Raw genomic sequence first — 230,686 nt, forward strand, 5'->3', positions numbered from 1 at the left:
ATTGTGCCGGGCAATTTGTGGCACACAACATACACGCTGTGCAACGTATGGATCCGTCTTTTTTTACGGTCAATACGTGATTGCCTTTAAACCGTGGGCTGTATTGAAATTTTTCTTCTGGGTAATTGAGCGTTTGCATGCGAGTGGGCTTTGTGAGGTTGCCCATCATCTTTTTAAACGTAAGTCCCATGCCGGTGAGAATCCCAGGAAGATACCACTTAGATGCTTCACCCGGTTTTTTAACAATGCTCATAATGGCCCTCGACTATAAACAAAATAGTTTTTCTTTGGATGATGTTCAGGCTCAACCAGTTCTACCTTTGAGGCCTCACCAGCCATTAACTGAACCGCTTCAACCACCGACAAGGCTTGCTTCACCAAAAAGGTCACTGGTTTTACAGTCTGCGCTCGCCCCTGGAAATTCACATAAGTGCCTGGCTTTTCTACAAATGTTTTTAACGGTATCTGCCAAGTTGTACCCGTCATGGTATTTAATTCGCCCACTGGACAAGCGGACATCCATACTACCTTATCCACACCATTAATGAGTTGAACCTTTTCGCCCATGTCCGAGTACACCGCGGGGTTTTCAGGCCCAACAACAATGACCACCTTTACGGTGCCAGCTTTCAACTTGGTTTCGAAATCTTGCCAGGTTTTGTTTAGCTTTCGTGCATCCAGTCGTTCTAACAACCCTTTTGTATTTGGATTTCGGTCTCCTCGCAGCAAAAGCCCATCAAAATCATCAAACTTCTCTGGGTTGTTCACCCAATGATAGACCTGATCGACTTTTAGATCGCCATTTATCCATTCTAAAATGGCATCATACTCCTCGTTGCTGTGTTGCCCGGTTAAAACCACAGCCACAGATCCTGCACCGTCGGTGTCCACCGAGGTCTTTACAATGGAACCCACGGATTTAGCCGCTTCCACCACGTTGATGTCATCCCAATGGTCTTGCGTGCCTTTTCTTGCCGTTTTCAATCGAAACTCAGGATTAGCAAACTTATAAATATCTCGACCCTCATCACACATCCAGTAGCCGTTGATGTCTTCATTGTGAACGGGCTTAACTCGAAATAGACCATCTTCGTTGTAATAAGCTTTCACGTTGCAACCCGTGGAGCACCCTGTGCAAATGGTCTCTTTGTTCTTCAGATACCACACGCGTTGTCGAAACCGAAAGTCTCGTGAAGTGAGGGCACCAACAGGACAAATATCAACTGTGTTAAGTGAGTAATTGTTATCAAGTGGCCGATCTTTAAATGTACCGATCTCGCTGCGATCGCCTCGGTTAAATATTCCTAACTCACGAGTTTTCGTCACTTCATCTGTAAAACGAACACAACGTGAGCACAAAATACAACGTTCTGAATCTAGAACCACCTTCGGGCCCAAATCCACCACTTTGCGCTTTTTCACCTTACGCTCAGCCATTTCAGGTTCGTATTTGCCAAACTCCATGTACTGTTCTTGCAATCCACACTCGCCGGCTTGATCACAAATAGGGCAATCGAGTGGATGGTTGATTAGGTGAAAATCTAATCCCCAGCGAACAGCATCTTTCACTTTGTCAGATTGATTGCTGACCACCATTCCCTCTTGCACCATAGTGTTACAGGCAATTTGAAGGCGAGGATTGCCTTCAATTTCCACCATACACAAACGGCAAACACCAGCTACCGAAAGACCGGGGTGCCAACAATAATGGGCAATGTTCTCCCCCGCCTCCTTGAAGGCCTCAATAATTGATGTTCCGGGCTTAACCTCTATTTGCTTGCCATTGACTGTACATTTAGGCATTGGCCACCACCTCTTTCACTCGCGAACGGCCCTCTCGCACGTAAAATTCAAATTCTTCTCTAAATTTTTCAACAAAACTAAGTGCTGGCATTGCTGCCGCATCTGACAGCGCACAAATCGTTCGCCCCATCATATGTTGGGAAACCTGCTCGATCAGTTGCACATCCTGTAAGCGTCCTGTTCCGGCATGAATTCCAGAAACGATCTTATCTAACCAGCCCGTGCCTTCCCGACAAGGAGTGCACTGCCCACAAGATTCGTGATGATAAAAATGCATAATAACGTGCAACAGATCTACCATGCAGTTGGAGTCATCAATAACAATGACCGCTCCGGACCCAAGCATGGACCCCATTTGGGCCAAACATTCGTAGTCCATAGTGGCCCGCTGGGCCTCTTCCGCGGTTAACACCGGGGCTGAAGATCCACCTGGAATAACGGCTTTTAGTTTTCGACCGGGCTTTAATCCTCCGCATTCCACCTCGATAAGATCTTTCAGCGGGTAACCCAACGGCACTTCATAAGTACCTGGCTTCATAACGTTGCCGCTGACTGAAAATAATTTTGTTCCCGGAGATTTTTCTGTACCATATTTTCGATAAGCCTGAACGCCATCACGAATAATGTATTTAACTGCTGCCAGAGATTCTACGTTGTTCACAATAGTTGGCTTGCCTAAGTATCCCTCGATGGCCGGAAACGGGGGTTTTAATTTGGGTTGCCCCTTCTTGCCTTCCAGTGAAGAAATCATTCCTGTTTCTTCGCCACAGATGTAAGCGCCAGCGCCACTATAAACATCCATATCGTGGCTAAACCCTGAGCCAAGAATATTTTTACCGAGCAAACCGGCGCTATAGGCCTCTTTTATGGCTTTTTCTACAATACGTAGGGATTCAAAATATTCACCTCGAATGTAAATGTAAGACTTTGGTGAGTGAATCGCAAAAGCCGAAATAAGCATTCCCTCGATTAATTGGTGAGGGGCTCGCTCCATCATTAGCCGATCTTTAAACGTGCCCGGTTCGCCCTCATCCGCATTGCACAGCAAATATCGAGTCTCACCGTTTTCTGGCAAAAATCCCCACTTCACGCCGGTGGGAAATCCCGCACCACCGCGGCCGCGCAAGCCAGCCTCTTTCACCTGATTTTTTATTTCTTCAGGTTTCAATTTTAAAGCCTTGGCCAGCGTTTCATAACCGCCGTGTTTTTTATAACCGTCTAGCCCCTGAAACTCTGGTTTATCATAATGTTCTGTTAGGATTTTAACTTCCATAGGCCTATTTCATCTCCTGCAACAGCTTCACCGCCGACTCAGGGGTCAAGTCTTCAAAGTATTGATCATTCACCTGCATCATGGGAGCCGTTCCGCAAGAACCAAGACATTCCACACGTGAAATCGTGTAACGCCCATCCTCACTCACATCACCGGCTTTCACCTTAAATGACCTGCAAAGGTGATCGGCCAACTCTCGGCCCCCGTTCATCGCACAAGAAACATTACAACACACTTGCACATGGTACTTACCCACAGGCTCTTTATTAAACATCGTATAAAAATGCAGAACTTCGTTTATCCAAGCCTCCGGCAAATCCATCAGTTGGCTTAAGTAAGCCACACACTCAGGGCTCACCCACCCGCCATTTTCCGTTTGCGCTCGAAACAGCGCCGGAATTATGGCTGACCGCGGAGTCTCGTATCGCTGCAATTCTTTTTTTACAAATTCAACGCCATCATCTGAAAGTTTAAACATTTGTTCTCTTCCTTAACGATCTAATTCGCCTGCAATGAGATTCATACTGCCCAATATAGCAATCACATCGGCAACAAGGCCCCCTGTGACTTGCTCAGAAAATGATTGGTAAATAGCAAAGCAAGGGGGGCGCACCTTCAGCCTGTATGGATTTCCGCTTCCATCACTGACAAGATAAAATCCTAACTCCCCGTTGGCCGCCTCGGTGGCATCATAAATTTCTCCGGCCGGTGGGCGAAGCCCTTTAATAACCAACATGAAGTGATTCATAAGGCCTTCGATGTTTCCGTAAACGTCTTTTTTCTCAGGCAATACAATGCCTTTATCGCGAATGGTGTAATCTCCACCAGGCACGTTCTTTGCCACTTGCCGGATAATCTTAATGGACTCTCGCATTTCAGCCACTCGTACCAAATAGCGATCATAAACATCGCCAGACGTACCCACCGGAATGTCAAAATCAAGGGTCTCATAACCATAATAAGGGTCTGCCTTACGCAAATCTAAACTTACGCCAGCTGCGCGCAAACAGGGACCGGTGTATCCCCAAGCCATGGCATCTTCGGCAGAAATGGCCCCGACACCTTGTGTACGCTGAATCCAAATTTTGTTCCCAGAAAGCAGGCGCTCAATTTCGTCTATGCCCAAGCTCATCTCATCACAAAACTTAAGGACATCATCAAACCAGCCCTCAGGTGGGTCTTGCGCCATTCCACCCACGCGAGTCAATGCCACAGTCAGGCGGGCTCCACAGAGTTTTTCAAATAGCGCGTACACTTTTTCTCGATACCCAAACAGCCAAAAGAAACCGGTCAAGGCGCCAAGGTCCACTGCGTTGGCGCCAATACAAACAATGTGGTCTATAATTCGAGACAACTCACAAAGCATAATTCGAATAGCTTGAGCCCTTGGCGGAATCTCCACCCCTAAAAGCCGCTCGACAGCTTTGCAATAGCCCACGTTGTTCATCGGGGCTGAGCAATAGTTGAGTCGATCCGTATACGGAATTACTTGGTTATAAGGATGGGTTTCGGCCATTTTTTCAAAGCAGCGATGAAGAAAACCCAACTCAACGTTGGCTCGATTCACCTTCTCACCATCGAGCTCTGCCATTACACGCAATGTTCCGTGTGTGGCCGGGTGAGAGGGGCCAATGTTCAATGGCAATAGATCCTTTTCTGGATCTGGCTGATAATCGTACTCATCTTCAAAATGAATGGGCATCGCCGTTGTGCAATGTTGCTGTTGATCAGCATCGTAGTCTTTTCTTAGCGGATACCCAACAAATTGATGGTGCAACAAAAACCGACGCAAATTGGGATGCCCGTCAAACTTGATGCCGTACATATCCCAAGTTTCTCGCTCAAACCAATTCGCCGCCCGCCACACGGGAATAGCCGTGGGAACAGATTCATCTTCGGACACTGACGTTTTCACTCGCACTCGACCAAAATCTTTGCTGGAAAAAAGCTCGTAAACAACATCGAAACGCTTTTCTCGCTCCGGGTAATCGGCCCCGGCAATTTGCATGAGTATGTCAAAGTCACAATTTTCTTTGAGGTGACTTAGAACCGGTACAACATCCTTCGGAGAAATCTCAATGACATTGTCGCCAAAGGAATCTATAAAATTAAAATTATTATTTGAAAATTTCGCGCTCACATGTTGGCGCAGTTCTTCTAGTCGCCTCATCTGTATGCATTCCCCTCACGGTACACACCGGGTTCCCAATTGTCCTTCCAGGGACGGGGGTGATTGTCTTCAATCATCTTTTGAATTGTCATAACACCATCAAGGACGGCCTCAGGCGTGGGCGGGCAACCTGGCACATATACATCCACGGGAATCACTTTATCTACGCCCTGAAGTACGTGGTAAGCTCTATAGAAACCACCCGAGCTGGCACATGCACCCATTGATAAAACATATTTTGGATTTAACATTTGCTCATAGATTCGAACGATCACTGGAGCCATCTTTTCAGTGATTGTTCCTGCAACGATCAATAGGTCGGATTGCCTTGGAGAGAAACGAACCACCTCCGCACCAAATCGAGCCAAGTCATACTTGGGCCCCATCACTGACATGAGCTCAATCCCACAACAAGCTGTACCATACGGCATGGGCCAAAGTGAGTTTTTGCGCCCCCATGCAATGACCTTGTCCAGCTGGCTGGTGAATGCAAAAGATTTGGAAGCGTCGATGAGATCGCCCTGTGCCTTATCTGCTGCCATAAAGTTCTCCTGTATCGAAAGCTACTAATCTTAAACGATCTTTTCCGAAATCTGCGCGGAAAACAGCCCCCGAACTCCCCCGTCCTAATTTTGTAAAAACGATGTACAATTAGCACTTTGCTTAATTTGAGTCGACTCTAAGTTTTGACAGACATCACACACGGCGGCAACCTCATCCCCCACTTAACCCGGCTTGTCGAACTTATAATGCTAAAAGTCAAAAAGGCCAGTTTTTAGGACCTAAATCTGGTTTCAATTTGAAACCACCCCACAAAAGTGCCTACAATTTTTCGCATAACCAGGGAGGGGATCATGTTCAAATACTTTAGCGCGCTGATTATTTTTTGCGCAACAACCGCATGGGGAAACCCATCAGAGTGGAGTGACTACCTTGTGCGCGTCACCCCCGAGTTCAAATCAAGCTTTTTACAAATGACTCACAACATGAATGGTGAAAACTCTGTGGAGGACCTGCAGTTTAAAGATTGGTTGCGACTGCAAATCCCTGCGGAATATATGAACAGCCTTGAGTTTCAGGCCCTAGCGGATCACCCAGGCATCATTCATATTCAACCCAACTATCGCATATCACTTTTTGCCAACCCCGGGTTGCATACGGCAGCTTATCGAGCATTTCAACAAAAGTGGCGCACCCAACAACCGCAGAATTGGTTGCCACAAATGTGGGAAGAGACTTTAGCTAGAATGACGGATAACCCTGAGTTCCCGCGCGGCGGCAGTGGCGGCAGTGGCCCTGATCCCCTGTTTAACAAACAATGGGGCATGCGCGACATTGGTGTGCAAAAAGGCTGGAGAGACACAAAAGGTTCCCAACAAATGACAGTGGCCGTCATTGATACGGGTGTGGATTACACCCATGAAGACCTTGTGGATAACTTGTGGCGAAATGCCGGCGAAATAGGCACGGATAGCAACGGGCAAGATCGATCAACCAATGGCATTGACGATGATGGCAATGGATTTATTGATGATGTGGTGGGTTGGGATTTTGCAGCTAACGACAATAAGCCCTTTGATTTGTCAAAAAGTGGGTTTGAGCTTTTTCAAGGCGGAAACCCCGGCCACGGCACTCATTGCGCGGGCAATGTGGCCGCTCGGGCTGATAACGGCAAAGGCGTTGTGGGTGTGGCCCCTAATGTAAAGATCATGGTTCTGCGATTTCTTACCGAAGATGGCCAGGGCACTACGGCTGACGCGATTAAGTCAATCAAGTACGCCGTGGACAATGGCGCCCAAGTGCTGTCGAACTCGTGGGGATCAGAAGGCGAAGACCCCGAGGATGAATCTGGAAACCAAGCCCTTAAAGATGCCATTCAGTATACCCAAGATAACAACCGGCTGTTTGTTGCTGCTGCTGGTAACGGCCACCAAGGCGTGGGCTATGACAATGACAACGACAGTCGCCCGGCCTATCCGGCAAGCTATGACCACGACACCATCGTGAGCGTGGCGGCACTCGATGTGAACGACAACTTAGGTTCTTTTTCAAATTGGGGCTTACGAACAGTGGACATCGGCGCTCCGGGCGTAAAAGTATTTTCCACCACAGTGGGCAGCCAATATGCGGATACCATATTTGATAAATTTGGTATCACTATCACTTGGGATGGCACCTCCATGGCAACACCGCATGTGGCGGGCGCTGCAGCCCTTTATTGGTCACTGCATCCCAATGCCTCTTACAGCGAAGTCAAAGAAGCGTTGCTGAGCCGAACTGAAGAAATATCTACACTTCGCGGCAAAGTTTCTTCTCATGGAAAACTCAATATTGAGAGCTTAATGAACAACTAGTCATGGCCTCAGTCTTTGCAAGAGTTGAAAACGCCGGTTCTACTTGACCGGCGTTTTTCATTTCAACCTGAATATTTTATGCCTATAATGCCGAGATGGTGTCTTTGAAGAAACATCCGTACCGGTATTACTTTAAAAAGTATAAAAAAACAGCAGCTCTTGGGCTTACAGCGTTGGCGTTCACCGATGCCCTTGAAATGATCCCCCCACTTTTAATTGGTCGAGCCATTGATCAAATGGCGGGCGGCGCCCCGTGGAGCCAAGTGGTCAACACCGTGTTTATTATTTTTGCCGTGGCCACAGCGTTGGCCACCACTCGTTACTTCTGGCGAATTCATTGGGGACGTTTTCACCACTACGTGGCCGAAGACATGCGCAATCATATATTTAACAAGCTCACTCTACTTGGCCCCAGCTACTATCAGCGCAAACCCGTTGGCGAACTCATGAGCCTCATCAGCAATGATGTGAACTCTTTTCGAATGGCTATCGGCCCTGGCGTATTGATACTCGGTGATGCACTTTTGGGGCTTTTGATTGTTCCGCCAATTATGTACAGCATTTCTCCTGAGTGGACATGGAAGACTTTAATCCTCATGCCTCTCATCCCGCTTTTTTCGGCCAAAATCATTCGCCTTATACACACCAACTACCGACGGCAACAGGATCAGTTTTCAGAAGTGTCTGGGTGCGCACAAGAAATTGTCGCAGGCGTGCGAGAAATCAAAAGCTACGGCCAAGAGTCCACCATGACGTCTCGCTTTAATTTCTTGAGTCGGCGGTACGAATGGGCGTGCAATCAAGTGGCCAAAGTGGATTCATTTTGGACACCCATGATGGAGTTTGGTGTGACCGCTGGTGGTTTTATCTTGTTACTCGTTGGCGCCCCACAGGTGATTCAAGGAGCCGTGACCATAGGCGCATTTTTTGCTTTCTATCAGTATATTAACAAAATGATATGGCCAGCTTCAGCCATTGGTGTGGGCGTCAGTTTTTTTCAACAAGGGAATGCGTCTTTTAAGCGCATACTTGAAGTGCTTGATGAGCCCATTGATATCCCCGACACGGGGGAAAGTGCGCTCCCGCATTTTGAGTCTTTGCAAGTTAAGAACCTGAGCTTCACTTACCCCGATGCCGGGAAAGCTTCGCTATGGGATGTGAGTTTTACTCTTAAGGCCGGCGAAACTCTTGGTATTGTAGGGCGCACCGGATCGGGTAAGTCGACTTTGGTTGACCTTATCAATCGCCTCTACCCTATTCGCGAAGGCTCTATATTAATTAACGACAAACCCATTGAGAGTTACTCGCTCACTGAATTGAGGAATCTGATTTCTTATGTTCCGCAAGAGGCCTTTTTGTTCAGCGAAAAGGTCAGTGAGAACATTGCTCTGGGGCTGGGGTCTTCCACAGATGAAGTGGCGCACTACTCTCGCATTGTCAACTTGGATAAAGAAATTCTTGCCATGCCTGAGGGATATAGCGCCCTGATCGGTGAGCGCGGCGTAAACTTATCGGGCGGACAAAAGCAGCGCCTCACCATTGCACGAGCTTTGATTCGAAAAACACCCATTGTAATTTTGGATGACTCTTTAAGTGCGGTGGATACAGACACCGAAAGCCATATCTTAGAGCGATTGCAATCACAGGCCAAAGGGGATGGCAACTTCGACGCTCAACGCCCAACCACGTTGATTGTCAGTCACCGTTTGGCGTGTCTGAAGTGGGCTGATCGCATTTTAGTGCTCGATGCCGGACGAGTTGAGGCTGTTGGCACCTATTCGGACCTATTGAAAGCCTCAAAGACATTTAAACAACTCCATCAATTGCAGAACCAGGAAATCAACCGTGCAGAAGCCCATGCCTAGTAAGGATTCTCACCGCACCACAAATCAAGCCGCAGGTACGACCCGTCGGCTGTGGCCCTACATCAAACGCCACAAGGGTCTAGCCTCTGTGTCGCTTGTTTCAGTGATTCTGTTTGCCGCCACCGGCCGGGCGATTCCTCTGGTTTTTGGCTTTGCCATTGATAAGGGCATCACCCAAAAGAACCTTAACCTTGTGTACTATGCTGCTGCGGCCTACCTCATTTTGGAGTTGAGCCGATCGGGATTTGCTTTTTGCAAAGACTATTTTATTGCTCGCCTTGGAAACAGGGTTTTATTTCAGGTTCGGGAAGACCTCATTCGCCATGTTCAAAATTTACCAGCAAGATTTTTTGACCAAACTCCTGTGGGTCGAATTATCACACGGGTAACCAACGACGTTGTCAGCTTGCAAGACTTTTTTCATGATGGCGTTAACTCCATGTTTGTGATGTCTTTAGAGCTGCTGACTATTTTGGTGGCCCTAGCCTACATATCTTTACCATTAACTTTGATTATTATTCTCACTCTGCCACCCGCCCTCTGGATGTCTTTAAAAATCAGTCGACAACTGAGAGCTGATTTTCGCGAAGCCAAGAGCAAGCTGTCCACAATCAATGCGTTTACCGCTGAGAGCCTCAACGGAATGAAAATTCTGCAGCTGTATAATCGAGCGCCCCACACGAGAGAGAAATTTGCAGGTTACTCAGAAGAATACCGCGCCCTGCAAATGAAAACAGTTAGAGGTTTTGCCAAACTTTGGCCCATTCTCAGTTATTTTGATGCACTGACTGTGGCCTTGTCATTGTTTTTTGGCGCCATCTTTTTCACTCGGTCACAAATAACCATTGGTGAGCTGTCGGCTTTTTTGCTTTTGGCTCAAAGTTTTTTCAAACCCGTGCGAGCTATCCTTGAACGGTTTAACCAGTTTCAAAATAGTTTGGCCAGTGCGGATCGTATTTTCGCCCTTATTGACGAACCAGAAGAAATTTTAGAAGGACAAAGGTTTGCTACAACTCCTCTCAAGGGCGAAGTGGAATTTAAAAATTTAACTTTTAAATACGACAAAGAAAGCCGGCCCGTACTTAAAAACATCAACCTAAAAATCGCACCAGGAGAAAGTGTCGCCCTAGTGGGACGAACTGGCAGTGGCAAGTCAACAATGGTTTCGCTGTTGCAAAAGCTCTATAACTTTGAAGATGGCGATATACTGGTTGATGGACAGTCACTTTCAAAGCTCTCTACTCAAGAGCTGAGGCAACGCATTGGCGTGGTACGGCAGGATCATTTTTTAATTCGAGGAACCATCAGAGACAACATCAGTTTGTACAACGAAGAAATTTCTAATGATGCCATTTTTGAAGCGGCACTTAAAGCTAACTGTGACGACTTGATTCAACGAAGCGGACATGGGCTCGACACACTTGTCGAAGAAAGAGGCGCAAATTTAAGTGTGGGTGAAAAACAGCTGATTTCTTTTGCACGAGTTCTAGCCTACAACCCGGACATTCTCATACTCGATGAAGCCACCGCAAATATCGACTCTCACAGCGAGCAACTCATCCAAGAAGCCACCATAGAGGCTACCAAAGGGCGAACAAGTATTATCATAGCACACAGACTTTCTACCATTCTCCACTGCGACCGAATTGTGGTTCTACACGATGGCGAAATTGTCGAAATGGGCTCTCACCAGAAACTGATGGAAACAAAAGGTAAGTATTGGGAGTACCAGAATCAATAGGTACCTGCTTCCTTTTGTGGCGATATAGCGTCATTGTTGGAGAGCCCATTTACTTTTGAACCTCGTGTGTAATGAAATTTAGTGACAACGTGTTGCCCAGCAATTCGACCATGAAGGCAGCCTAAGTCACTGACACCATCAACCGCAGTCTACAAATCTCGCGGGCCTTAAAAAATAGTCAAGATTTTGGGCTATTCTCAATGTGAGAATACGACGACGCGAACTTTGTTTTGATGAAGTGAACTTTGGACCAACAGGGATTTATACCGTTGCTAGCGCTAAAAACACCAACTCCGCCGCCGGAGTTGGTGTAACTGGCCAAAGCTCCGCCCCCCTTGCCTTCAGGTGTCGCCAGACCTTGTGGACCCCTAAAATGCTGTTTTTACACAATATTTTGAAGTTGGACTCCTTGACTATATTAGGATGAATCCAAATTTAGTCTTGACTATTTTTGGATTCATCCTAATATAGTCATATGAATAAGCCGAATCGTAAGCCCATTCCCCGCTACTTGGACACCATCATAACCAACTTGGCTCTTGACCACGGCAAGATGGCCTTTATTTCTGGTCCAAGGCAGGTGGGCAAAACCACGATGGTCCAACTGATTGGGCAAAGCTTTGAACAAAGTGTCTATAAAAACTGGGATCAAACCGAATTCAAGCGGGTTTGGGCAAAAAGTCCTGATCAAATTGCCGAAGAATTTGATCTTTCGAAAATTAAGGAATCGCGGCTCTTGATCCTTGATGAAATCCACAAATCAAAATCATGGAAACAAAAGCTCAAGGGTCTCTACGATACTCGAGGCGATAGTTTCTCAATCATCGTTACTGGTAGCGCCCGACTCAATATTTACAAAAAGGGTGCAGACTCCCTCATGGGCAGATACTTCAACTTTCGTCTACACCCTTTCTCCCTTCGCGAAGCTCTTGGGCTTGCCCCCAACTCGCCAGAATTAGTAAACGAAACACTCTTTTCTGGCAGACCCGTAAAAAGTCCCAAAGGGTCCGTAGCTATACTCAATGAGCTAATGGACTACGGTGGTTTCCCAGAACCTTTCTTGCGAAAAAACAAAGCTGCTGCACGACTGTGGCGCCGAGGTCGGAATGAGAAAATCGTGCGGGAAGACCTAAGGGATCTTTCTAGAGTTCAAGAGATCAGTCAGATTGAAACCTTGATAAGCCTTCTACCAGAGAAAGTCGGCAGTCCACTTTCGGTTCAATCACTGCGTGAAGATTTAGATGTAGCCCATGACACTGTGTCTCGGTGGCTTGGATACCTGAAAGAACTCTATTTCTTTTTTGAAGTTAAACCGTTTTCTAGGTCCATACCCCGCTCACTGAAAAAAGAAGGTAAGATCTATTTTTATGATTGGTGTGAGAACACTGAACTTGGAGCCAAATTTGAGAACCTGGTAGCTAGTCACCTACTGAAAGCCTGTCACTTTTGGGACGATAGTGGCCTGGGGCAATTTGGACTGCATTACCTTAGGAACAAGGAAAAAAAGGAAGTGGACTTTTTGATAAGCAAAGATAGTAAACCATGGTTCACAGTGGAGTGCAAAAATGGAGACACTGCCTTGGATACAAACTACCAGAAGTTTTCAAAGTATACTAAGTGTCCACATCTCCAGGTGGTATTCGAACCTGACGTCTTTCGAAAAGTCGATGAGCAAACCGCGATCGTGGGAGCCGACAGATTCTTGGCCGCTCTGGTCTGATTGTAAGGTGCCTTACCTCAACCGGCTCACCCACGGCTCTCCCAGATTAATGCAAGGCACCCTGTTGGGGGGGATAATTGGATCTGACAACCTTAATTGCGGAAAATGTGAGGTATCAGCTCTTCTAAGTGATTAGTGATTAGGATTAGTACCTGCTTCCTTTTGTGGCGACATGGCGTCATTCTTGAGGGCGTTACTTGTTGACCAATTTTAATGCCCGAAAATGTTTGATGAGGGCACGCCGCCCCTATCCACATTGTTATCATTGGTCCGATCATCGACCACCCTCCGGGCAAAACCGGACTCGAGGATATCGTGAGCTGCGTTTTGACCAATGGTACGGGTTTGCAGCAGAGACAAATCATGCCACGAAAACCCTTTATCAATTCCTCAGAATTTCCATTTCACATTACTGCTCGGTGTATCAACAAAGAATGGTTTCACCTCCCAATGCCGGCAGTTTGGACGGTTATGGAAAACTACCTCTACTTCATTCATCACGAATACAAAATTATCCTTCATGCTTTTGTGTTGATGACCAACCACTTTCACCTGATTGCCACCGCACCAGAGGCAAATATCAGCGAAGCCATGAACTACTTTATGAGAGAGACCAGCCGAAATCTGACTGAAGCCTCTGGAAGAATTAATCAAACCTACGGAAGCCGCTTCTTTCGAACCTTGATCGAGTCGGAGCACTATTACCAGCACGCCTATAAATACGTTTACCGAAATCCTGTTGAAGCTGGACTTACAAACAAAGTCGAAGACTATCCCTACAGCACCCTTCATGGATTGATGGGGCGAAGTCACACACTAATTCCGACCACTTACGACGACACCCTTTTCTCAGACCTAGAAGCCACACTCAAATGGCTCAATCAACCACCCCAAAGAGATGACTTAAGTGCGGTTCAATCTGCGTTAAGAAAACGAGTCTTTAAGCTGCCAAGATCAACCACCTACGGTCAGCATCCACTCTCATATGAAAAATATTAAAGAACAAGAAGGTACCTGCTTCCTTTTGTGGCGACAATGCGTTAGGCAAGCCCACCAGACTGGCGTTGCCATTCTCTTTCTGGGCAGGGCACAGTGATTTGTTGTAGAAGCAAATATGTTCGTCGCACAACAAAATAATGAACTCTATTTCGAGCACAAACGGTTCCGTGCCAATTGCACAGCCCAAGGGATTTTGAACATACCTTACTTGGGGTTGCCACAGTCCGTGACCACATCCGAAGTCGATACATGGCCACTCGGGCCGGCGGTGGCGCTGGCGGGGGGCTTGCACAACGCATTGTCACCATAAAGCAAAGCTGTGTGATCCCAAACTTCTAACGCAACACATGTACCTTTACCGGTACCTTTACCCAGATATCCTTTCCGACACTCGATATGCGCCCTTCGGGTTGACGGCTTGCCTAACGCATTGTCGCCACAAAAGGAAGCAGGTACCTTTAGTCGGCTAGGGCTTGGTACTTGGTGTAGGTGCTTTTTGCTGTGCTGGCTTGGCCTTTCCACTTTTTGGCTTCTTTGGCGTAGTCGGCTTTTTTGCCTACCCATTTGCCTTTTTCGGTGACGGCTTGTTGGTGCTTTTTATCTATCTCTTCGTTGAGTTTTGCCATCTGAGCCACTTGATTGTCCCAATCGTTAAGCTCTTGTTGAATTTCAGCCACTTTTTGGTCGTAGGCTTTGACGTTGAGTTCTCTTTGTTTTTTGTTTTTCTCTAGCTTTTCTAGAAGCGCTTTAACCTCAGCTATTTGCTTATCTTCAGTGGCTATTTTTTCTTGTTCTTTTTGCTTCATAGCATTCAGTTTCACTTGCATGGCAGCCAATGTTTTTTTGTTTTTATCCACATTTTGCGTGTTTTCTTTGAGTTGCTTTTTTAATGTCTTCAACTCTTTAATGGCTCCATCCGCCGCAGTTACATTGCCTTCTGCGATGTCGAGGTTATCCTGATACTGCTTGTAGTTGGCTTCGCTATTTTCCATGTTGGTTTTCAGTTTTTCAATATCGCCCTCGATTTCTGTCTTGGCATGTACCGTCACAGATAAAAAACTTAAAGCCACTGCGGTTAATACTATTTTTTTCATTTTAAATACCCCTTTAAATCTTCAAATTACTTTTTCTTAGTTTTGGTTGTGTAGTTCACCTGACCGTATTGCGGACAGTTATTTCTTAATGACGAACGGTATGCACCGATCTCGTCTTCCCAATACTCTCCATCAAATTGCCAATTCATGATTTTCTTTGGCTTGATGCTTGAGGGCACCCGGTTAGGACCAGCACTTTCGCCTCCGGCCACTTGATACCGGATATTCTCCCCTGCGCCGGAATAAACTTCATAACGTAAGAACTCGTTGTTCTCGATGATTTTGTCCATCTGGCTACGCATAGTTCGAAGATGCGCCACTAGGGCTCGACCCGCGGCCTCTTTAATTTTGTAATTTTCTTTTTCTAAATTCTTTTCAGCCACCGTTCGAAACTTTGCAAAAGCCAAGCGACCTTCTTCATAGGCCTTCAGTTCGAAATAAAGGTTGTGAGCCAATTTTTGATCGTTTCTTAAGTTGGCTTTCCACTGATTCACATTTTGTATCAGAGTTTTATCGGTTTTGGCCTTGGCGATATTAGCTTTATTCTCTTTGATCCGCTTTTTGGCCTGCTGTAGTCGCCACAATACGCTTTTTTGATCCTTACGAATCATGCCATTGATGAACTTGTATTGGGCCAACTCGTCCACTTTTGTATTCAAGGCGGCCTGAGCATTTAGAAAGTCTCTTTGTCTGGCCACTTCTCGAATCACTTGTGCCGGCAAACCATTAACAGCTTTTCCGCTATCACCGCTTCGGATGTACTCGGCCACTGTATCATAGTAGTCGCGAGCCTTTTTCTTGGTTTTAATAAAACTATCTGCCGACGCTAGCCAACTATTGTGTTGCCGCTCCAGCTGAGTCAGTGTCCTGTAAGCATCACCAAACTGACAGATATTGATATAACCAATGGTTCTAACCACGTAAGACTCTGGTTGATACACGTAACGAAAGTAGGGGGAGTGCAAGGAGTACATATTACCAATAGCTCCGGCAAAATCACCCATTTGAAGTTGCGTCCAGCCCAACTCGATTAACCCCTGAATCCAAAATGAGTTGTTTTTGGCAATTTTTCGGTACTCAAGGTCAGCTGTTTTAAATTCATTTTTTCTAAAATGAATTCGCCCTAAGTTGATCGCGATCAGTGACTCTAGTTTAGGGTCATTGTGGCCTGACCTGGTCATCCAATCCCGAGTGGATGCCATCATTTTAGCAGCCTCAGTGGCATTGCCACGAGAGTATTGACTGATCGCCGCCAAATATTGGGCGTGTGCATAAAGATCTGTAGAAGTTGACACCTTTTCAGCAAAGGTTTGGGCTGTCTTAAATCGGTCTCGGCGGTAGTTGGATTTTGCCATAATGTAATTGGCAATATCCTGAGCCTTTGCCGTGATCAGGGATTTGTTTTTTAAGCCTTCAAGTAATTGACCCACTTCCACTTCGTATTCTTTAGGCAATTGATCCACAATACTTTCGACCGCACCGGCCCCATAGTCAGCATCTTCAGCTGCTATTACTTTGGTCAGGCGATTGACGGCTTCTGAGTGAAAGCCCATTTCGTGGGCGCACTTGCCCAAGTGATAGTTGGCCTCTTTAAAATACTTGGGACTCTTTTCAAGTTCAAAGAACATGCCCGATACGATATGGCACTTGCCGCCTTTTTTATAAAGTATCATGGCCGTGAGCATTTTAAGCTCATTCTCAGTCATGGGAACCAATGGCTTCTCGGCTTCCAATGGAATTTCGGTTTTCATCGCCACATCCACTTTGTCAATGCGCCGCTGAGTCACCACCTTACCTAGACCTAGGTTTTTCGGATCAAGAATTTTTGGTCGCGTTACCAAAGTGATTTTTTTCTTTGTCCATTTATCAAGTTCACTTTTGCTGACCATTTTTGGACTGGGCAGGGCTTCTGGAGTTTTGTATTTATCGAGATTCACCTTTAGGTTTGACGGTACCAGGTCACCCTTAGTGATACGTGGCTCTTCGCCAATATCAAGAAGAGGAATGTGCTTTTTTGCAATTCTAATAACTTTGGTTTGGCCCTTTTTCGTTTTCACTTCTTTTTTGGTTGTCAGATAGAATTGGGGCACACCAGCCTTGGTCCTTTGTAAATCCGTGGTGCCGACACGCCCTGGGCTGACCTGCCTTAAAACTTCCGCCGAACCGATCGCCTTGCTAGTTTCACTGATAATGGCCTTGAAGTTGCTTTTCTCTTCTGATTTGTAAGCCGGCATGTTGGTTTTTAAGTCGGCGACTATTTCTTGCTGCTTTTTTTCTTCAACCTGTTCTGGGGTCAATGTGGCCGTGGTTGCACTTGCCGTAGGCTTGACGACTTCTGGGTTCTTCGCCACCGCGGGTGCCGGAGTGTTTCCTCGGTACTGATTGAACTTGTGCTTGGCTGTGTTCCAGAAGGCGCGAAATTTCACTTTGGCTGTGTCCATGGCTCCTTCAGGAGGCTCAGGAGTCGTTTTTGAAACACTCGGTGAAACCACCGAGTCCATGGGTCCGTCAGCCACCATTCTGGCATGGGCTAGCGTCAGCCCGAAACCTATATAAATGGCAAAGACTAATCTTATTAAATTCACTTCTGACTCCTTGGAGAAAAGAAGAACGTTACACCAATCATGAATGTGGTCGTATTATTTAACTCGCTCTTAGCGATGTTTTTATTCGGGTTACTGTTGTAAACAAGCAACTCTTGATTGTACCAGCGGTTGTGAAGATCGGCCCGGAGGGCAAACTTGGGACTAAAGAAAAAGTACTGAGTAACATCTAGAGAAAAAGCCATCGCCGAGGCACTTTGAGTGCGCTCATCAATGCCGCCAGTGGGATCAACTTCGTACTTCTGTTCGAAGTTAGCAAGACCAAGCCCTGGAGAAATCTGCATATCAAAGTAAATAATTTTTTTACCCAAAAGACTCATTTTTGCATATACAGGAACCCAGTTGTAATTGACTCCTAGATAGCTGGTCGGTGTGTTGTAGTCCGGCAGAACGTCGCCGCCAGATTGTCCCATAAAGCTCTCCGTTGCTTTGCTCCTTCCAAGCATGGAGTTAATGTAAGTCAGCTGCACACCATGCCGCTCGGTAAAATAATAGTTCCCAATGATCCCCAAGTTCTGCCCGGAAGAGAATGTCTCGTTAACCACGGGACCGTAGAGAGCACTCACGGCAATCTTTTTTTCTTTTGTGTAAGCCCGGTTCTGTACCACTGAAAAGTCGGTGTCCTTAGGGGCCCAATACTTTTGCTCGAGGTCAGAAATGTCCAACTTATCAGAGGACCTGTCCGTAGCTTTTGGACTGGCTGCATCTTTTGCTGCCGGCTTTGAGGCTGCGGGTTTTGTTCGCGAATATTGAGCTGATTGAGCCAGGGCGGAACTGCTGAATGCAAATCCTGCTGCCAAAATAGCCAATAGAGTTTTTTGTTGCCACCTAAGTGGAGTATCTTCTAAACGCATCTCGCCCCCCGTTTGGCGTTGCCGAAACCCGTTCTTGTTAAAAGTGCACCCGTTTTAAAAAAACTAGTTGGTGCTCTTAAATAAGAATGGATACGTCACAAGCACAGAGGTCCCACCTTTTGGTTGTGGAAACCTCCAACCTGCTACGCGCCGCAAGATACATCCCTCAACCATGGCGCTGTTGAGTGTTGATAAACCTATAGTCTGAGTCACCACTGAGCCTTGAGCTCCAATGGTGAAGTTCACTAATACTTTTCCATACATGTCTGGACTGGCACTGAGTTGTCGCTCATAACAGTACCGAATCTGTCCCAATTGAGACTTGATCACACGAGAGATCACATCGCGATCCAAACCACCTTCAATTTCAGTCTCTTCCTCTAGTATTCCCACTGTGCCCGTACCGACACCACTGGCACTAAGTCCTCCGATGCCAGAGACTGAACCTGTTTGGCCACCGCCACGTCCTTCAGTTCCGACACCAGCCACCTTATAGGATGTGCCCGTGCCGACACCGGAGGCTTTCGCTACCTTGCCAAGACTTCCAACAGATGCGATGGCTCGTCCAGCATTGGGAGAGTCCGCCGCCACGCCGGTCGCCTGTACCAGTGTGGCTGTTTTCGCAGCCCGCTTTGAAATTTTACCTAATAGCTGTGATAGACCCGCTGTTTTAATCTTTGTGATCACCTGTTTCGTGGCTGATTTTGTCACTTTCTTGTCGCCACCCGCTTTTTGTGACTTAACCGGCTGAACAGCGGCCACATGTTGAGTGTTGGTTTCAATGGTCTTTCTGAGTTTTTGTGCCTGTTGTCGTTTTTTGCGAACGGCTTTGGCATCAAAAATCATTCGAGAATATTTGTTGTCTTTTGGTTTTACAGCAGCAAACTCTCCATCGGGCTGAGACGGAGCCAGCATCACTAAACCCGTCACGATCAACAATACCACAAGGGCTGCGCCCATTGGTAAGCGAAGGCTGGGATCAAAAATCCCCTTCACTCGATCTTCAACCGTGGCCCGGACTTCTGTACTCTTAACCAGTCGTTGTTGAACTTCGGCTTCGCCAAATGTGGTCTTTTGCCAATGGCCATCTTTAGGCGCTGGCAAACTGTGGGGCTTTCCACCGTGTTTAAATATAAATGGTTGATTGGGAGCAAGTATTTCTGTTGTCACTACAAATCCTGCTTTTCGCACGATCACCTGATGATAAAGCTCTGCGCCCATGTCTGATTGTTTAGTCAGATCCACATCTTTTTTGAACAGGTCACCTTCAATCACTCGCGGAACAATTTTAAGTGTATGACCACCAATACGGACCACCGTGGTCGAAGTCAGATCATACTCAACAATGGGCTTTTTCTTGACCCATGTGCCATGCTCGCTGCCCATATCGCATAGAACCCATCGATCTTTATTGTATTCAAGGATCGCATGGACACCGCTTACGCCATCACCTAAAAGGCGAATATTTGCATCTCGAGTCGCACCAAGCACGGGCATTTCGTCCGTTGACTTAAACCTGTGTCGACCCACAAATTTATTCTTAAAGTGATGTTCTAATTCGAGTTCTACACGCTTCATCGGTTTACCTCAAATGCTCCACAGAATTCTTAATATCTTTATCAAATTGCTTTCGAATTTTATAAAGGGGAAGAAAATCAACCCCTCGTTTTTGATGTAAGTAGGCTCCATCGGGCGTTCTCGCCTCCCCATCAATTTCAGCGGCATCAAAATCTACTTTCTGGGTCTTTCGATACTCTACTTTTTTTGCCAAACCCAGTGAGGGCGACAATACTATGGCCAATATTATCAGAGGTCTCATTTACTCCTCCTCAATTTACGAGAACTGTTTTGCGAAACTTTCTCAGGGCTCGTGTTTTTACCTAACAAAGCTTCAAGAGATGTGATTTTTTTATCCAAATCTATATTTGAATTGCCGGCGAGCCGATTCTCACTCATCATGACTTTTATCTTTTTGTATGCAGCAAGGGCTTGCTCATAATCTTTTTGTTGAACTTCGTAAATTGAAGCTTCTCGTAGGCGATACTCCAAAGTGCGTGGATAGGTTAAAATAGCCTGCTGCAATGTTTTTAGAGCAGCACCGTAGTCGCCCTGAAGTTCATGACACTCCGTCAAACCCTCAAGCGCCACTCGGTGGTTCGGATCTTGTGAAATAATCTTGTTGAAGTGATATTCAGCTTTAGCCGGCTGTTGATCTCGCAAATACACTTGGCCCACAAATGTATGAGCGGCAACAAGGTCTGAGTCTAAATCTATTGCCTGTTGAAAGCTCTGCATTGCGCCACCATACTCTTCAACACTCCAAAGGACTCGACCTTTTTGGTAATGTAGCAGTCCCAAATTGGGTGACTTTTTAAGTGCAAGATCAATCATCCAAAGGGCTCTTGATGTATTTTTATTGGCTTCTGCAGATAAGCTCAGGTAGTAAGGACCCCATGGGCCTTGATGGTGCTCTTGGCTCAAAAAGTTGCCCATATCTTCCACTGATGACCACTTGCCTTCACGCACGCAGTTGTTGGCTAGCTCGACGACCTTCTTCCAGGATTCATTTTTCCAGCTTCTTCGGCGATTAGGGCAACTAAAAGCGCCAGATGCAGATATTTCACCAAGGTTTTCTGATTTTACTTGTTTTGTATATACAAGGGACCTCTCATTCTCAGCCTTTTTTGCAGAATGAGCACAGCCAAAACTAAATATTGAAAGAACCAACATGGCGATTAAATTATTCATCATGATCCCACCGCCTCTTTAAACACCGGCACTACTATGCCCGGCTGACTGAACTTAACTAAAGACTCTTTCTTTGGTCTCATATTCAACTGATCAAGCTCACCTTGAATTTTTGGAACAGTACCGTCGTGCAACTGCAGTCGACGGGCCTCGTTGAGAGCTTGGGCCATTGTTTGAACACTTTTTTCTTCCATTGGAATGGCCAAATTATCAATTTCTGCTCTGAACGCAGTTTCTTCTTCTTGCGGTACACCCTCTGGTAAAGGCATCGTCCTAATGGCTGTAACGTAGCTTCCGTAGAGATGAGCTAGCCGACGAAGGGCTTCAACAGAAGACCCAGGATCACCATATCTAATGACAGCTTGATAGGCCGTTTGCGCTTTTTCTAGTTTTTCGGTCTTAAGCGCCAACACCAAGTGAACCCGTTCGGCTTTTGACTTTAAACTTTGTTTATCAAACTCTTGCTCAAGAATTTGCGCTTGCATCATTCGCGCTTGGGCCTTGGCATATGTCGAAGCTGTTCCATCCATATTAAGGACCTTCTTCGCCATCGCAAAGGCATCGGTATATTGTTTTTCAGCAAACACCTTTTCAAGTATTTTGAGTTGAGCCAGGCTGGCTTGAGGTTGAACACCCAGTGCGATCAAATTCTCAAGACTTTGCTGGTGGGCGCGAACATTCCCCTTAGCTAGCGACAATTCTTCTACTTTAGCTAGGGCATGGGCGGCATGTTCGCCCTTCAATGACGCGACTTTTTCAAACAGTGCCATAGCGCCATCGGTGTCGCCTTCTACCAACAAATAGTCTGCTGCTAACGACAACCACTTGCCTGCGTTTTCTGAATCTTTTGCCGCCAATACTTTAATCACTTTCACACCCCGAGACAGCTCGCCCATGGTCTCGTAGGTCTCAGCAGCCTTGACCAAAGCGTCTTTCGCCTGCTTTGACTCAGGAAATTGTTCGGCAAACCGAACAGCGGCATCGGCTCCACCCCAAAAATCTTCTAATTGAAAATGAATCTGCAATGCATTCCAATAGGCTTTTTCTGCAAGCGTTGATTTAGGGTTTTCTTGTGCAAAATCTTTGTACTGGCTCATCGCCATTTTCAAGTTGCCCGATTCTTCAAGCTGCTGAGCCTGTAAGAAGTAAGACTGTTCGTAGATCTTTCGAAGTTTAGTTATACGATCTTGAGCTAACTTCGCTCCCATTAACTTTTTACTGTAATTCTTAAGACCCTCATAATCTTTTTTCAAATTCAGAATATCCAAATAGAGGTCTTGTGCCTTCATGCCTTTTTCAGTTTTAGCAAACATGTCACCGATGCTTACAAAAATCGGAGCCGCTTCGTCATATCGAGCTTTCTCATAGGCAATAATACCCATCTTGAATTCCACATCAAGACGGTAGTCGCCCTTGGGATGAGAATCTATGTACTTTTTAGCAAACTTTTTAAATAGCACCTCGTCTTCGCCATTCCACTTATCATTTACTGCTTTTTCTAAGCTAACAATGGCACCATATCTTGAATCATGACCGAGTTTTTCTTCTTTGGTGTGCTGTCCAACATGCCAGTATTGCTCACTGGCCATGCGGTATTTTTTACGCTGAAACAGGAGTTCTGCATAAACGAACCGGGCCTCGTGGGCTTCTTTTGAATTGTCATCGTAGCGCAGGTGAATTCGAAACGCGTCTTCCGCCACATCGGCGAATTCAGGGCCGTTGGGATTCTTCTTGTAAATCTTAAGCCACTTTGTCGCGAGCTTTAAACTTGTGCCACTCACCCGGCCAGCACAAAGACCCATTGGAGTGTCTTTAGTAGGTTGCCCGTTTTCATCAATAATTTTCTCTGGCTGTGAATCTAGCCAGCGGCTGCCTTTTTGGCAAACTTCGCCTAACTTTTCCATTTGTCGCACGGCAAGCTTTTGATCTTTCATTTTTTCGTAGTTCCAGATTAATTCTTCATGAATTTCAGGAACACTGGCCGACTTTGGCCGATTATCGATAAAATCTTCTAAAACAATGCGTCGATCAGAATAACGGCTATGTCGGTCGTACAGGGTGGCCAAGCGCAGAATAATGGGAGCCACGTCCAGTTGCCCAGCCTGACTTTGAAAATAACTGAAGGCTTGTTTTGCCGGCAGCACATCTTCGTAAAAGATGGTCATATCCAAAAGCGCTTCTTTTCTTAAATCAAGGCGAGCATCGATATTGTTTTGTTCCACATATCGACCATACTCTACGACCGCCTCAAGCTCTTTAAGGCCATCCATTGGTTGATGGAGGTTGTAGTAAGACCAAGCGGCCTTGTACAAACCATAGGGATACACTCTCGACTGAGGGTATTTTTTGATGGCATTAAAGTGGTCCAATGCAAATTTAAATTTCTGACGATCAAAATTAATTTCACCAATGGCTAAATGACAGTCTGCCACCAGTGGAGAATAACTGTGATCTTTTACAATCGTCCAATATTTTTTCTCGGCTTCTTTCTGCTGGCCGAGCTGCTGGCGGGCAAAGCCATTGTTAAAAATAACTAGATCCATTTTTCTATAGCGAGGAAAACGTCTTTCTATTTTTTCGTATATATCTATGGCTTGCGTGATGAACTTTTTAGATGAAGCCTTTTTTACGAGAGCTGGCGCTGCTTTCACCACCGTGTCAGACTGCCGATTCAGCTCTAAAAAGCGGTCTGTCTTTGATCGACGCATGTAGAGCTCTGCTAAACGAAAATGCAAATCGGGCTCAATGGGTGATCCTTTATATTTTCGAAGAAGCTTCTGAATTTGCTGGACGGCTTTTTTCTCACTAGTTGAAATCAAGACTTCAGCCTGCAGAGCCCTGAGGTCATTTTCTTTTTCATTGCCCTCAACCAGCTTTAATTCCTCAAGACCAGTCTTCACCTTCGGCTTTTCAGCGGCACGCACCTCTCCCCAAATTGAAACCAAAAGCGCTCCTAACAAGACGCCCAGGGTTCGGTTTGTTTTAAGAGTTCGTATCGCGTTCATCATTATATTAACCATTCCTTCTTATTGATTAGCCATCGTCGCAAGCTTCATATCTGCATAACCAGCGAGCGACGACGTATACATCACTTTCTTCAATAATCCGTAATCTAGGCCCTGATCGGCCAACATCACAATTTTTCCGTCAAACTGAAACTCAGTGTTTTGCTCAGCAATGGCTTGTGCCTTTTTTGCTTGTTCATCCAATGCCTGAAACAGTCCTTTAATAAAATCGGGATCGTTCGCCTCTGTCGAGTTCACCTCAAGATGCCCTTCGTTCATGGGGACAATCTTTTTATCATCCACATAGATGCCATCTGTCGCTACCACTAGGCGGACGGCTTCAACCGGGTCCGTATAGCTCGATGAATGAGGAAGTTTTAGTCCTTCATGAGCGGTGACATGAACGGCACTTGTCGAGTAGCTTTTTAACAAAAACACAATCATAATAGTGAACATGTCCACCATAGCTGTGAGCTGAAGAATGAATGTGGATTTGCGATTGTTTCGCTTCATTGTTTCAACAGCGCGTCTCATTTTATCCCTCCACCACGTTGGCAAACACCACGTCAGGAAACATCACATCTGTGGCTACCATTTGTCCTGTGGCTCCATCTTGAATTTGAACTTGCTTAGCTTTATCTTTTATAGTTCTTGCTTCATCTATAACTTTAACGATTTGCTCATAAGAAATGCCCTCTTTTGGAAATAAATCCAGTCGAAAAGTCTTAGGGTATTTTTGTTTCACTACCACCAGGGCTCCCTGCAGACCCGTTAAATCCCACTCTCCGGCCGTTTTTGGCAATTGAGTGCGATTAACCACTCGGCCATCTTCGGAAACCGTGAGTGAAAAGCCCTGAGCCTGGTCCATTTCAAGCTTTACTAATATTTCACGTTCTTTTTTGTTGCGATCTTGCTCGATAGCTTCTTGCACAGCCTGAGGCAATGCCGTTTCAATGATTGTGATCTGCACAAACGCCACGGACAGCAATAACATAGGAATCAGAGTCACCATGAGCGATAACATGGGAGATAAATCCAGCTCAAAGGTGGCTTCCGAATCACTGTTTAAGTTTGCTAAACGTGAATTCTTCATATTAGTTCGCCTTTGCGTTAGGTGCCGGTGGTTCGTTTTTTGATCGACCAGCTATTTCAGACTCGCCAAGGTTTTTAGGAAACGCTACGGCTTGAGCAAATGGCTGGTAGTGTCTTGTTGTCAGTAAATCAACTACTTTAGATGCATGTTCTGAAACCTCTTCGAGCAAGTGATTTTGCCGTGAGTGCAAGAACGAATAAACAACCATCGTAGGAATAGCTACTGATAAACCAAGGGCTGTGGTGTACATCGCCATTGAAATACCTTGAGCCAACACCAATTGCTTTTGGGCAGGGTCAGCATCACCGACAGCGGCAAAGGCCATGATTAGACCAATAATCGTACCCAATAAACCCAGCAGAGTGGATACGTTTGCAATCATAGAAAGGTAACCCAGTCGCTTACCAAGATTAGGTATAATTTCTGATAGAGCAATGTCTAGGCCAGTGTTAATACCTTCATCATCGCGATCCGCTCGCTCTAATACACCCTTTATTGTGTGAGCCAATGGCGATTTGTCGTTAGCAGAACAAAAGGTAATGGCCTCATCAATTTGGTCGTTCATTACCAAACTAGTAAGTTGCTTCATAAACTCTTGTGTTTTAATCGAATAGTCAAAGTACAATACTTTCACCCGTTCGACGATTAGAGCCAGTGATACCACGCCCATCAGAACAATCAGATAGGCTGGAATACCGCCATCCACTATAATAGAACCGATATTTGTCATTTGGTTACCCCCATGTTTTAAATAACCATACTTAAAAAATTGCTGGTTCCACAGCTCAGATAAATCAGGTCAGGAAGCCGTCGCCTATGCGGCGCTCGCGTCGTGCATGGCGTATCCGGGTTGCGGCACGTTAGTGACGCAATCCGAAGACGACATGCGGCCGAAAGCGTCAGCCGCATAGGCGACGGCTTCCTGACCTGATTTATCTGAGCTGTGGAGCTCTGCCATTGAGGGTAAAATCGAATTACATGTACACCCTCAAAGCTTAAACTTCAGTGATCAGCTGTCGCCCATCACTTTTTTTGTTTTCGCTCTTCCGTGTACATGTGCTTTGAGCTGATTATGTCGCCCTAGTGCCGTACTATGCGGCTTCCTGGGTTTTAGCATAATCTTGCAGAAACTTCTGTGTATTCGAACTGATGTTTTTAAACTTCAAACCATACATAAGAGGCGCGTTTTTATCTTTAACACCACCAACAAATTTCTTACTTACAACTTCACAAACCGCATTAAATGGTGGGACACCGTCGCCAGGCTTAAAATGTAAAAATAAGCTCTGACCCGGAACAAGCATGGAGTTGTCCATGATTACACCCGCACCGCCGGCGCTGATTTCTACGGCATGCCCCTTCCACACATTTTTATTATCGTGAACGATAATGGATCCACCAAACTTAGCTCTTCGATGGCGCCGTCGAAAGAATACTTCTTTGATTTCAGGCATCAGTGTATTTTGCAGTTTCTGAATATTGGCTGTCTTAAACGCCTCGATTTCAGCAATTCGCACCCAAGTCTCCAAACCTGAATGCCAGGCAAAATCAAATTCATACACCACTTTTTCTTGTAGCATACGAACAACATCGGGATACGAAAAGGGTCCAAAACGATTCTCTCCCTTTAAAACGTACCAATCATAAAGCATGTATTCGGGCTGGCCGGCCTCGGCCACTTTTTGTTTTAACTCCTGCGGAACATCTTCAGATACGGCACTCACCTCAGGCTGAGCCTTGGGCTTCGGCGGTGCCTTCGGCCGAAACTCAGAAAGTTTTTTCGAAATCACTGCATGCTCAAGAAAAGCTACCCAATCATTAGCCTGCTCATCGAACAAATAGTCCATAGGGCTAAGTTCACTTGAACCTACTTTTTGCACAATTTCATCTATTGAGTACGGACCCTGTTGCTCGCCATTGTGTGATATATAGAACTTCGCCATAGTCTTGACCTTTTAAATTTCGAATCTAAATAATTCTTTACGTTTATCTTCAAGGGGACCATCGGCGGTTTCGCCCCCTGACTTAAGACTGAACTGGGGATTTTTTGGGATATTGACCAATTTTTCTGTGTTTTGCGCAATAATGAGACAACACTTTGAGAAATGTCTTTTTTTTTGTTGAACTAGTAAACGGGATTCATCGAATGCCGCAATCAAAGTGTTACCATAGGCAACATTTTATGTTAGAGGTTTAGGGTGCCACACTCAAAAGAAATACATGCCAAAATCATTGAAGTAGCCCGAAATCGGGCCTCTTCCCCATCACCATTGATCGCCGTCTTTGACCTGGATTCGACTTTATTCAATGTGACTCAGAGAACTCAACGCATCTTGCACGATTTTGCAGGCGATCCAGAAATGCAAAGGCTCTACCCCAATGAATGCGCCCAATTGAAGATCAGCGAAACCGAACATACAGATTGGGGCATACGACAAACACTGGTGCGATCAGGCATTCGCTCTGAGCTGTTGTTTTTTGAGGCCGTGCGCGAGTTCTGGGCAGAACATTTTTTTAGCAATCCCTACCTAGATTGGGACATCCCCTACACCGGGGCCGTTGATTTCACTCGATCAATTTTTGAAGCTGGAGCGCGGATCATGTACCTCACCGGTCGCGACCGGCCCCGAATGGAAACTGGAACGATCACAGGACTCAAAAAATGGAACTTTCCCCTTGTGAACCCAGTTTCAGATTTGATTATGAAACCAGACCGCCACTTAAGAGATGAATCCTTTAAGGCCAGTGAGTTAGAAAGATTTTGCGCAGAGGATTCAGACGTTTGGTTTTTCGAAAATGAACCCGTCATCATCAATCACGTCCGCAGGCAGTGCCCCAACGTGAATCTTGTTTTTATTGATAGCGTCCACTCCGGGAGAGAGGCTTCGCCGGCTGACCTACCAGTCATTCAAATGCACTACACTTTGAGTGATTGATCGCCCTCGCAGATTTTGACGCAAAGCAATCAATGACACTATATGCCGCAGAGGAAAGAATATACACACACTAAATATAGTGATTTGCTCTCTCAAAACCTATTTATTCGTTTTAAGACCTACTCGCTGATTGGGGTCCAATCAATTGCCATATGTTATGTTTACAACATCTATATTACTTTTCTACAATTCACTCAGAGACACACTGAACCGTTCATTGGGGGGACATATGGCTCGGATTTTAGCCTTGGGGATACTGACTTTGGTAACCACCTTTTCGCTGATTCAACCGCTGTGGGCTAAAAATGAACTTCGAGTGATGTCGTACAACGTGGAAAACCTATTTGATACGGCCCATGACGAAGGTAAGAGTGATTGGGATTTCTTGCCAAAAGGCTACCCTGGAAAAAAAGAAGGCTGCCTCACCAAGAGCCCTAAGTATCGAGCCGCATGTTTAAACGGAGATTGGACAGAAGACAAACTTCGTCTCAAATTGGATCAGATTAAGAAGGTGGTGTTGCAAGGTGAGCGCCCAGATATTTTAGCCATTGAAGAGGTTGAAAACGAAGTTGTGTTAAAGCGATTGGCACAAACCCTGGGCTTTGATCAGTATGTTCTCGAAGAAGGTCCCGATCATCGCGGCATTGACGTGGCCCTCCTTTATGACAGCAGTTCTGCAAATTATATCAGCCACCGTGTCCACCGCTTCAAAGGTGATGAATTTGACCAAAAGCCCACTCGCGACATCCTCGGTGTGTATTTTCAACTGGACAGCCAAAATGTTCTCGCCGTCTATGTCAATCACTGGCCCTCACAAGCGGCCCCAGCAACCAAGCGCTTCAAGGTGGCGCAAGAGTTAAAAAACATGATGGAAGAAGACCGACAAAAATATGGCAAAAACTTTCACGGAATAGCCACTGGCGATTTCAACACCGTTGATAGCGATTGGCCCCATCCCCATAAGGGTGTGCTCGAGAGCCGAGCCTGGAAAAACTATCTTTTAGATCTTCGTGAACTGGCTGAAGACCGTGGAAGTCTTAAAAATGGTCAGCCTCTTGGGACTTATTTCTTTCCACCGAAAATGTCGTGGAACTATCTGGACAAATTTTTTGTCACACAAAATCTGTTTGATAAAAACGGAGTGGAAGTCGTGTTGAGTAGTTTCAACGTGCGGGCTCCTGAGTTTGCAGCAGACACTTATGAGTACCGAAGAAAAAACCTACCCCTTTACGGTTCAAAGGTTTCAGGCGTTCCATTAAGATACAATCACAAAGCCACATCCGCCACAAAAGCCGGGTTCTCAGATCACTATCCCATCGAGATGAGGATTAAATACTAAAGAAGTAGGTAATCTTGGCAGCTCGCATCCCACACGATGGTATCGCGAGTGACTTTGGCTTTGTAGAGGGCACTGTCAGATTGCTCAATCACCTCTGCTAGTGTCGGGCCTGGGTTTTTAGAATCACCAACGGTGTATTTTGCTACTCCAATAGAGATTGTCACTGAGAACTCGTCTCCCCCAGTGGTGGGCCTGAAGCGGAGCGATTTAATCTGGCTATGAATCCGTTCCACAATTTCATGGACTTTGCCATAATCAGCCAGGTTTAACAAAATCACAAATTCTTCACCGCCTGTGCGAAAGGCCACATCTGTAGCCCGTAATCCATCGCGAATACCTTGGGCAATTCCTCGAATAACAACATCTCCTGTGGGATGCCCATAGGTGTTATTGATTCGACTAAAATGATCAATATCCATGGTGACCACATAGAGGTCTTGTGTGGGTGGTGTCGACACTCGCTGATCGAAAGCCCTTCGATTGTGCAATTGAGTGAGTGCATCGGTCTGCACGGCCTGCTCGAGGGCCTGTTCGTAAGCATAATGCTGCTGAAGAATGGCTAAAGCCTTGTCAGGACTCAAGCTCATTAAAAGGTCCAATCTCATTCTTGGCTTCATTCCTGAAAAAGGATTCATGGCGCCAGAACCAGGCTTTTCAATTAGGCTCCAGGGCTGCGGCGAGAGTAAATCGGCGGATTCTGTGGCTTCGGACGTATCTGGGCCAGAGGAATCCCCATCATTTTGAGGATATCCCTCAGATGCCAGCAGCAAAGCTATAAAAGCCAACACGATTGGCCATTTTACGTCAGAAATCAGCATAGATTAGACCTCTTACTTGACCTTACAAGATCTGTGCCGGTACACAAAAGAAGTGGGAACCATAACCGTAGTCATTATCACTAAAAATGAAGAATGCAATATTGAGAGATGCCTTAAATCTATCCACGATTGGGTGGATGAAATTATCATTATGGATTCTCACAGTACCGATCGCACACCTGAAATTTGTAGATCTTTTGACAGGGTGACCTTTTACGACACCGATTGGCTTGGTTATGGAGCGACAAAAAACCTCGGCAATTCGAAAGCTCATTCCGATTATATCCTGTCCTTGGATGCCGACGAGGCTATTTCAGAGGAGCTAAAACAGGAGATTCTTCAGCTGCAACCTCAGCTCGATGGGACAACCGCCTTTTACCTCAATCGTTTAGTTAACTACTGCGGCCGCTGGATATACCATTCGGGTTGGCATCCAGACTACCAGCTTCGGCTCTTTCCCAAAGCCACAAGCCACTGGAACGAAGCCAAAGTTCATGAAAAAGTGATCGTGCAGGACAATACTCAAACGAACCGACTAAAAAGCCCCCTTTATCACTACACATATCACACTCTCAGCGATCACCTTGAGCGCCTCAACCTTTACACATCCCTCGATGGGGAGCGCCTTGCTGAATCCAAGAAGAATTTTTTAGTGATTCGAGGGTTGATTAGCTTTTTCAGTCGATTCCTCAAACACTACTTTCTTAAGCGCGGGTTTTTAGATGGCTTTGAAGGGTTTTGTATTGCTTCGCTTTCAGCGTTTGCTGGGTTTGTCCGATATCTTAAAGCGTATCACCTTAGAAAAGGCATACGGTAGTGGGAATTAACAGTGAAGAAGTATAAAAAACTTCTGCTCGTTCGGCTTGATCGCATGGGTGATTTGGTTCTCACTTTGCCGGTGGACTCCCATCCGGATTTAAAGGACACCGAGTGCTTTTGGATTATTCCAGTGGGCCTAGATTTTATTGTACAAAATAGGCCGTTTCGAACCATCACCAAAAAATTGAGCTTTTTTGATTTTTTTCGATTCGTTAAGTGGCTTCGGCAAGAGAACTTCTCCGCCAGTGTGGTGTTTCATGCACCATGGTGGATGAGTTTGGCCCTTTTTTTGGCAAGAATTCCCTGGCGGGTGGGCCCCTTGAGTCAGTGGCATTCGTTTTTGTTTTTTAACAAAGGGATTCGTCAAAAACGAAGTGAATGCCAGTACCACGAGTTAGACTACAACTACCTACTTCTTGAGCAAGGATTGGATCTGCAAAAATTGCCCCAACACCTGCCTTTGGAACTTCACGCGGAGCCACCAGAGAATTTATCTCCACGCAGTTACGTGGTGGTCCACCCTGGTATGGGTGGATCTGCTCGCAATTGGCCACTGGCTTATTATAAAAACTTGATTGAGTCGCTCAGTGAGAGCACCTCGGTGTTTGTTACAGGCACCAATATGGATCGTGAATGGTTGGAGCCGCTCAAGAAAAACACTAAGGTAAATGAAAATATAAAATGGTTAGATGGCCAGCTCAGCGGGACGGACCTCTTGCGCTTGCTAAAGGGTGCAAAGACCGTGGTGGCACCGAGCACCGGAGTGCTTCACCTTGCTGCGGCCCTTGGTGTACACACCATTGGTATATTTAGCCCCATTACTGTTCAAAAACCCGATCGCTGGGGACCAAAGGGCCCAAGAGCCCTCACGATAGCGCCAGCCGTCGACTGCCCCGGATATTTCAAATGCATCGGCGAAAAATGTCCACACTATGATTGCATGGAAAAAATCGATATAGGCCCTGAGATGATTTTATAAGCGGCTACGACAAACGGCCCATGGCAAGACTGAGCGATGCGGCAACCAAAGCATGGTTGATACATCCTGTTTGAAATTGATTCATCAACCACTGTTTCTCAACCAGCTTCACCTCAAGGTCTTCAAAAGGATCAAGACACGGTTTTGCTGTTAATTCACATCCCGTGGCCAAGTACGTGAACACCCGATTGGTCTGAATGGCTGGATTGGGATAATGCATTCCGAGGGCTTCAATTTTTTTAGCCACATAACCCGTTTCTTCTTCTAGTTCTCTTAATGCCGCGGCTTTAGGGTCTTCTCCGGGATCTGTAGCACCGCCGGGAAACTCCATAAACCACTCATCAGCGGCATGCCGATATTGATTCACCATGACCACCTGGCCATCAGCGGTCACGGGCACCACGTGTACCCAATCACAAAATTCAACCACATAGTAACGGGGCATGACCCGGCCATCAGGCAACTCGCATTTATCTGTACGGAGACGAAAAAAACCGGCTTTATGAATTTCGTTGGATTCTAAAGTTTTCCATTTTTTCATTTGCCGCTCAATTTCAATTGTTCAGCAAATAGAGGCAAATAAAAATATCGATCGTGTTGGGCCTCGTATCTTGTCCAATCCGACTGGTTTTCCAATTCAGATGTCATAAACGAAGCTACTGAGTTGATCTTGCTGTCAAATTCATCAATCATAGCCACTACCAAGGCCTCTAAAAGTTTTGGTCTTTTCGGAGAGCCATACTCTAACTTGCCATGATGGCTGAGAATAATGTGTTTACAAATATCACGTTGGTCTTCAGTGAAGTCAGAAATACGCATGGACATCTTATCAACTAGTTCACAGGCAAGAACCATATGGCCGACAAGGCGTCCGCGTTGGGTGTATTGAAAACCGTCCTCTACCGACAGCTCCCAGATTTTCCCGATGTCATGAAAAATAGCACCAAATAATAAATAGTCATAATTTAAAAAAGTATAATGCTTAGCTAAAAAACTCATAGTTTGAGCAATGGAGAGAACATGCTCCAGTAGCCCGCCCACATAGGCATGGTGAATGGTCTTTGCTGCTGGCGCCTTTAAAAAGAGTGGCCGAACTTCTTTATCTGTTAAAGTTTCAACAACCAAAGCTTTAAGGGCTGGGTCCTTCATTTCGTCCACGAGCTTTTCAAGGTCGGCCATCATTGCTTCCACTGGGCGTTTGGCCGATGCCATGAAGTCATTCAACGAATATTCTGATGATTCTGCTTTCCGAATTTGATGAACCACCATCTGCTTTTTCTTTTGGAAAACTTGAATATGACCTTTAACAAAAACAAAGTCTCCCTCGTCAAAGGCGTGTACAAATTCGTCCGCTTTTTCCCAAACTCGGCCGTTGATCGACCCTGTAATATCGCCCAAATACAAATTAATGTAGGGCTTACCGTTTTTATCAGTCAGATAAGATTTATCTTTGACCCAAAAAACTGACTCTATATTTTGTTTTTCTACAAGCTGATTTACAAATTGCTTGTTTGCCTCATTTAACGATGCCACGCTCGGCTCCTATTAGTCTTGTTTACACATTTTCGCCTTGTATCGGGAATCAACAAATGACACAGATCCTAAAAAGTAGTCTTCGTCCACGGTGGTGAAAAAATAAAAATTGCCAGCAACGACGCTTAAATATCTTTGATCTGTCGTATTGAGTTTTAATCCCTCTTTTGAGCCCAAATGATTCTTATAAAAACTAGTTATTTCCATAAATTTTGAACAGCCAGATCCAAAAACCTTTCCACGCAACTCCTGAGGCAAGGCCCGGCTGACATAAAACACTCGCAGATTATCAAAAGCCTGACCCTCTTGAAGTTCGTGGGGCAAATCTATTTTAAGTCGAAAGTATCCCTTCTTTTTTGTCACCCAATTGCGAAAATCAACTATAGCTCCATCTTGGCGTAAGGGGATCTGAATGACTTTGTGGCTCAATACGCCAGGTGTCTCCTCCGACATCGTCACCGAAACCACCATGTGCCGCCGCTCTAAAGCCACTTTATCTAGAATACTAGTGGACCCCGCAGCCTCTTTTTCAGCACTCTTGTTTTTCTCTGTGTTAGCAATGAATTCGTCGATCATCACGGCAAGGGGCCGTGGCATTTTTAGACTCTTATCAAATTCTGAGGCATGCCCAGTATGAACTGATGATGTTGTCTCTGCACTGGAGGAGTGACCGTGATCGTTGGCCCCACTGGAAACAACGGCAAAAAGGATAACAACAAATAATAGAGTCAGCCCACCAATATGACGATGAAAACACTCAGTTCGTTTGAGCTGCATCATTGCCACTCATTTCCGCCTTAATCTTCAACAGAGGGCGGTAGTTGGGCGCCAACGCCAACCCTCGCGATAGGTACTCCTCGGCCGTCCCCTTATCTTGCTGCGAAAATATAATCTGACTTAAACCAGCTATGGCTTGCAGAGAACGAGGATGTTTTTGAATCAGCTCATCCCACACTCTTGCCGCACATTCGTAGTTTTTCTCATTCTGGCAATATCGCCCCATTACTATTAAGGGAGCGACGAAAGATCTTTGCTTGTCACTTTCAATGGCCGCATTCCAAGATGACAACGCCTTATCCACAAAACCTAGCTCAAAAAGAATAAATCCCTGCACTGTCTTGACCAGAGGATCATTGGGACTTTGAGCCACCGCTTTATCGATCGTACGACGGGCTTCTGTGAAGCCATCCTTAACTTTTGCATGACAATAAGCCGCCAAAGCAATTGCCCGAGGCGAGAAATCAAACTGACTCGTAAGCGTTTCACACCAAGACTTTAGTGCATCCCATCCAGCGGCGTCTCTGTAAATAAAGGGATCATGATTAAAATCAGATGTTTGATAGGGATCTATATCTAAAATCTCAGAAATTCGCTGTTCCCAATCCATCTTCGTTGCAGCCAAGAAATCCAGATAGCTTCGACTGAGCAAAATTTCTTGTTGGTAATCTCCATCAAGGTCGTAACCCTCAAGCACCTGCTTTACATCACGAACGGCGACCTTATCACCTTTTGCATGTTGGCTTACCGCCACTCGAGCCAACAGCACATAGGCGATGGGATCAAACGGAGCCTGGCGAAGGGCCGACTGCAGGTGTCCATTGGCCGCCCCCCAGTCTTTTTCTTTAATAGCGATGGCAGCCATATTAATCAGAGCCCGCATATCAAAGGGGTTTCTTGAAATCACTTTTTTCAATGTTTGGCGGGCTCCGTTGATATTTCCTTCTAGCAAGTCAATCACACCAAGACCCAGATCAATTTCATCCAGAGGAGCTCCGGCCTTACCGCTAACCCCTTGCAACAACCTTCGCGCCTCCGCTGTTTGGCCCTCGATTTGGGCAAGCAATATGGCTTTTCGAACCATCACGTCCGGCTGATTTAAATCTTCTGTCGCTAATTTTTTATAGGAATCCAATGCCGCTTTGTAATCGCCAGTGAGGTATGAAAAATCAGCCTCAACAAGAGCACGGCTGGCTTCTGTTTGTTTCGCTTTGGGTTTATCTATAAATCGAGTGTAACCCACAAAGGCCAGGGCGAGGATGACAATGACTCCCGAAATAAACCACATGGATTGAGAGGCTCGATCCGTTTGCTTCGTCAGAGCCGAGTCACCCATGTATCCGTAGGCATTTCCCTTTGGGGCGGCGCCAGATCTAGACATTGGCTCTTCGTCAATATCCTCGTACACAATTTCGTTACCGTGTCTATGCAGTGAAATATCATCTGTGAGATCGTCTCTCACATGATCCACGCGTTCGGTAATACTATCTGTGGAAGTCATGCTCGCCGTTGACATAGTGGAGGTGATTTCATCAATGGCCGAACCACCACTTTGCCGCATTTCTTCAACGGCCTTTGCGAATTCGACCTCATCTCTTATGTAATTCCAGCGACGAAACGGTCGGGAGACTTCATCAAAGACCGCAAGTTCTTTATTTTTCAGTAAATGAACTACTTCGTCTGTGGTGTACGGGCCTAAAACCCGACCACTGCTTTTTACCAGCCAATGTGGAGTGCCTTGCTGTCCAGCCACAACCAATTATCTCCTAATGTCGAAAATGCCGTTGCCCCGTTAAAACCATTCCCACACCACGTTTCTTGGCCGCAGCCAATACTTCGTCGTCTTTAATTGAACCACCGGGCTGAATAATCCATTGAATCCCCGCATCGGCGGCTAACTCTACAGAATCTGCAAAAGGAAAAAAGGCGTCACTCGCCAACACGGCACCATTGGCTCCGCCGTGAAACTCGGCCGCTCGAGCCAAAGACTGTTTCACCGCATCCACACGGTTCACCTGGCCCATACCCAGACCCAGTGTCATCCCGTCGGCGGCCACCGCAATGGCATTACTCTTGAGGTGAGCACACACCTGCCAAGCAAACAATAAGTCCTCTTGAACCTTGTCCGTTAAATCACCACCAACCACTTTCCAATCCGATGACCAAGTCATGGCCACGGCGTCCTGCTGTTGCAACAAAAATCCACCCAACACCGAACGCCATTCCACTTGTGCTTCTTTTTTCATCAAATTCTGCCACTGCAAAATTCGTAGGTTAGGTTTTTTAGCAAAAACCTGTAAAGCGTCCTCAGAAAATTCAGGAGCAACGACGCACTCTAAAAACAATTGACTCAATAAATGGGCTGCCTCTGCATCCACAGTCTTATTTATCGCTACAATGCCGCCAAAAACACTCACGGGGTCAGCTGCCAATGCCTTTTTCACGGCCACCGATGCATCGGGGGATCGCCCCACTCCACAGGGGTTATTGTGCTTCACCGCCACACAGGTGGCCCCCAAGTCGAACTCTCGCAACGTTCCCACTGCAGCATCAATATCTAAAATGTTATTGTACGAAAGTGCTTTTCCCTGAATCACATGGGCTCTATGGATACCCTCGCTCTGACCAGCCGTTAGGTTTTTGTACCATCCCGCTTGTTGATGGGGATTTTCTCCATAACGCAAGGGCTGCACAAAGGCTCCTGCTGCCGTGGTTTCAGGCTCAGGAATAACCTGTGGTGCGGGGGCGGTCTGATTAAGGTAAGCACTCACCGCCGAGTCGTATGCGGAGGTGTGAGCAAACACTTTCGCCGCAAGTCTCCGGCGATCGTCCAATGTTAATTCTCGTTTATTTAAGATCCATTCGTAGTCGTTAGGATCGCAAACCACCGTTATGCGTTCATAATTTTTAGCTGCCGCACGCAGAAAAGATGGCCCACCAATATCGATATATTCAACCTGCTCTTGTTCATTGACGTTGCCCGAGCGCATTTGTTTTTCCCAAGCATTAACAAACGGATACAAATTACCCACGACCAAATCAAAGGGCGCCAAGCCCTCAGCCTCTAGTAAGGCCAGGTCATCCGCCACATGGCCTCTTGCCAGCAAACACATATGAACTCGGGGATGAAGAGTTTTTACTCGTCCATCCATAACTTCAGGAAACCCTGTTTGTTCAGACACATCTAAAACTGAAACTCCTGAGTCACGCAGAATCTGGGCCGTCCCCCCTGTGGACACAATTCGGGTATGGGCTGAATTCAAAGCCTGAGCCAATTTCTCAAGGCCGGTTTTGTCAGAAACAGAGATTAAAGCATTCTTAAACATCAAAACGAAACCTGCGACGCAAAGAGTTTTAAATCATCATTAGTTAAAAATAGTCCCGCCCCAAAAAAGGCCGATCCATTTCCAGCTGTTGAAACTAAATCATCGCCCCCGCCCACGACATAAACGCCGCGAAAGAAATTATAGCGAGCAAATGCGCGAAGATTAAGGTCTGTGAATTCGTACAGTTCTAACGATAACTTCATCCGACGACGAAAAAGATTATAATCAAATCCCATGCCCGCCGCATTTTCAATGATTCCACCTTTGACCGTCCAGTTATAAAAGTTCTTAGCAAACAAGGCTGTAAATTTAATGTCCTCAAGTTTGGTTTCTGCCGAGCGGGTGGTCGTTTGTGGATTACTGTCGATTTGCTCAACCAGTTCCGTATTTCGAGTCACGCCTCTTGGATCATCAATCACAGATAATTCATAATAGCGATCTAGGCCCGGCTGAAATTTAAATGAAAGATATGACTTAAAAACGTCGGCACTCGCCAAATACTCTGAGTGATAGTCAACGCTGGTTTCAAGGGTTTGCGCACCCCCAATCAACTCATTGACGTTATAAACAGCCTGATTGATTTCGTTTATAGTCTCTTCGTCGTTAACTAAACGCCCCAGGGTCCCCTCGCCGTTGTTTATTTTGGCGGTGATTTCTTCTACGTTTTTCAATGAACGATCAATGCGAGATAAGCTGGCAATCGCCTTATCAATAGAATGACCGAGGCCTCCCTCGCCGTCTTTACCTAGGTAGTTATCTAAACTTTCTGTGATTGATGCCACACGCTCGATAATTTGATTCAAATTTTCTTTATTCTGTCCGGAAACATCAGATAGATCTTGAGTGAGATTTTCAATGTTATTAACAATGCGGCCCAAGGGAGTGGTGCGATCCCCTTCTCCACTCATGGCCTTATTCAAAGTGTCAGCCAAGCCGCGGAGCGAGTCGGTAATACGCCCCACCTCATTGACCAGCTCATTGATTGAACTTTGTTTATTGGGGCTTGAAATCTCCGAGCCACTCGCGATGAGTGGATCACTGGTTTTTCCTGGAATTATCTCAACGTGTTTATCACCCAAGATTCCATCCGCCCGAATTTCAACCTCTGAAGACTGAGTGAGTTTCACATCTTTGCCTACCAACAAATGGACTCGCGCCCGCCCGCCTTCGACCAGTTCAATGTCTTCAATAATACCGACTTTAATACCAGCCACTTTTACAGCACTGTTCTTAACCAAACCGTTGGCGTCATCGAGATCAAACCAATATTTGTTGGAGCCACCAAATACATTAGGGCCTTCGGCCACTTTCATCGACATAATGCCAATGAGTGTAGCCACCACCACAACCATCACACCAACTTTGAACTCAGGCGTATTGAAAAACATTACGACTTTTTGTAACCTTTCTCGATAAAGCGCTGCACTAACTCTTCGTTAGAACTCAAGAAATCCTCTGGCCTACCAGACAACAAAACTCTGCCTTTATCAAGCATAACAATATAGTCACCAATCTTGAAGGCCGCAGCCAAATCATGCGTGACAACTATGCCCGTTGAATTCTTTTGCTGACGGTGCGTGTCTAAAATCAAATTATCAACCATTTCAGTTAAAATGGGATCTAATCCCGTGGTGGGCTCATCGTACAGAAGAATTTCTGGATCTAAGGCCAGGGCTCTGGCCAACCCCACTCGCTTTAACATTCCGCTGCTGAGTTCATTGGGGTATTTTCCGTAATGCTGACGGTCAAAGCCCGCTTGTTTCAGTTTATCAATTCCTATTTCGACGATCTTTTCGGGACGCAAATCAGGCTTGTGTTCGCGCAAAGGGAAGCAAACGTTTTCTAAGGCTGTCATGTCGTCAAAAAGGGCGACGTGCTGAAACAATACCCCGAGTCGGGTGCGGAACCGAATCAGCTCTCTGGGCCGCATTTCATTCACGTCATTACCTAAAACCTGAACCCGACCTTCTGTGGGGTGAATCAACCCCAGAACATGCTTCAAAAGAACACTTTTGCCGGTACCGCTATAACCAATGATAATTGTCAGTTGTCCTCTAGGAATTTCTAAGTCGATGCCGTCTAGAACAAATTTCTTTCCGCCATCAAAAGACTTGCGTACACCGCGCAAAGCCACCGCCGGCGCTTGCATTAAAGGGCATCCTTGATCGAGTAGAATAGGCGAATAATATTTGTGGTGAAAAAATTCACAACGATGATCAAAACCATACTGAACACCACGCCGGAGTTGGTCGCCTCGCCCACGCCTTTAGCGCCGCCGCTGGCATGATATCCCCGGTAGGTACAAATGGCTCCAAATGTGCCGCCAAAAATAGCGGCCTTAATCAAACCTTCATTGATGTCTCTCGGATTTAACCAGAGCTGAATTTTGTCCCAAAAGATGGCCTCATCCAAATGCAAAACATGAACACAGAGATAATACGATCCCGACATGGCCACAAAATCAAACATTCCACAAAGAAGTGGCATTGAAACCAGTGCGGCCACCAACCGCGGTGCCACCAAGTACTGGCGCGGGTCTATACCCATAACTTCCATGGCATCTATCTGTTCGGAAACCCGCATAGTGGCTAACCGCGCTGCCATAGCACCACCGGCTCTGGCCGCCACAATCAATCCCGTAAGCACGGGTCCAAGCTCGCGGGTAATACCGAGCGCGACCGTTGGTCCAACTAGGTTTGTCGCATTCACCAAATTAAAACCCAAATAGATCTGATAGGACATGGCCATGCCTGTAAAGGCACCGGTCAATGCGATAATAAAAATAGATTTATTTCCGATAAACTCCATATGGCGAATGATTTCGCCAAACCGATAGGGCTGGGTAAACAACAACGGAAACGATTGTTTAAAGAAAATGATGGTGCGACCTGTCTCCACAAAAAAACCATGGAACATTCGCCATAAAAACAAAAAAAACTCATCGATGACGCGATTCACTTTTTCACGGCGCTCTAACCAAACTGTCATGCTTTAACCTCGGAAATATTACCACTTAGATATTCTCGAGGCACTCTAGAAGCAATACCAGTAAAGATTTCGTAGGAAATGGTCTCAGCCAAAGTAGCGATTTCATCAGCCGCAATGGCCTGGTCCTGCTGCTGCCCGATCACCACAACTTCCTCACCCAAAATGGGAGGTGGTGTTGCCACATCTGTAATGTCTACCAAAATATAATCCATACACACAGTTCCTATCACCGGGACTCTTTGACCGCGGTACAATACCACGCCCTTATTTGATAGGCGACGAGGAAAACCATCAGCATAGCCAAATGCCACCGTCCCAATAACCGAAGGCCGTGGGGCTTGCCAGCGGCCGTTGTAAGAAACTCTTTGGCCCTTATCAATGCGATGTAAGTTCACAATACTGCTGTGCACCTGCAACACACCATGTAAACGAGGTTTTTTTGGATCCGCATGGCCCTCCTGTGTCCCCAAAATCTCAGGGCAAACCCCGTACAGGGAAATACCAGGGCGTGCCCCCAACCCCTTACTCAACTCATTGCCGCTTTGATGTCTAGCCACAAGAGCGGCACTATTGAGGGCATGTACAGAGAATTCTCCGCTCCAGCCACTGAGAATGTGGCGGAAGGCTCGAAGTTGAGTTTGGGTATATCCCTCTGCATTAAATAGGTCCTCCCCGTCAGAAAGATGTGTGCACAGACCCTGCACGTGCAGCTTTTTTTGCGCATCGAAATATTTTCGCAAGGGTATGACTTCAGCTGGCGAAAAGCCCAATCGATGCATTCCGGTATCAAACTTAATGTGTACGGGATATTGGCTATTCAGTGGCAGGTTTTGATCTAAAACTTTCACCTCTTCCCAGCTACTTAAAACCGGAGTTAACTTGTGGGCCAGCAATGCGTGAGCCGAAACATCGGTGTAGGTAGGACCAAACACAAGTATTTGCACCTTATCCAGCCCCGCCACTCGGAGCTGCACCCCTTCTTCAACAAGGGCCACACCAAGATGGTTCACTCCTATTTTCACTAATTGCTTTGATACTTCGATGGCACCATGCCCATAGGCATTTGCCTTAACCATAGGACAGAAAAATTCTTCTGGTGCGACCATGCTTCGCAACTCAGTCAGGTTTGCACAAAGTTTTTCAAGATCAATACTGGCAAATGTGGAGCGCAGCCTCGGACCTGAATTCATTTTCTCTTCCTATTTCGGTTCAACAAAAAAATCGGGGACAAAGTGAGACGGCACTGACGACAAACACACCCGGTTATGGCCAGCTCTCTTTACTTGGTCAAGGGCCTCATCGACCGCCTTCAGCAGTTCATCGGCATCACTACAAAGCGAAGGATATTCACCCACACCAATACTCAAAGTCACCGTGGGTGGGTTTTTCACCAAGTGGGCAAGGCTCAAGGTCTCAATAATTCGGCGCAGACGTTCTGATTTTAGTGCGGCCCCCTTCTTCGGAGTGTGAGGCATAATCAAGCCAATCTCTGTTGGCCCCAAGCGCCCCACAACATCATTGAGACGGCTGTTCTCTGACACCACCTGGGCTATGGCTTTTAACAATACATGAGCGTCCCGCGGCTGCTGTTCTAAATATTTTGAAAAATGATCTATGGATAAAATGGCCAAACTCACCGGTTGTGTGATTCGCCTGGCCCGAGACACCTCGGCGCGCACTGCTTGCAAAAAATTTGACCGGTTAAGCAGTCCGGTCACCTCATCGACCTGACTTAGCCGATGAATTTTCCGCTCGAGCCCCTGAGTGATGGCCAACTGCCCAAGAGCACCTAAACAGGCTTTTACATAGGGGTCGGTGGCTTCGCCATTTTTCACTGTCACAGAGTTCACTGGCAACACAAAAATGCCTCGAACGTCACTTTGAACTCGAAAAACAAAGGCATCGTATTGGGCCCACCCTAGCGTGTTCTCTACAAGTTGCTTCATCCCAGTGATGCGCTGTGGATCTTGAAGCTGTTCCATTGGGGGGAGATTTGCGTTTTCCGTCAGGTCGATTCCGTGGCCGCGCACCCCAACCAAAGAGTGTCCCTCGGCTTGTGCTAAAACCAATGATTGTTGGCCCGGAAGGTATTTAAAAAAGGCGATGGCCTCACCGCTCAAATAGCGGCGACACTCTTTTAAAAAATGTTGAACAGAGGCTTCTAATGTTTTCTTTTTATGCAACTCTACCAACCACACTTCAAATAAGGCCAAGCTTGAGGGCGACGCTTTGGGTCTGCCCTCTTGCAGCTGATCTTTGAGTTGTTCATTCATGTAAATAAAATAATTTGTGGTTGCAGCGCGATCCACCGCCTGAATTAACAAATCTGTATGACTTAAAGGAAGGGCTAAACAGTCGTAGATGCCTTCACTATAAAGAGACACTCCTTGTTGAAACTGTTCATTTTCTGCCAACAGAATTAATTGCACCTCTGGCAATAGACGCAGTAGATGTTTCACTAACTGTTTGTCGACATCAGCATTATCACTGAGGGCCAGCAACACAATATGCGGCGGAGTATCGCTAATCCGCTGTTCGATTTCAATTTGATCAAGAACGAGGTGACAATTATAACCCGTCTGCCCAAGCCGATTGGCCACTTCACTGCCACGATGGGAATCTCCATCGATAACGAAAACAGAAAAAGCCGAACGGTATTTAGCTATATTCAATTCTCAACCCTCACCTTGGGAGGGCGAATCACCACTTGAAACTCTTCGGCCTCTTCGTCGATGATTGCGCCAGACCTAGAGACTTCGCTAGACTCTGCATGGGTGTCAACGGCTTTCCAATCCTCAGCCCCATTTTCAGACACAGAAAGGGCCAACTCCGGCGCCTCTTCTTCCTGCACGTCCATCACAACCTCATCTTCATCGTCTGGAAGCTCTCCGGCAAAGGTCATTTCATCGGGAGCCGGAGCCACGGGCAAGCCGTCGGCGGACGATCCCGTTAGAGGTTTGAGCTTACTGGAGTCTCCCGGCACATTGGGATAAGGAGCGTCAGACTCTTTGCTGGGCACCACAGCATGGGCTGTCACAGAAGTTTTCAAATCTAAGGCCGTCTGTAGACGGTCGCCATCAATAGTGGGAAAGGAAATCACAAATGTCGCACCGGAGGCATTATCTATATCTAAAAAGATTTCCCCCCCCATAGCTGTCACTAAACCCTTTGCCACAGACAACCCCATACCAGACATATCAGAATATCCCGGCAAAGAATAAAATGGATCAAAAACCCGATTAAAATCTCCTTCAGGCAATGTAGCAGAGGGCACATAAATCTTTAGAGTTAAGGACTGCCCCTTTGGCTCAATATCAAAATTCATTTCTTTTGGGCCTGCTGCATTTAAAATTCCGAGACTGAAGCCAATCACTTGCTCCACGGCCTGCTGCACGGCTTTCACATCTATGTCTATCAGTCGATCTGTGGACAAAGATTTTGACACCTTAACATGCTGATCGGCCAAAGTTTCTTTAAACACTCCCAATGCGGTAAGCACCACATCTTGTAGGTCTGACTTTTGCCGTTTGAAATCTTTAACCCCTACAAAGCGATTGAGATTCTCCACAATATCTCGACCCCGCCGAGCTTCGCGCTCTATCACTGTGAAGTGTTGGCGAAGATTCTTTTCTTGGGAGAGTGTGCGCGCCATTTGAGCGTGTCCGAGAATCGCAGAAAGTGGCCCTTTAAGCGAAGCCGCCAAACTGCCGCCCACCTTTTTTAAAACATCATTTTCTAGATCTCGCCGCACTTCCTCATTGTCATAGGCTGAAACTTTGGTGCTTTTGGGATTTACCAGGACCGTATTTTGCGGTGTCATTTGACGGGTTTCCACTGGCAATGGACTCTGCGAGGCTAAACGCATTAATGCATCTCTCACTCCATTTTCATGAGCACCAAAAACATCTGAGGGTTTTGGAGTCTGACCTGCCGCAATGTTCAACACAGCACCTTTAAGATACTCCAGTTTGTCCATAGACGGCTTAACCATAACCCACAAAAGGGCCGCCAAAAACAGGGCAAAACCCAGCCCCATAAACAGAAAGGTCAACCCATAATTTTCTGCCGCGGTGACTTGGCCCATTGCCGGGACGGCGATGGCCACATAGAGGTTTGTGTTCGCCACTTGCTCATAGGCACCAACCAAATAATCGGCACTAAAATTACGAAACTCACCGGTGGCTTTTAAATTTTGCTGCCCCACCAGTTGCGATATTAATGGGTGTCGCTGAAGGGATGCTCCCAAATACTCTTGATCTGCGTATCCAAGGGCTAGACCCCTGTTGTCTACGATAAACACTTCATCTGAACCTGACTTAAACGCCTGATTCAAATCTGCAAAAAATTGAATGGGCAAAAAGGCCAATCGAACCACGCCACTGGTTTTTGCAGAGGACATTACAACAATGTAAGGCAGCCCCTTGTCGTCTAAAACTCGAGTCCAAGCTGTGGATTCCTTGGAGACTCTGGCAAAGGGCAAATCCGCAGCCAATCGAGTCATTGCCGTTAAATCCTTGCCAAAGGCGGAACTTTGGCTGACCAGCCACTGGGGTTTCCATTGACCATCACTTCCAACGACAAAATCAGATACGGCCAAAAAAACTGATTTATAGATGAGTCCCTGCAAATCCGACTCAGACTCGGGCATTGATCGAAGCGAATAGTTAACAGCGTCCACATGGGTCTGCACAGATCGGCGCAATAAAGTGGCCTCTTTCACCGCATGTTTCTGCAACGCTTGAGCCTGTGAAATTTTTAATTGCCGAGCCGTCTCCCAAATGGCCGCTCCTGTAAAGACCAATACGGCCATAATGGTAGCTATCACGGTCCAATGTTGAATCTTCATAACTAGGCCCCTTGCCTATTGCGGCAGATTGTTTTCTTGTTGTTTTTCTTCTTCCGGATAGCGAAACACAAAACCAAAGCCAAAATACATGGACACGCCTGGGTTCACATTAAATTTCATATCGGCACGAAACCAAAGGGGTTCACCAATTTGGGCCATGATCCCGCCGCCCATATGCCCCCCTCCGAATATCTTCCAATCTGTTTGACTTGTACCCAAATACCGATGGGCATCAGCACCAATATAGAATAACCCCAACATTTCTTCTAAGGGATAGTTAATTCGATAACTCAAGGATAGGTTCTGCCAATCCACACCCTCATCATGTCCGACCATGCCTCCTAATTCGACAAACGGACCTCGCTTAGTCGCCCAGGACATCCTCATGCCCCACATGGACATGATTTCAGTCACGTACTCCACTTGATCGGGCAAGAAAACCCCAGCATGGGCCCCGAGCTCAAAGCCTATAGGCTTTTCTTTACCGTCGCCCTGTTGGGCTTCAACACTGGCGGCAAACAGATGGGTTGTCATGACAAAAACAGCGGCTAAATAGTATATTTTTTGTTTCATCTTCATTATGGTAATCCATTCGTAAGAGGTGAACAATGCTGCTTGACCCATCGTGTGAAAGTTCCGATATTAATTTTAATGGCGAAACGATACGAAGGCCAATTACTTGGCTACGATGACACCGAAATTTTTTACCAAACATGGGAACCCAGCGAAACCCGAGGTGTGATCGTTGTCACCCACGGCATGGCTGAACACTCTGAATGTTACCATGAATTTGCTGAAGAGATAAGCAACGACGGCTGGATGGTAGTAGGATGGGACCTTCGAGGACATGGTCGATCCGGTGGCAAACGCGGATACGTGGCCGATTTTTCCGACTATATATCTGACCTTGAAAAAACCGTAAGCCATATTTTGACCGAACAAAGTGGGGGCGGCCAGCCCTTGGTCCTGCTTGGCCACTCTTTGGGCGGCTTGATCACCACTTTGTTTTACCTTAAAAACCAAACCAAAGAGGTGAAGGCCTTGTGCTTAAGTTCCCCCGCTTTGGGTTTAGCTATCAAGGTCCCCAAGTTCAAAGATACCCTGGCTCGCTTGGCTGCCGACTGGATGCCCACCCTCACCCTCTACAACGAGATCAAATATTCGGATTTGGTGCGCGATGAGGCCAAACAAAAAGCCTACTCCCATGACCCTCTACGTCACGATAAAATTTCACCTGCCGTATTTTTGGGAATGCTTGCGGGGTTTGATACGGCCATGCAGGGAGCAAAATCCATTCAGATCCCACTTTTACTGCAGCACTCCGGAGATGACCGCATTGTCAGCCCCGATGCTGCAAAAAAGTTTTTTGAAAAGGTCGGTTCTGATCAGAAAAAAATCATTGTATATAAAGACAGCCTGCATGAAATATTTAATGACCTAGACAGAACCGAGGCCATTTCGGATCTGCGTGAGTTTTTGCGAAGAATTAAGTAACCGCCGAGGACCTATGAAATTCAATATTTGGCTAATAGCTCTCGTTGCCGTGTCCATTCAAGGCTGTGCCAGTTCTGATACCTACGAGCAAACAATTCGCACTCACTCACAGGAAGTTAAGCGATACCAGGGGTTTTACAACCAATACGAAGTGGGCGCCACACTTATGGATACGAGAGTGACCTCATCCATTTTAGAGCGCATGGCTGAGTTTAAAAAGTGGTCACCTTCGAAGCTGCAAGAGGAAATCGACCGCGCAAAGGGCGACAGCCATTCCAATACCAAATTATTTTTAAGCCTGTATACGCCGGAGCGGCAACACAACGATCTTGATAAGTCTAAATCCATGTGGGAAATCTACATGGAAGTGGACGGTCGTCGCTATGAAGGTCGCGTGAAAAAGAAGTCGGACCTCAACCTTTTTGAACTCAAATCCCTCTATCCCTACCATACCCGCTGGAGCAAGGGCTATGAAGTGGTCTTTGGCGTGCCGTTTTCAGCCATTGAAGGACACCCCATTAAGGTTGTTTTGGCTAGTTCACTAGGAGCCAGCGAATTTAAATTTTAGCTCCGTGGCATTCATCGATACGGGGAGGTAGTATGAAGATTCAACCCTTTAGAAATTTCACGGACGAAGAACGAGACACCTGGAAACTTCTTTTCCGAAACTTAGAATACAGCAGAACCCACCAAGCGCATCCCATTTTTCCAAAGGGTGTTAAGGCCCTAGGGTTGTGTGAAGACCTGCCGGATCTCGATGAGGTGAACGAAATACTCATGGACTTTACGGGATGGCAGGGTGTTCCCGTGGAAGGGCTTGAAGATTTCGAGAGTTTTTACCCCGGCTTAGCGGAACGAAAATTTCCCATTGGCAACTTTATTAGAGATCGGCAGGATATCACCTATACACCGGCACCAGACATTTTTCACGACCTCTATGGACACCTCCCCCACTTGACCGATCCAGATTTTGCACAGTTCTGCGAAAACTATGGACGCCTAGCTAGCCGGTACTTGGGGCAACCTGAACGAATAATTAAGCTAGAACGGTTTTTTTGGTTTACCGGCGAGTTTGCATTGGTTGAAACACCAAATGGCCGCCGCATTTTTGGTGGCGGCATCTTGTCGTCAAAAGGGGAGTGCGATTACTCCCTCAGTGATAAACCCACAGTCCGCCCTTTCTCGGTGAAAGAAATCACTGATCAAGATTACCGAATTGATATTATGCAAGAAACTCTTTTCCTTCTTGAAAGCCCCGAACAGCTTTACAACAGCTTAAGCGAACTTGAGAGTATCATTGAAGATACTCCCGCGCTTATTGATGCGGCCAAAGGTAAGAAGACTTCTTAAAATATTTTTTGGCGCCAGTCCGATGGCTCCGGTTCGTGGGCGCACCTAGGCTAAGACCACTTTTTCATCAAACGGGTATACGATAGCTCTGCGAATGGGTTTGTCTCCCAGGTGGGCCTTTATAGCCTCTGAGTAGATCTCAAGTTGTCTTAGTGCCCGCTCTTTATACTTAGTGGATCCGGATTTGTAGTCCACTACCCACACCTCGCCGTCCACTTCTCCCCAGAGGTCTATTTGCCCCTCCATGATGCCCTTGTCGCTTAGCAATTGAAAGCCCCATTCCACATGTCCAGATTGAATCAGCTTCCAAAGCGGAAATTCACTGCAAGTTTGCACATACTCTATAGCCCGCAACACTTCATCCGATCGCTCACCAAACCAACGAGTCGCTACTTCATTAAATCTAAATTCTGGTTGGTAGCGCAAAATCTCTAGCACTCGATGCAACATGACGCCATCAGCGGACGCTCTCACTTTCTTTAAAAGTGGACCAGCATCTTGATGACCTACCCCACTTGGGGGTGTCGCCTGTGTATCCACGGCTTCTAACATAGATGACACACTAAATTTTTGCGCCGAATTCAATTGACCCTGCCGCGAGGATTGAAATAGCGGTCTGACTTCCATGGCCTTTTCGCCGGATTCAGGCATCGAATAGTCTTCCCACGGCCCCTCTTCCACCACATATTTGTAGCTCTTGGTTTTGTGAATTCCAGGGGTCAGCGGGTTCTTCCACTGCGAAGCCCACGATCCAGGCTGAGGTGGATCTACCCATGACAAGAAAACTGAAACTTTCGCCCTTGTGAGTGCCACGTAAAGTACACGTTGATATTCTTTGAGCTCACGTTGATCCCACTTCTGGTACAATTCTCGATCGGATACGCTGGCTGTCATTTTCCCCGAATCGTCTGCGGGGATAAGCACACCCCAACGACCCGCCTCTTCATCGAAATTGAACAAGGATTTGCGGGCTTGGCTGGATGTGGTCTGCGGACGCTTATCCATACCAAACAATATCACGTGAGGAAATTGCAAACCCTTTGATGAATGAATGGTCATTAAATTCACTCGATTGGGTTCTAAGGCGGCGACAGCGTCATTTTCTTCAGCACCGGTGGATTCAGATATGTCTTTGACGTTTTGATTTACGAAATCCAAATAATTAAAACCTGCTGAGCGCTCTGCTTGCCGCAACTTATACACTAGCTTCCATAAATTGGCTTCTCGCCTTCCCGAGGAATCGTGAAAATGAGAAAAATCAAAAAACCCTAAGTCGGTGAGAGCTTTTTGAAAAGTAAAGCCCACTCCGCTTTCGCGGCTTGACGCTAAGAGTGAGGTGAGCATTTTAACTGCATCTAACTCTGTTTTTATTTTTGTTAATTGCTCCCAAAGAGTTTTCGGCCTGTCTGACAGCACATCCACCAATTCTTGATCAGACACCCTCACCCACGGCGACCGCAAAAGTGCCACCGTGTTTTCATTGTCATGAGGATTGATCAAAAACTTCAACAGGGCCAAGGCATCCATAATTTCACGGCGCTCGTAAAAACCTGAAGCGGCGTGCACATGAGTCGGGATATTGCGGTCGTTTAAAAAGTGGGCCAAATCTGTCAGACTTCTATTGGTGCGCGCCAAAATACAGATCTCTTCGTAAGCCACACCACTTTCGCGAAGACGCTTGATTTGTTGCAAAATGGCCAACCGCTCAAAATGGTCCTTGGCCATCGAATCGTCATTGCCCTTTGGCGCTTTGGCAATATATGCCACCACCTTGTCGGAATTTAAATCAGAATCCGACTTGGGAATCATCGGTTGAAACTGGGGATCTAGGCTCACAAAAAAATCATTAAAAAATAAAAGAAGTTCTGGATCCGAACGATAGTTTTTTTGCAATAGCCCAAGTTTTCCGCCCTGCTCTTTCACTTTGGCTTCTCGCTGACTAAATAACTCTGATCGTGCGCCTCGAAACAGGTAAATGCTTTGTTGCGGGTCACCAACCACATAAGTGGGTCTTTGTCCCACCAGTTGAGTTAAAACTTCAAGCTGTACAGGGCTTGTATCTTGAAATTCGTCAATCAACCAGTAATCCCACTGTTCAGAAAAGGCTTCACCAATCGCCGGGGCCTGCCTGAGGGCGGCTAACGAAACCAGCTCAAGGTCCACCATTTCGAACTGTCCGCGTTCTCGTTTTTGCGCCAAGAACAATTTGCTAAATTCAGCGAGAAAAGGCTTCAGCATTTCGTAAGTTCGAAAATAACCCGGCCAAAGCTCCATATCTAGATAGTCCCGTTCTAAATCTGCTTTCAAAGTTTTTAGAAACTCACCCACGGCATCGCTTGTGTCTTTTTCGAGGGGATCTTTTTTGCTGACCCTCGGCTTGTTACCAAGATTTTTTACTTTTTCTAAGATTTGAACACCGCTCACAAACGGGTTGTTCTTTAGTTCACGGCCTATGGCTTTTAACCCTTCAGAAAACATAAACCATGTTCCTTCGGGTAAAGCCTCACGTTGAATAATATCAGCCCAACTCTGTAGCTGCTCGGCATATTCTAGCATCATTGATCGATGGGCGGATTCAAAGCAAGACAGATCAAAGGGCTTCGCCTCTTGGTTTAACAGTGAGGCTTCATAATACTTTCGTGCAACCTCAGTTAATTGTTCAAACGAATAAATCTCTCGCATCTGCATGCCATCTTGTGAGTTTAAAATAATCTTTCTCACAAGGGATTTTGCCATTCTCTTTGCTTCATCACCGCCCATTACGGTATACGAGCAGTCTAAATCCACCAGATGCCCGTACTGCCTCAAAAATAAGCTCAACACTCCATGTATTGTTGAAATATGCAGCTGAGAAGGAGACGCCACGTAATCTAAAAGCTTTGAGTTTTTTAACTCTGAGGCCCGCACTATTAATCGCTCTCTGAGCTCTTGCGTGGCCTTTCTCGTGAAGGTCGTCACCACCAGCTGAGGCCACCTCTGGTTCTGGTCATAAAAAGATAGCGCCGTATCGAGCACTTTCTTTGTCAGGGCCGTAGTTTTACCCGCCCCTGCTCCGGCTCGAACGATTTCGTCTGTTAGTTCAAGTGTGAAGCTCGACATACTAATCTCCAACGACAATCACCACACAGTTGCGCGGGATCTTTTGGGTTTGGCGCAAATTTTCCGCTTTGCATTTTCTGAACTATTCCAGAAATCACCTCATTGGTGTTTTGGAAGAGGTGATTCATTTTTTCTTCTGTTATTTTTTCGGTACTCTTAATTTCGTAAAGAGTACTGGCCTTGTCTTCGACCTTGAAACCTGTCTTTCTCTCCATATCTTTGACATTATGATACAAGGCTGCCACCACATCCCCCTCAGGCAGCTCTGTAAGTCCATCGCGCACAGCTTGACCATATAAGGGCAACTGAAATCTATCGTTCTTCAACCAAGAACCGTGATTGGTGAGCCCATTGCCTGAGGATTTATAATCTATTACGGCATAATGGCCTTGTCCGTCGGTGTCGACGCGGTCAATAGCTCCCCGAAAAGGTATTCCGTCGCCAGATTCAGAAACCAATTGACCTAGATCTTCACTCCACTTTGCATTTACCTTAAGCTCCCGGCCCACTGTTCGTGCCTGTGGGAATTGACGACGGTACTCACCTTCGAAAAGCAAAAACTTTTTGGCCAGCTCTAAATATTGAGCCTGAAGCCCGGCCCATAAGCGCGGATCAGCCATTTTTACACGAACTGATTGTCGACATCTATCAATCACATCTAGCAACTCAGTTTCTGACCAATCAAATCGCATGGGCTCAGCCGTGAGGGCTTCAAAAAGTTTGTGAGTCAACTGCCCTCGGGTCATGGCATCCACATCCAGATCCACATTGGGCAAGTCGCTCAAATGAAATAACTTTTCAGCGGCAAAAACAAAGGGACATTTTTGATACTTCTCTAGTTGAGTGGCCGAAAGGGTTAACTCTGCGGGTTGAAATTCATCTAGTGGTTTTTCGCCTAAATCAACGGACATGGATGCACTCATCAACTCAAAGCGTTCGGCCGGCCATTGCCGCAACTCCTGGAGCTGATCAATAGATGCACGCTGAATATCATCCCACCGAGTCATTGATGGCACCTTCACAGCCTCAGGGTCTAAACCTTTTTCAATGGCGCCCAACAACCACAATAAAGATGGCAACTTCACCGCACCTTCAAAGTCGGAAGCGGCCACACTTAACTGCACTTTCTTAAAGGGTCGCTGCAAAAACCAGGCAAGGGTGAACTCCAAACTTGCATTTTCAGGTGGGCTCAGTTGAACACCTAAATCTCTATCTAACCGACTGAGATCACCATGAGTGATCCCTGTTCCCGATTGAGTTTTTAAGCTGTCTTCTGCTAAATCTAAGATAAACACATGGGACACATCTAACCATTCAGCGCCCTCAAGGTTTAAACAATGAATGCCATGATAATCAGGATCTCTTAACTTGATTTCACCGCGAGCGCTGACCTCTTCAAGGTATTTAATCCATGAGTCCAAGAGCAACGTGGTTTCAGAAAATGTCTCTGCAATCCAACGACTCACCAATTTCTCAAGGACCACAGCCGACCAGTGGGGCCGCCAATGCTTTATCGCCCAAACTAAAAATTCGTCGCGGGTGAGGGGCTGGTCCTTTTTCACCTCCGACACAAACATTTTTGACAACTCTGGTGATCGCAAAAGGTCTTCGTCGTCATAGATCACCGCAAACAAACTACGAAACTTTTCAAAATCCAACTCAAAGTGGGAGTCCACATTGTACAGAGCTCTTTCAAGATCCACACTGGACAACCTTCCCGAAGATAGCCGTAGCTCTGACAACCAAAAGCCCACCTCCGGAAAGGTCTGCAACGACGTCACTTGATCTTTGTTAACAGGAATTCCCTCTTGATCAAGATATGAAGACAGCACTGGCCAGTAGTGCTCGATCTGAGGGGCCAATATGGCCAGTTTAGACGCTGGCACACCCTGATCAAGATATTCTCTTACAAAATGTACTGCCGCTTTGACCTCGGCCAATTGTGTTGTGTATCGCTCTAATTGCAGATCAGGATTTTCCTTAAAGGCGGACTCTAGCTTTGTGGCATCTTCACTTTTTGTCTGTAAGTCGACAAAGCTTTCATAGGCAAAAAGTGTTTTTACATACCGCGAACGCCAACTCGGAGCAGGAACAAACACAGTCACTTGATTTTGTTCACCCAGTTGTTGAAATAAATGAACTTCAGGAAGACTCAAATCGGCGCCCAAGTCGACAACAATGTTCCGGGACCATGAATATCTAACTTCTTCCCTTGCCCCAAGTAGACCTGGCAACCATTTCTGCGGCACTAAACCATGTCGGTTTAAATCTCCCCACCATTGTTTCGCCAAAAAGTACCAACGGCCCCAGCGCATGAGACTGGCTCCGTTTTCTGGATTTCCCAACCACTCTTCCACCAATTCTTGGGAACCGGGTTGACTTAAAATGGGCAGCATCTGCTGTGCATAGCGAATCAAAGTGGAACTGGCCCCAGGCAGCTTGGCCCAAGAAAAGTCTTGTTGCTTCAACCATTCACTGGCCAAAATCTGCGTCAACCCAGGAGAAACCAATCGCCACTCGGGGCAAACTCGAGTGGCCATCTTTTGCCAAAGCTCTGCCGCTCGCAAAACGGCATCTTCTGGCAACAGCGAATGCCGTTTCAATAAAATTTTTTGAATTTCAAATTTGGCCGCCAAGGTTGGAACAACCCAAGTGGTGTTTTCAATATCAAAACCTTCTAATTCATCGGCCTGTGCTGGTCGAGGGTGTGGTTGCCACGTGAAACCCAATGCGCCTCCAAAGAGTCTAAATCATAAAGAGGCTCCCATTTTGCCCATGAGTATGGCTTCGGGCAAAGGAAAATCCTTCAACACTCTCTGGCATTAAAGCAGCACTGGCTCTGACCGTAAAACGCCACGAAATGTTTTTTATCGAGACGTTGCGTTATTATTAGGGTGACCGTGATAATTTCGAGTCACGCTCTTTGATCTTGTCATCGGCGTTGTTTGAGGCCGCGTCGAGCCGCAGAGCCGCCCTTGGAGTCGCCGAAGATATCAAAGTTTCCGGCGTCCATGCCAATCTCTGCAGTGAATTGCAATACATATCGGCGGTCTTCCAGCTGACCTGGGTACTCACCAAGCTCCACACCATAAGAGGCCGCATCAAACCGAAATAACCCCAAATTGAGCCCGACTCCGTAGGTTAAGTATCCCTGATTGAAACCGGCACGGGCATCGACCATGGGAAAGTCCACTTCCACACCCAAATGGATTCGACGCCCCAATTGATACTCTGACCGGTTAAGGTAGCGAACTTCCATCACCGGCGTGATACCCACTAAACCCGCATCAAATGAAAGAGAGCCACCTAGAGTCATATCATCCAGCTCCGAGGGTGGGGCCAATCTATTGGGCTCCGCCTTAAAAGTGGTGACTCCAATATTTCTCCAAACAAACGACACTGTGGATTTGATACCCGCATCTAACACCAAATTCATACCCATGTCTGCGGCATAGGCCGTGCCTTCATTTTGAATATTGCTAAACACGTCATCTGGGTTTAGCGAACCAATAGTGTCGAGGTCAAAAGGTTCACGACTACCCGTTCTTGTAATTCTCTTCACAACAAACCCAGCGTGTAACATGGGTAAAATCTTAAAACCGGTGCCAAGGGCTATGGCGTAGTCATTGGTCAGAAACACGTTAAGTTGGGGATTCACGGGGTTGTCCACCCACATGCTCGCATCGAAGTTATCGTATATCGCAATGGCAAGATAAGGCATAGTAAATGCCATTTTTAATCCGCCACCAAGCCAAATATGTTTACCGTAGAGTTCGCGTAGAGTGTCCGCAAATGTTCCTTGATTTTGTGCATTTGAAAGGGTTTGGAAGGCATCATATCCACTCACACCCACTTTGGGATCCACTATAGTCCAATAGTAACCCTTAGAGTCGGCAAGACCTGCGGGGTTATAGTAAATGGAATCCGAGTCATTCACGATCGCCGCATAGGCATTACCCATTCCAAGGGCCCGCACAGAAGTGGTCGTATTTACTATTTCATCTGCCCATACAGGGCCAACAAAAACGAAAATCAAAATGGAACTGAGAAGGCAACTTGCTACGGACACAAGCAGCCCCCGCCACCTTGAGGCGTAAAAGCATTGGCAAAGTCAGTGCACGATCCTATGCCAGTTGTGTCTCCCTCTTGAATGGCTGTTCGAATGGCCAACACCTGATCGGCGGAAAGTGCTGAAATGTCTGTGAGGTTACAAAAATCATAGGACGGATCCGGTACAGCTGCACCCAGTGCCGTGCAGAAAGTACCAATACCTGCAGTCTCTGAAGTTCCAACGGACACACCCGATGCAGCCAGGGCAGCTAAACTGAGATTGGCGTTTGCGATGGCTGTACCCAGATGGCGCGCTTCAGAGTCTGGTAGATCGTTGGTGTCGCAGGCGTCAAATCCCCCGTCAGCTAAGCCGTCATCGTCGGTGTCGGCGCGCGCACTCAGAACCACACCGATTTTTGCCAAGCTCAAAAACATCATAAAAAGATTTTCCTTAGGTGAACGATCGCTCGCGTCGCCAATGGATGTCAATATAGCCTCTGCAGAAACACAATCCTGAATACTTGTCGCCGTGGCCCCACCATATGCGGCCATAAAGAAAGCAAATAGTTTCGGATTAGTCGCTCCTTGCAGATCTTCAAGCATTGTCAAAAAATCATATCCACATCGACCGGCATAGGCCGAAGCATGCCAGAATTTAACTTCCCGATCCGCCAAAAAATCAGAAGACATAGCCGAAAAATTTGTAATGGCCTCGGCCCATGCTGACGAATTTAAATTCTGTTTAGCCGAATAAAACAAAGCTTCATCAGTGGTATTGTCGCCAATATCGCGCAAAAGATTTCCGGTACAGCTCAACTGAATGATACAAATGGAGAAAACAACAAATTCTAGGGCCGCTTTAGACATCTTGTTCATACATCATCCTTGATTTTATATCGAGCCCACAGACAGACTCTTCCCCCACTTATTTTAGGATACTTGAATCTTTATATAATGATAAGGTCCTAGTTCAATGGAACCCGACCTTTTGATGGCCTGAAGAGGCGCTTTAGAAGCGAAAAGCAAACTTTCCCACGTAGCGACGATCCTGACGTTTGGCTGTGGAATCGCCAATCTCTTCTCCGTAAGTGGCCACTTGAAATTGATATCTGAGCATGGCGAGCTCAAGCCCAGCCGTCCAGTAATTTTGGTTCATGCCTCCACGAACAAAAAACGCATCCGCCAAGTTGATTTCAAATCCGTAGTGAAGCCGTTCATTGAAATCAGCCACCTCGCCAGCGGTGAGCACATCGCGATACTCCACCGATACCGTCGATCGAGATCTTTTTCCCATAATCGGAAATACAGCTAGACCAACATCCACTGTTCCCGGTGTTGAAGCGGGTCGAGTGGATGTAGACAAAAACATCCCATCATTCACGTCGAAGGTGGTCCCCCCAACATCTCTATAAACAGCAGCCAAAGTGGGAAGCCAAGACCAGGGCGCTGTAAGCACCAATCCTGTGTCCACACCCACGCCAAACCCCTCTGAAGCCAACCCCGAAAGAGTCAACGCCGTCGACGTAGCATCAATGTCCGTGCGGGACACTTCCACCCGATTGATAGCTCGCGCATTGAATCCTAATTTGACTCGCCCATCAAATAAACGAAAGTTGAATCCCAACACGGCGGCATAATCATTGCGATAGTTCAACTCTAAGTTTGTGAGGGTGGCATCCACCTCTGCATCCGTAGAATATCGAGCATAAAGGCCCAATCCAAAATTAGGAAACACCAGTGACGGAAACAGCTGCGCCCGCTGATGCAGGCGTTTTTCAGGACGCGCCAAGGTCAAATTAAGAGTGGTTTGTGGGTCTAAAAAACCCAGAAGATTGGTGCCGGTAATCAGCTCTGTATCTTGACCAATTTCTAATTCGGGGTCGATGAGTGTGATAAAGTTGTCTCGCAGCTTTCCAAGGGAGGCCGGGTTTACCAGTAAAGCCGTCTCATCATTCACCACGGCCACACGTGCCCCACCCATACCGAGACTGCGCACGCCATTGTAAAACTCGTAGGTCTCTGCAGCAAATGCCGGCTCGACCTGAACAATCAACAGCGCAAAAACGCAACAAAGGCTATATAGCTTATTTTTATGAAAAGCACCGTCCATAGTGATTTTCTCCTCTTTCTAATTGTCTCATCGGCAACGCAGTGACTCAAGTTGAGACAGTCCATACATTTTCTGGACCAACGTTAGCTTGATTACGTATCATAGTCAGATAAGGTAAAAGACGCACAGAAAACTATTCAGGAGGACTCCATGAACAACTGGTACGGCAAACTCGGGCTTTTTGTCCTGGCTTTAGGCCTTGGTGTGTTTACAGCTGGCTGCGAAAGTGAAGACGACAATAACATTATGAAAGCCCAAGACTGCTTAAACAAAGTGACCGACCAAGGCGCTTCGGCCGCCGCCTGTCGTTCCTACGTATCTGGACTGACCTCGCAAAAAGCCTACATGCTTCGTTGCTCCATTGAGTTTGTGTACGGTGGCTTAACTACAGAAAAAGTGAAAAACGCGTTTCAAGAAATGTCGAACAATTCTAACAATGCTAACCCCGAAGAATTTTTAATTCAAAATTTAAGCCTCATAGACCCCAACGGCTCAGGCAGTAGCGATAATACGGCTCTGGCGAAAACAGCTTATGATTATTGTGCCTTATCTGGATCGGCTGGCCTCATCTACGTGGCAGGGCTTTCAAGAATTGGTACGTTGATCATTAATGCCGGTGGAGGCAATTTTGAAGCCAATTTGAGCGCATGCACAGGCCCAACCCCGACTGCTGATTGTGATCCTGAAGAAATCGGCGAAACAGTAGCTGCCGTAGCCGATAGCTATTGCGTCGGAGACAACGTCAACTCAGACGTTTGCCAAAGTTTCTTAGATGCCCAAGCCAATGGCGAAAACAACGAAGCCATAGGTAACTACATTTTAGAAAATTGGAGCGGAAGCTAATTGATAGCTTCGCAACGCTAAATACTTCCAAACAAAGAAGCCAGGAAACCCCTGGCTTTTTTTATGAACTCTACCCAACAAAGACTTTTCATCTAACCAAAAAAAGGAATGAATCAAACCGTCTCGGAATCAAATGAAAGCCGAACCAGCAAATGGACAAAACCCGATCAAAGAAAACTGATTCAAAGTAAACCCGAAGGCTCCATCATCAACAGCGGTCCAAAAGGAAGGGCCAGGCCGCAGACATGGCGTCCTCCCGATGTGCATGGCGTATCCGGGTTGCGGCACGCAGTGACGCAATCCGAAGACGACATGCGGCCACTCGGGTCGGCGCCATGTCTGCGGCCTGGCCCTTCCTTTTGGACCGCTGTTGATGATGGACCGGACCCTGCAACTGATCTTTTAGTAGAGAGAGTGAATTCTGGTGTTAGAAATCCAAGGACATCTCAAGCATGTAACGACGACTCTCGATAGGAACATCAGAAGTGCCCACTTCTTCTCCCCAACTGGCCAGATCCAGCTGAAACCAACCAAAGCGCGCACCAAAACCCGCCGTCCAATATCCCTGATTTAAACCCATAGACCAATGGCCTTTCCACCAGCTAAACATTTTCCAGTACATTTCTGCACCCATGTGTAAACCTTTAAGCATGGTCCAGTTGTCGTGCAATATATCTCGAATATCCACGGCGAACTTGGGATCAAAAACCCAAAAGTTTGGTAGGTCAAACTTGGCCCCCAAATCCATTCGTCTTTGTAATTTGTCAGGCTCGCCCGATTCAGGGCTGATTAGATGAAAATTAAGTGGGTAACCCATATCAAATACGTTTCGCATAACCACCGCAAAAGATGGTGCTGCAAAACCAAGAAAGGACCATTTTCCCACTTTTGGTATGTGAGGTGTATAAAATACTGCGAGATCCGCATCTATTGTCATTCCCTCTGAAGCACTGTCGGTATCAAAGGGTTGGGCCCCTTCTTGAGTCAGGTCTGCAGCTGCCACGGCTTCTTCTACATGCACCCGATGAATGGCCTTTAAGGTTCCCCCCACTGAGAACTCATCTTTTTCGTCCACAATGTCCACATCCAGGTTTCGTGCATAGGAGTAGGCGAAGGTCGTATCGATGTATCCGTTCACGTTGATTTGCGGTCCCACTTGTTGGTGCATGCTCAGATCAATGGATACATCCATGGGGATAATGGCAATACCCCAATTGGGGCGGGCCCACACGGCCCCTATGGTGGGGATGCGCGAGAAAAAGTGATTACCGTAGTTGTCTTGAATTAAACTGAATATTTGATCTTCTGGGTTGCCTGATCCTTGGGCGCTGGTGATATCACCGATCAAGCTAAAATATTCCATGTCGATACCGCCCCGAAGAAACATGTGCAAATTACCATCTTTTCTTCGAGCCAAAGCGGCTGGGTTATAAAACAAGGCATTATAGTCTTCAGCTACGGCAGAAAACGCATTCCCCATTCCGAGGGCCCGGGTGCTTGTGTATTCCTGGTGAATAGAAAAGTCCAGCACGTCAGCGGCGCCGGCCATGTTCGCATACGAAATGATCCCAACGAGTGTTGCACGAACCAAATATCTCAAATTCAGTTGCATTTTTTAAGCCCCCCAAAAATGTTGAACTAAAAGTCTATAATCAAATACATGTATAGGGTATAGTTAAAGGATGAAAACTGTGATTTATGGTGTGGCGTGTTTAAGCCTCTCTCTTTTTTTGATGTCCTCTCGTTGTTGGGCCGTCGGGCACCCCGATGCGGGCATTGCCAAACCTCTTCCGGAGCCCGAACAAAAACTCGAACCCGTCCACCTAGAAGAAGCCAATCTGGTCATCAGCGAGCCGCCCAAAGAAAAACCCGATCAGAGAATCTGGGATCGTTACTACCCTTATCATCAGGCCATTTCCCCGCGGGCCGGGCTTTTTATCGACCGAGTGAATTTTAGAGAAACCAGGCAGGCTAACTTTTTTATTGGTTTTAACTACCTCATGCCCAAATACTATTCTCCTCAATGGGAAATAGGTGTGGATATTGGCAACGATTCAAGGGGTTATATTAACGTGCTCAGGCGTTGGACCATCAACGAACGAGAAGGCCTACGCCCCTTCCTGAAGTTTGGAGTTTTGCACCGCGCCGAACCGCGTGACCGGTTCGCTACATTTTTAAATAAAGACAATTATTTTGCTAAAGCTGGCGGCGGCTTGGAAGACCTCATGGAAAAACCAGTGAGCTTTCGATTTGATGTGGAACTTGCGGTGGGAATTCAAGATATCATCGCACTGGGAGCCCTGGGGTTTTCTTGGGGGCTATGACATAAGGTCGTTCACTAATTTCTTAATGGCCGTCTTTAGGTCAGCCAGTGAACCTTCGTTTTTAATCACGTAGTTGGCTTTTTCAAGCTTGTCGTCAATCGGCCACTGGGTGCCTAACCGCTGATCAATAGAAGCATCATCAAGTCCGTCTCGTTTTTCAATGCGCTGCCGCTGCAAGGCCTCAGGCGCATAAATGAGAACGGTCGCATCAAAATGATCTTGCAGATTTTTTTCAAACAATAAAGGGACGTCATAAAAGGCAAGCGCTTGTCCACTTTGCTCTAGCTCTCGCCTTTGTTTATTTTGAAGTTCCTGGACCTTCGGGTGAACGATGGCCTCGAGGGCCCGCCTTTTGACTTCGTCAGAAAAAACAATCGCCCCCAATGCCGAGCGATTGATTTCACCATCGGGTCCGATCACGCCTGGACCAAAGTGATTGATGACATCTCGATAGCCCTGGCTGCCCCGTGCCACAGCCTGCCGAGCGAGGATGTCAGCATCAATTACTGGATAACCCAGATCTCTGAGAATTTTTGAAACCGTACTTTTGCCCGAGGCAATTCCGCCGGTTAACCCCACCCATTTCATGTCTCGTCCAAGGGCTAGAATCTATAATTCATTTAAGCTCTGCATCCCGACAACCGACAAGTTAGCAAAGAATTGGAGCGCTTCTAGTGTCGCAAAAATACGAATATTTTGGCAAATACATTCTACTTGAAAAGCTAGCCACTGGTGGCATGGCTGAAGTGTTTCTGGCGAGAACGCCTGACGTTGGTGGCGTGAGTAAATTTGTAGCTATCAAACGAATTTTGCCCCAGTTTTCTGACAACCCTGATTTTATCGAAATGTTTAAGGGCGAAGCAAAAATTGCCATTAACCTTTCTCATAGCAATATCGTATCCATTTATGAATTCGGAATGGACAAGGGTCAACTTTTCTTAGTTATGGACTATGTCGAAGGCAGAAATCTTCGACAGATTTTGAACAAACTCAAATCCAGTAACAAAGTCTTCTCCACAGACCAAGTCACCTACATGGTGAAGCAAGTGGCCGCGGGACTCGATCACGCCCACCGATCTGTGAACAGCTCTACAGGAAAGCCTCTCAACATCACCCACCGTGATATTAGCCCACAAAACGTCATGGTCAGTTTTGAGGGTGAGGTCAAAGTGGTAGACTTCGGTATTGCTAAGGCTGAAACACAAATTGAAACCACAAGAACCGGCACTTTAAAGGGAAAATTCGGCTACATGAGCCCTGAACAAGCTGAAGGCCAACCCACAGATTTAAGAACAGACATTTTTTCTTTAGGAATTGTGTTGTGGGAACTCATCGCCAATGAGCGACTTTTCACTGCAAAAAATGAAATGGGAATTCTTCGCAAAATTCGCGATTGCCAAATCCCCAACCTTCGAAAGATCAACCCAAATATCGACCCTGAACTTGAACGAATCACTCTTAAAGCCTTGGCCCGTGACCGAAACCTCAGATATCAAACGGCTGCGGCCTTACACAGAGATTTAAACCGCTTTTTAAATCGCCAGTATCCTGACTTTTCACCACATGATTTTTCTGTGTTTGTTAAAACTCTCTATGCCACTGAAGTCCTTGAAAACCGAAAACGCCTCATAGAATATGCACGCATCGAATTTTCGAGCACAACCAACCAGACCGACAGTGATGATCGCACGATAGTGATGACTCAATCGGCTGTTCAGCCACAGCAGTCATTGCCCGATCTCTCATCAGCTTCAGAAGCGGCTATCACCCTATCAAAAACTCTGACCGATACGGATGCGGCCCCTAGTGATGCGATTCGACCTGAACAAACCGCTACGAGCACAGAAGCCTTACCGGGCCCATTTTCTCAGGACCCAGGCTCTGAACCTCAAAGCGACACTTTCACCGGACTGAGCGTACTTGATAAAACATCACTCAATCGAAGCGCCGAAGAACTTCTCGTCAAAGACAACCCGAGCCCTGCTCGTGGTCCACGCCAATCTGTAGTTGAAGAAGATGATTTTGAACTCGAAGATGATTTCTCGTCAAGCCAGCGTCGCCTCTCGGCCCGCAGAACAAAAAGTGGCGGTGTTGCCGGCACATTATTTACGGGCATACTTGTCATGGCTGTACTCGTGACGTCCTATGCTGTACTTTGCCGGTTCATTCCGCAACAAATGGGCTTGATTGCACAGGCTGTGGCACCGCTTTTGCCCAACGACATCAATGTAGCCCTGCATGGCGATGAGCTCTACAAGAATCTCACCTCCACAGGTCCACAGCCGCAAAATACAAACACTCAAAATCCACATGTGACTACGCAAAATCCAACAGGCAATGCACAACCAACACCAACGCCTAGACCTGTGGAGCCAAATTCAAACACGAACAGCCAGACCATCGCTGCAGTGCCATCCCCCTCAAACAATACAGACTACGTCACTACACCTAAAGTCGATGGCGCCACCCTCACACCACCTACTGAAACCGCCGCCAGCGAAAAAATCCCCCTGGTTGTTAATAGTAACCCTTCAGGGGCTGAAATATGGATTAATGGCGTGAACACATCAGAAACAACTCCAGCTCGCATTTATGTACCTGCTGGAAATCAATTTAATATTGCACTCAAGAAAGATAAGTACATCACTTACTCGCGGCCAATTATGGATGCGCGTCAGGTGGGGCGAAGTTTTCATGCCACTTTACAAAAGGCCATGGTGGGCTACTTGCACATCGATGTAAAACCCCCTCGAAATGCTCGAGTTTTCGTCAACGGCAAACACTTAAAAGGCGAACTCTTACCAGTTCTTAACTATGCCATTCCGGCAGATAAAACGATCACTGTCATGGCCGAAAATCCGCTTACCGGCGCCCGCGCCACTAAAAGAGTGAAGCTGCAAACTGATGAGCGACAAAAAGTGATTCTCGAGCTTCGAAGTCCTGCTTCCAAGTAACCGTAAAACTAGACACTGCCCTAGCCACTTGGTATGACCGAGATTATGAACAAAACCCTTTTGCACCATTTTTTGGACGCCGCCCACCGCCCCAGTCACCTATCTGCCTTTATTTTCAAAAGAGGTCGAAAATGGCTGCATCGATCTTGGCCGCAGGTTTTTAACGATGTGGCTCAGCTCAGTTCAGGTTTAAGCGAGCTCGGCCTTAAAAAAGGGGATCACATAGCTATCTGGGGCAACACAAGAATGGAGTGGGCCCTAGCTGATTTGGCCGGCCTTTCGCTGGGGGCGATTGTGGTGCCCATATATGCCAACAATCATGTGGATGACATTGAATACATTCTGCACCACTGCGAAGCCCAATTTTTAATTTGTGAAAATAGCGCCCTTCTTAAAAAATGGGCACAAGTGGATAGATCGCGATTGCAAGTGAAACAAGTCATTTGCATGGATTCTCAGTGTCAACGACCAGAATTTGTAAAGACTCTGAGAGAAGTCTCTGAAATGGGAGCCGATTTACATAAAAACCAACCCGAGGCGCTTAGTGATCGATGTCATCAGTTGAGTCCTGACGACGCAGCCACGGTCATTTACACATCAGGAACTACGGGACGCCCCAAAGGGGTCTTGCTGACACACAGGCAGATTATTAGCGAAGTGTCTGACGTCTTCAGTGCTCTTAATTGCACTTCACAGGATTGCACACTGAGCTTTCTCCCCTACGCCCATATTTTTGGACGCGTTGAAATGTGGGGCAGCGTCTATGCCGGGTACACCTTGGCGTTTGCCGAAAGTATTGAACGACTCAAACATAATTTGCGAGACATCAAACCCACTATTCTCATCGGAGTACCGCGAATTTTTGAAAAACTACACAGTGCCATTGTTTCGCAATCAGAAGCGTCACCCTGGAAACGAAGTGCATTTCGCTGGGCCACTGATGTGGGACAAAAGATCAGTGATCATAAACAAAATCGAACGCTTCCCTCGTTTGCGCTATTAACGCAGTCGATCCTGGCTAAATCATTGGTTTTAGCACCGGTACAAGATGTTTTAGGAGGCCGCCTACGCTTTGCAGTCTCAGGCGGAGCACCGCTAAGTCGAGAAGTGGCTGAGTTTTTTCACTCTCTGGGCCTTCTTGTTCTTGAAGGCTACGGCCTGACAGAAACCACTGCTGGCGTTATTCTTAACACTCCATTTTCTTACCGCTTTGGTACTATCGGAAAACCCATTGGTGACGTGCAAGTTCGCTTGGCCCCTGACGGAGAACTAATGATTCGCTCTGATAAAGTCATGAAAGAATATTTCAAAGACCCAGAGGCCACTCAAGAGGCCTTTGAGGACGGCTTTTTCAAAACCGGTGATATTGCTCAAATCGATAAACAGGGCTTTATAACCATTACGGACCGAAAAAAAGACCTGATAAAAACAGCCGGTGGCAAATATGTAGCGCCACAAAAATTAGTGAGCCGATTAAAAATCAGTCCCTATATTTCAAATGTTCACGTTCACGGTGATAAAAGAAAATATATCGTATCACTTTTGACATTGGATGAAGCGGCAACCACCCAATACGCCAAGAAAAAAGGCCTTTCATTTCAAAACATGAGTTCACTGGTCACTCAAAAACCCATCCAAGACCTGATTAGAGAAATTGTTGCCGAGGCCAACTCACATCTTGCCAGCCACGAAACAATAAAAAACTATGCGATCTTACCCACCGACTTCACCGTGCAATCTGGCGAACTCACACCTAGCCTCAAGGTGAAACGAAACGTAGTGGATCAAAACTACGCCACACTTATTGACGAGCTCTATGGGATCACGTGAAAGCTTATTTATTTAAACATCGGCACGTAGAATCTGAAACTGACAGAAAAAAAGTATGAACTCTGGTCAACGCGTCGACTAAGTGAGTGTTGGTACACATCTGTAGCCCTATGAAACTTTCAGCTTATAATCCGGGTTAATTTTTGAATAAAGCTTTATCAACTTGTCTGTACTAAACTTATCGATTCGATGGTTGAATATACGACTCATATCCGCTTTTGGTATTTCTAAAAATTCAGCCATTTCCACATCTTTAAAGTTCTTTCTTTGTGCGTATTTCAATAAGTCCTGGCAGATGCGAAAACGAAACCTAGCAAGCTCGTCAGCATCTGGATCGAGCATCAAAAAACCTTCTACCTTTTCAAGATCCTTACGAATTCTAGAAAGCCTTTTCTCTTTTGGAAAACTCATGACTGCCTCCTGTAGGCATTAACTATGCCAATATATATTTCATTTTTCTCCAAAAGCCATACAAGCTTGTATCTCTTGCCTTCTAGCCTAAGGTTGTCTGTGACAAAATACTCGAAAATATCATCTCTTGTTTGCACAGGAAAAGTGCCTCCATCAAGCAATGCGACCAAATCCAAGATAATCTCATCAGTGATCGAATCACTATGCTTGATTTCATAATGAGGGTCGATAACGGCCTTTTTAATTTTTCGACCATTCACTTCAATATTTAGAGGATACTCTCGCCGTTTCATCTGCAGGAACTATATCATATGTTGTCTGATCTGACAACTATTTATTTGATAACTCTGCTCGGCCGAGGCTAATTAATGACATCCAACCCCTAACTGTCTCACCGGAATCTATTTTTCCGCAATCCTCATTTATGTACTCTCAGGGACTTTTTTATTTGAACATCGGCACGTAGAATCTGAAACTGACCGAAAAAAAGTATGAACTCATATCGAGACGCCGACTGAGTCCATCATTGTTTAAGGCCACCTCACCTGCCGCGGCCGAATTGCTGTTTGAAATGGGAGTGGTCGCCTCTTTAAACTTGAGTTCACCAGTCCCTATTCGCCGATACCCTAGCTCAAAGTAGCTAGTAACATTGTCTACAAATAAAACTTCAAGCGCCATACCCGTTTGCCACGATATCACCTGCCCCGTGATCTCTTCCGTAAAGTCACTGGGGCCCAAATCGGTGGTGCCTAATGCCGTCATCGTGTAAGCGTTGGTAACGCTCACATCTGCCATGCCAGCCCCCGCAAAGAGAATAACTTTTAAAGTAGGGGTGTGATGCACGTTGAATTCTAAAGTGGCATTTGGGTGCGATGCACGTACCGTGCTGTCTAAGGTGAAATAATCCTGGCCGCCACTGTCTTTTCCGGCAATGCCCGTGAGGGCCTTGGGCTGAATGACCTCGTACCCCACACGAAGGTTTGCCATATCGCCAATACTCATCAAAAATCCCAGCTCACCACTGAAATCATACTGAACGGAGTCAGAAAAACTCGTACCCGCACCGCTGGATGTAGCATAGGCCTGGTCCTCAATTAACGATGACCCCGCCGTAAAGCGAACAAATCCGGCAAAGGACTCGTTTTTAAAATCAAATTTCCGGGCTTCGGCTAAGGAGCCCCCACAGACAATCGCTAGCCACAAAAATCCTATGCTCCACCCTCTCACAGCACCCTCCATAGACACATTCTAGAGACCCCGTTGTTTTTTGCAACCCGGAGCGTCGGCATATCGACGCTCCGGGTTGCAAAAAGGAATTTGGTCCCTCAACACTGGTATGTTCCTATGGTAGAAATTTTCTTATGAAAACTAATGACCAAATTAATAATCCGCTACTAAGTGCCTCTAACCTTAAACACGAAGCCATTGATTTTCCTAAAATCAAAAGTGTTCATTTTATTCCGGCTGTTGAATTTCATATTGCCGAAGCAAAAAAAATCATCGCTTCAATTCGGGACAATTCGGCGCCACCCACTTTTGAGAACACCGTCGAAGCACTAGAAACGGCAGATGAAGCTCTTGGTATCGTCACCAGCGTGTTTTACAGCCTGCTCAATGCCGAAGCCAACGATGAACTCAACGAAATAGCCAATGAGTTGGGGCCAAAGACTTCGGCCTTCAGCAATGATATTTTACTCGACGATAAATTGTTTTCTCGAATTAAAACTATTTACGATCAAAAAGACCAGCTGCAGCTGGACACAGAAGCTAGCAAACTGCTTGAAGAGACCTATGTCAACTTCACTAGAAATGGCGCTCTATTAAAAGGCAGCGACAAAGAAAAACTTAGAAAAATCGATGAAGAAAAATCAAGGCTAGGTCCCGCGTTTCATAATCACGTTCTCAAGGCCACTAACTCCTTCGAATTAATTATCGAAGACGAAGGAGACCTTGCGGGACTTCCTGAGTCTTCCGTCTCTGCAGCGGCTCACGCGGCAAAAGAAAAAGGTTACCGGCATGCCTGGCTATTCAATCTGGACGCCCCCAGTTTTGTGCCGTTTCTGAAATACGCAGACAACCGAGAACTCAGAGAAAAAATGTATTTGGCCTATTCAAGCCGGGCGTTTGAAGACGACTTTGACAACCAAGACAATGTCAAAAAAATCGTGCAGCTCCGCAACGACCGGGCGCAACTTTTAGGTTATAAAAGTCATGCCGACTATGTGTTAAAAAAGCGTATGGCCGAAACCCCCGACCAAGTATTTGCCTTTTTAAAGAGAATCTATGAAGTGGCACGACCGGCGGCCGAAAAAGACATGCGGCAAGTGCAAGAAATGGCCGACAGCTTAGGTGGCCCACCCCTTTTACAGCCGTGGGATTTTGCTTACTATGCTGAAAAACTACAGCAAAAGTTATTCGATTTTGACGAAGAAGAACTACGCCCCTACTTCAAGATTGAAAACGTTGTGGCTGGAGTATTTTTACATGCCACAAAACTTTACGGCCTCGAATTTAAACCCTCCGACGAATATCCTGTCTACCACAAAGACGTGAAAGTTTATGAGGTCTATGATTCCAACAATAAAAATGAATTCATGGGACTTTTTTATACCGACTACTTCCCGCGCCCCACAAAAAAAGGGGGCGCTTGGATGACCTCATTTCGTGATCAAGGACTGATCGGCGGCCAGCTTAAACGGCCACATGTAAGCATTGTCTGCAACTTCACAAAACCCACTCCTGATAAGCCCTCTTTGTTAACCTTTCGCGAAGTGCAAACGCTGTTTCACGAATTTGGCCATGCTTTACATATGTTGCTTTCGAAATGTCGATACACCTCGCTCTCAGGCGCCAATGTGTATTGGGATTTTGTAGAACTCCCCTCGCAAGTTATGGAGAACTGGACACTTGAAAAGGAATCCTTGGATTTGTTCGCTCGCCATTATGAATCAAACGAAATGATCCCCGCTGATTTAACGCAAAAAATTAAAGACAGCGATCGATTTTTGGCCGGCTACCACACACTAAGGCAAATTCACTACGGAACATTAGATATGGCTTGGCACACGGCCGACCCTAAAAACATTCGCGATGTGGGTGAATTTGAGCGCATGGCACTGGAAGATAAAGTGGTGATGCCGATGATTCCCGGTACCAGTATTTCTTGCTCCTTTTCTCATATATTTGCTGGCGGTTATTCTGCGGGATATTACAGCTACCAGTGGGCGCAAGTTTTAGATGCTGACGCTTTTGAATATTTTCAAGAAAAAGGGCTGTTTAATCCGGAAGTGGCTAATAAGTTTAGAACCTTTATTCTTGAGCGCGGGGGCACGGAAAACCCCATGGATTTATACGTAAAATTCAGAGGTCGAAAACCCGATCCGGATGCACTATTAAGACGCAGTGGACTTTCTTAAATAAAGGATTTGACGTTGGCTCGCACAAAGAAAAAGCATCCAGGCCCTCATCGAAAAATTAAAACCACCTTGCTTGTACATAGACAAGGCACCCCTCGAGCTAAAAAGTTGGCGCAAGAAGTGGGAGTATGGCTACAAGACAAGGGTGTTCGGGTTTATTCTCACCCCCAACAAAGTCTCTCCTCCAAAATTGCAAAGTGGCCAAAAACAAAGAGTTTCGAGCGAGCCGACCTTGTTGTTGTTTTAGGTGGAGATGGTACCTACCTTGAGGCCGTTCGCCTGCTCGGCGGCAAAAAGGTGCCCATATTGGGTATCAATTTGGGGTCTTTAGGGTTTCTCACTGAAACTCGTGTGGACGATCTTTATACGGCTTTGCAATTGGTTTTAGATAATAAACTTGAAATGCGGCCTCGCTCCATGCTGGAGGTGACCGTCACCCGGGATGGCAAACAGCGCTTATTATCAACCGCTTTAAACGATGTGGTGATCGAGCGGGGTTCTCGTAGCCACCTGATTAACATGGGCATTTACAGCGAACGACATTTAGTCAGCCACCTAAAGGCCGATGGTGTGATTATAGCCAGTCCCACGGGCTCCACAGCCTACAACCTGGCAGCCCATGGCCCGATTCTTCACCCCGAGGTGCCAGCGGTTGTGGTCACGCCCATTTGTCCGCATGCGCTAACCAGTCGTCCGATGATCTTCCCGGACAACCAACAACTTTGCTTTCGACTCAACGATCCAAAGCAAAAAGCGTTTTTAACTGTAGACGGACAGTACCGACTTGAGATTAAATCCACTGATGATGTGCTGGTCAGTAAAGCATCATGTGATCACTTCGTATTAAGAAAGCCCAGCCACAATTATTTTGACCTGCTTCGAGAAAAACTGAAGTTCGGTCAACGCGACTAAGCCACTGGCTGGGGAAATCTTATGTTACTCGAACTGAAGGTGAAAGACTTTGCCATTATCAATTCTGTGGAGATTGGCTTTAAACCCGGCTTAAATGTATTAAGTGGCGAAACAGGTGCCGGCAAGTCTGTCTTGCTAAAAAGTTTAGCTCTTTTAATGGGTGAGAAAGCGCTAGCCGACACCGTTCGCACCGGAGCTTCAAATGCCGTGATCGAGGGCTTTTTTGACCTAGGTCATCGCCAGGATGTGAGCCAGCACTTAGAAGCAATGGGAATAGACACTGCAGATGATGTGCTTGTGGTGCGACGGGTGATTCAGTCCCATGGAAAAAGCCGCGTGTATTTAAACGGTCACCTGTCAGCATTAAATAACTTAAAAGATATTGTGGCACCGCTTATCGAAGTGACAGGCCAAGCGGCCCCCCTTATTGAAATGACTGGCCAACACGATAACCGTCATCTTCAATCGCGGGCCTACCACCTAGATGTTTTAGATGACTACACCAATTCATGGCCCCTTCGGCAAAAGTTTTCGGACGCTTACAAACAGTTAAATGATCTAGAAGATAAAATTGAAAGCATCTCGCAAGACACCAGAGAGCGGGCCCAAAGACTTGATTTTTTAACCTACCAGCGAGATGAGATAGCCGCGCTGGGTTTAAAACCAGGCGACGAAGATGAACTTGAAAATACGGTTAAGCGACTGCGAAACTCTTCACAACTGGAAGTGTTCGCGGCGGCCGCAGAAGATGCCCTTTACGGCGACGATGACTCAGCTCTTGTGCGCCTCCATCAGGTGATACAACAAGCGGCCGACTTTCAGCGGGTAGACCCTGGCCTTGCCGCTAAAGCTGAACCTCTGGCGCAGGCAAAAGCATTGATTGAAGATTTTGTCTATGAAATCAGAGACTACGGACGCCAACTCGAAGCAAGCCCCGATGAACTGCAGGATTACGAGGAAAAACTCAGTCAGCTGCGAAAGCTACAAAAAAAATATGGCGAGTCGGTGGCTGATATTCTAAAAATGCTCTCAAGTATTGAAGATGAAATTAACCAACTCGAACTTTCTGATGAATCACTTGAGCAACTAAAAAAACAACACAAAGGTCTTTCTAAAGAGGTGGCTCGACTCGCAGAAGAGCTTCATGCCCGCAGAAAAAATGGCTCTGACCTTTTGGCTAAAAGTATCAACGACGAGCTAAAAGACCTCAACATGAAAGGTCTGACTTTTCTTATCGAAGTTCGCAGTGATGAACATATGACCTCCACGGGCCAATCCCTAGTGGAATTCATGACTAAAACGTCAAAGCAAGACACCCCTCGACCACTGGCAAAATTTGCAAGCGGTGGCGAACTCAGTCGCATACTTCTTTCTATTAAAAGAGTGGTCGGACTTTCTACACAGCCTCGAACGTATCTTTTTGATGAGGTGGATGCTGGAGTGAGCGGTCTCACTGCTGAAAAAGTCGGGCGTAAATTGAAATCCATAGCGCAAGGTCAGCAGGTGATCTGCGTGACTCACTTGCCACAAGTGGCCGCCTTTGCAGATGCTCACTACTTGATACAAAAAAACACACAAGGGCAAGGGGTCAACATGGAAGTCTCTGAGTTGACCAAGGGCAAGAGGGTGAATGAAATCGCCCGCCTGATTTCTGGTGAAAAAATCACCAAAACAAGTTTGGATCACGCCAAAGCACTGCTGCAAGAAGTGCAGCCGTAACCAGTTTTCTGGTCTACCATTTACAGCGGCTTTTCGTGCATTGACGCAGAGTACGAGTTTTTGTTCTGATTTTCCCCGACGCGTGTTCTCGATGGCGATGGGCAATGCAGCCGCTCAAGCTGATCGCTCCAGCAATAGTCTGATCTTGGTGGGATGGCCTGAGATGCCAGAACGGGCGACCCCCCAGAGGCCATATACCTCCAAATATCATGAGTGCCATCGCCATCTGAGCTATAAAAATCAAAGCCCTAAAGATTTGAGGCATTTGAAAAATCCACTGTGGCAATGCCTGTGCCATATCGCGCGTTACACGCTATCAAACAGGAAGCGTCACTGGCAAAAAAGTTTTCTGTTGTTGATCCTGCCGAGCTGCCAGTTTGGCATTTTGGCAAAAAAAATAGAAATGTTTTTTTCTCCTAAAATCACAAACGTCCTCGATTGATGAGTCACCCACTATGATATCTGTAAAGTACCAAGTGACGCAAACGCCTCCTGTTTAGCGGCCGATGATGGGATTTTTTCGTGTCAAAATGAGACTTTTTGATGGGGCTGGTCCAGTACGGTAAAACAGTTTATTCTCATTCTGGAAGTCGATTTGCCACCTCCATAATTGGCTCGTCTCAATCTGAGACAATTACACATCATCTCAACGCATCTAGTGCCTTTAAATTACTCTTAGATTTATAGTTTTGCCCTTTGCGGTTAACATGTCATTATAGGTAAGTCGGGGAGCAGGACGATGGGTGCGTTAAGTAAGAAAATACCATCGCTATTTCAGGAAAGGGGCGCCACACTTTTGGAGCAGTTGGTGGCTATTGCCATATTGGGAATAGCGGTCTTGCTGCCAGCCTCGCAAATCTCTCTGACAGAGAAAGCCATCCGGCGGGCTCAAATTCAAAACGAAGCTCAACTTCTGGCTCGAAGCGTGACCGAGGACCTACTTCTTCAGTATAGCTCCAACCCAGACCTTGACGACGGCGTGACTCATACCCGTCACTACAATCGCAAATCGCAATTGACCACACCCACATTAGCCTACTTCACAGTGAACTGGGTGATTGTTCGCCATAGCCCCATCCGAGGCATTGCTGAGGTAAAACTCACGCTTTCATGGAATGATGCTATGGGGCCCGGCGCATTGGTGTTTTGGACGGCTCGGGTGGTGCGAAGATGAAGAGAGTATCTGCTGGGTTTTCGCTAGTTGAACTGCTTGTGGCCACGTTGATCGGCGTGATGGTGCTCTTAGGTATCGGCACTATAATAAACGCCATCAACCATCAAAGAACGCGAATCGAAACCATTGGCGAGCTGCAATCTGCAATCCATATTGCTGAGCGGAAGATCTATCCTCTACAAGAAATTGGCGGTGGCAGTTTGCGCCCGTGGCACAGCTTGTGGGTCGAAGACAACTGTGCGGCACGATTAGATCTTCCCAGTTGTAATGGGTCAGACCGCGCAACAGTAATTAATGTTTCCGACTCGCCTGAATGTAGTATCGTAAGTTACGATTCAGACACCAAAACCATTGAACTGAACCTCGAACCCGCTGGAGATTGCTGCTTGCAAGCCACCGACGAGAAGAAGTCTCTTTTTATGCTCAATGGGGATTTTCAACAATTAGCTTTCATAGATACCATTGATATGGCGACGTGCAAAGCCGTCCTCGCAAACCACTTGCAGGGTAGTCAGTTTGTCAACTTACCGGCAGATGACAATGATTGGGTGGGGGGGTCGTCAACATTGGTAACAGTTGGAACCTATTACTGGGATAGCACTTTGAACAATCTTAGTTTAGCCAGCGACCTTGACAATGATGGTCTTATCGCAAGCGGCGAAACAGTGAAGCTCATAGACAACGTATTTGAATTTCAATTGGCACTTGGCTATGACTTGACTCCGTCAGACGGGGTGATCACCAACACCAATGATGACGATGACGAATGGCTTTACAATTTTGGTAATACGGAGTCCCTGGGTGTTGGCGTATTTGCTACGACGCTGCCTCTGCATTTGCGTCAGGTCGAAGTGCACATGGTGCTTGCACTTCCCCGCCAGCCATCCGCGCCCACTTCTTTTTCTGACCAATATTTAAACGGACCCTCAAGAACTTTTAATAATTTATATACGCAAGATTTTGTCACTCGAATGAACTTTCGAAACAGTTTACTCTATAGGTAAAGGAATGCCATGCTGAGAAGTCATAAATTGAATTCACAATCTGGAAGTGTACTGGCTGTGGTTGTGTCTCTGATCTTTGTTATCATTCTCTTGTCTGGTGGCATTGGCGCATTAGTTGATCAAAAAATCAAGGAGACCAGCCGACAAACAAAACTGTCGCAGATTGAGTATTTTTCAGAAGGCGTGTTGGAAATCACGTTAAAATTGACGCAAGATTACCTTGCCCTGTACCCGATGAAAAATGGTTTTGCCACCCTTGAAAACGACATAAATACGTATATTGCCACCCAAATGCCGGTGCTCAACACTTCTACTCAGTTTCAAATCGATTCCATTGAAATAAAAGTTTTAGAAGACCCACGGCTCGGAACAGTACCCATGGGTGCCTTTGCCGGCATGAATGCCCTACTCACAGATTTGAATATTTCCATTAATGCCAGTGACCTAAATACTTCAAGTGTGAGAAAAAGGATGAATGCGGACGTGGTTTTGGCGTCCATTAAGTTGTTTCAATTTCAACTTTTCATGAGCGAGTGGTTTGACCAGCGCCGCCCCTGGCCCATTTCATACCAGGGCCGAGTTCACGTGAACCAGGATGTTTGCGCTCGCGCACAGCCGTTTAGGATCGACCGCCTCACTAGTGGCGGACGAGTGCTCAAACCGGACAGTCCTGATTGCCTAACCCCAGCCGCTGCGGCCGATACTACAGAAATTGCAATTGATGGCACCTTTACTAATTTTGCTAACGTGCAATCTGGGGGCGATCACGGCTGTGTCAACTGCTTGGGTACTGGACTCGACTGGGTTAACTTTGCTGTAGATCGTTGGAACGGTCGTCTGCTTGATAAGGCCCACGGGGTTGAGCCTTTGCTCTTACCAATAGCCGAATCTGTTGCTGTGAGGAACTCATGCAACTATGAAGGTACACCAGTTGAGTATAATACGCTTGAGGCGTTAATTATCGAGCCACCTCAAACTACGGATTCTCCAGAGGTGAAGGACCAAAGACTTTCCATTCAGGCTGATTTAAGAATCATAAACGGTGTATGGTATATCAAAGACCCGCTTAATCCTTATAATTTTCCCGGCCTACCCATTTGGTCCGACCATCCTGGTCAATTTACCACTACTGATGAAGAGGGTTTCGAGGGCACTATCGCCGTAGGACAAGATGATATCCGTGCCCGCTGGGTAGGAACAGCTACCGAATGGCCTACAAATTCGCCGCCAAAACTTTATAGCTACTATGAGTACGATACTGCATCCCAACAGATTTTTGCCAACACCCAAGGGACAGTTTCATACGGAAGCCTATTTAGAGATAGCGGTCCTACATGGCGCCCCGGCCACTTTGTAAATGCAAGCAACAGTGCTTTATGTGCGACCTCTTCATGCACCACTTGTAGCACCGATGCGATTTACGATGCCACACTCATAAATGGCGGAGCGAAAGCCACTTGCGGGGGATCAGACGTTCCCATCTCCACGGGTTTATTAAATGCGACCCGCAGTGGTTTTAAAGATGGTGTGGTTTATCAAGAGGCCCAGCCTCTACTTTCAGGATCAGACTCCAACAAACATTCAAAAAGACTTCCCATAAATTTTGACTTGGCCTATTTTCAGAGGCTTCTGGACTGTGATCCCACGACGGCCGATTATCATCCCGGCAATGTGGGCTGCTACTTTGGCACCGGCAAATTTATGAATCGCGATTTTAACGGCATGATTTACATCACCACCACTTGGCCGGGCAGTCATGGCGGTTTAGGACAGGGCACTGGTGCGGCTCCCACTTCTGATCAAGCGGCCTTTGCTCCTTACCAACATATTGGCACTGACGATGACGTAGTCCAAACCAGTGCAAGTCATCCCGGGGCGCAAAGGAGTTTGCCCTTCAACCTCTGCTCTGACAGCTTAAGCGGGCAAAAATTTGACGCCACCGACATGTTCAAAATTCCACCCTGCAATCGATACAGTCCAAGCTATGTACCGCCCACGGCTGCCCCAGCAGACCGTGCACTTGTGGCCCGAACAAACACCATGCGATTGATAAATGCGTCCGACCTCGACCCCAGTGTGTTTCCTGATGGACTCACCATTGCCACAGATCTATCAATTTTTACTGTGGGTGATTATAATTCCAGTTCAGACGTTACGTCTGCTGGTGCCACACCTTGGGTGGGCTCGTGGGTCGTTGGTGATCGAGTCATACCACTGTCCAATGGGTGGGAAGATAAAAACGCTCGCTGGGATGAGGCGCCCAACGCTCTTATAAAAGTGGCCAGTGACATAGTCATCAACGCTGCCCTAACTCCACCTCTTGATTATCTTTATAACTTTGAGGACAAACGAGGTACACTTACCACAGTGACGGGATCCCAGGCCAAGCTGTATAGGTCTCCCCGGTATTGCTATCCTATCGGTATCGTTCCCAACTACGACACTGTTGGCTATGGTGGCACCAACCAATACGTTTACGACGAACACTTCAGCGTGATTGGCAACCAACCCCCCGGCACTCCCACCTTCTACCTGAATGCTGTGAGAAAGCTTGAAAAATGACATCAACAGGGATTGCCAGTTTTTACTGGAATCATGGCAATATCTATTACTGAGTTTTATCTGACAAATTTAAGAGTATTCTAAATTCAAATTTTTCACGGCTACGGTACCGTTTTCAATTTTCAGTACGAAGGGATGATCCATCCAAGAACCCAAATTGATAGATCGAACTGTGTTGTTTTGAAATTCGAATTGATAGTCATCTGATATATGAACATGACCAGTCACAATTACTGAAAATGGTTTTTCTTGAATCACTTTTTTGGCGTGTTGACGGATCACGGAAAGGGCGCGGTCTTTGTCGATGGTTTTAGTATGAGTGGTGTATTTTCGACTGGCATTACTGGCCTGCTCACCGATTTTTGCCACCAATGGACCTGGAAGCACCTTTGATATAAAACGCATACACCTTGTGCGCAAAAACCATCTTAAAAACAAATACCCTCGGTCCTCAGGATCCATTTGGTCCCCGTGCTCCACTCTCACAGAAAGACCGTCCAGCAAAAATAGCGCTGGGCCCGGATATACCGTGGCACCCAATTGATTCTGCCAAAATTGGGTCAAATAAAGATCGTGGTTCCCCTCAAAGTAGTGAACCTGAACACCTTGCTGCAATAGGCGTCTGATTTCCACAATGGCTTCTTGGAACTTGTCTTTAAAATATTGATGGTCACCAATCCACAAATCAAAAATATCGCCCAATAAAAAAAGATGAGTGATTGGCTTTGTTGTACCTAGATCTTTTAGAAATTGAACAAACGACCGCGCCCTGGGAGATTGCATATTCCCCAGGTGTACATCTGATACGAAATACGCGGTAGCCAATGGAATTTAATCCAAAGAATCGTGGCTATCTCTGTCGCCATGATGCCGCCGCAAATAGGCTGGCGTTTCAAGGCTGTCAGAGTCAAAGGGCGAAGAGGCCACTTCTTGAGCCATACGACGAGCCGCTTGTAACGGATCTGACTCGTCCTCAACGTCCATAGTGAGCTGTTGTGATTCTTCAATAGTCCGTCCACCTTGGCTTTCTCTCCAGGCCTTGGCTTTGGCCAATAAGATATCCCGAGGCAAAGGCTCTGGGCGCTCCGGTTGGCCAGGGATTTCGGGTTTTGCTGAAATTTCTTGGGCCCCTGTTTCGCGAAGGGGCGACAACGTGGGTGGCTCAAGATCGGCTGCCATTTTGGGTTCCACTGGAGGTGGTTGTGGAACTCGAGCCGCCGGCTCAGGTCGCAACATTTCAGAGGTGCTCGGTGTGCTCACCGACACGGTTTGCTGGTTGGGCAAATTTTGAAACATATCCACCTGATTGATCTGTGCTGGCCTGCCGCTATCCATTTGCATACTTAATTGGGCTTGAGCCATGGCTTGCAGTCGATGAATCTGGTCATGAAGCGTGTCACTTTGCTCGCTGTAAAAACCTGTGGCAATCACTGTGACCTTAACTTCATCGGTAATGGTGCTATCAATAACACTTCCAAAAATCACTTCTGCATCTTCATGAGCTGCCTCGGTGATCAATGTGGAAGCTTCGTTCACCTCCCAAAGTGTCAGATCTTCGCCTCCGGTGACATTAATGATAATGCCGGTCGCCCCATCAATAGCGATGTTTTCAAGAAGAGGTGAAGAAATCGCTTGCGATGCGGCCTCGACAGCACGGTTTTCGCCAGAAGCTGAACCCGTACCCATGATGGCCATACCTTTTGCGGCCATAACAGTACGAATATCGGCAAAATCGAGGTTAATAAGACCCCTAATATTAATAAGATCAGAAATGCCTTTTACAGCTTGTAAGAGAACTTCGTCAGCCCGCTTAAAGGTTTCAAGCAGAGGCGTGCGGTCGCTGGAAATGGCCAATAGTTTTTGGTTGGGAATAACAATTAGTGTATCGACGTTTTCTTTTAGCTCTTGAATACCTAGGTCGGCATGGCGCTTACGCTTCTTACCTTCAAAGACAAAAGGCTTTGTTACAACACCAATCGTCAGTGCGCCGAGCTCTTTTGCGATTTTCGCAACAATAGGAGCACCACCTGTTCCCGTACCACCGCCCATTCCGGCCGTCACAAAAACCATGTCGGCGCCTTCAAGGGCTTCTACGATGTCATTGTAAGATTCAATGGCGGCACGCTTTCCAATTTCAGGATTGGCACCAGCCCCAAGGCCCTTGGTTAGGTCTGAACCCAATTGAATTTTGCCATCAGCCCGGTTGGCGGCAAGAGCCTGTCTGTCAGTGTTTGCGACAATGAACTCAACGCCGTTCAATCCACCCTCGATCATGGTCTGTACGGCGTTACTGCCACCGCCACCAACACCAATTACTTTTATACATGCGCCCAATTCATTTGATTCTTCAAGTTCAAACATTTTACCCTCCAACTGTAGGCTACAGTGATTTTGCGAATATCCCCTTCACTTTTTGTGCGAAATCATTCAATCGACTGCTAAAGCCAGAATTTGGCTCGGCTACAGGTACCTTTATTTTGTTTTTTTCTTCTTTATAACCAAATAGCAACAGGCCAACAGCGGTTGCGTAGGCTGACGACTTCACTACATCGGTTAGCCCTTTTATTTTTGTTGGCACGCCTAATCTCACTGGGACATCAAAGATAAAATCTCCCATTTCAACAAGACCCGCAAGTTGGCTGGCTCCACCTGTCAACACGACCCCCGAACCCAGCCGTCCATAAAATCCACTTTTGCGAATGCGTTCACGAATTAACTCAAGAGTCTCTTCTGTCCGCGCCTCAAGCACGTGACACAAGTTGCGACGAGCCAACGTGCGTGACTGTCGGCCGCCCACGCCCTCAACCTCAATGGTTTCTTCTTCATTCACCATGTCTGGCAGTGCGCAGCCAAATTTTCTTTTTAATGATTCGGCATCAACTTGAGTGGTTCGCAAGCCCATGGCCACATCGTGGGTAAAATTGTTACCACCGATAGGAATGACATCTGTATAAACCACACTGCCTTGTCCATAAATCATAAGATCGCAAGTGCCGCCGCCCATATCAACTACAGCGACACCTAAGGATTTTTCGTCTTCACTCAAAACAGCCATAGCTGAAGCCAACTGCTGAACAACAAGGCCGCTTATACGAAGGCCGGCTTTTTCAGTACATTTAACAGCATTTTGAATGGCCGCATGCCCGCCCGTGATGATGTGTACCGAGGATTCAAGCCGAACACCTGACATGCCAATGGGATCACTGATGCCATCTTGTCCATCAATTTTGAAGTCGCTCGGTATAACATGCAAAACCTGGCGATCAGCTGGAATCGCCACCGCCTTGGCCGCTTCGATCACTCGCTTAATATCGTCTTCAGCGACTTCTTCGTTGCGTATGGCTACCATGCCCGATGAATCAAATGATTGTATGTGTGAACCAACAATTCCCAACCACACTGAGGTCACTGTCAGACCCGACATGAGTTCGGCTTCTTCTTTGGCCTTAATGATCGCTTCGGCAGTGGCTTCAATATTAACGACCACACCCTGTCGAACGCCGTGGTTGGGAGCCGTTCCCACTCCGGCGATTTCAACACCGTCGGGACTGGCTGTTGCAATCACGCAGGCCACTTTGGTGGTGCCGATATCTAAGCTCGCTATAACATGTTTTTGGTGCGCATCTATCTTCGACATCCGGGTCCTCAAACGCTTGTTGCTTCTTCAATGCTGTGCAAAAACGAGCTTCCATGCCGTTTTAGCGGGTTCTCTGGGGCCCAACTAAGGGCCATATAGATATACCCTTATTTAAGCCTAGGTCTGGTTACGCAGCTTGACAACAACTTTTTTTGATAACCGAGCATCAATGACGCGCGCATGCAAACGCTCTTTTTTCAGATACTCGAGCACTCGTGTCACTAATCCGGCCCGATAGTCAAAGCGGTCTTTACCCAACCGCACTTCGGCACCCGATTGAACGAGCGTAATATAGAAGCCTTTGTCTTCAGAGTAACTCAACTCTGACACCTGTTCCGAAGTGAACAAACCTTCATGGGGCAAGCTCTCTAACAACTTCAATGCTTGTTGGCGCAACTCTGTATTTAACAAAAACTCACTTCCTCTTAGCAAAGGTAGATCCGGTATAGAAACACCCTTGAGTTCTGGAAGTAGGCTAGCGTCTCGAGCCACTGGCAAAAAGTAACCTCCGTTTTTAACCAATAGCAACTGCGGCTCATGAGGAGTTACCACTACCTTTAATTGCCCCGGCAATTGCCGTTGCACTTCGACGGACTTAACACGACGATCAGCCAGTGTCAGCGTCATGATTTCGTCCAATGAAATGGCCCAAATGGATTTTCCCTGCAACGAATCGAGCTTGGGTCGAAGTCCTTTTTCGATGCGAGTAAACAAAAGTGGCTCAGCCTCACTACCTGCAACTATCTGAACGTTTCGAACGGGCATAAAGTTTTGCGCAATCAACAAGCGGGCGCCCCAAGCTCCCCCCACGATCACCAAAAAGGCAAAAACGATTTTAAACCAAACCCGCATAATCTAAGCTCGCCATATTTAAAAGTTTGTCGACCAGGTCTTTAAACTCGATGCCCTCATGGGCGGCCGATTTCGGAAACAACGACGTGGCTGTAAAACCCGGCAACGTATTAAGCTCCATTACGTAGGCCTCACCGGCACTGGTCACGCGAAAATCCACTCGGGCATAACTTCGAACCCGACAGACTCTACACGCCTGCAGCGCTATTTCTTGACACTTTGCCATCACATCAGAGTTCAATCGAGCGGGCAGATGGTATTCCGTTTTGCCAGCCGTGTACTTGTTCTCATAAGAGTAAAAATCCACTTTTGGTGCAATCTCTATGGCCGTTAGAGCGCGATCTCCCAAAACCGGGACGGTCACTTCAAGACCTGGCACATAATCCTCTACAAGTACTATGTGATCGTATTTTCCCGCAACGTTTACTGCCGCCACAAAATCCTCAGACTTGTCCACAATACTGATGCCCACACTAGACCCTTCACGTGCTGGCTTCACTACAAATTTAGGGTGGAGAGTTAACGAAAAATCATTGGGGCTCTGGTGATGTAAGTCGATCACTTGGTAGGCGGCTGTGGGTACACCGTTGGCTCGCAAAACCTCTTTGCAAAAGGCCTTATCCATACAGACAGCCGATGCCAATACGCCGCTTCCGGAGTAGGGAATTTTTAAATATTCGCAAAGACCTTGAACCGTGCCATCTTCAGCATACTTTCCATGCAACGCCAAAAGAGCCACATCTATTTGGGCCGATGCTAACTTCTGAGGCAAATCGGCATCCGCTTCAATGACTACATATTCATAGCCCAACTGGTCTAAAGCCTTGGCAAAGGCCTGCCCCGTGTTTCGACTGACTTCTTTTTCTGCGCCCAAGCCACCTTGAACTAATCCCACTCGCTTCATAGTAAAAAAGGTATCGCGATCCCGCTGTTTTAGGTACCAAGTTCTAATTGCAACCCGGAGCGTCGGCGTCCTCACTCATCTGAATGGATAAACAGACCTGGAAAGCCCCTTAAAGAAGAGAGCCGATCATTTCAAGAGGTAGAGCTCCTGACTGGCGTTTCGCTTCTTGACCATTTTTAAAAACAATTGTGGTGGGAATGCCACGAATACCAAGTTGACCACTAATCCCTGGGTCCGCTTCGGTATCGACTTTCAAGAAAGTGGCATTCTTGTACTTTTTAGAGGCCTCTTCGAAGATGGGACCATACATCTTGCACGGTCCACACCAAGCCGCCCAAAAATCAACAATCACCGGTTGATCCGCTTTTTTAACAATTCGCATAAGCTCGGCTCCGGTCACAGAAGAAACCAAACCGTGAAAACCAAGTGGCTGCCCGCACTTTCCACAAATGGCCTCAGCCTTTAAAGCCTTTTCAGAATCCACTTTGTTGAGTCCGCGACAACTTTTGCAAACTGTGTAGGTGTGGGACATGAAAGCTCCTGTTAGTTGTTATTTAACCAACTTGCCGATACCGCCGACTCGTTAATCGTTCGTTGATTGATGGCCGGCTGATCCACAAAATACCCCAATGCCCTTACTATGCGAGTGGCTTCTTTGGCAATCGTCGTGTTTGTAAGATCAAAATCCTGTGGGTTTGGGTTTTCAAAGGCCTCAGCCACTTGAAAATTCTTTAACCTTGGAAACCGCTGCTCTGAAAAAAAGCGGGCTGCGTCTGCATAATGGCAGCTGGCACAATCCAAATTGTTGGAGTTTGTGAATTTTGGGTTTCTAAAACGTTCTATGGGGCGAAACAGTTCTTTAAAAATAGGCTCATCGCTTTCATTGTTTTTGCGATCGCCTCGATTGATTATCGGATAGATAATGTCTTCTTCGGGATAGTCATCGGGTAAAACATTAAAAACGGCGTCCATGGCCTTGCCTGGTACTTGATAGCTCGATCCTTCCTCAAAACCTGTATTAAAAATATCTTCAGTTAGCGCCCCAATTCTCGGAACCTCAAAGGCCTGCCACTGCTTCTGATTGTTTTTCTTAAAACCACCAAAGCGCCACCATCGACTAGGCACCAATAACTCCATAAACGTCAACTGATAGAGATTTTCCTCCCCACAAAACTCAACAAGCATCTGCAAAAGTTTTTGATTGAATTGGTCGGCATAGTTCAAATTCATCAGCGCCGGGTGTATGTTCAGGGGAACCCCTGTGGTGGTCACACCCCAAGATTCTGACTCTATTTTTAAACTCCACAGTCGATGGCTTACGGCCTCCCGTTGAATCTCTGACAGCCTATAAAATGAATGGACGGCGGCATCCAGAGCTTCCCACTCCCCTGTTTTTACGTTCTTTTCAATGGGTTGCCACACCATTCGAAATTCAGGTTCACACTGATCTGAGGCACAGGGGTCAAACCTCACCGCAACCACTCGAAGATTTTTATTGTAGTATGTTTCGTTTCCCGCCCCCGCAGCCACAAGAGGAGGCACCTGTTCATATATAGATTTGGGCAACAGCACGCCCTTGGGTCCCATCGCTGTGGGAGCCAACAACTGACTCAAGTCATTGGCCTCTTTTCCAGGAATATTAAACAAAAATGTCACATCGTTTAGATTCCAACTTAAATTGGCCTCAGACCATCCCCGCACAGGCATCAAAACCGAAAAACCCGCAACAATAGAAGCAAGAATACAGATAACTATTTGCATGAATCCCCCCTAACAAACCTATCCCTTACCTTTTGCTGAAGGCTTTCGTCACGGACAAAGGCAGAAAGGTATCCCTTTCCTTTTTGCACTGCGGGTCGTCAGTGGCTCAGACTCCACGCAGGCAAGTCGTCAAAACTCCTAAATGGAAAATACAGCGAGGAATTGGTGGTATTTTTTATCGTTTTTATGGATTTCATTTACGATGTGATACTGAAGCCCAAGGCCCAATTCTTTAGACCAACCTTCAATTCCTTGACGCGAAAAGCCGTGATGCTTCACTCCCATGGCTCGATTGTCTGGGTGAAATGTTCCATCTTCTTCATCTAAATCCACTATGGCCATTCTGCCGCCGGGGTTTAGCATTTGTTTCATTTTCATTAACATTTGATCGGGCGCTGCGAGATGGTGAAAGGCCATTGAACTCACAATCAGATCGAATTTTTTTGGCAGGTCCTCGTGCTCAAGATCTATCAGCATGGAGCTTATCTTTTCAACCCCATTGGTTTTTTGATTGAACACCTCAAGCATGCCAGCAGATGTATCAACACCCAAAAGGCCGCTTGCATAATCCGCAAATTCTAATCCAAATAAACCCGTACCACAGCCGAAGTCCATAATCTCAAGGGGCGCTGATAGGTTCAGAATTTCTTTGGTTTTCTCTGCCAAACCCATCATCATCTTGATCTTGTCGTCACTGTCCCACTGGGCCGCTTGATCATTAAAATGTGTCATGGGTTTCCCTCAAATCATTTGGTTCACGAAAATTTCGCATTTAGACTTTTCGTACAAATTCGGATTTCAAATTTATCGCACCAATCCCATCAATCTTACAGCTAATATCATGCCCATCGCCGGCATCTTGCAGGCGAATATTGCGCACTTTTGTACCGCTTTTTACTGTATTTGATGAGCCTTTGATTTTTAAATCTTTGATTACAGTGACCGTATCGCCATCGGCTAAGATATTTCCGTTGGCATCACGAATGGACTCGTCAGGAGATTCAATTTCGCTCTTAGCCACAACATCTGACTCCGTCCACTCATGGCCACACTCCGGGCAAATCCAAACGGCTCCGTCTTCATAAATGTTCTCTGATTGGCATTGGGGGCAATGAGTAAACATATAAAGGTATCCCTTTCCTTTTTGCGTTGCGGGTGGTCGATGATGAACACTCTCTATGAAGGACTGTCGCTTCGGTCAATACTGAAAACTCATATCCTTAAATCTGGCGATGTTCATTTACTACTTGATCAGCGGCTCGCCTTTGAAAAAGGCGTCCCTTTACTGCCCGCCGGAGCATTCTATCGAACCAAATCCTTGAGTCACACTGGAATAGGCTGGCAACGGTATGCTTGTGCCCCATGGCGAGAAGGTCTGGAATACAGAGTAGTGACCGCAATTCGGCATAAACGTTGGCCCCCGGACCATCAAACCAGCTACAGTCACTCTAATGGCAATATGATAGATATGCCCCATTGTGGGTCCAATATTTTTCAAATCGGTCTGCTCCCAATCCGAAAATGGCATATTAAACTGTTGGCGATAACGAACATGGGGCAGTCCGTTTTCAATCTTGGCTTCAACTACAAATCCATGCACAGAGCCAACAGGCTGTAAATCACCCTGCGCCTGCCGCACGCTGGTCACTAAACCATTGTAGCTCCCTCCGCCAAAAGGGCCAACGCCATTCCCATCGCCCGCATCTAACTCGCCCCCCAAACCAACGCAACTGGTTATTGTGTTGGCACCGTCAACCTGTGATTTGACTATCAAATATTTGGCCGCCAGCGGAGGCGTGACATCTCGTCCATCTTTTCTGTGAAAATAAAAAAAAGCCCTATGGGTGAGTTCCGGAGGGGCCGATGACACCAGTTTTAAATCAATGCCACTGATTTTTATTCCACCTGAAATAAAATTATCTAAAGCTATGCCTCCTAAGACTTTGCCTTGGATACTGACTGTCTCTAATTGGGCGTCATCCGCCGTATTTGATAAATTGGTGAGCTGGGTTCCGGAGAATACGCTGCTACATTGTGCTGAATCTTTCAGTCGCGCAGATATATCTGCCATTGTGGAAAGTTGATCGAATTTCGAATTCAAAAAATTTACGGATTTTTGAGTGTTTAAAATTAACAGGGAAGTGCCAGAGATAACGATAGTCATTACCCCAATCACTACCAGTAGCTCAACGATGCTCATTCCTTTAGAATTAGCTTTCCTAATCGCGCCAGCTTTCCAAAAGCGACTGTGGGCCTTTTTTAGCTCCTCTAATTTGATCCTATTCTCCCTCATAGCAACATCCTCCACTAACCAAGAATTGCAATTTATATGCCTCGCCTACAAACTAATACCAGTTTTCATCGTCGAATACTTAGTCAGTGTATAAAAATCGTACATCAATCCATACACTTTTTTCTGACCACGCCCCTCGAGAAAGCGATGATGCTTCGTCTGAGAATACTTGGCCCCGTCAACGGCAAGGTGCAACGTCAGAAATAAAGGAGCACTTCTCTCCGATGACCGACTGCAACGCAAAAAGGAAAGGGATACCTTTCTAGATGACCGACTGCAACGCAAAAAGGAAAGGGATACCTTTCTAGAGGGTGATGACTTCGGGGGTTAGGGTGACGCCGGTTTTTTCTTGGACTACTTTTTGTACGTGATCGATGACTTTTTTTATGTCATTGGCGGTGGCGGATCCTGTGTTTACTATGAAGTTGGCGTGCTTTTCTGACACCATGGCACCGCCAATATGAAATCCCTTTAGGCCGCAATCATCGATGAGTTTTGCGGCTTTGTGACCTGGTGGGTTTCTGAATGTGGACCCGCCGCTGGGTTGATGAATGGGTTGAGTCGACAATCGGTGTTTATTTTTTTTTCGCACTTCACTCATCACTTCAGGATCAGGCTGATTGGGCCAAGCCACACTGACTTTCGTAATAAACCCTGGCTGCCACCCAGAGCTGTGTCGATACTCCCAACTGATATCTTTTGTTGAGACTCGCCGAATAACGGGAGAACTGGCTGCATAGTCATAGACCTCTACCCACTTCACTATTTCACAAAACTCGCGCGGAGTTTTCTCTTCACCAACGCCAGCGTTCATCACAACTCCGCCGGCCACGTCTCCGGGCAGTCCGGTTAAGAACACCGCCGGGCTCAATTGCTTTTGCAAAAACACTTTCAACAAATCACTTTTTGGTGTACCCGCCCAACACACCATTTCGATTTCGTCATCTGACTCATTGACCTCATAGCCTCGAAACTTTTTTGTACTGAGAACTAAACCCTTCACACCCTCATCAGAGATTAATACATTGGTACCTCCGCCCAGAATGGTCACAGCTAAACCCTTTTCCTTGGCCCACGCCAAAGCCGCTTCGACATCTTCTAAAGTGGAGGGCTCTGTGTAAAACTCCGCGGGACCACCCACCTTCCACCAGGTGTTCTCTTTTAAGGGATAATTTTGTTCTATTGTTGAGCTTGGCACAAACGCTCCCCAACTTTCCATACATTGCCTGCACCCAGAGTTAAGAACACATCTCCAGCCCTCAACTCAGACACGAGTTGCTCGCCTGCGGCCTCTAAGGTGCCCACATGTTCACAAGCGCAGTCCTTGACTTCAGCACACAATTTTTCAGCCGTTATGTTCTCAATTGGATTTTCACCCGCTGGATAAATATCGAGTAAAAATAATTTATCAGCCGAATCAAAACACTCAGTAAACTCTGTCCAACAGGCGGCGGTTCGCGAATAACGGTGTGGTTGAAATAGCACTACAATTCGACGGTCCGGATATTTCTCGCGGGCGGCGGTCAATACCGCTCGAACTTCCGTGGGGTGGTGACCATAGTCATCATAGTAGTCCACGCCACCCACACATCCTTTATGTTGGAATCTTCGATCGACCCCTTTGAAGGTTTCAACACCAAGCTTTGCTTGTTCCCAACTCACGCCAGCTTCTCGTCCGGCCAACATCGCCGCCAGAGCGTTGAGAGCATTGTGGCGACCAGGCATGGGCATGACAAAATCTGCAACCCGCTGACCGTCCACCATGACTTGATATCTACCGTCACCCACGGCGTTTAAGATCACATCATTTTCAACGTTGTAGCCGTAAAAGATCACTCGTTTTGAATACTCTGAAAATACTTTTCTCACTATGGGGTCATCGCCACACACAATCGCTAGACCGTAAAAAGGCACCCTTGATGCGAATTCAAGAAAGGCTTTTTGCAGTTGAAGGAAATCACCGTAGTGATCTAAATGATCATTATCAATGTTTGTTACAATCACCACTTCGGGCGACAGCCGAGTAAAACTGCCGTCACTTTCATCGGCCTCGGCCACAATCCACTCTCCGCCCCCCAGTTGGGCCGTGGATTTTATAATATCAAGCCGGCCACCCACGACTATTGTCGGATCTAAATGACCGGCAAGAAAAACTGAAGCCGCAAGACTGGTTGTGGTAGTTTTTCCGTGCGTTCCGGCAACCGCCAACCCACGTTTTAATCGCATAATTTCTGCAAGGGCTTCTGCTCGCGGAATAAGTGGTACCTTTTTTAGTCGTGCCGCTTGAAACTCAATATTACTAGGTTTTACAGCGCTAGAATAAACCACTACTTCAGCGTCGCCTATGTTCTCTGAGGAATGTCCAATCACCACATTCACGCCAATTTCTCGAAGGCGTTGAGTGTTGGCGCCATCACTCACATCACTGCCCGTAACTTGCGCCCCCATGTTGCTTAGAAGCTCGGCCAATCCACACATGCCGATCCCGCCGACACCAATAAAATGGACCTTCGCACTAGCTAATTTCATCAAAAATATGCTCCACAATTTTTCTTGCAGCACCTGGTTGGTAAAAGGATTTCACCTTTTTTGCCATTGCTAATCGCCCGGGTTCGTCTGCTTTTAAATCAAGAATGGCTTGCTTCAAAGAATCGGCACTGAGATCTTTTTGTAGTAACATCTTCGCCGCACCGGCATTCACTAGCACTTCTGCATTTTTTTGCTGGTGATTGTCCGCCGCATAGGGGAAGGGCACCAAAACCGACGGCCGACCGGTGGCCGCCAGCTCTGACAAAGTTCCCGTACCGGATCGACAAATAACCAAATCCGCCCAGGCCAATCGTTTGTCCATGTCATGCAAATATTCGAAAACATGAACTTTGTCCGCAAGTCCCAGTTCATGAAGTTTTTCATAGACGGCTGATACCCTCGGAAAATCCACTGGTCCCGTTTGATGAACAATTTCTATCCCCTGCAACCAACTGCTGTCCTCGGCAATGGCTTCAGAGAGAGCCTCATTGATGCCGCGAGCCCCTTGACTGCCACCGAACACTAAAATTCGAAATTGATTTCCTGAGGGCGCCGGCTCGGCCATAAAATTGTCAAATTTGCCTCGAACTGGCATACCCACTTGTTGATACTTTTTGGCCTTCATGCGCGGCTTGGCTTCAGGAAACACCACAAAGGCTTCATCGACAAAACGAGACAACCATCGATTAGCCAATCCCGGAATTGCGTTTGGCTCCCAAATAAAAGTTTTAATTCTAAAAAAAGAGGCCAGCAACAGCACGGGAGCCGAAGCATACCCGCCCACACCTAAAACAAATTTGGGTCGATACCGCAGCAACAAATACACACTTTGCATAAACGCCAATGGCAATGCTAAAACAGTGAGCCCACGCTCAAATACAGACACATTACTGTTGAGCCTTCCCACTGAAACCATATGCAATGGATAACCTTCTTTGGGAACTATCTTTGATTCTAAACCTTTTTTTGAACCCACGAAATGAATGGACAAGTCGCTGTCTACAGATTTGAAAGCTTGTGCCATGGCCAACGCTGGATAGATATGGCCGCCGGTACCACCACCAGCAAGAAACCCTGTCTTGTTCAAAATTCAACTCGCTCTCTTGTTATATTGGAGCCCCATTTCCAGATTTCAGTGGCCGCCAACGCAGCAAGCCAACCATTTTGAATTATATCTTCAGTCCTGAAAAGGACTTTTTCGGCTTAGCTCTTGTCTGCCTCTCAATGTTTAAAAGCAGACCCAGAGCAAGGCAAGTGGAAACTAGCGAGCTTCCTCCATAGCTGAGAAAGGGCAAAGACAGCCCCTTGGGAGGCAAAAGACCCATAACCACACCCACATTGACAAACACTGTCACTCCCAAAGTTAAGGTGAGGCCCAGTGCCAGAGCCTGGTCGAACCGAGAGTGACCACGCACTGTGATTTGCAGTCCTCGAAAGATCAAAAATCCATACAGCAACAAGACAAACACCACACCCAGAAAACCCATCTCCTCGCCCAAAACCGCAAATGTAAAATCATTGTGCGCCTCAGGAAGAAAGAATAACTTTCCCTGTCCCTGTCCAAGCCCCACTCCCCAAAGGCCACCAGAAGAAAAACTAAGCATACTTTGAATGGCCTGAAAACCTTTTGCCTCTGGGTCGGCCCAAGGATCAATAAAAGATTTTATTCGGGCATAGCGATAGGGAACATTCAAGACAAGAAAATAAAAGGCTGGGACGGCCGCCACCAAAGCTGCCAATATGTAACGCCACTTAAGACCATAGGCAAACAACACAAAGAAAGACACCATAGCACAAATGGCAAAGGTTCCAAAATCGGGTTGCCGCAACAACATCGCAAGCGGAGTCAACACAATCAATGCCCTGATCGCCCACCTTCGCCACGACACTTGATATCCTCGAGCAATGATAACAGCCATGACTATGGGCAAACTGATCTTCAATAACTCACCAGGTTCAAACCGCTGACCTAGAGGCAGTTTTAACCATCGCATTGCACCTCCAGCCTTAATCCCCAAGCCCGGCACAAAAGTGGCAGCAATTCCTAGACCGGCGATCACCCACAACAGCACACCCCACCTCTCAACAAAGCGCCAGGGAGCATTTGCAAAGGCCAACATTCCGGCAAATCCTAGTGCGGAAAAGACCAATTGCCGTTTAAAAAAATAATGCCCGTCACCGTAGGACTCTATGGCAAATATAAAGCTCGACGAATAAACCTGTACTAGACCTAAGCCCAAAAGAAATAAGACAACAAAAAGCACACCGCGATCAAGCTGCAACTTCATAATAGAAACTGACTCCCCCGATGCGACACAAGGTCGATCCCGTATAGGATACCTTTACGCATCCCCAATACGCAATCCAAAGGGGTTACCTTTGTCCAAAGTCGCCCATAAATTAGACCCCCACTGCCATTTTTTCGAAAAATTCTGATTGAAACGAAATCCTTAAACGATCACTAAATCGGTAAAGAAGCTTCCCGTTGGCCCATGCTCACCAGCCATTAGTTTCTTTAACTCAGAAAGAGGTGTTGATGTCGGATGGCTTTCGCGCAAATCGAAATAAGACGTGTAGTGCGCCTCAAGACTGGCAAAAAACTCATCCAGCACAGCTTTTGAATGTTGGCGAAGTCGATCTGGCCAGAACTCCATGACCAAAGGGACATGATGCTTTAGCAGCTCTGTGGCCCCCGCTATCATACTGGGCTCATGCCCTTGAATATCGATCCATGCCAAACTGACGTTGGCACCTGACAAGCCAGCCTCATTAAATACGTCATCGAGTTTTTTCATTTCCACGGTCACAGCTGGGCGCGTCTCTTCACCTGACATTAAAACGCCATCTTTTCCCTCTGCTGCCAGCCGATGATCGCCTGGATTTCCTTCGCACAAAAATAATTCTGTCGTTCCGTTCACAGATGACAAAGCAACGGGTTTTACTGTGAGCCGCTCTGAAAGATCATTCATTTCGATGTTCTTTCTTAGCAAAGTTAAATTTGTGGGCGCAGGCTCAATGGCCCACGCCTTAGTAAATACGTTTTGTAGGACCAGCGGAATACATACCGTGCCAATATTAGCACCCACATCAAGCAACAGAGCGTTTTGCGCTGGCTTCAGGTGACCTAATTTTTGCAAAAGGGAAATGGCTTTTTGCGTAGAATCCCAATCAAATTGTCCTTGCAGGTAAAGGTATTTTCCGATGGCTTCGTCACGAGAACTAAAAGCCATTTTTCCATGGGTGGTTCGCCGCTGAAGTATTCTTTCTGGAACATTTCTCAAAAATTCCCAGTACAACCTGCGCGGTAAGTAACTGGGCTGTTTAAGTGTACGTTGCAGCAAAGACTTCAAGCTCATGACTAAAACTTATTTACCAACTCTTTGAAGTAGTTGCCACGCTCTTCATAGCTATCAAACATGTCAAAACTGGACGCCCCAGGAGATAGCAACACGGTGTCACCGATACGACTTTTTTGATAGGCGATCAATACGGCCTCTTCAAAGGTTCCAATAAGGAATGTTTCGCTATAATCACCCACATCGCGATTGATTCGCTCTTTTGCTTCTCCAACGAGAATTAAATTCTTCACTTTGTAGCGAATGGGCTCAGCTAATGATTTATAATTCAAGTTTGTGTCTTTACCACCCATGATTAAAATCACGTTTTCCTCAAACGCATCAAGGGCCCTCTTTACAGCGTGAACGTTTGTTGCCTTGGAATCGTTGAAAAATTCGACACCACCAACTCGGCGCACATACTCAAGGCGATGCGCAAGCCCTGGATATGTTTCCATGGTTTTTTGAATGGCATCATGAGTCGCACCATGCTCTCTAGCGGTGAGCAGAGCGGCCATAATATTTTCAACAGAGTGATGGCCTCGCATACGGATTTCGTTGGCATCAAAATACTCAATTTCAGGGCCCGTTCTCACATGAATTTTATCACCGATGTTTACGGCACCACCGATATTCATAATCTGGGGCTCTAATGATGGTTTTCTAGAAAAGTAGAAAATTCGTCCTCTTTGAACGGCTGGATCACGAGCCAACTCAACAACAGCATTGTCATCGGCATTCAGAATACTGGTAGTGGCTTGGTTTGTGTTTAAGAAGATACGGCGTTTTGCATTTACGTATTCTTCCATGTTGCGATAACGATCGAGATGGTTTTCAGCTAAATTCGTGAACACGATGTTTCGTGGGTTAAAGTTTTCAACATGCTCCAATTGAAAACTTGAAACCTCAGCTATGACAATGTCTACATCCTGATTGCTGATCAAAAACGACGACAAGGGTTCGTTTGTATTCCCACCAAGCCAAACCTTTTTACCAGAATTTTCTAAAAAGGCTTTGATCAAGTGGCTGACGGTGGTCTTACCATTTGTACCTGTCACTGCAATCATTGGCTTATCAATGTACTGCGAGGCAAACTCGAACTCACCTGTGACTTTCACACCTTGGCTTCTAGCATATTCAAAAATCTTCAGTTGCGGTGATATGCCTGGACTTAAAATAACAAGGTCTTGTTGTAAAAACGTTTTTGGTGTGTGGCCACCAAGCTCATACTTAACGTCTACGCCGTCCATCATTTCAAGGTAGTCCGCGAGCTCGGCTTTTGATTTATGATCACTGACAGTAACGTTAGCGCCTTGGCTCACTAAAAACTTTGACAAGGCCACACCGGTGCGGGCCAATCCTACGACCAAAATCTTTTTGTCTTTTACATTCATTCTTTCTTCCATTTTTACCTCAATTTGAGAGTGGCTAAGCTCAATACGGCGAGCAAAATTGATATGATCCAAAAACGAACAATAATCTTAGTTTCATCAAGGCCCTTTAATTCAAAATGGTGATGAATCGGGGCCATTCGAAAGACCCGCTTACCCGTCATTTTAAATGAAACGACCTGCGTAATAACAGACAATGCCTCCACTACAAATACGCCCCCAAGGACAACGAGCAAGAGTTCGTTCTTCGTCATCACGGCCATGATTCCTAAGAATCCGCCAAGGCCCAGACTCCCCACATCACCCATAAAAACCTGAGCGGGATATGCGTTGTACCACAAAAAACCCAATCCTGCCGCAATAACCGCAGCCGTCATGGGCACAAGCTCTCCAGCTCCAGCGACGTAGGGTATGGCCAAATATCGCGCGATTTCCACATGGCCTGCCACATAGGCAAAAAGCATAAATGTTCCAGAACTGATCATCACCGGTACTATGGCTAAACCATCAAGCCCGTCGGTCAAATTCACTGCGTTGGCACATCCGACAACCACCAGGGCCGCAAAGGGCACATACGCCCAACCCATATCAAAGCTCACGTCTTTAAAAAACGGAACATGCAAAAAAGTATCAACTTGCCCATACAGTATCAACAAGGCCACTGCTCCAGCTGATATCAAAAACTCACCGAACAAGCGAAGTTTGCCTGAAAGTCCTTTTGTATTCTTCTTTGAGACTTTCATTGAATCATCTAAATAACCAATCAGACCAAATCCTAATGTCACCGATAGCACGGCCAGAACTTTGAAATTCGTGACATCTGTCCAAAGCAATACGGCCAGCGCCACACTCATTAAAATCAGCGCTCCACCCATTGTTGGAGTGCCTGCTTTTTTTAAATGAGTTTGGGGCCCATCATCTCGCACCGTCTGCCCCACCTGTTTGCGCACCAAGCGACGAATAAAATGCGGTCCCCACATCCAACAAACCAAGAAGGCTGTAAAAAAAGAGAAAAATGTGCGAACTGTGATGTAACGAAATACATTAAAAATCGAAATCGAATCTGAAAGTTCGTAAAGCCATTGATAGAGCATACGTGCGCGCCTAAATTCTGGTTAAAGGTCCTCGGCCCCCCAAGCCCGTAAAACCCTCTCCAGTTTTAAGCCTCGTGAACCCTTGACGACGATAATGTCCTGACTATCTATCATAGAGCCGATTTTCAATGCAAGAACTTCTTCGTAAGTATTTGATAAATAAAGACTTTTCTTAAAATCTCCACGCTCAATTCCCCGCTTAAAAGCCTCTTTACTGGGCCCAATGAACCAAATGAGGTCCACATCTGTGTTGCCGACCATCTCCCCCAGTTGCTCATGTAAGACCTCGGCCTGATCGCCCAACTCCAACATTTCACCCAAAACCATCACCTTTAATCGTCGGCTTGGAATCTCAAATATGTTTTTAATCAGTGCGGCCATACTTTCTGGGTTGGCATTATAGGCATCAAAAAGAACGCTAGCTCCTGAGGGCAACTGAATCACCTGGTTTCGCCCCCAACCGGTTCTACACTTTGGCAAAGCTTTCCAAATCTCTTCGGGCGGCATTCCCACTGACAAGGCTAGAGCGCTTGCGGCCATCAAATTCACAACGTTTTGACGCCCAAATACGGGCACCGTAGCGGCACCGGGCACATTTCCGATATGTCCTGACACCTCAATATGATCCATGCCCGTGCGAATCACGCGCATATGAACATCGGCATCTGATTTGAAAGAAGAAAAAGTTTTTATTCCACCCGAACCCGGTTTTGACTTCTGTCTTTCCCACATTTCTCGGGTGTAACTGTTATCTAAATTGAATACGTGTACAGCTTTTGGCGACTCCAAATACAACTCTTCTTTTGCCTGCGCAATTTTCTCTTCACTGCCAAAATATCCAATATGAGATCGCCCCACCGTAGTGACGATGGCCACGTCGGGCTTGGCTATGCGAGCAAGGGTCGTCAGCTCACCGGCATGATTCATTCCCATTTCGACGACGGCCATCTCTGTGTCTGGTTTAACTGTAAGTAGCGTCAGGGGCACGCCCCAGTGATTGTTGAAACTTCCGTGGCTGGATACCGTTTTGTAATTTTGCGACAAGATCGTGTCACAAAATCCCTTTGTCGTCGTCTTTCCATTTGATCCGGTGATGGCTATGAATCGAGCTTTTGACCGCATTCTCCAGGTATGCGCCAGCCGTTGCAATGCAGTTAGCGTGTCGTCCACTTTTACAACAGAAACCTTTTGCGCGCGAGCGGCCAGGTCTTCCGGCAGGTGGGTCACTAGCAGTCCCGTTGCACCTGCATCAAGAGCTGCAGACAGAAAATCATGGGCGTCAAAATTTTCGCCTTTGAGGGCAATAAAGAGCTGGCCTTCTAAGTCTTTTCGCGTGTCCGTGCCGATTCCAGTGAAAGACAACGGCCCTTGATGCAAAAGAGTACCCTCGGTGCTTTTGACTACAAAATCTAAATCGAACTGGGTATTCACGCGAGAATCTCCCTTACCACTTGAACATCGCTGAAGGGGCGCTTTTCATCGCCGATGATTTGATAATCTTCATGCCCTTTTCCTGCGACCAATACTACATCTCCATTGTTTGCCATGTTGAGCGCCATGGCAATGGCCTTTCTTCGATCTTCTTCCACAAAAAAACTTTGACCCATCAGATCTTTTGGAACCGCCACCAAACCATCTTCGATAATGGTTCTTGGATCTTCATGTCTAGGATTGTCAGAGGTGAGAATGGCTACGTCAGCCCCTTCTGCAGCGACTTTCGCCATGAGTGGGCGCTTACCCTTATCCCGACCGCCACCACAGCCATAAACTACAAATATTCGTGAACCCGCCTGAGAGCTCGCCTGTCGCACGGCTTGCAAAGTACTCAAGACGGCATTGAGTGCCTGATCGGTGTGCGCATAATCCACAAATACATGCACTTTTTTGCTCTCTGGTACCTTTTCAAGCCGCCCAGGAACTCCCGAAAACTGTGACAACGACTCAGTGCAAGCCTTCAGGGAAACCCCCGCAGCTAGACCCACACCGATAGCCGCCACAGCGTTGTACACATTATGCTCGCCTGGAATGGGTAAAAAAACTTTTGCCTCTCCTCTTGGAGTACTGAGATGAAACCGCGTGCCACCAAAACCAGCCTCAATCTGATTAAATTTTAGATCAGCCTCAGCCTTTCCATAGGTGGTTCGTTTCACATGCGGTGCAATCTCCATTTGTCGACCGTAGGGGTCGTCGGTGTTGATTACCGCCACACTTGATTTCTGAGTCTGCGTTAAGGGAATCTCTCGAAAAAGTCGTTGTTTGGCTTTGAAATAATGATCCATATCGCTGTGGTAGTCGAGATGATCACGAGTGAGATTCGTAAACACCATCACATCAAATGGAATATGATCGGCTCGATACTGATGCAAGGCGTGGCTTGAAACTTCAAAAACAGCGGCCTTGGCACCTAAAGCATTAAACTCGCAGAGACGTTTTTGCAATGTTAAGGGATCTGGGGTGGTCAGTTGACTGGACCATCGATGCTTACCAAGATGATGGTCAATGGTGCCCATTACACCTGTAGGCCAACCAAAATCAGTCAAAATTTTCTCTACCATGTAGGCCGTGCTGGTCTTCCCATTGGTGCCAGTCACGCCGACGCAGAAAAAGTTTTTTGCAGGATCCTCGTAAAAACGACTAGCCAGACGATCTAACTCCACTCTTGTGTCATTAACCACAACAACGGCGCCCGCGTAATCCAATGGCACTTGGCTTCGATCCTCAACAACGACAGCGATTGCGCCTTGATGACAGACCTGTGGTAAAAAATCGTGTCCATCAGAGCTATACCCCTTGATGGCGACAAAAACACAACCTGGCTTCACCTGCCTTGAATCCACACACACTTGACTGACTTCAGATGTGGCGAATTCTCCCCAGGAAAGTTGCGAGTACACTGACAATAGCTGCGATAACTTCATATTTTGTTTTTACAAGACTTTTACAAGCAATGCAGCCAGAAATCCGCCCAACGTAGACAATCCTACCACGGACCCTCCCTGCTCGTAGGCTTCAGGTAGCATCGTCTCGGCAATCATGGTGAGCATCGCACCGGCTGCTGCGCCTTCAATGGCTAAAACCAAATAAAAAGCTGAGCCCGTGGGCTCGCCAGAAAACAACATAGAGCCCACATAAGCTCCCACTCCAGTTAAAAAGCAGATGGATCCCCACATGAGGTAGATTTTCTTCAAACTCATGCCGTGTTGCCGCATACTCACGGCACTCGACATAGCCTCAGGCATATTGGCCAGAAAAACGCCGGCAATAAATGCCAAGCTAATGCCTTGGGTGCTTATGGCCAACATACCAATAACCAAAGATTCAGGGATTCCGTCTATCAATATGCCAAGCCAAATGGCAACCGCCGCATTGCCGTGGCTTGCGGCCTTTCCCTCAGCTAGAATGTCAGAAGATGAAACTGAAAAGGCCTCATGTTCTAGATGTTCAAGACATTGTTTTTTCCACTCTGGATTCGTTTCAGTTTGAGTTTTAACTTCTAGGTCACTGATACGGGACTTGGCCAATGCCAGTAAGTCTTTCTCTACTTCTGGACTCGATGCCACCAAATCTTCTACATCTTGCTGAAGAATTTTAAAAACTCTCACTTTTGTTTTCGCCACTGCATCGGCTGACCGAGGATAGTGACTCAACACTCCAAGCTCGCCAAAGGTGTCACCCGAACCCAAGGTGGCCAATTTTTTTTCGCCCCGTCATTTTCATGAAAAACAATATCCACTTGCCCCTGAACAATGAAAAACATTTCATCCGCAGGATCACCCTGTTTAAAAATAGTTTGCCCTGCTTGAAACTGCTCTTGAGTAACCCGCCCCATCAATGCGGCCATCTTTTTAGGGGGCAATTGATTGAGAATACGCACTTTTGAAAGTTCATTAACGAGCTTCTTTTTTCGGCGCAAATGCAAATGAGTCACATAGTGTCGTGCATTAGACAAGCTCCTTAAAAAAGCTCCTTTGTTGTTGAGGATCTGATTAAGAACCGCAAACAACACGCCACCAGCTATTGCACCTAGGCCGGCCGCTAACATGGCCGCATAACCATGGCGATCCACATGATGGGGCACATGGGCAAAGAGTTCTATGGTCAATGCAAATAACAACGCGCCAGCTCCAAAAGCCATAAAGGCCGAATTAATGCGCTGACGGGGTCGCAACAACAATCCCACTGCCGCACCCAGCGGAAGAGAAATAGCACTGGCGACTCCCCAAGCAAAAGCTTCTAGGTTGATATTCATTGTTTTGTTTTCTCCAGTGAATCAGTTTCACCTAACCAGATTTGTATGGTCTTCGCTTTTGCAAATGACTCGCCCGTTGCTGGGCTGGTTTTTTGGATCACGCCTTGACCGTTTATTTTTAGCTTTTTATCACCAAGCTCGAAGTGCCGAAGAGCCTCACGCAAGCTCATACCCAAAACCGGCGGCACCGTATCTGCCGCCTTTGTTACCACTGTATTGGATTTCTCAGACACTTTAGAGAACTCTTCAATCCTGAACTGATCAGGTAAACCCATAACGTCTTTTTCACTTAAAATAATAGGTGATAAACCGGCTTTTCTAACCGCGTAATTGGCCACCTTCGAAAAAATTGGAGCGGCCACTGTTGATCCGTAATATTCTTCGCGGGGGTGATCGACGGCGATGTAAATAACAAACTTCGGTTCGTTGGCTGGTATGAAGCCGGCAAAACTTGAAACATAACCTCCGGGCAGATAGCCGCGACCTGTTGGGTTTACTTTTTGAGCTGTACCCGTTTTACCTGCCACCGGAAACCCTGGCACCCTTGCGTTAAAACCGGTGCCGTGAGGTGCCGTCACGCCAGTCAACATCAACCGAAGCATGGCTGCTTCACTTTGCGGTAGCACTTGGCGAATTTTTTCAGGCTCAAAGCTTTGTTCATCCCCCGACTCGGGGTCCACAATAGACTTGACGATGTACGGCTTATTTAGAGTTCCACCGTTAGCTATGGCGGCATAAGCATTTGCGACCTGCAGTGGAGTGGCCGTCATACCATGGCCAAAGGCAATGTTGCTCAATAAATGGGGCCGCCAGGGTAAGGCCTGTAAAACTCCAGCACTTTCCCCCGGAAGGTCCACATCGGCCATTTGCCCAAAACCAAAATCCTTTAATACTTTTAGCAGCTCAGAATCTCCCAGCTCAAAAGCCATTTTAGTAATGCCCACGTTAGAAGACTTGGCTAAAATCTCACTCACTGTCAGCCATTCAAACTTATGAGTGGAGTCGGCCTCACCAATGGTTCGTCTGCCGATCTTTAGCTGGCCATTTTCGCAGTTGTATTTGGAGTTGGGTTTTGAGAGCCCCTTCTTCAACGAACCCGCCACCACAAAAGTTTTAATGGTGCTGCCTGGCTCGAAGGCGTCTGTAACCGATTTATTTCGGCGAATATCGGCACCATATTGATTGGCTAAATTGAGGTTAAAACTAGGTGCGTTCGCAATGGCCAATATCTCTGATGTGGTCGCATCTAAAATAACTCCTACCGCACCATCAGCATCGTGCTTTTCAAGCGCCCACTCGAGTTCCCTTTCAAGTACAAACTGTAACTCACTATCAATTGTGAGTTGCAAAGAAGAACCTTCTGGCTGATCGGTGAACCATCGGCCATTTCGAATGAGGGGTCGCCCCCTGGCATCGCGCCTCACCTTAAGTGCGCGGCCTTCGCCCGCTAAAGATTTGTTGTACTTGAGCTCTAATCCTTCAAGGCCTCGCCCATCAATATTCACAAAACCCATCACCTGCGAAAGTAATCTGTCGTTGGGGTACACTCGCATGGATTCATCGATAAAGGCCAATCCTGGCTCTTTCCAAGAATTAATTTTTGTTTTTTGTTCTTCAGAAAGATGCCGCTTAATCCAAACAAACCGGCGATTGGGGTCTTTAATCTTTCGATACAAATTTTTCTTTGACAGTTGCAGGTAACGAGCGAGTTTCTGCGACACGGCCATTGGGTTACCGATCAATTTCGGGTCTGCAAAAAGGGAGTGAGTGGGAATAGTGATGGCTAACTCTTTGCCCTGTCGGTCAGTGATGGTTCCTCGCCTGGAATTTAAAGTGATCTGTTGTTTAAACTGGCGGCTTCGCAGTTGATTGAGTTTTTCATCGGGCAACAACTGTAAGTTAATGGCTCTGACAATAACAATTGACCAAAGTGCCAAAAACCCTACAAATATAACTACGATGCGCCCGTTCATAAGTGCAAACTCCTACATCAAGTGTAGCGAGGTCACTGGCGCATGGCAATTTTGTGTCCAGTTATTTGGATAATCTGTCCCCGCCCGGCTTCTTTTAATGTCAAATGAGTTTGGGCCAAGCGCTGCACACGTTCAGGCTGGGTCACTTTTGCATACGTAATCTGCTTTAAGTACTTTTTATCGACCAAAGACCTATATTCTTTTGATTGTTTCCAAACCATATAACCCAAGCGCCGACTTTCCATTTTGCAGAAGACCACTGCGAATAATGTGGCCAGAGCCAAAATAATGCTCACAAATGGTCGTATGTCTGTTGTTGAATATCTTTTACCCATGGACACCTTCCTTGGTTTGACGCCGCTCAAACACGCGAAGCTTGGCACTTCTTGATCTTGGATTTGATTTTTGCTCTTCACGGCTGGGAATAATGACTTTTTTGTTTACCAACACCCCTAAGCCTGACGCCTTGGCATCGCGAAGCGCATATTTTACGATTCTATCTTCAAGCGAGTGAAAGCTGATCACCATCAACCGCCCACCATCAGCCAACATCTTGATTAGCTCAGGCAAAGCCGCTCTTACGGCCTCTAACTCGCTGTTCACACAAAGCCGGAGGGCTAAAAAATAATTTGTCGCTGGATGGTGGCCCTTCTTTCGCCACCCCTCGGTCTTCTCTATAAGCGACGAAAGCTGTTGAGTTGTTGAGAAGGGTTGATTTTTCCGCTGCTGTAAAATGGCCGTCACCACACGCCCTGGCCTTCGAATCTCGCCCAACTCAAAAAATAAATCTCGCAACTCTTGTTCAGACCAACTATTTACAACTTCCGCGGCCGATAGTGATGCATTCTGGTTCATGCGCATATCGAGGGGACCATCATTATAAAAACTAAAGCCTCGTTCACTTTGATCAAGCTGCGGAGAGCTCACGCCCAAGTCTAGGAGTATCAAGTCAAAGCCTTGCTCACCGACAATTTCAGTGAGTGCAGCCGATACCGAGGCGGTATCAGAAAAGTTGGCGTGTAAGATATAAAAACGACCGCCAGCGATTTCATTTGAAAAATTATCTTTGGCAAAATTCACGGCATCGAGATCTTGATCGATAGCCACATATTTGGCCTCTGCAAATTCATTCATGATCGCCCGCGCATGCCCACCACGACCAAAGGTGCCATCTAAAATATATCTAGGATCTCCGGGCATGGCTTTAACCATGGCAAGGACTTCATCTAGTAAAACAGGTATATGTGCCATTCTAATCCTCACCGTGCTCTAAAGCGGCCACACTACTTAAAATTGATTCGAAGTCACCGGCTAAATCATCACAAAGCAGATCCCAAACCCCCTGCGGCCAAACCTCAAACTTGTGCCCCATTCCAACGAGCACAAGCTCATCTCCTAGGTCGGCATATTTTCTTAATGCGGCTGGTATTAGAAATCGACTATTGCCATCAATGTTAATCACCTGCCCGCCGCTGAGATAAAAACGCTGGAAGGCCTGAACCTCTGTTTTTAAAGCTGGCATTTTTGCCACCCGCCGCTCGAGTTTCTCCCACTGGTCTAAGGTATAGACATCGAGACAACGCTTGCCCTGGTATTGGCTATTTGTGATGACAAGACTGGTTTGGCCTTCTGAAAATGATTGCCGGTAAGCCGGCGGCAAGCTGACACGCCCTTTACTGTCGCTCTTTTGTTGAAAGCGGCCACGAAACATAGAGGTCATCCTAACCTTCATTGAATGAATGGGACCCATCCGTGGATCCCCAGTGAAATGAGACAAATAACCACTTAATACCACTTTGCCCCACTCAATTCCACTTTACCACTTAGCAATGCCGCGTCAAGAGTCCTGATTCTTTTTGGTCCTTACGTCTATGCTTGCTAGCATTTAGATTATGCCAAGGATTTCAATCCCCTATATTTTGACGCGGAACCATACATTAGTAATGAGGCTCCGATGATTGTCGAATGCCCCCGGTGTGGCTTTTCGCAGCCTAAAGATCGCTATTGCGCCAACTGCGGCGTGGATATGGACAACTACAAACCCGAGCCCAAACCGTGGCACAAAAAACTTGTGGGCAGCATGGTGTTTCAAATCTTTTTGGCGGTGTGGGCTGTTGCAGCTATGGTGTTCTTTATTTTTCAAGGCCAACAAGATCAATTCAACAACGAACTGCAAAGAGCCCAACAACTCGGCGAGGCTGATACCAGCAACGAGATGACTGTGGACGAAAAACCCACGTCAAAATCAACTTCTGCTCCAACGCAAAACCAAGGGCGCACAAACAACAAGGCGGCCATTTCAAAGCCAACTGCCCCAACCGAAACCAAGCCCCCTAGAGACTCTGAAGATGACGAATTGGCAAAGGAATATGCCGATTATGATTTTGATCAACCCGCAAAAACCAAGGCTGTCGTTGACGAAGAACCTGAGAGTGTCGACGAAGACGGTTCAAATATTAAATCTATCTCCCCATCCGGTCTTTTTGAGTCTGAGGACACCTTAAAATCCATTGATGCCCCCACAGAGGTCACTGTCCGATTTGCTGAGGTTTCTGCGAATTTTATTTCGACTTTAGCCAGTCAAGGTGAAGTGCTTACCGACGCCGGTGGGTTTAAGGTGTTTAGTGTGGCTCATCAGGGTCCGCTGGGGGCGCTACTTGACCGCGATCCCGGCAGCCGATTTCTTGGCCGAGATCATTCACAGGGTTTTGGCTCATCGGGAATAGAGCTTAGCTATGTGAGTCAAGAGGACGGCGATTATTTGGGACTTACCTTTCAAGTAAAACCCACTTTTGAAAACAAACAAGTTACGGTGAAACTGCAAGGGCAAGTCAATCTAAAGTATGAGGATCCCAGAAGCACGAATCCGGCCCCCATTTCAGGACGGTACACCTTTCAGCCCGGTCGCGTATTGGTGATTTCTGGAATTCTGCCGCACGAAGCTGTAGCACCATCTTTACTAGATGCCCTGGGCGGCACGCCGATCAGCGCCATGGGCTCTGTGGACTTTAAATCTCGGGCCAGCGACGTCATAATGCTGGTTCACCCCTACTAACGCGCCATTCATTGAAAGAAGAGTGACACGCTACCCGCAAATTTCTATAAAAAAATATTCAAATATTCTGAGGGGAAATGCAAAGTGAATAAGTTCTCGCGCTTTCATATGCGACCAGGCTGGATAGAAGTCATCGTTGGATGTATGTTCAGCGGGAAAACCGAAGAACTCCTCACTGAGATTCGACGTTGCCGAATTGCTAAACAAAACTTCCAATTGTTTAAACCTAAAACTGACAATCGATACTCAGATACAGATGTGGCGTCACACAACAAAAATAGCTGGCCATCACAGGTCGTCCATAGCTCTGGTGAAATTTTGGACAGTCTACTGCCAAATACCCATGTTGTGGCTATCGATGAAACCCAGTTTTTTGACTTTGGAATCATCGAGGTCTGCACGACCATCGCCAATAGCGGTAAGCGGGTGATTTTGGCCGGACTTGACACCGACTGGAGGGGCCGCCCCTTCGGTCCGATGCCACAACTCTTAGCCATTGCCGAGGTGGTCAAAAAACAATATGCCATTTGTATGGTGTGTGGCGACCCCGCCACGCGCACACAAAGGATAGTGGCAGCAGAGGATGACATACTTTTAGGCTCTACTGAAGCCTATGAGGCGTGCTGCCGCACTCATTTTGATTCTGGATCGATCAGTGCTCAGCACTTGCCACCCACGATTTCGCCCTAATCCTGTTGAAAAAAGGCGGATAACGAACTCAGACCCTTGATAAATCGGCCTTTTATGACCATAATCTCCCCAATGAAATTTAGCAAAATAACGCTATTTTTGTGAGGGCCCCATGGATCACTTAAAATTAAAAACTCTCATTTCTGAAGAACAAATTTCTGAACGCGTTCGAGAACTGGGGCGACAAATCACAAAGCGGTTTAAAAATGAGCCACTGGTTGCCGTTTGTGTATTAAATGGCGCGATTTTATTTTTTTCTGATTTGGTTCGCGAAATTGATGCCGACGTCACATGTGAGTTTATTGGGCTATCCAGCTATGGCGCGGGCACTTACTCTACGGGAGACGTCAGAATTACTGCTGACTTCTCACATTCGGTTAGAAATAAACATATCTTGATTGTCGAGGATATTATCGACTCTGGCCTCACCATGAGTTACCTGCAGCAAAATCTTAAATCGCGAGGTGCCAAAAGCATCACAACGGCCACGCTTCTGCATAAACCAAAGGCTCAAAAAACCGAATGCGAAGTAGACTTTGTTGGTTTTGAAATTCCCAATGACTTTGTCGTGGGCTATGGCCTGGACTACCAGGGATATTATCGAAATTTACCCTATATCGCTCAAGTTCAAAATATCAACTAGAACCTGGTAATTTTATTTAAACCGGGTTGATTTATTTTTCAGGGATAATTATTTTCTGCCCGGCGCGAATGCTTCTGGCATTCCCAATATTGTTTACTTCTTGAATAGCTCGAACACTCACCCCAAACCGCTGAGCCAATTCACTGAGCGTTTCACCACTGGCAATTCGATAGCTGCGAGTTCCGGTAAAATCTGATTTTTGATCTTTCATTTTACTCATTTCATCCAAGGCCACTTGATAGCTCGATTGAGGCACGTAAACAAAGTCTTTCAGCCCCAGAGTGTACCAACCGCGCCAAAAAGTACTTTTTAGTTGAGGGTTAAATTCCTTAGCCGAGCTTACATTTTCACTGAACCACCGTACTAGAGTTTGTTTATTGATATTTTTAGTCAATGCCAGCTTCTGCACAGGCAATGGGGGTGCCCAGTAGGCTTTTCCAAAAATTTTGTCTGCGTTTTTTTCCACGTGAAGGGCTGCTAAAAAGCTAGAATAGAAATTAGCCGAGGCAAAACCAAAGCGATGTTTTCTCACATCCACAAGCTCTACCAGAGACGAAGCATTGTACTTTTTTAAAAGGTTTCTAATTCCAGAGGGTCCATGATTGTAAGCTGTTACTGCCAAGGGCCAATCCTGCAAAATGTCGTAATTAATTTTCAAAAAACGAGCCGCGGATCGCGTGGCAGTCAAAGGATCGTTGCGCTCATCAGCAGCATTCGTGATGCGCATAAAACGACGCCCCGTGGATCGCATAAACTGCCATATACCACTAGCACCCACTTTTGAGCGAGCCTTCACATTGAACGAACTTTCTACAAAGGGAAGTCTTGTTAATTCAACGGGAAGTCCCGCTTCGCGAAAAATCTGTTCCATTTCTTTAATGTAACTGCCTGAGTAGTAAATACCTTTATAGAATCTATCTTTTTGCCCTAACTGAAATCGCAGACGCTTTTTGGTGGTTGCTTCTTTAAATTTATTTTCTTCCTCAACTCGCGAGAACAAATGCCAATATCTAAGATCTTCTCCTTCAAGGCCAGATGGGTCTTTTACCGCCTGAAGCTTCAAAAGCCTTTGTTTGATCTTGTCCTTCGACTGCTTAACCAGATTCTGCCGTGCTCGTTGCTTGGCTCGATCAGACAATTTGGCGTCGGCCATGATGTCTGTAAAATCGACGACCTCGTAGATTAAATGCACATAACGACTGTCGTGTAACAAGCCCTGATCTGTGGTGTACTTGGCATAGATATCGACCCAAAATCCCACTCGCTCTTGCAGCTCTTCAGGGGTCTTAAATGTGTCAACGCCGTAGCCAATGGCCTGCCCCTGCTCACCGTATTTTGGCGCTTCCCACTGACGTGCCTGATTGATGTCAAAGTTTTCAAGATCATCTAAAAACATCACTGGCGTGTCACCATCATTGGGCGATTCTAACTCTTCAGATAAGACGGGCGGAATATTCCACATAAACAAAAGTAGCAATAAGCCCATTATAAATCTCATTGATGGTCTCCTGCCAACGTTTCGGCAAACCGGTCAAATAACCTTCTTGCTTCAAATGTCTTATTGGCCTTGCCGTTGTATAAAAACACAAAAGTAAACTGACGCCCATCAGGTCGGCCCACGTAACCGGCCAAACCGGACACGCCAGTGAGGTGACCGGTTTTTGCCCTTAACAGTCCTTCAGCGTTTGTGTCTTTAAGGCGCTTTTCTAGGGTGCCATCAACACCAGCAATAGGCAGAGCCGACGCCAGCTCGGGATAAATACGAAAGCTGTTTTTCAGGTGCACCAAAATAGTGTGCAAATCTCTAGGTCTAAAATTATTACGCCTCGATAGCCCCGAAGGGTTTGTCATTGCAAAATGACCCGGCTTGATTCCAAGCTGGTGCACGTAATCTCTAATCACTCCCAAGCCTGTTTCCATAGACGCGGGCGTACCTTTTAACTCCGCCGCAAGATTTTTAGTCATAATCTCAGCTATATAGTTGTTCGAGAACTTCATCATGCCCGCTACAAGTTCGGGCAATGGGCGGCTGTCCACATCGGCTAATGTGGCGGCCCCCTTGGGCACCACTCCAAGACGAACGCTGCCACGAACGGTAACGCCTCTTTGTTTTAAAAAGGACACCAAATTGTAACCCGCCCATAATCCTGGCTTCGATATGGATTTATAAAAAACGGTCTCTTTTTGATCCACGCCCATCTGACCAGTGACCACGATCTTATCCACAAAATTTTGTGACGCAGATACCTTTCGAGTAGTTTCTTCTCGACTGACCTGCAGCTGCGGTGATGTGCCTGGCAGAGCTGTTTTGGCTTTGTTAGACAGTCCAAGATATTCATTGGCCGGATCCAAGTAGACTTTTACAGGATCACCGGTTTCATCGCCTGGACGCACGAAAACATTGGCTGCACTCCAATTGAATGTCATTGCACCAATGGGCGCGTCATAGGCCCGATCCACTCGACTGGGGTCTCGACCGGGATCAAATCGAACTTGATCAAACCGACTATCATCAACAACAATGTCGCCTTCTATGATTTTTATATCAGTGCGTAGAAACTCATTTACTAGATACCACATGGTTTCTGATACAAAACCAGCATCACCTCCCCCGTTTAAATACAGATCTCCCTTTAATACGCCCGCCTCCCTGGGGGCTTTTGACTGCAGTCGGGTAACAAATTTATGGCCCACGGGGAATCGCTCTAGGATCGCCCCTGCTGTCACAATCTTGGTTAATGAAGCAGGCGTAAATTTTTTTTCTGCATTCAGGTCGAGTAGTTTCACTTCTGCATTTTCGCCAGCGTAACTGATGTACAGCCCAAGATCTGATTTTTTAAAACCTTGCTTTTTAATTTCACTTTCTAGATTTTTTACCAGCAGCTCTTTCCACTCCTGGGAAAAACAGGGGACAGCCAAAAATATGAAGCCGAAACAAATTGATAAACTGGTTGCTCGTAAAAGGTATGCAGACAACGCCTCCCCCTTTTTTTGATTCATCAGTATAGGCAGATCCATTTGGTTTTGCAACGCATTACATGGGTATGAATTTGTAAATACATGGCTTATGTTTTGTTACCATATTTTAACTATGTCACTACCCATGCATAAAGTCCTAATTGTGGATGACGAACCCCACGTGCTCGAGTCCATACGTCGATTGCTTCGTAAGCACTATGAAGTTCTAACCTGCAATAGTCCCAAACAGGCCCTACAAATAGTGTCGACCAACAAAGATTTGGCTGTGGTCATTTCAGACTATCAAATGCCTGAAGAAAACGGGGTGGACTTTCTTTTGCAGATTAAAACACTGGTTCCGCAGGCCGTGCGCACTATTCTGTCTGGACAAATTGACAACCAACAATTGATGCGAGCAATTAATCTTGCTGAGATTCACCGGATTATATTGAAGCCTTGGGACAACGATTACCTACTTCTGCAAATCGCCGAGTCCGTGCAAGCCCATGCACTTTTGAAAGATCGTGCCGCATTCAGGTACCTTTCCATCACCGACCCTATCACCGGGCTATACAATCACCGATATTTTCAGGAGCAACTCAACCTCCAAATGAACTCGGCTAAAAATAATGATAAACCGATATCTGTAATTATGATTGATGTGGATCACTTTAAAAGTTTTAACGACCGATATGGACATCCCGAAGGCGATCGCCTCTTGTCCATGGTCGGGTCCGTCATTCAAAAACACTGCCCTCCCCATGGCGTGGCCTGTCGCTATGGTGGAGAGGAGTTTGCCATGATCCTGGCGGGCAAGTCTTTGCAGGATGCCGGAATCATTGCCGAGCAAATCCGGGCCCAAATTGAATGTGAAGATTACGCGGGCCCCAATCAACAACGGTTGTTTATTACGGCAAGTTTCGGGGTGGCTAGCTTTCCGGAACACGGAAATAAGCCTCGAGAAATTGTGAGCGCTGCTGATACCGCACTTTACAAAGCAAAAGCTGATGGCCGAAATCGCGTGGTGATTACTTAGCTAAAGATCCAGTTGTATTTTTGCAACTCAGGGCGTTGCTAAGCCGACGCTGTGAGTTGCAAAAGAAACCAGATTCCTAACAACGCTAAGTTTTAGATGATACCCTTTTAAAATGTCGCGAAAAGATTGGTTTTTAGTTTTGTCCATCGTCCCCGCTGTTTGGGGGCTTGATATGATCACCAAGTTCTGGGCTTTAGAAACCTTAGCTTCTAACCCCAAATTCTACGGCATCCTTGGCTTGGTCTTGCACCGCAACCCCGGTGCCATGCTAGGAATGTTTTCAGACCTTCCACCTCTTCTTCGCATAGTCTCGTTATCCACAGGTGGCGCCTTTTTAGTTTTTATCTATGCGTTTATTCAATACTTATTGCCCAGCAAGTTTATCTACATGCGCGCAGGAATGTCACTCTTGCTTGGTGGTATTTTGGGCAACGTCACTGATCGCATCATCTGGGGATCTGTGGTTGATTTTCTAATTATCGGAAAACCCCCTATTTCCACAGCAGCGTTCAATGTGGCCGATGCCATTCAATGGGTGGGATACTTTCTTATCGTTGCGTTTCTCATTCGGGAAGGCGGTCGTTTATGGCCTGAGAGCAACACAAGAAAAATGGTCTGGGTCAATCCCCACTTTCAGTTGAAGTATATATTTGTCCTGCTCACTGTAGGATTGGGATTTTCCATAATTAGTGGCGTATTCTCTTATACGTATATTAAAGTCGTCATTGACGATTTTGTTGTTGGCGACCCTACGGCCAGTGAACATCGATTTCTTGTTCCATTTCTTCTCACTTTTTGTGTAATTTCTTTGGTTTTTTTGCTGGTCTTGTTCACCATTGGTCGCATCCTTTCTCACCGAACCGCGGGCCCGCTCTATGCCTTTGAAAAATATCTGGACGAACTTCTTGAAGGGCGCACCCGAATTTTTCGCCTACGAGCAGGAGATGAATTTCGACACCTTGAAGAACTTGGTGATCGACTGCGCGCCCGTTTGGTACCAGACCCCGCCGATCGAGAAGATGGGCCAGCGCCTACAGACTTGAATTCGTGATTTTATTGAAAAAGTAACGTTTTGGTACAACGGCACTCAGATCATCTTTTGCCACCAAAAAATCACCTTTATATGTTCTAACTATACCCTCAGGATGAACGGTCCTCGCTTGACCCTTTCGCGACCCACCCTGATAGACGATTTGCACGGGTTGCTTAGACTCAGCTGCTTCTACCAACGCACGATAACTGGGTTGAGATTTAAGAGCCAAAATGGAGTAATCACTCCAAGCCAATTTCACCTTTTGATACTTCACGATGTCACTCATAGATTTCACTTCACCAATTCGCTTAAAACACTCGACTGTCAGCCGCAAGCCTTGTTTTGCATCATCGAGCGCTCGATGCGCTTGAGCTTCTGGAAATTTTAAAAAGCTCACCAATGTCTGCAGTTTGTGATTAGGGCTCTCAGGGATGGCTCGCCTCGACAACAGACTGGAGCAAAGCACGGGTCGCTCTGGAAATTTTAATTTTTTTCTTTCAAACTCTATGGCCAAGAATCCCATATCAAAGGGAGCGTGGTGGGCCACCAAATATCCGTCTTGAACAAAGTTCCAAAACTCTTCAATTTTTTCAGATATTTGTGGTGCCCCCTCAACCATACTGTTACTGATTCCGTGAATATTAATCACTTCTTGCGACATTAACGCCGTCGGTTTGATAAGTGTTTGAAATGTATCCACAACTTCGCCGCCCTTCCACTTCACGGCGGCCATTTCACAAATTTCAGCACCCAGTGGATATTTACCGGTGGTTTCCAAATCAAAGGCAATAATTGTTTCTTCTTTCCAGTTCTTACTATCGATCATCAAAAAGTCCCTAGCTTAAATGGCTAACTTTAGTCTATAGCAGTTATACACAGTCGCAATTAACTACATTCTACAAATAAACAATATTATATTAATAAATATGAAAAATATTATCCGATTCTTTGCCACCGAGCATTTGTTTGGCAATCTGCTCACTATTCTTTTTATTGTCCTTGGACTTTACACGATCTCTTCTATTCGCAGAGACATTTGGCCCGAGGTCGATTTTGGGATCACCACCATTCGAGGAGCCCTTGGAGGAGCCTCTCCCGAACAAGTGGAAAAACTTATCATTAACCCCATGGAGTCGGCCCTACGCGGCGTCGACGGCCTTAAAAAAGTCAGCTCTACTTCTACCGAATCCACCGGCGTCATCGTTTTAAACCTGGATAAAGATGCTCGCGACAAAGACAAAACCAATGACGACATCCGTCGATCTATCGACCAAGTGGATGATTTTCCGGAAGAGGCAATAAAACCCATCGTCACTGAAATTGACTCCACTGTTTATCCCGTGATCGAGGTGACAGTGGGTGGAAACTTACCCGCTATGGAAATTCGAAAAGCCGCCGACTTTATGGCCGATGAGCTTGAGCGACTGCCGCTCGTAGCCAGGGTGTCTCGCATGGGCTATCTTAAACGGGAATACCTGATTGAGGCCGATCCTGAAAAACTCGCGGCCCGCCAAGTGTCTTTGGGAAGCCTTATCACCACGATCAAACTAAGAAATATTTCTCTTCCCGGCGGCACAGCCAGTGACAATACGGGACTTGAGCGCCTCGTTAAAACAGAAGCCGAGTATGAAAACCCCAATGAAATTATGAAGACCGTGGTGTTTGCCAACGATGCGGGGTTTGGGACCCGCATTGGCGATGTGGCCACCGTTCAAGAGTCGCTTGAAAAACCAGATCGAATTTATCGAACAAATGGGAAGGATTCCATAAATCTTATTGTGATGAAAAAGGCCAACGCTGATGCGCTCACCGTAGTCGAATCAATTAAAGACAAAGTGAAAGAGCTCTCCACCCGTATGCCAGACGGCATCGATTTGGGTTACACCAATGACTTTTCTATTTACCTTTCAAAACGACTTGACGCCCTTGGCTCAAACCTTGTGGTGGGTTTGATTCTTGTAGTTATAGTCTTAGCTTTATTTCTACCGTGGCAAGCCACCATCGTTGTGGCAGCGGGGATACCCGTTGCGCTCTTTGGTGCCCTCACAGCCGCCTATCTCCTTGGGTACTCGTTAAACTTAATTAGCCTCATTGGGCTTATCATCGTATTAGGGATGCTGGTAGATGACGCCATTGTGGTCACAGAGAATATCTGGCGCCATATGGAAATGGGCAAAGACATTGTGAGAGCCACAGTCAGTGGCGCATCAGAAGTATTCACCCCTGTAATTGCATCTATTCTTACTACTGTCTCGGCTTTTGGGCCTATGCTATTTATGACAGGGGTCTTTGGGGCGTTTATTTTTGAGATCCCTTCAATGGTCATCCTAGCTTTAATCTTTTCATTGCTTGAAGCATTTTTAATTATGCCCTCGCATTTCAACAGTTGGGTGGGTCCATTTATCTCGAGCAAAGATGTTCAAAAAAATTCTGAAAAACCTCATTGGTTTGATCGTGTGATTGAGTCCTATAGAAACTATGTGCGATGGAGCTTGCGTTTTCGCTACCTTATGTTAGCCCTGGTTGTCGGTTTTTTTCTGATTACTGCTGCTGTTGTTGTTAAAACAGGACGGTTTGTATTGTTCCCGCCAGAGGGCATTGAAATTTTCTTTGTCACTGCAGAGGCTCCAACGGGTGTATCTCTTGAAAAAATGTCTGATCTCATCAAGCCTATCGAAGCTGGCATCATCGAGCACATTCCAGAGAGCGAAAGAAAAGACTTTGTAACCACTATTGGACTTATTCAACAGGATCAAAATGATCCTTTGACTCGTCGAGGCTCGCATTTTGCTCAAATTCGTATCTCGCTCACGCCGCAAGCCGAGCGAGTTAGAACAGCCCAACAAATCGTCGAGGATATCCGCGAGAAGATCTCCAAGCCAGAAGGCATTAACATTATCAACTTCTCCTATGCCCGCCAAGGCCCGCCACAAGGCCGGCCTATCACTATCAATCTGTTGGGTGAAAACATTGATACGCTTCGAGAAATAGCAGAAAAAGTTAAATCTCGCCTCGGTGAAATTGACGGAGTCATTGATGTTCAAGACTCCTATTTGGCTGGTAAAAAAGAGTGGCAGGTTAAGCCAAGATACGAAGACACGGCCGAAGTGGGTCTCAATGCTCAGCAGGTTGCTCAATCTGTGAGAGCGGCCTTTGAAGGAATCGTTGCCAGCAGTGTGCGAAATCTGGAAGAAGAAATCGATTTAAGAGTTCGCCTGAAAAAAAGCGACGGCGATATGTTGCATCAACTTGAGAACCTAAAGATCGGCAACGCCCAAGGAAATCTAGTGAACCTTGCATCTGTCGCTGATTTTGTACCTGTTGAAACCAACAGCAACATTCGACATCTTGACTACGACCGAGTACTCACCGTATCAGCCGAAGTGGATCTTGAAAAAGTCACGGCCATTAAAGCTACCAATGACACTAAGCCTTTTATCACCGAACTCGTCTCGAAATACCCGGGCTACTCAGTGAACTACGGCGGTGAAGATGAAGACACCAAAGAGTCGTTTGCTTCTCTAGGACGAGCGTTTGGATTTGCTGCATTTTTTATTTTCATTCTATTGGTTGTTACTTTTAAAAATTTAATTCAACCGGTACTAATACTTTCATCCATACCGCTGGGTTTTATGGGTGTTGTCTATGCCATGGCCATACACGGTCGCCCGTTAAGCTTTATGGCCATGCTCGGTGTTATTGCCCTAGCCGGCGTAATTGTGAACAACGCCATCGTGTTTACAGATTTTGTAAACCGGGTCAGGCGAGTTCATAACAAAAGCTTAAGCCGATCCATTGAAGAGGCTGCTGCCATCCGGCTTCGTCCCATTGTATTGACGACACTGACAACAGTTTGCGGACTGTTACCCACCGCCTATGGTGACTTTTTAAGAGACACATTTGGTTTTGGTGGCGGTGATCCGTTTATTGTTCCCATTGCCTTGGCACTGGGCTGGGGACTGGCCTTTGGATCTGTTATGACCGGGCTATTTTTTCCCGCCTTTATCCGAATCACCGATGACATCCGCCGCTTTATTTAAGGGGCGGCGGAGCTATTAAATTGTATGTTCAGTGCGTCGATTGTGGCCATTTGGGTGTCATCCCAAGTTCCTGCCTTGCGCGACGAATATGGCCGACTGAGAGATTTATTTATTCAAATTTAAAAATGCAGATTAGCAATTCGAGACATCCCTTAAGTACGCTTCAAGGATAACGAATGTTGATGAATATTACTTGCTGAAGGGGCGTTTTTCAGGAAGCTCATTGGCGCGGCCCTCACTGACTTGTTTAACGAAGTTTTCGTAAACATTCATTGAGTCGTCTTTTTTGCCAAAAACCTCGCCGAGTTTTCGCGTTTTGCTGCCATCGGATTTAAATGGCTTTTGTTGAATCCGAAAACGCAACATATCCTCAGGATCCTTGCCGCCGGCTCCAGCACCCTGTACAAACTCAACAGGCTTTGGCTTACCGTAGACATCCACAGAGGTGTTTTCCAGAGTAGATCGAACTTTTGCAACTACCAAATCGAGGCGTTGCTGAGCCATATTTCGAGCGCTACCTAGGTTTTCATCTCGTCCGCTGTCAAAATACACCTCTGAGTCCACATATACGTCCACATCCTCAAGGCCGGTGGTGATGCCTTTAACCCGCTCCATCACATCGACAAACTGACTCGATGGACGCCCAGTGCCCTCAAGAAATAACAATCGAGCAGGAATATCAAAAACAATTTGATCTTCACCAATGTTGATGTTGCTGACATCCACCCCGAAATCACCCATCTGTTCTGCCATAAAATGCAGCGCAATTTTTTTTGTTCCCATGGCCATGATATTTGGTGTTTTATCAATGGGTTTTACAAACTGTTCAAAAAACTTCAAAGGCTCATTCATTAAATCCAGAAACAATTTTTCTAGAGTCAACTCAGCCCCATAGTTTGAAAAACTATACTCAATAATACTTGGTGTTGAAAAATAGTCTGATACGTTTTGCTTTACTTCTTCTGATTGAGAGATCAGCCACATAACTAAAAAAAACGCCATCATCGCTGTCATAAAGTCAGCAAAAGCCACCTTCCAGGAACCACCGTGGGCCCCGGCAGCTTGTATGTTGATCTTTTTAATGACTATGACGGGTTCTTTATCGGCCACAGATTAATTCCTTTTCGTTTAGGCAGCTTTTCTTTCTTTAGTTGCGGCATCCATTTCATCAAAAGACGGTCGATCTGTGGGAAATACACTTCTGCGAGCGAACTCCACACAAACCAGCGGAGGCGCGCCCCTTTGTAGCGCCACAAGCGCTGCTTTGATCACAGATAAATAACGGCCGCTTTGTTCAATGTCCGAATTCATTTTGTTAGACATTGGAGCAATAAATCCATAACACAACAATACCCCCAAGAATGTACCCACAAGGGCTGCGGCCACCATTCCACCGATTGTTTCAACGCCGGCCGTAAGGTATTCCATCGTGTGCACAACGCCCAAAACCGCGGCCACAATTCCTAGACCCGGAAGTGAATCAGCCACTTGCTGAAGGGCGTGAGCTGCGGCATGTTCTTCTTCGTGCATTACCTTGATATCAGTGTCTAAAAGATCATCCACATCATATTGAGTTAAGTCCGCTGACAGCGTGATCTTCATCGTGTCACAAAGAAATTCTACTGCATGGTGATTTTTTAAAAACTTCGGATAGGCCTTAAAAATATCGCTACTTTGAGGTTCTTCAATGTGCTTTTCCACCGCTTGTGGACCATCTTTTCGAAAAATCTGAAATAGATGGAAGAGCATCTGCAACAAATCCACGTAATCTTGTTTTGACGGGCCTTTGCCCATAAGAGCATGTAGGGCACCTTTAATCACATATTTTAATGTTGTCGTTGAGTTGGCTATCAACATACCACCCAGTGCCGCACCACCGATGATGACAAGCTCCGCCGGCTGCCAAATAACTGTAAGGTGGCCACCAGCCATTAGGTATCCACCAAATACACAACCAATAACAACAATAATTCCAACAAATCCCATAAGCTTTACCTCATGTAACAGATCGGTGGATTGCCAAAAATATTTAACGAATTTGAAAAAAATGAGGCCAAATACGGAATTCAAGCCTTTTTTTAAGTCAAAAGTCCAGGTATCATGACCAAATGAAGTTTCTAATTCTTGGGTTGGGGCTCCTGGCCTTTTCACCAGCCAGTGCAAATCAGGATATTAATCCTAATCCCCTATCAGTTGTTGAAGCCTCAATTTCTGAGGCCGGTAAAAACCAGCATCAGGTGGCCATAGAGGTGGGACTGGTCAAAGACCATCATGCCTATGTGGATCAGTTTCGGCTAAAGGTGGTTCATCCCGAAAATTTTGTTATCGGCGAATTGTCCATTTCGCCCACAGTGGAGTTTTTTGACAAATTCTCAAAGAAAACGCGAGTGGGAATAGAAAACAAAGCCGTAGTCACTGCGCCCGTGCACATTCCCCCCGGGTCGGGATATGGAGAAACAGAACTGGCTTTGACCTATCAGGCGTGTACAGATGACTACTGCTTGTTTCCCAAAACGCTGTCAGTAAAGGCCCAATTTCTGCCGCCGAAAAAGTCCGCTGGGCCCTCGAATGCCACTGCCAATTCGAAAGATCCACTAGAAAAACCGTCTCCCAACTCTTTTTTAAAAACTCTAGAAGACAAAGGCTGGCTGCTTGCTTTTTTGTTTGTGTTTTTTGGCGGCTTTCTCACTAGTTTCACGCCCTGCATTTACCCAATGATTCCGATCACGCTGGCCGTACTCGGAGCTCGAGGTGCAAATCGCTCACGATGGCACGGACTAGGGCTGAGCATCAGCTACGTTTTGGGCATTGCCCTGACCTACGCCCTACTCGGCGTGTTTGCGGCCCTCACCGGTAACCTATTTGGGTCTTTCTTGGGGCATCCCGTAGTTGTCACAGCCATCGCGGCTTTATTTGTCGGCATGGGTCTTAGTATGTACGGATACTTTGAGGTGAAGTTACCCGATCAATGGGCCACAAAGTTAGCAGAAAGCCAGAGCAAAGGGGGCTACTCGGGAGCCTTCGGAACCGGCCTTATCGCAGGTGTTGTGGCCAGCCCCTGTGTGGGACCAGTGCTAGTGGGTGTACTCACATATGTGGCCCAGACTAGAAATGCCTTAATTGGATTTGGGTTACTTTTCACCTTCGCTTTGGGTATGGGATTGATATTTATTATCTTAGGCACATTCAGTCAGCTATTGCAGCGGCTGCCTCGGTCAGGCGCATGGATGAACTTTATCAAGGTTGTTTTTGGTACTGTGATGATTGCAATGGCCTACTATTATGTTTATCCCGTCTACACTCACAAAACCTTCTATATACTTCTGGGCTTGGGAGTGGTTGCATTGGCACTGCTTGCAAGCGTCTCGCTGACAAAATCTATAGTCGATAACCGGTGGCGATTGATTCGCTCGGTACTATTGATACTAGCAGGATTTATTGGCGGCGCGATGATCGTCTATGCCCACCATCCCGGGTTGTTAGGGACAAAGAGCAGCTCCCATGCAAAACCTGAATGGAAGAAATTTTCTTATGAAGAGCTCATGACTGCAAAAAATGAAAATCGGCCCGTTATCGTGGATTTTAAGGCCGACTGGTGTGCCGCATGCAAAGAGCTTGAACGCTATACATTTAGTGATCCAGAAGTTCTAAAAATGGGCACACAGTTTACTTGGCTGGCTTTTGATGCCACCTTGGATTCACCAGAATTGAGTGAGTTGAAATCTCGTTTTAATATTCAAGGTCTGCCAATGGTTCTATTCTTCGATGCTGATGGGGAATGGCAAAAAGATTTATCTGTAACCGGATTTGAAAAGCCAGCGGAGTTTTTAACCCGAATGCAGAAACTGGCTCCTACTCCTTAATAAGTTTTTTTCTACTTGATCTTTCGCAGCTCATCGATAGCCGCTTGATAATTGAGAAGCTTCATCTCTTGTTGAGACACCAACTTTTGCATTTGTTGCAACCGGAGCTCAAAGGCCTGAACTATTTGATGATGTCGATCCACTAGCTCCTGAGTTTTATTTTCTTGAATGCGAGATTCGGTCATTTTTCCACCCAAAGTAGAAATACGGCTTTTCAAATCCTGCACAGCAGCCTGCGCCACACGCTCAAAGTTTTTGTGGGCTGATTGAACCTGCCCAATGGTTTTTTTTGTGGCATCGGCAAGGCTATTAAGGCGACTATTAACCAATTCCACCTTTCTTTCTAGATCCCGCTGACCGGCTTTTAGTTGATTTAATTCCATAGCCAGCTTTGTTGTAATCATGTTTTGAGTCTTCAGCTCGGCATTGGTGACCATTTGATCGACGCTGAAGTCCTGGTTTCCATCTAGTTTTTCGTTGATAAACAGTTCGCGATTAAGCTGACGTGGCATTGCCGATCCCCCCGAACGAAATCATTGGCCGTGAATTTATGCTTCAGAGGCCTGCCAATAATCATAGCACTTTTTTCAGATTTCACTAGACTATATTTATCAATTAATTTTATCGTTAGAGTATGGCCACTGTCAGTCAACTAGCACAATTTCTATTAACTCAAAATCCCCAACAAAATGTCCCGCGGTTGGCTTTTTACCACTATGTGAAGAATTTTTTAGATCTGCAAAGTGAATTGAAAATCTCTGATCTGGCCCAGTTTTACAATCACGCACTGGGATATCACTATTGGCGCGATAATAAAACAGCACTCGGTGAAACTGTGAAACAAGACCTAGACCTTTTCGGCGGTCGCCACAACATGGGTTTCGATCTCGGTCAAGTTCGACATGCTCACGAAATCCAATTGTTTGATCTAAAGTTTCAAAGAGATCTTGAAAACATTGTAAAAAGACATCTTGAAGCCACCAGCGACGACGCTGACCGCATTCGCATTTTGCCATTAAGTGAATCTGAAGCGCTATCGCTCTGCCTCCGCTCTAACGGAAGGCTCAGTGTAAAGACATATTCCAATGTGGTGGCATTAATTGATGGAGATTTGCAGCCCATTGGACCCTCCACTCACCTTGAGTATGACAGCTTCCTAGAATTGGATGGAAAATACGAGCAAACCATCACCACATCACTAATGAACTCTGTGCGGTTTCGAGTGCTCAACGGAAATGCCTCGGGCGCCATTATTCGAGGATACACCTTCAATAAGACCGAGAATTTACTTGGCCCCATAACCCAGTACCCCGACCTCTTTTATGCCTTGAAAAAACTCGAACGTTTTTACGTGAACGGACAATCAGACCCGTTTTACCACGAACTCATTGCCACGCTGGAGCGCGGACTGCAGTGGCTAAAATCGGGCCACCCCGACGCCCCTCAAGCGGCCCGGACGGTTCTTCGCAAAGGCCAAATGGCCTTGAAAAATATCTTCCCCAACGATCGACTCATTCTCGTCCTTGTGCGCGAAATCGAAGGTGAACTGGCTCGCCACGATTTTGCCCCCATTTCGCCCCTTGTTTGATCCCCACAGCGGGGTCTTTGGATAAGGAGCCTTTTTCAAAAACCCTCGAATCTCCCACAAATCCACTTGTCGCGGCGAGCCAAAGGCTATATGGTGGGCGCCTATGAAAATCCGATTAAATAAATATATTGCTGATTGTGGTGTAACAAGCCGGCGTAAAGCTGATGAACTCATTGACTCTGGTCAGGTCACTGTCAATGGCCGCCGGGTTTTTGAGTTGGGCACACAGGTCGACCCGAGTGCAGACAAGATCACCGTCAAAGGCCGCCCGCTCAATTCGGGACAAAAGAAAATCTATATTGCCTTTAACAAACCACCTTTGGTTTTGACATCTACCTCTGACCCTGAAGGTCGCCCCACAGTCAGTGATTACTTTTCGAGCTATAAAGAGCGCCTCTACCCGGTTGGTCGCCTTGATTGGGATTCTGAGGGCCTCTTGTTAATGACCAACGATGGGGATTTTGCCCAAGAAGTGGCCCACCCCAAAAAGGAAATCCCAAAAACTTATCTTGTGAAAGTAGAAGGTAACCCCACTGACAATCAATTGGACCGTCTCAAGCGTGGAGTCACCATTATTGGCGGAAAAGTCAAAGCCCTTCATGTAGAGAGAATTCGTCGCACCGTTAAAGGAAGTGGTAAGTACCAATGGGTCAAAATAGTCATTTCTGAGGGTAAAAACCGACAGGTTCGGCGCATGTTTGAAAAAATCGGTTACGGGGTTTCCAAATTGCAACGAGTGGCCATCGGTCGTCTTTCTATTGGTAAGCTTCGAAAAGGCGAGTTTTACGAGTTAAAGGCCAAAGACCTTCACCGCATTTTTTCTATACCCCTACCGGCGGAATCAGCGCCAGCAAAGAAAGTCCGCCGCACTAATAAAAATCTTCCGAAACGTTATAAAAGCTGTTCTCGTACAAGCTGTTGATTCTTGTTGGGAGCGGCGTCTACCGCCGCTAATTTTATCAGATGATTTCTGCCAACTCGTGAATATTTTTAATAGATGACCAAATTCGTGAAACCGACGATTTGTTACATTGCAGCCACTTAGCCACTTCACTTTGATTTTTTGCTAATCCGGCTTTTAGCAAATACAGTGTGTCGGCACGATAATCTGGACCTGATAGGGCTCTCAACCTTAACCAGTCGTTTTCTAAATAGATTTTCTTGATAGTCTTTAACTTTTTCTCTGTTTGCTCCTCAAAAAAATCTGCTATCTCCAATCCCACTTTTTTAAAGTCTCTATCAACACCTTTTCTTTCTAAATAGTAATTGTCCTGATACTTGGCCGGACAACGAGTGACCTTTTCTCCCGGTTTTTTTAGCTTCTTGGCCAACTCTGTAAATCTAATGTCACCCGTCTGTTGTCCCACTTTGGCTGCAACAACGCTCAGAATGAGTTTTTTATCTGTGTCTATTTTTTTTGATAAGATGTGGAGTCTTTTGACGTTAATGAGATGGCTAATTCGATATTTCAGTACAGCAATCAACATCGTAAATATTTTCTTATCTATCCAAAAGTAGTCTATCGCCATCAAAATTGTTTTTTCAGGATCAGCTACGGCATCTGATTCTTGAACGGCGAAATTGCAGCCTAAACTAGAGAGCTGTCGGGTGATCGGCCTATTCATAGTCACCCTCATTTAACATCTTGATAATCTCATCCACTTTGTTTTTCCATGCACTACTTGATTCCAGTGAACGCAATGGCTGTCGAATTTTTTCTAATTCCTTTTTGGTGGGCTTGAGGCTTTTTAAATCCTCAAAATCTTCTCCACGATCCAGCTCAGCCAACATTTTCGTAAAGATCAAGTCGACTCGCCCAAGGATTTTTACTCTTAATATTTTTCCTTCAAATAGGGTGCTCGCTCGCCCCTCCCAACCGGTTGGAAGTTCTTTAACAAAGGCTTTACCCGTTGAGTTGATCCACCTTTCATCAAAAAGGTGCCTTTTGGCTATGTTTTTAATAGCACTCTCTAAAGCAAAATCTATTTGAGGAGCAAACACATCGATATCAACAGTGGCGCGGCTGATGAGCCCCAATGATATTAAAGCCGCTCCCCCATAGATAATTATTTCTTGGGGGGCCGACTGTTTTAGACGCAATAGCTGCTCGTCGACTTCCCTCAATAGGGCGATTATATTCTCTTTATCGATCATGCTGTCATTCTAGCAATAAGTTGCATAAAACGCAACTTTCTGATAACCACCTGCTTTCACATATGTTTTTTGCCATTATTTTGGTAAGAATCAGATGCGATGCGAGCCATTGATTCCTCGGGCAAACACTGTGGCCCGCGCCGCTAATTTTATCAGATGATTTCTGCCAACTCGTGCGGGCTCTGGGGCTCGGACGCCATTCCCCCCGTCATAACAATATGATGGGGATAAAATGTGCTGCCTTGGGAAAATTAAAAGATACTTTCTTCCATTTTTAGGCAATGATCTCACCGATGCAATTAGTGACCCTTTGGCACGAATACAAAAAGACAATTAAACTGTCCCTGCCACTTATTGTTAGTAACTTAAGCCATGTTCTCTATGGCATTATTGACAGTGTCATGGTGGGAAGCCTTGGCGTTGTCCCGCTAGCGGCATCGGCCTTCATAAACGGCGTCATTGCTATTCCAACAGTTTTTCTAGTTGGCCTATCCTCGGCTTTTTCTGTGTTGGTGGCCCAATCCCTGGGGCGCCGAGCCTATAGTGATTGTGGATCCTACCTCACTAACAGTTTTTGGTTTGCGCAAACTCTTACGGTTGTGATCCTTGCTGGCCTATTTTTCATGCAGCCTCTGCTCAATCATTTTGGACAGGCTCCCGATGTGGTCACCGCCGGCATGGAGTATTATCTCTACATGGCGGTAAGCCTTCTCTTTTTAACAGCCACTGCGGTATTTCGGAAATATTCAGAGGGGCTGTCTTACACATTGGCGCCCACGGTGTTTTACACTGTGGGAATACTACTGAACGTATTTTTTAATTGGATCTTTATTTTCGGCCACCTTGGAGCACCGCCTATGGGACTGGCTGGGGCAGGACTTGGGACGCTTCTTGCGCGCGGATCTGTTGCCATTGGCCTTGGAGTCTATATTTATTGGGCCAACCACTTTAAAGAAACCCGGCTCGGCCTACATCTGAAATATCTTAACTGGCAGCACCTGAAAAATGTTGCCTCGCTCGCTATCCCGAGCGGTCTACAACACTTATTTGAAGTCTCGTTGTTTTCTATTTCAGCTATCTTTGTGGGTTGGTTTGGAGCCACCGCCTTAGCCTCTCATCAAATTGCCATCAACTTGGCGACGGCCACCTTTATGATCGCTCTAGGATTATCATTTGGAACAAGTATTCGCGTTGGTCACGCCCTGGGACAAGGGCGATGGGATCAAATTCAGCACATTAGCTGGAGCTCCGTCATCTTTACAGGTGTCTTTATGTTAGCCGTTGGTGGGCTATTTTGGGGCCTCAGATTTGAGTTACCAAAAATTTACATTGCTGACCCGAAAGTTATATTGTTGTCTGCCCAATTGCTGGTGGTTGCTGCTTGCTTTCAATTTTTCGACGGCGCACAAGCCGTGCTTATTGGCGCACTTAAGGGCATTTCTGATATTAAGTGGCCCACTATTTTGACTTTTCTATCTTATTGGGGTGTGGGCCTACCTGCGTGCTACGTTTTCGGTGTTACATTGGGTTGGGGATCCGTAGGCGTTTGGTACGGTTTAGCTTTAAGTTTAATGGCCTCGTCCACGCTACTTGGTATTCGCTTAAAAAGAATCCTCTCCTTGCAGCAATCTAAAGCTAACCAGTATTAACCTGATGGACCTTTAAAATTGATGCCTTTGAATTATGCCGATTTTTCGTGATGGCGGGGCATTATCCGTCTGGCTGGTATGCCACCCCACACTTCGCCTTTTTTTATGTGAGTGTTGGGGTTCACAACGGCATGGGGAAGCACTCGGGCATCGTCTTCAATAATGGTACCCCCATAGATGGTGGCTCCCACGGCGATGGTGACTCGCCTGCCTATCTTTATGGGTAGGTGAGTAATTACGCCTCCGACATGTACATGGGGACAAATCAGGGACTTAAAGCCCACCACGCAAAAATCGCCTATTTCAATAAACAAAGGATCTAACAGAACCCCTGCGGGATAGACGTTTTCTCCAAGCTTTGCACCCATGAGCTGAAAATAGCCCCGACGCATGGGAATTGGCATTATGCCTGAAATCAGTAAGGGCTGAAACACCATCAGGTAAAAAAGTGTGTGGATATGATAGCGCCAACTATGACCCACTGAATGCCCCAATTCGCCCTTGGGGATTGGGGCAAAAATCACAAGCAGCTTGTAGATGACCATAAGTACTGCAAACGAAGACAATAAAAAGGCCACACCATCGAATATGTCTTGGTGTTTTTCAAATTGCACAACATGCCCGAGCAAATCCACAAAGCCCCAGCCGATGAGCGCCGCTAGCACCAAACAGGCTACAAAACTTGAAATTTCATGAAGTCGAATCACTCTCATTCTTATTTTCCTTAGAAAATCCCATCGCTCTATCGGCAACATTTTAAAAAAATTAAAGGTGTGATTTGCACAACTTTTTGTAACTTAAGAAACTTGACCATTGGCCTAGGACTGCTCAGCGGAATTTAGCTCGGGATCTCATTCGATGGGTCGAATAACCAAGTAGGAGGCATTGGTGCCGCCATGGAACAGGTAATATTGGCCATTCGGTGATATTTCGCAACCGGGGGTATTTGGGTGGCCAATGGCGCGGCCATCAGAACTGAGATTTATAGCCTTAGCTGAAGCCGACAAGTTGCTGAGGTCTTTCATAAACTTGGTGTGGCCCGTTGGGCTTAAACCATCAAAATTGGTTGCTTGCCCTCCGAACAATATCAAATCCGGTTTGCCCCTAAAGTTAACTGACCCATACTGCAAAGCAAAGGTAGGTCCAAAGTTGCCCGGCGTGATCCCATTATCAGCAGAACTTAACATAAATGGCGAGGCACCCAAGTTATCTAAGTCTTTAATAAACAACTGACTAAATGTGCCGGGTGAAGATCCCAGATTTGTTGCCCCAGAACCGAATGCAATAGCGTTTCTGCCAAAAATTCGCTGGGGAGCTCCTGAGTTGGCATTGCCTAGTACCACACCATCTGGACTACTCACTAACACTGGGGCCGACGATAAACTCTGCAAATCCTTTGTGTAAATCTGAAGTTGCCCATTTTGCGGGGTAAAATTGACCGCATTTGTGGCCATAGCCACCTTGGTTGCACTCGACCCAGCAAAAACGGCCGAGTCAATCGCCGAACTGGCTGGCGTGCTACCATCGATAGTGCTGATCAAAGCGGTGGCCTGGTTTAGGTTGCTAACGTCCTTTAAATAAACCTGATTATTACTTTTAATCAGCATTTGCTGTGTATCTTCATCAAAATCAAGGTAGTAAGAATGCACCGCCCCCGCCATGGGGTTCACACCGTCATTAGTTGAAACCAATTGCGGGGCATCCTGAAGCTGGTTCAGATTTTTACGATAAATCTGCTGTGTGCCGTTGGCACCAGGCAACGTGAGATCATCGCTGCCAAAGTACAAAACATTGTTTTGCTGATCGACGACAAAAATATTATCACAATCGTAAAAGTGGGCCTCTGTGCCATCAAGGGAACACACCAGCCAGGGTTGGGCTGTACGGTCAACCAACGAGTAATAGATATATGTCCAGGTATTTGTGCTAAAACCGTGGTTCCTTAGATTCGTTCTTACAATAATGCCATTGCCATTATTGGCAAATCTTGGATTTGTCACTTCCATAAATTGGTGACCCGAGCCCAACTGTTCTGAGTCCACAGTCAGACCTTGCGAAAGATGATCTAAGTTCAAAGAGTAATACCTATAACTATTGGCCCCACCTGACGCTCCTAGGTTTGTTGCGTTAGAATAAAACTGCACCCGATCAGAAACAATCTTCACTGGAAACATCCCGTCACCATCACTGCCAGTGCTGCCATCAACCGACGACAATAAAACAGGCGAAATTGAAAGATCGTCCAAGTCTTTAAGGTAAGCTTGATAGGCAGAGCCACCGCCAGGAAAATTAGGATGAAACCCGATGAATACGACAACATTTCGCAAGCTATCATAATCCACTGAATATTCCACATACCCCGTACCAGGGGTCACGCCATCGACAGTAGATAAGATCACTGGCGCACTTCCGAGGCTTGTAATATCTTTGATCAAGTATTGACTTGTTGTCGCCGGCACACCCAGATTTGAAGCATAGCTCAAGAATATCACCCGATCATTTCCAGCAAAAATTGGATAAGATGAGCGATCTACTCCGGCGGTGGTGGCATCAAGCCCACTTAATAACACGGGCGCGGCAGATAAGTTGCCAACTTCTTTCATGTAAATCTGGTGCTTAAAGTTGTAATAGGGCAAATTTGACGATCGAGAGTCAAAGACCACTTTCGTTCCATCGGGAGAGAAGCTGGCCTTTGTATCCACACCAAATAGGGCTGCCGGAGTGGACCCATCAGAGGTACTCACCAATACAGGCGCCACTGAGAGATCATCGAGATCTTTAAGGACCGCTTGATCGCCGCTGCCTAACGAAAACTGCGTCCCTAAAACGGTTAGCAGAACTTTGTGATTCACATCATTGAGATCAAACCCACTACAGCCACCAGCATAACTTGGGTTGCCAGCTGTGCCATCAATGGTACACACTGTTCTTGGCGGAGTCGTTGGGGCTTCTAAGTTTTTCATGTAAATGGATTTCGACTCTAACGACGAGCTGTCTTCAAAATCGATCGCCTTTGAAAAAAACACCAAATACTTTCCATCATAGGTAAACCGACCATCCCAAGAATCACCGGTGCCTGCGGTTTCCCAAGTGCCGTCAAGCGACGAGGCTACGATGACCTCTTGAGTCCACGTGTTCTCGGCCACTAGCTGATCAAAACCAGAACTTGAATAGTTTTCGTACAGCCAAAGTCGCCATTTTCCATCGGCAGTTTCATCTTGTATGGATCGCATGGCGGTAGTCATCCCTAAGGACAGCGGTGAGTATTCGCCAGCTAAGTAATCAATACTGACATCAAAGATCATACCATTTGACTCACACTGAAAACTAAGAGTGCCACTGGTAGATTTGGGAAAGATCGCAAAAGACAACTCGCCGCTACTCGTGACAGAAATACCCGGCTCGGGTGAATTACAAGAAGACAGTGGGCTTGCCAGGCCATCAGCCTTTAATGAAAAAATAGCATTGTACCCCGATTTAATATTTGAAATATGCAAATGGTTATCAGTTAAATCCACCGACACCGACTCGGGAAGAGCCGTCACAGCACCAAGCGAGTACACCACTGGCGCTCCAGGTGAATCAGGAGCGCCACCGCCACCCGTCGACCCAGCCACTCGGCCCCTGATCTGATTGTCCGCTAGTTGACAACCAACAATAAAAACCAATGGCCATATCAACTTGAGCGAAAACCGGTTTCTGCCTGAAAGCGCCACTCGAGAAACCCCCTCTCTTTTTGTAGGGCTGACCGTATTAACCCATCAATAAACGATACCAAGGAGCGAAAAAAATTAAAAGCAAGATATTTTGGGTTTAATCCCTATATTGTTGATCTCGATGATAACGAAAATCACTACTTCTTTAAAAAACGACCCCATCAATCAGCCAACGAGTCGGACTATTTTGTAAACCCATTTACATCAAACATTGTGATCGTGCCAGAGACAGTGGTGGTGAAAATCGGACAGAGCTTGCCACCGGTATTTAATCGTTACGAATGGCACTCTGAAGGCTACGACCTAGAGCAGAGTGGTTTTGTATTTAAGCGACTTGAGCATCACATGGGCACCTACCATGTGCCCTATTAGCTCCTAGTTAGCCGGGCGCGGAAAGCTCACCAAAAACCCCACAACGGTCACGGTCGGAAACGGAAACATGTTGCAATGATGGGTATGGAGTCGCCACAGGCGGGGTAAGTGATCACATCGAGGTCGAATACTCGGGCTAGTCTTTGTTGATTCGGTCGTGGTCGCTCGCCGTTGTGGACTGGATAACTCTGACGTACCAATTGAACGGCCGAAACTGGGCAACACGTGGGCCAGGTGGTGTATAGACTTGTTGATCTACTTAAATGCCGATTTCAGAAAATCATTAAAAGATTTACCGCTAGTGTAAATAAACTTCAGCCATAAGGTTTCGTCACTGAATGTGGCGTCCTGTGAAAGGCCAGTGGCATTTTTCGGAACTTTGCCGGATCCAAGGTTGTATTCTACAGCAAAATCCAGATCATCTGTAATCTTGAAGCTAAGGCCGGCAAAATAGCTAAATTGCCCCAAGTTGAACGCGAGCTCGTCCGAGTTGTCACCTATCCAATAGTGATTGGCGGACAAGTAGCTGTACTCGGCGCCAAAAAATAATCTGTAGAGTGAAAACTTAAGGCCCGCCACCGGCCCGAGGTATTGGCTGATTTCCTTGGTCTCAGTGGAGTTAAGATTATTGGTCAAATTGAGAAACTTAGCGCCGAGAGTGAAGTTTGCAGACCCTGCTTTTCCAAAGTACATAGGAAATACAACACGACCATGTACTCCTAACCCGGAATAAATGGCGTCGATAGGAGCGCCGAAATCAATTTTGGCTGTTGGTTGAGAGAGTGAGAGTTCAAAGGATAATCCTAGGGGTTTAGATTGCTTGGGGTCTGCCCCAATGGCAGTAGCAAACATATCCTGGCCAAGGGCAAACGTGGAGTGAGTGACAATTAAAAAAAACAAAAGTTTGTTCACTGTTCCACCCCTGGCTGAATGATCATTTCGTTAATGTTTAGTGAATAGGTGTCTGCAATGAATGGAACTGTGCCTACCCGCGTACCATCCACTTGGAGTCTCTCTATAGAGTCTGTGGCTGAAGATGCAACGAGGAGGTCTCCACTCGGGTGCTCAACAATGGCTGTGGGATTATTTATGACTGCAGTGTCCGTAGACCAAATTACGGTGGCATTAGATCCGTCGGGATCGGCCCGGTAAATCTGATCATTTCCTTGAGTGACTATGTACAAAAATCCGTCGGAGTGTAAAACTCCGGCATAGGGGTCTTGTCCAAAGGCCACGGAAGAATCACAAACCGGTGCGGACCCAGAAATATCATAGGTGTGGATATTATCGGTTCCGCCGACGTCAAAGACGATAAGTTTTCCAGCATCTGTTGCAATTAAATTTCGAGGTGAATTCAGCGTGCATCCGCCTTCAACTGTATTGACGTATTTAGCAGCTTGCCTTGCGCCAACTAAATCGACGACTTCTATTCGATTGCTTTCTACCTGGTAATAGTGGTTATCCGAGCCGAGGGCCAATCCATAAAGGTTTCCATTTAAGAAAGCAGAACCATGAAATAGTTCAGTGCGTCCATCCAGGTAGACCTTTTCTATGCGGTCTGAGGTATCTAAGCTAACAAGAAAGCTTTCGCTATCAAAACGAGCAGCACCCCGCAAAATACCCCCGGCCGCCCTATAGTTCGTTACGACTCCTAATGAGTTGCCATTCATATCATAACGGGTAATTCCAGAGTGGTTGCTGTCGCCACTGATCACAATGAGCGTGTCTTGGGTCTGCAGAGGGGACGGCAAGAGTGACCCAGCGCCTTTTGAGCAAGCTGCGAGCAGTAATCCCGAAATGAGACAGGCAATACGCCCAAGCACCTTCGAAAACAAATTTTCCTCCATAAAATCTAACGCCCTATTCCTGGCCGCCAGAGCGCAGTATTGGCTCCATTCTCCACAGGGTACCTATCGGCTCATTTTGAGAATCTTATAAAACATAAATTCAAAACTGGACCCAGGTCAAGCGCACTGAGCAGAAGGCGTTAGAGACCTTCTTTTCGCATTGGATCTTCGTCTTCAATTCAAAGCGAAGAGCTTCGCTATGCTGCCACCATTTCGCAGCAAGGACATAGCCACCTAGATTTTAATAGAATTCATAAAGCCATCACAAAAGGAATTGTACGAGCCGAAAGCACCTGTCCTGTGGCTGTGGGCCTAATTGGCATCATCCGAAGAACCATGTCCGTTGAAGCACTTGGGCTTTCGGCACGGATCTGCCCGCACAGGACCTGTTCCTAAATTGATGCGGATACATCGAGGTCTTGATCGACTTATTGGCCCGGTGATCGTCTCAATGTGGGATAGGAATTGGGGACCTCGATCCACACATCGTCAAAGTCCCACTGACTCAGTGGACTGTTAGTTTTTAGAAAGAAGTAGTCGGCATTGGCTCCGGAGGTGTCGATTCCCGTGGCGTCTGTCTGCGGATCACAGCTGCCGCCCAAATTTCCACACCCTGATTGATTGTCGTAATAGGCATCAAAGAAATCACCTGATCCGGTATCAAAGCCATAGAAGCGGCCCACACGGTTGGAAGCATCGTTGCCCGTCACATCTCCTGCTGAGAAGCTGCGAGCCATGGTTCCGTTAGTCACATATCCCACTAAACCTCCCGTTCTACTGCCCCCACTGGTCACGTCGCCCTTAGCATAACACTCATTAATTTGCACAAACCCGCCACCAACAAAACCTCCATGATATTGTCCAACGGACGAGGTGATATCCACATCGGCCCAGCTATAACTAATCTGCCCAGCCACCTGCTCGCCAATGAGTCCACCAATGTAATGCTGCGTGCCACCGGCCCCAGTGACCTTGCCAGTTGCCGAGACTCGGTGAAAGGTCGCGGTTTCTGATTGGCCCGCCAAGGCACCTACATAAGAATTTCCGGCGATGTTCACGTTGATGAGATCCAGTTTCCAAACGTGGGCCGGAAAAAGTACGGTTTCAATTTTTCCAAACAGCCCCACGTAATTAATGGAGCTGGTATAAGTTAAGTGGCTAATCGAGTAATCTTTGCCCAGGAGTCCACCCGTAAACGGCGAGCCTGAAGTGCCGATCACGTTGTACTGAGTGCCAGTGTACAACCCTAAGTTAATATGATCTTCTAGCCGAAAATATTTATCCCAATCAGCCGGCGTGGCCCCAATGCGATTGAATTGCTGGGCCGTACAAATCGAGTAACCCGTTGACGTGTCCGAAATGGTTCCGCCGTCCACGCCGGGCTCACCACTGTTGGCGAAACCTGTGTTTGTGAAACGAGCCAGATTCCAGCAATACTCCGATCGCGGCGGATGGTCTTGCCATGAAAATATCGGCGGTCCGCCCGCGGTCGGCATCATCCAGATGTCGTCTGTGCCGTTGCTTGTTTCATTAACAAAATCAAATCCGGTGTAACTCACTTCCGAAAGTAAACTTGACGTCGGAAGTACCGTTCCTATGTTGAAAGTGCAGCCAGAGCATGCCAGGTCACTGGCGGCAAAGGCGTTAGTCACCACCGCGGAGTTAGCCCCGACAATCCGCCCCGTATTCGATGTGCCCTGCACCGTGGCCATTGCAAATACTTGAGACAGGGGCCCTTGATTGGCCCCAACAATTCCACCCACAAAATCAGTTCCCTTGACTGAGCCAGTGACCATGCAGTTTTCAGCGCTGCTACCGCCCGCCATTTGGCCACCGAGCCCGCCGGCCATCGTTCCAATAATATCAGCGTGAACGGAACATTGACTTAAACTCAGTTGAACGAATGCCGCGATGCCACCCGCCGCACCAGAGGCGCGGACCACACCCGACATATATACATCCGTTGCATAATATCCCTCAATCCAGCCAAAAAGTCCGCCAACGTTGTTGCCGCCTACGACCAAAGAGTTTTCCGCATGCACGTTAAAATAACTGCCATCGGCATCCCCTGCCACGGTGCCTACGTAAGTGGATGTGGGTGCATCGACCACAGCATTGACAAAACTCACATTGCCAACGCGAGATTTCCAAAAAGTTTGGCCAAAGAATCCAGCCTCAGTAGCACTCGAGTTAACGTAAACATTTCTAATGCTGTGGCCACCCCCATCAAATCGCCCACTAAAAGTAGCGACAGTAGAATTTCCAACGGGTGTCCAATTGTTCGTGCGATTGCCTGTGGCCAAGGCCACATCCACATCATCCGTGAGAATATAAAAAACAGTGTCATCACCAGAGACCATAGCCTGCAGCTCCGTCACCGTGCTAATAAATGTGGGCGGGTGACTCGAGTCAATTTTATAAATGGTGGTTTCAAACGTACTTGACCCTTGCGATACTTTGATAAATTTGCTGCCCACATCAAAGTGAGGTGGGTCATAAAAATACGGGGCCGGATCGCCGTTGTCGTAACCAATTTCAATTTCAAAAGTGCCATCGTTTTTGCACGGATGCGTGGATGCAGGGCGAATATGCATGCCCGACAGAGTGACATCCCCTAATGTGGCATCGCAAGTGCCTGCTAACATCCAAGACCCATCCACTTCTGAAACCACTCGGCTGGATGGCGCCGTGGTCGGATCAGAAGCGCCAGTGAAGGCCAAAGGATTACTCACGGGCGGAAGTGGTGGCGGCGGGTCAGTTGGCCCAGGATCACTAGTGGACCCATTTCGCACTTGTCCGTTGAGGCGATTATCCGCCAATTGACAGCCAACAGCCCCGATTAGAATCAAAAACGGAAAGCACCGCACCATGGCTATAAGAAAATGAGAAAAACTAAACCCTCTTCGCACCTAAAACCCCTATATGGCTGAGACAAAAGTCTTATCGGCAAAAAAAGAGGGTTCTTTAGAGTTTTTTTTTAGGCTGTTTTAGGCTTCGGTTGATTTTATGGGTAAATACGTCGACCTAGGTGAATTGCCACTCACTTATAGGTGATAAAAATCAAATCCACGGCCTGTTTTGATCCAGGATCTGGACATAGCATTCTCAAAATGAGTCACTTTGATCTCCCTCGTGGCCGGTCCACAAAAGGAAGTTGATACCTCTAGTATTTCTTCGGATCGAGGCCTAGCATTTCGCAAATTTTGGCTATGGCTTTGTTTTCTATGTCTTTTAGCTTTTCATCGGCCACGGCGGCGGCTTGTGCTAATTTAATTATTAATTCACTCTTCTCGGAATCACCCTTATAGGCGCGAATAGCGTCTGATGCTTTTTGATAGCCGAGTTCAAAATTTTCTACCAGCTGCTCATGTATGTTGTTAAACGCTTGTTCGAACTCTGCTGAAATCAACTCATTGAGTGGGCCTTTTCCTTTTAACGTTTCATAAAATCGAGTGACCTCTCGCATATCCAATTGGCTATCGGCCATGGCCACTAAAATAAATGACGCGGCTAAAGCATTCGCAAGTTGTTCATCGGCTTTCACTTTATATGCAACTATCAACCCTTTAGTCACTGTGACGTCCACTGCCCACTCCTTATTCATCCTCGCCAGCCCCTATGCGCTCGCTGGGTACTTGATTTAGTTTATCAAATGAACTCATGTCCGTAGAGCTGGTCGCTGCTGCCGCTGAAGCTTTCGCGCCCCGGCGGGACTCTTCTTTTTTCTGCCGTTTTTCTTTTTCCATTTCTTGATAGCGTTTGTTGTAATCACGCCAGGCCTGATCGAAATCACGGCGGGTTTCTCGAAGCCATGAGGAAAAATCCTTTTCTCGTTCTCGCAAGTTGGATTCAAAATCTTTGCGACGGTCTCTTTGTTCGTCAAAAAACTCTTTTCGATCCGCCTGCTGTTCATCGTAAAATTCTTTTGTTTCTTCTCTTGTGGATTTATACCGACGCTGCCCTTCACGCGCTTCTTTAAGGTCGTCTAGTTTTTTCTCACGAGATTTCTTTTCTTCGTTGTTAAACTTTTCACGTTCTTTTCTTATTTCTTTATTAAACTTATCCTGACGCTTACGAACTTCGCGATTAAACCGTTCGCGCACTGTGGATGGGTGAACCTTCACCTCGCCCATGTCACTGAGTATCAGCTTAAGTTGATCATTATCTTGCCGTTTATCTTCAGGGATACTCTGTCGCAATTCTTCTATTTTTTGTTGATCCCCTTGAACCGACACTTCCATGCTGCCGCTCGAGGCCTGCTCTGCCTCGCGGTGGTGTACCACCGTACAATTGACCATTATCGCGAGTCCCACCAGACCGGTGGCTAGCGACAAAAGGGGAAGGCGGAAATTATTGCCGTCTGACTTTTGATGAGAGTTCATAAGTCGATCATAGAAGAGCTTCTGACAAAACTCAACGCATTATAAGATATTACTATGTGGATAAAGCGCTATACGGCATCTCAGAGTCGAACCCCCTCGTACTTGAACCACCAAACTCGGTTCATCCACCGGTCCTTTCAGATTCGCTACACAGCCTATTTAAGCCTTGCGGCCACCTTAGGCATGGTCATTTCGATGATCCCGATCAGTTATTTTATCAACGAAAATTATGATGTTTTTATCCGGCTCGCCTATGACTATGCGCCAAATATCCTAGGTCATTTAGAAAAAGAACAGATTTGGCTTAACTCGCTGCTGTTTTCGATGTTTGTAGGCCTTGTTGTTTTCTTCACTATTTTTGGATTTAAACTCACTGCCAGAATGATCGGGCCCATTCAGATTGTGAAAAATCACCTGAAACAGCTGAGCCGAGGAAAATGGTTTAACCAAGAAATTAAAATCCGCGACAAAGACGAATTTCACGAACTCATTGAAGAATACAACTACTTCTACAAATCGTTTCGAAAGAATCTCGAAAACGACCTCTCGAGACTTGAAAAACTCAATATCAATCGAGACGACCGTGAATCTTACTACTTGTGGCAAAAAATGATCCACGAAAAGCAACTGCAGCTAGGTCGCACTCAAAGCGCGAGACCTCTTAACTCGTTCTCTAAACGTGCCAGCTAGAAAAATGCTTGCCAATACCACTAGACCAAATGCTATTCCCAGCCATCCCGATACGCCCAAGGCCGCTGGTATATATCCGCAAACAACGGCCAAGAAACCCACAAGCACACTGTAGGGCATTTGCGTTTGCACGTGATGCAAATGATCGCATGACGCTGCAATGGAGCTCATGATTGTGGTATCTGAAATGGGTGAACAGTGATCACCCAAGATGGCGCCATCCAACACGGCAGCCAACACCACAGGGGTCAACATCCCATAGGCACCCCCATCAAGTGCATGGGCCACCGGGGTCAATGTGGGCAGCAAAATGGCCATTGTCCCCCAACTTGTGCCCGTGGCAAAGGCCGTAAAACTTGCGACTACAAAAACGATGGCCGGAAACAACACGGGCGGTACACTGTCACCCACCATGCTGACAATAAATGGCCCCGTGTGCAACTCATCACAAACCCCTTTAAGGGACCATGCCAAAACCAAAATAACAATGGGCAATAGAGAACCTTTAAATCCCATGAGTGATGCTTTTAATGTGTTTAACGGTGGCAATTTTGCCCAGAGCACAGCCACGTTTATAGCGACTATCCAACCCGCAAAAGCCGAAATGGCCAAAATTAAAATTCCATTTTTTGCAGAGGATATGACTTGCCACCAATTAGAAACACTCAGCCACGCAAACCATCCCCTTTCAAGACCCCCACCATCTATCCATAGACCAGCAAAAACCATTGCCAATAAAACAAAAATAGGAATGGCCGCGGTCAACAGTGACAATCGAACACCGGGATCTTCTTCGTTCATCCTAAAACTTTTAGACGTCATTGGTTGAGCCCCGGGAGCTTCAAGCAACCCTTCTTTGGAGGCTCTTTTTTCAGCTTTTGCCATGGGACCAAAGTCAAACCCTGAAGCGGCATTGAATATGACAAATCCAATCATTAAAAAACAATAAAAGCGAAAACCCAAGGCATCAAAAAACATGGCATAGCCGTCACGCCCCATATTTAATTTTGATGACAGGTCTTGGAACAGGCCCACTTCATAGCCAATCCAAGTGCTGACAATAGCCACACCGGCCACGGGCGCACTGGTTGCATCGATCAAAAATGCAAACTTCTCTCGGCTTACATGATAGCGATCGGCCAAAGGCCTCATTGTTGCCCCGACAATCATGGTGTTAGCATAGTCATCAATAAATACGAGAAACCCCATGATAGCCGTCATTACCTGAGCCGAACGAGATCCCCGAACATAACGCTGAAGTCTTAAAATTAAAGCCTTCAAGCCACCGGCTGAAATCAACACTGAAATAAAACCCAAGATCAACATGACAAATGCCAAGATTTGCAGATTGGTCGTATCCGTGAGGGCCCCAAACATCAATTGGCCCGTTAATAAAACACTCTTTCCCCAAGCCTGAGGCTCAAATGTATGGCCGGGCAGCTTTGACAAAAAAGCACCCAGCGCCACGGCAGAGGCCATGCTTAACATGAGTTTTTGAGTGAGAAACGCAAGTATTATAGCCACGAGCGGTGGCAAAATGCTGTACCAACGCCCATCACTTGTTCCCGTGTCGGAGGCGTAGGCCAAAAGAATCAATGCTACGAGTAACGCAACCGCCACCTTAGTGCCGAATGAATTTTTCCCCTCTCCCATTTACCCCTTCTATCACCGCGATTTTTTTAAACGCCTTTGAATCTCACGATCTGCATCTTTTCGTTTTGCGGTCTCGCGTTTGTCTCCATGCTTTTTACCACGAACCAATGCCAGCTCTAATTTCACACGACCTTTTTTAAAATATATTTTAAGTGGCACACAACTAAGGCCTTTTTCGCGAATAACCCCCTGCAACCGATCAAGCTCATTTCGGTGCAAGAGTAGCTTTCGCAATCTTTCAGGATCGTGATTGTTATAGCTGCTGGCCTTGTAAACGCTAATGTGGGCGTTTTGCAAATAAGCCTCGTCTTTTACAAACGCCACATAGGAGTCTTTTAAATTGCACTGACCATCGCGCAAAGATTTGACCTCACTGCCCTGAAGGGCAACACCCGCCTCGAAGGTCTCAACGACTTCATAGTCATGCCTGGCTTTTTTATTTTCAGATATAATTTTAATGCCCACTCCCCTTGTCTAGCCCACGAAGAGGTGTTTGTACAGGGCGACAAAATCACTCGGGGACAGGGCTTCAGCTCGAACCTGGGGGGATAGACCCCGACTCAATAGGAATTCCTCCGCTTGAAGCCTCAAATCGCCCACCATCCCTTGAAAACCTTTGATATTTTTTAGCAGAAACTTTCGACGCTGGCTAAACGAGGCTTTTACGAAACTCAAAAACTGATTGTAGTGTATTTCTTCAACGGGCTTTCGATGAAAGACCAACACGCGGCTTGCCACCTTGGGTGGCGGCAAAAAATCCTTTGGCCCCACATCAAGCAATTGCTCTATTTGCCAATAGGTCTGCGCAATGACTGACAAAAGGCCATAGGCTTTCGATTTGGCTGGAGACATTATTCTTTGGGCCACTTCTTTTTGAAACATGAGAACCATGTGCTGCAACTGAGGTGGCCCCTCCGACAACTTAATCACTAGACTGGAACTGATTTGGTAGGGAAGATTGCTCACCAGGGCGGTGGGACCATGCAGCGGCAACTGCCCCCACGAAAAGGACAAGGCATCCTCTTCAATGACCTTAAGCCCCTGTTCGCGCCAATATTGAGAAAACTCGCGGTCCAACTCAATAAGTGTCAGGGGTTTTTGAAAACCCATTAGCCCTTCAGTGAGAGAACCCAGTCCGGGCCCCACCTCGATATACTCATCAGCCCCGAGCTGGTGGGCTGAAGAAATGATTTTATTTATCGCCCACTCGCTGACTAGAAAGTTTTGGCCCAAGGAACGCTTAGGTGAAACACCCATCTCAGCCAAACGCGCTTTTATTTTCGCAGACTGAGACATACTACCTTCTATTACTCGTCGATAAAATCATCAGGATAGACATGCGCCGAAGGCCCCAGGTCTTGCGCAGACACTTCGCCTCTATTCAAGCGCTGAATCCCCGCATACCCCACCATTGCCGCATTGTCTGTGCAGTAGCGAAGGGGTGGAACCACAAGCTGCACTCCCATTTTATCAGCCCACTCCCCGGCGGCTTCGCGCAAACGGAAGTTGGCACTCACGCCTCCCGTCAGCACAGCCCTTTTTAAACCCGACTGGACCACAGCGCGATCGAGCTTTGCCATTAATGAGTCCACAATGGCTTCTTGATAACTCGCACAAAGGTCATGTAGGTTTTCTTTGATCTTGTGATCGTCCCATCCCGCTATCAAACGTTGGGCCGAGGTCTTTAACCCCGAAAAACTGTAGTTAAAGTTGTCTTCTTTTACCAAGGGACGTGGAAAAACAAAGGCGTCACGCCGTCCCTCTTTTGAGAGCTTATCTACTTTTACACCACCCGGAAAACCCAATCCCACCATTTTTGCAAACTTATCAAAGGCCTCGCCAGCAGCATCATCAATGGTTTTTCCGAGAACACGATATTCGCCCAAACCCGTTACATGGTACAAATGGGTATGGCCGCCGCTCACAGCAAGTCCTATATAGGGATAATCAAAATCATCTGGCGGCTGATACCCTTCATCACGCAAAAAGGGTGCTAGAAGGTGGGCCTCAAGGTGATTGACGCCCAAAAAAGGCAAGCCCTTGGCCAAAGCCAAAGTTTTCACGGCCACAAGACCTACGAGTAGGGAGCCCACCAAACCGGGGCGCGAAGTCACTACCAACCCATCGATTTGCGACCAATTCATGTTTGCCTTACTAAGACAAACCTCTATGAGAGGCAAAAGATGAAGGGTGTGATTGCGACTTGCAATTTCAGGAACAATTCCGCCAAAGGGTTTGTGCTCGCTGTCTTGATTGGCACTAATAACGGCTCTCACAAACCCATCGTTGCGAACAATAGACACCGATGTGTCGTCGCAACTGGTCTCGACAGCCAGGACATTTTCAAATTTTATCATTTCAAATTCTTCAATCGATAGGAGGCCTTCTTCGCCATTCGGCTGCCCTTGTGACTATCAACCACTTCTTGATAAAAAAGCTTAGCTTCGTCTTTTTTACCTAACTCTTGAAAACAAACCCCAATTTTGTACGTGGCCTCGGCCACATTCTGGCCTTTTGGGTACTTCTTTCGGTAGTCTTCATATTTTAGTATGGCTTCTTTCCAATTTTTTTTCGTAAACAACGACTCCGCCGTAGTAAAACTACCACCCGATGCCGGCGCAGAAACAGATTTCGTTGATCCTGACTTTTGCACCTGCTCCACCGCTATCGACAGGCTACGCACCTGACTTCCTAATTTTTCTAATTCCTCTGCATAGGCTTTTAGGCGCACATCTTCGGCCTTGCTTTTTTCTTGATCAGACTCAATCTCCTGAGCTTTATGTTTTTCAAGTTGTTCAAATTTGTTTTCTAATACTTCGATGCGCCCGTTCATGGATAGCATCTGACTGAGAATTTCTTGCTGGCGAGCTTCCGTTGAAGCTCGTGACTCTTGTATGGCCTCAAGTTGCGTTTGCATATTTCGGCCTTCTGTCTGCTGGCGCAGCTCGGCCCGAGATACCAGACATCCTGTCGTACTAATCATTAATAGCAATATACCAAAAACCTGAATTTTTGAAATCACGTGGGACATCATTCAAACCCCTCACTGGTGTCGGAGCGTTTTAAGCGCGCTTTTGTCTCGGCCTGCTCAGCATAGCGCCTGGCCTTAAAAAAATAACCTTTGGCTTCATCATATTGTCGTTCGGCGTACTGCTCTTTAGCCTTACGATAATATTCATCAGCCTTATACCAATAACCTGGAGCGTAAGAGGCGGCACCTGATTTTTGTGCCTGCAAAATGGCTGCTCGAGCCAAAGTGTAATCGTGAATGGGCGGGGCCCCAGCACACCCACCAACAGCTATTATGAGGCTAGTGAGTGTGAGTATAGGGGCCAGTTTCATCGCATTTTACAGCAATTGGAGTTTATTGTGGGAGTGGTACGAAGTTAGCTCGACGATTACTTGCATAATCGGCCTCGCTATCACCCAAAGCCACTGGCTTTTCTTTTCCGTAGCTGATCACTGTCAGCTGCTTACTGGGAATGCCCAAGCTAACAAGGTAGTTTTTCACAGCTTGTGCTCGACGCTCACCCAAAGCCAGGTTGTATTCAACAGAACCTCTTTTGTCGCAATGCCCTTCCACTTGCACAGTGACATTCGCGTTTTGGCGAATCCAATCGGCATTTTCTCCAAGAAGACGACGGGCATCCGATGTCAACGTGGCGCGATCGAAGTCAAAGTTGATGGTTTTGAGACCAACGATATTACCGCTATCGCTTCCCATCGGATCGAAGTTCAGCGGTTGCGTAGAGATTTGACCCTCTGGCGTACCGGCCTGATCACCTTTTTTCTTTTTGCTACCGCAACCTGCGGCAAAGATTAATGAAGTCGTAACTAATGCAATACTAAGTAAGCGGGTCATATTTCTTCTCCTTTAACGACTTTCGTAGTTTCAAAAAATTGATCATAAATGTCAAATTTTACTCCTGACCGTTTGCCGCTAAGCAGCGGTCATATTTCGGACCCGCCGGACATGTACTGGTCACAAGATGCCCCTGCAAACTTGGCCTGCATTTGCAACCACTCGCTGAAATCGGTTTTTTAAGTGTGAAAGGCCGGCATTCCATAGGAGGATTTTTATGAATGGTCTTAATCGCGTGTTTTTAATGGGTCGCCTGGGATCCGCGCCCAAGCGGAGTTTGTCGAAAAATGGACGCCCATATACGCTACTCAGTATAGCGACTAACCGGCATTATCGAGACGACAAAGGCCAGAAACAAACCCATACCGACTGGCACCATGTGACCGTGTGGGGACCGCAAAGCGACTCCTGCGCTCAATATCTTGATAAAGGGCATCCGGTTTTGGTTGAGGGATATCTCACCTATTTTGATAAAGCCCTCGAAGAAGGCGGCAAAACTCATCAGGTGGCGATCCACGCCACACAAGTTCGGTTTTTGCCGGGAAGACCTGTAGCAGCGCCCGATTCAAATAATGACCCGGCTGCAATTGTTGAGGGCTGATGTCCACAAATGTTGACTTTTAATGACCGGAGCCACATCATTATGATGTGGCGCATCCACATCTAAACGGAATGGGGATGGGGCGTTCTGCAAAAGGGGCAAACATGGACAAACTGTCTTGGATAAAAGAATTGGTTCTCGCCGAACAGCAGATGGAAGAATCTGGCATGGTGGATATGTCTGCCGGATTTGACACCTTAAATATGCTTGAGGAAGAAACCATTGAGTTTTTGCAGGACCTGAAAACCTCTTTTGTGGAATCGGCCGCGGCGTTCAATCAACTCAAGGGCTCCACTCTTGGTAACGTAAAAATATACGGTATCTCCAAGACTCGGGCAGACTTCATGTTGTTTCGAAATGGATTTAAGCTGATTTTTTCTATGACTCAGCCAGGCCAAATTAAGATTTATGACAGCCAAATGACCAACAGTTTTGTGCCCGGGCAAAATGCTGCTGAAGAAACAACCGGACGCTTGGATTTGTTGATTGCGAAATGGGGACCCTTCGGCGAGCTGCAGTGGACCTACCAAGACCAACCTATCAATTTAGATTACCTCGTTCGCTTTTACACTTCTCGATTTATTCGAGAGAGCGCCAAGTAGTTTGGGTACCAGGTCCTAAACCTGGTCACAGGGCGTCAACACAAAATGCAACGCCATGGTACTCTATCGCGCAAACAGGTTTAGGACCTAGTACCCATTTGCCTATCCGAGGGCCTGGAGCAAGTCCCTCTTAAGATCTGAAATGTGTTCGAGGCCCACAGACATGCGGATCATCGACGGACTCACCCCAAAGCGAATGAGGTCTTCTTTAGCAACATCGGCGTGGGTCATTGACATAGGATGCTCCACAAGACTTTCAGTTCCTCCCAGGCTGACTGCAAGTCGCGCGATCTTAAATGCGTCTAGTACGCGAAAGGCTTCGTTCTCATCGCCCTTGACGTCGAAGGAAATCAAAGAGCCTGAGCCCGTACATTGTTGCTTGTAAATTCGGTGTTGTTCGCTTCCAACTTCGTGAAGTGAAGGGTAGTAGACCTTTGCGACCTTAGGGTGATTAATTAGTAACTCACAGAGTTTCTGACTATTTTTTGCCTGCCTCCGCATGCGAACAGACAAAGTTTCAAGGGACCGCAACAAAAGCCACCCCGTAAATGGGTTAGCCATAGTGCCTAGGATGGTTCGGTAGGTCATGATCTGATCCACTAAACTTTTCGATCCTGTGACCACTCCGGCAACCAAATCACTGTGACCGCCAATAAATTTGGTTGCCGAATAAAGAATGAGATCCGCACCGAAATGGGCGGGTCTTTGAAATACCGGCCCCAGAAACGTATTGTCGACCACGGTAAGTACTTTATCCTGCCCTTTGCCAAGTTGGGATGCGAGCTCACTGACTTTTGCAATATCAATTAAGGCATTTGATGGATTAGCCGGCGTTTCAATATAGAGCATCTTAACTTTGCCAGGACCTAGCTTTTCAGCGGCTTGTTTCATGAGTTGCGGCGTTTCGTCCCCGCCCAGAACTTGAATTGTGTTAATATTAAATTTTGGCAAAATGTGTTTAAACAAAAAATGGGTGCCTCCATAAACAGGAGCACTTGAAATTATATAATCCCCTGGTTTTAAAAGGCTCAAAATAGTGGTCGCTATCGCGGCCATACCAGAAGCAAAAACCGCTCCTTTCTCGGTTTGATCCCAGGCTGCAATTCGTTCCTCAAAGATCTGAAGATTAGGGTTATTTATGCGACTATAAATCAGTCCCATTTCTTCATTTTGTTGGTTTTGGTCTAAGCCATAGGCTAGCTCAAAAAATCTCTTTCCTTCTTTGCTCGATTTAAACTGAAAGGTGGAGGTTAGGAACACGGGCGGCTTAACTGAACCTTCGGAACGAGCGGGATCATACCCATATCCCAAGGCCAAAGTTTCAGGATTATACTCGTGGCCGGACTCATCAGTCTTTTTCACAAAACCTCCCTTTGAATCAATCGCGGATGAACCAACCTATCGCAAATACCAGTAGGCATCAATTACATTAGCGGGCCCTGCCTCTTCAGAAATACCCTTCGTTGCAGAGGCTTTTGAGGAAATGCAAGAAAAGGACTTGCTAGCCATTCAGCCCTGACTGGCCTAAAAAGCTAAGTTGAGAAACACAATCATTTGATGGCTTTCTTCTAAGCCACACGCCCTCGAAATAGTTTAAAGCTCAGTGGTCGAGTTGTCGCCACCTGCAAGGGAATGCGGTGGCCTTTCTCAAAATGCCTTGGGCTTTCGTTGGCCACTCGGACTAGGTCTCCGTTGAAGCTTACAATAAGAGTATCACTGCCTAAAGCCTCCACCACATCAGCGTTAACGACGTCTCCCACTTTTAACTTGGGAATGGTGAATTTCATGATTCTACCTGAGGGTTTCTTTCATATCGATTCGAGGAAACGTCACCCGACGGACAATTTTCTCAGCCTGTCCGCTGCCTGCACTGTTTGTTGTGGCCGCTGACACTGTTTGTTTTTTCGCCGCCTCAGGTCTGGCAGGGGCAGGATTAGGTGTAAACTCCATTTGCACTTGTGCCGCCACTTTGATTTGTGTGTCCGTGCGAGTGGGTCGGTCTAAATCGATCACAGGTATATCATCATGACTTGCCGGAGCACTCATGGATCGCACATCCTGAATTAAAGATTCTGCTGAGTCGACAATTTTAGATGTGATTTTTTGAGCAGTTTGCACTGCCTGAGTTGCGCCTCGCTTGATTCGCATCTCTTCGTCGTCCAATTGCTTTTGCTTGTCTTCAAAATCACGACATGCCTGCCTGAATTGTTCACCGAGATTTTCAAGTGACATGAGATCTCGTGAGTTAGAAGAAAATGAAGTAGAAAAATCTTGCGAAACTCCAGTCGAAGGGACGCCACCCCCCACAGGTTCTTGCTCAATCATCTCTTTATTTTCAAGGTTGAAATCTACTGTCGAAGCCAACCCCAAGTCCCCTGTTTCTGCATTAGCCTTGGCCCACTGCGGAAGCATCTCTTTATCAAACATCAGTTCGTCTCGGTTGACCTTAGCTATAAACTCAATTTCGCCACGAGGTAGATCCACCTCCTCCATGATCTCTTCAATACTCGCTCCGGCGTGAGCCAGCTCAGCCGCTTTTATGTATTTCAACGTACTTTGCCGCTCGATGATTTCTTCATGAGGTATTTTATCTTGAAAAATTTCTGCCACCTCTAGACTCTTACTCATCGACTTTTCAATTTTATGAACCTGTCCTTCAGCCTCTTCGATCTTTCTTTGAATCTGTTGGCACTTTTGTTCTAGCAATGTAGTTAGTTGTTTCACCTGCACTTCCGTACGGTCAGATAAATCCTCGAGCACTGAAATTTTACTTTGCAACAGCTGCAAGCCTCGGCTCAACCGCGGGTCATCCTGAGGCGGACGCTTAAGGCGAGTCCACATCACAACCACAGCCCCGATAAAAGTTAGATTCACTAGAATTTGAATAATGATCCATGCAGACATTTTCGCCCCCAACGTATCAGACCAAACCGCACGGGCACCACCAGCCAGTAAGATCTGCTTAACCTCTCCTTTAGTTTAATAAATCCGGGGGTTAGCCGCAACGCGACTAAAGTGGTGGGTAGGGGCCTAATGGCATCAAATCTGGGTCTTGACCGTGCCAATGACGATCTGCAACGCAAAAAGGAAAGGGATACCTTTTGTTTGGGGCAACGAGCTATTAACGCAGTCAGACATAGAGCTGTCAGTAAGAACATAGGCGCAGGCGGCTTCAAACACCCGCTCTGCGGAACTCGCCGGCTACACCTATGTTCTTACTGACAGCTCTTTGTCTGACTGCGTTAATAGCTCGTTGACTCCACTTACAGCGAGATTGGAATTAAAACGGACGGTCGGGTCTTATAGTTGGTTCAGGAACTGGGCGATTCTGCCTATGGCTTCTTCCATTCTCTGTGGCGACAAGGCGTAACTGATTCTTAAGTAACCTTCTTCGCCAAATTCAATTCCAGGAACGGCGGCCACCATTTGATCTTCAAGAATTGCTGCTGCTAAATCGCTGGATGTGGCCAGCTGTTTTCCTTTCCAGGCTCTGCCCAAGTAGTAAGAGAAATCTGGCCAAATGTAGAAAGCTCCTTCAGGGGCTTCCACGGAGACATGGGGCAGTTGGCTTACTTTTGAATATACCAGGTCACGACGCTCTTTGAGCTTTTTTAGTGCCGCCTGAACTTCTGGTTGTCCATCTCTAATAGCCACCAAGGCGGCTTGTTGAGCAATAGAGCACGCACAACTCACTGACTGACTCTGATATTTCGTCATGGCCTTGATCACTTCTTGCGGGCCCAGTGCCCAACCTACACGCCAACCCGTCATTGAATAGGTCTTGGCCACACCATTAATAACAAGAGTGCGATCCAATAAATCGGGCGCTTGCTTTAACAAATGGGGAGCTAAGCCGGATTCGTTAAATACCAATCGATTGTAAATATCATCGCTCAGTACACAAACATTGGGGTGTTCGCGTAACACTTTCGCTACGGCATCAAGCTCTTCAGCTGTGTACACTTCACCCGTAGGATTACTTGGTGTATTCAGAATCACTGCTTTGGTTTTGCTTGTTAGCACTTGTTTTAAACCGTCTGCCGTGAGTTTAAAGCGATCTTGTTTTTTGGTTTGCGCAATCACGGGCACGCCACCTGCTAACTCCACCATAGTAGGATAACTCACCCAATACGGAGCTGGAATCACCACTTCATCCCCAGGATCCACAACACTTTGAAGGGCTGCAAAAATAATAAACTTTCCGCCCGTGGAAACCGTCACATCATTGGGACCATATTTTGTGCCCAAGTCGGAATTTGTCTGATCACAAATGGCTTGTCGCAATTCAGGCGTTCCGTTTGCCGGTGTGTATTTGGTGATACCATCGTCAATGGCCTGCTTTGCCGCTTTCTTCACGGAATCAAAAGTGTCCCAGTCGGGCTCACCTACAGATAGGGAAATAACATCGTTCCCTTGGGCCTTTAGCTCTTTAGCTTTTGCAGCTAGGGCCAGGGTGGGTGAAGGTTTTAATTCTGATACCCGTTGCGATAATTTAATCATTCGTTCAAACTCCCTTAGTGTTCATCTGTTCGCGTAGCGCTTGATCCACACCGGGCGGCAATAGTCCAGAAAGATCACCTCCATGCAAAGCCACTTCTTTGACCAATCTCGAAGAAATAAAACTAAACTCCGGTGCCGCCAGCACAATTAAAGTTTCTATATCTGCATCTAATTTTTTATTCACGTGGGCCATGGCCATTTCATTTTCCATATCACCCACACCACGAATACCTCGTATGATCACTGTGGCGCCCACCTGCTTTGCAAAATCAATGGTTAACCCATCAAATTCTTCAACTTCTACGTTGGGCGCTGAGTCTTTTAATGATTCACTCACCAACCTACTTCGTTCACTGGCATCAAACACGTAATTCTTATTTTCGGCGTTGGCCACCAACACAATCAATCGATCAAAAAGCGGCGCCAAGCGCCTAACGATGTCTACATGGCCTAATGTGATTGGATCAAAACTGCCTGGGTAAATCCCGATTTTCACTTGCTAGAATCCTTGCTAAAGAATGACATATCCTTATCACCAAAATTTCTTCTGTCTAGTAGTTTCAAGTTTTCATAATTATCATCGATACGTTCGTGTCGACTCGACTCAATCACCACTACAGACCCGTCGTGAATCACCTGGCTCATTGAAATGGCCATCATCACGTCATGAGCCCACTTTTCTGTAAATGGGGGATCCACCAACACCAGATCAAAAGCATCGCCTGAAAATTTTTTAAGATACAAAAAGACATCTTTTTGAGTGATTTTATATCCTGATTCTACCTTTAGAAGTTCGAGGTTTTTTTTCAAGATCTCTAGTGACTTTCGATTTGACTCTACAAACTCCACCCAGTTGGCCCCACGAGATAGAGACTCTATTCCCAAATTGCCGGTGCCAGCAAATAAATCAAGCACCCGGGCGCCTTCCACCTGCCCCATTAACTTGTTAAACATCGTCTCCTTCACCCGGTCGGTGGTCGGTCTAATATGGGGGGCATTGAATGCAGATAGCCTGCGGCCTCGGTATTTGCCAGATATGATACGCATGAAAGCCGTTATAGCTGGCCAATGCGCACAAGGAAAGCTTGTATTTTTCTTTTGTTCTCAGGAAGAAGGCTCACGAAGTGCAACTCAGCCATATGATCACCGCCAACTGGCGCCTCTACTGTATCATTTTCATCTTCTGATTGATCCCCATCCTCTGGGCCCGGTTGTGGAGCTTGGGCCGTTGACGATGAACGACCCTGGCTGTCAGTCTCGGCTTCCGTTTCCGCTGGTTCCTCTGACATATTAGCCGTAAGGGGGTCAAAATTCCCTGATTTGGCACCTCCGGAGTAACGGATGTAGACTTTCACAACTTTTACCGCCTCGACGATTTCCAAGTTGAATACGGGAATTCGAAATCGGATTTCAAAAATTTGCCCCACCCTTAAGGTGGCCTCTGGCAGTTTAATCAAACAGCCACGCACAGCTAAATGGGGAATAGACACAGACTGAGGACCCTTATCGCCAATGAGCACAGCCTCGATGGGATATGGCGCCACCTTTTTCACAACAACATTAGATTTCTTTTTCTTGCCCCAAATCATTAACCAATTCCTCCGCCCGATCCATCACTTGAAAAATATCATCAAAAGGCTTCGAGATGAATAGATCGGCGCCAATAGACCTTGCCTTTTCCACATCGTATTTTCCCGTGTAGGCTGAAATCAAAACCACTTTTCCGGTTTTTTTGTCGCCTAACTCTTTTAATACCTGTGGGCCATTCAGCCCAGGCATCAACACGTCTAAAAACACCAAGTCTGGACTCTCGTTGATCCACTTCTCTAAGCCTGAAAGCCCCTCTTCAGCCAGCGACACTGTGTGCCCCCGCGATCGGGCCACCCTTTCTAAAGTCAGCCTAACTAGCGGCTCATCATCAATTATAAGTACCTTCATGCTTTATTAAGGATAGGGCTCAGCTTTTCAGGTGGTCAAGTGGAAGGCGGACGTAAAAAACAGATCCCTTACCGAGTTCACTGGATACCCTGATTTGGCCACCAAACTTTTCTACCACACTGCGACTTATGGCAAGCCCCAGCCCCGTTCCCTCACCTTCTTGCTTTGTCGTAAAAAACGAATCAAATATCCGATCTTTTATGTCGTCGGGAATGCCCTTTCCGGTATCACTGACAGCCAACTCCACCCAGTCCCCTTCGGCATGCTTACCGACGATTGTTTTGACTCCGATGGTTCCCTGATCTCCCATAGCCTGGCACGCGTTGGTAACCAAATTAAACACCACCTGCTGCAGCATCTGAGGCTCAACTTGAATATCGTTGGCCTCATCGGTCAAAGTGACTTCAATATTGTATCCCCGCATTGCCGTTTTCAAAAGCGGCAGTGTCTTTCTTACAACATCGTTAAGAGAAACCCTTGTGCGAGCAGCACTTCCACTTTTTGAAAACTCCAACAGGTTTCGAATAATACCCTGGCAACGGGCTGCTGCAGTTTCCACTTCTTTAAGATCACCGTAAGCCACTCTGTCTTGATCCACTTGGGCCAAAAGAATTTGTGCCAAAGATCTGATGCCGGTTAATGGGTTGTTCAGTTCATGGGCAATGTTTCCTGCAAGATGGCCTATGGCTGCCATCTTTTCATTTTGTATCATCATGCTTTGCAGTGTTTGAGACTGTGTTATGTTTTCGTAGTAATTGACCACTGTTGTGGGGTGCCGCTCATGGTTTAAACGAATGGGATAAGAGTGCACTTCAAATATTTGGTCATGACGACGCACCTCAGAGGTTTGAGGCTGGTTGCTTTCAATCACATCTGACACCGGGCAGCCGTCACAGACTTCGTTGCTCTGATCAAATCCCTTATGGCATTTTGCTGGAGGCACTGGTTCTCCGAAGGCCTTATTTGAACGCAGTAAATTATAGTCCAGGTCCATAATGGCAACAGGGTCTTGGATACTGTCAAACGTTCGTTCCCAAGTAATGGAGGCCTGCTTTAACTCATACTCCAACATGATTCGGTCCAACGCCACGCTGAGTGGTTGCAATCTCTCGCCAATATAAGACACAAATTCATCTTGTTCCGATGGCGCTAGCGAGTGCTCAACATACAAAATAGCTGTCAACTTTGAGGCCCTGTCTGTCGATGTTTCATTGGGCTTGCGCCAGACAAGAGGCACTGAAACCACTTTTGCAAAAGGGCGGCTTAATTCGTTAGCCAACTTTTTCTTGGCCTCAATGTCATCAAGAACCAATCTTGACGTCTGAGGCACCTCAATACTTAAGTTCTTCTCGATGATCCGCATTCCCTGAAAATATAGACCACGAACTTGTTCCTTTGCATTAACATAGACCAATAGGGGCTCTTGCACATGGTGAAACTTTTTGATTTCTTTTCGAATTAACATCAAGATTTCTTCAGGCGCCACTAACTGCGAGAGCTCTTTTACAAATCGGTTAAGTGCTCTTAGCTGACTGACTGAACTCTCCAATTCCTGTTTTGATCTTAAAACATGGCCTGTTCGGTCGGCCAATTGCTGCTCTAGTTGTTCAGTCATTGAAGCCAGATATTGATTTTGTTTTCTGGCTTCACTTAGTATGTACCTCTTGTTCACTTTCCTTTCGAACTCGTTAAGAGCTTCTTCGGAAGTTTTGCGAAAAACTTCTTTATCCCATTGATTCAACAACACTCTAAAGACAGAGCCACTATTAATAACTGAAGCCAACCAATCTTTATCATCGGAACTCGGCAATAAGACCACAGGCGTTTCTGGGTACTTTTGCACAAAGGACGCAAGCCACTTGCCATCACTTTCAGTTTGATGGGTTTCAAAATAAACCAGGGCCGGTTGTTCGGCGGGCACCACGAGCGAACCCTGCAAATCGTGGCCCATTTGATGTATGGGCCACTTCTCGCTGAATTCTTGTTCAAACGTGGAACTTAAATTTGATTGGCTACTTTCACTCACCCAAAGAACTGGCATTTCGAACTTAAGGTGAATTTGCTCTTCCATTAAGTGCTCTCTTGGCCTAGGGCATTTTTAAGGTCGCGCCCTGAACGCTGCCTGTTATTTCTGCTTTTGTTGATAGATTATAGCACTCTTTTCACGAATAAATTCAAGCCATTTATCGAGGGCCTCAGTCAAATCATATTCCATGACGTCACTTGCTAATACATAGTCACCCACTTCGTAGGCTGCCATGAGGTGACTAATCGTATCGCCATACCCAGACACAGTGGTCTCCCACTCTTGGCTAAAGTTCTCATCTGTCTCTGGGCGCAAATGACTTTTTAACAGTGAAAAGGCCTCGGTTAACCATTGGCAGGCACTAATGGTATCGGCAAATAACCGCTGCGCCCCAGGAATGTCTTGACCTCGAAAGAGGTCGGCCGTGGTCAATGCCGTGTCTTTGATTTGAGGTATCCAGCTTATGATTGAGCCCACCGTTTCGGCCACCAGTTCTTCTGTGCGGCGGGAACAAATTTTTATCGACTCAATTTCCTCCACGCGTGCGCCCGACAACCGTTGTTCATCGCTTTCCGACAGTAACATGTTATTGACATAGACCTCGCAGACCACCTCACCTTTTGTTGAAAGTCTCTGCTCTGCCGCAATGATCACGTCCTGCAGACTTTCACAGCCGGGAAAGGTTTCTCGCACTTCACTTTGCGTCCATGTGGTTTCCATGATACTCCTCCTCTATCTGTTGGGCGCCGGGATTTGGCCCCAAATATAGCGATAATACCGATAGTAAATCATTAAAACATTTCTCTGTGGCTTTTATAACTTGATCGAAGCTTCCGGGACCAATACGTAACCGCTCCGTTTGAAACCAAGAAATAAGGGGCTGCAGCGATGGCACCATTTTTTCTATTCCCTGTAGAAGTAAATCAAGTTGGGAAAACATCGACATCGCGGTTTGGCGAGTTTTTGGATTTTTCATATCGTTAATCTGTATGAGACCCACTTGCGCCACCTCGGCTAAACGATATAGCCCTTCGGCCACAAGCTCGTTGTGAATCATTGGAAACTCTGCACCCAGATAGATCGCTTGTATGAGGTCCCACTGCAGCTGGGCTTCCTCCACAGCCTCACCCTGTGCCTGGTAAGAAACAATGCCGCCTGGCGCTCGACAATAAACAGGCATTCCTGAAGTCGTGTTATTCAAAAGGGCCATCAATTCTCGAACAACGGCATCTGGGCTAACATCCTCGTTGTTTTGCGAATATATAACACGGCTGTTCAATGATCGCGGACCGGTTTCCCAAAAATTCACTGATGAAAACGACAGGTTGAGACAGGGTACACCTTCGAGACTCGCCACGTGCATCATCATGCTGTCGCCGCCAACCACCGCCTCAGCTCCCCTAACCACGGCAAAAAGATCTTCAAAATCTGTTTTGCCGATGCCGTTGACCACTTGAGCATGAGAAAGTCCATCTAAAATAGCCTCTCCTAACGGCTCTTCGTTCTCTGACCCGAGGATTACGATAGCGCCCTTGTATTGTGAGAGTAAGTGCCGCACCACTTGACGCCACTTAAAAGGGTCAAGCGTTTTATGGATTTGACTCGCACCGGGATGAAGCACCACATAAGGGGTTTTACCCAACTCTCCTGCGATAGATAATTCTTTAAAAGCGGAGTCTTTGCTCAATTTAGATTTAAAGACAAAATCAGACTCGACCAACTCTACGCCACTGACAGCAGCGAAAATATCAGTGAGGTGCAGTCGGTTGAACTTATCAACTCCCACTTGGGCGTAAAAGTAGGCACTCGTATCATCGGGAATTGCCAAGAAGCCATCTGAATGGCGCGTGTAGCCGCACACCTTTGTATTCTTATGGGCTATGGCAGAGACGAGATAGCTCGACAGCGGAGAGAAAGACAAATTTATAATTTGGTCGTATTGGCAATCAGCCAATCCGTCTGTGAAACTTTCAACAGCATCCAAAGCTTTCGACAGCGCCTGGGCGTCGTTGACTATAGGTTCAAGAATTTCTCTAGAGTCAAATTCAATGAGGTTATCTACTGCGGCCAGATTCTTCACAATCGGCGCATATCGGCCCCTTGCCAACAGATCAATCGTTGCCGATGGGTAAACTCGCCTTAATGCATTGAGTGTAGGTACTGTCTGAAGGAGATCACCGTACCTGGCGAGCTGCAGAACGAGTATTTTCATTTGCTAGTTGCTCCTTGATGAGCTCAGTTAAAATCCTTAACCGCTCAACCTCACGAGTATACCCTCTGGACTTCACTATGCTCTCTGAAGTTTTCTCTAATTTTTGTAAAGTGCCCTGCAAATAGGACTCTAAATTCGCTTGGTTCATCTTGCCTCCACATCGTCCATGCGAACCGAACGCAACAGTTTTAATTTTATTTTATTTTGCTCATAGGCCTGCTCAATGATCGTCTGCAATCGGCGTATCATTGAAAAATCAGTGTGATTTTTGGTCTCAGCCAATTGCAAACTTTCTTTCACTAAAAAACCGAAGCTGGAATCCTGCAACCATGGCATCGCCAGCGCCATATCCCCGTACTCTTTGATAAACGGCAGGAGGTCACCATTTTCGGTTCGTAATTTTTGACTAAAGTTCATTTGTAGCTTCAGCAAATCCTCATCTTGCGCCATCAACCTAGACTCTAGACTCCGCGCCTTCTCCTGAAACTCATCCGCCGTTAAGGCTACGGCGGCTTCTTGAAAAAACAGCCCCAACTCCGAACCCACACTTCCAAATGGAAACAAATTGATTTTGTTGGTTCGCGACAGTAGAAATTTCCAGCTCACACTTTCAAGGGCCTGTTCCACAGCGCTTTGACTATCTGCAAGATTTACTGCGCTCCATATGCCGCCCAGTTTGAAAGTTCTAAACACGTCAATTTCATCAGCAAACTCGCTAGCAATAGCCCGTATGCCCTCCCAATTGTTCATCAAAAGTTGTGTCACCACGGGGGCCACTATCTCAGGCACGAGGTTTTTGGCACACATGTGCTCTGTAAACTGGCAGGGATTTCTGTGCGGACAAGGAAGGCAGGACACCTTGGGCTGAAGTATCACTGCATTTTTTTTGTAGGCACCTGTTTTGTAAAGATGACTGCTGCCTAAACTCAGCTCGATGACCTTTGCATCACTGCCTGCGGCCATATGTTTCAAACAAGTATCACCGACAATGATCCCCTTGGCTCGCTTTATTAGGCTAAAAGCGCCTTCAAAACTGCAAAGAGCCGTATGCAGAGTTACACCCTGGTTCGCACATCGACTTTGAAAATCAAGCAGCGAATCTTTTTCAAATGGGGCGCCACTGGCTACAAATTCAATTTTTGGATCGAGCCGGTGGATGAGCGCAAGAGTATCGACAAAAAATTCTACGCCCCAATTTTTTTTGTCATCACTCGTAAAGGGCTGCACCAAGATAAATGGCCTATCGAGAAACTCTAATTCGTTAATCTCAGCTCGGCCTTTTTCTGTTTCTGACAACGTCACTGGCTCTGGCGATTCATCAAGAGCTGACCCAAAATAAAATATATCGCTATAGTTAAGGGGTCGGCCCTCTCCCGCGGCCACAAAATCGTTTATATACCGAAACCAAGGAGAGCCAAAATTAACCTGGCCTCGCTGATCAAAAGACATGCCTATTTTTACATCGCCACTAACAAGACCAAGAAGCCACGCGCTAAATCGCGTTTGTGTGTAGTTAATAATTAACTCATACTTCTCGCCGTTGAGATTATCTACGATGTTCTTGACGTCATCGTATGGACGCAATAACGGGGCGCTGGCGCTTATCAGATCATCCTGAATCTGCTTTCTATCGATGTAGTGGGCGACATCAACCATTGGCAGAATTGGCAGGATCCCCTGATTTTGCTTGTGGGTAAGAAGATGAATTTCAGCTCCGGGGTATCGCTTTTTTAAGCCCTGCAAAGCCGGTGTCGTCATAACTAAATCGCCTGCCCTTAAAAGGGATATAGCCAAAATTTTCACACCAACAACTCCCGTAGTGCTTTGACAATCATCTGGGGGTGATTCAACTCGACCTCTGGCCGTTGCTCAACTAAAGTTACCAAATCTTTAATTGAAACGTATTTCCCCTCGATTGCTGGAACCAGATCGCCTTCTTTGCAGCCTACCATTTGTTTAATATCTGAGCGAACTTCATGTGCAAATTGAACGCCCTCGACTGAACGAACCAGCAAAAAGTCCAGGAAGGTTTCATAAAGTTCTGGGGCAAACTGAACACTGGCCTGATGCACCAATACAGCGTAGGTGGATTTGAATATTGGTTTTAACTTTCGACTTTTTCGTAGCTCACCTAGCGAAGTGGCACAGATAAATTCTATCCCCGTTAACTCGATGGAATGTTCGGCTAGACAAAAATCTATAAATTTCATTTGTTGGTCAATTGCGACTATTTCTTTTCCTGGGTAGCTCTTTCTAAGCTCAGACAAATGATAGCCACAACCCGCACCCAAAACGATGACGGCTTTAGCTCTTTGCAACTCGCGACTTTGGGCTTCGACCCATTTCTGACTTTCCTTGCGAGGATCAACTGTTGAACATAAATGCTTACCGTCAAGGGATAAGATCGGCAATCCGCTTCGAGACAAAGACCTATTCACCCGCTTTCACCTGCTGTTGCTGGCGAAGGGCACCTTCGATAGCCTCAAAAAAAGCCTGTCCACCTTCAATATGCGGATCAATCTCAAGAACCCTTGTCATTTCTAACAAAGCGGCACTGTACCTCTCACCAAAAGTTAGAAGTTTTGCCAACCAAAAAGCCATCTCCGTGTCTTGATCGTTTTCAATCAAATAACTTTGTATTCTTTCAATCGCAGAATCTATGCGCCCACTTTTGAAGGCCGCTTCTATGAGCATTCTAAGTGCTGTAGAGTTGTTGGGGTCCAAATCCAATGCCTTTTCAAGATTTCCCCAAGATAGCTCTATGTCACCATATTCACGGTGGATTAGCGCTAGGCCCACCCATGCTCTTGAATTTTGCGAATTCACTTCCACAGCAGCGCGAAAGCGGGCCAAGGCTTTGTCTAAATTATTTCTTTGAATTTCAAGAGTGCCGTAATTGACCAAAAGCGCGTCGGAATCAGGATTTATCGTGTAGGCCTTGTTGTAGTTTTCTTCGGCCCCCTCGAAATCCCCCTTCCTTACAAGAATATTCCCGACGTTCTTAAATACATCAAATAATACAGGTGTATCTTGTTTCAAATTATCGAGTCCCAATTGATAGAACCGCAACGCCTCGTCATATTCTTCAAGTTCGTAGAGAAGGTCAGCCAATGCCACAATATTCTCTGATGAGGGATGCCTCTGAATCAGGGCCTCATAACACTTAAGAGAAAGATCCATGTCACCTACGCCAATACTGGACTCAGCCATCCCGCGAAGAGCTACGGCGTTGTTTGGATCCCCATGCAATACCCGTCGAAGCAGGTTTTGCGCTAGATGATATTCTTGATTGCGCAATAGCAAACCGGCGTTGGCCAACAGCTCTGCATACCGTTTGGGCTCTGGATTTGCAGGCGCAGGGGTTCGAACAGGAGCGTGATAACTCTCTGTTAAGTCGTGATCAAACGCCTCAACTGCTTGCTGGCGCCATTCTTGTGGCAATGGGCCTACCGAAGAATGATCCACTCTGAATTGGTCTTGCCGCCTGTGGCTTTCTTCTAGGTTTTCGTTCGAACGATCTATGCTAAAAAAATTTGTGGGTTCTGACTCAGGTCTAGACATAGTCCCCTTCCTTGTTGATCACCTCTTACTAGAGCAACCATGATGCCAACGAGAAAAACAATGTGAGCGATGTCATCGATAAAATCGACAGGGGTTTGACTGGACGCCCTGAGCGGGCGTCATTTAATTGTCCGGATATAGGGCTAGATTTATTGGGGGCAGGCGCAGGGGCGGTGATTAGACTTCTTCATCAAGATGTCTGTTCACTTCACCTGACTTATATGAACCAATGGCTTTTTTTGCTGCACGAACCTGACTGAGTTCACGAATGATGTTCGACTTTGCCTGTTCAATGAAAGAAAGAATCTGAAGATCCTGTTCAAGAATTCGAGAAACCACTTCGTTTTTGTAGTCTATGTTACTCAATATCTGCTTTTTAGCCACGTTGCTAACGAATTTGGGATCTACGGGAGCCGAACTTGACTCTTCAATTCTGCCATCAAGCTTTCCTATGATCTCGAGAATAGATTCTCGTTCTCCGTAAAACAACTCAAGTCCATCAAAGTTGCCATCAGCAAACTTTAAAATTTCTGACTCATTTAGCCTATAGAACTTTTCTAGAAATCTATTCTTCTCTTCTAATAAGTCTATGATTTGCTCCATGTCCCCTCCCTGGCGCAATTTCTAAAGCTTTCCCTGCTTCTTAAGTTGTTCTATGGCTTGTAGCCACCCATCATACAAAGTCTCTAAAATCCTAAGTGTGTTATTCAAATGCTCGATATTGCCTGAAACATTGGCCTTAGTGAGCTGGTCAGTCATATAAAAGTAGAGTTGCTCAAGTTGATGGGATACGTCGGCACCCACCTCATGGTTTAGGGTATTGTTGAGCTCCATAATAATATCAAAAGCCCGGCCCACATTTTCACCACGGGCGGCAATATCGTTTGTTTCAATCGCCACGATGGCACGTTTAACAAACTTGATAGCCCCTTCGTACATCATCAGCAGCAGTTTTTCGCGGCTGGCACTATGTACTGAGGTTTTTTTATACTTTTGATATCCGGTTTTCATTTCTACTTTTTTGCTCCTAAATCATCCACCCGTGTTTTATCGGATTATTTTGTATCAACTTGAGACTTTTTTATCTTCCTATACCTACGTTGGGTGCTGCAGCACCTCCCAGTGCCGCCATCGCTCCCCCCTGGCTTTTCAGCCTGGACATTGTCTCTTCAAGACGTGCAAATTTGTTACGTAGTGTTTGCTCTTTTTTCGCCAACTGGTCTTCTTTTCTCGCGATTTGATCGTCCATCCTGGATATTCGATCCCGCATAGAACGCTGGCGACTCGGTATCGGACCAAAAGCCCCATTCAGCAATGTATCTAACTCGCGCCTGAGAGATGGGATGAATCCCACATTGAATCCATCACCGGCGAAAAAATTAACCACATCATCTGGTCTTTGCGAAAGAGTGTTGTTAAACCGCTCTTCATTGAGATCGAGGGTTCCTGATCTGTTGAAACTCACTCCGAGATCACCCAAGCGTCGTATGCTGCCAGAAATTCCCACTTGGGGGTTTTGCACAAGACTTCGAATTCGACTTTCTACCGATCTAAGCAGACTGTCACCACCCAGAGTTTTTGTTGTGTCGGTGTTGCCATCCATTCGGTTTTGCGACTGAATGAACTGAAGGACTTCATTCAGACCCTTTACGAAATCTTTGACCTTTGAGTTTACCTTTTCTCGATCTTCGCTCACCGAAATGTTAACCATTCGGCCAGGGGCTGCTTGCCTTAAATCGAGGGTCACTCCAGGAACCACATCTTTGACTTTGTTATCTGTGACTTCAAGCTCAAACCCGTCTACTTTAATTCGACCGTTTTTAGCCTCCCGAGACTCGTCAAAGTAAAGGTCTTGATCTCCATCTAAAAAATAAAGGGCCGGATAACTCACCTTATTTTCGTCGCCCACAGCGTCTCCGGAAATCATTAAACGAAACGGAGCGTCTGGGTCTCTGCGATCATTGATCACTGTGGCTCGCAAACCAACATTGGCCGTGTTGATGGCCTCCGCGGCCCCCTCAAGCGTGTTGTTATTTCCGTTGATATAGACTTCTTTTGATCCATCTTTCGTATCAAACTTGAAATAACCTACGCCAATTTCGGTGGTGTCTTTATCTGGAAACCCATTTGTAATGGCCGCAGACTTTTGGGCGAGCTCTAGAACTTCAATGTTCCAGCTGCCGTTTACGGAAGCCCCAGGATCCACTGTGCCTCCCACAATATTTGGATCCCCTGACTGAAGCTTAATATCATTAAATCCCCTGCGGGATGCCAGATCTCCAATTGTGGATTGAATTCCACGCAGTTTTTCTTCTAGGCCGTTCACTAGGGTCAACTTGGTTTCTATTTTTGTTTTGCGGACTTCGATATTTCGAATAGGCTGGCGTTCAGCATCGATGAGTTGTTCCACAATGTTTGGCGGTAAGCCTGAACTTAAACCACCAAAAGAAATTCCAGCCACCAAAGTCCTCCTGACAAGGGTGAATTGACTGATAACCAAGCCAACTGTGTCTTCTCTTATCTTCGCAGTTTTTTGGGTAAACGGTGAGTCAATAATATGGCTTCGACTTTTGGACCCCGCAAAAGGTAGGGTCAAAATCACAACTGATGGGCCTGCAAAGGCGAATGGGAGCTTCTTTTGACTGCTGATTCGCCCCAAAACAGTGAAAACCATTGTTTTGGCACGGGCTTGCTTCATATTGCACCCTGCAGCCTTTGGTTTGGCGTCTTTGGCCTGAAAGGCGCCCTATTTAAAAACCTTATTTTAAGGGCGAAACGGCCAACTGATTTTTGTTGATTTAAGTTTTGGATTTATGTAGTCGCAACTGGATTTACGTAGCTAATTATTCACAATACCACCCACCCCATTGGAAGGCCATTGAGAGACCATCAATCCAACACCGAAATTTTTAGATTCTGCCTGGGCTCTTTTACTGAATTAGTATTTTTTCGTGTCAACAGACGGCTCTTCTTGTTGACCAAATCTTTGATTCTGGCATGCTTGGGAGTGACTCTCGGAGCCCTTGGTGGATTCACTGCGGAAGCCGCCCATGCTGAACCCTCCAAAGTGGTTATTGGCGCTTATATTCACGACATTCAAAATATGGACTTGAAAGCTCACAATTACGTCGTGGATTTCTATTTATGGTTTCGCTGGCGTGACCCCAAGATTAACCCCGCAAATACTTTTGAACTGATGAATCCCTCTGAAGCGGCCTGGGGACACCTTATTTCCAAGGCTTACGAAAATCCTATTACTCTCTCAAGTGGTGAATTTTACAATGCCGTTCGCCTGCAAGGTCGATTTTCGAATAAATTTAATCTTCGAAACTATCCGTTTGATCGACAGGCACTTACCATTGAAATTGAAGACAAAGACTCAGAGGCTAGCGATATTCTCTATGTTGCAGACGCAGAGGATGAAATCAAGATGAATCCCACTGTGACATTTCCAGGATTTGAACTTGGCGCACCTAAACTGTCGGTTCGAACCCAATCTCATCCCACAGCTTTTGGAGGAGACCCTAGGGCTCAGATCAAACAAAGCGAATACACCCGAGCAAAAATTGAGATCCCCATCCGCCGGCCCATTTTGACTTACCTTCTCAAGCTTGTGTTGCCTATCTTATGCGTTGTTTTCTGCGCTGGACTGATCTTCTTCTTTGATCCCTCTTATGTGGATTCGCGCGTGGGTATTGGCATTACATCGCTCCTCACTATCGTGGCGCTTCAAATAACAACAAGCAATGACCTTCCTGAAATTGAATATCTCATACTGATGGATAAGATTTATTTATTGAGTTATGTTTTCGTCGTCTCCACTCTTGGCATTGTGGTGCATGACTCATGGGCCTACATGACCAACGCTCATAATGTGAAAAAAATTATCCGAACAGATCGAAGAAGCGCGTTTGTGTTGGTTTTCGTTTATTTAGTGACTCTTGGGCTGTTACTTTTTAACGCATTTAGATAAATTATTACGCCAAAAGGCTTCTTCTAGTTTCATGGCATGTCGAGCATTTGAATAAACGAAAGCAACTAGATGGCTTTGTTTAAAAGTGAACCCGGCGCATTTTCTACAGTTCGTTGCTGCATTAATATGCTGAGTTCTATTTCTGATATCCTTCTCACAATATGACCAGCAGCATCTTCTACAATCACCACTTTCATATTGTTTGTGTCTACGACCCTTAGTGAAAGCGAACTCGACTTAACGCCAGGCAGATTTTTGAGATACTCAATCATCTCAACGAACTCTTCTTCGCTCAGTCGACGACCCTCCGGTTGATTTTCACGTTCTTTGCGACCATTGCCGTCGCGATCGCGAAAACTCTCCTGGGTCTTCACTTCTTTTGTCGTAGCCGTTTGAGTGGCAGAATCCACCGCGGCCACTGTTGGCGTTAGTGACTTTATATTCATAACGCCTCTTATTCGGAACTACTGACGTACTGCTTTAACAAGAATTCGAAATCCCGCCTAAAGTACCCCAAGGGGAGATACTCCCCTTGGGTAGGCCGGGTACAAGAGAGGGAGGAGGCTCCCTCTCCATAAGACGATTAAAAGTATGTGCTGGTTTCAGCAATTACCATTTACCCAATAAGTCTCAATGCCGCTTGTGGGAACTGGTTTGCCTGGGCCAACACGCCTACAGAAGCATTCAACAAGATGTTGTTTCTTGTTAGCTCTGCAGAAGACTGGGCGATATCAGTATCGCGAACTCGAGAGTTAGCTGCCGAGAAATTCTCAATAGCCACACCTAAGTTTTCAGCCGTAGAAACGAGTCGGTTTTGAATGGCACCTAAGTTGGCTCGATAGCCGTTCACAGTCCGTTGTGAGTTCTCAAGTGTAGTGAGTGCGTCCCTTGCACCTTCTTTTGATGTAAAATCAAAATCTGATATATTAAGTTCATCTGCCGTTGCGACTTGGGTTCCAGAGTCGAAAGAAATTCGGTCTTTGAATTCATCAGCATCTATTCCAACTTGGAACTCAAATACTTCTCCGGATCCATCTAATAGTCGTGTAGAGCCATAGCGAGTGGATTCAGCAATACGCTGAACTTCTTGTTTTAGCTGTTGCACTTCTTTATCGATAAAAGTCCTCTCTACATCACCTACCGTATCAGTAGCTGCTTGCACACCCAACTCACGTAAACGCGTTAGGATGTTACTGATCTCATTGAGACCTCCTTCAGCAACTTGCACCAAGGAAATACCATCGCCAGCATTTCTCTGCGCTTGGGTGAACCCACGAATTGTGGATTTGAGGTTTTCACTGATCGAAAGACCAGCAGCATCGTCGGCTGCTTTTGTAATTCGACTGCCCGATGACAACTGGGCGAAACTTTTATCTACGGCTCGTTGACTACGGGCCAAAGTGTTTTGGGCGTTCAATGACGCAACGTTTGTGGTAACTCGTAATGGCATAACTGCCTCCTTTTTTGTGCGCGTCCGTTCACTTCTCAGCAGGTACCCTGTCCTACCTGGGTACCCACTGAGCGCGCCATTCTTGGCACTTGGGTTGAACACATTGGAGCAGAACTTTGATGTCTTCTAAGCTTCAATCAACCGCTGTGGTTAGCAGTCACTCTAACCACTGGTCTAAACTCTTAAGACCTAAGAACTGCCTGACTTGCACCAAACCATTCGGCGAGGTCGTGTAAAGCTTTAGCCCAGTCGAGCAAAACTGGACCATGGTCGCAGGGTTTCTGGACCTTGGTTTTGCTTTTTAAGACCAAAAACGAGTATTTTTGTGGCTTAGGTCATGGGTTAGACCATGGGGCATTAGACTATGGAATGACAGACGATGGGACATCAGACCAACTGCTGGACGACAATAATAGATGGGCCCACACCCTCACATCAAAATGATTGGCAGTGATAATTGAATTTTTACAATGAATATTTGATGTCATAAGGACGACCTTGCGTCCTCGACCTTTGACCTGTAAACCGAAGGCGAACAAAGTCACTATTTAAGATAGGTGGTAGTCTATGAAACAAATCGTAATCGCCCACCGGGCGGGCGCCCAGGTTTTTGATTATCTTGGAAATAACAAGTTTGAATTGGTCTCCGACCATCCCAATCCGTTAGGACGCCTCAAGAATAAATCAATGACCGACGATCAGCCAGGGTTGAGTCGCGCCAAATCAATGACTGCCTCTCCGCACAGCCTGAGCAAAGAAAAAAGCAAACACGATGAGGCAGCAGAACAGTTTGCCATTGATCTTGCGAAAACCTTGGAATCTAACCTCAAAGGCAATTCGAAACTTAACTATCTAATTGTGGCAGAACCTGGTTTTATGGGTGAGCTTAAAAAGAATCTAGAAACACCAGCCCTTGAGGATCAACTGCAATATACCAACAAAGATTTGGTGAATACGCCACAAATTGAGTGGGCAAAAATACTCGGGCTTTAGTAAACATTTAAATAGCGAGGCTCTAGAGGCAAGATCGCAGCCGATGACTTTAAAAAAATTGAGCTTATCGGTTTTTCATAAAAAAAACCCTGGAGGAATGTGGGAAGACCTCCAGGGCGGGCTTAAGAAGCGATTGTCGGCAATTCTCATCGCCAATGGGCTAAACAACCGCCAATTATTTGATCTATAAAAAATTTCTCAAGGTGAAATCTATAGCGACACAGTGGGTGTCGCTATAGATTGTCGTTTTCGATTAACCAATTAACTTCAGTGCAGAAACTCCATTGGAGTTTGCGCTTGATAGTACAGAGATGGCTGCGTTTTGCAAAATCGTAGCAGAAGCCAGCTCGGCACTTTCATAGGCGATATCTGCATCAGCAATTCGCGATTGGGCAGCCGACAAGTTTTCATTTTGAATGCCCAAGTTTGCGTTGGTCACATTCAAACGACTTTGTACAGCACCCATGTCGGCACGCATTTTACCAAGCTTAATGATGGCATCATCAACTTGCTCTAAAGCATCCCGACTGTCGTCTTTTGAAGCTATGGTTAAACCATCTACACCTAATGTGCTGGCTCGCGCATCAGCATCAAGGTTAGCCGTGATCACGTTTTCATCTCCGCCGTAGGCACCTACGTGGAATTCAACTTCTCCACCACTTCCATCAAGTAGGACTTTGTTACCAAAGCGTGTGGATTGCGCAATACGGTCTAATTCTTTGATCAGTTGCTTTCCTTCTGTGTCTAGAAACTCTCGCTCAACGTCACTCACAGTGTCGCTGGCACCTTGTACACCCAATTCACGTAAACGAATAAGGATGTTACTAATTTCGTTCAATCCACCTTCACTGATTTGAATTACAGATTGAGCGTTCATCGCGTTTTGTGCGGCCATTCGAATACCGCGAACCTGACCGCGAATGTTTTCTGAAATTGACAATCCGGCTGCATCATCCGCTGCTTGAATGATTCTCTTACCAGATGCCATAGCGGCTTGAGCATGCTCTAAGCGCTTTTGGTTTTGTGACAACCGTCGATGTGCGTTGATCGTCGGTAGGTTTGTATTGATTCTTAAGCCCATGGTAGCCTCCAACAGACTCCGGCCGTTCCTCGGCATTTCAATCCAACACCGCCCACCGCAAAATGATTCTGTTGAAACTCTTGAATCATCTTGGCAGCAATGCCATGTCGAAAAGGACAATCCTTGTCGAAGTTAGTATTCTTTTGTTTGTTTGGAGACTCCCCACCGCAAAGGGGTGACTGTCCCTTTGTCGATGAAGAACTTGATTGGCTTCATTCAGTGACTGCTGAAATGAATTCTTTCAAGGTGCTCCAATGTGTTCAGACAGCTCATCGACGAAGGTCCAGAAAACTTTAGGGCTTAGGTCTAGGTTTTTTTCGACAGATTGCGTCTAGTGTTTGATTTAAATCAAAGAATTGTAAAAAATTTTTTTTACATTTTTAAAAGTGGTGTCTCGTTATGAAACAAAAAGCCCCCAAAAGGTGTCAATTTCCCCTTGGAGGCCCGCCCGCCCTGGTTAAATGGCCACAAGCCGCAACACAGAAGTTGCCGATTGATTGGCCTGAGCTAGAGCCATAAGCCCTGACTCTTGCAAGATTTTGGAATGAGTTAAGCGCGACACCTCTTCAGCCACGTCTGCATCTGTGATCAATGAGTGGGCCTCCATAAGGTTCTCTCGCTGCACATCCAAGTTATCTATTAGATATTGAAATCGACTTTGTACGGCCCCCAACTTTGATCTAGCCCCCGCCACCTTGAGCACAGCTTTGTCTATATCTTCCATGGCATCAAGAGCGTCGTCTTGATCGCTGATTTTTAGCCCCTGAATTCCCACCTCCCCCGAGGTGGTATCTGCATCAAGCGTGAATTCCACTATGTTTTCATCACCTCTAAAAGGGCCCACATGAAAGGAAAACTCCTCGTTGGACCCGGTTAGTAGCTGTTTATTTCCAAATCGGGTGGATTTGGCAATCCGATCAAACTCGCTCACTAACTGTTGGAACTCCACTTCTAAAAAGCCCCGCTCCTCGTCACCGACGGTATCGCTGGCCGAGTTCACCGCCAGCTCACGAAGTCTTATCAATATATTGTTCTGCTCGTTCAACCCCCCTTCGGCTGTTTGCACGAGCGCCGTGGCACTTTGAGCATTGAACTTGGCCTGCTCGGTGCCACTCAACTGACCTCGCAGCCTCTCGCTAATCGCAAACCCGGCCGCATCATCCCTGGCATTATTAATTCGAGAGCCCGAGGCCAAGGCCTTTAGGGCTCCCTCCATTTCTCTAGAAGATTTTTCTATGAATCGACGTGACCCGGCTGTGGCCACATCAGAATTGAGTCGCAAAGACATGGAGACACCCCTCCCGTTTGGTCCCAGATCCCACTCCAGGACGGCTAGAAAAAGTGCCCATTGGCGATTTCATTTCAGCAGTCACAGCACCTATCGGTGCATCGCGTTAAAACTTTAGGGTTTTTTATTGCGTTGCATTATTATTTTATAACTCACTGTATTTATTGATGAATTTAATCAGCCAAAACCCTACAGCGGTCTCCCTATGAGAAATGGAGGACGGGAAAAGTCGCACTGCCCTTGGCCCTCGAGGGTCATTTCAACGATTTTATAGGCTCCGGGGGTCACGGTGGATAAAGCCAGAGTGCCCGTGGATTGGGTAGACAGCGGCCAATACTTTTCGCCCACTGCTTTTGATGATCCCAGTGATTTCAGCAACATGATTTCTTTTCTCAGTCCATCCGGAAGCGTTCCTATGAGTGCTAGGCGAGACCCCTCTTTGCTGCAGCTCACATCAGATACTAGAGCGATGGGCTGCCATTTCTGTCCATTTTCAACTTGGTAAACACTTTTATTGGGCAAACTCACGTCGTCCCATGGCTTTTTTTCTTTTTTTGATTGAGATGAAAAATCAAAACTCATTGTGATTTGACTCTGAGGTTCTGGCAATGGCATGGCCTGCAATTTGTTTTTTTGCACATACATAGCCACTGTATTTAACAACTGAACATCTTTTGTGGTTTTTTGAGTGCCCTCTGTGATGGCACTTTCTACTTGATCAAACAAAATTTTCAGCGCCACTTTATTGTGAGCAACAACAGTCTTTCCCTTTGTTTGAATTTTCCAATCTGTTAAAAGGGGGCGAGTCACGTCGTTAGAGTTTTTCTCCTGACTCGCGAGAGCGGCACGCAATTTAGTTTCAGCTCCGGCGGCACCGCCAGGAGAAGAAAATTCTGCCTGGAGTTCACCTGATAGAGAATTGTTGATTTCAAGTGCAAACCCTAAAGCCCTAAGGTCGCCTATAAACATGGCCGCCATAGCCGACATCCCTTGAGGAAGAGACGCTAAAACACTTTGAACATCCAAGCTAATCCAAAGCTGTTTGCCCAGTCCATGTTCGCGAAAACGGTCTGCTAGCGTTGATGATTCCCCACTGGCGTAAGACATCACCATATCTGAGAAGGTTTCTTCATCAAGTGCCAAAATGAACTGTTGTTGTCCCACCAAAGACATATAAAAGGGCACACCCTCAACCCCACTGTGCGTGGCCTTGATTGCTGGCAAGCCGCCAATGAGGGTTCGTTCTAATGTTAATTCATTTAAAAATTTCTTTAGTTCATCTATTTTTTTTTGAGCTTCCGGCTCATTGGCAAATCGCTGTTCGGCAAAAAACACTAGTGAATCCACTAGCTGTTGGCCACCTAGCCAAATAAACCGGCCGTCTAAGGGAGCCGGCAATCTCACTGACGCAAATATGCTCAGCGCGCTGAAGAGTTGTTTGGGATCTTTCTTTAGATTTTGCGCATCAATTTTTGCACCCTGTTTTAATCCAATTCCAACAAAAAAACTTCCCGATACAGCTGACAAATTTTCTTTCATGGACTGAATCAAAGCGACAAACTTAGATAGATCATCTTTTGAAAAATCTTTTGCCGAAGACAATGGAACGAGCTGACTATAAAGTTGATTTTTCTTCTGCTGCCAATCCATTAGCTCTGTGAATTTTGGTGTCAATTTTGATGATTGATCAAATATATTTTCAATAACATTTTGAGGAGGCGCTTCACCGCTCACAATCAGAGCTGGCGTTGTATTTTTTGGCAAAATATCAATGGCCTCTGGCGGAGATATAAGCCGAAACTCACTCAACAAAAATCGGCCCATGGCTTGTCCCGCCGGGTGAAAAAAACAAAAACCAGCGACACCCAGGAGAACAACCAGAGAAACTAGCAGAATGGGAGAAATACGGCCTCTTTTTTTCATACGATCCCCTTCAAGATATTGAGGTGAGCCATTATTGTTTCTATATTGAGTTATCATAGGGACAAATGTCCATGAGGAATATCACTCGCGCTTTGATAACATCGTGCAATCACGCCCCCTACTCCCGTTTGTCCACGGCCCGACCTTCGCCAAGTCATGGTCATTTACCGGCGCTGATTGATAACACCGTTTGATTACAAAACTAAAGTAAGAAGTGTAAATCACCGATAACTTTGGTGTGAAACCAACAAAATAAGGGGTTTTAATATGCTGCTCCAGGGAATTTTGGCGATCCTTCTGACGACCATAGCAGTGACAGTGGCATTTGCCGATGACAATAATTATGTTGTACTTGGAGTTCGACAGACGCCGTATTTTTCGACAAAGCTCTCTCTTGATGGTGTGGAGATTTCAACTTTTGAATCCACCCCAAATATTCAACAAATTCAATCCGAGCTTGAGCGCCAACCGCTGACAACGGCCACTAAAATTACTATCTGCTATCTTCACAGCACACAAGCGCCCAGTGCCATACCCAATTCAAAGAACTTAGCCACTCTTTCGATAAAGGAGCCCTCGTCAGGACATCTTGTGCTTCACAGTGCCGCTCCCTCGGGAACCCAGTTTTCTGCAGGTAGCGAAACCTGTAAGGATCACTTTGTTCATACTTCTGAAACAGGTTTATTGGTCACTCGATTGAATCCGGTCCCTTCAGACCCTTCCCCCACAGCACCACCAGTCAACATCATACCGCCGCCAGATTCGACCACAGCCCAAAGCTCAGCCAACCCCGTGGCTGAAAACAACACGGCTTTGCCTGCCGAGCCAGCAATTGAAAACACTCTTCAACGAGAACCGAGCCTCTCTGACGGTTTTTCGCCAAGCCAAGGCGAAAACGAGTTGCCGGTCGCACAACCTAAAGATGACATACCCCCGCCGCCTCCGCTCTAAGAAAAACATCAAATGATCCAGTTCGATAGTTAGCTGAGGTCTCCTCACCTACTTAAATGGATAGTGTCCCTGTTGGATTTCTGTCACCTTACGACAAATGGAATCTACGGCAATATCAAATATCTTTCTGCCGTGTCCTTCGGAAGCTAGCCCCGGATTAGACGCCATTCGACCATCGGGAAAGTGTTTACGAAACTCTTTACCACTTAGTGGCCATGGATGATTCATTTTTTTAACTGTGAAATTTTCTTTAGGAATGGTGTGAAATGCTTCTGCGTTGGTGTACATTGTGACTGACACTTCACCCACCGTGGCATGAAATCCATTTTGATCACCAAAATGCTGGTCTTCATACTCACGCACCTCTGGTAAATGCCACCAATTGATCAGCATCAAGGCTGTTTGATCTTCCAAAGACTTTGATTCAGAAAAGGCTGTGGTCATGGGGGCGATGTTGCCTCCATGACCATTTACAAATAATATCTTTTCAAAACCATTCTGGCGAAGACTCCGAATCAAATCCACAATGACATTGACATAGGTTGATGGACGCAGGGACATCGTGCCGGGAAAAGCCAGGTGATGTTCAGCCATGCCAAAGCAAAGGGGTGGCGCCACCATCACCGCATGTCGATCACCCACAGCTTCAGCTATTTTTTGGGCCGTGACGTAGTCAGTGCCAAAGATTCCGGTGGGTCCATGTTGTTCGGTAGAGCCTACGGGCACAATAATCAACTGTTTTTCCTGTAGGTATTTTTCAACTTGCGGCCATGTGGAATTTTCTAATCTCATGATAGCCTCCGCGGCAATTTTGACTGGTTTTACCGCTGTCTTTGTAGGGACGCAAACATTCAAAGCTTCGGTAGACTTATTTGTTATTTGAAAATAACATCAAAGCATGTCAGATCCTGTAAAACCTCTTTTGAGCGCTTCAAATTTTCTGCAGTTTGCACGCCTTCTTACTGCCATTGAAAACTTCGGCCCGCGGTCGTTGCAATACGAAGTTTTGTTGAATCCTCAGAAAATGGCCTGCCGCATTGGTATCACGGGACCGCCGGGGGCCGGCAAATCCACGTTGGTTGGCGGCCTTATTCAATCTCTAAGAGCCCATAATCTTTCAGTGGGAGTGATCGCCGTTGACCCCTCTAGCCCATTTTCAAAGGGGGCGATTTTGGGGGATCGCATTCGTTATTCGGAACACTTCTCGGATGACAAGGTCTTTATTCGTTCATTGGGAACCCGGGGAAGTTTAGGCGGATTAAGCGCATCGGCTTATTTAATGTTGCGGGCATTTGACCATTATGGATTTGACGTCGTGCTTGTGGAAACAGTGGGCGTGGGGCAAACGGAACTAGAAGTGATTAACGTCGCCGACTTCACCACTGTGGTTCTCGTACCCGAATCAGGTGATTCTATTCAGGCCATGAAAGCCGGTCTCTTAGAAATTGCTGATTTGTATGTCGTTAACAAAGCCGACAGGCCAGGCGCTCAGAGTTTGGTCAATGAAATCAAAGCCAACCTCGAGTTAGGGGCAAATCACAATGCCACAGGCCTCACCCCATCAGTATTAACAACTGTGGCCACAGAAAACAAAGGCGTTGCCGATTTAGCTAGTCACTTTTTGAATGCTATGAAAACAGCAGATTTTAAAAAGAGGCGGCATTCACCAAGACGATTGCAAGCTGAAGCCACTGCTTTGTTGCGTGCAAATCTTGAAAATAAAATAGAACTATTGTCATCGAATATTCAAACCACTGAAGACCTAAAAAACCTATTACTCAGAGAGAACTAAATTGGCATCAAAATGGAAAAAGCTTCTTATTTTGTTGGTGGGACTTCTAGTGATGGCCCAGATGGCCTACATAGTGAACCAACGACTAAAAACCATGGATTGTATGTCTGAAGCTGATGGAAACTGCGAATAATTTATTCCTAAATTCGATTTGAATTCTATTATTACCTGTGAAGACTAATGCAACAGGGCCTATTTTAGCCACGCCTTAAGAGTATTAAAGCATGCAGGAGCCAGGACTTCTATTTGCTCTAGCTCGTGCCCTTTAAACTGCAACTAGGACCGGGGCGAAAATTGTCATTTTCTTAGTCTCATGTCCCAATCTTTAACTCATTGAAATCACTTCCTATTTTTAAGGGGGCCTGACCCCTGTCAGAATTCTAACAAGGGCGGGATTTCTGCACTTTTGGGGCTCCCGATTTTCTCTAATTATTCTCATTACTTACAACTTGGCACTGGCGGCATGTTTCGTGCGTAGATGTATTGCAAAGGAGGGCACCTATGGGCCGCCACTGGAAAACCTATGCTACATTGATTGCGCTGCTTTTTGCGGCTGTCACTTATGTGGCTAAACAGGCCACAGATATGAATGGGCCGCGGTCTGCCCAAACCCTCTCCGTAGATGACCTTCGAACATTGGATGTTAGTGCGTACAGCCAATTTGACAACCCTGATACAGAAGAAGGTCGCATCAAAAAAGCCTTCCGCCGACATCTCAAAACCAACCATCTCAATCAAAAAGTGGCTGGGTTAAAACCTTTCAAACCCAAGACACGCAATCCCCTTAAAAAAGAGGCCGGCGAACATTCGTTCACCCACGATAAAGGGAAAAAAGCCTCCAAAGACAAAAAGAAAAAAGACAACAAAAAGAAAGACAAGAAAACAGCTAAGAAAAACAAAGAAGATGCAAACGAAGAAATTGTTGAAAATGAAGAAAATAAAAATTCTAAAAAGAAAGAAACTGAAGATTCAAATCCCCCCCAAAATGGATTGCAAGGGGCTTACGCCGGGTCTCCCCCCCTTCCCGGCCAAGCCCCCAATCCTAACTCTGAAATTCCTGAAGACTATGCCGCCTGGGAACAGCTGTTGTTAGTTTATCCTAGCCAAGAAAACACCAACCGTTTTATCGAGTATTACCTCGCTGGGATGATATCGGATGACATATACTTCAACCTAGTTAATGATATGACCACTGATGATCGCGAATCCGTGGTTGAAATGGGCATTACGGCGGCCGGCATGGTTCCGGCCTATCGCAGTTTTGTGATTTTAGCACACACCATTCATAGCTACGACCACGGAACGAAATTGCGCAGTTATGCTGATAGTTTCGTCGAAGGCTACCAATCTCTTTCTCACACAAAAGTTTTTGAACAGGTGTTTAAAGGCAACCAAGATTCTTTGATTGCACTTGAGCTGGCCTCTCGCCAAACTCTTCTAACAGCCAAACGACATCTAAAGGGCGACCAAAAGCTGGAAAGTCCTCAAAATCTGGCCGAGCGGTCTACGGCGAATGTTGAGGAAAATTTTAAACATCCAAATGGCAAATATTTTTCAGGTGTTGTGGCGCAGTTAAAAATTCTTAAAACTCATGAAAACAACAACATCAATGCTCTGGCTGAAGACACCCTGAATGAACTCCACACCTACCTGCAGTAGGTTTGGCCAAGAACCTAAGAGATTAGTGTAATTCCTTCGCTTTTTTTAAAAAGCAGTTGCCATAGACCTACGAAACTTCTAATTTCGCGCCCCTAATTGGGGTTTTTGAAAATGCATTTACGAATTGTCATTTTGTTGTCAGCGGTGTTTTTTTGCGCCGGCGCTGTGAGAGCCGAGGATTCTTCTCAGGCCAAGAATCGCATCCTCAATCGAGTAGAGAATGTTATTAAAGATTTTCAATTCAAAGTCTCTAATCATAAGGAAGTCAGCCGCACTACCTCGCCCATTGGCACACCGGAGGTACCTGAGCTCAACTTCAGTTCGGTGTCGTTGCAAGTTCTAAATAAAGACCAAGGCCAAATACAGATTTCGTTTTATGATGGCAGTGACCTGGTAAAATCACTAGAGTTAAAAGCCTCTCATATTTCAGCTGATGCAAACGAAGAGCTGGTCTCATTTGAGTTTGCGACATCTGAAATGAGCGTTTACCCTTATCAGTTTCTTCGGGTTTTTATGCGACGAACCTTTCTCTTGGATTTAGATCTCTCAAATCACTTGGCCTACTTCACTATTGAATACAATTTGCGAAGCGAACACCAGTGGAACCCCTTCCTGCAATCGACCCTTAAAGTGCGAACTTTCTTTGACAGCGAGTTCAAAACAGCACCGTCATGCAAAGTGACCTTACTTAATCATTGGCGATCGTCACACTGATCTCTGCAGCCACATATTGGGCTTATTGAGTCCAGGCACAACCGAAGCTTTTCGAAACCTATTCAATCAACAGTAAATTCCTGCTGCGAGTCCGTGAAATGGGCCACTCTCCCAGCAATGACACAGCGGCTCTTAGCTTGAAAGCCTGTACACTTTATCAGCATTTCAAGTCACAATCGTTTTATGAAAAACTATTTTCTTGGTTTTGTTTTGATTTTTGTTGGGTCCACCGCCTGGCCAATGGATTTGCCCACAAATATGACGATCAGTGACCTGCGCGAGGTCATTCGAATTGTCACCACGAACACCAGCACCAAGATATTGTCTAACCCCTATCCTCTAGGAGGGTATCCTGGCTTTGAGGTTGGGGTTTCGTTAGAAACCGTGGATGCCAGTGATTTAGCTAGCCTTGGCGCTGGTACAACCTCTACAGATCTAGAAATTCAGTTTCCTAAGATTTCTGTAGGCAAAGGCCTTTATAAAAATGTCGATATCTTTTTTCACTTTGCTCCATTGAGTGGCGGCCTTGACGTTAATGAGTTTGGCAGCCTACTTCGTTGGAGCTTCTATGAAACCCAACGCATCCCGATGAATATCTCTTTCGTGACCCACGGCAATCACATGAACTATGGCGATAAAATCCTTGGTACGACCTTGGGCATTGAAATGCTTCTCGCAGTGAACGTAAACAAGTTGGCTGTTTATTTTGGTGGCGGCCATTTGCAAACCACTGGGCAGGCCTCCGTGAGTCTTATGGAGCCTGCTATATCAGCCAACGAGCGCCAGCTCGTGGAAACGACCCTACAACAAATGCATACCTTTGTTGGACTGACTTTTCATCAAGACAATCTTTTTGTGGCCGCTCAACTTGATCGATATCCTGACCCTGTTTTTAGCGCTAAACTGGGGCTGCGCCTATAGTGGCCAAAACGGCTGCACTCGATATGAAAATGCCGATCACACTTTAGCAGATCGAATTCCCTAACAACGCTCAATGATTTTTGTCGTCGATCGCCCCTCGACAAACTGCAAAGATTTTACCGTGCCGCCATAAGACTGAACAAAAGGGGCTCCGACAATTTGATCGATGGACCAGTCGCCACCCTTTACTAGAACGTCTGGTTTTACCACATGAATCAACTGCTCAGGCGTGTCTTCGTCGAAAATAGAAACATAGTCCACACTAGATAATGCCAATAGAATCTCTGCGCGGTCTTGTTCATTTTGAATAGGTCGAGAGGAGCCCTTTAACCGCTTTACACTGGCATCAGAGTTTACCCCTACAAACAATAAATCACCTTGGGCTTTGGCTTCTTGCAGGTAGCGAACATGGCCCACATGCAGAATATCAAAACACCCGTTTGTAAAAACAAGTTTTTTGCCTGCACGTGGTGATGCCAAGACTTTTTTGATATTTTCTCTTGCAATGACTTGGCTCAAACTACCGTCGCTTTTTATAAAGTTGCAGGCCAGAGAGATACGAGGTGAGGTCGCGCCGAACTATAAACGATAATAAGGGCAACAACACCACACCTGTGGCCAACACCACTAGGCTTCGCCAAACCACCAACAATGGATAGTAAGCCTTTTTTACTTGTCTATCGTCACCCATTTGGAGATCAAAAGTCCATTCGGCCAAAGTTTTTCCGAAAAAGCTTCTTGAGATGACCACATAAATTTCAAGCACAGCCAAATACAATATGGCCATACTCAATTGCGTGGGTAGGTCCGTCTTAGCCGTGTCAAAAACAGCAAGCAGATCCACTTTTGTGACCAACAGTAAACTCAACAAAAAAACCATTGAGAACGCGAGGACGACCAGCGCATCCAGTGCTGCCGATGATAAGCTTGCTGGCTGCGGTCGCAAACGATAAGGCGGCTGATCAGAAGCCCCCCTTTGCGTCCCTGTGGAAGCCTTTGCCGGTTTGATTATGGCCGGCGGCGTTTGACGCACAAGTTCTGCTCCCACTCCCATATCTTTAATTTCAGGAGAAGGTGAACGAGAGGGTTCGATTTCGGGCTCAAAGGATACGGCCTTATTAATGTCTTTTCGCGGGAGAGGTTCGTAGATTTTCACGTCGTTTTGAGATTTTTTTCGTGCCGCAGACTCTTGTGCTCGTAAAGATTTTGGTGGCTCCAATGACGCCAGAAGTTCATCCAGAGCCGAGGTCGCTCGCCTGGCCTCATCCGCTAAAGCATCCTCACTAGGCGCCTGGGGTATGGACCGACCTGGTCCTTCGCGAAACAGGTCTGCCTTTTTAACATGATCATTGAGTTTCACTGCTTTTTTGTGAAATCCCAAACCCTCAGTAATGGGCTTCATTTCAAAATCATCAAATGAATCCACAACCCCTCCTCTATGACATCAGGTCGAATTCATACTTTATGACGCTCACTAGCGCCAAGCAAGCCGTTTCCACTCGCAACACCTGATCGCCCACAGTAACCGGGCGCAATCCATTTTCAGCAAACAGAGAAACCTCGTCCTCTGAAAACCCCCCTTCACTTCCCACAAATATCCAGATTTCACTGAGGTCGCTTTGACTCAGCTGCCGGAGAGCCGGCTTAATGCTCGTATCTGACAGCCCCTCATAGGCAAATAGACCCCCGCAGCGATGTCTCTGGTTAAATTCTTCTAACAATTTTGGGAGCGGCACAACCGGCATCACAGGCATTTTTTCACCACGCCCGGACTGTTGAGTGGCTCCCTTAACGATCTTATCCCATCGAGCCACTTTGCTGGCCGGGATCTTTTCAACTCGAGTCATAAAGCTCCGAGATGACACAAATGGTCTAAATTCGGCCACACCCAGCTCGACGGCCTTTTCAACGATGGTGTCCATAGTGGCAAAACGGGATAAGCTTACCGCCAAATAAATCCGAGGCAAAGGCAGCGGCGGAACCGATCGAGTCTCGAGAATTCGAGCTTTAGCGGTTTTTTTTGAAACTTCTAAAAGTTCAACCAGAAAGGCTTTGTGTTCTACCCCTAAAACTTCAAAGCGGTCTCCCACTTGATGTCTGCAAACATGGTGAATATGGTGAAAATCATCTCCTGTAATCAAAACCTCAGAGTCTTGAATACTTCCCGGCTCTAGAAAATACCGGCGCATGAAAGGTCATCCTTTTTTAACAAGTTCAAATCCCACCCACTCATCTTTAGCCAGACGCTTCAATACGCTGAAGTCAGGATCAATCCCAAAGCGATCTAAAAACTGTTTTTCTCTTTCAAGTAAAATTCCTGTTAGAAACAAATGGCCGCCGGGATTTAAGGCCCTTTTCAAGTGCGAAGAGATCTGAACAAGAATTCCATCAATAATATTTGCAACCACTATATCAAACTTTTGATCGATCTCATCGACCTGTTCATCAATAACGTTTATTTTAGAATCAACGCCATTAAGAACCACATTTTCCCGACCCGTCTGGCGCGCCAACTCGTCAATCTCTGTGGCCATCACCTGAGAGGCTCCCAACATGACAGATAAAATGGAAAGTATCCCTGTGCCGGTGCCCACATCTAAAATTGACGGCTGATTGTGCCACTGAGGGTATTCACTCAAAAGTTGTGACATCAACTGCGTGGTGGCATGAGTACCGGTACCAAAGGCTAAGCCGGGATCCATCTTTATGATGGACTTCGCTTCTGCCGGAGTCTCTAGCCAACTGGGCACGACCCATATCTCATCAGCCAATCGAAACGACCTGAACCCCTTTTTCCATTCAGCGAGCCAATCCTTGTGCGGCTCTTCGTGGGTTTCAATTGTTACGCCCGGATATTGCCCCTGTAATTTAAAATAGAAATCTTCAGATGGTTTACTTTCAAAATAAACCTCTAAATCATGAGTGCTCGTGGGCAGCGTGGTGACGGCAAAGGTGTCAGTGTCTTGTACGTAAGACAACTTTTCTGTGATTCCCGATGCTCCAAATTGAAAGCAAAGGTCACTGACAAATTCTTCATCCTGATCGTCAACTCCGACCAAGGTGACTCGCAAATAAGACTCAGACATGCGCCGAATATGGCGGGAGGGATCGGGAGTGTCCATCGATTCCCATGGAAGCGAAAATTTTATTCAAAATGGGTGGGCTTCCCTTCCCCTGGCCTAGCGTGTTTCAGTTTTGCACAGGCATTTCAACAGGGGCTTGTTCGTCGCCAGGTACCGGCTTACTTGAGGCAAACTCCATGCTTTCAAACGGCTTTGCCAGTTGTGGCTTTTTAGGAACCATGATCGGCGTCTCTGCGGCTGCTGACTTGGTGGGTGCCTTGGCCTTTTCACTTTTTTCGCCCCCACCAAAATGAGCCGTGCCCAGATCGAGGCGGTCACCCACCAGGATGAAGTTAAATTCAAGAATAGGCATATTGTCCCGGTCAAATGTGCGATGAAGCCTAGCCACACTCATGTCTTTTTGCACGTGAATAACCTTTAGTTCACCAACCGGAACAGATAGGTCAGAGGGATTGTTATTTTGGTAAGGGTCATACAATGCCCGCTTTCGTATGACTGTGATGATCATACCTGACTTAATTCCCGCATTAGACCCCGCATTAATATAAAAATCGCGGTAAACAGGTTCGTCATCGCTCATTGGTAGGTTTTTTCGTACATCAAATACTGTGACTTCTTGAGCCCGAGCTGGGGCTACGGTTATGACTGTGACCAGCGCCAATATCCAACTTAATATTTGCCAAACTGAAGGCATATAAAACTCCGCTATCATGAGTTAAGCGGTCCGTGCTTTACACAACGAATTAGGCCTTCCTGGCGTTCATGATACTATTCGGAGATCTCGGAATGAGACTTTAAGACTTCTTTTAGAAATTGGACTTATGTCGCCGATTAAGCGGTGGCCCCGGGCTCGCTGCCAGTGCCTGAACCTATGTCTTCAGAGGGCAATGCCACAGCCACTCCCCAATCCAAAGCCTGGCTTTTGATGGGGTGAGATGGACTTTGAACCACTCGTTGTTGCAACTTTGAAAAGATGGGTTCGCGAATGGCTAAATTGTTATCTTGTAAAACAATCTGTCTCGCTTTTCGGTTTGCACCATTTATTATGATGGGAGCTTTCAAGTTGGCCGTCATTTTCGTCGGGTCCTCGGGAATAGTTACAACGGTGAAGTACCGACAATCATCTAGACTATTAATATCTAGAGACTCCAGATCTCGTTTTCCAAGATGGATGCTATAACCTTCAGCAAACAGCTCAGGCTCTAAAACCGGAAAAGCAATGGCTGGATTTTCACAGCTCTGCAACCAGATAAAAATCTCATCATGGGGATCATCGAGAAGGACAAATTGGCGCATGTGATCAAAGCCGAGCAGCCCTTCTGGAAAATCTAGAATGTCGTCTTCGGCAAACTCCACAGCACCAAAGCGGGACGTCTGAATCTTCATCTCCCCTCCCTACTGTTAAAGGATGCCCCTATCCCTAAGACACCGCAAGCCCAAATAAAGGTGAATTTGAAAAAAATTCGGACCTAAGTCCAATAAACTGATGACTAAATGTGTTATTTTTTCAGGAGCGCTGCCACGGCGCGGGTGTTTTCCGAGGTGGTTTTTACAGACTCCTGGTTTTGATCTTTGATCGCCACGTAGACTTCTTCACGGTGTATTTTGGTGTCCTTAGGAGCCTCAATACCTAGCCTAACTTGTTTACCTTTTATCTGCACCACACGTATTTTTATGTGGTCGTCGATGGCGATACTCTCACCCAATTTGCGGGTCAAAACCAACATGGTTTGGTCTCCTTCAACATCCTGGTCAAAGACTGACGAGCGGTCTTTAACGATCCTCTCGTAAGACCCATTCGGCGTTTTTCGAATGGAACATTAGCTATTCTGTGGGCAAATAATTGTCAAGAACGCAATTTTAGCCCTTTGGCCATTAACTTTGTTTAAGTTCTGAGCAGAGAAGGCGTCGGTAAAACCATTGGGTTGGACTTTTCACTGTATCTAAGCCCATGCGCTTTAGATGAGGCAGGTATTTAGTGTCTAACTTGCCTTTGAAAAGGGCTTGTAAGACCAGGAGCACCGCGCCCCAGGCCCCCTCAGATTTCTTTTTTAAAGATTTCAATGCGGCACCGAGGGTGATTTCTTCTTCTGTAAAATCAGTACCAAAAGGAAAGCGCGGGAAGAGTTCTTGTTCGCGCCACTTCCTAAGCCACTTTTTGTAGGCTTCGGGATAGTTGTTTCGATAGGACTCCGGGATTTCATAGGTTTCGTTTAACTTGCCTGCCTTTTTTGCCTGCTTTAACAGTTCGGGCTGAAATCGAGAATCTGCGATGTTTAAAAGTCGCTTTATAACTTCTTCGTCAGTTTGCCCTCTAATGTCTGCAATTCCGTATTCTGTTATAACTATATCCCGCAAGTGTCTTGGTATGGTCGCGTGTCCGTAGCTCCAAACTATATTTGATTTTAGTTTTTTTCCATCTGGCCGAGTGCTACGTAACTGAATCACGGAGTATCCGTCTGGTAACTCCTGAGCCATCGACACAAAATTATACTGCCCCCCCACGCCGCTAACCACGCGACCGTCTTCCAATCCGTCAGACACGGCGGCTCCCAGTAGGGTCATCATCAGGCACGTGTTAAAAAATCGAGCATTTTTTCTGTGTAAACGATCGATTTCTTCGTGCCCGTAAAGGTGATTGATCTTTCTCACGCTTTTCATGCTGATAAGATTTCGCTTTTCTTTTGGCATCGTTCTTAAGGCTTCATAAAAAGCCTGCGGCCCGAGAAAAAAACCGCCATGCATGACTTTTCCGTTTTTCAATCGATCGCCCAGGCAGAAGCTAAAAATGTATTGTCGACTTTTTTGTTCACCTAAGTCTGCCGCAAACACATCGCCATTTTTATGTTGGATCTTTCCCTCTTTGTAAGTGATCACACTTGAGTCAAGGAAAATACCAAACGCCTGCAAAAACTCAAAATCTTGCTGTCGGAGCTTGGCACGTATTCTGCCTTCTTCAAGTAGAGCCATTACCATGGCGCCATTGACTTTATAGGTGATCCGATTTTGGTTTAACAGGCGCTGCAATATCACATCATCGAACACCTGGCGCTTAATTATGCCCGTATCAAAGAGGTGCAAAAAGCCGTCTACAAGCATCTCTGTGGCTCCAAGCAGACCTTTTTCGAAGGTGTCCACCCCGCCCTTGTCTTTTATGATCTGGCCAAATCGATTTTCAGCATCAATGTCGGCCAAAATATTTTTGTAGATGTGGTTTTGCCTCTGTCGCAAAACTAACGAATATACAAACGAATCGCCGAGCGACCCGATGCCTACCTGCAACTCTCCATCATCTCGAGCAAGAAGACTGCCGTACAGGCCAATCATAAAATCAGCGTCAGATATGGCCATTTTGGGCGGACCAAAAACTTTGTAATGCTGTTCTGGATTATCGACCACGAAATCAAAAGTACTCGAGGGTACGACGGCATCGCCGTACATAAAAGGTAAATTGTTGTTCAGCTGTCCCACTATCGCCGTGGGCTGCCCAGAGTTATTTTTTTCTTTGAGCGGCTCCACCAGGTCTAAGGTGACATCCGGGTTGCAACTAAGACTATAGTCACCGGGTTGATTTGAGTCTTCGCAAATCATCTGGGCTAGTACATTCACTCCGTGGTCCATCATATCCCGTGCCACATGCGTGTAATTGCTGCTCACATAGTGTCTTTGGGCGTCGGTGTTTTTTAGATACTTTCCGGCCGGAAAATAAAATTCCACTACCTCAATGTTGGCAGGCAGTTTTTTCGCCATCCGATCCAACTCGTAGTCTAAATCAGGATAGTCACCAAAAACCCGGTCGGCAAATGGACCAAGAAAACGTTGTTCAAAAAAACTTTTTCCCTTTGGTCTCTCAAGGGTCAGAGCTGTCATGATTTTAAGATTAATTGAAGGGTCGGATTTAGCGCGCTGGTAAAATGCATTCACCAAGTGATTGGGTTTACCCAGGCCCAGGGGAATCCCTAGAACGATGGACTTACCCACGTGGGCCACCACCCTATCCACACACTCTTGTGGATTCATAAATTTTTGCGGCGTTGATTTATCTAGTTGTGCCACCTGAATCGCCCCACCTCGTTAATACGCAGTAGAGCAGAATTCTTTATGAATATCAAGGAGATAGGTTCTCGCAAATGACGAATTTCAAAACTATGAAGACTTCTGGCTACCAGCTGTTATCTGCGCAATTGGCGCTATTGGCGCTTCAACAACTTTGTTCTTGGCCACGGGCAAACTCCCCTCTCTGCCATTGCCGGATTTACTGAGATATTGGCCGACGATAATGTGAATTCCGAAGACCAAAGAACGTATCTGGGGATCATTCGCCGAAATATTGTGCATTTGCAAAATTTAATCTCTGACATTCTTGATGTTTCAAAGATTGAGGCTGGCCGACATCAGGTCACAAAAGAAGATATACCAACCAAAGAGTTGGTGAACTCGGTAATGGACCTTCTATCACCACTGGCTCAAGAAATAGGACTTCAGGTTTTTACCGGTTTCGACGCCCGCGTTCCTGCTGTGATTTTTTCTGACCCCACCCAATTGAAACAGATTTTGTTAAATGTGGTTGGTAATTCGATTAAATTCACTGACGAAGGCCAAGCAGAACTGAACGTTCAGTATCAGCGCATTAAAGCGAGCCCCCAAGATTCTGGCTTTTTGATATTTACGGTCAATGCCACTCAAGATATTCAAGAGAGTGTGCTAAGATTCGGGTTCAACGGGTTTATGGCTAAACCCTTTAACCGAGAACAGTTAATCGATTTATTGAAAAGATACTGATGTCTAGGATGAAGCAAAAGCTAAAGCCATTCGTTCAGAGCCTCGCGAATCACCTTGGCTAAATCCGTATCTATTTCCTGTTGTGCGACCAATGTGTGCAGGTACTGAACAAGCTCTGATTCTTTCATCAATAACCGCTGTCCGTCAGCCCGCCGCTTATACCACAATAGGCGTGCCACAAGCTCGTAACCTCGTTCAGCCACTTTTTGCTTTTCGGTTTCATCCCGATCGGTCATCTGCGATGCTAACTGCAATACCACTTCTTCTTTTGTTATTGAGAGATCTCCGTCTAGGTGTCGCCTTAATAAGTTCGCTATCGCTGGGGCAGTTTCAGGCGCTTCGATTTCACCACTAATGAAATCTGAGGCCGACAAAAACTTGTCTTCGTCTTTGCGAACAACGAATTCGACAAGCTTTCTATCTGTGACAATGGTTTTCTCGCGGATGAGTTCTAAAAGTTGCGACACGCGGCTTCTGCGCTGAGCTTCTTCTTCTAGCTGTTCCTGTGTTAATCCCTCAGAAATTGCCGATTGCGTTTGCTCCCTAAGAAGGGCTCGCGCCAGCCTAGCGTTGCGCTCAACAAACAACTCCTTTTCTTCCTCAGAAACTACTTTGTCGTCTGTCTCTTTGTCATAGATCCATATTTCTGGAAACCGCTCTTTTACGAACTTCAACCAAAGCTCTCTCTGCTCGCTTTCTGTTTCGGCAACTGCAATTTTATTGATTGTCGGATCATCTTCTCGCAAGTAGTTCGCTACATCTTCAACTTTGGATGTGGTTGCGTCCCAAGCTCTGTTAAAAGTACTGATGATCGCCTTATCCACTTCAGCCGCATATCCGACAAGTCCGGCCCCTGAAACACTACTGGCCAACAATAAGCGACGTGCCCAAACCTTCAAACGATTCAAAAGGCTTTTTGGATCTTTAATAAGCTTATATGTTTCAAACTCATTGAGGGTACTTGCAGCCTCTGATTCGGAGAAAAGTCCACCAAAAGCGCGTGATAAAAAGCTGGCTGCGCGATCATCTTCTTCTGTGTTTTTTGCTGTATCTCGTCGTTGCTTTTCAGCCTTGTAAACCAAGGTGGCCAACCATTTAATCGACTGCACTGTGGGAGCTAGCTCTGCAGCCAGCAGGTGACCTTCGATCGCCCTAATCTCCGTTAATGCTTCGCCACTGAGTCTGCCGTCGGCCACTTGTTTCTTTAGCTGTCTAACAACCTCTGCCAACGATCGCAACTCTTTGGCATACCTTTGCTCAAGTTGAGATAACTTTCCATTTTTTGAATTCAACAGGATCAACATCTCTTGACGACGTTCATTTATATAGTTGACTACATTTTCCCGTTCCATGATCGCCATCGACACAGTTTGAAATCCACCCACTGAAAAAACGGGAAGCTCCTCTATGTCCACAGGAAAATCTGATTTGGGCAAGCGCTCTAACGCATAGAGAATTTCTAATTGGATCCAGTGGTTTACAACGGCGGTATATAATTCTACATATTCTGACCTGTAGTTTGCAATGTGTTGAACCAATTCACTGATTCGCTCCTGCGCTTCTTTATATTCTGGTGGCAGACTGTCGATTTCTTTTCTCAATGATTCTATTTCTGCCCTGATAGATTCAATGGACGACTCATTGGCCCCGGATTCCTGCAGGTTTTCTAATTGTGCACTTAAGTTTCTCAGTTTTATTTCACGTCTGAGATAATCACCGTAAACAACGGCGCTGGCCACATCCTCGGCATCAACAGCATAAAAAGGCTTAGACCCTTCGCTTTTTAAAATTCGCGCCTGTCGCAGGCGATAAGAAGAAAAACCCAGGCTTGCCCGCGCCAAAGCGTGCTTTACGGCCTGCCAGGGATTTTTCAAAAACGGCCAACCCCCGTTATGATGCTTCCATCGTTCTTCGAGGTCTTCGACGGCTAAACGAGTCAACATGCGTTCGGCCTGAGCCAAATCCACTTCCGTAGAAAATTTTAACAACGAGTTTGCCGTGCTGGTATCCCGAGACTTCAATACCCGAACACAGGCGGAATCGCCAAGCCGAGACATGATCCTTGATTCAATAATGAGGTCTGATTCGCGGGGCTGATGAGAATCCTGTGACTGCCCGTCATTGGCCACACTGGCCGAAACCGCGACAGTTTGTGAAAAAATGACAACGAATAAGACTCCGATAAGCCTGGCAGCCATCGAACCTCCCAATGAGTGAGTTGACTGGAATGACATAGCAAGGTTCAGACCATCGGGAAATAAAAGAATGCCTTAGACCTCTAGTCGTGAATTTTTTCGCAACTTGAACTTACAACCCACGCGCCCTGATCGCCGGGCGTAACTTGAAAAATGGATTGGCACTCATAAAGTTCGGTCTTGTTGCTGGGGTCACAGTCCAAAAACTGAACGGGCACCACGGCAGAAATCTTCATCACCCGAAAGTGAGTTGTTTCATTAAGAATTGTGAGATTTTTATTTTTCAGATCGTTCGACGAAAAATGGCAAATGGGTGGGGCCCCCTGCCGCATAAAATAGGCCTCTACCTCCGGCTCCAACACCAAATCAAACCAATGTTGGCCTGTTTCATACGCTGCCCCTGTGGAGCCGATCATCAATGACATTAAGAAAATGAGATACGTCAAACGTCCCCCCTTTGATTTCTGTTCTCCTATTCATCTTTTGCGGCCTTGGCAAGCATAAGAACCTGTATTTTTGTGTGAACGCTCTTTCGCCCAAAGTTGAAATGCCCCACTATACGACTCTTTCGAAAATATTGACCCTATTTCACTTCTTTTACCACAAGCTCGACAACCCAGGTAACTCCATCAAAGGCAAGGTCGGCGTCAGCCTTTTCGTAAAACTCGGAAGGGGTTAAATCCTCTGAGCCGTAGAAGGCCAACTCTCTGTCACGCCGAAGAGACCTTGAGAGCTGAACTATTTCAGTTAATTTTTGCTGCACAGCTTTGGGCAGGCGTTCTTTGTGGTCTTCAAGCACGGAAGAGACATCATGTATCCGTGGCGCCTCGATGGCAGAGGCCCTAAGCAAGGCCTTTAGCGTAAGTTCTAAAATTTCTTGTGATTCTCTCACAACATCCGCCCAAGATTCTTCGTTGTACAATGTCTGGACCGCCTTTAGGCGTTTTTGAGATCTCGACAAATAATCTTGAATCAACGACATGTTACGCATGACCTTCTCCGCTGTTATAAACCCAAACTGGCTGTCCATGTACAAGACTGCGGCGGTATTTTTGATCAAATATCAAATGCCGAAGTTTTACAAAAATTCTCTGAGCCAGTAGACTTGGATCAAACAAAATCATTCCCTCTAAGGCTGTCTCCAGCCATAGTGTACTGGCATTCAAATCATCAACCAACGGGTGAGTGAAGTGAACGGCATATTTTTTACTTAATTGCCGTTTCTCGCTCAACTCATCCCACTTTCGATAAAGCTGTCGTTGGATATTAACGCTATCATCAATGACACAAAGGATATCAATATCCGAAGCCTCGGTAGCTTCACCCCGTACTGATGATCCATATTGAACGATGGCCACCAAGCCATCGCCGACAAACTCCTGTAAAGTATCAACAAGAAGTCCCTTTGCACCCGTTGCGGGTTGCTTCAGCCGATCCACGCAAACCTGATTGAGTGAAGCACCCTGATCAAGTGCCACTCGTTTCAGCTCTAGATGAAGGTCCGGCGGGACTCTCACTACGAATTTTCCGGAAGCTGTTTTCTTATTCATCGATTGATTGTAGTACTATAGTATCATTTTATCAAGAATATAGATCGACCAGGTTGATCCTGGGGCCAGGCCGATTAGAGAAAAGCCCAAACGTCGAAGGTCGGGCCCTCTCACAAATATTCATTCTTCGCTAAAGACTCCTTTGGCCACTTAATTGCTACTTGTTGCAAGATTGATGGTTTTAGGGCATTTCCCTATCCATTAGTGGGAATCAAAAAAACGCAATGTCTGCATAGAGTTAGGGCTATGAGATCTATACTAAAAATAATTTTACAGGCTTGGGCCATTGCCCATATCGCGGGTTCTGCTGCCGCTTTTGTGCCTCCATTTGAAGAATCTTCAGATAACCATGGCCTGCGACCGGTTAATTTTGTGGCTCCCAATGAAGAGTTCCCTGATGATGCTAAGGCTCTTCTGAGGCGGGCGCCTGAGGGCATTTACCTTTCAGTGGGTACCGAACGAGCCTTTATGGGATTTGCTATGGCCGATAGGGCCAGCCATCTGATGATTGTAGATGCCGACCCTAAGGTGATTCGTTTTGCAAATATTAATATTGCGCTGTTGGCTATGTCTGAATCGTTGGATGAGTATCGCGCTCTCCGATTTGCCGAATCACACAAAATTTGGTCCAAGAAAATTAAAGATCTCAACTTACCAAAAGAGGCCTTTTCAAACATGGATGCTGAAGGTTTTGAGTTCTGGAGTGAAAACATCAATCGAGAGGCCTTTAATAGTTTTCATAGCACTGAAGACGACGCCAACGGTCCCTTTGCAGAGAGTAACTACCTTTTTAAATGTGGGTGTTTTCAAAAAATTCATCAAGCCGCACAATCAGGCCGAATCGTCGCTCGACTTGTGAACTTCAGAGACGTAAAAACTGTGGTGAGTATGGTGGAGGCCATCAAAACCACAGAAATTCCCCTTTCAACATTTGATATGAGCAATGCTTGGTGGACCGAATACATGGACCCAAGCCGCCACCTCGCCCCCACATTGCACAAATTAACTGAAATCTCCCAGCCTCACAGCCTCATGTTGGCCACAAACGCTCCGTTGGTACCCGGAATTCTGCCCAAAACCCGTAAACGCAATCGTTGGTACTACATTGGTTTCACGATGGAATATTTAAAAACGAAAACCGGCCTTCAATCCGACCAATTGAAAAACATTTTTCACGGTGCAAAAAAGGGAACGCTGAACTTAGCAGATCCCGACCAAGTCGTCCCCAACTGCGCAGGCCTTCTGCGGTAGGAAACTTTAGCTGCTTGAATTTGGCCTAGGACCTCTGCTGAGCACACCACTTATTACAATTTTCAAGATGCCGCCACAACAGAAGCTGGTACCTAATATTAATCGATAAAGTCCATGAGGCTGGGGATGAGTAGTTTGCCTGAGGTTTGTAGTGTGGCTTTGAGAGTGCCTTCTGTTTTGTTGATGTCACTAATCACCTCAAAGGCGTCGACGTCCTCGAGTTGTGACACGAAAACCTTATTGTCCACTTCGTTTTTCTGCAATGTACCTAGTGCCGTGTCTAATATAGATACTCGCGACCCTACTTGCGCTCGGGCGAGAATCACTTGGTTGATTGCCGTATCAAGACTCTCTAGAGTATCTTGCACGGCTTTTTGATCATTGGTTTTAAGTGCAATTTGTAAATCACGCACGGTTCTGAATATGCTAATTCCGGCTTCATCTAGACCTGAGTCCGATGGATTCACGCCGCCCTCATTGGCGCCATTCCCACTTTGGCCTTCGGTGGATGCCGGGCCTCGCAAGCGGATGCGCATGTTGCCCCGGTCTGGCTCTGGTTCTGGCTCTTGCTTTTTGTTTCGTGCTTGCTCTACTTTTTGATCGTGCAGAGCCTTTTCTTCCATTTCATTTTGTTTGAATTCTTCGCTCTTGCCCAACTGAGCCATTAACTCATCAAGTGTGGCCGCCTGAGTAGTGGTTACGTGCACAATCCCGTCACCGGAAAGGCCCTGACCTTGAAAGATTTTATTGCCAGGAATATTCATTGCCAAAAATGAGCCCTTGTCTAGAGCCACCAACATTTCGCCATCATCGCCATTGTACTGGCCTAAGTTAGAAAAGGGCGGACGAGTGGTGCGATATCCACCAAAAATAAACCGCTCTCCCAATTGTCGGTTACTCACTTTCACAAGCTGATTGTAGATTTGCCCGATCTCTTCAGCCACCACGCGGCGGGTTTCTGGGTTGGCACTCCCATCGCTCGATTGATTAATTGCGAGTTCTTTAGCTCGCACCAAGTGGTCCGTCACTTCACCTAAGGACTGGTCAGTGAATTCTAGAAAGGAGCGAGCATAGTTTAGGTTTTTCTCATACTGGCCCGCAGCCTCGGCCTCCACCCTTACCGACAAAACTCGAGAGGCTGCCACGGGGTCATCGGAGGGTTTCGTTACGCGCTTTTGTGTGGCCGCCTGGTTTTGCAGGTGTGACATTTCGGATCGATTTCTCGAAATGTTATGTCGGACTTGATCAAATTTCATGTTATCAGCAACACGCATGACTCAGGCCCTACCTTCTCAGATTCAGTACGGTATCCATCATCTCATCGGCGGCTTTAATCATTTTCGCCGACGCATCGAAGGATTTCTGAAACTGAATCAATTTTGTGGTTTCTTCATCTAAACTAACGCCACTAATACTTTCTCTCATATTTTTTAGCTGCTTAATGATATCTTGTTGCGACTCGAGGGATGAGTTAGCTCGGTTAGCCTCAATACCTGCCCGACCCACCATACTGTTGTAGAAGTCATCAAATGTGGTTGAACCCTCTCGCATGATTTTTTGACTCTGCAGTTGGTGAATCACGTTGGATATCCGGTTGTCACCGGGAGAGTTAGGTGTTGCTGCCGCAGCAATAAGACCCACATCTGTTAATATTTTTTCGTTCACATTGAGGTTGATCGCTGCCCCGTCCACTTCTTGCACAGAATCAAAAAAGTTCACGCCCGTTGAGCTGTATCTGTTAAATCCTTCCACGTGAGCCCGGTTAACTTGATAGGTCAGCTCGTAGGCTAGCTCATCTAAATCCCGAAGAAATCCATTCACCACGTCGTCTCGCACGTCAAGCATACCACCGAGTGCGCCACCAGTAATTTGATCTGTAATCCGCACGGGTGTCGACGAGTCTGTTGAACGATAGAATAGGTCGAAGTTGCCCTCTCGCTTCCCTTCGCGCCCTGGCGTGGACGCCACTTCAATGGGGCGATAACTGTAACCTGACACTAAAACCGCGGCATTACCCGCTGTGATGGTAACAGTACCATCTTTACCTTCGGCATACCGAATATTAACTTTTTCTGAGAGACGCTTGATCAACTCATCCCGTCGATCTCGCTCGTCGTTGGCTGGCACGTTGTTCAACTCTACGATTTGAACTTTTTCATTGAGCTTTGCAATTTCTTTGGTGATTTCATTGATATGTTCAACCTGCGTGCGAATCTGATAATCAATATCAGTTTGTACGGACGTGAGCTGACCATAGGCCCTTTTAAAATCGTTAGTCAAAAATTTTGCGGCCTCTTTCACCTGTGTGCGCGAGGCCAGACTCTCGGGGCTGTTACTCAACTCTCTCCATGAGTTGAAAAAGTCAGTCATAAAGCGGTTGATCCCCTTGTTAACCTGTTCATTGTAAACTTCTTCAACCCTTGAAAGAGCCTGCTGCCGGGCTTCAGAGAAGCCAAGGTTATTTTGCTCTTGCTCAATTTGGCGCTCAAGGTAGGGGTTATTGATGCGAATAATTTTTGTGGCCCGAGAACCCGTTCCAATTTGCAGCCGGCCCTGCCCGATGGGTGGGTTTGATTGCAATTCCACGCGCTGACGAGAGTATCCGTCAGTGGACTTGTTAGCAATGTTGTGGCTGACGGTCTGCAACGCTGTTTGGCTGTTCATCATTGAACGCCGACCGACATCCATCATGGACCATATACGGGACATCCTGTCTCCTCAAAACGGCCATGCTGCTTCCTGCAGCTTCGCCCTTTATTGCTAAGCCTCTCGGCTTACCAAGTGCCCTGCCTGCCCTCCGGCAGAGGAGATCTTACCTTGTTTTTGGTAAGTGGGCTTCTCCTGTAACGTCTCCTTAATCGCCTTCATGGCTCCAGTAATATTTTGAAGCGCTGAATTAACTAAGGACTCATTATATCCATTGAACTCTTTAATTCTTCGCATGAGCAAATCAAGAACCGCGTGCATGTTGCGAAGCTTGTCACCATCAGGTCCGCCAATATGGACGGCCATTTCAAGCAATTTAGGCTGAGCGTCCGCCATACCCTCTTCTGCGGCCAGCTTCTCAGTCAGCAAAAGCCGCTGATCTTCGATGGCCTTTGCCTGAATCAACATCGATTCTTTTGCTTTATTGTTGTCATTTAAATCATCAAGATTTGCCGAAACCAAGATCTCTCGCTCTTTTCGTACGATGTTCAACAACTGTCGATAAACCTTAATCATCTGATCTAAGTTTTCAACTAATTCATTAAATGTTTTTTGGCTCTCTGGTTTCATTGCCATTTGCCCTTTTTATCAATCATTAAACTGAGAGTGTTCAGCAATCAGTCGGTCCGCCACAGCACCAGCATCTACTTTATAATCTCCTGAGTCGATTAACTTTTGCAGACGCGCCACTTTTTCGTGATCCACATCATTGGCCTGCATAGCGATTTCTTTTGCCTTATTAAACGCCCTTGCTTGTTCTGAGACGTTCACCTTAGAAGCGTCTTTTAAAGATTTTGGATCAAGGCTATCTGTAATTCCACCTTTATCACCCTTGCGTGTGGACTGCTCGGCCTTCTTGGCCTCAATGCCTGTCAAACTGCTTCCAATGTTGTTATTGACTTTCATACGCCCTCCAAAGGCATTTACACTTATTAAAATTGTATCATAACGAGACTCTTCTAACCAACCGAATACTCTCTGTCTCCCGCTCCTGCATGGCTTTAGACGTGTTAGTCGAGCCCCACATCTTTAAACCGTTATACTTTAGTCTAGCTTCCCCACTGGTTTCTTGTTCTTTATCGCTAAATATTTCTCATTAGCTATGGGGAGAGCGCCCTTCTGTTCATGAAATCCCTTGGCATTTTGAGCCTGTAAACGCTCTCTCAACTGATTGTAGATCATATCGCCAAGACCAATTCCACCTTTGTTGGCCCAAGATTCTACATAGCTGTCGTCGATTTTTTCTCTATAGATCTTTTCAGCCATTGTTGGCTCCATCAAGCCGCCGTTTTGGACCGTGCTTCGCATGGCTTTCACCATCTCGCGGAGAAAATGCTGTTCATACATCTGAGAGGCCTGACGCATTTTTGCATCCTGCTTTTGTTGACCCTGCTCGGTCTGTAACTCACGAGCGCGGTTCAGTGATATGGGTTGATGTATCTTGATAGAGTTGCTCAGTGTAAAATTCCTTTAAAAAATGAGGGAAGATGAGTCAGGAACCGTAGTGCATCCTGCACTGGGTAATATCGGTACGAACCATTCCTTGGTTAGCACTGAATGTTTTTCACCTGTTTCCTGCGAGAAACTGGAGTCTCTTGACCGTCCTTGGTAAACGTTCTCTAACTCACCCTTCCCCCCAGAAGCTGAGCACATCCATGTGCCGCAGCCTCATAAATTGTTAATCAAAGTATTTCTAACTCTCCTTGTAGAGCACCCGCTGCCTTAACGCTTTGAAGAATTGTTATTAGATCCTTCGGCGTCACACCTAACTGATTCATTGCCTTTACAATATCGCCCACACTCGCTGAGGCTTTTATCTCAACCACGCGTGGACCACCTTTTTTACTGTCTTCTTCACCTTCGACTTTTAATGAAAGGTCTCCGTGACTGATGGCCACATGGGACACACGCACTTCATGCCCCACAACCACCGTTCCGGTTTTCTCATTGACCACCACTTTTGCCCGTAAATCGGGAGAAACCTGCAGTGATTCAATCATGGCCAATAACTCCACACCTTTACCCTCAAATGAGGCCGGAGAGACGATATCTACAGTAGCCGCATCTAGGGCACTGGCGTATTTTCCTGCAAGCTCCATGTTGACTCTCTTGGCCACTCGAGCCGACGTGGTGAAGTCAGGATTATGTAAGGTTAGTCTAAACATTTTTCGACTTGAGAAATCTCCGCCCAAATCCCTTTCAATGATTGCACCTGAGGGCAATCGCGCCACCGTTTCATGCACGCCGGATTGACTGAAGCCCACTAACACAGCTCCCTGTGCCACCGCATAGGTCTGTTGGTCCGCCGCTCGTAGCGGAGACTGTACAAGAGTCCCGCCCTTTAGGCTTGTGGCATCACCCAAAGCACTCACAGTCACATCAATTCTGTTTCCGGCTCGGGCAAACGGCGGCAGTTCTGCCGTGATTAAAACGGCAGCCACGTTTTTACTGGCAGCTTCATCTCCGCCAATTTTCATTCCCAATTTGTCCAACATTCGCGAAATACTTTTGTTCGTGTACTCAAGTCCGCTGTCGCCAGTTCCGTTAAGTCCCACCACAATACCATAACCAACAAGCTGGTTGCTGCGAACGCCTCGAATGTTGGCGATGTCTTTCAGACGAGCCGCCTTTGCCGTCATTGCCATTCCCAAGATAATTACTATGAGCTGGGTAAATATAAAGGCCCTCATGATTCCGGCTCCTTCCCACGACTGCTCACGATATCAAAACGAGGATCAATTAGCTTTTTAGCACTGATACCTTCCTCAGAAAAATCCTCGGGCCGGACAATTCCGGTGACGATAGCGAGATACTCTTTCTTGCCAATTAAGAAAGGTTGACTTCCCTTGATGCGATAGTTTCCATCGACAAGTCGTTCAGTAATCCGGGCGGGCACAAACTTCACTTTGAACTCGGCATCTTTGTCCGCTGCCGCGCCACCCTCTTCTGGAGCGGGAGTGGGTTCAGGATCGGCCTGCGGTTGAGTGGCCACTTCTCCAGCCACTTGAGCTTTTCGCTGCGAAGCCAGCTGTCTTGCCACTGCGGCCCGCCGGGCCTCTAGTTTTTTAAGTAACTTATCAATAACTTGCATTTTTGACTCAAGCTGATCTTTGGGATCACCTTCGATCTTCACCGCAATTGGATCTCCCACCATGCGAATGATATTTTGAGAAAACAGATATGACCCTTGCCCTTCCATAATCCAAAGGGACCCGGCCTCGCTCGCCAATTGAGAGCCTTTTTCAAAATCTTCTTTTGTCATTCGCTGATATTTACGGCGAGGGGCTTGCACAAATGTTTGAACATCGGAGTATTTTGTTCCTAAGTTCGGTCTCGGCGCGACTTGCTGACCCTCAACGTCTTGAGCCTGGTCTTTACTTAAAAAAGCCTTCAACTTCTTACCAAAGCTCGCACACCCAGATAGTGAGCTAAGAAATATGAGTGCTAATATGAGATTTATCAATAGCTTCATTTGACCACAACCTCATTTGGTCCCAATACTTCTGCTAAAAATATTTTTTTAGATTGGGGATTTTTAATTCGAACCACTTCACCCACATAGGCATCCTGCTCGGCCACGCCCAAAATGGTCACTTGCCAATCTTTGCTCCCGGAGGTTACTTTTACCGTTTGACCTCGTCGCAAAGCTTTTGGCCGAACCAACGATCCGTGCCACAAGATATCACCTACCGCCACAGCTCGACGAAGTGCCATGCCAGCGAGCTGCCCCTCTGACTCAGGCGCCGAGTCCGTGGCCAAAGTGACATCTTTAAAATCAAAGCGCATGTCTTCTTTTTTCAGCTGATACCCTATTGGCATAGCCCGCACGGCCACCGGCACCTGTCTCTGAACCTCAAGCCGTCCGGTCACCCAAAAATATTGCTCATCCCCCGCGGTAGAGCCGATGGCCACTTGCACGCTGAATGTTGTTTTTGGTTTTCGAACGGGCTCAACTATCCGCCACTTCTGACCCATTCGTTCTTTTCCAACAATGGGAAGAGACACATTATGGATGATGTATCGGCAGCTTGCGCAATCCGCCTTCCATTTTTGGCTTAAAGACTCAGTGATGGCCTCTTTTGTGAGTTCGTAGCCTCGATTCTCCACAACAATCTTTGTTGGGATTTTCATTGGCATTGAAGCCCCTTTTGGCAGGCCCATGCGAATACTTCGCGCAATCTGGTCACTAGAAAATTGAACTTGCTCACCTTGTTTCGGCCCTTGGCCGATGACGATTTTCTCTAGTCTTTCGCGCTGCTGTTCAGAAATATTTCTGGTATCGCTAATATCTACCAATGTAATTGGTTTTACTTCCTGAACCTTGCTGTAGGCTCGCACCACTATGCCTGAGCTGGCCCAGCCCGTGTTGCTAACTAAAATAAGGACAAACAATAAAACACATCTCAATGGATTACCTCAAACCGTTTACGTATTGTAACATTTGGTCTGCCGCCTGAATGACCTTCGAATTTGTTTCGTAAGACCGTTGTGCAGAGATCATGTTCACCATTTCGTCAACAATATTCACATTACTGGTCTCAAGCTGCCCCTGCGCCAGACTTCCGTAGTTGGACTGTCCCGGCTGTCCCTGTTGCGGCAAGCCGCTCGAAGGTGTTGGCACAAACAAGTTTCCACCAATATTTTTTAATCCCGCAGGATTAATAAAATTTGCTAACTCGATCTGTCCAATGTTTATCGGAGTCGAGTCCACACCCAGAATAACCTGCACTAACCCGTTTGGGTTTATTTCTACAGCCGACGCATCGGGCGGTATTGTGATTTCTGGCTGTAAAAGATTTCCGTTTCGATCCACCAAGCGTCCATCTGGACCCCGTTTAAAAGCTCCATCGCGAGTGTATGCAATTTGTCCGTTGTTGGCTTCGATAGCAAAAAATCCGGGGCCTTGAATTTCAACGTCGAAGGGCGCTCTGGTCACATTACTTTGACCCTGTCCAAAATCTTTTTGAATGGCACCAAGTTTCACTCCGTGCCCCACCTGCACGCCTGTTGGTGAAATCGAGTTAGCTCCGGTTGAAGACCCTGGCTCTTTGAGAGTGTTGTACATCAAGTCTTCAAACTCGGCCCTGGCTTTTTTAAAGCCCGTGGTCGATACGTTGGCCAAGTTGTTGGCAATGGTGTCCATATTGGTTTGCTGCGCCTTCATTCCAGTTGCAGCTGTATTTAGAGACTTAAACATTTAGCTCTCCCAAACATTTTCTCCTAGTTCGCCTTCGGTACCACGTTCACTAGTTTTTCATTCATCGTATCAAATGCCTTTATGGCTTGCTGTGTGCTCTCAAACGCTCTTGTGGCCTGAATCAAAGAGGTCATCTCCTCAACAACGTTCACGTTGCTGGCCTCAACGAAGCCTTGATGTACCTTAGCCCCTTCAACCGCACGAGGTTCGACTTCAAAGTTGTTCTTCACTTTGTAAAGTCCTTGTCCTTCTTTTTGTAAAACGTCTCGTTTTTCAAAATCGACTACAGCCAGTCGCCCTGCTAGCTCCCCACCGGCATACACGTCTCCCGAATAAGAAATTGTGATCTGCCCTTGATTTGCAGTGATTGTTCGTTGCTCTGGTTCCACACCGGGCAGACTTTGCAACACCGGGAAACCCTGCTTCGACACAAGGATACCCTGATCGTTGACTTTAAATGACCCATCACGAGTCATTCGCACGCCATTTGGTGTGAGAACTTCTAAAAAACCATGCCCCTCTAACGCCACATCCAACGGATTTCCAGTTGGTCGCAAAATACCTTGTTCAAAATTGGTGTAGGTACCCGCAGAATCCACATAGCCACGATCCCCACCCTGCATATGATAAAAACTTTCAATAGAGGCAGGGATTTTTGGGACTTGAATAACATCTGTGCCTTTTTCATTTGCAGTGAGGTATTCATAAAAGACCTGATCGTCTTTTTTAAAGCCCGTGGTGCTGGTATTTGCGAGATTGTTGGCAATCGTGTCCAATCGCTGACTTTGCGCAATAGCTCCACTTAATGCCGTGTAAATCCCTTTGTTACTCATACCTCATCCCTGGGTAAAACCGCAGGCCCCATCATAGGTAGAGGCCCGCTAACTGTTTAAGCAGCAATGAATATGCCAGATTGATGTAGAGACGTTGGACTCGTCCAGGCGTAACCCGACAAAATGACAGAAAAATATCCCGCTTCAAATTATTCTTAAGTATGAGGCAGATCATGCCGTTGTAGTTTCAACATTTCGCAAATGGGTTCCCAAACAAAAGTCGAGGATAAAAAGCGTTGTGTGTCAGCAATATGACAGGTCCACAAATATAATGACGCCAAACTCGACGTAATCAGAAAATTAATGAATACTCAGTATCTGGGGCAAAAAACAAAACAAGGGTCAAAACTCGATGAAGATGACATTTTTTAAAAGGACCTTAAATCTGCAACTGGCGCTTTTTATGGTGATCAATGCAAGTGTCGGATTAGGGTCTCAATTGGCTTTGGCTGCGGTACCTAAAAATCCCACCACCCACCAACCATCAAAGCCGTTCAGCCCTGTGACAAATGCCAACCCCACAAACCCAGCTCGTAAACGGCCCATTTACCACTCAGTAGACCAACGCCCCTTCTTCGATTTGCCTATGACCTACAATAGTAAGGTAAAGAAGTGGATCTTGTATTTTCAAGGTGAAGGGCGACGGGGTTTTAAGGTTTGGCTCGAGCGCTCCCACCGATACATGCCTTCCATTCAAAAAACCTTACAGCGTCGTGGTCTGCCTCTGGATTTAGCCTATGTGGCCATGATCGAAAGCGGATTTCGCGCCAAAGCTGTGAGCCCCGCTTCAGCTGTGGGATATTGGCAGTTTATTGAAGCCACGGCCAATCGCTATGGCCTTCGCACTAACTGGTGGCTGGATGAACGAAGAGACTACCGAAAGAGCACGCACGCAGCTTCCCAATACCTCGGTGACCTCTATAAGATGTTCGACTCCTGGTATCTGGCCGTGGCCGCCTATAATATGGGTGAGGCTCGATTAAAGCGCTTGATTAAGCGCCATCAAACCAAAAATTTCTGGGCTCTGGCTAAACAAAAAGGCTTTCCTAGCGAAACGAGAGACTATATTCCTAAGCTCATTGCGGCCATTCTCATTGCAAAAGCACCAAAGCTCTATGGCTTTCGAAACATTCAACCGCGCGCGCCTTATGCCTATGAGTACTTTTATGTACCCGGTGGCACTGACCTAAAAATATTGGCCGACCACATCGGTGTGAACTACAAGAACCTGGCCCAACTAAACCCTGAGCTGATCAAAGGATTTATACCACCGATCACCAAGGGTCACAAAATCCGAATTCCCCGGGGCACCAATCGCAAGGTGGCCAGTTACATAAGAAAAACCCTGTAATATCAACCTATTTTAACTCAATATTCATGGTCCAAAAAACTTCAGAACAAATACACAAAGGCCTTCACAAAACCTCTGTTGCCCCTTAGAACTAGGGCCTATGAAACAGGTGATCGTGCGAAAATACGGGGGAGCCGGCCTTTCTCGCCCTGAACAAATCGTCGAAGTGGCTAAAGCCACGGCGGACCTTCGTAAACAGGGCCATTCCGTCGTACTTGTTGTAAGCGCGATGGGAAAAACCACCGATCAACTCGTTGATTTAGCTCACAGCGTATCGTCTGCCCCCAATCGCCGCGAGCTAGATATGTTATTGTCTACAGGCGAGAGAGTCAGCATGGCTCTAATGAGCATGGCCCTTCACGAACTGGGGTGCCCTGCTATCAGCTTCACAGGAAGTCAGGCCGGCGTATTTACCAATTCTTCCCATAGTGATGCGCATATTGTGGACATAAGACCCGTTCGTGTGGAGTCCGCCCTGCAGGAAGGCAAGGTGGTGGTGATTGCGGGGTTTCAAGGGGTTAATCCAGAGACCAAAGAAATCACAACTCTAGGGCGAGGGGGCTCTGACACTACGGCGGTAGCCCTAGCTGCTCACTTTCAATCCCCACGGTGTGAAATTATTAAGAATGTGCCTGGAATCTGTTCAGCTGATCCACGCTATGTAGTAAATCCTACAACTTATTTAAGCCTTCCCGCCCAGGTAGCCGCTGAGATGAGTTTTTGGGGGGCAAAGATATTGCATTATCGTTCGGTGGAATTGGCCCAGGCTTTGAAGGTTCCCCTTTTTGTGGGCAACATACACGATGAAAATGGTGGAACCCACCTCACACTAAATGCTGCTGGAGATGAAGATATGTACGAATCGGGTCGAATTTTGTCTGTGAATTCCCATTCTGTGGTGGAAACATTTGAAATTCAGTCGGACTCAATGAATTCAGCGCTCAATGAATGGTCAAACTTTCTCAACAAACATCAGCTTCCTCACCCGCAAATACTGGCCTCTGCGGCAGAGCCCTCAAAGGCCCGAGTTATGGTGACGGCACCACCTGAAACTTTATCGTCTATTCGAGAACTCGTAACCGGTGTAAAAAATATTTCATGTATCAACGAATCCCTCTGCTCGGTAACGGCCACTTGCTACGGATCTACGTCCTCACAACTATCCGATAAAATTGTACAACTTTTGGCAAATCATGAAATTGGCGTGAAAAAAATGACCTTAAGTTCGATGAGTATCAGTTGTTTTGTTCCGGTGGAACATCAAGAGCGAGCGGTGCAACTCATCCATAAGCTGATTGATAACTCTGAAAACGGAAACTAATCCTCGGAGATGTTTATGAACGTGTATATTTCGCTATTTGTTTCTGCATTGACGCTGATCTACTCCACCGGATCCTGGTCTGTCACCGACAGCGAATGCCGTCTACACCTCACTGAGGCCGAAGAAGTGCAGAGCTATCTCGCTGATTTTTCAAGAAACCTCGGCATCGTAACACCCCAACAACAGCTTGATCTCAGCCGCAAGAGAATTGCCATTGCCGGCGTGGGCGGAATCGGTGGTGAAGCCCTAGAAACTTTGAGTGAGATGGGTGTGGGTGGTTTTGTGCTCGCAGACCCTGACCATTTTGAGCGACATAACAAAAATAAACAATCAGCGGCTAACGACAAAACCATCGGCCGCCTCAAAGTGGATGTGGGAGAAGAAGACGTCAAGGCTCGCAATGCTTTTACCAAAGTTAAAACCATGCCCGAAGGCATTAATGCCAATAACATCGACGAGTTCTTATCTGATGTAGACCTGGTCGTCGATGGTATGGACGTGTTTAACATGGCCACTCGCCGGCTTGTATTTAACCGGGCCATGGAGCTGGGCATACCTGTGGTTACAGTGGGTCCCTTGGGCCGAACGGTGGCGGGACTGTCTTTTAAACCCGGCGGAATGACCTATGATGACTACTTCGATGTCAATGATCAAACTCCCGAACAAGAACACCTTATTCATTTTTTAGTGGGTTTGGCCCCAAAGTATTTACACAAGGGACAAATTATCAAAGACTACGTCGACTACCATCGACAACAGGCGCCGGCTTATGCGACTGCAACTAAAGTCGCCGCTGGCCACATTGGCGAGATGGTCTCTGCTATTCTGCTGAACACCCACGAAGTGCTGCCTGCGCCGTGGTCTTTTCAATATGACATTACGTCTCAAAGAGTAAGAAGAGTCCGCTTGCTCTTTGGAAACCGAGGTCCCCTACAGAGAGTTCGCCTGGCACTGGCCAAACGCGAGTGGCGCGCCTTTATTGAGTCAAAAGAACCAGAAGTGAGATGAATTCATCTCACTCAAGCCGCAAAGCCACAACCAATTTAAAACCTTTGTACTCGCCACGACAAATGGCACTATGTTGACACTATCAAAATAGTGTGATATAAAAAAGCATGGCTCGATGGGACTTTGTTGATTGGCTATTGTATTGGATATTGGAAACCTCCTATTTTGAATTTGAGTGGGACAGCGGAAATCGATCAAAAAATAAGACCAAGCATAACATATCCATTGATGAAGTTGAGTCCGTATTTCGCTCAGGACTGGCTCTTCCACTAGGCATTCAAATATCACCCGTGGTTAGCGAACAACGGCTGGGACTGGTCGGCCCGACTTTGAACGGGAAAATTTTGCAAGTCGCATTTACCATGCGAGAAGGAAGGGTTCGAGTCATTAGCGCTCGTCCCGCTCACAAAAAAGAAAGGAATCAATATGAAGAAATCCTACGCAAAATCCAAAAAGGAGTATGATGAATCCTTTCAGTTGGATGCTGATAAAATTTTAGCCGCGATGAAGCGTTTTAAGAATTCAAAAAAGAAGCCAACTAGCGTGGCCCTTGATGAAACTACAATTCTAGAGCTAAAAAAAATCGCTGAAAAACAAGGCCTCCCCTATCAAGTATTAATTCGAGTTTTCATTTTAGATGGCCTGGAGCGCTTTAAAAAGGCCGGCTAGAAACACATGCCGCCCCATCAGTCAGCTTGATTTAGGCAATGAGTTTTAGGTGGTTTGGCGGCGCAGGGATCTGCGCACCGTTGATATCTAAATGTTGAATGAATTGATCCCATTCCTTACTGGCGCGGATGACCTGTAGACCATAGCTGCCTGACCGATCTTGCCAGACCACCTTGGCTGTCATCGTGCTTATGGAAAACTCAGATACGACCACTTTTAATTGATAAACTCGTCCCTCTTCAAGTGCCCCGCTGGACTTAACCAATAGCCCACCAGAGGATACATCAAACACATCCATGCGAAGAGCCTCATCTGCGAAGGGCAGGTTGGCTTGAGCGATACATCGAACCGCAAATCTTCTTCGATAGATTTGCGTTTCTAATACATTAAACTCTTCGGCAATCTGTCGAAGCTCAGGCACTGCATCTATAAAAGAAGGATGTCCATAATGCGAAAGAAGGAGGCGCTTTTGAATCCAAGATAAATTTTGAAAGAGCTTTGTTTTTTTCACAAATAGATTTTTCAAAATTTCAGGCGTGATCACGCTATCAAAGATGCGACTGTCCCAGCGTCGAGGTAGCCTGATATTGTCAAAACTCACTCCCCCCATCTCTGGAGTGACCATAAATTTATAGAGATTTTTTGAAGCCTCTTCATCTGCATATTTGGCGGCATACCGCATGGGCGCCAATCGCAGGTCAAGGACCTTCGCCACAGCTTTAGCTCCATTGGCAAACCCGTAGTTTTCAACCACCTTATCTGAGAGAGGCGTAAACAAAATAAGAGCTTCGAATAAATCGCTGTGAAAAGGGTTTGTTGCCATTACAATTTGATCAATTGCGAAATAGTGGCGACAATAAATCCACAAAAACTTGAGCAGCGGAAACAGCACCAACCCCTTACTCATCTGAAAGTCTTTTCTGACCGCGAGAGAACTGATTTCAGCCACCACAGAACCCGTCTCTCGAAGGGGGCGAATATCAAAATCTGTTTCCAAAGGTAACCCGTCGGGATTGTCGCGAATGATCGACACAGTGGCCACAACTTCACCTCTGTATAAACCAACAAGCGTCGTGGTGTTGGGTAACATATGGTAGAACGTCACCCGCATTTGGCTTTTATCTGGCTGCATAAAGCCCATGTCTACATAAGTATCATGAAGAAGGCGAAAGGCACCCTCGAGCTCTTCTTCCGTTTCAGCTATTTTAAACACAAGATCTTCTGGCAGATCATAGTTGAGATTCAGTTGTGATCGAATCAGGTTGTGCCTTGTATTTTTCGGCAACTTGTGGAGTGCAAAATTGCGGGCCTTCTTCAATATACGCTTAGCTGACTTTTTCATCTTCACTCCGACCGTTGATTGCCATGTCGATTGAAAAAGCCGACGGCTTCGCATTCATCTGAGATCTAAACTGCTTTGAAAATCTCGCCATATCTCCAAAGCCCACCTCGTGGCTGACCTCGGTCACGGTAGAGCCAGACTCTAACAGTAACCGCATGGCCTCAAAAACCCGTAGCTTATTTCTGTAGCTCACGGGCGTTAACCCAAAAGCCCTTCTGAAGGTTCGGGCTAAAAAGGAATGAGACACTTCTAAGAGATTGGCCACATCCAACACTGTGACCTCATGATCACTGAATGTGTCATCAATCATCGTTTTTGCCTTTCGCGCCACAGAAGAGACTTGCTCTTCTTTGTTGATGGCAAAGGCCTCACTTGCGTGGCGGACCAATTCATATATGGAATTGGCCGACGGGGGCAAAGTATCACCTCGAAGAGGAAAAGCGATGGCCTGCTCCGGTAAATCTAATGGCAGTGGCAAAGTGGACAAGTAACCCTTCCAGCACAAAAACCCTGGCTCCAGTTCCCAGTCGATAATGCTAAACGGCGGAATAAATGTAGCCCACCAGCCGCTTTTTCTAATGATCGATCCTCGCCGATGCACGGCAAGGGCATTGGGCTGTACATTGGCAATACCCAACGACCATGTGTTAGCAAATACATCTATTTCTCGACTCGGTTTCTTGCGAAGATGTTCTCTTTCAAAAAATAACAATCCTGGCTCTATCACACTAAAGTCAGACGTATAGCTATTGGCTGTAACTCGAGATTTCTCTGTCACCACTTATCCCCCTCAAGACTTAAGGTTAGCTTTGCTTGCAAAAAAGGACATGTCATTTTTTGACCTAGACCTAGAAAATATCGAAAATAATTTTTGCCCGTCACGCATATAGACAGTTTGCTCAATATTAGCAGTTGAAAAGGTTTTTAGTTTCTCAAAAGTGTCAATCACCTAGACAAGTTCAGTGGAGACCTTAAGAAAAAATCCGCAGGATCGAAACCCCGCGTCAGCGAAAAAATGAGTTCAAAAAACGCCAAAGGCAAACCAGACCTTGGTCCGAAACATTAAACATGAATGCAAAACGATTTATTAGGAAGTCCGCCTTGGCTTTGTTGGCAAGGTCTCCCAAACAGCTGCGACATCGCCTTTACCGGGAGCTGCTGCAACTGCCACCCTCCCCGCCAGAGGGTTTAACTATTAAATTTGCTGAAACAGCAGATGAATACGAGTCAGCATTTAAGCTTCTTCAAGTCAGTTACGCTGACCTTGGCCTCTCCCAAATGGACCTAGAAATAAGAACTACGAAGTATCATCTGCTTCCCACCACACAGGTGGTGATTGCAACCCTCAAGGGCCAGGTGGTTGCCACCTTGACCCACATCATCGATAGCGCATTGGGTTTGCCCATTGAAGACTACACGTCTATTCAACAGCTCCGGGAGTGTGGAGAAATCATTTCTGAGATCTCGTCTCTTGCCGTAGACAGAGATTGGCGGCACAACCACGGCCTTTTTATGTATTTAACGCGGTTTACTTTAGATCATGCCATACAAAATCTCGGCATTGACTCATGGGTTATAGTCACTCATCCGAACGCTCGGGATTTTTACGAAGGATTGCTTTGTTTTGAGCCCCTATCAGAAGAGGTTTTTTCTTGCGACCACGTTAAGGGAGCAGCCGGCTTTTCCCAACGTCTGGATCTTGGCAAATTAAAAGAAAACTTTCATAAAATCTATGCTGGCAAACCAAAAAGCAAAAACATTTTAGACTTTTATTTTAACGAGAATTTTGACTCTGTTTTTAAAAAACCAGATGTGAGTATCATACCGTTTTCGATTATGGAGTCTCAGCTTTTTGAAAACTTATTTCAAAAAAAATCCAACACCGCCAATGTGCTCTCATTGGGTGAACGACAGGTTCTTGAGAACTCCTATCCAACTTCAATGATAAACACACAGAGAACTTTGCAGGAGGCATCAGACACTCATCGGAGAATAGAGAAATATCGAAGCCCAGTATTTTTGCCCGCCATGCTGTCTATTGGGGACCAAATTCTTCCGGTTCGTGTGATCAATGTTTCACAAAAAGGGGCACGAGTGGTCAGCAAACATCCGCTTGGGCCATTTGAAAAGGGTCTACTTGTACTTACCCACCCCGACAGAGGCCGTTTCAGTGTTTCCGTCAGTGGAATTTGGCTACGCGGTCAGTACGAAATGGGGCTTAGAATAACTAGCTCCTATGAATGGGAGCACTGGTCTGAGCAAATCGCCAAAAGCGTAGCCCGCCATCAGAATAAGTCCCGCTCCGCATCGTAGGTTAGGAACTTCGAGTATCTCATTGCACCAATCTAATCCCCCGGATATGCTTTTTTTCGGGGGGATGGATGTCTAGCGAAACTTCACTGACTGTGAAAGCTGAAAACTACGTTTCAAAGTTTTCTTTTCTTGATTCATCACTCATTCGGTTTGACCGCATTCACCGTTTTCCTTCGAGCATCACGGAGATCGACGTTTTACCTGGACTGTGGAGTATCGCCATAGGAAGCCCTGACCCTGGGCAACTCTCTGTTTCTACCGAAGATGGCCCGTTTGCGATTGTGGGCCCCCATATGGTGTTTATCCCACCCTTCAGCATTATAAATTGGGACGTATCGCCGGGACTTTTCGAGTTTACAGCCCTAATTGGACTTTCCGATTTGCCCAGCGATGTTCCGAAGGTGCCTTTCATTGCCATCCATGAGACCGGCCTGATTCCTGAGAGCACCGAAGAGGCTATTCAATTGGTTCGATCAAAATCTGAAAGAATTTTTATTCGCCAACAGCAATCAGTTTCTGTGGTGGCTCAGAAAATGAAAATTTTTATAGATGAAAATTACCACAAGCGCTTGTCCATTGCTGAAATTGCTAAAAAGTTGGGGTACTCCCATTCGTTTTTATCGCGAACTTTTAAAGCTAGCTATGGATTATCTATTAATGAGTATCGCACAAAGCTGCGATTGTTTGATGCCCAGTTTTTGTTGTTAAGCAAATCCCCGCAAGTAGCTAGTGCAGGCTTTGCCTCCGGCTTTTCGGATCAAGGGCGGTTTCACAAACAGTTTCGGCGTTTGTTTCACGCCCGACCTTCGCAATTCCGCCCCGAGAAGTAGATTTATTTTTTATACCAATTTTTGTAACTACCTAGATTACTTACTTGCGTGAAGCCGGCCTTCTCTAAAATCTTCTTTGCGCTTCCAGAGCGAGCTCCCGAACGGCAATAAACCACTATGGGATGATCCATTTTACCTTTTGTTAACTTTTTGACTTCGTCAATTTTGTTCGCCAACTCAGACACTTCAATCCGCTGGGCCTTGGGCAAATGCTCTTGGTTGTATTCAGCTTGCGTTCGTACATCTAAAAGCAGTGCTCCTTTGTCGTTCACCAACTCATGGGCCAGCTTGGTGTCGTAATCAGGCAACTTCCCCGACTTTTGATTGGCAAAGGCCATACCCGTAAATGCCAAAGATGCTAATAGGAATTTCACTAGTTTTTTCATGACTCACCTCGTTGTTTGTCGCGACTATGGTCCAGTATTACTACCCCAAATTTCTTTAGACCACAAGACTAGACCTATGTACCCGTCAAAGCGTTTGCCATACTCGACTAAAAGTGAGGAAATAATTTGAATTTGTTAAGGGGTGCGCTTCTTACCGACTTAAGTTCATGGAAGGCTAAGTCGATTTTTAGGGGTTAGTTAGGGGGCCCTTAAACACCGGCAGGCTTGTAAATAGAGTTTGGCTCGGTGAGGCTCGTAGCTCTTAACTACTAGGGTTAAACTTAAGGGGAATAATATGACACGGAAGTTATTTATTGTTGCCGCTCTTTGGCTGTTTTCCACACAGACCTTCGGCGGTGAATATATCATAAAAAACAAAACCAATAGCCAACTTAACTTTTCAGCCTATCAAAGCCTTACAGTGACTGATAGCTATCCCGAAGCCCGCTTAACTCGGGTGAAGATTTCTTCAAAAGAGGCGACCCCCCACATTATCGCCAATCTTTTAAAAAACCCCAATGTCGAATATGTGGTTGAAAATTTTCAACTGCAAGCTTTTCGGGCCCCGGTATCACCCGCCAAGCTTAAAGAACAGTGGGCGATCACTAAAATCAATGCTGAGAAAGCTTGGCGCTTGGCCGGCAACAAAGGCAATCGTCAAATCACGGTGGCAGTCATTGATACGGGTGTTGACTACAACCATGAGTCTCTCAGTAACAATGCCGTAGATGGTTACGATTTTCGTAATAATGATGCTGATCCTATGGACGAAACTAGCGGTCAAAACCCCGGACACGGCACTCACTGTGCGGGCATCATCGGCGCCAACGGAGTGGTTGATGGCGGAATCATCGGCATAAGCCCAACGGTATCAATTATGCCTCTTCGGTTTTTAGGTGCTGATGGCAGCGGTGATCTTATGGCAGGAATTCGTGCCATTGACTTCGCTATCGAAAAGAAAGCCCAAGTGATTTCTGCAAGCTGGGGCGCTGCTGTACCGGCCTCTCAAGCCCAACCACTCATCGAGGCTGTTCAACGGGCTAGCGATGCTGGCGTTATTTTTGTGGCTGCTGCGGCCAACGATGGTAAAAACAATGACCGCGTCAGTATGTATCCTGCAAATGCGCAGTTTGCTAATACAATTGCTGTGGCCGCCAGTGGCCCAAGCGATGAAAGACCCAACTGGTCTAACTATGGTCGCGCCAATGTGTCCATTGCAGCTCCAGGCTTAAACATCATGAGCACGCTGCCTAGCAATCGCTATGGAAACTTGTCGGGCACCTCAATGGCGACACCCTTGGTTTCAGGCTTAGTGGCACTTCTGCTTGCTCAAGATCCCAGCCTCACGGGTGCTGATGTCCGCGCCCTGATGCAACAAACGGGCGCTAAGGTCAGCATTGAAACGGCATGCGATTGCCGTATCGACGCCGGCCAAGCTATGGAAACTTTGACCACAGGTAAACCATTTATGGTACCCACGGCGCAGACTTTCGCTCCTAATGCCACAACGGATTTTCACGTGAAAAATGGGGATGGCTTTACTTTCTCTAGCTCGAACCCAGAGATTGCAGATATCAGCGAGAGCGGAGCTTTCACTGCGAAAAAAGACGGCGACGTCACAATCACGGCCACCAACAGTGCTGGACAAAAACTTCAGTCGATCGGTATTCGTGTAGCCACGGCTTCTTCGGGCGGCGGTGACGACGGTGGCGGACTGCCAGGACTTCCTACTGATTGCCCCATTGATGATCCACAGATGTGTGAAATTCTTTGCGGAATTATGCCGGAAGCACCTTTCTGCCAAAAATAATCTTCATGATCAGTTAAACAAAAAAAAGCCTGACAGAGATGTCAGGCTTTTTTTATTTTCTTAACCAATTATCTTTTAATGCTTTTTTGTTTTTTTCGTTGCTATCTTCTCAAGGGCCTCTTTTGCTTCTTCACTATCAGCCTCAACTCGAACGGGCTCTGCCTTTTTCGAACCAACTCCTCGAGTTTCAAAAATTTTAGTTCGTAGCTCTTCAGTCATCTCTGGATGCTCTTTCAAAAATTGCTTAGCGTTGTCACGCCCTTGACCTATACGCTCGCCATCTTTGCTGTACCAAGCACCTGACTTTTCAATCAGATCATCTTTCACTGCAAGATCGAGAACATCACCCTCTAACGAAATACCCTCTCCATACATAAGATCAAATTCAACCTTAGCAAAGGGAGGTGCCATTTTGTTTTTAACCACTTTCACTGCCGTGCGGTTGCCGATGATATCTTCTCCCCTTTTAATAGCGCCAATTCGTCGCACATCAAGACGAACACTGGAATAGAATTTAAGTGCATTTCCGCCAGTTGTTGTTTCAGGGTTACCAAACATCACGCCGATCTTCATACGAATCTGGTTAATAAAGATCACTAAGCAGTTGCTGCGATTAATGGCACCTGTGAGTTTACGCAAGGCTTGAGACATCAAGCGAGCTTGTAATCCCATATGGCTATCGCCCATATCACCTTCAATTTCTGCTCTTGGCGTCAATGCGGCCACAGAGTCTACCACCAACACATCAATGGCCCCTGAGCGAACAAGAGTTTCAACAATTTCTAAGGCCTGCTCACCCGTGTCCGGCTGAGAGACCAACATGTCTTCAATGTTTACACCTAATTTGCGTGCGTAGCTCACATCCAGGGCATGTTCAGCGTCTACGAACGCCACTGTGCCACCTTTTTTTTGAGCCTGTGCAATTGTGGATAACGCCAATGTGGTTTTTCCTGAACTCTCCGGTCCATAAATTTCCACAATTCGCCCCTTGGGAAGACCACCTATCCCCAAGGCCAAATCTAAACTCAATGCACCGGTACTGATGACTGGTACATTATCATAGAGGCTTTCGCCACCTCCGAGCTTCATGATTGAGCCTTTGCCAAACTGCTTTTCAATAGCAGCGACAGCCAACTCTAAGGCTTTTCCTTTTTCACTTGCTGATTGCGTATTAGTTGATGCGGCCATTACTTTTTCTCCTTTATTGTTACACCTGATGAATCTGTGTCCATAAATACTCGAGAGCAAACTCAGCCGAGGCCTTTTGAATAAATTCTCGACCGTTGTTCTCAAACTGTTGGCGACAAAAGACTTCAATTCCGGGGCCAACCACGGCAAAGCACACAGTGCCCACCGGCTTGTCCGGCTGTCCGCCACCTGGTCCCGCAATTCCGGTAATACTGACGGCCCAATCGCTGCCAAACTGCTTGCGAACTCCCCGCGCCATGTACTTAGCCACCGGTTCGCTCACAGCTCCAATTACATTTAGCAGATGCTCTGGAACCCCCAATAATTCAGCCTTTGCGCTGTTTGCGTATGAGATCACAGATCCTTTGAAAAAGCTAGAAACACCCGCTTGCCGAGTGATCACTGTTGACACCAAGCCCCCTGTACAACTCTCAGCCAGAGCCAGGGATTGATGGCGTTTCTCTAGCGCCGCGGCAATTTTTAAAACCAAAGGAGAAATATCGTTGCTCATATTTTAAGCACCTCACTGTAGGGTCAATTGATAGCCCAGCCAGTTGGTTTTGGTAAACACTATTTGCAGAAGAATATTTGTAATCAATCCGGCGGCCACATCATCCACAACCACGCCCAAGCCGCCTTTTACTTTTTTATCGAGAATACCAATGGGAAAGGGCTTTAAAATATCAAAAAAACGGAACAGCAAAAACGCAGCCAAGAATGATTGCCAGGTCATTGGCAACCAAGTCATGGCGATAAAGTAACCCACAACCTCATCGATAACCACGTGCTTGCTGTCGTGAACGCCCATTTCGACCTCATACAGGTCGGCCACAAAGATGGCTGACAGCGTTAAAATAAAGGTCACAATCATGTACCCCAAAGAACCCACCTGAACGGCCATCCACACAAAGGGCAATGCCCCGAGCGTACCGACAGTTCCTGGCGCCTTCGAAATGCGCCCCAGGTAAAACCATGTAGCTACGAATTCTATCAGTGCTTTTTTCGTCATAGTTTTACTACACTAAAGGCCGGGTTATGATCCGTCACATTTTTTCTTGTTGAGGCTGAAATGGACCGCCATAATATCAAAAGCAGCGCGTAATTGTGCAAAGGGGGATATGTGCACAAAACTCTTTTTTTCGTAGCCGGAAAAGTGGCCTTGGTGCTCACCCTTTTTGGATCCGTCGCCCATGCGGGAAATATTTATTTTGAACCGGGAATTGGCGGTGGCACAGGCAGTCTCGATGTCACCAACACTTCGACAGAGAGCCTGGGTACCACCTCACCATCACTCCACCTGAAAATGGGATCATTCACAGAATATGTGTACATCTTGGCTGATGCGAAACTTTCTTATTTAACATTGAGCAAAGATTCCATTGATCCCACCTGGCTCAACTCCGTGGGCCTGGCTCTGGCCTTTGACTGGAATATTCCAGTGCGAATTTCACTAGGCGTTGATCTTTATAATTCAGCAACAGTCACGTCGGGATCTGCATCAGCGAAGCTCAGCGGACTTGGTTCTCGAATCGGACTCGCCTATTACTTAAGTCCAAAACTGATTGTGAATGTGGAGTCTCACACGGCAGACCTCACGGGGGTTGGCTCGCTAACTAGCAAATACAGCACCTTCACTGTGTCGATCGGTTTCCCCATGGCAGTCGACTATCCCGAAGAATCGTGGCGCATCCGCCAAGGCTCCAAGCTACGATAAGGTTCCAGGTCCTAAACCTGGTCACATGGTGTCATGGGAGCGACGGCCGCGGGTGGGTGGTGGAGCCAACATCACGATGTGCATGGCGTATCCGGGTTGCGGCACGAAAGTGACGCAATCCGAAGACGACATGCGGCCACTCGTGCCATTGGCTCCACCACCCACCCGCGGCCGTCGCTCCCATGACACCATGTGACCAGGTTTAGGACCTGGAACCTTAAGGGAGTTCCCTCATCTGCCGATACAGGTTTTATGGATACTTCGACCACCGCCTCCTACAGCCTTGATGAGATGTTGAAAATTGCTATGCAAAAGGGAGCTAGTGATGTGCACCTCAAAGCCGGCACTATTCCGATTATGCGCAAACATGGTCATCTACGCCCCCTGTCTTCAAAATTTCTGCCCATCTCAGGCGAGGCCCTCGAAAAAATCGCCTTTTCACTTATGGACGAGGGCCAAAAAGAACAGTTTATCCGAGATAAAGACCTCGACATAGCCTATGGAATTTCTGGCCTGGGACGTTTTCGAATCAATGTATTAAAACAACGTGGCAGCATCCGAATGGTGATTCGTGCCATTCCTGATAAGGTGACCTCCATACAAGACTTAAACCTTCCTCCCATTGTTGAGAAAATTGCAAACCTTGAACGCGGCCTTATCTTGCTCACCGGCGCTACCGGGTCAGGAAAAACATCCACTCTGGCTGCTGTTATTGACCACATCAATCGCACGAAAAGTAAACACATAATCATGATTGAAGACCCCACTGAGTTTTTAATCCGCGACCGTCGAAGTATCATCACCCAACGAGAATTGGGAATGGATACCAATAGTTTTTCTAAATCTCTACGAGCGGCACTGAGACAAGATCCTGATGTTATTCTCATTGGTGAAATGCGTGATCGAGAAACCATTGAAATTGCCCTTTTGGCAGCAGAGACGGGGCACCTTGTGCTGTCGTCGCTTCATACCCTCGATGCACAAGAGACTGTGAATCGAATACTTGCGGCCTTTGAGCCCCACCAACAGTTGCAAGTGCGCATGCAGCTTGCCAATGTATTGAAAGCGGTTGTCAGTCAGCGGCTGGGTCGCAAGAAAGATAAAACCGGCTTTATCCCCGTTGTGGAGATACTACTTAATAATCCCCGCATTCAAGAACTCATCGGTGATCCCGCTCGAACAAAAGAAATTCAAAACGTCATTGAAGAAAGCGCCAGCTGGGGAATGCAAACTTTCGACAAACACCTGCTTGAACTTGTTGCCAAAAATATCATCGACTATGAAGAGGCTTTAAGTCTCTCTTCTAATCCTGAAAACTTTGCGATTCGCTACCAGGGCGTGGGCCGCGGCGAAGCCACTCAGGCCTGGGAAAACACGGATTTTCGTCACCGTGTGCAAAAAAACTGGCAGAACCTCACTGAATTGGAGTTGGAAGAGCTGACACAGTTTGATAAAAGGAGAGAGAAAAAGAAAAAGAACGGATAGACCCACAGTGAGTGATTCGGACACACCTAAATATTCTCCCACCGAAGATGTTCCTTCTGTCGAACAACAAAAAATCAATGCCTTAAACAAACTGGCCGACTATTTGGCCCGCCGCGACCACTCCACCCTTGAGCTCACGTCAAAGCTTCGACAAAAGGGTTATTCGCAAGAAATCATTAATTGGGCCGTTAGTGAGGCCGAGGAGCGCCGCTGGCTCTCTGATCCCTATGAACTTTCAGAGCGCGTCAGCGCCACTCTGCACAGAAAGGATCGGGGTATTTTGTACATCAACCGATACCTTCAAGAAAAAGGTTTGCCGCCGGTGGAAAAAGATTTTGACCTTGAACGCCAAAAGGCCCTGCGAGTGATTGAAAGAAAACTCAACAAAGTGGGCAATTTGTCCTATGCGGAAAAGCAAAAAGCCTATAAATATTTGAGTTATAGGGGCTTTGATGACGAAACCACAAAGAAAGTGATCTATGAAAAGTCGTGAAATTCGCAATCAGTTTTTCGAATACTTCAAAAATCAAGGGCACAGTCAAATCTCCAGCTCTCGTTTGATCCCTGAAGATGACCCCACCTTATTGTTTACTAACGCCGGGATGAATCAGTTTAAAAATGTTTTTCTAGGTCTGGAGTCGCGAGATTTCCGTCGCGCGGTGACCTCTCAAAAATGTGTTCGCGCTGGTGGTAAACACAATGACTTAGAAAATGTGGGCCACACGGCCCGACATCATACTTTTTTTGAAATGTTGGGTAATTTTTCATTTGGCGACTATTTCAAGAAAGAAGCCATCCACTTTGCTTGGGAGTTCATCACCAAAGAATTGCAGCTACCTAAAGATCGTCTCTATGTTTCCGTATTTAAAGACGATGATGAGGCCGCTGAGATTTGGCAAAAACAAGAAGGCGTTCCCGCCGATCGTATTTACCGCTTTGGCGAAAAAGACAATTTCTGGAGAATGGGCGACACGGGCCCTTGCGGACCCTGCTCTGAAATTTTTTACGATCTTGGCCCTAATGTTCCCGGCGATCCGAAACAAAACGTCATGGGTGGCGAAGGCGATCGATACATCGAATTTTGGAATTTGGTGTTCATGCAATTTAACGAAGATGAACAGGGTAACAAAACCCTTTTACCTAATCCCTCTATTGATACAGGAATGGGCCTTGAGAGGCTGACCACCATTTTGCAAGGCAAGTTAAACAACTATCACACAGACTTGTTTACACCCTTGATTGCCACCGTGGAAAAACTTACCGGACACGAATACCAATATGAATTGGACAAACTCAAAGGTGAAGAAAAGCGGCAGGCTGAGGCCACCAATGTGGCCATGAGTGTGCTGGCTGATCACGCTCGAGCCGCGGCCTTTTTAATTGCTGATGGCGTGTTGCCGGCTAACGACGGCCGCGGCTATGTGCTCCGTCGAATCATGCGAAGGGCCATTCGTTACGGACGAAATCTTTCTGAAGATAAAAGCCTTTACCCTGCTGTGGTGGAGGAAGTGATAAAAACGATGAGTGATCCCTATTCAGAACTCACTCAGCAAAAAGGATTAATCACAAACACCGTCAAAGACGAAGAGTCTCGCTTTCTGACAACCCTAGACCAGGGAACCCAAATTCTTCGCGATGAACTGCAAAAGTTATCTGGCCGAGGAAGAAACACAATACCCGGCGACGTGGCTTTTCGCCTGTACGACACCTACGGGTTTCCTGTGGATTTAACTCGACTGATGGCGGCCGAACAGAGCTTTACAGTAGATGAACTTAACTTTCAGCAGCGAATGAAAGATGCCCGTGAAAAGGCCAAAGCCAGCTGGAAAGCAAAAAGCATTTCTAGCGATGCGGCTCACCTGATCAAGTTCAGCCAAGATATTCTCACTAAAAATGGCGCCACACAATTTACTGGCTACAATGATGGCGTAAAAGAAACCGGACATATTCTGGCCCTTTCCGATGGGCAAAAAGTGATTTCCCAATTGAAAACTGGAGAAACAGGAATACTGGTTTTTGACAAGACCTGCTTCTATGCAGAAAGCGGCGGGCAAGTGGGAGATACCGGAACTATCGAGGGGCCCGGCGGTGTGGCCGACGTTTTAGACTGCACCAAGCAAAACAACATTCACCTTCTTCATGTGAAGGTGACAAGCGGACACTTCAGCTCCAATGATAAATGTGCTCAGCTTGTGGACGAACGGGCCCGGCGACAAACGGCGGCCAATCATTCCGCCACCCACTTATTGCACGCGGCCCTACGAAAGACGTTAGGCGAACACGTCACCCAGGCTGGTTCTTTAGTGGAGTCCCGTCGCCTCCGATTTGATTTCACTCACAACAAACCGCTGAATGCTGATGAGTTGCAAGAAATTGAATCCCTAGTGAATGAGCAAATTTCTCTGGCTAGACCTGTGACCACAAAACTGATGTCCTTCGACGATGCCGTTGGTTCTGGAGCATTGGCCCTTTTCGGCGAAAAATACGGCGATGAAGTTCGCGTTTTAGATATGGGTCCTTTTTCAGTTGAACTCTGTGGGGGCACTCACGTGAATAACACGGCAATGATCCGACTTTTTAAAATTGTTGGCGAAAGCGGCGTGAGCGCGGGAATTCGACGAGTGGAAGCCATCACTAGTGACATGGCCGCTCGTTTTCTTTTTCAAAACGCCAATGAATCCTTAAAAACCAAAGACTTGGTTGGCCTCAGTCAAAACTGGAGCAAATACATTGAAGAGGAGAACAGTCCACTTTGTGATTGGGCCGAATCCACGCGAGCTGAAATCAAAACGTTACAAAAAGAAGTGCAGAAACTCAAAGGCAACCAGGTGAGCGTAGAATCTCTCATTGCCGATGCGGAGTCCTTTGACGCTAGCGGGATCGAGGCGCAACTCATACTCGCCGACCTAGAAATGGACGATCGCCAACTGCTCAGTGAAATCAGCGACAAGTTGCGCGATAAGATTAAATCGGGTGTGGTTGTTATTGTGGGCAAGGGAGACGACAGTCACCCCATCATTGTTAGCGTTTCAAAAAACCTGACGAAAACAGTGAGCGCTGGACAACTTCTTCGATCTATTGCTGAAAAAATGGGCGGAAAAGGTGGCGGAAGACCTGATTTTGCCCAAGGTGCCGTTAAAGACCGAAGTCACATTCAATCGGCCTTTGATTTAGCCCGATCCACTTTGCAGGTCAGAAGGTACCCGGTTCCATTCTGATTTGCAGTGCACCAATGGCCTGCCAGATGTAAAGGCACTTGCAGTTTGTGAAACCTTTTTTCGATGTGGCAACGTTATTAGAATTACGGAAGGTACCCGGTTCCATTCTGATTTGCAGTGCACCAGTGACCTGCCAGATGTAAAGGCACTTGCAGTTCGTGAAACCTTTTTTCGATGTGGCAACGCTATTAGAATCGCCGTGGTTTTTGCAGAGACGGCTCCTTTGTAAAGCTTGGCAGACCAATGAAATTTACTCGCTATCAAGCTGCCCATTCAGCAATCACCTCAGCCTCAGACAGATTTAGGGCGTTAGCAATTTTGTAAATAGTTGTTCTTCGAGGCATAGAATTAGAGCTAAAAAACCTACTCAATGATGGTTGAGGTATTCCTGTTTCTGCCGCTAGCTTTGTAATTCCACCCCATTTATCGACCTTACTTCGAAGAAAGTCTTTATAGGATCTAATATCTTTCGAGATTCCCTCTAAATCCTTGTAAGAGATGTAAGGCTTCTTCAGAGGCTCATTAGGTTGCTCTCGAAATTCATCGATTTCCTCTTGGATATCAGCGATGATACTTTTCTTCTCTTGAGAACCTTCCTCTTCAGCCCATAATTCAAAGAGGTCAAAAACGCCTTCGTAATATTCAGCTAATCTTACTGCACTAGAAATGAACCTATCAGATAGACCACTTTGCTTCATAGTGGCCGCAATCGTATAAATTTTTACTTTTTGTTCGTCAGTTGTTATAAAATCGCTCATAATTTACCCCTATAAACATAGGTTCCATCCATTATTTTTCTAATCTTAGTCTTAATTCTGGCCATCTCTCGTTTTTCCGTCTTATCGTCCTTTACGTATGAGTTGCACAGAAATGATCGTTGCTCTTTCTTTCCTTCCAATTCAGTTTCAACAATAACTACACACAATCTCAGTTGAACTTTTCCAGGGCCCAAATTATGCCATTTCATTTTGTACCCATATTTAATAATCTGGCCTTTACTCATTGCCGGCCCCCAAAACTTGTCGTTACCAAACTTTGGGTGATTCACATCAAAGGGATCATCCGTTTTTAGTAGCTCTGCATCTGGCCTAAGAGTGTTCTTATAGTCATCATCATTGAACGTACCTTTAGCCTTCAGATCCACATAACTTTGTAATGCCCATTCCGTAATAACTACTTCCATACAACTCCTATCGGCAGTATGACATATATTTTTATAACATTCAATAATATTTTATAACATAAATATAACTAACTGAAAACATTAGGTTTTTATGATGGTCTGATAGGGCAAACGTCTCAAATTGGGCAGAGATCTTTGTCCCGGCCTGAGTAAATCAACATATTCAGCCACTTGGGCCTAATGGCCTGCCAGATGAAAAGGCACTTGCAGTTTGTGAAACCTTTTTTTGCTGTGGCAACGCTATTAGAATCGCCGTGGTTTTTGCAGAGACGGCTCCTTAATGACGTCTGGCTGACCACTCCCTAGTTCAAGTTCCAGGTGCTGGTAGAACTTCTGGAGATTGTGCTGGATAGGCTAATACGGAAGCGTTTTCTCCGGCCTGCACCGCTCATAGCTGGGTTTGATAGCGAAAAGTTGAGCATTGATAAGCCCCATGCCCCAATTTGCAAACCCTTGCCATACAGTCCTGGCTTCGCTAAATGGCTTTGGACACTTATCTTGCCCTTTTCTTTGCCGCGTGCTGATCAAAATCCCGATCTATCTGACCAGCCCCCTGGCACATGGGCAACAATTCAATATATTTGTTTACACGACTCGGGCGGAAGTCATTTGTTAAGTGACCAATGTCAGTTGGGTGAGGTATGGAGTATTAATGCTAAAGTTAAGAAAAATGTCAGAGCAAGAATTTGACGCTTTCGCAATTGAAAGTAAAAATCGTTATATAAATGATAAGATAAAAGCCAATGGCTTTACCTTAGAGGAGGCGGAGAGAGTTGCAGAAGCAGATTTCTCTCGGATTCTACCCGACGGATTTCAATCAATAGACAACTTTTTATTTACTTTGATTAATAAGGATAGCCACGACGTTGGATATCTTTGGTATTGTATTCGCGGAGCTTCAGATAACAAAAAGGCCTTTATTGCTGATATAATGGTCCGAGAAAAATTTAGAGGTAAAGGCTATGGAAGAAAGGCTATGACCCTTCTTGAATCTGATGTAAGGTCTCGAGGCTTAAAGAGTATTGGACTCCACGTTTTTGGGTTTAATAATGTTGCGACAAAGCTCTATCTTTCTATGGGGTATCAGGTAACCGATCTTGTAATGGAAAAGTCTTTAGCACCTGTCAATTAACCCCTAGTTTTCTGAACAGGCTGCATTCGGCATCAGTAACGACAAACGGTATCCGTTTGGGCTCAAATATTCTCTTGTATTTTTAGAGTACAAAACTCAAAAATGAGTTCTTATGGATAATCATCACCCAAAGAACCCACATATTCCCATGACGGGTGCCCCAAAGAAAAGAGATTCCACAAAAAGCCTCAAATGACCTGCATATGTTTTTCCAACCACCTAGCGATTTCTTCAATTTCAGCTTTATTTTCAATCACTCGATGGATGAGGAAGGATTCTCCGTTGTCGGGATCGACCCTTAGCCTAAATCCATTCATGCGTAAAAAAATAGCCGTGGTAGCAAAGGCCACTCGTTTATTGCCATCTACAAATGCGTGGTTCTGGGCTAAGCTTTGCAAAAGCGCAGCGGCCTCTAAGGACAAACTAGTGTAGTATCCCGTTTGGGGGCGCATAAGAGCACTCTCTAACAAACCCAAATCACGAACACCTTTTGTGCCACCAAAACGCTCGATGAGCCTCGTGTGCAACTCTAAAGTTTCGGCAAGGGTCGGATAAAGCGTAACTTTCATTTCGCTAATCGTTTTAATAACTCTTGATGGTCATCTAAAACTTCATCCATAGCAGAGCGAAAGCCAGGTCGTATTTTTGCCCGATGGATATACTCTTCGACGGCTTCAGTGACCACACTTGAAATACTGCGGTCCGTAGCTTTTGCGTAAGACCTCAATTCTTTTAAGACTTTTTCGTCTATTTGAGTGGCAAACTTCTTGGCTTTCATAGCTAGCTCCTGGTCCAACAGGCTATCATGAAAATTCATGATTTGTCAAGTTCTCTATGAGAATTCAAGGATCACCTATAAAGCTCCGTCGAAATTGACTCGCTCGACCTGCGTTTTAAACAAAGAGATTCATTGGGGCTCTGATTCTGATCCCACTTCTTTTCAACCCTAGTTTTGGCAATCGGAACCCATTCAGATGTTAGCGCATAGATAGCGATTTTCAACTTTAGCAAGGGTCTTTCGCTGACTTGCTCGTCTCGCCGTTTGTGGTGCATATCTCGAGAAAGATCGCCCTTTTATAGTTTTTGGCGATAAATACTGCCGCCTGAGTCAGGTGTGGCTGAACTAATCCATGGTCAGGCGGCATTAGATTCAGGGCCGCTAAAAAACGGCAGGTGCCTACACCACGTGCGCCCTCGGGTCTCCTTCATGGGAAGAGCTTGCGGGGATTTGAATACTGTGTTACCGAAACCCAATTCCATTTCCCGGGGGGGGCGATATGAACAAAGTATTACTCATTTTGTGCCTTTTTCTTGGCTTCGATCACAAGGCCTTTTCAATCGAAAGTAACTTTTTTGATAAAGAAATTCGCGTGAAGATAAATGACAGCGTCAAAGAACTCTCGTTTTCGCCTGCTGACTCATTAGTCGTCACAGACATTCACAATAACGTTATCAGTTATGATTTGTTTAGAGGGGAAAGAAGTCAAATTTCATTTGGAGATAGAAATGTGGTGGCCTACGCCTGTGGCGAAAGTGGTCATGTCTGTGTAGTGCCTAACAACGATGACTACCTAGAATTGTATGATCATGAATTAAACAGCCTTTTTCAGTTTTCTAGTGAACCTTGTTTTTCACAGGCGAAAGGCGATATCATTGGCGTGAGCCGTGATAAAAAGAATCTAGTCGTCCTCGGCCAACAAGGAAAATCAGAAAAGATTTTTCAAATAGGTGCTGGCGTGCAACCAGTGGAGTGGGACTCGGTGTCTTTGTCGGGAAATCAAAGGTACGTAAAAGTTGACTATGATCAAAAAGACTTGCCAGGTAACCTCATGGTTGTTGATTTGTTGCGCGAGACTACCATTTTTGACGATCTTGGCGCCAAACTCGATGAGTACTTTTGGACCGAGTTTCTGGCAAACAAAAGTGAGTCCAAGTTATCTAATGATGTCATTGGTTTGCGATGGGATGAGTCCGAAAACAAAACATATGTCGAGGTGATTGCCACCCCTGAGGGAACAGTCAAGACAATCGCCACACAAACCCACGGGCGGGAACTTTCTTCTTGGCCAAGCGATGACGGTCAAAAATTAATTCTTTTAGAGGAAGAGGGGGTATCGCCAAGATCGCCGGCCTTTTTATCGAATTACTATATTAGGGTTTATGACCTGATAACCGAAACATTTTTGTACGAAAACAAAATAGAAAACCTAGAATCGGGCCTAGATTTCTTCTTATCACCCAACGGTGATTACATGGTGTTTGAAAGTGTGGCTAAGGTCTACGTCCACAACATAAGCCAAAACAAGACTCAAATTATCGCCGGGCTAGACGGGCTTTTTAAGTGGACAAATGGGGCCGTCTTTTTTGGCGACAACCAAGTGTATATTACGGGGTACTTATCGGGAAATCAAAGAGTTCTGTTCTTGAAGCTTTTCGAAGATCATCATTTGAAGCTTTTCGAAACTGAAGTTGGAAACAACTTTTATTATTTCGACCAAAATAGTCGTCTGTTTTTTTCTCAAGAAGGCAGATCCGATGTTGAAATTTTTAAAGTCAAAAGCGACACCCTAGTAATGGAAAAATCCATACCCTCGAAATGGGAACTTGGGCATCTAGAGGTTTCTCCAGATGGTGACTATGTTTTTCTTCAATTTTTGGACGACAACGAAGAGATGGGTACGTTGGTCTCCACTCGTTCAGAATCAAGCTTCGCATATGCAACGAAAATGAGAAACGCAAAATTCAGCCCCGATAACAAATGGGTGGCACTCTACAATGAAATTTGGGAGGGCAGCGAAAGGGATTATTTGATTTTGAAACGCTTAAAACCCTTTTAGCGCGTCGGCAGGGACATAGCTCACTCGGCAGCTCAAAAACGATACTGCTCTATAGTCTTTCAGCACCACTTTCCTGAGGCTGGGGCCATGATTGTTGACTTCGGAAATGCTAAGCACTTTTTGCAGGAGTTTGAATAGTTTTGGCACTTGCTTTGCGCAGATTTATTTCAGTCCAGATTAAATTAAAAATTTTGTGAGGAGACTCGAATTAATATGAAAAAACTACTTATTTTGGTGACATTTTTGGCGATACCTTTAGTCAGTAACGCTGATGGACCAAGTGCAAAAATATGCAAAATTATGAAAGATGCCGTTTCGGGATCCTATAGCCCAGAGCAGTTGTGCGACAAGTATGACGGTAGCTTCTGCTCCTCCATGAAACTTATGGGTCAAGCCGTATGTGCTGCCAATGGCGAGTCCTTTTGCTCATCATACGAAACCGACGGTGAAGCTCTTTGCGAAGCTGTTGATGGTAGTTTTTGCTCAAGCATAAATACTCTTGCTGGTGGGATTTGCTCAATCCTTGATGAGTCGTTTTGTAGCAGCAAAACAGATGAGACAGAGTGGAAGAAAAAGCTGGTTGAAGCCTGTTTCTGGTAAGCTTTGTTTATGAAAGCAGCTCTCAACTCTGCCGGTGGGCGCTTTCAGCTAGGGCGGCAACTAGAGCATCGTCTGTATTTGAACTGCCGTTGTCTCGATTATCTCGCAACTCTGGCACTCGCTGTTTAAGCGACTGCAGCAAATATCAAAAAATTGCATAATATTAGCTACTTATCTGGCCAGGCATTACTATAGGCAATAACTATAATAATATATAGATTATTATATATATCTTTTAAGAATACTTATAAATGTTTATATAATTGATTTATAATTATTTATAGATTATCATATTTTTATGAAAATTAATAAAAAGAAGCTATTAGCGCAAAGACAGATTATCGAGAAAAAACTGGATCGTTGGGGGCCTCTAAAGAGTGAAAAAGCTCCTCCATCAGGGTGGATAAAGGCCATACGGGGCGCTCTCGGCATGACCACCTATCAATTGGCAAAGCTTATGGGAGTCACCCAAGCCGCGGCCATCGGATATGAGAAAAGAGAAGCCGCCGGAAGAATCACATTAGATAAACTCAGTAAAGCTGCCGAAGCAATGGACTGCAAACTCGTTTATGCCTTTGTTCCAAAGGAGCAGTATTCGAGTCTGAATGATATTATCGATACTCATGCGGAGGACTTTGCACGAAAGATTTTAAAACGAACTGAACACACTATGCAGCTTGAAAAACAAGGGACTGGCTCGAGTGTGTCCGAGGTTAAGAACATGGTAAAAGAACTAAAAGATGATGTGGACTCTCGTATTTGGGATAAAGGCTTGAAACGAAAATGAGTAAATTTGAAGTTCAATATCCAAAGGGCTCCACTCCCCTTGATCCAAATGAAATTATTGGTTTGATACCAGATTATATTACAACCCAAGGCGAGCTTAACTCCCTTGAGAAGGAAAATATTAGTAAAGCTATCAAGTGGTCCGAGGGAAGGAATCATAAAAACCTACTTGAATCTAGTTTTATATTTAACTTACACAAGAGAATGCTTAGTGATGTTTGGAGGTGGGCCGGCATTCAACGCACATCTGATAAAAGTATTGGTGTTGACTGGAGACATATTCCCTCGCAAATGAAGTTGCTCTTGGATGACACAAAATATTGGATTGAAAACGACACTTACCTCTGGAAAGAAATTGCAGCACGATTCCATCACCGACTTTTGCAAATACAGGCTTTTCCAAATGGCAATGGGAGACATGCTCGCTTAATGACAGAAATACTATTACAACAATACGACCAACCCACCCCAACATGGGGAATACACAAGCCTGAAGACACAATAGATGTTGAGGGTACAATTAGAGATGAATATATTCGTTCACTGCAAGAAGCTGACAACAAATTCTTTAATCGACTCATCAAATTCATGTTTAGTTAGAAGACAAAACCGATAGTCCCCTCGGCCCTACTTCCAACAACCGCCTGTTCCACACTCAATGATTCAATAAAACTCGACTGGACAATAGGAGCCATCACCGATGCAGCCACTGTTCATGCTGATTTCAATTCAGCCTGAATTGATTTTAAGATTCGCGCGAGGGATTGCGAAATGAAAGATAGAAAAGCAAACCCAGAGTGAAAAATATCATCACCAAAGGCAAATACAGTATCCAGGGTGTGGACTGAATAAAATCTAACATTAAAATTTCCCCTTTTCGTCAGACATATACCAATGAATTTGATTGGCCTTTGAATGGGGTCTTAACCCAAAATCGGACTTCTTGTCATAGGAATACTGGCCGTCTTGGAGTTTTCTTCGCTTCTGGACGATTTTATCCAGCTTCTGCAGCCACTTGACTCCCTGCAATTCAAAAACCATCCAATGCAGACTTGATATGCTGGCTTCATTTGATGGTGTGTCCCAAGCCTGCACCTCCACGAAGCTTCGCTGGCCCATTTTTCGAAGCTGCACGCCCGCCCACTCCACCTTTTCCCCAAGATCGGGCATATTTTCCACAGCTCGCCAGGTGCCATTGTTTATATGAATTTTCTTTTCCCGTACGTGAAGCTGATAGGTGCCCATTTGAATATGGCAATTCTTAGTGGACAGCTCGTGAGGGTCACAAACATTCATTAACCCGGGAGTGGCAAGGGTGCCCTCTCCATACCCCAATAAGGCCAGCCAAAAAATAAATGGCAAAAAACTTGTCAGAACCTGCATGCTAAGGTTACCTCCCCATGGCATGGTAACGTAGTGAAGAGGCAAAGGGAAGCAGGTAGGTTACGTGACAACTCAAGATCAACAAGCACTCATCGATTGGTATTTAGCAAATAGACGCCCCCTGCCTTGGCGTCAGTACAAAGATCCCTATGTGATTTGGATCTCCGAAACCATGCTACAGCAAACCACCTCTACAGCGGTCATCCCGTATTTTGAAAACTTCATAAAACTGTTTCCTGATGTATTGCGTTTGGCAAATGCACCCGAGACCCACGTATTAAAAGCCTGGGCCGGGCTTGGCTACTACAGTCGAGCCCGCAACCTGCACAAATCCGCAAAAATAGTGGCAAAAAACTCTGGGGTGTTTCCTGAAAGTCATACTGAACTTATTAAGTTGCCTGGATTTGGACCCTACACGGCCCGTGCCGTGAGCAGTTTGGCTTTTTCTGAGCCCGTGGGGGTTTTAGATGGCAACGTTATTCGCATTCTTTCACGAAGATATGACCTTGCCACTGAATGGTGGAAGACCTCTGAACGAAAACAATTGCAGGATCTGGCTGATCAAGCCGTGATCCAAGTGGACAGTGGTGTGATGAACCAGGCCATGATGGAACTTGGCGCCACCATTTGTCTCCCGAAAAGTCCAAAATGTATGATTTGTCCCTGGACCCGCTCTTGTCTTTCAAGACGGACCGAGTCCACCGATCAGAGGCCTTTAAAAAAGCCAAAGAAAACCCAAGAGATTTGGATTTGGAATCCCATTGTTGCAAAACGGCGAGGACGATTTGCATTAGTGAGAAATCACTACGCACCTTTTTTGCGCAAACAGTGGTTTTTACCCGGCCATGTGGAGAAAAAAAACACTCAACCAAAGTCCTATGACTTTCGCCATACCATCACTCACCACAATATTTTTGTAAATCCTCCGGATGTTCTCGATTCCCTTCCTGAGTCCATTAAGAAATCGCTAAAAAACACCGATATAAAATGGGTGACCAAAGATGAGATTGCGGAATTTATTCCCGCATCGTTGGTGCAAAAAGTGATGGACCGAATTCGCTAGTGTTCAAATATTTTTTTTGAGTGCTGTGCTTGCTGAGGCTTTCATCAATTCTGGGGAGTGGGAACCTTGAAATGGCTGTCTTCAACTATGTATAGTTTTGCGTTGATCGTGTGGGTTTTCTTTGCCGTGAGTTCTTGCTCGTCCACACCTTATAAGCCCAATGGGGATCCAAGCCATGGAGCTTTAAAAGGCCCATACGGATACACGCCGGGCGAGGCCAAGCTACTCACTCAAGTGGGAGAAAACTACCAAGGCGTTTTCTCTCCCCGTGGGGATAGAATCCTTTTTTTAAGTCGAAGCCGCCCCCTGCATGAACAAGCCCAAACCTATGAGCTCATTCTGGCTATCGACAAAGAAAAGCGAGTCACCTACCATGATGGCGAAAACACCTCTGCCATCTATGGGCCTGAGGGCAACGACGTGATTTACGTCAGCAGCACAGATGAACTAAAAGAAACACTCAGTTTTCTTAAAGAACAAAGGCAACCTCAAACTACAGAAAATCCGGCACCGCTTGACGGGTCAGAGATCTACACCAGCACCTTGTCCGGAAAAAACATCCTGCGACTCACCCACAGGCTTGGTTTTGATGGGCAGCCCACTCTCAATATTAAAAATCAAGAACTGATTTACGTGTCGCAATCCAAAACGCACCCTGAGCTGATGTCATTACAATTGGCATCGGGTAAGTCTCGTGCAATCTTACAATCCAGCCAATGGCTAGTGGAACCCCATTTCTCGCCCGCCGGCGATCGACTGGCCTGGGTGGAATGGAACCCGAAACTAGACGAATCTCAAATTTGGTTATCTGATTACGGAAAAACATTGTCTCCTTCAGCAATGACTTCGGGGCCCTATCTTCATCGCTGGCCAAGATTTCACCCAAGCTTTGGCGGTGTGATTTATAGTTCCAACGAAAACGACGGCAAAAATTTTGAATTGTACTATGCCAGCCTCGATGGTCAGTGCAAACAGCGCCTCACCTATCACTTAGCAGATGATCTGTTCCCGTCGTTCAGCCCCGACGGCACCAAAGTCTTGTTTACAAGCAACAGAACTGGCCTCATGCAGCTCTATAGCATGCCTTTCCGTGCCCCCGCTTGCGCTAACTAATTGATTTCGTTACCCTGAAATCAAAGTGCTGTGCGAGGACCTATGAATTTTAAAATACTAGTGGCTGCAATCGTGTTTCATGTTGGTTTGAATTCTTATGCGGCCCCATTGCCAGCCACATCGAGTTCCGAATTCATTCGTCAACAACTGGGCGTATTTCGATCGGACGCTGGATTTACCATCAATTCTGGAGACAGTGATTGGGTGCAAGAATTAGAGGCCATCAGAAACCCATTTGTCGTCACATCTTACCGTGCTCCCTCTACCTATGACGGCGTACAAGCGGCCCTCACCGTTCGGGTGGATAAAATGAGCCAATCCACCACATTAAAGTCATACGTCACGCGCTGGATGCGCGATTTCCCTCGCCTGGGGTTTAAAGTGATGCAGGCTAAGCCCATAAAAGTGAGCGGACAGCTGGGCTTCGTCATTGATCTGAAAAATCAATCGGCCATGAAGCAACTCCGTCAGGTGTTATTTCTAAAAGACAAAACAGCTGTGATTATGACCTGCCGAGACCACGAGGATCACTTCCAGTCCACCTTAAAAGACTGCAACGAAATCATTAAAAATTTCCGCTGGCTCTAAGGTACCCGGCCGATTAATTACGAAAATATTTTTTTGATAAATCCGGTGATCTTTTGGCCCAGGTTACCGTTACTTTTGGCCGCTGTGGCGGCTTTGGTTTTTGGTGTCGTGGCTTGATCTTTCGGTTTTCGTTGGGATCCGTTCGGACCGGTGGGCCTTTGGTTCGGCCGTCGTTGCGAGCGTCGCTTTTTGCTCAACTCGCCTCGTCGTCCCTCTTGACCTTGGGCATTTTTATGTCGACCCGTTCGTCGGTCACGATGCGTGCCCGAACCTTGCGTTTGCTGCTGTTCACCGGCCTCCTCATTGTTTCGACCGGGGCCCCGTCTATGGTCTTTTCGTTTTCCACCTGAAGCCGAGGAACTACCTTTGCCGCGATGACCCTCTGCCGAACGACGACCTTCATGGCTTCGGCCCCCGCCTCCTCCGCCAGGAGAGCGGCGCCTTTTGTTGTTTCCATGAGACCGTCCACCAGGACCGCCTTGTGAAGAGCGGGCTCTCTCTGGAGGAAAATCACGAGGAAAAGGCTTGTGATCGGTGATAATTTCGCCATCTTCAAGCCAGCCGATGGCAACTTTATGCTCTAGGTAGTTTTCGATTCGGTTAAGAGCTTCCACATCGCGATCACCCACTAGGCTCCATGCCAGACCTTTTTCGCCGGCTCTTCCCGTGCGACCAATTCGGTGTACGTAATTTTCAGGGTCATCTGGAAGCTCATAGTTAATCACCATATCCACGCCCTTGATATCAAGGCCGCGGGCTGCCACATCTGTGGCCACCAGCACGGTTCGCTCATTGGCCGATCGAAACTGAGCCATCACTCGATTTCTTTGGGCCTGCGTGAGTAGGCTTGAAATCCCCACTGCCGCATAACCATTTTGATTGAGAAACTTAGCTATTCGCTCCACATTGCGCTTAAAATTACTAAACACAATAGCCTGTTGAGGATTGTGCTTTTTTAGAAGTGACAACAAATAGCCGGGCTTTTCATCAAAGCCCACGTGAAAAATTTCATCTGCCACGTTTTCAGCTTTGGCCTGATCTTTACTGACGTTGATCTCAACAGGTTGGGCGCCATATTCGTAAGCCACATTCAACACATCAAAGTTTAATGTGGCACTAAACACCAGGAACTGCCGATCTTGAGAAATACGATTTAAGATGTATTTCATGTCATCTTTGAATCCCATGTCGAACATTCGATCCGCTTCATCAAAAATAACCGCGCGCACCTGTTTAAGATCCACCACATGTTCTTTGTATAAATCAATCAAGCGCCCCGGTGTGGCCACAACAAACTGCACTCCACCCTCAAGGGCGTCTTTTTGCTTGTCGTAAGAAGTGCCCCCATAAATGACGGCTCCCTTTAATCCAGCTTCACCACCTAAACTTTTCACGTTTTGGTAAACCTGTTCGGCCAGCTCCCTCGTGGGCACCAACACCAAAATAAAATTGGTCGGCAACCAGTTTTCAAAAATCGGGCGCGTCTTTTTAGGCTCACCCTCGCTGGGTTTGTAATCCGGATTGGCCGCATCCACAGACCGCATGATTCTGTCCATTAGGGGAAGTAAAAACGCGGCCGTCTTACCGGTGCCGGTTTGTGCGAGCCCGGCAACGTCTTTACCCTCTAGAATTACAGGTATGGCGGCCTCTTGGATGGGTGTGCATTCTTCAAAACTATTTTTGGCGATTCCAGCTGCCACAGCAGGGTGGAGATCCAACTCCTCAAACTTCACTCAGATCGTCCTTTTCGGAACTTGTTAGATGGTTCAAACCATTATCTGGTTTGAAAAACTACTTATAATGAGCTGACCCGGTTTAGTCAAAGCTCAACCCCGAAAGGGGCAACTGTCGGAAAAAAGAATCCAAAACCTCAATAAAGGCCTGAGTCTGATCAAAATGCACCCAATGGCCCGCATCATTGATGACCGCCCCCTGCACTCGAGGGTTAGAGGCGAGCATTTTTTCAAAAAGGGGCTGAGTCAACTCTGCCGACTGTGCCCCTCGAATGACCAATGTGGGCATGGTCAGGCCCTCAAGTTCGAAAAATCTGTCTTTCGCGTTGCCCAAATCCAGGCTCGCAAGCACTCCGTCCTTAGAAAAACGCCAATCAGCTCCCCCATCCGGCTGGTCAGATATATTCATGTAAAAATAACTGGCGAGAGTGGCGCCCATTTCCCCCTCACCCACCTTTTGAGGAAACTCATTTTGAAAAAACTGGCGCGCCGCTACCCGATTTTTAAACGGGGTCGGAACCATGGCCAAAAGTCGTCGGATGCGGTCAGCCGCCTTGGGATGTGGGGCCGGTCCAATGTCTTCGATGACCAGACCAATTGTGCGATGCGAAAAACGATAGGCAAAATTCAACGCATTTCGCCCCCCCATGGAATGACCCACGAGGACAATCTTATCCCACCCCAATTCATCAATAATTTTTAAGAGGTCATCAGCATAGTCTTCGGGCGCATACCCTGAGGCCGGCTGAAAGCTCCGCCCATGACCGCGCTGATCAAAGGTGAGGATTTGAAAATGTCCGGCAAAAGCATTCACCACTGTTTGCCAATTTCGACCCGATCCCATCAGGCCATGCAGGAAAATCAGCTTGGGATTGTGGGGTTCACCCTCGATTTTATAGTTAAAATTTTCCAAATAACCCAATTCCAACTCCTGGACATTTGACCCCGTCCACTATCCCGAGCCATTATGCGGTGGTCATGCACATAAAGCAAACACCGAAGTTACATCAAGATTGGGTCGACCCAGAGGCCTTCGACGTGGTCGAAAGACTACAAACCGCCGGCCACACCACCTACCTCGTGGGAGGGTGTGTGCGAGACCTTTTATTAGGTAAGCATCCCAAAGACTATGACATTGCCACTATGGCCAAGCCCAATGAGGTTCGGCGCCTGATTCGAAATGCCTATGTGATTGGAAAACGATTTCGATTGGTGCTTGTGAAACGAGGCGACCAACAATATGAGGTGGCCACTTTTCGTCGAGATTTAAAACCCGATGAAAAAACCCCTGAAGAGGACCTGCCTGAAGGCGACAACCTCTTTGGCAGCCCAGAAGAAGATGCTCTCAGGCGAGACTTTACGATCAACGGCCTTTTCTATGATCCCGTCAATGACTCGCTGATTGATTTGTCTGGTGGCCTTGAGGATCTCAAAGCCGGACGCATTCGAATGATTGGCGATCCCGAAGCGCGGTTACTGGAAGATCCCATTCGAATTTTGCGGGCTGTGCGCCTGGCTCACATGATCCGCTTTCAACTGGATGAAGCGCTTCGCTCGGCCATGGCTAAACATGCGTCGTCCCTTTTACAATCGGCTTTACCGCGACGACGAGAAGAGATCTTAAAATTTTTGCGACTGGATAACCCGGCTCTCCCGTTTCTTGAATCCTATGATCTTGGGCTACTTGAGTATATGGCTCCCACGCTGCACGAACTCTTTTCGCACTCAGAAAAAAGTCAGGATTTTGTAACTTACCTGCAAGCTTTCCACGATAAAAGAATGGAAGCGCCTTTTGAGCTGTTTGCGGGGTTGGTGTTGGCCTATTATCGAAGCGTCATTGAGCCGAAATCGGAAGTCCCTGTTAAAAACAAAGACCTTTTAGATAATCCAAAGTTGGTTCGCCTGATGCGCGATGAGCTGGGCATGTTCAAATACGAACAAAGCCTCGTGGCAAAAGCCATACAAATGCAAGGCCTCTTAAACAAGCGGGCCGAGTTTGAGCGACGTGGATCATCAAGGCAAATGGCCATCTTAAAAAATGAGGCCTTTCCGTTAGCTCTTAAATTGGCGGATCGAGATTATTCGTTGAGTGCTGATGACCTCAAGTTCTGGCATGAAAGTTTTGAAAAGGGTCGAAAAGAAATTGAATCCTTTCAAAGCAATAACAATAAACGAAGACGGCGAAGGCGGCGAAAACCCGGCCCCCGAAAAAGACCGCAAAGCTAAAGTGGTTGTTGAAAGCGCTTGGCTTTTTCCTGAACTGTAGCGCTGTCAATCCCCTTAACTCCGGCCACAACAGCTTGAAAGTTTGTGGAGCTGGATTTAAACAAGGCCAAAAGATCCATAGCTGCTTCTTTCACCCGAGGTGATTCATGTGACATCATCTCGCGGGCAAATTTTTCGATGGGTTTACTCCGTCGTTTTTCAGGATTAACCATCATCCACCGTCGCAATCCTATAACGGCGTGGCTCGTTGACACTCCAAGGGCAAACCGTCGTGCAGACTCACTCCACTGGCTCAGCTCTCCACAGGTGCCGCCGCTTAAGCACTGGTTATATGTCGCTACTTTCGCCTTTGCCGTTTTCAATGTGTAAAACCGAGCCTCATTATCCCAAAAGTCATCGTGCTTTACTTGCAACTCATGCGGGCCTAATGTTTCGCTCACTTTCGACCACACCCCACTGAGTGACTCGATCTGATTTTTACCGCCATTAAAGTCTAAGCGGTGCTCACCGAAATTGCCTCGTCCATATAACCACGCCGCCAACAAAAATACAGACAACGATAAAACCGTGAAATACTCGGATCTCTTCATGATCCACCGCCACAACTACCAATATCATATCGACGAAACTGCCAGTTGAGGGCTCGCCCTAAATCTTTGTAACCCCGAACTCGTGGACAGGCCTCTTTGGCAATGACCTGCATTTCACGATCCGACAAACCCAACGTGTGCAATTGATTGGCCAGTGCCTCTTTGGCCACAAGCTCCGCTTTGTTTGAAGTGAGAGCTGACACCACTGAGCCCAAAAGGCTTTTGCGCACCACCGTATCTTGGTTGTCTTGAAACGCCACCATGCGAAGAAGTTGTACTTGAGTGGGTCCAAAACCTTCTTGAATAATATCCAAGGCCTGCAGCAATTGGTCTTGGCTGGGGGACTTAGCTAGAATCAATCGAAATGCCGTCAAAGGAATGGTGCTGTGAGAAATCGATAGGGCACTCATAAGGTCATTTAGTTTTACGTCATCTAGCCATTCTTGTTTTTCACTGACGGCGGTTTCTATTATCTCTAAATGCCAGGCCAGCTCATGGTGTTTGGGTGTTAAATTCACATCAAAAAAACCATCTGAATCGGGCACCTGACCACAAAGGCTACCATCAGCAAAACAAGCTATGAGTGAATGGGACTGTTCAATGGATCTTTGCACCAAGTCACGCCGACTTTCCCCATCAAGTTGGTCATAAAACTCACTGGGGTTAGTCGCGACAAATGCTTTTTCACGGAGAGCTTCGGCGGTGAAATTTTTCATTTTTAGTGACAACAATACATCTTGAGATTGACTCAAAATTCCCGAAGTGGGCGGCCTATTATCGCTTTCCATATATATTTGATCCTCAGCGAGTCCAGAAAACCCCTGGCTCACCCAAACATAAAAGGAATAAGCCGCTGCAACCGCCACCAAAAATCCAAACAAAGAAAATATTGCTGTCCACTTTTTCATCACAGCTCGGCTCCGCCTTGAGTCTTACGAACGACGTTTCGATCAACCCAGCCCAAACAATTATTTAGATTATTACCCGCTTTTAAATCTAAAAAACATCGAGGCGTTGCTGGATACCAAATGGCATAGGAGCGTTCTGTTTTACCTAAAACATAGACAGATTCGCCATTGCGAACAACTCCAATGGCCGATGTTCGAGATTTTTCAGTTGGACGCACTCGCAACCATGTTTTCATCGAAGAGGGTGCATTCTCGGTGTCTATTTCTCCCAAAAACAGATAGTCGGCTAAAAATTGCGTTGGGATTTTCTCAAGGTGAGTGGCGTCTGTAAAAAACTGATCATAGCCAAAACACAATTTATTCGATGTAGGTTCAGATACCGTTCGGACTTTGGCGTTCACATCATGAACCCATCCAATCAGATAACTGCCCGCCTTTTCTTGATGCACCTGTATCAGGCGAACAGATTCTTTGGGAATCCCATTGATCGACTCCATGGGCAGCCCCACCTTCAACCATGGCCCTCGTTTTTCGTTAAGATATGGCAGTTCTGAAATTCCATCTGGTGAATCTTTAAGCAGACTGAAACCCGACTGCGTGGGCACGCCATCCACATCACTTGTTGACGGGGCCAATCTAATATTTGCTTCTTTGCGATGGGACTTCAGTGCCACTAAGGTTTTCGAGTCTGAAAATTCGATGACGCCTGAATGACGAGGTATTCTCACCTGGGCCCAACGGCCAGACGACTTGGGACCACGAGCCCCGTCAAACTCGGAGATTACTTGCAATGGAACTCCAAAACCTCTGGTGTTGGGTAGGTAGCCACAATAGACTCTCTCATCTACCGATGGCGACAGGTAAAGACGTGTTTTATTGGCCAAGGTAAAGTGTGTCGCCTGCAGGGTCTGTTGCGATAACTTAAAAATACGATCTTCGGCCTCATTGAGATAATCTTTTTCTAGAAGGGCCTGAAGGGGCTTTGAATATTCGGGTTCTTCGGCCAACCCTCCGCCTGAGCCTTTGTGAATTTTTTCGAAATTCGTTAAAATCTCCTGGTAGACGAGCCACTCCACACTGTCTCTTGGCAACACCTGTTGATAAACGCTGTTTTGATTTAAAACCCTCCCGCGCTTAAAGGGAACTCCAGACACTTGGCCAACTACCACGTCTCGAAGAGACTGATAGAATTTTTTATTGGCCTCAACCCAAGCATCATTAATTTGAACTGAGGAGTTGCTAGCTTTTATAAGGCGGCTACGATGAGTCGGGTCAAAGGAACAAACAGCGTCTACGATAGATTGACCATAATAGTATTGGCCACCGTACAGTCCGCGAATCAAATTAAAATAGATATTGTTCTGCTCATATTTTTTAGTCGTAGAATCCACAGCCGATTTCGAAATAAAACTACACGCCTTTGAATAGCGAGGATAGTTTTTGAGTATTCCAAAATATCCCTGACTTGTGGGCTGTTGATCTCCCTCAAAAAGAAAACCCACGCCGTAATCGATGGTATTTTTCAGACTCAATACCACTTCAGGAGAAACAGCATCAATATGGTATCTGGCATTAGTTTGCCACATCCCGAGTGCTGTGCCGTTAAAAATAAACTGCCTCACCTCTTCTTCTTTATCAACCTGCTCACACTCAGCCACGAGAGGATTGATCGGATCTCTATAAAACTGGCTCAGTATTTTTTGAACTGTTTCTGTAACAGTGTCAGTGTGGTTGTTGGCCATCTGAAAGGCATTGGCTTTTTCAACACAGCGCCCGCCCTTTTCTAGTCGTATGTGTGAAAGTCTTGATTCATGATAGGGAACAACCAAACTGGCCAATAACAACGACCAATATCCGTTAACATTTCGACGATCGGCAAAGTCCTGACTTTCTAGAACCTCAACCCCATATCGATGGGCAGCTTGCACAATAAGTCCAAAAAC

General features: G+C 46.3%; 215 protein-coding genes (2 of these 215 running past the window's edge). 67 read left to right on the forward strand and 148 right to left on the reverse strand.

Features of this window, described 5'->3' with window-relative positions; all coding sequences use genetic code 11:
• The 6 genes in view from H6626_08815 to H6626_08840 are tightly spaced (at most 12 nt apart) and all read right to left on the reverse strand, a layout consistent with a single transcriptional unit that may run on beyond the window.
• A protein-coding gene (locus H6626_08815) for an NADH-quinone oxidoreductase subunit I (GenBank protein ID USN46317.1) crosses the window boundary here: on the reverse strand, nt 1–253 show its 5' end (the start). Its footprint begins 272 nt before the window's first position; 253 of the gene's 525 nt are visible here — the first part of the coding sequence; the start codon lies at nt 251–253; its stop codon lies beyond the left edge, outside the window.
• Complete coding sequence (locus H6626_08820; protein USN46318.1) at nt 250–1,803, reverse strand: (2Fe-2S)-binding protein; 1,554 nt, start codon at nt 1,801–1,803, stop codon at nt 250–252. Before H6626_08820 ends, H6626_08815 begins: the two co-directional genes overlap by 4 nt.
• Nucleotides 1,796–3,076 carry an NADH-quinone oxidoreductase subunit NuoF gene (nuoF, locus tag H6626_08825; GenBank protein ID USN46319.1) on the reverse strand — a complete coding sequence of 427 codons (1,281 nt, stop codon included), beginning with the start codon at nt 3,074–3,076 and terminating at the stop codon, nt 1,796–1,798. Before nuoF ends, H6626_08820 begins: the two co-directional genes overlap by 8 nt.
• 4 nt (nt 3,077–3,080) lie before the next feature.
• Nucleotides 3,081–3,554: an NAD(P)H-dependent oxidoreductase subunit E gene (locus H6626_08830; protein USN46320.1), complete on the reverse strand. Its 474-nt coding sequence runs from the start codon at nt 3,552–3,554 to the stop codon at nt 3,081–3,083.
• A 12-nt stretch (nt 3,555–3,566) separates the two neighbouring features.
• A complete protein-coding gene (gene nuoD, locus H6626_08835; GenBank protein ID USN46321.1) occupies nt 3,567–5,246 on the reverse strand; it encodes an NADH dehydrogenase (quinone) subunit D in 1,680 nt (559 codons plus the stop codon).
• Entirely contained in the window at nt 5,243–5,788 is a 546-nt protein-coding gene (locus tag H6626_08840; protein USN46322.1) for an NADH-quinone oxidoreductase subunit B, read from the reverse strand. Before H6626_08840 ends, nuoD begins: the two co-directional genes overlap by 4 nt.
• Before the next feature lie 312 nt (nt 5,789–6,100).
• Here H6626_08840 and H6626_08845 point away from each other — a divergent pair, with 312 nt between their 5' ends.
• The 5 genes from H6626_08845 (at nt 6,101) to H6626_08865 (ending at nt 13,925) form a co-directional block, all read left to right on the forward strand.
• Complete coding sequence (locus H6626_08845) at nt 6,101–7,600, forward strand: S8 family serine peptidase (GenBank protein USN46323.1); 1,500 nt, start codon at nt 6,101–6,103, stop codon at nt 7,598–7,600.
• A 104-nt stretch (nt 7,601–7,704) separates the two neighbouring features.
• Entirely contained in the window at nt 7,705–9,465 is a 1,761-nt protein-coding gene (locus H6626_08850) for an ABC transporter ATP-binding protein (protein USN46324.1), read from the forward strand.
• A complete protein-coding gene (locus H6626_08855) occupies nt 9,458–11,206 on the forward strand; it encodes an ABC transporter ATP-binding protein (GenBank protein ID USN46325.1) in 1,749 nt (582 codons plus the stop codon). The genes H6626_08850 and H6626_08855 overlap by 8 nt, the downstream gene beginning before the upstream one ends.
• A 475-nt stretch (nt 11,207–11,681) precedes the next feature.
• Complete coding sequence (locus H6626_08860; protein USN46326.1) at nt 11,682–12,926, forward strand: ATP-binding protein; 1,245 nt, start codon at nt 11,682–11,684, stop codon at nt 12,924–12,926.
• Nucleotides 12,927–13,241: 315 nt separating this feature from the next.
• Nucleotides 13,242–13,925: a transposase gene (locus H6626_08865; GenBank protein ID USN46327.1), complete on the forward strand. Its 684-nt coding sequence runs from the start codon at nt 13,242–13,244 to the stop codon at nt 13,923–13,925.
• A gap of 458 nt (nt 13,926–14,383) precedes the next feature.
• Here H6626_08865 and H6626_08870 read toward each other — a convergent pair whose 3' ends face one another.
• From H6626_08870 to H6626_08920, 11 genes are all read right to left on the reverse strand, one after another.
• Complete coding sequence (locus tag H6626_08870; protein USN46328.1) at nt 14,384–15,019, reverse strand: hypothetical protein; 636 nt, start codon at nt 15,017–15,019, stop codon at nt 14,384–14,386.
• Nucleotides 15,020–15,045: 26 nt separating this feature from the next.
• The gene (locus H6626_08875) at nt 15,046–17,604 is read right to left on the reverse strand and encodes a hypothetical protein (GenBank protein ID USN46329.1); all 2,559 of its coding nucleotides are present in this window, start codon (nt 17,602–17,604) and stop codon (nt 15,046–15,048) included.
• A complete protein-coding gene (locus H6626_08880) occupies nt 17,601–18,476 on the reverse strand; it encodes an outer membrane beta-barrel domain-containing protein (GenBank protein ID USN46330.1) in 876 nt (291 codons plus the stop codon). Before H6626_08880 ends, H6626_08875 begins: the two co-directional genes overlap by 4 nt.
• A 63-nt stretch (nt 18,477–18,539) precedes the next feature.
• Nucleotides 18,540–20,054 (reverse strand): AgmX/PglI C-terminal domain-containing protein, encoded by a 1,515-nt coding sequence (locus H6626_08885; GenBank protein USN46331.1) that lies wholly within the window; start codon nt 20,052–20,054, stop codon nt 18,540–18,542.
• A gap of 4 nt (nt 20,055–20,058) precedes the next feature.
• Nucleotides 20,059–20,295 carry a hypothetical protein gene (locus H6626_08890; protein USN46332.1) on the reverse strand — a complete coding sequence of 79 codons (237 nt, stop codon included), beginning with the start codon at nt 20,293–20,295 and terminating at the stop codon, nt 20,059–20,061.
• Entirely contained in the window at nt 20,292–21,227 is a 936-nt protein-coding gene (locus tag H6626_08895; GenBank protein USN46333.1) for a tetratricopeptide repeat protein, read from the reverse strand. The genes H6626_08890 and H6626_08895 overlap by 4 nt, the downstream gene beginning before the upstream one ends.
• The gene (locus tag H6626_08900; protein ID USN46334.1) at nt 21,224–24,232 is read right to left on the reverse strand and encodes a hypothetical protein; all 3,009 of its coding nucleotides are present in this window, start codon (nt 24,230–24,232) and stop codon (nt 21,224–21,226) included. The genes H6626_08895 and H6626_08900 overlap by 4 nt, the downstream gene beginning before the upstream one ends.
• Nucleotides 24,233–24,250: 18 nt before the next feature.
• Complete coding sequence (locus tag H6626_08905) at nt 24,251–24,763, reverse strand: biopolymer transporter ExbD (GenBank protein USN46335.1); 513 nt, start codon at nt 24,761–24,763, stop codon at nt 24,251–24,253.
• Between the two features lies 1 nt (nt 24,764).
• The gene (locus H6626_08910; GenBank protein ID USN46336.1) at nt 24,765–25,322 is read right to left on the reverse strand and encodes a biopolymer transporter ExbD; all 558 of its coding nucleotides are present in this window, start codon (nt 25,320–25,322) and stop codon (nt 24,765–24,767) included.
• A gap of 1 nt (nt 25,323) precedes the next feature.
• On the reverse strand, nt 25,324–26,052 hold the full coding sequence (locus H6626_08915) for a MotA/TolQ/ExbB proton channel family protein (GenBank protein USN46337.1): 729 nt from the start codon (nt 26,050–26,052) through the stop codon (nt 25,324–25,326).
• Nucleotides 26,053–26,413: 361 nt separating this feature from the next.
• Entirely contained in the window at nt 26,414–27,265 is an 852-nt protein-coding gene (locus tag H6626_08920) for a DUF4339 domain-containing protein (protein USN46338.1), read from the reverse strand.
• A 255-nt stretch (nt 27,266–27,520) separates the two neighbouring features.
• On the opposite strand from H6626_08920, the gene H6626_08925 reads away from it, so the two are divergent.
• On the forward strand, nt 27,521–28,258 hold the full coding sequence (locus tag H6626_08925) for an HAD family hydrolase (GenBank protein USN46339.1): 738 nt from the start codon (nt 27,521–27,523) through the stop codon (nt 28,256–28,258).
• A 229-nt stretch (nt 28,259–28,487) separates the two neighbouring features.
• Nucleotides 28,488–29,597: a hypothetical protein gene (locus tag H6626_08930; protein USN46340.1), complete on the forward strand. Its 1,110-nt coding sequence runs from the start codon at nt 28,488–28,490 to the stop codon at nt 29,595–29,597.
• On the opposite strand, the gene H6626_08935 is transcribed toward H6626_08930, so the two are convergent.
• Nucleotides 29,594–30,415 (reverse strand): GGDEF domain-containing protein, encoded by an 822-nt coding sequence (locus H6626_08935; GenBank protein USN46341.1) that lies wholly within the window; start codon nt 30,413–30,415, stop codon nt 29,594–29,596. The genes H6626_08930 and H6626_08935 overlap by 4 nt on opposite strands.
• A 16-nt stretch (nt 30,416–30,431) precedes the next feature.
• Between H6626_08935 and H6626_08940 the strand changes: the two genes are divergently transcribed.
• Nucleotides 30,432–31,232, forward strand: coding sequence for a glycosyltransferase family 2 protein (locus tag H6626_08940; protein ID USN46342.1), 801 nt, complete (start codon nt 30,432–30,434; stop codon nt 31,230–31,232).
• Between the two features lie 12 nt (nt 31,233–31,244).
• On the forward strand, nt 31,245–32,213 hold the full coding sequence (locus H6626_08945; protein USN46343.1) for a glycosyltransferase family 9 protein: 969 nt from the start codon (nt 31,245–31,247) through the stop codon (nt 32,211–32,213).
• Nucleotides 32,214–32,217: 4 nt separating this feature from the next.
• Here the strand turns inward: H6626_08945 and H6626_08950 are convergent, their stop codons facing one another.
• From H6626_08950 to H6626_09005, 12 genes are all read right to left on the reverse strand, one after another.
• On the reverse strand, nt 32,218–32,754 hold the full coding sequence (locus H6626_08950; protein USN46344.1) for an NUDIX hydrolase: 537 nt from the start codon (nt 32,752–32,754) through the stop codon (nt 32,218–32,220).
• Entirely contained in the window at nt 32,751–33,746 is a 996-nt protein-coding gene (locus H6626_08955; GenBank protein USN46345.1) for an HD domain-containing protein, read from the reverse strand. The genes H6626_08950 and H6626_08955 overlap by 4 nt, the downstream gene beginning before the upstream one ends.
• Before the next feature lie 12 nt (nt 33,747–33,758).
• Nucleotides 33,759–34,526, reverse strand: a complete 768-nt coding sequence (locus H6626_08960) for a hypothetical protein (GenBank protein ID USN46346.1) — start codon at nt 34,524–34,526, stop codon at nt 33,759–33,761.
• Nucleotides 34,504–36,276 carry a hypothetical protein gene (locus H6626_08965; protein ID USN46347.1) on the reverse strand — a complete coding sequence of 591 codons (1,773 nt, stop codon included), beginning with the start codon at nt 36,274–36,276 and terminating at the stop codon, nt 34,504–34,506. The genes H6626_08960 and H6626_08965 overlap by 23 nt, the downstream gene beginning before the upstream one ends.
• Nucleotides 36,277–36,289: 13 nt before the next feature.
• A complete protein-coding gene (purH, locus tag H6626_08970) occupies nt 36,290–37,849 on the reverse strand; it encodes a bifunctional phosphoribosylaminoimidazolecarboxamide formyltransferase/IMP cyclohydrolase (GenBank protein ID USN46348.1) in 1,560 nt (519 codons plus the stop codon).
• A complete protein-coding gene (locus H6626_08975; protein USN46349.1) occupies nt 37,849–39,237 on the reverse strand; it encodes an MCE family protein in 1,389 nt (462 codons plus the stop codon). Before H6626_08975 ends, purH begins: the two co-directional genes overlap by 1 nt.
• Nucleotides 39,237–39,998, reverse strand: coding sequence for an ATP-binding cassette domain-containing protein (locus H6626_08980; protein ID USN46350.1), 762 nt, complete (start codon nt 39,996–39,998; stop codon nt 39,237–39,239). Before H6626_08980 ends, H6626_08975 begins: the two co-directional genes overlap by 1 nt.
• Nucleotides 39,998–40,765: an ABC transporter permease gene (locus tag H6626_08985; protein USN48989.1), complete on the reverse strand. Its 768-nt coding sequence runs from the start codon at nt 40,763–40,765 to the stop codon at nt 39,998–40,000. Before H6626_08985 ends, H6626_08980 begins: the two co-directional genes overlap by 1 nt.
• Nucleotides 40,766–40,833: 68 nt before the next feature.
• Entirely contained in the window at nt 40,834–42,027 is a 1,194-nt protein-coding gene (gene alr, locus H6626_08990; protein ID USN46351.1) for an alanine racemase, read from the reverse strand.
• 9 nt (nt 42,028–42,036) lie between these two features.
• Nucleotides 42,037–43,509, reverse strand: a complete 1,473-nt coding sequence (locus tag H6626_08995) for a diguanylate cyclase (protein USN46352.1) — start codon at nt 43,507–43,509, stop codon at nt 42,037–42,039.
• Entirely contained in the window at nt 43,506–45,683 is a 2,178-nt protein-coding gene (locus H6626_09000; GenBank protein ID USN46353.1) for a sensor histidine kinase, read from the reverse strand. The genes H6626_08995 and H6626_09000 overlap by 4 nt, the downstream gene beginning before the upstream one ends.
• A 15-nt stretch (nt 45,684–45,698) precedes the next feature.
• The gene (locus H6626_09005) at nt 45,699–46,262 is read right to left on the reverse strand and encodes a hypothetical protein (protein USN46354.1); all 564 of its coding nucleotides are present in this window, start codon (nt 46,260–46,262) and stop codon (nt 45,699–45,701) included.
• Between the two features lie 72 nt (nt 46,263–46,334).
• Here H6626_09005 and H6626_09010 point away from each other — a divergent pair, with 72 nt between their 5' ends.
• The 3 genes from H6626_09010 to phhA are packed head-to-tail and all read left to right on the forward strand — an operon-like array spanning nt 46,335 to nt 48,527.
• Complete coding sequence (locus H6626_09010; GenBank protein ID USN46355.1) at nt 46,335–47,177, forward strand: lysophospholipase; 843 nt, start codon at nt 46,335–46,337, stop codon at nt 47,175–47,177.
• 13 nt (nt 47,178–47,190) lie between these two features.
• Complete coding sequence (locus H6626_09015; protein USN46356.1) at nt 47,191–47,745, forward strand: hypothetical protein; 555 nt, start codon at nt 47,191–47,193, stop codon at nt 47,743–47,745.
• A 32-nt stretch (nt 47,746–47,777) separates the two neighbouring features.
• A complete protein-coding gene (phhA, locus tag H6626_09020; protein USN46357.1) occupies nt 47,778–48,527 on the forward strand; it encodes a phenylalanine 4-monooxygenase in 750 nt (249 codons plus the stop codon).
• A gap of 45 nt (nt 48,528–48,572) precedes the next feature.
• Here the strand turns inward: phhA and H6626_09025 are convergent, their stop codons facing one another.
• From H6626_09025 to H6626_09045, 5 genes are all read right to left on the reverse strand, one after another.
• Nucleotides 48,573–51,626 (reverse strand): UvrD-helicase domain-containing protein, encoded by a 3,054-nt coding sequence (locus tag H6626_09025; protein USN46358.1) that lies wholly within the window; start codon nt 51,624–51,626, stop codon nt 48,573–48,575.
• The gene (locus tag H6626_09030; protein ID USN46359.1) at nt 51,602–54,355 is read right to left on the reverse strand and encodes a PD-(D/E)XK nuclease family protein; all 2,754 of its coding nucleotides are present in this window, start codon (nt 54,353–54,355) and stop codon (nt 51,602–51,604) included. Before H6626_09030 ends, H6626_09025 begins: the two co-directional genes overlap by 25 nt.
• 203 nt (nt 54,356–54,558) lie before the next feature.
• A complete protein-coding gene (locus H6626_09035) occupies nt 54,559–55,695 on the reverse strand; it encodes a hypothetical protein (GenBank protein ID USN46360.1) in 1,137 nt (378 codons plus the stop codon).
• Nucleotides 55,686–56,552, reverse strand: a complete 867-nt coding sequence (locus tag H6626_09040) for a hypothetical protein (protein ID USN46361.1) — start codon at nt 56,550–56,552, stop codon at nt 55,686–55,688. The genes H6626_09035 and H6626_09040 overlap by 10 nt, the downstream gene beginning before the upstream one ends.
• Before the next feature lie 133 nt (nt 56,553–56,685).
• Entirely contained in the window at nt 56,686–57,726 is a 1,041-nt protein-coding gene (locus tag H6626_09045; protein USN48990.1) for a hypothetical protein, read from the reverse strand.
• A 210-nt stretch (nt 57,727–57,936) separates the two neighbouring features.
• Here H6626_09045 and H6626_09050 point away from each other — a divergent pair, with 210 nt between their 5' ends.
• Nucleotides 57,937–58,629: a hypothetical protein gene (locus tag H6626_09050; GenBank protein ID USN46362.1), complete on the forward strand. Its 693-nt coding sequence runs from the start codon at nt 57,937–57,939 to the stop codon at nt 58,627–58,629.
• 427 nt (nt 58,630–59,056) lie between these two features.
• On the opposite strand, the gene H6626_09055 is transcribed toward H6626_09050, so the two are convergent.
• A complete protein-coding gene (locus H6626_09055) occupies nt 59,057–60,241 on the reverse strand; it encodes a hypothetical protein (protein USN46363.1) in 1,185 nt (394 codons plus the stop codon).
• 70 nt (nt 60,242–60,311) lie between these two features.
• Between H6626_09055 and H6626_09060 the strand changes: the two genes are divergently transcribed.
• On the forward strand, nt 60,312–60,953 hold the full coding sequence (locus H6626_09060; protein ID USN46364.1) for a hypothetical protein: 642 nt from the start codon (nt 60,312–60,314) through the stop codon (nt 60,951–60,953).
• Here H6626_09060 and H6626_09065 read toward each other — a convergent pair.
• Entirely contained in the window at nt 60,948–61,541 is a 594-nt protein-coding gene (locus tag H6626_09065) for a dephospho-CoA kinase (GenBank protein ID USN46365.1), read from the reverse strand. The two genes, H6626_09060 and H6626_09065, sit on opposite strands and share 6 nt — an antisense overlap.
• Before the next feature lie 86 nt (nt 61,542–61,627).
• On the opposite strand from H6626_09065, the gene H6626_09070 reads away from it, so the two are divergent.
• Nucleotides 61,628–63,907 (forward strand): protein kinase, encoded by a 2,280-nt coding sequence (locus H6626_09070; GenBank protein ID USN46366.1) that lies wholly within the window; start codon nt 61,628–61,630, stop codon nt 63,905–63,907.
• Between the two features lie 45 nt (nt 63,908–63,952).
• The gene (locus tag H6626_09075; protein USN46367.1) at nt 63,953–65,737 is read left to right on the forward strand and encodes a long-chain fatty acid--CoA ligase; all 1,785 of its coding nucleotides are present in this window, start codon (nt 63,953–63,955) and stop codon (nt 65,735–65,737) included.
• Nucleotides 65,738–65,845: 108 nt separating this feature from the next.
• Here the strand turns inward: H6626_09075 and H6626_09080 are convergent, their stop codons facing one another.
• The 3 genes from H6626_09080 to H6626_09090 form a co-directional block, all read right to left on the reverse strand.
• Nucleotides 65,846–66,148, reverse strand: a complete 303-nt coding sequence (locus H6626_09080; GenBank protein ID USN46368.1) for an XRE family transcriptional regulator — start codon at nt 66,146–66,148, stop codon at nt 65,846–65,848.
• Nucleotides 66,145–66,441, reverse strand: a complete 297-nt coding sequence (locus tag H6626_09085; protein ID USN46369.1) for a hypothetical protein — start codon at nt 66,439–66,441, stop codon at nt 66,145–66,147. Before H6626_09085 ends, H6626_09080 begins: the two co-directional genes overlap by 4 nt.
• Before the next feature lie 151 nt (nt 66,442–66,592).
• A complete protein-coding gene (locus H6626_09090) occupies nt 66,593–67,375 on the reverse strand; it encodes a hypothetical protein (protein USN46370.1) in 783 nt (260 codons plus the stop codon).
• A 134-nt stretch (nt 67,376–67,509) separates the two neighbouring features.
• Between H6626_09090 and H6626_09095 the strand changes: the two genes are divergently transcribed.
• The 7 genes from H6626_09095 (at nt 67,510) to H6626_09125 (ending at nt 76,935) form a co-directional block, all read left to right on the forward strand.
• Complete coding sequence (locus tag H6626_09095; protein ID USN46371.1) at nt 67,510–69,564, forward strand: M3 family metallopeptidase; 2,055 nt, start codon at nt 67,510–67,512, stop codon at nt 69,562–69,564.
• Between the two features lie 15 nt (nt 69,565–69,579).
• Nucleotides 69,580–70,476, forward strand: coding sequence for an NAD(+)/NADH kinase (locus tag H6626_09100; protein ID USN46372.1), 897 nt, complete (start codon nt 69,580–69,582; stop codon nt 70,474–70,476).
• A 21-nt stretch (nt 70,477–70,497) separates the two neighbouring features.
• Complete coding sequence (recN, locus tag H6626_09105) at nt 70,498–72,195, forward strand: DNA repair protein RecN (GenBank protein USN46373.1); 1,698 nt, start codon at nt 70,498–70,500, stop codon at nt 72,193–72,195.
• 91 nt (nt 72,196–72,286) lie between these two features.
• Nucleotides 72,287–72,637: a hypothetical protein gene (locus H6626_09110; protein USN46374.1), complete on the forward strand. Its 351-nt coding sequence runs from the start codon at nt 72,287–72,289 to the stop codon at nt 72,635–72,637.
• A gap of 297 nt (nt 72,638–72,934) precedes the next feature.
• The gene (locus H6626_09115) at nt 72,935–73,369 is read left to right on the forward strand and encodes a hypothetical protein (GenBank protein USN46375.1); all 435 of its coding nucleotides are present in this window, start codon (nt 72,935–72,937) and stop codon (nt 73,367–73,369) included.
• Nucleotides 73,366–74,373: a prepilin-type N-terminal cleavage/methylation domain-containing protein gene (locus tag H6626_09120; protein ID USN46376.1), complete on the forward strand. Its 1,008-nt coding sequence runs from the start codon at nt 73,366–73,368 to the stop codon at nt 74,371–74,373. The genes H6626_09115 and H6626_09120 overlap by 4 nt, the downstream gene beginning before the upstream one ends.
• A 27-nt stretch (nt 74,374–74,400) precedes the next feature.
• Nucleotides 74,401–76,935 (forward strand): hypothetical protein, encoded by a 2,535-nt coding sequence (locus tag H6626_09125; protein USN46377.1) that lies wholly within the window; start codon nt 74,401–74,403, stop codon nt 76,933–76,935.
• A 69-nt stretch (nt 76,936–77,004) separates the two neighbouring features.
• Here the strand turns inward: H6626_09125 and H6626_09130 are convergent, their stop codons facing one another.
• From H6626_09130 to mraZ, 25 genes are all read right to left on the reverse strand, one after another.
• The gene (locus tag H6626_09130) at nt 77,005–77,718 is read right to left on the reverse strand and encodes a UDP-2,3-diacylglucosamine diphosphatase (GenBank protein ID USN46378.1); all 714 of its coding nucleotides are present in this window, start codon (nt 77,716–77,718) and stop codon (nt 77,005–77,007) included.
• A gap of 48 nt (nt 77,719–77,766) precedes the next feature.
• Entirely contained in the window at nt 77,767–79,296 is a 1,530-nt protein-coding gene (gene ftsZ, locus H6626_09135) for a cell division protein FtsZ (GenBank protein USN46379.1), read from the reverse strand.
• A 19-nt stretch (nt 79,297–79,315) separates the two neighbouring features.
• The gene (gene ftsA, locus H6626_09140; protein ID USN46380.1) at nt 79,316–80,572 is read right to left on the reverse strand and encodes a cell division protein FtsA; all 1,257 of its coding nucleotides are present in this window, start codon (nt 80,570–80,572) and stop codon (nt 79,316–79,318) included.
• A gap of 117 nt (nt 80,573–80,689) precedes the next feature.
• Complete coding sequence (locus H6626_09145) at nt 80,690–81,424, reverse strand: FtsQ-type POTRA domain-containing protein (protein ID USN46381.1); 735 nt, start codon at nt 81,422–81,424, stop codon at nt 80,690–80,692.
• Nucleotides 81,408–82,319, reverse strand: a complete 912-nt coding sequence (locus H6626_09150; protein USN46382.1) for a D-alanine--D-alanine ligase — start codon at nt 82,317–82,319, stop codon at nt 81,408–81,410. The genes H6626_09145 and H6626_09150 overlap by 17 nt, the downstream gene beginning before the upstream one ends.
• A gap of 118 nt (nt 82,320–82,437) precedes the next feature.
• The gene (trxC, locus tag H6626_09155; protein USN46383.1) at nt 82,438–82,860 is read right to left on the reverse strand and encodes a thioredoxin TrxC; all 423 of its coding nucleotides are present in this window, start codon (nt 82,858–82,860) and stop codon (nt 82,438–82,440) included.
• 11 nt (nt 82,861–82,871) lie between these two features.
• On the reverse strand, nt 82,872–84,089 hold the full coding sequence (locus H6626_09160) for a hypothetical protein (GenBank protein USN46384.1): 1,218 nt from the start codon (nt 84,087–84,089) through the stop codon (nt 82,872–82,874).
• A 138-nt stretch (nt 84,090–84,227) separates the two neighbouring features.
• Nucleotides 84,228–84,821, reverse strand: coding sequence for a class I SAM-dependent methyltransferase (locus H6626_09165; GenBank protein USN46385.1), 594 nt, complete (start codon nt 84,819–84,821; stop codon nt 84,228–84,230).
• Between the two features lie 40 nt (nt 84,822–84,861).
• Nucleotides 84,862–85,212, reverse strand: coding sequence for an alkylphosphonate utilization protein (locus H6626_09170; GenBank protein USN46386.1), 351 nt, complete (start codon nt 85,210–85,212; stop codon nt 84,862–84,864).
• Nucleotides 85,213–85,371: 159 nt separating this feature from the next.
• On the reverse strand, nt 85,372–86,382 hold the full coding sequence (locus H6626_09175) for a hypothetical protein (protein USN46387.1): 1,011 nt from the start codon (nt 86,380–86,382) through the stop codon (nt 85,372–85,374).
• A gap of 304 nt (nt 86,383–86,686) precedes the next feature.
• On the reverse strand, nt 86,687–87,580 hold the full coding sequence (gene murB, locus H6626_09180; GenBank protein ID USN46388.1) for a UDP-N-acetylmuramate dehydrogenase: 894 nt from the start codon (nt 87,578–87,580) through the stop codon (nt 86,687–86,689).
• Nucleotides 87,562–88,911 (reverse strand): UDP-N-acetylmuramate--L-alanine ligase, encoded by a 1,350-nt coding sequence (locus H6626_09185; GenBank protein USN46389.1) that lies wholly within the window; start codon nt 88,909–88,911, stop codon nt 87,562–87,564. The genes murB and H6626_09185 overlap by 19 nt, the downstream gene beginning before the upstream one ends.
• The gene (gene murG, locus H6626_09190; protein ID USN46390.1) at nt 88,898–89,998 is read right to left on the reverse strand and encodes an undecaprenyldiphospho-muramoylpentapeptide beta-N-acetylglucosaminyltransferase; all 1,101 of its coding nucleotides are present in this window, start codon (nt 89,996–89,998) and stop codon (nt 88,898–88,900) included. Before murG ends, H6626_09185 begins: the two co-directional genes overlap by 14 nt.
• 82 nt (nt 89,999–90,080) lie before the next feature.
• Nucleotides 90,081–91,199 (reverse strand): putative lipid II flippase FtsW, encoded by a 1,119-nt coding sequence (ftsW, locus tag H6626_09195; protein ID USN46391.1) that lies wholly within the window; start codon nt 91,197–91,199, stop codon nt 90,081–90,083.
• A gap of 162 nt (nt 91,200–91,361) precedes the next feature.
• Nucleotides 91,362–92,267, reverse strand: coding sequence for an FkbM family methyltransferase (locus tag H6626_09200; protein ID USN46392.1), 906 nt, complete (start codon nt 92,265–92,267; stop codon nt 91,362–91,364).
• A gap of 2 nt (nt 92,268–92,269) precedes the next feature.
• A complete protein-coding gene (murD, locus tag H6626_09205) occupies nt 92,270–93,652 on the reverse strand; it encodes a UDP-N-acetylmuramoyl-L-alanine--D-glutamate ligase (protein USN46393.1) in 1,383 nt (460 codons plus the stop codon).
• A 2-nt stretch (nt 93,653–93,654) separates the two neighbouring features.
• Complete coding sequence (locus tag H6626_09210; GenBank protein USN46394.1) at nt 93,655–94,731, reverse strand: phospho-N-acetylmuramoyl-pentapeptide-transferase; 1,077 nt, start codon at nt 94,729–94,731, stop codon at nt 93,655–93,657.
• Nucleotides 94,732–94,752: 21 nt separating this feature from the next.
• Nucleotides 94,753–96,162, reverse strand: a complete 1,410-nt coding sequence (locus H6626_09215; protein ID USN46395.1) for a UDP-N-acetylmuramoyl-tripeptide--D-alanyl-D-alanine ligase — start codon at nt 96,160–96,162, stop codon at nt 94,753–94,755.
• The gene (locus H6626_09220; protein ID USN46396.1) at nt 96,159–97,649 is read right to left on the reverse strand and encodes a UDP-N-acetylmuramoyl-L-alanyl-D-glutamate--2,6-diaminopimelate ligase; all 1,491 of its coding nucleotides are present in this window, start codon (nt 97,647–97,649) and stop codon (nt 96,159–96,161) included. The genes H6626_09215 and H6626_09220 overlap by 4 nt, the downstream gene beginning before the upstream one ends.
• Before the next feature lie 9 nt (nt 97,650–97,658).
• Nucleotides 97,659–98,423, reverse strand: a complete 765-nt coding sequence (locus tag H6626_09225; protein ID USN46397.1) for a ZIP family metal transporter — start codon at nt 98,421–98,423, stop codon at nt 97,659–97,661.
• Nucleotides 98,375–98,980, reverse strand: coding sequence for a cyclic nucleotide-binding domain-containing protein (locus tag H6626_09230; GenBank protein ID USN46398.1), 606 nt, complete (start codon nt 98,978–98,980; stop codon nt 98,375–98,377). Before H6626_09230 ends, H6626_09225 begins: the two co-directional genes overlap by 49 nt.
• A complete protein-coding gene (locus tag H6626_09235; GenBank protein ID USN46399.1) occupies nt 98,977–100,953 on the reverse strand; it encodes a cell division protein in 1,977 nt (658 codons plus the stop codon). The genes H6626_09230 and H6626_09235 overlap by 4 nt, the downstream gene beginning before the upstream one ends.
• A gap of 32 nt (nt 100,954–100,985) precedes the next feature.
• Complete coding sequence (locus tag H6626_09240) at nt 100,986–101,288, reverse strand: histidine kinase (GenBank protein USN46400.1); 303 nt, start codon at nt 101,286–101,288, stop codon at nt 100,986–100,988.
• Nucleotides 101,281–102,204 (reverse strand): 16S rRNA (cytosine(1402)-N(4))-methyltransferase RsmH, encoded by a 924-nt coding sequence (gene rsmH / locus H6626_09245; GenBank protein USN46401.1) that lies wholly within the window; start codon nt 102,202–102,204, stop codon nt 101,281–101,283. The genes H6626_09240 and rsmH overlap by 8 nt, the downstream gene beginning before the upstream one ends.
• Before the next feature lies 1 nt (nt 102,205).
• Nucleotides 102,206–102,664: a division/cell wall cluster transcriptional repressor MraZ gene (mraZ, locus tag H6626_09250; protein ID USN46402.1), complete on the reverse strand. Its 459-nt coding sequence runs from the start codon at nt 102,662–102,664 to the stop codon at nt 102,206–102,208.
• A gap of 243 nt (nt 102,665–102,907) precedes the next feature.
• On the opposite strand from mraZ, the gene H6626_09255 reads away from it, so the two are divergent.
• The 3 genes from H6626_09255 (at nt 102,908) to hpt (ending at nt 105,341) form a co-directional block, all read left to right on the forward strand.
• Nucleotides 102,908–104,008, forward strand: coding sequence for a hypothetical protein (locus tag H6626_09255; GenBank protein USN46403.1), 1,101 nt, complete (start codon nt 102,908–102,910; stop codon nt 104,006–104,008).
• 108 nt (nt 104,009–104,116) lie between these two features.
• Nucleotides 104,117–104,698 carry a thymidine kinase gene (locus H6626_09260; protein USN48991.1) on the forward strand — a complete coding sequence of 194 codons (582 nt, stop codon included), beginning with the start codon at nt 104,117–104,119 and terminating at the stop codon, nt 104,696–104,698.
• A gap of 112 nt (nt 104,699–104,810) precedes the next feature.
• Nucleotides 104,811–105,341: a hypoxanthine phosphoribosyltransferase gene (gene hpt / locus H6626_09265; protein ID USN46404.1), complete on the forward strand. Its 531-nt coding sequence runs from the start codon at nt 104,811–104,813 to the stop codon at nt 105,339–105,341.
• A gap of 31 nt (nt 105,342–105,372) precedes the next feature.
• Here hpt and H6626_09270 read toward each other — a convergent pair whose 3' ends face one another.
• Both H6626_09270 and dacB read right to left on the reverse strand, forming a co-directional pair.
• Complete coding sequence (locus H6626_09270; GenBank protein ID USN46405.1) at nt 105,373–106,839, reverse strand: transglycosylase SLT domain-containing protein; 1,467 nt, start codon at nt 106,837–106,839, stop codon at nt 105,373–105,375.
• Nucleotides 106,836–108,341, reverse strand: coding sequence for a D-alanyl-D-alanine carboxypeptidase/D-alanyl-D-alanine-endopeptidase (gene dacB, locus H6626_09275; GenBank protein USN46406.1), 1,506 nt, complete (start codon nt 108,339–108,341; stop codon nt 106,836–106,838). Before dacB ends, H6626_09270 begins: the two co-directional genes overlap by 4 nt.
• 103 nt (nt 108,342–108,444) lie before the next feature.
• Here dacB and H6626_09280 point away from each other — a divergent pair, with 103 nt between their 5' ends.
• Nucleotides 108,445–109,335, forward strand: a complete 891-nt coding sequence (locus H6626_09280) for a diguanylate cyclase (protein USN46407.1) — start codon at nt 108,445–108,447, stop codon at nt 109,333–109,335.
• A gap of 112 nt (nt 109,336–109,447) precedes the next feature.
• On the forward strand, nt 109,448–110,386 hold the full coding sequence (locus H6626_09285) for a signal peptidase II (GenBank protein USN46408.1): 939 nt from the start codon (nt 109,448–109,450) through the stop codon (nt 110,384–110,386).
• On the opposite strand, the gene H6626_09290 is transcribed toward H6626_09285, so the two are convergent.
• Entirely contained in the window at nt 110,367–111,194 is an 828-nt protein-coding gene (locus tag H6626_09290) for a 3'-5' exoribonuclease (protein ID USN46409.1), read from the reverse strand. The two genes, H6626_09285 and H6626_09290, sit on opposite strands and share 20 nt — an antisense overlap.
• 100 nt (nt 111,195–111,294) lie before the next feature.
• Between H6626_09290 and H6626_09295 the strand changes: the two genes are divergently transcribed.
• Entirely contained in the window at nt 111,295–114,408 is a 3,114-nt protein-coding gene (locus H6626_09295; protein USN46410.1) for an efflux RND transporter permease subunit, read from the forward strand.
• Nucleotides 114,409–114,597: 189 nt separating this feature from the next.
• Here H6626_09295 and H6626_09300 read toward each other — a convergent pair whose 3' ends face one another.
• The gene (locus H6626_09300) at nt 114,598–115,518 is read right to left on the reverse strand and encodes a chemotaxis protein MotB (protein USN46411.1); all 921 of its coding nucleotides are present in this window, start codon (nt 115,516–115,518) and stop codon (nt 114,598–114,600) included.
• Nucleotides 115,519–115,536: 18 nt separating this feature from the next.
• Nucleotides 115,537–116,394, reverse strand: coding sequence for a flagellar motor stator protein MotA (gene motA / locus H6626_09305; protein USN46412.1), 858 nt, complete (start codon nt 116,392–116,394; stop codon nt 115,537–115,539).
• Between the two features lie 122 nt (nt 116,395–116,516).
• Here motA and dsbD point away from each other — a divergent pair, with 122 nt between their 5' ends.
• Nucleotides 116,517–118,271, forward strand: coding sequence for a protein-disulfide reductase DsbD (dsbD, locus tag H6626_09310; protein ID USN46413.1), 1,755 nt, complete (start codon nt 116,517–116,519; stop codon nt 118,269–118,271).
• A gap of 11 nt (nt 118,272–118,282) precedes the next feature.
• Here dsbD and H6626_09315 read toward each other — a convergent pair whose 3' ends face one another.
• Complete coding sequence (locus tag H6626_09315) at nt 118,283–118,783, reverse strand: hypothetical protein (protein USN46414.1); 501 nt, start codon at nt 118,781–118,783, stop codon at nt 118,283–118,285.
• Nucleotides 118,784–118,905: 122 nt separating this feature from the next.
• Between H6626_09315 and H6626_09320 the strand changes: the two genes are divergently transcribed.
• On the forward strand, nt 118,906–119,859 hold the full coding sequence (locus H6626_09320; protein USN46415.1) for a hypothetical protein: 954 nt from the start codon (nt 118,906–118,908) through the stop codon (nt 119,857–119,859).
• Between the two features lie 103 nt (nt 119,860–119,962).
• Nucleotides 119,963–120,781, forward strand: a complete 819-nt coding sequence (locus tag H6626_09325) for an rRNA pseudouridine synthase (protein USN46416.1) — start codon at nt 119,963–119,965, stop codon at nt 120,779–120,781.
• A 37-nt stretch (nt 120,782–120,818) separates the two neighbouring features.
• Here the strand turns inward: H6626_09325 and H6626_09330 are convergent, their stop codons facing one another.
• Nucleotides 120,819–121,484, reverse strand: coding sequence for a hypothetical protein (locus H6626_09330; protein ID USN46417.1), 666 nt, complete (start codon nt 121,482–121,484; stop codon nt 120,819–120,821).
• Complete coding sequence (locus tag H6626_09335) at nt 121,477–122,013, reverse strand: hypothetical protein (GenBank protein USN46418.1); 537 nt, start codon at nt 122,011–122,013, stop codon at nt 121,477–121,479. Before H6626_09335 ends, H6626_09330 begins: the two co-directional genes overlap by 8 nt.
• 293 nt (nt 122,014–122,306) lie before the next feature.
• Here H6626_09335 and H6626_09340 point away from each other — a divergent pair, with 293 nt between their 5' ends.
• Entirely contained in the window at nt 122,307–123,662 is a 1,356-nt protein-coding gene (locus H6626_09340) for an MATE family efflux transporter (protein ID USN46419.1), read from the forward strand.
• A gap of 32 nt (nt 123,663–123,694) precedes the next feature.
• Here the strand turns inward: H6626_09340 and H6626_09345 are convergent, their stop codons facing one another.
• Nucleotides 123,695–124,375 (reverse strand): hypothetical protein, encoded by a 681-nt coding sequence (locus tag H6626_09345; protein ID USN46420.1) that lies wholly within the window; start codon nt 124,373–124,375, stop codon nt 123,695–123,697.
• A 138-nt stretch (nt 124,376–124,513) separates the two neighbouring features.
• Complete coding sequence (locus tag H6626_09350; GenBank protein USN46421.1) at nt 124,514–127,378, reverse strand: hypothetical protein; 2,865 nt, start codon at nt 127,376–127,378, stop codon at nt 124,514–124,516.
• A 219-nt stretch (nt 127,379–127,597) separates the two neighbouring features.
• Here H6626_09350 and H6626_09355 point away from each other — a divergent pair, with 219 nt between their 5' ends.
• Nucleotides 127,598–127,750, forward strand: coding sequence for a hypothetical protein (locus tag H6626_09355; GenBank protein ID USN46422.1), 153 nt, complete (start codon nt 127,598–127,600; stop codon nt 127,748–127,750).
• A 255-nt stretch (nt 127,751–128,005) separates the two neighbouring features.
• Here H6626_09355 and H6626_09360 read toward each other — a convergent pair whose 3' ends face one another.
• The 5 genes from H6626_09360 to H6626_09380 form a co-directional block, all read right to left on the reverse strand.
• The gene (locus H6626_09360) at nt 128,006–128,662 is read right to left on the reverse strand and encodes a hypothetical protein (protein ID USN46423.1); all 657 of its coding nucleotides are present in this window, start codon (nt 128,660–128,662) and stop codon (nt 128,006–128,008) included.
• Nucleotides 128,659–129,585: a hypothetical protein gene (locus tag H6626_09365; protein ID USN46424.1), complete on the reverse strand. Its 927-nt coding sequence runs from the start codon at nt 129,583–129,585 to the stop codon at nt 128,659–128,661. Before H6626_09365 ends, H6626_09360 begins: the two co-directional genes overlap by 4 nt.
• 440 nt (nt 129,586–130,025) lie before the next feature.
• Nucleotides 130,026–132,506: a hypothetical protein gene (locus H6626_09370; GenBank protein ID USN46425.1), complete on the reverse strand. Its 2,481-nt coding sequence runs from the start codon at nt 132,504–132,506 to the stop codon at nt 130,026–130,028.
• Between the two features lie 254 nt (nt 132,507–132,760).
• On the reverse strand, nt 132,761–133,201 hold the full coding sequence (locus H6626_09375; protein ID USN46426.1) for a tellurite resistance TerB family protein: 441 nt from the start codon (nt 133,199–133,201) through the stop codon (nt 132,761–132,763).
• Nucleotides 133,194–133,979, reverse strand: coding sequence for a hypothetical protein (locus tag H6626_09380; protein USN46427.1), 786 nt, complete (start codon nt 133,977–133,979; stop codon nt 133,194–133,196). Before H6626_09380 ends, H6626_09375 begins: the two co-directional genes overlap by 8 nt.
• A 54-nt stretch (nt 133,980–134,033) precedes the next feature.
• Between H6626_09380 and H6626_09385 the strand changes: the two genes are divergently transcribed.
• A complete protein-coding gene (locus H6626_09385; protein ID USN46428.1) occupies nt 134,034–134,669 on the forward strand; it encodes a hypothetical protein in 636 nt (211 codons plus the stop codon).
• Here H6626_09385 and H6626_09390 read toward each other — a convergent pair.
• The 7 genes from H6626_09390 to pal are packed head-to-tail and all read right to left on the reverse strand — an operon-like array spanning nt 134,613 to nt 140,184.
• Nucleotides 134,613–136,322, reverse strand: coding sequence for a Na+/H+ antiporter NhaC family protein (locus H6626_09390; GenBank protein USN46429.1), 1,710 nt, complete (start codon nt 136,320–136,322; stop codon nt 134,613–134,615). The genes H6626_09385 and H6626_09390 overlap by 57 nt on opposite strands.
• 12 nt (nt 136,323–136,334) lie before the next feature.
• On the reverse strand, nt 136,335–136,781 hold the full coding sequence (smpB, locus tag H6626_09395) for an SsrA-binding protein SmpB (protein USN48992.1): 447 nt from the start codon (nt 136,779–136,781) through the stop codon (nt 136,335–136,337).
• Between the two features lie 15 nt (nt 136,782–136,796).
• Nucleotides 136,797–137,618: a ribosomal RNA small subunit methyltransferase A gene (rsmA, locus tag H6626_09400; GenBank protein USN46430.1), complete on the reverse strand. Its 822-nt coding sequence runs from the start codon at nt 137,616–137,618 to the stop codon at nt 136,797–136,799.
• A gap of 11 nt (nt 137,619–137,629) precedes the next feature.
• Nucleotides 137,630–138,679, reverse strand: coding sequence for a tRNA (adenosine(37)-N6)-threonylcarbamoyltransferase complex transferase subunit TsaD (gene tsaD, locus H6626_09405; GenBank protein USN46431.1), 1,050 nt, complete (start codon nt 138,677–138,679; stop codon nt 137,630–137,632).
• Nucleotides 138,676–139,356 carry a tetratricopeptide repeat protein gene (locus tag H6626_09410; protein USN46432.1) on the reverse strand — a complete coding sequence of 227 codons (681 nt, stop codon included), beginning with the start codon at nt 139,354–139,356 and terminating at the stop codon, nt 138,676–138,678. Before H6626_09410 ends, tsaD begins: the two co-directional genes overlap by 4 nt.
• The gene (locus H6626_09415; GenBank protein ID USN46433.1) at nt 139,353–139,664 is read right to left on the reverse strand and encodes a DUF4398 domain-containing protein; all 312 of its coding nucleotides are present in this window, start codon (nt 139,662–139,664) and stop codon (nt 139,353–139,355) included. Before H6626_09415 ends, H6626_09410 begins: the two co-directional genes overlap by 4 nt.
• Nucleotides 139,665–139,686: 22 nt before the next feature.
• Complete coding sequence (pal, locus tag H6626_09420; protein USN46434.1) at nt 139,687–140,184, reverse strand: peptidoglycan-associated lipoprotein Pal; 498 nt, start codon at nt 140,182–140,184, stop codon at nt 139,687–139,689.
• A gap of 217 nt (nt 140,185–140,401) precedes the next feature.
• On the opposite strand from pal, the gene H6626_09425 reads away from it, so the two are divergent.
• On the forward strand, nt 140,402–140,785 hold the full coding sequence (locus H6626_09425) for a single-stranded DNA-binding protein (GenBank protein ID USN46435.1): 384 nt from the start codon (nt 140,402–140,404) through the stop codon (nt 140,783–140,785).
• A 104-nt stretch (nt 140,786–140,889) separates the two neighbouring features.
• Entirely contained in the window at nt 140,890–141,387 is a 498-nt protein-coding gene (locus H6626_09430; GenBank protein USN46436.1) for a hypothetical protein, read from the forward strand.
• Between the two features lie 102 nt (nt 141,388–141,489).
• On the opposite strand, the gene H6626_09435 is transcribed toward H6626_09430, so the two are convergent.
• From H6626_09435 to fliD, 17 genes are all read right to left on the reverse strand, one after another.
• Nucleotides 141,490–142,749 (reverse strand): cystathionine gamma-synthase family protein, encoded by a 1,260-nt coding sequence (locus H6626_09435; GenBank protein USN46437.1) that lies wholly within the window; start codon nt 142,747–142,749, stop codon nt 141,490–141,492.
• A gap of 206 nt (nt 142,750–142,955) precedes the next feature.
• Complete coding sequence (locus H6626_09440) at nt 142,956–143,174, reverse strand: hypothetical protein (protein ID USN46438.1); 219 nt, start codon at nt 143,172–143,174, stop codon at nt 142,956–142,958.
• 4 nt (nt 143,175–143,178) lie between these two features.
• Nucleotides 143,179–144,291: a DUF2802 domain-containing protein gene (locus H6626_09445; protein ID USN46439.1), complete on the reverse strand. Its 1,113-nt coding sequence runs from the start codon at nt 144,289–144,291 to the stop codon at nt 143,179–143,181.
• 396 nt (nt 144,292–144,687) lie between these two features.
• Nucleotides 144,688–145,887 carry a pyridoxal phosphate-dependent aminotransferase gene (locus H6626_09450; protein ID USN46440.1) on the reverse strand — a complete coding sequence of 400 codons (1,200 nt, stop codon included), beginning with the start codon at nt 145,885–145,887 and terminating at the stop codon, nt 144,688–144,690.
• 4 nt (nt 145,888–145,891) lie between these two features.
• Nucleotides 145,892–146,383 carry a pantetheine-phosphate adenylyltransferase gene (coaD, locus tag H6626_09455; GenBank protein USN46441.1) on the reverse strand — a complete coding sequence of 164 codons (492 nt, stop codon included), beginning with the start codon at nt 146,381–146,383 and terminating at the stop codon, nt 145,892–145,894.
• Entirely contained in the window at nt 146,380–146,934 is a 555-nt protein-coding gene (gene rsmD, locus H6626_09460) for a 16S rRNA (guanine(966)-N(2))-methyltransferase RsmD (protein USN46442.1), read from the reverse strand. The genes coaD and rsmD overlap by 4 nt, the downstream gene beginning before the upstream one ends.
• 8 nt (nt 146,935–146,942) lie before the next feature.
• Nucleotides 146,943–147,476, reverse strand: coding sequence for a PilZ domain-containing protein (locus H6626_09465; protein ID USN46443.1), 534 nt, complete (start codon nt 147,474–147,476; stop codon nt 146,943–146,945).
• The gene (locus H6626_09470; GenBank protein USN46444.1) at nt 147,448–147,825 is read right to left on the reverse strand and encodes a response regulator; all 378 of its coding nucleotides are present in this window, start codon (nt 147,823–147,825) and stop codon (nt 147,448–147,450) included. The genes H6626_09465 and H6626_09470 overlap by 29 nt, the downstream gene beginning before the upstream one ends.
• 19 nt (nt 147,826–147,844) lie before the next feature.
• The gene (locus H6626_09475; GenBank protein USN46445.1) at nt 147,845–149,896 is read right to left on the reverse strand and encodes a hypothetical protein; all 2,052 of its coding nucleotides are present in this window, start codon (nt 149,894–149,896) and stop codon (nt 147,845–147,847) included.
• Nucleotides 149,897–149,950: 54 nt separating this feature from the next.
• Complete coding sequence (locus tag H6626_09480) at nt 149,951–150,571, reverse strand: hypothetical protein (GenBank protein USN46446.1); 621 nt, start codon at nt 150,569–150,571, stop codon at nt 149,951–149,953.
• Complete coding sequence (locus tag H6626_09485; protein USN46447.1) at nt 150,546–152,063, reverse strand: glycosyltransferase family 9 protein; 1,518 nt, start codon at nt 152,061–152,063, stop codon at nt 150,546–150,548. The genes H6626_09480 and H6626_09485 overlap by 26 nt, the downstream gene beginning before the upstream one ends.
• 144 nt (nt 152,064–152,207) lie before the next feature.
• Entirely contained in the window at nt 152,208–153,866 is a 1,659-nt protein-coding gene (locus tag H6626_09490) for a glycosyltransferase family 9 protein (protein ID USN46448.1), read from the reverse strand.
• Nucleotides 153,863–154,501, reverse strand: a complete 639-nt coding sequence (locus H6626_09495; protein ID USN46449.1) for a hypothetical protein — start codon at nt 154,499–154,501, stop codon at nt 153,863–153,865. Before H6626_09495 ends, H6626_09490 begins: the two co-directional genes overlap by 4 nt.
• Nucleotides 154,494–155,624 carry a tetratricopeptide repeat protein gene (locus H6626_09500; protein ID USN46450.1) on the reverse strand — a complete coding sequence of 377 codons (1,131 nt, stop codon included), beginning with the start codon at nt 155,622–155,624 and terminating at the stop codon, nt 154,494–154,496. Before H6626_09500 ends, H6626_09495 begins: the two co-directional genes overlap by 8 nt.
• 177 nt (nt 155,625–155,801) lie before the next feature.
• Nucleotides 155,802–156,227, reverse strand: coding sequence for a hypothetical protein (locus H6626_09505; GenBank protein USN46451.1), 426 nt, complete (start codon nt 156,225–156,227; stop codon nt 155,802–155,804).
• Nucleotides 156,228–156,248: 21 nt separating this feature from the next.
• Nucleotides 156,249–156,635: a flagellar export chaperone FliS gene (fliS, locus tag H6626_09510; protein ID USN46452.1), complete on the reverse strand. Its 387-nt coding sequence runs from the start codon at nt 156,633–156,635 to the stop codon at nt 156,249–156,251.
• Between the two features lie 70 nt (nt 156,636–156,705).
• Nucleotides 156,706–158,298, reverse strand: a complete 1,593-nt coding sequence (gene fliD, locus H6626_09515) for a flagellar filament capping protein FliD (GenBank protein USN48993.1) — start codon at nt 158,296–158,298, stop codon at nt 156,706–156,708.
• Between the two features lie 297 nt (nt 158,299–158,595).
• Between fliD and H6626_09520 the strand changes: the two genes are divergently transcribed.
• On the forward strand, nt 158,596–159,597 hold the full coding sequence (locus H6626_09520; GenBank protein ID USN46453.1) for a hypothetical protein: 1,002 nt from the start codon (nt 158,596–158,598) through the stop codon (nt 159,595–159,597).
• Between the two features lie 65 nt (nt 159,598–159,662).
• Here the strand turns inward: H6626_09520 and H6626_09525 are convergent, their stop codons facing one another.
• Both H6626_09525 and H6626_09530 read right to left on the reverse strand, forming a co-directional pair.
• Nucleotides 159,663–160,043: a hypothetical protein gene (locus H6626_09525; protein USN46454.1), complete on the reverse strand. Its 381-nt coding sequence runs from the start codon at nt 160,041–160,043 to the stop codon at nt 159,663–159,665.
• A 170-nt stretch (nt 160,044–160,213) separates the two neighbouring features.
• A complete protein-coding gene (locus H6626_09530; protein USN46455.1) occupies nt 160,214–161,047 on the reverse strand; it encodes a flagellin FliC in 834 nt (277 codons plus the stop codon).
• Between the two features lie 567 nt (nt 161,048–161,614).
• On the opposite strand from H6626_09530, the gene H6626_09535 reads away from it, so the two are divergent.
• Nucleotides 161,615–162,040: a host attachment protein gene (locus H6626_09535; GenBank protein ID USN46456.1), complete on the forward strand. Its 426-nt coding sequence runs from the start codon at nt 161,615–161,617 to the stop codon at nt 162,038–162,040.
• A gap of 253 nt (nt 162,041–162,293) precedes the next feature.
• On the opposite strand, the gene H6626_09540 is transcribed toward H6626_09535, so the two are convergent.
• The 3 genes from H6626_09540 to H6626_09550 all read right to left on the reverse strand — a co-directional run bounded on the left by H6626_09540 (nt 162,294) and on the right by H6626_09550 (nt 166,332).
• Nucleotides 162,294–163,121, reverse strand: coding sequence for a flagellin FliC (locus tag H6626_09540; protein ID USN46457.1), 828 nt, complete (start codon nt 163,119–163,121; stop codon nt 162,294–162,296).
• A 457-nt stretch (nt 163,122–163,578) separates the two neighbouring features.
• A complete protein-coding gene (locus tag H6626_09545; GenBank protein USN46458.1) occupies nt 163,579–164,409 on the reverse strand; it encodes a flagellin FliC in 831 nt (276 codons plus the stop codon).
• Nucleotides 164,410–164,598: 189 nt separating this feature from the next.
• Nucleotides 164,599–166,332: a hypothetical protein gene (locus H6626_09550; GenBank protein USN46459.1), complete on the reverse strand. Its 1,734-nt coding sequence runs from the start codon at nt 166,330–166,332 to the stop codon at nt 164,599–164,601.
• A 267-nt stretch (nt 166,333–166,599) separates the two neighbouring features.
• Here H6626_09550 and H6626_09555 point away from each other — a divergent pair, with 267 nt between their 5' ends.
• On the forward strand, nt 166,600–167,283 hold the full coding sequence (locus H6626_09555) for a hypothetical protein (protein ID USN46460.1): 684 nt from the start codon (nt 166,600–166,602) through the stop codon (nt 167,281–167,283).
• A gap of 48 nt (nt 167,284–167,331) precedes the next feature.
• On the opposite strand, the gene H6626_09560 is transcribed toward H6626_09555, so the two are convergent.
• On the reverse strand, nt 167,332–168,075 hold the full coding sequence (locus tag H6626_09560) for a creatininase family protein (GenBank protein USN46461.1): 744 nt from the start codon (nt 168,073–168,075) through the stop codon (nt 167,332–167,334).
• Nucleotides 168,076–168,181: 106 nt separating this feature from the next.
• Between H6626_09560 and meaB the strand changes: the two genes are divergently transcribed.
• From meaB to H6626_09580, 4 genes are all read left to right on the forward strand, one after another.
• Nucleotides 168,182–169,075, forward strand: a complete 894-nt coding sequence (gene meaB / locus H6626_09565; protein ID USN46462.1) for a methylmalonyl Co-A mutase-associated GTPase MeaB — start codon at nt 168,182–168,184, stop codon at nt 169,073–169,075.
• Nucleotides 169,076–169,576: 501 nt separating this feature from the next.
• Nucleotides 169,577–170,734 carry a hypothetical protein gene (locus H6626_09570; protein USN46463.1) on the forward strand — a complete coding sequence of 386 codons (1,158 nt, stop codon included), beginning with the start codon at nt 169,577–169,579 and terminating at the stop codon, nt 170,732–170,734.
• Nucleotides 170,735–170,845: 111 nt separating this feature from the next.
• On the forward strand, nt 170,846–171,448 hold the full coding sequence (locus H6626_09575; GenBank protein ID USN46464.1) for a hypothetical protein: 603 nt from the start codon (nt 170,846–170,848) through the stop codon (nt 171,446–171,448).
• Between the two features lie 183 nt (nt 171,449–171,631).
• Nucleotides 171,632–172,369 carry a hypothetical protein gene (locus H6626_09580; GenBank protein USN46465.1) on the forward strand — a complete coding sequence of 246 codons (738 nt, stop codon included), beginning with the start codon at nt 171,632–171,634 and terminating at the stop codon, nt 172,367–172,369.
• 60 nt (nt 172,370–172,429) lie between these two features.
• On the opposite strand, the gene rfaE2 is transcribed toward H6626_09580, so the two are convergent.
• The 8 genes from rfaE2 to H6626_09620 all read right to left on the reverse strand — a co-directional run bounded on the left by rfaE2 (nt 172,430) and on the right by H6626_09620 (nt 179,508).
• On the reverse strand, nt 172,430–172,888 hold the full coding sequence (rfaE2, locus tag H6626_09585) for a D-glycero-beta-D-manno-heptose 1-phosphate adenylyltransferase (GenBank protein ID USN46466.1): 459 nt from the start codon (nt 172,886–172,888) through the stop codon (nt 172,430–172,432).
• A gap of 1 nt (nt 172,889) precedes the next feature.
• Complete coding sequence (locus H6626_09590; GenBank protein ID USN46467.1) at nt 172,890–173,795, reverse strand: hypothetical protein; 906 nt, start codon at nt 173,793–173,795, stop codon at nt 172,890–172,892.
• 10 nt (nt 173,796–173,805) lie between these two features.
• Nucleotides 173,806–174,558 carry a 16S rRNA (uracil(1498)-N(3))-methyltransferase gene (locus H6626_09595; protein USN46468.1) on the reverse strand — a complete coding sequence of 251 codons (753 nt, stop codon included), beginning with the start codon at nt 174,556–174,558 and terminating at the stop codon, nt 173,806–173,808.
• 6 nt (nt 174,559–174,564) lie between these two features.
• Nucleotides 174,565–175,491: a 50S ribosomal protein L11 methyltransferase gene (gene prmA / locus H6626_09600; protein ID USN46469.1), complete on the reverse strand. Its 927-nt coding sequence runs from the start codon at nt 175,489–175,491 to the stop codon at nt 174,565–174,567.
• Nucleotides 175,492–175,558: 67 nt separating this feature from the next.
• Nucleotides 175,559–176,146, reverse strand: coding sequence for a hypothetical protein (locus H6626_09605; protein ID USN46470.1), 588 nt, complete (start codon nt 176,144–176,146; stop codon nt 175,559–175,561).
• A 137-nt stretch (nt 176,147–176,283) separates the two neighbouring features.
• The gene (locus H6626_09610) at nt 176,284–176,838 is read right to left on the reverse strand and encodes a flagellar assembly protein FliW (protein ID USN46471.1); all 555 of its coding nucleotides are present in this window, start codon (nt 176,836–176,838) and stop codon (nt 176,284–176,286) included.
• A 113-nt stretch (nt 176,839–176,951) separates the two neighbouring features.
• Nucleotides 176,952–177,179 carry a carbon storage regulator CsrA gene (csrA, locus tag H6626_09615; GenBank protein ID USN46472.1) on the reverse strand — a complete coding sequence of 76 codons (228 nt, stop codon included), beginning with the start codon at nt 177,177–177,179 and terminating at the stop codon, nt 176,952–176,954.
• A 148-nt stretch (nt 177,180–177,327) separates the two neighbouring features.
• A complete protein-coding gene (locus tag H6626_09620; protein ID USN46473.1) occupies nt 177,328–179,508 on the reverse strand; it encodes an acetyl-CoA hydrolase in 2,181 nt (726 codons plus the stop codon).
• 210 nt (nt 179,509–179,718) lie between these two features.
• On the opposite strand from H6626_09620, the gene H6626_09625 reads away from it, so the two are divergent.
• Nucleotides 179,719–180,234 (forward strand): hypothetical protein, encoded by a 516-nt coding sequence (locus tag H6626_09625; GenBank protein USN46474.1) that lies wholly within the window; start codon nt 179,719–179,721, stop codon nt 180,232–180,234.
• A gap of 20 nt (nt 180,235–180,254) precedes the next feature.
• On the opposite strand, the gene H6626_09630 is transcribed toward H6626_09625, so the two are convergent.
• From H6626_09630 to H6626_09645, 4 genes are all read right to left on the reverse strand, one after another.
• Nucleotides 180,255–182,432 carry a hypothetical protein gene (locus tag H6626_09630; protein USN46475.1) on the reverse strand — a complete coding sequence of 726 codons (2,178 nt, stop codon included), beginning with the start codon at nt 182,430–182,432 and terminating at the stop codon, nt 180,255–180,257.
• 80 nt (nt 182,433–182,512) lie between these two features.
• Nucleotides 182,513–182,875 carry a hypothetical protein gene (locus tag H6626_09635; protein USN46476.1) on the reverse strand — a complete coding sequence of 121 codons (363 nt, stop codon included), beginning with the start codon at nt 182,873–182,875 and terminating at the stop codon, nt 182,513–182,515.
• Between the two features lie 137 nt (nt 182,876–183,012).
• Nucleotides 183,013–183,420, reverse strand: a complete 408-nt coding sequence (locus tag H6626_09640; protein ID USN46477.1) for a HEPN domain-containing protein — start codon at nt 183,418–183,420, stop codon at nt 183,013–183,015.
• The gene (locus H6626_09645) at nt 183,413–183,979 is read right to left on the reverse strand and encodes a toxin-antitoxin system HicB family antitoxin (protein ID USN48994.1); all 567 of its coding nucleotides are present in this window, start codon (nt 183,977–183,979) and stop codon (nt 183,413–183,415) included. Before H6626_09645 ends, H6626_09640 begins: the two co-directional genes overlap by 8 nt.
• Before the next feature lie 246 nt (nt 183,980–184,225).
• Between H6626_09645 and H6626_09650 the strand changes: the two genes are divergently transcribed.
• On the forward strand, nt 184,226–185,230 hold the full coding sequence (locus tag H6626_09650) for a hypothetical protein (protein ID USN46478.1): 1,005 nt from the start codon (nt 184,226–184,228) through the stop codon (nt 185,228–185,230).
• A 98-nt stretch (nt 185,231–185,328) separates the two neighbouring features.
• Here H6626_09650 and flgL read toward each other — a convergent pair whose 3' ends face one another.
• The 10 genes from flgL to flgF all read right to left on the reverse strand — a co-directional run bounded on the left by flgL (nt 185,329) and on the right by flgF (nt 193,966).
• Nucleotides 185,329–186,504, reverse strand: coding sequence for a flagellar hook-associated protein FlgL (flgL, locus tag H6626_09655; GenBank protein USN46479.1), 1,176 nt, complete (start codon nt 186,502–186,504; stop codon nt 185,329–185,331).
• Between the two features lie 10 nt (nt 186,505–186,514).
• The gene (gene flgK, locus H6626_09660; GenBank protein USN46480.1) at nt 186,515–187,939 is read right to left on the reverse strand and encodes a flagellar hook-associated protein FlgK; all 1,425 of its coding nucleotides are present in this window, start codon (nt 187,937–187,939) and stop codon (nt 186,515–186,517) included.
• Nucleotides 187,940–187,990: 51 nt separating this feature from the next.
• The gene (locus H6626_09665; GenBank protein USN46481.1) at nt 187,991–188,512 is read right to left on the reverse strand and encodes a flagellar protein FlgN; all 522 of its coding nucleotides are present in this window, start codon (nt 188,510–188,512) and stop codon (nt 187,991–187,993) included.
• Nucleotides 188,513–188,524: 12 nt separating this feature from the next.
• The gene (gene flgM / locus H6626_09670; GenBank protein ID USN46482.1) at nt 188,525–188,842 is read right to left on the reverse strand and encodes a flagellar biosynthesis anti-sigma factor FlgM; all 318 of its coding nucleotides are present in this window, start codon (nt 188,840–188,842) and stop codon (nt 188,525–188,527) included.
• 138 nt (nt 188,843–188,980) lie between these two features.
• Nucleotides 188,981–189,301: a rod-binding protein gene (locus H6626_09675; GenBank protein USN46483.1), complete on the reverse strand. Its 321-nt coding sequence runs from the start codon at nt 189,299–189,301 to the stop codon at nt 188,981–188,983.
• Nucleotides 189,302–189,618: 317 nt separating this feature from the next.
• Nucleotides 189,619–190,626 (reverse strand): flagellar basal body P-ring protein FlgI, encoded by a 1,008-nt coding sequence (locus tag H6626_09680; GenBank protein ID USN46484.1) that lies wholly within the window; start codon nt 190,624–190,626, stop codon nt 189,619–189,621.
• Nucleotides 190,623–191,408, reverse strand: coding sequence for a flagellar basal body L-ring protein FlgH (locus tag H6626_09685; GenBank protein USN46485.1), 786 nt, complete (start codon nt 191,406–191,408; stop codon nt 190,623–190,625). Before H6626_09685 ends, H6626_09680 begins: the two co-directional genes overlap by 4 nt.
• Complete coding sequence (flgA, locus tag H6626_09690) at nt 191,405–192,343, reverse strand: flagellar basal body P-ring formation protein FlgA (protein ID USN46486.1); 939 nt, start codon at nt 192,341–192,343, stop codon at nt 191,405–191,407. Before flgA ends, H6626_09685 begins: the two co-directional genes overlap by 4 nt.
• A gap of 4 nt (nt 192,344–192,347) precedes the next feature.
• Nucleotides 192,348–193,133: a flagellar basal-body rod protein FlgG gene (gene flgG / locus H6626_09695; protein USN46487.1), complete on the reverse strand. Its 786-nt coding sequence runs from the start codon at nt 193,131–193,133 to the stop codon at nt 192,348–192,350.
• 23 nt (nt 193,134–193,156) lie between these two features.
• Nucleotides 193,157–193,966: a flagellar basal-body rod protein FlgF gene (gene flgF, locus H6626_09700; protein ID USN46488.1), complete on the reverse strand. Its 810-nt coding sequence runs from the start codon at nt 193,964–193,966 to the stop codon at nt 193,157–193,159.
• A 352-nt stretch (nt 193,967–194,318) separates the two neighbouring features.
• Between flgF and H6626_09705 the strand changes: the two genes are divergently transcribed.
• The 5 genes from H6626_09705 (at nt 194,319) to H6626_09725 (ending at nt 198,315) form a co-directional block, all read left to right on the forward strand.
• On the forward strand, nt 194,319–195,317 hold the full coding sequence (locus H6626_09705; GenBank protein ID USN46489.1) for a lytic transglycosylase domain-containing protein: 999 nt from the start codon (nt 194,319–194,321) through the stop codon (nt 195,315–195,317).
• Between the two features lie 100 nt (nt 195,318–195,417).
• On the forward strand, nt 195,418–196,638 hold the full coding sequence (locus H6626_09710) for an aspartate kinase (protein ID USN46490.1): 1,221 nt from the start codon (nt 195,418–195,420) through the stop codon (nt 196,636–196,638).
• A 15-nt stretch (nt 196,639–196,653) separates the two neighbouring features.
• Entirely contained in the window at nt 196,654–197,646 is a 993-nt protein-coding gene (locus H6626_09715; GenBank protein ID USN46491.1) for a ThiF family adenylyltransferase, read from the forward strand.
• Nucleotides 197,647–197,753: 107 nt separating this feature from the next.
• Nucleotides 197,754–198,110, forward strand: coding sequence for a BrnT family toxin (locus tag H6626_09720; GenBank protein ID USN46492.1), 357 nt, complete (start codon nt 197,754–197,756; stop codon nt 198,108–198,110).
• The gene (locus H6626_09725) at nt 198,073–198,315 is read left to right on the forward strand and encodes a hypothetical protein (GenBank protein ID USN46493.1); all 243 of its coding nucleotides are present in this window, start codon (nt 198,073–198,075) and stop codon (nt 198,313–198,315) included. The genes H6626_09720 and H6626_09725 overlap by 38 nt, the downstream gene beginning before the upstream one ends.
• A 31-nt stretch (nt 198,316–198,346) precedes the next feature.
• Here the strand turns inward: H6626_09725 and H6626_09730 are convergent, their stop codons facing one another.
• Nucleotides 198,347–199,657, reverse strand: a complete 1,311-nt coding sequence (locus H6626_09730; GenBank protein USN46494.1) for a PilZ domain-containing protein — start codon at nt 199,655–199,657, stop codon at nt 198,347–198,349.
• Nucleotides 199,641–200,435, reverse strand: a complete 795-nt coding sequence (locus H6626_09735) for a helix-turn-helix transcriptional regulator (protein ID USN46495.1) — start codon at nt 200,433–200,435, stop codon at nt 199,641–199,643. The genes H6626_09730 and H6626_09735 overlap by 17 nt, the downstream gene beginning before the upstream one ends.
• 323 nt (nt 200,436–200,758) lie before the next feature.
• Here H6626_09735 and H6626_09740 point away from each other — a divergent pair, with 323 nt between their 5' ends.
• Together H6626_09740 and H6626_09745 are read left to right on the forward strand one after the other, a co-directional pair.
• On the forward strand, nt 200,759–201,970 hold the full coding sequence (locus H6626_09740) for a hypothetical protein (GenBank protein ID USN46496.1): 1,212 nt from the start codon (nt 200,759–200,761) through the stop codon (nt 201,968–201,970).
• Between the two features lie 68 nt (nt 201,971–202,038).
• Nucleotides 202,039–202,800 (forward strand): helix-turn-helix transcriptional regulator, encoded by a 762-nt coding sequence (locus H6626_09745; GenBank protein USN46497.1) that lies wholly within the window; start codon nt 202,039–202,041, stop codon nt 202,798–202,800.
• A 2-nt stretch (nt 202,801–202,802) separates the two neighbouring features.
• Here the strand turns inward: H6626_09745 and H6626_09750 are convergent, their stop codons facing one another.
• Nucleotides 202,803–203,186 carry a rhodanese-like domain-containing protein gene (locus tag H6626_09750; GenBank protein USN46498.1) on the reverse strand — a complete coding sequence of 128 codons (384 nt, stop codon included), beginning with the start codon at nt 203,184–203,186 and terminating at the stop codon, nt 202,803–202,805.
• A gap of 295 nt (nt 203,187–203,481) precedes the next feature.
• Between H6626_09750 and H6626_09755 the strand changes: the two genes are divergently transcribed.
• Entirely contained in the window at nt 203,482–204,996 is a 1,515-nt protein-coding gene (locus tag H6626_09755) for a S8 family serine peptidase (GenBank protein ID USN46499.1), read from the forward strand.
• 75 nt (nt 204,997–205,071) lie between these two features.
• Here the strand turns inward: H6626_09755 and recA are convergent, their stop codons facing one another.
• From recA to H6626_09770, 3 genes are read right to left on the reverse strand one after another with little or no spacing between them, the layout of a single operon-like run.
• The gene (gene recA, locus H6626_09760; protein ID USN46500.1) at nt 205,072–206,184 is read right to left on the reverse strand and encodes a recombinase RecA; all 1,113 of its coding nucleotides are present in this window, start codon (nt 206,182–206,184) and stop codon (nt 205,072–205,074) included.
• A 19-nt stretch (nt 206,185–206,203) separates the two neighbouring features.
• A complete protein-coding gene (locus H6626_09765) occupies nt 206,204–206,695 on the reverse strand; it encodes a CinA family protein (GenBank protein ID USN46501.1) in 492 nt (163 codons plus the stop codon).
• A gap of 12 nt (nt 206,696–206,707) precedes the next feature.
• Nucleotides 206,708–207,193, reverse strand: coding sequence for a phosphatidylglycerophosphatase A (locus H6626_09770; protein USN46502.1), 486 nt, complete (start codon nt 207,191–207,193; stop codon nt 206,708–206,710).
• A gap of 111 nt (nt 207,194–207,304) precedes the next feature.
• Between H6626_09770 and H6626_09775 the strand changes: the two genes are divergently transcribed.
• The 4 genes from H6626_09775 to alaS all read left to right on the forward strand — a co-directional run bounded on the left by H6626_09775 (nt 207,305) and on the right by alaS (nt 212,601).
• Nucleotides 207,305–207,898: a hypothetical protein gene (locus H6626_09775; GenBank protein USN46503.1), complete on the forward strand. Its 594-nt coding sequence runs from the start codon at nt 207,305–207,307 to the stop codon at nt 207,896–207,898.
• A 252-nt stretch (nt 207,899–208,150) separates the two neighbouring features.
• Entirely contained in the window at nt 208,151–209,383 is a 1,233-nt protein-coding gene (locus H6626_09780) for a PilT/PilU family type 4a pilus ATPase (protein ID USN48995.1), read from the forward strand.
• A gap of 7 nt (nt 209,384–209,390) precedes the next feature.
• Nucleotides 209,391–209,876, forward strand: a complete 486-nt coding sequence (locus H6626_09785; GenBank protein ID USN46504.1) for a regulatory protein RecX — start codon at nt 209,391–209,393, stop codon at nt 209,874–209,876.
• On the forward strand, nt 209,863–212,601 hold the full coding sequence (alaS, locus tag H6626_09790; GenBank protein ID USN46505.1) for an alanine--tRNA ligase: 2,739 nt from the start codon (nt 209,863–209,865) through the stop codon (nt 212,599–212,601). Before H6626_09785 ends, alaS begins: the two co-directional genes overlap by 14 nt.
• A 260-nt stretch (nt 212,602–212,861) precedes the next feature.
• Here alaS and H6626_09795 read toward each other — a convergent pair whose 3' ends face one another.
• Nucleotides 212,862–213,359 carry a helix-turn-helix transcriptional regulator gene (locus tag H6626_09795; GenBank protein ID USN46506.1) on the reverse strand — a complete coding sequence of 166 codons (498 nt, stop codon included), beginning with the start codon at nt 213,357–213,359 and terminating at the stop codon, nt 212,862–212,864.
• Entirely contained in the window at nt 213,356–213,784 is a 429-nt protein-coding gene (locus H6626_09800; GenBank protein ID USN46507.1) for a hypothetical protein, read from the reverse strand. The genes H6626_09795 and H6626_09800 overlap by 4 nt, the downstream gene beginning before the upstream one ends.
• A gap of 652 nt (nt 213,785–214,436) precedes the next feature.
• Between H6626_09800 and H6626_09805 the strand changes: the two genes are divergently transcribed.
• On the forward strand, nt 214,437–214,916 hold the full coding sequence (locus H6626_09805; protein ID USN46508.1) for a GNAT family N-acetyltransferase: 480 nt from the start codon (nt 214,437–214,439) through the stop codon (nt 214,914–214,916).
• A gap of 188 nt (nt 214,917–215,104) precedes the next feature.
• On the opposite strand, the gene H6626_09810 is transcribed toward H6626_09805, so the two are convergent.
• Both H6626_09810 and H6626_09815 read right to left on the reverse strand, forming a co-directional pair.
• On the reverse strand, nt 215,105–215,485 hold the full coding sequence (locus tag H6626_09810; protein USN46509.1) for a type II toxin-antitoxin system death-on-curing family toxin: 381 nt from the start codon (nt 215,483–215,485) through the stop codon (nt 215,105–215,107).
• Nucleotides 215,482–215,694 carry a hypothetical protein gene (locus H6626_09815; GenBank protein ID USN46510.1) on the reverse strand — a complete coding sequence of 71 codons (213 nt, stop codon included), beginning with the start codon at nt 215,692–215,694 and terminating at the stop codon, nt 215,482–215,484. The genes H6626_09810 and H6626_09815 overlap by 4 nt, the downstream gene beginning before the upstream one ends.
• Before the next feature lie 499 nt (nt 215,695–216,193).
• Here H6626_09815 and H6626_09820 point away from each other — a divergent pair, with 499 nt between their 5' ends.
• The 4 genes from H6626_09820 to H6626_09835 all read left to right on the forward strand — a co-directional run bounded on the left by H6626_09820 (nt 216,194) and on the right by H6626_09835 (nt 219,739).
• Entirely contained in the window at nt 216,194–217,753 is a 1,560-nt protein-coding gene (locus H6626_09820) for a WD40 repeat domain-containing protein (protein ID USN46511.1), read from the forward strand.
• A gap of 213 nt (nt 217,754–217,966) precedes the next feature.
• Complete coding sequence (locus tag H6626_09825; GenBank protein ID USN46512.1) at nt 217,967–218,353, forward strand: hypothetical protein; 387 nt, start codon at nt 217,967–217,969, stop codon at nt 218,351–218,353.
• Between the two features lie 298 nt (nt 218,354–218,651).
• Complete coding sequence (locus tag H6626_09830) at nt 218,652–219,140, forward strand: mobile mystery protein A (protein USN46513.1); 489 nt, start codon at nt 218,652–218,654, stop codon at nt 219,138–219,140.
• Entirely contained in the window at nt 219,137–219,739 is a 603-nt protein-coding gene (locus H6626_09835) for a mobile mystery protein B (protein ID USN46514.1), read from the forward strand. The genes H6626_09830 and H6626_09835 overlap by 4 nt, the downstream gene beginning before the upstream one ends.
• 261 nt (nt 219,740–220,000) lie before the next feature.
• Here the strand turns inward: H6626_09835 and H6626_09840 are convergent, their stop codons facing one another.
• A complete protein-coding gene (locus H6626_09840; GenBank protein ID USN46515.1) occupies nt 220,001–220,522 on the reverse strand; it encodes a hypothetical protein in 522 nt (173 codons plus the stop codon).
• 172 nt (nt 220,523–220,694) lie between these two features.
• Between H6626_09840 and H6626_09845 the strand changes: the two genes are divergently transcribed.
• The 3 genes from H6626_09845 to H6626_09855 all read left to right on the forward strand — a co-directional run bounded on the left by H6626_09845 (nt 220,695) and on the right by H6626_09855 (nt 223,286).
• Nucleotides 220,695–221,585 carry an A/G-specific adenine glycosylase gene (locus H6626_09845; protein USN48996.1) on the forward strand — a complete coding sequence of 297 codons (891 nt, stop codon included), beginning with the start codon at nt 220,695–220,697 and terminating at the stop codon, nt 221,583–221,585.
• A gap of 66 nt (nt 221,586–221,651) precedes the next feature.
• Nucleotides 221,652–222,698 (forward strand): PD40 domain-containing protein, encoded by a 1,047-nt coding sequence (locus H6626_09850; GenBank protein ID USN46516.1) that lies wholly within the window; start codon nt 221,652–221,654, stop codon nt 222,696–222,698.
• A gap of 42 nt (nt 222,699–222,740) precedes the next feature.
• Entirely contained in the window at nt 222,741–223,286 is a 546-nt protein-coding gene (locus tag H6626_09855) for a hypothetical protein (protein USN46517.1), read from the forward strand.
• A gap of 17 nt (nt 223,287–223,303) precedes the next feature.
• Here the strand turns inward: H6626_09855 and H6626_09860 are convergent, their stop codons facing one another.
• A complete protein-coding gene (locus tag H6626_09860) occupies nt 223,304–225,019 on the reverse strand; it encodes a DEAD/DEAH box helicase (protein ID USN46518.1) in 1,716 nt (571 codons plus the stop codon).
• A gap of 82 nt (nt 225,020–225,101) precedes the next feature.
• A complete protein-coding gene (locus H6626_09865) occupies nt 225,102–225,863 on the reverse strand; it encodes an alpha/beta hydrolase (protein USN48997.1) in 762 nt (253 codons plus the stop codon).
• A gap of 134 nt (nt 225,864–225,997) precedes the next feature.
• Here H6626_09865 and H6626_09870 point away from each other — a divergent pair, with 134 nt between their 5' ends.
• Nucleotides 225,998–227,245 (forward strand): poly(A) polymerase, encoded by a 1,248-nt coding sequence (locus H6626_09870; protein USN46519.1) that lies wholly within the window; start codon nt 225,998–226,000, stop codon nt 227,243–227,245.
• On the opposite strand, the gene H6626_09875 is transcribed toward H6626_09870, so the two are convergent.
• The 3 genes in view from H6626_09875 to H6626_09885 are tightly spaced (each overlapping or abutting the next) and all read right to left on the reverse strand, a layout consistent with a single transcriptional unit that may run on beyond the window.
• Nucleotides 227,242–227,835, reverse strand: a complete 594-nt coding sequence (locus tag H6626_09875) for a hypothetical protein (GenBank protein USN46520.1) — start codon at nt 227,833–227,835, stop codon at nt 227,242–227,244. The genes H6626_09870 and H6626_09875 overlap by 4 nt on opposite strands.
• A complete protein-coding gene (locus tag H6626_09880; GenBank protein ID USN46521.1) occupies nt 227,832–228,746 on the reverse strand; it encodes a hypothetical protein in 915 nt (304 codons plus the stop codon). Before H6626_09880 ends, H6626_09875 begins: the two co-directional genes overlap by 4 nt.
• Nucleotides 228,743–230,686: the 3' portion of a hypothetical protein gene (locus H6626_09885; protein ID USN46522.1), read on the reverse strand. The gene runs 336 nt beyond the window's last position; the window shows 1,944 of its 2,280 coding nt (coding positions 337–2,280); the start codon falls outside the window, past its right edge; its stop codon occupies nt 228,743–228,745. The genes H6626_09880 and H6626_09885 overlap by 4 nt, the downstream gene beginning before the upstream one ends.

Source organism: Pseudobdellovibrionaceae bacterium (genome assembly GCA_023898385.1).
Lineage (GTDB): Bacteria > Bdellovibrionota > Bdellovibrionia > Bdellovibrionales > UBA1609.

Coding starts and splice junctions, on each gene's coding strand:
- H6626_09630 (USN46475.1), bottom strand. CDS start 182,432: ATGGCTGCCAGGCTTATCGGAGTCTTATTCGTTGTCATTTTTTCACAA.
- H6626_09560 (USN46461.1), bottom strand. CDS start 168,075: ATGAGATTAGAAAATTCCACATGGCCGCAAGTTGAAAAATACCTACAG.
- H6626_09825 (USN46512.1), top strand. CDS start 217,967: ATGAAAAAACTACTTATTTTGGTGACATTTTTGGCGATACCTTTAGTC.
- H6626_09110 (USN46374.1), top strand. CDS start 72,287: ATGGCGATGGGCAATGCAGCCGCTCAAGCTGATCGCTCCAGCAATAGT.
- dsbD (USN46413.1), top strand. CDS start 116,517: ATGAAGTTTCTAATTCTTGGGTTGGGGCTCCTGGCCTTTTCACCAGCC.
- H6626_09065 (USN46365.1), bottom strand. CDS start 61,541: ATGAAATGGGTGGGGTTAACCGGCGGAATTGCCTCGGGCAAAAGTACG.
- H6626_09335 (USN46418.1), bottom strand. CDS start 122,013: ATGATCGATAAAGAGAATATAATCGCCCTATTGAGGGAAGTCGACGAG.
- H6626_09840 (USN46515.1), bottom strand. CDS start 220,522: ATGCAGGTTCTGACAAGTTTTTTGCCATTTATTTTTTGGCTGGCCTTA.
- nuoD (USN46321.1), bottom strand. CDS start 5,246: ATGAGGCGACTAGAAGAACTGCGCCAACATGTGAGCGCGAAATTTTCA.
- H6626_09725 (USN46493.1), top strand. CDS start 198,073: ATGAAGAAATCCTACGCAAAATCCAAAAAGGAGTATGATGAATCCTTT.
- H6626_09285 (USN46408.1), top strand. CDS start 109,448: ATGTCGCGAAAAGATTGGTTTTTAGTTTTGTCCATCGTCCCCGCTGTT.
- H6626_09040 (USN46361.1), bottom strand. CDS start 56,552: ATGAACAAGATGTCTAAAGCGGCCCTAGAATTTGTTGTTTTCTCCATT.
- H6626_09535 (USN46456.1), top strand. CDS start 161,615: ATGAAACAAATCGTAATCGCCCACCGGGCGGGCGCCCAGGTTTTTGAT.
- fliD (USN48993.1), bottom strand. CDS start 158,298: ATGGTTTTCACTGTTTTGGGGCGAATCAGCAGTCAAAAGAAGCTCCCA.
- H6626_09835 (USN46514.1), top strand. CDS start 219,137: ATGAGTAAATTTGAAGTTCAATATCCAAAGGGCTCCACTCCCCTTGAT.
- H6626_09500 (USN46450.1), bottom strand. CDS start 155,624: ATGTCTAGACCTGAGTCAGAACCCACAAATTTTTTTAGCATAGATCGT.
- csrA (USN46472.1), bottom strand. CDS start 177,179: ATGTTGGTTTTGACCCGCAAATTGGGTGAGAGTATCGCCATCGACGAC.
- H6626_08830 (USN46320.1), bottom strand. CDS start 3,554: ATGTTTAAACTTTCAGATGATGGCGTTGAATTTGTAAAAAAAGAATTG.
- H6626_09330 (USN46417.1), bottom strand. CDS start 121,484: ATGAATAGGCCGATCACCCGACAGCTCTCTAGTTTAGGCTGCAATTTC.
- H6626_09345 (USN46420.1), bottom strand. CDS start 124,375: ATGAGAGTGATTCGACTTCATGAAATTTCAAGTTTTGTAGCCTGTTTG.
- H6626_09340 (USN46419.1), top strand. CDS start 122,307: ATGCAATTAGTGACCCTTTGGCACGAATACAAAAAGACAATTAAACTG.
- dacB (USN46406.1), bottom strand. CDS start 108,341: ATGAATCAAAAAAAGGGGGAGGCGTTGTCTGCATACCTTTTACGAGCA.
- H6626_09175 (USN46387.1), bottom strand. CDS start 86,382: ATGAGGGAGAATAGGATCAAATTAGAGGAGCTAAAAAAGGCCCACAGT.
- H6626_09280 (USN46407.1), top strand. CDS start 108,445: ATGCATAAAGTCCTAATTGTGGATGACGAACCCCACGTGCTCGAGTCC.
- fliS (USN46452.1), bottom strand. CDS start 156,635: ATGAAAACCGGATATCAAAAGTATAAAAAAACCTCAGTACATAGTGCC.
- H6626_09255 (USN46403.1), top strand. CDS start 102,908: ATGATTGTCGAATGCCCCCGGTGTGGCTTTTCGCAGCCTAAAGATCGC.
- H6626_08895 (USN46333.1), bottom strand. CDS start 21,227: ATGATGAATAATTTAATCGCCATGTTGGTTCTTTCAATATTTAGTTTT.
- H6626_08855 (USN46325.1), top strand. CDS start 9,458: ATGCCTAGTAAGGATTCTCACCGCACCACAAATCAAGCCGCAGGTACG.
- H6626_08975 (USN46349.1), bottom strand. CDS start 39,237: ATGTTTTTCAATACGCCTGAGTTCAAAGTTGGTGTGATGGTTGTGGTG.
- H6626_09115 (USN46375.1), top strand. CDS start 72,935: ATGGGTGCGTTAAGTAAGAAAATACCATCGCTATTTCAGGAAAGGGGC.
- H6626_08890 (USN46332.1), bottom strand. CDS start 20,295: ATGAGACCTCTGATAATATTGGCCATAGTATTGTCGCCCTCACTGGGT.
- H6626_09675 (USN46483.1), bottom strand. CDS start 189,301: ATGCGTCAGGCCTCTCAGATGTATGAACAGCATTTTCTCCGCGAGATG.
- H6626_09750 (USN46498.1), bottom strand. CDS start 203,186: ATGAAAAAACTAGTGAAATTCCTATTAGCATCTTTGGCATTTACGGGT.
- H6626_09610 (USN46471.1), bottom strand. CDS start 176,838: ATGAAGATTCAGACGTCCCGCTTTGGTGCTGTGGAGTTTGCCGAAGAC.
- H6626_09640 (USN46477.1), bottom strand. CDS start 183,420: ATGCGTAACATGTCGTTGATTCAAGATTATTTGTCGAGATCTCAAAAA.
- H6626_09240 (USN46400.1), bottom strand. CDS start 101,288: ATGGGTAAAAGATATTCAACAACAGACATACGACCATTTGTGAGCATT.
- H6626_09745 (USN46497.1), top strand. CDS start 202,039: ATGTCTAGCGAAACTTCACTGACTGTGAAAGCTGAAAACTACGTTTCA.
- rsmA (USN46430.1), bottom strand. CDS start 137,618: ATGTCTCAGTCTGCGAAAATAAAAGCGCGTTTGGCTGAGATGGGTGTT.
- H6626_09220 (USN46396.1), bottom strand. CDS start 97,649: ATGAAGTTATCGCAGCTATTGTCAGTGTACTCGCAACTTTCCTGGGGA.
- H6626_09145 (USN46381.1), bottom strand. CDS start 81,424: ATGCGGGTTTGGTTTAAAATCGTTTTTGCCTTTTTGGTGATCGTGGGG.
- mraZ (USN46402.1), bottom strand. CDS start 102,664: ATGTTTCGTGGCCGCTTTCAACAAAAGAGCGACAGTAAAGGGCGTGTC.
- H6626_09050 (USN46362.1), top strand. CDS start 57,937: ATGAACAACTGGTACGGCAAACTCGGGCTTTTTGTCCTGGCTTTAGGC.
- H6626_09055 (USN46363.1), bottom strand. CDS start 60,241: ATGCAACTGAATTTGAGATATTTGGTTCGTGCAACACTCGTTGGGATC.
- H6626_09210 (USN46394.1), bottom strand. CDS start 94,731: ATGCTCTATCAATGGCTTTACGAACTTTCAGATTCGATTTCGATTTTT.
- H6626_09075 (USN46367.1), top strand. CDS start 63,953: ATGAACAAAACCCTTTTGCACCATTTTTTGGACGCCGCCCACCGCCCC.
- H6626_08840 (USN46322.1), bottom strand. CDS start 5,788: ATGGCAGCAGATAAGGCACAGGGCGATCTCATCGACGCTTCCAAATCT.
- H6626_09875 (USN46520.1), bottom strand. CDS start 227,835: ATGAAGAGATCCGAGTATTTCACGGTTTTATCGTTGTCTGTATTTTTG.
- H6626_09015 (USN46356.1), top strand. CDS start 47,191: ATGAAATTCAATATTTGGCTAATAGCTCTCGTTGCCGTGTCCATTCAA.
- H6626_09465 (USN46443.1), bottom strand. CDS start 147,476: ATGATTTGGGGCAAGAAAAAGAAATCTAATGTTGTTGTGAAAAAGGTG.
- H6626_09525 (USN46454.1), bottom strand. CDS start 160,043: ATGAATATAAAGTCACTAACGCCAACAGTGGCCGCGGTGGATTCTGCC.
- H6626_09060 (USN46364.1), top strand. CDS start 60,312: ATGAAAACTGTGATTTATGGTGTGGCGTGTTTAAGCCTCTCTCTTTTT.
- H6626_09320 (USN46415.1), top strand. CDS start 118,906: ATGGCCACTGTCAGTCAACTAGCACAATTTCTATTAACTCAAAATCCC.
- H6626_09805 (USN46508.1), top strand. CDS start 214,437: ATGCTAAAGTTAAGAAAAATGTCAGAGCAAGAATTTGACGCTTTCGCA.
- H6626_09480 (USN46446.1), bottom strand. CDS start 150,571: ATGGAAACCACATGGACGCAAAGTGAAGTGCGAGAAACCTTTCCCGGC.
- H6626_09165 (USN46385.1), bottom strand. CDS start 84,821: ATGACACATTTTAATGATCAAGCGGCCCAGTGGGACAGTGACGACAAG.
- ftsW (USN46391.1), bottom strand. CDS start 91,199: ATGAAGTTGCAGCTTGATCGCGGTGTGCTTTTTGTTGTCTTATTTCTT.
- H6626_09505 (USN46451.1), bottom strand. CDS start 156,227: ATGGAGCAAATCATAGACTTATTAGAAGAGAAGAATAGATTTCTAGAA.
- H6626_09855 (USN46517.1), top strand. CDS start 222,741: ATGAATTTTAAAATACTAGTGGCTGCAATCGTGTTTCATGTTGGTTTG.
- H6626_09475 (USN46445.1), bottom strand. CDS start 149,896: ATGGAAGAGCAAATTCACCTTAAGTTCGAAATGCCAGTTCTTTGGGTG.
- ftsA (USN46380.1), bottom strand. CDS start 80,572: ATGTCGAAGATAGATGCGCACCAAAAACATGTTATAGCGAGCTTAGAT.
- H6626_08845 (USN46323.1), top strand. CDS start 6,101: ATGTTCAAATACTTTAGCGCGCTGATTATTTTTTGCGCAACAACCGCA.
- meaB (USN46462.1), top strand. CDS start 168,182: ATGTCAGATCCTGTAAAACCTCTTTTGAGCGCTTCAAATTTTCTGCAG.
- H6626_09645 (USN48994.1), bottom strand. CDS start 183,979: ATGAATAAGAAAACAGCTTCCGGAAAATTCGTAGTGAGAGTCCCGCCG.
- H6626_08960 (USN46346.1), bottom strand. CDS start 34,526: ATGATGCAGCTCAAACGAACTGAGTGTTTTCATCGTCATATTGGTGGG.
- recA (USN46500.1), bottom strand. CDS start 206,184: ATGGCCGCATCAACTAATACGCAATCAGCAAGTGAAAAAGGAAAAGCC.
- H6626_08885 (USN46331.1), bottom strand. CDS start 20,054: ATGAAGCGTGTAGAACTCGAATTAGAACATCACTTTAAGAATAAATTT.
- H6626_09430 (USN46436.1), top strand. CDS start 140,890: ATGGACAAACTGTCTTGGATAAAAGAATTGGTTCTCGCCGAACAGCAG.
- H6626_09795 (USN46506.1), bottom strand. CDS start 213,359: ATGAGCGATTTTATAACAACTGACGAACAAAAAGTAAAAATTTATACG.
- H6626_09845 (USN48996.1), top strand. CDS start 220,695: ATGCTACAGCAAACCACCTCTACAGCGGTCATCCCGTATTTTGAAAAC.
- flgK (USN46480.1), bottom strand. CDS start 187,939: ATGTCCCGTATATGGTCCATGATGGATGTCGGTCGGCGTTCAATGATG.
- flgM (USN46482.1), bottom strand. CDS start 188,842: ATGAAAGTCAATAACAACATTGGAAGCAGTTTGACAGGCATTGAGGCC.
- H6626_09450 (USN46440.1), bottom strand. CDS start 145,887: ATGATTAAATTATCGCAACGGGTATCAGAATTAAAACCTTCACCCACC.
- pal (USN46434.1), bottom strand. CDS start 140,184: ATGACCCGCTTACTTAGTATTGCATTAGTTACGACTTCATTAATCTTT.
- H6626_09570 (USN46463.1), top strand. CDS start 169,577: ATGGGCCGCCACTGGAAAACCTATGCTACATTGATTGCGCTGCTTTTT.
- H6626_09530 (USN46455.1), bottom strand. CDS start 161,047: ATGCCATTACGAGTTACCACAAACGTTGCGTCATTGAACGCCCAAAAC.
- H6626_09865 (USN48997.1), bottom strand. CDS start 225,863: ATGGGATCGGGTCGAAATTGGCAAACAGTGGTGAATGCTTTTGCCGGA.
- H6626_09160 (USN46384.1), bottom strand. CDS start 84,089: ATGCAAATAGTTATCTGTATTCTTGCTTCTATTGTTGCGGGTTTTTCG.
- H6626_09680 (USN46484.1), bottom strand. CDS start 190,626: ATGAGGGCCTTTATATTTACCCAGCTCATAGTAATTATCTTGGGAATG.
- H6626_09200 (USN46392.1), bottom strand. CDS start 92,267: ATGAGCTTGAAGTCTTTGCTGCAACGTACACTTAAACAGCCCAGTTAC.
- H6626_09580 (USN46465.1), top strand. CDS start 171,632: ATGAAAAACTATTTTCTTGGTTTTGTTTTGATTTTTGTTGGGTCCACC.
- H6626_09815 (USN46510.1), bottom strand. CDS start 215,694: ATGAAAGCCAAGAAGTTTGCCACTCAAATAGACGAAAAAGTCTTAAAA.
- H6626_09555 (USN46460.1), top strand. CDS start 166,600: ATGCTGCTCCAGGGAATTTTGGCGATCCTTCTGACGACCATAGCAGTG.
- H6626_09385 (USN46428.1), top strand. CDS start 134,034: ATGTGGATAAAGCGCTATACGGCATCTCAGAGTCGAACCCCCTCGTAC.
- H6626_09830 (USN46513.1), top strand. CDS start 218,652: ATGAAAATTAATAAAAAGAAGCTATTAGCGCAAAGACAGATTATCGAG.
- H6626_09010 (USN46355.1), top strand. CDS start 46,335: ATGGCGAAACGATACGAAGGCCAATTACTTGGCTACGATGACACCGAA.
- phhA (USN46357.1), top strand. CDS start 47,778: ATGAAGATTCAACCCTTTAGAAATTTCACGGACGAAGAACGAGACACC.
- H6626_09765 (USN46501.1), bottom strand. CDS start 206,695: ATGAGCAACGATATTTCTCCTTTGGTTTTAAAAATTGCCGCGGCGCTA.
- H6626_09260 (USN48991.1), top strand. CDS start 104,117: ATGCGACCAGGCTGGATAGAAGTCATCGTTGGATGTATGTTCAGCGGG.
- H6626_09080 (USN46368.1), bottom strand. CDS start 66,148: ATGAGTTTTCCAAAAGAGAAAAGGCTTTCTAGAATTCGTAAGGATCTT.
- tsaD (USN46431.1), bottom strand. CDS start 138,679: ATGATAAAATTTGAAAATGTCCTGGCTGTCGAGACCAGTTGCGACGAC.
- H6626_09000 (USN46353.1), bottom strand. CDS start 45,683: ATGAAGATTCAACATTGGACCGTGATAGCTACCATTATGGCCGTATTG.
- rsmD (USN46442.1), bottom strand. CDS start 146,934: ATGCGTATCATATCTGGCAAATACCGAGGCCGCAGGCTATCTGCATTC.
- H6626_08950 (USN46344.1), bottom strand. CDS start 32,754: ATGAAAAAATGGAAAACTTTAGAATCCAACGAAATTCATAAAGCCGGT.
- H6626_08880 (USN46330.1), bottom strand. CDS start 18,476: ATGCGTTTAGAAGATACTCCACTTAGGTGGCAACAAAAAACTCTATTG.
- H6626_09445 (USN46439.1), bottom strand. CDS start 144,291: ATGTCTGCATGGATCATTATTCAAATTCTAGTGAATCTAACTTTTATC.
- H6626_09720 (USN46492.1), top strand. CDS start 197,754: ATGGCTCGATGGGACTTTGTTGATTGGCTATTGTATTGGATATTGGAA.
- H6626_09290 (USN46409.1), bottom strand. CDS start 111,194: ATGATCGATAGTAAGAACTGGAAAGAAGAAACAATTATTGCCTTTGAT.
- H6626_09575 (USN46464.1), top strand. CDS start 170,846: ATGCATTTACGAATTGTCATTTTGTTGTCAGCGGTGTTTTTTTGCGCC.
- H6626_09685 (USN46485.1), bottom strand. CDS start 191,408: ATGAAGCTATTGATAAATCTCATATTAGCACTCATATTTCTTAGCTCA.
- H6626_09295 (USN46410.1), top strand. CDS start 111,295: ATGAAAAATATTATCCGATTCTTTGCCACCGAGCATTTGTTTGGCAAT.
- H6626_09870 (USN46519.1), top strand. CDS start 225,998: ATGCACATAAAGCAAACACCGAAGTTACATCAAGATTGGGTCGACCCA.
- H6626_09170 (USN46386.1), bottom strand. CDS start 85,212: ATGTTTACTCATTGCCCCCAATGCCAATCAGAGAACATTTATGAAGAC.
- H6626_09025 (USN46358.1), bottom strand. CDS start 51,626: ATGTCGAGCTTCACACTTGAACTAACAGACGAAATCGTTCGAGCCGGA.
- H6626_09085 (USN46369.1), bottom strand. CDS start 66,441: ATGAAACGGCGAGAGTATCCTCTAAATATTGAAGTGAATGGTCGAAAA.
- H6626_08870 (USN46328.1), bottom strand. CDS start 15,019: ATGAAAAAAATAGTATTAACCGCAGTGGCTTTAAGTTTTTTATCTGTG.
- H6626_09095 (USN46371.1), top strand. CDS start 67,510: ATGAAAACTAATGACCAAATTAATAATCCGCTACTAAGTGCCTCTAAC.
- H6626_09810 (USN46509.1), bottom strand. CDS start 215,485: ATGAAAGTTACGCTTTATCCGACCCTTGCCGAAACTTTAGAGTTGCAC.
- H6626_09005 (USN46354.1), bottom strand. CDS start 46,262: ATGAAGATGAAACAAAAAATATACTATTTAGCCGCTGTTTTTGTCATG.
- H6626_08900 (USN46334.1), bottom strand. CDS start 24,232: ATGATGAACGCGATACGAACTCTTAAAACAAACCGAACCCTGGGCGTC.
- H6626_08915 (USN46337.1), bottom strand. CDS start 26,052: ATGACAAATATCGGTTCTATTATAGTGGATGGCGGTATTCCAGCCTAT.
- rsmH (USN46401.1), bottom strand. CDS start 102,204: ATGGCACATATACCTGTTTTACTAGATGAAGTCCTTGCCATGGTTAAA.
- H6626_09325 (USN46416.1), top strand. CDS start 119,963: ATGAAAATCCGATTAAATAAATATATTGCTGATTGTGGTGTAACAAGC.
- H6626_09390 (USN46429.1), bottom strand. CDS start 136,322: ATGGGAGAGGGGAAAAATTCATTCGGCACTAAGGTGGCGGTTGCGTTA.
- H6626_09800 (USN46507.1), bottom strand. CDS start 213,784: ATGGAAGTAGTTATTACGGAATGGGCATTACAAAGTTATGTGGATCTG.
- alaS (USN46505.1), top strand. CDS start 209,863: ATGAAAAGTCGTGAAATTCGCAATCAGTTTTTCGAATACTTCAAAAAT.
- murD (USN46393.1), bottom strand. CDS start 93,652: ATGGAAGAAAGAATGAATGTAAAAGACAAAAAGATTTTGGTCGTAGGA.
- H6626_08935 (USN46341.1), bottom strand. CDS start 30,415: ATGCTGATTTCTGACGTAAAATGGCCAATCGTGTTGGCTTTTATAGCT.
- H6626_09595 (USN46468.1), bottom strand. CDS start 174,558: ATGCGCCGGTATTTTCTAGAGCCGGGAAGTATTCAAGACTCTGAGGTT.
- H6626_09665 (USN46481.1), bottom strand. CDS start 188,512: ATGGCAATGAAACCAGAGAGCCAAAAAACATTTAATGAATTAGTTGAA.
- H6626_09780 (USN48995.1), top strand. CDS start 208,151: ATGGATACTTCGACCACCGCCTCCTACAGCCTTGATGAGATGTTGAAA.
- purH (USN46348.1), bottom strand. CDS start 37,849: ATGTTTAAGAATGCTTTAATCTCTGTTTCTGACAAAACCGGCCTTGAG.
- H6626_09375 (USN46426.1), bottom strand. CDS start 133,201: ATGAATAAGGAGTGGGCAGTGGACGTCACAGTGACTAAAGGGTTGATA.
- H6626_09710 (USN46490.1), top strand. CDS start 195,418: ATGAAACAGGTGATCGTGCGAAAATACGGGGGAGCCGGCCTTTCTCGC.
- H6626_09715 (USN46491.1), top strand. CDS start 196,654: ATGAACGTGTATATTTCGCTATTTGTTTCTGCATTGACGCTGATCTAC.
- H6626_09545 (USN46458.1), bottom strand. CDS start 164,409: ATGTCTTTGCGACTCAATTCTGATGTGGCCACAGCCGGGTCACGTCGA.
- H6626_09130 (USN46378.1), bottom strand. CDS start 77,718: ATGCAATCTCCCAGGGCGCGGTCGTTTGTTCAATTTCTAAAAGATCTA.
- H6626_08930 (USN46340.1), top strand. CDS start 28,488: ATGGCTCGGATTTTAGCCTTGGGGATACTGACTTTGGTAACCACCTTT.
- H6626_08860 (USN46326.1), top strand. CDS start 11,682: ATGAATAAGCCGAATCGTAAGCCCATTCCCCGCTACTTGGACACCATC.
- H6626_09485 (USN46447.1), bottom strand. CDS start 152,063: ATGAAAATACTCGTTCTGCAGCTCGCCAGGTACGGTGATCTCCTTCAG.
- H6626_08820 (USN46318.1), bottom strand. CDS start 1,803: ATGCCTAAATGTACAGTCAATGGCAAGCAAATAGAGGTTAAGCCCGGA.
- H6626_08910 (USN46336.1), bottom strand. CDS start 25,322: ATGAAGAATTCACGTTTAGCAAACTTAAACAGTGATTCGGAAGCCACC.
- H6626_09185 (USN46389.1), bottom strand. CDS start 88,911: ATGAAATTAGCTAGTGCGAAGGTCCATTTTATTGGTGTCGGCGGGATC.
- H6626_09230 (USN46398.1), bottom strand. CDS start 98,980: ATGAATATCAACCTAGAAGCTTTTGCTTGGGGAGTCGCCAGTGCTATT.
- H6626_09705 (USN46489.1), top strand. CDS start 194,319: ATGAAGATGACATTTTTTAAAAGGACCTTAAATCTGCAACTGGCGCTT.
- H6626_09425 (USN46435.1), top strand. CDS start 140,402: ATGAATGGTCTTAATCGCGTGTTTTTAATGGGTCGCCTGGGATCCGCG.
- H6626_09120 (USN46376.1), top strand. CDS start 73,366: ATGAAGAGAGTATCTGCTGGGTTTTCGCTAGTTGAACTGCTTGTGGCC.
- H6626_09470 (USN46444.1), bottom strand. CDS start 147,825: ATGAAGGTACTTATAATTGATGATGAGCCGCTAGTTAGGCTGACTTTA.
- H6626_09550 (USN46459.1), bottom strand. CDS start 166,332: ATGAAAAAAAGAGGCCGTATTTCTCCCATTCTGCTAGTTTCTCTGGTT.
- H6626_09540 (USN46457.1), bottom strand. CDS start 163,121: ATGGGCTTAAGAATCAATACAAACCTACCGACGATCAACGCACATCGA.
- H6626_09605 (USN46470.1), bottom strand. CDS start 176,146: ATGCCTTCAGTTTGGCAAATATTAAGTTGGATATTGGCGCTGGTCACA.
- recN (USN46373.1), top strand. CDS start 70,498: ATGTTACTCGAACTGAAGGTGAAAGACTTTGCCATTATCAATTCTGTG.
- H6626_09770 (USN46502.1), bottom strand. CDS start 207,193: ATGACGAAAAAAGCACTGATAGAATTCGTAGCTACATGGTTTTACCTG.
- H6626_08985 (USN48989.1), bottom strand. CDS start 40,765: ATGTTCCATGGTTTTTTTGTGGAGACAGGTCGCACCATCATTTTCTTT.
- flgG (USN46487.1), bottom strand. CDS start 193,133: ATGTTTAAGTCTCTAAATACAGCTGCAACTGGAATGAAGGCGCAGCAA.
- flgL (USN46479.1), bottom strand. CDS start 186,504: ATGCGTGTTGCTGATAACATGAAATTTGATCAAGTCCGACATAACATT.
- H6626_09415 (USN46433.1), bottom strand. CDS start 139,664: ATGAAACTGGCCCCTATACTCACACTCACTAGCCTCATAATAGCTGTT.
- H6626_09270 (USN46405.1), bottom strand. CDS start 106,839: ATGAGATTTATAATGGGCTTATTGCTACTTTTGTTTATGTGGAATATT.
- nuoF (USN46319.1), bottom strand. CDS start 3,076: ATGGAAGTTAAAATCCTAACAGAACATTATGATAAACCAGAGTTTCAG.
- H6626_09820 (USN46511.1), top strand. CDS start 216,194: ATGAACAAAGTATTACTCATTTTGTGCCTTTTTCTTGGCTTCGATCAC.
- H6626_09380 (USN46427.1), bottom strand. CDS start 133,979: ATGAACTCTCATCAAAAGTCAGACGGCAATAATTTCCGCCTTCCCCTT.
- flgF (USN46488.1), bottom strand. CDS start 193,966: ATGAGTAACAAAGGGATTTACACGGCATTAAGTGGAGCTATTGCGCAA.
- motA (USN46412.1), bottom strand. CDS start 116,394: ATGGGATTTGTTGGAATTATTGTTGTTATTGGTTGTGTATTTGGTGGA.
- H6626_09410 (USN46432.1), bottom strand. CDS start 139,356: ATGATGTCCCACGTGATTTCAAAAATTCAGGTTTTTGGTATATTGCTA.
- ftsZ (USN46379.1), bottom strand. CDS start 79,296: ATGTTTGAACTTGAAGAATCAAATGAATTGGGCGCATGTATAAAAGTA.
- H6626_09440 (USN46438.1), bottom strand. CDS start 143,174: ATGAAATTCACCATTCCCAAGTTAAAAGTGGGAGACGTCGTTAACGCT.
- H6626_09315 (USN46414.1), bottom strand. CDS start 118,783: ATGCCACGTCAGCTTAATCGCGAACTGTTTATCAACGAAAAACTAGAT.
- H6626_09235 (USN46399.1), bottom strand. CDS start 100,953: ATGAACGGGCGCATCGTAGTTATATTTGTAGGGTTTTTGGCACTTTGG.
- hpt (USN46404.1), top strand. CDS start 104,811: ATGGATCACTTAAAATTAAAAACTCTCATTTCTGAAGAACAAATTTCT.
- prmA (USN46469.1), bottom strand. CDS start 175,491: ATGGACACTCCCGATCCCTCCCGCCATATTCGGCGCATGTCTGAGTCT.
- trxC (USN46383.1), bottom strand. CDS start 82,860: ATGTCCCACACCTACACAGTTTGCAAAAGTTGTCGCGGACTCAACAAA.
- H6626_09755 (USN46499.1), top strand. CDS start 203,482: ATGACACGGAAGTTATTTATTGTTGCCGCTCTTTGGCTGTTTTCCACA.
- alr (USN46351.1), bottom strand. CDS start 42,027: ATGAATTCAGGTCCGAGGCTGCGCTCCACATTTGCCAGTATTGATCTT.
- H6626_08920 (USN46338.1), bottom strand. CDS start 27,265: ATGGCGAAGTTCTATATATCACACAATGGCGAGCAACAGGGTCCGTAC.
- H6626_08905 (USN46335.1), bottom strand. CDS start 24,763: ATGAGACGCGCTGTTGAAACAATGAAGCGAAACAATCGCAAATCCACA.
- H6626_09650 (USN46478.1), top strand. CDS start 184,226: ATGAGATCTATACTAAAAATAATTTTACAGGCTTGGGCCATTGCCCAT.
- H6626_09730 (USN46494.1), bottom strand. CDS start 199,657: ATGAAAAAGTCAGCTAAGCGTATATTGAAGAAGGCCCGCAATTTTGCA.
- H6626_08980 (USN46350.1), bottom strand. CDS start 39,998: ATGCAAGCGCCGGCGGTGGCTTTGCGCGGTGTACGCAAGTCTTTTGAT.